Here is a 172,312-nt window from a genome sequence, read left to right as displayed (position 1 = left end):
GCCCATGCCGATGATGGAAGACGCGCCGGAGCCGGCCGCGTCTGCAATGCATGCGATGGCGGCCATGGACACCATGGACACCATGGACGCGCTGGACGCCATCGACGCCACGCCGCAGCTTGCGGCCGCCGGGGAGTAAGCGTTGAACACGATGGCCTCGGATCAGGCCGAAAGCCTGCGCCGCCTGCTGGCGCCGCGCGTCACGCGGCGTATCGCCGTGGTGGGCGCGGAGCAGGGTGTCGGCACCACCACGGTGGCGCTGGGCCTTGCCAATGCGCTGGCGATGCAGGGTGAGCGCGTGCTGCTGGCCGATGAAGACATGTACGGCGCGCGGGCAATGCGCCTGGCCGGTGCCGCACCGGCCGCCACGCTGGCCGATGTGCTGGACGGCCGTGCGCCGCTGGCCGCTGCGGCCGGCACGCGCGGTGCCAGCGGTATTGCCGTATTGCAGGCGGGCGCGATTGCCGCCCGCCCTGACGAACGGGCGCTGGCGGCGCGGCTGCCTGACGTGCGTTCGATGCTGGTCGATGCCCGCCGCGATGTCACCGGCGCGCTGTCGCCGCTGGCCGGCATGGCCCACAACTTCGTGATCGTCATGCGCCCCGAGGCCACGTCGATCACCGCCGCCTATGCATGCATCAAGCGGCTGCATCACGAATACGCATGCCGTCACTTCCAGCTGGTCGTCAACCTGGCGGCCGCGGAAGGAACGGTCACGGCGCTCGCGCGCAACCTGGCCCGCACCGCGAGCCAGTACCTGGGCGTGGAGGCCAGCCTGGCAGGGTACCTGCCGATGGACCCGCTGGTGGCGCGTGCGCTCCAGCTGGGACGGTGCGTGGTGGAGGCGTACCCCGCCGCCGCGGCCACCGGTGCGTTGCGGCACATCGCCAGCGGTATCGGCGCATGGCCGCTGCGTCACGACGCATCGTCCCTGGGAATGGCCCCGGCCATTGCCGCATAAACGCAAGAACAAGAAGTCTCGACAAGACCGGAAACTCAGCCTGCCAGCCGCCGATTCTCAGCCTCTCCGGCGCTGGCACAAACAGTAAGCATTTAACGAGAGTTCCACCATGTATACGATTCAGGGAAAGCTCGAGCAGGCGGACGTGGTCAAGTCACATGCGCCGCTGGTGCGGCGCATCGCGCTGCAGCTGGCGGCCAAGCTGCCCGCCAGCGTGCAGATCGACGACCTGATACAGGCCGGCATGATCGGCCTGCTCGACGCCGCCAAGCGCTACGAAGACAACCATGGCGCCCGGTTCGAGACCTACGCAAGCCAGCGCATTCGCGGTGCCATGCTCGACGAGGTGCGTGCCAACGACTGGCAATCGCGCAGCCTGCGCCAGTTCACGCGCAAGATCGAGCGCACGCAGCGCCAGCTGGAGCAGAAGCTTGGCCGTACGCCGATCGATTCCGAGGTGGCCAAGGAACTGGAGATGCCGCTCGAGGAATACCAGGAGCTGCTCAACGAGGTCTATGGCTGCCAGCTGCTGCACTACGAGGATTTCGAGCGCTCGGGCGAGGAGGATTTCCTCGATCGCCATCTGGGTGTCACCGACGATGCCAACCCGCTGACCGTGCTGATGGAGTCGGGCATGCGCGAGGCGCTGATCCGTGCCATCGACAAGCTGCCCGAGCGCGAGAAGCTGGTGCTGTCGCTGTGCTACGACCAGGAACTGAACCTGCGCGAAATCGGCGCGGTGCTGGAAGTGACCGAATCGCGCGTGTGCCAGATCCGCAGCCAGGCCATCGGACGCCTGCGCACCCAGTTGCGCGGGATGCTGTGATGCGACGCGCCCTGGTCCTGGCCGTGCTGTGCGCGATGGGTCCAGTGGCGGCCCACGCGCAGACCTACGCGCCGGTCTTCACGAAAGCCACCTATGAACTGACCGGCTCGCGCTTTGCGTGGACGGCATCGTCGGTGGGGCCGCAGATCGCGAACAAGGGCCAGCGTGCCCTGTCTTCGCCCGTGGTGCCGCTGGCAACGATGCCGCAGGCCATGGGCCGCATCACGTCCGTACGCTGGCGCTACAGCTTCACGCGCACGCCGCCCGTGGACCTGCAGGCGTACCTGTGCAATGCCGACCGCTGCGTATTGCTGTCGGGCGCCGAGGGCAAGACCGATGCCTTTGTCGGCGACGATGCCACCAAGGGCTTCGTCTTCGCGTATCGCGTACCGGGCCAGGGCGGACTCACGCCGATGCTCCAGGGCCGCAGCAACGAGGTGACCGTCAGCTACCGCTGAGATCCCGCGTCTTCACCGGCCATCCCTGGCCGACCGGATCCACACAGATCTTCCCGCCTGGCCGCTGGCGCCCGCGCCGCCGGTGGCACGCTTCATGCGCCTTTCCGCCCAGGTAACGTGCGGCAAGCGCGACATTTGTCCCCTGTGCAATCCGTGTGCATATTTCCCGCGGCATTGTGTCTGCAATGCCCGCTGGCGCCATGTAATTCCTACGTGCAAGTCCCGCCACGTTGCCATCCTCTGTCCGTCATCTGTCAGCCAGAAAGGATCCAACGACATGGAAGATTTCAGCGACATCAAGCTCTCGCGGCGGGAATTCGTGATGGCAGGCGCGGCTTCGGTGAGTGCCGCCGCCTTGCCCGCCGGGGCTGCCTCCGCCACCGCGCGTGCACCGGCGGTAGCGCCCGCCGCCCTGAAGCCGGTGGCTTCCGATGTATCGTTCATCGTCAACGGGCAACCGCGCTCGCTGACGCTGGACACGCGCACCACCCTGCTGGATGCGCTGCGCGAACACCTGCACCTGTCCGGCACCAAGAAGGGCTGTGACCACGGCCAGTGCGGCGCGTGCACGGTGATCGTCGATGGCCGGCGCCTCAATTCGTGCCTGACGCTGGCGGTCATGCACGAGGGCGCCCGGATCACCACGGTGGAAGGGCTCGGCACGCCGAACAACATGCATCCGATGCAGGTGGCCTTCGTCAAGCATGACGGCTACCAGTGCGGCTATTGCACGCCGGGCCAGATCTGCTCGGCCGTTGCCGTGCTGGACGAGGTGCGCGCCGGTATCCCGAGCCACGTCACGCCAGACCTGAACACGCGGCCGCACCTGTCGCCAGGAGAAATCCGCGAGCGGATGAGCGGCAATATCTGCCGTTGCGGCGCGTATTCGAACATCCTCGATGCCATTACCGAGGTTGCGGGGAGCCAGACATGAACCCCTTTACCTATGAGCGCGCGACCACGCCCGCCGACGCGGCGGCAGCCGCCATGAAGACGCCGGGTGCCCGCTTTATCGCCGGCGGCACCAACCTGCTCGACCTGATGAAGCTTGGCATCGAATCGCCGATGCACCTGATCGATGTGAACGGACTTGCGCTGGACAAGATCGAGCCATTGCAGCAAGGCGGCCTGCGCATCGGCGCGCTGGTGCGCAATACCGACCTGGCGGCCGACCCGCGCGTGCGCCGCGATTACGGCGTGCTGTCGCGTGCGTTGCTGGCGGGCGCGTCCGGCCAGCTGCGCAACCGCGCCACCACGGCCGGCAACCTGCTGCAGCGCACGCGCTGTCCCTATTTCTACGACACCGCCCAGCCGTGCAACAAGCGCCAGCCCGGCAGCGGCTGCGCGGCGCTTGGCGGCTTCAGCCGGCAGCTGGCCGTGATCGGCGGCAGCAACGCGTGCATTGCCACGCATCCCAGCGACATGGCCGTGGCGATGCGTGTGCTGGATGCCAGCGTGGAGACGGTGGGCGCCAATGGCTCGCACCGCGTGATCCCGATTGCCGATTTCCATCGCCTGCCCGGCAATACGCCGCATATCGAAACGGTGCTCGAACGCGGCGAGCTGATCACGGCGGTGACACTGCCGCCGCCGGTTGGCGGCACGCAACTCTATCGCAAGGTGCGCGACCGCGCGTCGTACGCGTTTGCACTGGTCTCGGTGGCGGCGATCCTGCAGCGCGACGGCACGGGGCGGGTAGCCCTGGGCGGCGTGGCCCACAAGCCATGGCGGGTGGATGCCGCCGACGCCGAACTGCCGCACGGCCCCACGGCCGTCACGCAGCGATTGCTGGACGGCGCCACACCGCAGCCAGACAACGCGTTCAAGGTGCAACTGGTGCGGCGCACGCTGGCCGCCGTGATCACGCAGGCAAACGGGGCCAAACCATGAAATTCGACACACCCGCCACCACCAATCCCATCGACGCGGGCCGTGTGGTCGGCCAGGCGGTGGACCGCATCGACGGCGCGCGCAAGACCACCGGCACGGCCACCTATGCCTACGAATGGCACGAGGTAGCCCCGAACCCCGCCTATGGCTACGTGGTGGGCGCAGGCATCGGCAAGGGTCGCATCGGCGCCATGCATCTGGACGAGGCTCGCCGCGCGCCTGGCGTGCTGGCGATCGTCACGGCGCAGAACGCCGGGAAGCTGGGCAAGGGCAAGCGCAATACCGCCAGGCTGCTGGGCGGCCCCGAGATCCAGCACTATCATCAGGCCATCGCGCTGGTGGTGGCCGACACGTTCGAGCAGGCCCGCGCCGCCGCGCAGCTGATTCGCGTGGACTATGTGCCGGAGAAGGGCCGCTTCGACCTGGAAGATGCGTGCTGCTGGGCCGGCAAGCCCAAGGAGGATGCGAATCCGGATACGGCAGTGGGCGACTTCGCGGGCGCGTTTGCGGCGGCTCCGGTGCAGCTGGACGCCCGCTACACCACGCCCGATCAGTCGCACTGCATGATGGAGCCGCATGCGTCGATGGCGGCCTGGTCGGGTGACAAGGTCACGGTCTGGACATCGAACCAGATGGTGGCATGGGCCCACGAGGATATGGCGACGACGCTGGGCATCCCGAAGGAAAGGGTGCGCATCGTTTCGCCCTTCATCGGCGGGGGTTTTGGCGGAAAGCTGTTCCTGCGCGCCGAATCGCTGCTGGCCGTGCTGGGCGCACGTGCCGTGCACCGGCCGGTCAAGGTGGCCCTGACGCGCCCGCTGATGCCTAACAACACCACGCACCGGCCCGCCACGATCCAGCGCATCCGCATCGGCGCCAATCGCGACGGCAAGATCACGGCCATCGGCCACGAGAGCTGGTCTGGCGATCTCGAAGGCGGCCAGCCCGAGACTGCCGTGATGCAGACGCGCCTGCTCTACGCCGGCGCCAATCGCATGACGTCGATGCGGCTTGCCACGCTGGACTTGCCCGAAGGCAACGCGATGCGTGCGCCGGGCGAGGCGCCAGGGCTGATGGCGCTGGAAATCGCCATTGACGAGATGGCGGCGAAGCTTGGCATGGACCCCGTGCAGTTCCGCATCCTCAACGACACGCAGGTCGACCCCGAGAAGCCCGAGCGGCCATTTTCGCAACGCCGCTTCGTGGAATGCCTGCGCCTGGGTGCCGAGCGCTTTGGCTGGAGCCGCCGCAATCCGCAACCGGGCTCGATGCGCGAAGGGCAGTGGCTGGTTGGCATGGGCATGGCGTCGGCGTTCCGGAACAACCTGGTGACCAAGTCGGGCGCGCGGGCCAGCATCGATTCCAGCGGGATGGTCGTGGTGGAAACCGACATGACCGACATCGGCACCGGCAGCTACACGATCATCGCGCAGACCGCTGCCGAGATGATGGGCGTGCCGCTAGACCGCGTGGTGGTGCGGCTTGGCGATTCGGCCTTCCCGGTATCGTCGGGGTCGGGCGGCCAGTGGGGTGGCAACAGTTCCACCTCGGGTGTCTATGCGGCTTGCGCGAAGCTGCGCCAGACGGTGGCCGAGCGTGCGGGCCTGAAGGCCGAAGATGCGGTATTCGAGGGTGGGCAGGTGCGCGCTGGCGGACGCAGCGTGCCGCTGGCGCAGTTCGCGGGGGTGTCCGTCGAGGATGCCATCGAGTTTGGCGATCTCGACAAGAAGTACCAGCAGTCCACATTCGGCGGGCATTTCGTGGAGGTGGCGGTCGATCTCGCCACGGCGGAAGTGCGCGTGCAGCGGATGCTGGCCGTGTGCGCTTCCGGGCGGATCCTGAATCCGAAGTCGGCGCGCAGCCAGGTAATCGGGGCCATGACGATGGGTGTTGGCGCGGCGCTGATGGAGGCGCTGCACGTCGACAAGCGCGTGGGCTTCTTTGCCAACCACGACCTGGCAAGCTACGAGGTGCCGGTACACGCCGACATCCCGCACCAGGAGGTTATCTTTCTTGACGAGACCGATCCGATCTCGTCGCCGATGAAGGCCAAGGGGGTGGGCGAACTGGGCATCTGTGGTGTGGCGGCAGCAGTGGTGAATGCCGTGTACCACGCCACCGGCGTGCGCGTGCGCGACTATCCGGTGACGCTGGACAAGCTGCTGGCGGGCATGCCGGTGGTGGCCTGACGGCCGAAGCCCGAAAGCTAGCGCCCCAGCTTTTCCAGCAAGCCCTTCAGCACCGTCTGTTCTTCATCCGACAACCCCGCCGCGATGCGCGCATCATGCGCGCACACGGCGGCGGTCACTTCCTTCAGCGTCTTGCGGCCGGCATCGGTCAGCGCCAGGCCGAACGCCCGCCGGTCGGTGGGCGATGGCAACCGCCTCACCAGATCCATGGACTCCAGCGCGTCCACCAGCAACACGGCGCCGGAGCGCGCGATACCCAGGATGCGCGCCAGATCGGTCAGCTTGAGGTCGGGATTGCGCGCGATGATCTGCAGTGCCGAAAAGCGCGGCGGCGTGATGTTCCACGCGGCCAGCGATGCGACGAAATCCTCGTAGACGCGAATCTGCGCCCGCCGTATCGCGTATCCGACCAGTGAATCGAGCACGCCATAGTCCACGTTCGGCAGGTGAGGCTCGAAGTGGTGGCCGTTGGGATCGGGCGCGAGCGTGTCGCGCGGCTTGCGGGAAGGTGCCATGCCTATCTGACCAGGAAGTATCGCAGCTCGACCCGATCCGGATAGCGCGCGCCTGCCGCGACGAACAGGTGCTGCATCAGCCAGCGATACTGCGGCGCGGCGGTCTCGAAGCGCGGTGCGGTACGGAAATAGATCTCGGAGGGGTCTACCTGTTCGCCACGGTTGAGCCGGGCGATCACGGCGGCGTTGCCGCTGCGCACGCCGGCGTTGACGATATAGATCCGGGCGCCGTCGTCGGTCTCGATCACGTATCGTGCTTCGATATCGGCGGTGGTGACGTCGCTGCCATCGTCATGACGGATCAGCTGGAAGTCGGCCCCGCCAGGCAGGATGCGCCCGTTCAGGCGCGGGCCACGCACCGTGCCAGACAGGATGGGGATCACGCGACGCTGTCCGAGTGATGTGACGCCAACCTCGGTGGGCGCTGCCACCTGCAGGATGAAGTCGGCGACGGGTTCCAGTGTCGGCAGCGCAATGCCGGCATTCGTGGAGATCATTTGACGAGCTTCCAGTTGCCGTTGTCGATGGTCAGCAGCACGCGGCCACGCTGGTCGAAGCCGAAATGGTCCTGCGCGGTGTAGTTCAGCACGCCGTGCGACACCACGATATCGCGCTCGCTTTCCAGCGCATCCTTGAGGGCCTTGCGAAACTCCGGCGTTCCCGGCCTGGCCTTCTTCAGCGCCACCGGCACGATGCGTTGCAGCACCAGACCGGCATCATACGGATGCGCGCCGAACTGCGTGCGGCTCTCGGGGCCATACTGTTTCTCGTAGCGCGTCACGTAGTCCATGCCGGGCTGCTTGACCGGGCTGGAGGCCGGCAACTGCTCGGCCACGATAACCGGTCCAGCCGGCAGGATGGCGCCATTGACCGCCTTGCCGCCGATCCGGATCAGGTCACGCGTGGCGGCGCCGTGGGTCTGGTAGATCGGCCCGGTATAGCCGCGCTCGCGCAACGTGGTGTGCGGCAGTGCCGCACCGGTACCGGCCCCGGCGATCAGTACGGCATCTGCGCGGGCTGCAATCAGCTTTAGCGCCTGGGCCGTGACGCTGGTGTCCGAACGGGCATAGCGCTCGGTGGCAATCACCCGGATGCCGTTGGCCCGCGCCGCCGAGGTGAACTCCTTGAGCCACGTCTCGCCATAGGCATCGGCAAAGCCGATAAACGCCACGGTCTTCACGCCGTTCGCCTTGGCGGCGCCGGCCACGGCATCGGCCATCAACCGCACCGGCTGCGCCAGCCGATACGTCCAGGCACCGCGGCCCGGCTTCAGTTCGATTGGCGAGAACGCCAGTTGTACGGTCTGGCTTTCGTCCGCGACTTCGGAAATCGCAATCGAGGGCGCCACGGCGGATGAGCCGAGAATGATGTCGACCTTGTCTTCCGTGACAAAGCGCCGGGCGATCTTGGTGCCCTGCGTCGGGTCCGAGCCATCGTCCATGACGATGTAGTGAATCTTCTCGCCGGCAATCGACCCGGGCAGGAACGGCATGGTGTTCTTCTGCGGAATGCCGAGCGACGCCGACGGCCCCGTGGACGCGATGCTGACGCCGACGGTCACGTCAGCCTGTGCAGCGCCACTGCCCAGGACCAGGGCAAGGGCGGCCAGTGCAAGGCTGCCGCGAGGGGTACGGAAGTGGGGCATGTTTTGGTCTCCTCCGATCTTGTGCTGCGGATGACTTATGGTTTTCGGGTCTGCAACTGCTGCTGGCCGAAGCCGGCCAGCGTCTTGTAGCGCTGGGAAATGGCCTCGAGTTCGCTGCGCGGGATCACATCGTCGATGCGGGAAAAGCCCTGAGGCGCGCGTGCTTCGGCCAGCTGCATGACCTGCTCGGGGCCGTTCATGCGGTTGCGCAGCACGATGCCCGCCGTGCGCGGCAGCCGTTCGGCCTCGTACTCGCGCAGCGCATAGTCGATGTCGCGCTCGGCAAGCAGGCAGTCGGTCAGGTAGCGGGCATCGACAATGGCTTGCGCGCTGCCATTCGAGCCGATCGGATACATCGGATGCGCGGCGTCGCCCAGCAGCGTGACGCGGCCGAACGTCCAGCGCGGTAATGGGTCCTTGTCGACCATCGGGAACTCGAAGATGGCCTCGGCGCCGTCGATCAGCGCCGGAATGTCGATCCAGTCCCAGCGCCAGCGCTCGAACGCGTCCAGAAAGACCGACTTGTCGACCTGCCGGTTCCAGTCGCTGCGCGGTGGGGTGTCGGGGTAGTCGTCGGGTACGCGCAGTTCGGCAATCCAGTTGATACGCGACCGGCCCTGCGCGCGCAGGGGCTCCGAAATCGGGTATGCCACGAACTTCTGGTCCTGATGGCCCGCCATGAACATCGAGCGGCCGTCGAGATAGGGCGCGGCGTCGGTGGTGGCGCGCCACAGCAAGCGGCGCGAGAACCGGGGCGCATCGCCTGTCGGGTAGAAATAGCGGCGTACCGCCGAGTGAATGCCGTCCGCGCCAACCAGCACATCGGCGGTGGCTTCGACCAAGGCATCGTCGCTGCGGCGCCGCAGCGTGAAACGCGCCGGGCCGCCATTGCCGCCGGTGCTGACGATCGACTCCAGCGCATGGCCGGCATGCACGCGGTCGGCTCCCAGTCGGGCCAGCGCGGTCTGGTACAGCAACATCTGGAATTCGCCGCGATGCACGGAGAACTGCGGCCAGTCATACCCGGCCGCGCGTCCGCGCGGCTCATGCCAGATCTGCTGGCCGAGCTTGTTGTAGTACGACAGTGACGAGGTCTCGATGGCGATGCGTGCCAGGTCGTCCTGCAAGCCCAGCAGGGACAGCTCGCGTACCGCATGCGGCAGCAGGTTGATGCCGACGCCCAGCGGCCGCAGCGCTTCGCTGGCCTCCCAGACTTCGACATCGAACCCTTGTTGATGACAGAGCAGGGCAAGCGTGAGCCCGCCGATACCGCCGCCGGCGATCGCGATCTTCATATGTCTCTCCCCGGCGCCGCCGCCGAATTGTTCTACTGTATAACTAATTGCCGGCAAGGGGATCTAGCGATTTCCCTGAGCGTCACGTGCCAAGCAGCGTGTCGGCGATCCGTTCGGCGGTGGGGATGGAGTCGGTCAGCCCCAGATGACCATGACCAACGGCGAGCCACAGGCCGCGGTGTCCATGGGCCTGACCGACCACGGGCACCGAATCCGGCATGCAGGGACGGTGGCCCATCCAGGTGGTGACCGCGCTGTGCTCCAGGCCCTTGAAGGTCTGTCGCGCGATCCCTTCCAGGATGGCGGCGCGGCGCGGATCGGGCGGGCGCTTCAGTCCCGCGATCTCGACGGTGCCACCGACGCGCAGCCCTTCTTCCATGGGCGTGACGAAGATCTTGTGGTCGGTCAGCACCACGGTGCGCGACACCACATCGCGCATGCCCGTGAACTGCACGTGGTAGCCGCGCTGGCTCTCCAGTTGCAGCCGTACGCCGAGCGGGTCGAGCAGATGTCGTGACCAGGCGCCGGCCGCCACGACCACGTGGTCGGCGGCATGTGTGCCGTTCGGCCCATGCAGCATCCAGCCGCCGGTGCCGGGGGTGATCCGCTGGATATCGTCAAGCACAAGCTGACCGCCGCGCGACACGAACGCATCGGCAACCGCGCGCGTATAGCGCCCGGGATTCAGGATGGTGCCGTGATCGGCCAGATAGATCGCGGCCTGATAGCGTGCGGCGACACCGGGCTCCAATGCGTCGATGCCGGAACGATCGAGTGTCTCGAACCGGAAGCCAAACCGCTGACGGAGTTGCCACGCCGCACCATCGGCCTGCAGCGCCGCCGCGTTGGGATAGAGATGCAGATGACCACGCCGCATGAACAGCTCGGGCACGCCGATCTCGCGCGCCAGGGCCTCGTGCTTGTCGACGGCCCCCGCATGCAGCGCCGCCAGCGCGGCGGCCGCGCGCTCGACGCGCTCCGGCGTGGCGGACAGTACGAAACGCGCGAGCCACGGCGCGGCGGCCGGCAGATAGCTCAGCGGCAGGCGCAGCGGACTCTCGGGATCGGCCAGCATCTTTGGTACCGACGCCAGCACGCCCGGCATCGCCAGCGGCGCAATGGAACTGACACTGATCGCCCCTGAATTGCCGTAGCTGCAGCCACTGGCCGGCCCCTCCCGATCAATCAGCGTCACCGTCGCGCCACGCTTGCGCAGCATCAACGCGATGCAACTGCCGACAATGCCGGCGCCAATCACCGCGATGCGCGGGGCAGATGAGGTGGAGGAGGGAGTGGGGGCGGAAATGGGGGCAGTCATGGCGCCACAAGGTACTGCCTAATGCGCCACAGGGCAAGCTGTTGCGCCGTCCCGGCGCATGCTGTCCGCCGTGATGCCGCATCGCGGTGCAATCCTCGCGCCATTTCCGTGAATGTGGGTGGCACGGAACCTGCTGCACAGGAAGCCGGAGAGTAGAAGCGTTCAGCGGCCCGCGCCGCCCGGAAATTGCTCGCCAATATGCCCACGCATCTGTTTCCGGAGCTCTCTCTATGCGCCGCCGTTCCTTTCTGCGCGCCACTGGCGCCACTGCCATTTCATCGCTGTTCGCCGCACCGGCCATCGTGCGCGCCACCGGCTCGTTGCAGAAGTTCAAGTTCAATCTCGGCTGGAAGGTGGAAGCTTCCGGCGCCGGGTTCCTGCTGGCGCTGCAGCGCGGCTACTACAAGGACGCGGGGCTCGATGTCGTGATCGACACCGGCAACGGGTCGGCGTCGGCCATCAGCCTGGTTGCGGGCGGCGCCTACGACTGTGCATCGGCCGACCTGGCGGCGATGATCGAGTTCAATGCTGCCAATCCGGCCTCCGCGCTGAAGGCGGTGGCGATCCAGTACGACCTGAATCCGAATGCGGTGATCGTGCGCAAGGGCGGCGGCATCGTCAAACCTGGCGATCTGGCGGGGAAGGCGATTCTTGGGCAGCCGTTCAACGCGTCGCGCAAGCTGTTCCCGGTGTTCGCCAAGGCACAGGGCTTTGATCCTTCGACGATCAAGTGGGAAAGCGTGACTCCGGACATTGGCGATACGCGCTTCGTGAAGGGAGACTTCGATGCCGCCGCCTACTTCTATTTCACTGGCTTGCTGAACCTGAAGGCGCGTGGCATGGGGCCGGAGAAGCTGACCGTCTTCCGCTTCTCCGACTACGGCATGAAGTCGTACGGTAACGGCCTGGTAGCCAATCGCAAGAGCATGGCGGAACAGCCGGAAGCCATGAAGGCATTCGTCAAGGCGTCCACGCGCGGCTGGATCGAGGCCATGGCAGACCCGAAAGCCGGTGCTGCCGCAGTCAAGGCTCGCGAGCCGCTGGCCGATCAGACGCTGGAGTTCGAACGGCTGAAGCTGATCGTCGATGGCGCGATGCGCACGCCCGATACGTTGCGCGACGGATGGGGCGCCGCCACGCAGGCGCGGCTGCAGGCGACGGTGGACGAAACCGTGGGCGCCTTCGGTATCAAGCCGGGTATGACCGTGGCCGATATCTGGACCGACCAGTTCCTGCCGTCGGCAGCAGACCGGAAGCTCAAGGCCTGAGGGAGCGCACATGTCGATTCCCGTTATCGATCTTGCCGATGCGCTGGTGCCCGGCGGCCCGCGCAGTACCGATGTGGCACAGATGTTCCGTGGGGCCGCCATGTCGTCGGGCTTCTTCTATGTCCGCAACCATGGCGTGGCGCCAGAGATGATCGCAGGCCAATTCGCGCTGGCCGAGGCACTGCTCGACCTTCCGGTTGCCACGCGGCAGGCGCTGGCGATGGCGAATTCGCCCACCATGCGCGGCTTCGAGAATCTGGGCGATCAACGGCTCGATGCCGCCGCCAGGCCCGACCTGAAGGAGAGCTTCTACTGCGGCATGGCCTATCCGGACGATCACCCCTACGTGCTGGCGGGCTACCAGACCTACGGTCACAACCAGTGGCCTGCCGAACTGCCGCATGCGCCGGCGCAGTGCCAGGCGTATATCGATGCCATGCTCGTGCTGTCGCGCCGGCTTATGCAGCTGATGGCGCTATCGCTCGATCTGCCTGAGCCCTACTTCGACCATACGAGCGAAAGCCCGATGGTGACACTGCGCATGATCCGCTACCCCGCCCATCCGGCCGATGCCGATGCGCGGACCTTCGGCGCCGGCGCCCATACGGATTGGGGGGCGGTGACGATTCTGGCGCAGGACGCGCATGGCGGACTGGAAGTCCAGATGCCGGACGGCGATTGGGTACCGGCCACGCCAATGCCGGGCTGCTTTGTCGTGAATCTGGGCGACATGGTGCCGCGCTGGACCAATGGCCGCTACCACTCGAACCCGCACCGCGTGCGCAACGTCCACTCGGGCGGCGCCCCGCGCTATTCGATCCCGTTCTTCTACGAGCCCGACTATCTTGCCCGTATCGAACCGGTGCCGGGCACGCTGCAGGATGGCGAGACACCGCGCTTCGCGCCCTGCACCGCGGGCGAGCACCTGACGGAGATGTACCGGAAAACCTACGTGCCCGAGGTGCCGGCATGAAGCTCTGGTTCAACCTGCTGTGTCGCGATATCGACGCGCAGTTCGCGTTCTACCAGCAACTGCTTGGCCTGCCCGAGGCCGCACAGAGCCGCTCGCCAATCTACCGTGCACTGGAAACGCCAACCTTCCAGTTCGGGTTCAATGCGGCGGCGGCGTATGAACTGCTGGGGTTGGGGCGCAGAAAGCCGGTGGACGACAGCCTTGCCCCGGCGATCGCGTACCCGACTTTCATGGTGGCGAGGCCTGAAGCCGTCGACAAGGCTTCCAGCCTCACCGAAGCGTCGGGCGGCAAGATCGTCAAGCCCCCCTTCGCCACGTATTACGGCCAATGGCAAACGGTTCTGGAAGATCCGGAGCGCAACGTATTCCGCGTGGCGTGCGAGGTGCTGCCCGAGGGCGTCGAGGCCACGGCGCTTGAATCAATGACAGACAAAAAAACCCACACCCGTCAGCACTGACGGCGTGTGGGCAGCTGGAGCTCCCCGTGTGTCGCGACGAGGTCAGAAGACGTGTTTGATGCCGAGCATGGCGCCAAGCTGGGTGCCGCCGGCCACGGGGCTGGCGCCCGTTGATGCGCTGTCCACCGACAGGGCGAGCTTGCCGCCGTTGTCGATGTAGCCGAACGTGGAGTACACCGAGGTGCGCTTCGAGAACGCGTAGCTGGCGCGTACGGCGCCAAGCCAGGCGCGGTCTGAGCTGTGGAGGTAGTCGAGGTAGTACGCCTCGCCCGACAGCGTGATCTGTGGCGTGATGTCGTAGGCAACGCCCGCGTAGTACATGTTGCTGCGCGGCGTGGTCAGTGCGCCGTTGCGGCGCGCCAGCCATCCGGCGCCGATCTTGGCGTGGCCCACCAGCATGTAGCCGCCGATGGTGGCGCGGTCGTCCTTGAGTTCGCTCGATGTCAGGCCGGCGAAGGCGCCCGGGCCGCCACGCAGCGAATCGTAGGCGCCCAGCACGCCCCACCAGTTGGTTTCGTAGCCGAGCATGGCCGACCATTCGCGGCAGGTGGTCATGTTGCCCGGGGTCTCGCCCGCGCAGTTGGTGCCAGACGGGCTGGGGCCGGCATTGACCGAATCGCGGCCGAAGCTGTAGGTTGCGCCCACCGTGAATCCGCCGAACTTGCCCTTGTAGCCGATGGCGTTGTCGGCACGGGCATTGGGCAGGTAGTTGTCGAGCGAGCTGGAGCCATAGGCGTTGGGGCCCAGGATGTCGCTGTCGAGCATGGCCCAGAACAGCATCGTGTACTGGCGGCCCAGGCTGATCTGGCCCCAGTTGCCGCTCAGGCCCACCCACGCTTGCCGTCCGAACAGGCGGCCGCCCTGGTTGGTGACACCGCTGTCAGGCGCAAAGCCCGATTCCAGCACGAAGTTGGCCTTCATGCCGCCGCCAAGGTCCTCGGTACCGCGCAGGCCCCAGCGCGACGGCACGGTGCCGCTCAGGTTGGCCATCTTCACCACGGAATTGCCGGCCGTGCCGACGTGGTTCAGGTACTCGATGCCCGTATCGATAACGCCATACAGCGTCACGGACTGGGCCTGCGCCAGGGCGGGCAGCCCAAGCGCGATCGAAAACGCCAGGTGGCGCAGTTTCATCGTTTTCTCCTCCGTTGATATTCTTGTTCGGTCTGTGCCGCGTACTTCCGGTTCTTACATCCCGCGCGCCTTCAGCCGTGCGTCCAGACGGGTGTAGATGCGGCGCGCGTTGCCTTCGTAGATCAGGTGCCGCTCTTCAGCGGACAAAGCCGCCTGGTCGATGTAGCGGCGCGTGTCGTCGTAGTAGTGGCCGGTTTCGGGATCGATGCCGCGCACCGCGCCGATCATTTCCGATGCGAACAGCACGTTTTCCACGGGGATCACGCGAGTCAGCAGGTCGATGCCGGGCTGGTGATAGACGCAGGTGTCGAAGAACACGTTGTTCAGCAGATGTTCCTGCAGCGGGGGCAGCTTCAGTTCCTGAGCCAGCCCGCGGAAGCGGCCCCAGTGATAAGGCACCGCGCCGCCGCCATGCGGGATCACGAACTTCAGCGTGGGAAATCGCTGGAACAGGTCGCTGGTCAGCACCTGCATGAAGGCCGTGGTGTCGGCATTCAGATAGTGCGCACCGGTGGTGTGGAAGCACGCATTGCAGCTGGTGCTGACGTGGATCATGGCCGGCACGTCCAGTTCCACCATCTTTTCGTAGATCGGGAACCAGTACGGATCGGACAGCGGCGGCGATGTCCAGTGGCCGCCAGACGGGTCGGGATTCAGGTTCACGCCGACAAAGCCGTACTCCAGCACGCAGCGTTCCAGCTCGGCCACGCAGGTCCGCGTATCCACGCCCGGCGACTGGGGCAGCATGGCAGCGCCCACGAAGTGGTCGGGAAACAGTTCGCTGACGCGATGGCACAGCGTGTTGCAGATGGCGGCCCAGGTGGCGCTGGTTTCGAAATTGCCGATGTGATGCGCCATGAACGACGCGCGCGGCGAGAAGATGGTCAGGTCGGCGCCGCGCTCGCGCATCAGGCGCAGCTGGTTGCCTTCGATGGCCTCGCGCAACTCGTCGTCGCCGATGTGCAGGTCGCTGACGGACGGCGCCTGATCCGGCGCGGCAAGGGCTGCAATCTGGCGCTGGCGCCAGGCTTCCAGGGCTTTCGGGGCGGTGGTGAAGTGCCCGTGGCAATCAATGATCATGAACAAGGCTCAAAGAGGCCAGGCGCTGGCCGGGACCAGCACCTCGCCGCGCATGATGGGACGCGCCGTGCGGATCAGCGCGCTGCGAAGGATCGTGCCGGGGTCGGCGGGATCGGTTTCGAGTTCGACGGCGAAGTCGCCGGTGGGGTGTTCGACGCTGATCGCATGGACCGGGCCGGCATCGATGACTGCCACGCCGGTGGCGACGCTGCCGGGCAGCACGCAGGCAGTGCCTACCGTGATGGCCGCCAGTACGCCGATGGCGTCATGGCAGACGCGCGGGATAAAGCAGCGCGTGGCGATGCTGCCGCCAGCGCGCGGCGCGGCGATCAGGCACATCTTCGGGTAGCTCTTCTGGGCCACGTTGCCCAGGCCCATCGATTCGCCGGCAACCAGGCGCAATGCTTCGATGCGTTGCTTCAGCGTGGTGTCTGCATTCAGTTCGGCCACGCTTTCCCGGGCGGTGCGGCCAAGGTCGGCTGCGCGCATCAGCACCATCGGCATGCCGTTGTCGATCAGCGTGGCCTCGATGGTGAGCGGCTTCCCGGTTTGCGGATCGATGATGGTCAGCTTGTCCACGGCATGGCCCGTGGGCAGCAGCGCGTGGCATACCGAGCCGGCCGTGTCGAGAAAATCGATCACGATGGGCGCCGCGGTGCCGGGCACGCCGTCGATGCGGGCATCGCCCCCAAAGCGGGGTACGCCCTGTGGCGTTTGCATCGTCACGTCGCACAGCATGCCGGTATTGCGCGTCAGCACGCGGGCACGCGTGATGCCGTCCTGTGGTGCCACCAGGCCGCGCTCGATGGCGTAAGGCAGTACGGCGGCCAGCATGTTGCCGCAGTTGGGCGTGGTGTCCACGGTGTCGGCATTGGGCTGCAGCTGTGCGAACGTGAAGTCGAGATCGGCCTGCCCGGGCATGCCGCGCGCCACGACGCCGGCCTTGCTGGTCAGTGGATGCGCGCCACCGAGTCCATCGATCTGGCGCGGATCGGGGCTGCCCATGGCCGCCAGCAGCACGCGGTCGCGCGTGGCGGTGTCGGCCGGAAGATCGCTGGCCAGGAAGAACGGCCCGCGCGACGTGCCACCCCGCATCAGGGTGCAGGGGATGGCGCGCAGGTCGGAATCAAGGCAGGACGTCATGGCAGGATGGCGCAGGCAGGCTCGGGCGTTTGTCAGGTGCCCGCAGTATCAGCGCCCGGTACAAGTCCTTGGTTGCGATGTCGCGGGACAATTGTTCTAATCTGCTTATCGCCCGTAGGCGCCGTGCCACACCGATACGACAATAGCGAGATGGAGACAGTCAGCCTGCATCACCTGCATGTATTTGCCGGCGTGGCCGCGGCCGGGGGCGTGCGCCGCTCGTCCGAATCGCTGCATCGCGCTTCGTCGGCCATTGCGCGCTCGGTGGCGGCGCTGGAGCAGACGTTGGGTGTGGCACTGTTCGAGCGCAAGGGCCGGGGCATGCTGCTGACGCGCGCCGGCGAGATCGTGCTGGAGCGTGCCCGCCAGATCGAGGCAGCCTTGCGCGAGGTGCGCGAGGAAGCCGTGCGGCTGCGCATCCGGCCCGGGGTGACTGTTGCCAGCCTGGAGGCGCTGCACAACGAGCGCCGCCTGGAGGTGGCCGTGATGCTGGCGGAGGTACACCATATGCCGAGCGTGGCCGCGTCGGTGGGCGTCTCGCAATCGGCGGTGAGCCAGGCCATTGCCAGGCTGGAAGATGCGCTGGGCCAGCCCATATTCACACGGACGGCGCGCGGCATGGTGCCAACCGATGCGGGCAGCCGATGGGTGGTGCGCTTCGAGCGGGCACTGGCCGAACTGCGCCATATCCGGGCCGATATTGCTGCACTGCAAGGCGTGCTGGAAGGTGCGGTGACCATCGGCGCCTTGCCGCTGGGCCGCACGCTGCTGATGCCGATGGCCATCGCCGATGTCCACCGACGGCATCCACGGCTGCGCTTCCGTTCGCTGGAAAGCCCCTACGAGGAACTGACCGCCGGCCTGCTCAGCGGGCGGATCGATTTCATCCTCGGCGCATTGCGGCCGCATCCGTCGCAGGGTCTGGCAACGGAAGTCCTGTTTGCCGACCGTATCGCGCTGATTGCGCGGGCGACGCATCCGCTGGCGAGTCGCAAGCGCGTCACGCTGGCCGATCTTGAGCCCTATCCGTGGGTGCTGTCGCGCGCCGCCTCGCCATCGCGGCAGGCGCTGGATGACGTATTCGCATCGCGCGGCCTGCCGCTGCCCCAGCCGCTGGTGGAAACGGGCGACCTGGCGCTGGTGCGCGGACTGCTTCTGCAGGGCGACCTGGTTACCGCGCTGTCGGCGCACCAGTTGCACCACGAGATCGAGGCAGGGTGGCTGGTCGAACTGGACCTGCCGCTGCCCGACACCACGCGCAGCATCGGCATCACCACGCGCGCCGGCGCGCGCCTGTCTCCGGGCGCGGACGCCCTGATCGCCGCGCTGCGGCACGCCAGCCAATCCATGGAAACTCCGGTCGATAAGTAAAAGGCAACGCGGGCCGCCCTACAAAGCAATACTGCAGGCGCTGCCCGAACGTAGACTGCCGTTGCCGTACACAAGGGGGTGCACGGCGAGCCGCCGATGCGGCGATTAGCTTATTGATAACAAGATTCCGCTGCGGCCTGCACGGCGGAACCATGCCAGGAGACGGCACATGACCACCCAACGGCTCGATATCCGGGCTCATATCAACGAACGAAAGATGTCCGGCTACCAGTGGCTGCTGCTGGCGCTGTGTTTCATGATCGTGGCGACCGACGGCATCGACGTCGCGATCATGGGGTTCCTGGCTCCGGGCATCACCAAGGAGTGGGGCATTTCGAAGGCAGCGTTCGGCGTGGTGATGAGTGCGGCGCCGATTGGCCTGGCTATCGGCGCACTGCTGGTGGGCCCGATGTCCGACCGCTTCGGCCGCAAGAAGCTGCTGATCGGATCGGTCTTCCTGTTCGGCGTGTTCAACCTGCTGTGCGCGTTCGCGGAGAACACCACGCAACTGTCGCTGCTGCGCTTCCTGACCGGCCTGGGGCTGGGTGCGGCGATGCCGAGTACCACCACGCTGCTGTCCGAGTACGTGCCCGAGCGTTCGCGCAGCATGCTGCTTGCCACGATGTTCACCGGCTTCAACCTGGGCTCGGCGCTGGTCGGCTTCGGTGCCGCCGCGATCCTGCCGGAGCATGGCTGGCGCGCGGTGCTGATCGTTGGGGGTGCGATTCCGCTGGTTTGCCTGCCGGTGTACATCCTGCTGGTTCCCGAGTCGGCGCGCTTCCTGGTGGCACGCAATGCATCGCCCGAACGCATCGCACGTACGCTGCGGCGTGTGGTGGGCAGCGAGATCGCCGAAGGCACGACCTTCACGATCAGTGAACCCGCCGTGCCGGGCAAGCAGCCGGTACGTACGCTGCTGTCGACGGGCTACCGTGGCATGACGCTGGCGCTGTGGGTGACCTATTTCATGGGCCTGCTGGTGATCTACCTGCTCAGCGGCTGGCTGCCCACGCTGATCAAGGACGCGGGCCTGCCGATCGAACGTGCCGCCAACTTGACCGCGCTGTTCCAGCTGGGCGGCACCGTCGGGGCGCTGGTGGTGGGATACTGCATGGACCGTTTTGCGCCGCATCGCGTGATTGGCGTGGCGTATGTGACGGGCGCGGTATTCATCCTGCTGCTGGCTTCGGGCAGCGTGATGTCGTCGATGTTCGCGGCCTATGTGCTGCTGGCGGGATTCTGCATGAGCGGCGCGCAGACCGGCCTCAACGCGTTCGCACCGCAGTGCTACCCCACGCTCGTGCGTGCCACCGGTGTCAGCTGGATGCTCGGCATCGGCCGCTTTGGCAGTATCACGGGCTCGATGGCCGGTGGTGTGCTGCTGTCGATGGGCTGGAGCTTCAGCGCGGTGATTGCCATCCTGGCCATCCCCGCCACCATCGCCGCGATTTCCATTGTTTCGACCAAGCGGGCACAGCCTCGCGCGGTCACAGCCTGACGTACTGACTTATGGCCACCATCATCGGCGCAATCGCCTCATCCCATACGCCCACCATCGGCTTTGCGCTGGATGCGGGCAAGCAGCAGGACCCCGCATGGGCCCCGATTTTCGCGGCGTATGCGCCGGTGAGCGAGTGGCTGCAGCAAAAGAAGCCCGACGTGCTGCTGGTGATCTACAACGATCACGTCACGTCTTTCTTCTTCGATCACTATTCGGCCTTTGCGCTGGGCATCGGCGAGAAGTACCATGCCGCCGACGAGGGCGGTGGCCCGCGCAACCTGCCGCCGGCATACGGGCACGTCGAACTGGCCCGGCACGTCGGCGCATCGCTGGTGGCCGACGAATTCGACATGTCGTTCTTCCAGGACAAGCCGCTCGATCACGGCTGCTTCTCGCCGATGTCGGTGATGCTGCCGCACGACGGCGCATGGCCGGTGAAGATCCTGCCGCTGCAGGTGGGCGTGCTGCAGTTCCCGGCACCGTCCGCGCGCCGCTGCTTCAAGCTTGGCCAGGCGATTCGCCGCGCCGTGGAGAGCTATCCCGAGGATCTCAAGGTGGCGATCGTCGCCACCGGCGGGCTTTCGCACCAGGTGCATGGCGAGCGTGCCGGCTTCAACAACACCGAATGGGACCACGAGTTTCTGGACCTGTTCGAGCGCGAGCCCCAGAAGCTGCTGGATATCACGCACGCCGAATTCGCAAGGCGTGGTGGTTTCGAGAGCGCCGAGGTGGTGATGTGGATGGTGATGCGTGGCGCGATGGGCGACGTGCGCTGCCTGCATCGCGACTATTACCTGCCGTCGATGACCGGCATTGCCGTGGCGGTGTACGAGAACGCGGCCACCGAGGATGCCGGCGTCGTGGCCGCGCGGTCGGCGCAGCAGCGCGAGCTTATCGGCCATCAGCTCAAGGGCATCGATGCACTCGAAGGAACGTACCCGTTCACGCTGGAACGCAGCGTGCGCGCGTATCGCATCAACAGCTACCTGCACCAGCTGATCGACCCGGCATTCCGCGAGCGCTTCCGCAGCGATCCGGTGTCCACCTACGACGCGGCCGGCCTGACTGACGAAGAGCGCGACCTGATCACGCGGCGCGACTGGCGCGGCATGATCCACTACGGCGTGATCTTCTTCCTGCTGGAAAAGCTGGGCGCGGTCAGCGGGGTGTCGAACCTGCACATCTATGCGGCCATGCGCGGGCAGTCGCTGGAAGACTTCCAGAAGACGCGCAATGCGCCTGGCGCGCTGTATTCGGTGGCCGGCAGCGCGGGAAGCAGCGCGCAGTGGGCGGGCGGCAAGCCGTAAGGCTCTCCGCGGCATCCGGAAGACTTGAAGTTCTGCGGACGGGCCCCATCTGGGGCCTGTTTGCTTTCCTCAAGTCACAACGTTTTTAACAGCCCCCGCATGTACACGAAAGGCACTTCCGTCGAAATCCAGTTTCCCCCGCAACGCCTGAACGACGCCGCCGGCGACCCGTATTGGGTGGACCTGTCGATCGACGAGGCGCAGGCACTGCTTGAACGCCTGCAGACGCATCTGGCCCAGGCCACCGAAGGCACGGCCGCGCCGCTGGTGTTCAGCCTCGAAGGGCCCGCCGTGCCGGCACCCGAGGCCGCGCCCGTGCCGGGCGGGCAGCCGGCGCCGGCCGCAGCCGAGGCCGAGTTCAAGCAATGGGTGTGCATTATCTGCGGCTGGGTCTACGACGAGGCGGCCGGGTTGCCCGAAGATGGCATCGCGCCCGGCACGCGCTGGGAAGACATTCCGGACGACTGGCGTTGCCCGGAATGCGATGTGGGCAAGGAAGATTTCGCGATGGTGGAGTTCTGAGCCGTTCCGGCTCCTTCCTCGGCTAGGCGTCCACGATCACTTCGAAACCACCGTAGATCATCCGCTGGCCATCGAATGGCATCGGGTCCATGCCTTCCTTGAGGCGTGGGTCCTGCATCGCCGCCGCCATGCCGGCGTCGCGCTTTTCCTTGGACGGCCACCAGATCCACGAGAACACCACGCTCTCGTCGTCCTTGCGCTGCACGGCCATCGTGAACGAGGTGACCTTGCCTTCGGGCACGTCGTCGCCCCAGCACTCCACCACCTTCAGCGCGCCGTGCTCCTTGAAGACCGCCGAGGCCTTTTGCGCCACCTGACGGTAGGTGGCACGGTTGGCGTTGGGCACCGCCAGCAAGAATCCGTCGATATATGCCATCTGGAAGACTCCTTTCGTCCGCTTTTGTGGCGTCCGATGGGTTGGGCAGGGCCTTCCAAAGATAGTGCATTGGCGGGGCCGCTGGATGACAGGGCCGGCAGCCCGCCGCGCGGCTGGGTTCAATCCTTCGCGCCATTCCCGAACAACACCGCCCCCACGCCCGGCAACTCCGCTTCCAGCAAGGTGCCGCTGGCCGATTCGGTCATCACCAGCCGGTTGGTGCCGGGCCGGAACGCCACGTTGGTCACCGTGCCGCCCATCGGGCTGCGCACGAAATGCGTACACCAGCCGTGCGCGTCGATGACGAATGCGCCGCCCAGGCTGGCGTGGGCCACTATCAGCCGGCCGTCGGCGTCCATCGCCAGGCCGTCGGGGCCGCTGGTGCCGAAGAAGGTCTGGAAGGCGCCCGCTTTCGATACCGATCCATCGGGCAGCAGCGGCATGCGCCAGACCGCGTTGCCGCGCGTGGCAGCCACGAACAGGAAGCGGCCCGATGGGTCGAGGACGATGCCGTTGGGGCTGGGCACGTTGGACAGCAGCAGGTCGAGCTGGCCGGATGGGCGCAGCCGGTAGACGCGGCCGGACGGATCGTGCAGGCCGGTCTGGCCCTGATCGGTGAAATACAGGTTGCCCTGCGCGTCGAATGTCAGGTCGTTGACGCCCTTGAAGCTTTCCGAATTGCGATGGCCGAGCACCACTTCGACATCGCCACGGCCCGGGGTCATCCGCAGGATGCCGCGGCGATAGTCGGCAATCCACAGGCTGCCGTCGCTGTGCAGCGCGATGCCGTTGGGCCAGCCTGCGGTATCGCCGACGAAATGCCACTGCAGGTCGGGCGTGATGCGGAACAGCCGGCCGTGCGGAATGTCGGTCAGGTACAGGTTGCCCTGCCGGTCGAAGGTCGGGCCTTCCAGGAAGCTGTCGGCGATCTGTCCGGGCTTGTTCGCGTCGGCCCAGGCGCTGCGCTGGGGCAGCCGCAGCGGGTCGGGCATGCGCGTCAGCACGCGCGCTTCAATGATCTGTGGGGCCGTGAAGTTGATGTTCCACATGGCGATGTCAGTCTGCCTTGATGTTGGCGGCCTTGATCACCGCGGCCCAGCGCTTGATCTCGTCGTCGACCAGTTTGGTCGCCTGCGCGGGCGTGGTGCCTTCGGGGTCCAGGCCTTGCGATTGCAACTGCTTCCTGACCTCGGGCGTGTTGACGGCCGCCACGATGTCCTTGTTCAGACGGTCGATCACCGGCTGCGGCGTGCCGGCCGGGGCCGAGAACGCCACCCAGTACTTCATCACCATCCTGGGCATCCCCACTTCCGGCGCGGCCGGCACGTCAGGCAACACGGGCGAGCGCACATCGTTGGCCAGCATCAGCGCGCGCAGCTTGCCGCTCTTGATGTACTGCAGCGCCGTCGGCAGCGACGTGATCAGCGCCTGGATCTGGCCGCCCATCACGTCCTGCAGCGCAGCACCGGCGCCACGATAGGGCACGTGTACCAGGTTGATGCCGGCCACGCTGTTGAACAGCGCCCCACCCAGGTGGGTATTGGTGCCGTTGCCGCCCGAACCATAGTAGTACTTGCCTGGGTTGGCCTTGGCCAGTGCAACGAACTCCTGCACCGTCTTCGCGGGCACGCCGGGATTGACCACCAGCACGTGCGGCACCGACGCCACCACCGAGATATGGCGGAATGCGGTCTTCGGATCGAACGGCAGCAGCTTGGGCTGCAATGTTGCCGCGATGGCGTAGGACATCTCCATGGTCAGCAGCGTGTAGCCGTCCGGATTGGCGCGCGCTGCCGTGCTCCATCCGATCACGCCGCCTCCGCCGGTGCGGTTGTCCACCACCGTGCTGGTGCCGTTGGCGCTCATGCCCGTGGTAACCAGGCGCGTGATCAGGTCAGCCGACCCGCCCACGGCGTACGGCACGATCACCGTGATCGGCTTGGAGGGGAAGGCGTCGGCGGCAATGGCGTGGATGGGGGCCACCATTGCACTGGCGGCGGCCAGCGCAATGGCACCCAGGAAGGCGCGGCGTGTCATGGAGTCTCCTGCAGCATCTGGAATTTTTTGCGTTCTATTAGTTAGAACGATGTTCCGTTAATGCTGCGCCGAAAGGTCGAGACTTGTCAAGCCGCGGGGGGATGCCGCTTTTCGCGGCGCAAAGCAGGAGAGCCCGGCGGCGATGCCACCGGGCCTGCATCAATCCGCCTTGATATTGGCGGCGTCGGCAATCTTCTTCAGTCGCGGGATTTCGGTGCTGACGCGTTTCGCGTAGTCCGCGGCGGTGCCGTATTCGGGCTCGAATCCGTTGGCGGTCATGCTTTTGCGCATCTCGGGGTCTTTCATGACCGTCGCCAGCGCGCCTTCGAGCTTCTGCCTGACCGGCGCCGGCAGCCCCTTGGGACCGACCACCGCAAACCACGTCGACAGATTGACGTCCGGATACCCGCTTTCGATCGCGGTCGGCACGTCAGGCAGCAGGGCCGAGCGCGTGGCCGAAGTCAGCGCCAGCGCCTTTACCTTGCCGGCCTTGACCATCGGCGCGGCGGCCACCACGGTATCGACGGTGAGCGGAATCTGGTTGCCGATCAGGTCGGTCATGGCTGGCGAACTGCCTTTGTACGGCACGTGCAGCATGCGCAGGCCGGTGGCGGCGTTGATCATCTCGCCGGCAAAGTGCGCGGTGGTGCCCGCGCCGAACGAACCATAGGTCAGGGTCGAGGCATTTTTCGAACTGGCCACCAGCTCCTTGAGCGAGTTCGCCTTTACCGCCGGGTTGGCCAGCAACACCAGCCCGGTCGAGCCAACCAGGCCGATGGCATCGAAGCTCTTGAGCGAGTCGTACGGCAGCTTCGAGTAGGTGACCGGATTGATCGTGAACGTGGTGGCCGCGCTCAGCAGCAGGGTGTAGCCATCGGGCGCCGACTTGGCGACGTAGTCGGCCCCGACGATGGTGCCGGCGCCTGCGCGGTTTTCCACCACGACCGAGGCATTGAGCGTTTCGGTCAGCTTTTTGGCGAGCAGCCGGCCCAGTACGTCGGTGGACCCGCCCGGCGTGAATGGCACCACCAGCTTGATCGGCTTGTCCGGATAGGTCTCGGCAATGGCCGGCGCGGCGGCAACACATGCGGTGGCGAGCAGGCAGGCCCGGCCCCAGCGGTTCATCGATCTTCCAACCATGCTTCTCCTTTCGGTGACGTAACAAGACAGGATGCAATGCGGCAAGCGGCTCGCAGGCGCCCCGGGGGCGCCGTGCACGCTACATGCCAGGCGGGCGCCGCCGGCCGGCCGGATTGGCGCGCTCCAGCATGCGCGCGAAAGCCAGCAGGCTGTGCTCGCCGCGATACTTGCCCACGATCTGCAGCCCGACCGGCAGGCCGCTGTCCGTGAATGCGCAAGGCAGCGACAGGGCCGGGTGGCCGGTGATCGTGATCCGGTAGCACGAGCGCATCCAGGCGATGTAGCTTTCCATGGGTACGCCGGCAATCTCGGCCGGATACTCGGTCTCCACTGGAAAAGGTAGCACCTGCGACACCGGTGCGATCAGGAAATCGTATTGCTCCAGCAGTGCCTGCATGCGCGCGAACAGTCGCGAACGGGCCCGTTCGGCTTCGGCCACGGCAGCGCCGTCCAGGGACAGGCCCAGGTCCACGTTCCAGCGTACTGTTTCCTTGATTCGTTCGCCATGTTCGGCACGCACCGGACCGTAGCTTGTGGCAAACGCCAGCGCGCGGAAGACTTCGAAGGCATGGTCGGCGCCGGTGAAGTCGGGCTCGGCTTCGTCGACCACGCAACCGAGCGATTCGCACATGCGCACGCCTTCGTCCAGCGCGTGGCGCACGGCGGGGGCAAACGGCAGCCCGCCCAGCGTGGGGCTCACGGCCACGCGCAGGCCCTTGCATGACATCTCGGGCAGATCGGCAAACCGGGCACCGCTCTCGCTGACCGAAAGCGGATCTGCGGCGGCTTCGCCCGCGATGACGCTCATCAGCAGCGCCACGTCCGACACGGTGCGACCCATGGGGCCGCCCACCGTCTGCGTATTGAATGCGAAGGCCGATGGCGTCATCGGCACGCGGCCCATCGACGGTCGCAAGCCGACGATATTGCAGAAGCTGGCCGGATTGCGCAGCGAACCGCCCATGTCGGAGCCGTCCGCCAGCGCCACCATGCCTGCAGCCAGCGCGGCCGCACTGCCGCCGCTGCTGCCGCCGGCCGATACGCCATGGCGATACGGATTGTGCGTCGCGCCAAACAGCGTGTTGAACGTGTGCGACCCGGCGCCGAATTCCGGCAGGTTGGTCTTGCCCAGCGTGATGGCCCCGGCGGCCTTCTGGCGCGCCACCACTGCGCTGTCGTGCGCCGGCACGAAATCGCGATAGGCCTCGGATCCCAGCGTCGTCCGTACCCCGGCCGTCAGGTACGAATCCTTGTGCGCCACGGGCAGGCCGAACAGCGGGCCCGGCTGATGTCCGGCGGCAAGCGCCACGTCGGCGGCGGTGGCCTCGATGCGCGCCACATCGAACGTCTGCGTGACGATCGCGTTTACCGCCGGGTTGACCCGTTCGATCTGGGCGATATGGGCTTCGATGACTTCGCTGACGGACACTTCGCGGGTACGGATGGCGCGGGCCATCGATACGGCGTCCATGAAACAGATTTCGCTCACTGCACGGGTCTCCTTTTCTTGTCGGCGATGGCAACGATACCGCCGCCACGCGTGGCGTGGCACAGCTGCGTGGCAGCAGGGTGTCCGGAACATGACAGCGATGGGCACGCCAGCGCGCAGATCGCGGCACACGATTGGCGCGTGCCGCGCCATCAATCGCTCGCGGCCGGTGCAAAGACGGCACATGTTGCCAGCCGCGCGCCGGAATCCGCACGATGCCGGCACCAGAAACGGGCGCTGGCGTTGCAAGGGACCTTTCTAAAATTGGCAACGAAGTTGCCGTCCGGAACGTATGATGTGGAAAGCAGCATCTCGGTAAAAACCCGCCCCGAAGACTTCACCAGAGCTTCTCCCCGAAGCATCGCCCCCGAAAGCCGCCATGAAACTGACGTCGATCCACGCCGTGCCGCTGGCCTATTTTCTTGAAGTGGCGCAGACCGGTTCGCTCTCTGCCGCCTCGAAGACATTGCACGTTGCGGTGTCGGCGATCAGCCGGCAGATCGCCCGGCTTGAGGAGGAACTTGGCGTGGTGCTGTTCGACCGCGAGCCGCGCGGCATGCGGCTGACCGAGGCCGGTCGCGTGGTGCAACAGTACGGACGGCGCGCATTCCTGGATGCGGAGACGCTGCAGGCCGACCTGCAGGGCCTGTTGAGCCTGACCCACAGCACCGTGCGCGTGGCGTGTACCGAAGGGTTTGCCAGGGAGTACGTGCCGACGCTGATCGCGTCATTCCAGCGGCGCTACCCGGGCGTGGCCTTCGCGCTGGAGGTGGTGACGGCGGCAGAGGCAACGCGGCTGGTGCGCGAGGGCGAGGTCGACATCGCCCTGACCTTCGCGATTGCGGACCAGGACGGCATCGCGGTGGAGTACTCCGAGGTGGCACCGGTGTTTGCTTGCGTCAGCCGGAACCATCCCATCGCGGGCATGGCGCGCGTGCCGCTGCGCGAACTGGTGACGCACCCGCTGGTGCTGCCCAGCCCCGTGCATACGTTGCGGCAGCTGTTCGACCTGGCCTGCAGCCTGGAAGGCCTGCGGCCCAATGTGCTGCTGACCAGCAATTCGCTGGGCGCGCTCGTGGCCTACCAGAACCACGTGGATGTGGTGTACCTGACCGGCTCGCTGGCGGTGCGCAATACGCTGCGCGCAGACCGCCGCGTGCTGGTCCCCATCGTCGGCCGGGCCATGCAGCAGCGTGCATTGCAGATCCAGACCATGGCCGGGCGCCACCTGCCGCCCGCAGTGCGGGCGTTTGCCGATGCCTTGCGGCTGGATGCCGGCAAGCGGCGGCGCGCCGTGCCCGCCGAACGGAGTGCGAGGACGGGCGCCTAGCCCGTCGCCAGTTCGCGGGCGCCGCCCGCGCGCCGCACGATGCCCAGCGACAGCATCGTCGCGTAGCGCTAGCGATCCTGCGGCGCCACGCCGCGAATGGCCGCCGCGAACGCCTCGTGCGTGGCGGGGTCCACCGGGCGGTGCCTGACCGTGGCGGACGGCGGGTACTGGCCCACGGTATTGCCGTTCTTCCAGTCGCGCGACGGGCGGATGGGCCGCGCCGCGAAGCCGCCGCCGCAGTTCGGGCAGACGTTGCCGAGCACCTTGTCCACGCAGTCCGCGCAGAACGTGCATTCGAAGCTGCAGATGCGAGCCTGCGTCGAGGCCGGCGGCAGGGCGGTGTTGCAGTGTTCGCACGTGGGGCGCAATTCCAGCATGGTTGTCTCCTGTCCTGTTCGGGTTCGTGCCATCATAGCCGCCTTCCAGTTCCGTTCTGTCACCCGATCAGGCCCTATGACCGCCCCTGACGACCGTCACGACCCCGCCAACAGCCCGCTCCAGGCCGCGTTCCTGCGCCATGAACAATCGCTGGCTCCGCCCGGACATGCGCCTGGCGAAGACGACCACGCCGTCTACCGGACGCTGCTCGAATCGACCAAGGCGATTCCGTGGAAGATCGACTGGGCGACGATGGAGTTTGCCTATATCGGCCCGCAGATCGAAACGCTGCTGGGGTGGCCGCCGTCGACCTGGAAGACCGTGAACGACTGGGCCGACCGCATGCATCCGGACGACCGCGAGCAGGTGGTCAACTTCTGCGTGGCGCAGTCGCAGGCCGGCACCGACCACGAAGCCGACTACCGTGCGCTGACGCGTGACGGCGGCTATGTGTGGCTGCGCGACGTGGTTCACGTGGTGCGCAACGAAAAGGGCGAGGTCGATTCGCTGATCGGCTTCATGTTCGATATCAGCGAGCGCAAGCGTACCGAGGAGATGCTGGCCCAGCTGCAGCAGGAGCTGGAGCGCCTGTCGTTCACCGACGGCCTGACCGGCGTGGGCAATCGCCGCAAGTTCGACGCCGTGCTGCAGGGCGAATGGGATGCCGCGGCGGTGGCGGGCACGCCGTTGTCGCTGATCATCATGGACATCGATTTCTTCAAGTCCTTCAACGACTACTACGGCCACGTGCAGGGCGACGCCTGCCTGAAGCAGATTGCATCGGTGCTGCGCGACGCGCTGGGCGAGCACCACTTCCTGGGCCGCTTTGGCGGCGAGGAATTCGCGATGGTGCTCGGCAATACCGACGCCGATGCCGCCGTGAAGGTGGCCGAGCGCTGCCGCGAGCTGATTGCGGCGGCGGCCATTCCGCACCTGCGCTCGCCGTACGACCAGCGCGTGACGGCCAGCTTCGGGGTGGGGACGATGGTGCCGAACGGCAGCACCGATGCCACAGCCTTCCTGAACCTGATCGACGCGCAGCTCTATCACGCCAAGGACAACGGCCGCAATCGCATCGCGGCCGTGGATCGCGCCGGCATGCGGGGCGACGCGTTCAAGGTGCATTCGCGATGACCGTGCAGTGGCCTGCGCCCACGGCGCGGCTGCTGCTGCGGGCCTGGTGCGAGGCTGACCGCGCGCCGTTCCGCGCCATGAACGCCGATCCGCGCGTGATGGCATGCTTTCCGTCCACGTTGACCGATGTGCAGAGCGATGCCCTGTTCGACCGCATCGTGGCGCATCATGCGCAACACGGCTTTGGCCTGTGGGCAGTGGCGCTGAAGGCGCCGGCCGGCGACTCTGCATTGATCGGCTTTACCGGACTGAGCATTCCGGCATGGCAGGCGCCCTTTGGCCCGTGCGTGGAGATTGGCTGGCGCCTGGCCCATGACCACTGGGGGCACGGCTATGCCACCGAGGCCGCCCGGTCGGCGCTGGCCTACGGATTCGATGTCCTCCAGCTTGGCGAGATCGTGTCGTTCACGGCTGCGGTCAATCACCGATCCGCGCGCGTCATGCAGCGGCTGGGCATGCACCACGACGCAGCGGACGACTTCGACCATCCGGCGCTGCCGCCGGGGCATCGGCTCGAACGGCATGTGCTCTACCGGCTGACGCGCCAGGCATGGGCCAGCCAGCCGTGACTTCCTCTGATTCGCAGCGCGATAAATGAAGCTTTTTTGACAGTTTTGCGCGGATGAAGCACACCGCGCCCGCGCCGCCCGTGCGCCGACGCGCGGCGGGTGGAAAGTCCTTTCGCTTCGCACACCATCTGCTAGCCTGAGTCCTTGAGCGGCGCGCCTGTCGTACGCTGAAAACAAGGAAGAACGATCATGGACTCGTCGCGTGTGCCCAGGGCTGTCCAGTGCGCGGTGCGCGCGTTCATGGCGACGATGCTGATCTGTGGTGCATGGGCCGGGCCGGCGATCGCCGGCGATGTAACCGGCGCCGGTTCCACGTTCGTGTATCCGCTGATGTCCAAATGGGCGGCCACGTATTACGCAAAGACGGGGCAGCAGGTCAACTACCAGCCCGTGGGATCGGGCAACGGCATCCGGCAGATCAAGGCGGCCAATGTCACGTTCGGCGCCACCGACATGCCACTCAAGCCTGAGGAACTGCAGCGTGCGGGCCTGGCGCAGTTTCCGATCGTGGTGGGTGGCGTGGTGCCGGTGCTGAACCTGCCCGGCGTGGCACCCGGGCAAATGCGCCTGACCGGGCCGCTGCTGGCGGCAATCTTCCAGGGCCGTATCGTCAAATGGAATGACCCGGCCATCGTGGCGATCAATCCCGGTGTTTCATTGCCCGACATGGGCATCACGGTCGTCCATCGCAACGACAGTTCTGGCACCACGTTCAACTGGACCGATTTCCTCTCCAAGGTCAGCCCCGAATGGCAGGACGCCGTCGGTGCCGGCACCACGGTGAAATGGCCGCTGGGTATGGGCGCCAGCGGCAATGACGGCGTCGCGGTCTATATCCGCAACGTGAAGGGGGCGCTGGGCTATGTGGAACTGACCTATGCGTTGCAGCGCAAGCTGCCATATGCCTCGGTGCAGAACCGTGACGGCCACTATGTGCAGCCGTCGCGCGAGTCGTTCAGTGCCGCGGCGGCGGCGGCGGAATGGAATCCCCAGCAGGACTTCTACCAGGTGCTGACGAATCCGCCGGGCCCGGCCGTCTGGCCCATTACCGGCACCGTGTTCGTGCTGATGCCACGGGGCTCGGGTACGCCGGCCGCCACGCGCGATGCGCTGGCGTTCTTCCAGTGGGCGCTGATGGAAGGGCAGGCCGACGTGTCGGCCGAGAACTACGTGGCGCTGCCCGAACCCGTGGTGAGGCAAATCCGCGCGTACTGGATGACGACCTTCAGGTAACGGGCCTGCGGGGCAAGGCCAGCCGCTACGCGCCGCCCGGCGGCCAGATCCATTCCGGCGCCTGCTCGATCAGGCGATCGGCGATTGCGCGCACTTCGGTCATGGCCTGCGTGGCGATGCCGGATGCCGTGGACGCCTTGCGGCTGACGATACCCACCGACCGTACCGGGCCATCCACGATCTCCGCCACCGACATGCCCTTGAGCGACAGCAACGGCATGATGCCCAGGTAGGGCAACACCGCGATGCCCAGCCCCTGCTTGACGAAGCCCGCGATGGTGCCGATCTGGTCGAGCTGCAGCTTGGGGCGGAACACCACGCCACGCTGCAGGAAGGCCGCGCTCATGTATTTCATGGCGGTGCTGGCGTCTGTCATGCTGATCAGCGGCAGGTCGTTCAGGTCTTCCATCCGCGTGCGCGCTCCCAGCCGTTGCCGCCAGGCCACCGGCGCCAGTAACACGAAGCGGTCGCGCAGGATCTCCTCGTAGTGCAGATCGGGGTTCGATGGCGAGGCCGACGCCAGCGCAAAGTCGACCTGGTAGTTGACCACGCGGCGCACGGCCGCCTGGTCGGCGCAGTCGTGAACGCTGATATGCGGCTGGGGGTAGCGCCGCTCCAGCGCCGCGCAAACACCGGGCAGCAGCACATTGGCCAGTGACGGCAGCGCCGCAACGGCCAGGCGGTGCGCCTCCTGTTCGGCCCGGTTCTGCATCTGCTGCAGGCCGGTGTCGAATTCGCCGACGATGCGGCGCGCCATCGGCACCAGCTGTTCGCCGGCAGGCGTCAGCCGCACGCTGCGGGTGGAGCGCTCGAACAGCGCGACACCGAGTTCATCCTCCAGATCCTTCACCGTCTTGCTCAGCGATGGCTGGGTGACAAAGAACTGTTCGGCCGTGCGGCTGAAGTTCAGCGACTGGGCCAGCGCAAGAAAGATGCGCAGCTGACGCGGCGTGACATTCATTCCCGGTACCTATCAATTTATCGATAAATGGAATTTCCGCAATAAATGTAGCGTGCCTAGAATGGGCCGGCAAATTTCACGACAACGTTCGATACGGAGACGCGGCATGCTGGATCTGAATGGCAAGGTGGCCCTGGTGATGGGCTGCGGCGCGGTGGCCAAGGGCTGGGGCAATGGCCGCGCCACGGCGGTACTGATGGCGCGCCAGGGTGCCAGCGTGTTCGGTACCGACCTGCACGTCGAGCACGCCAGCGAGACGCGCGACCTGATCGTGGCCGAAGGTTTCGAAGCCGAAGTCATGGCCTGCGACAGCACCCGGGCAGACCAGGTGGAACAGGCCGTGCAGGCCTGCATGGCCCGGTTTGGCCGGATCGACATCCTGGTCAACAACGTCGGCCTGTCGCAGCCCGGCGGGCCCGTCGACATGGACGAAGCGGTCTGGGACGCGCAGATGCAGGTCAACCTCAAGGGCGCGTTCCTGGGCTGCAAGCATGTCCTGCCGATCATGCAGCGCCAGGGCGGGGGCTCCGTGATCAACGTGGCATCGGTGGCCGGCCTGCGCTACGTGGGCAAGCCGCAGGTTGCCTATGCCGCCGCCAAGGCGGGACTCATGCATTTCACGCGCACTACGGCCGTGATTCACGCCCCCGACAATATCCGCCTCAACTGCGTGGTGCCGGGGCTGATGCATACGCCGCTGATCGAGGGGCTGGCCGCCAAGTATGCGAAGGGAGATACCGCAGGCTTTATCGCGCATCGCAACAACCAGGTGCCGATGAAGCGCATGGGCGACGGCTGGGATACCGCGCACGCGGCACTGTTCCTGGCGGCGGACGAAAGCCGCTACGTGACCGGCACGGAGATCGTGGTCGACGGCGGGCTGGTGGCCGCAACGCGCTGACAGGCTTCACCCCGTGGCGTATTTGCCTGGACGGGCCGCAGAGTCCGCCGGCATCGAGTCATCACCCAATCAAAACAGGAGACAACGATGGCACGCATTTCCCGACGTCTGTTTGGTGCCGCCGCGCTGGTGGCGACCGCCATGGCGGCGATGCTGGGCACGGCGCCCGCCAGGGCGCAGCAACCGTATCCGAACCAGCCCATCCGCCTGATCGTGCCGTTCGCGCCGGGGGGCGCCGTCGACCAGACCGCGCGCACGATCTCCAACGCGCTTGGCAAGCAACTCGGGCAGACCGTGGTGATCGAGAACAAGCCCGGTGCCAGCGGATCGCTGGGGGCGGGGGATCTGGCACGGGCCCGCCCCGACGGCTATACGCTGATGCTGGCCCTCGATTCCCAGGCGGTGAACCACTACACGGTAAAGAACCTGCGCTTCGATACGTTCACCTCGTTCGACTACCTGAGCCTGCTGGTGACCACGCCGCAGGTGCTGGTGGTGCGCAGCGACATGCAGGTGAAGAACGTCGACCAGCTGGTGGCCTACCTGAAGACGCATCCGGAGACGTCGTACGGATCGGCGGGCACCGCATCGGCGGGCCACGTGAACAGCGCCCAGCTGAACATCGCGAAGCAGCTGTCGACCACGCATATCCCGTACAAGGGGGCTGCGCCGTTGCTGACCGATCTGCTTGGCGGGCATATCCAGTACGCGTTCGCGGGCCTGTCGGTGATGCTGCCGCATATCCAGGCCGGCAAGATCCGCGCCCTGGCGGTCAGCTCGCCCAGGCGCTCGGCGATGCTGCCCGATGTGCCGACCATGAGCGAATCGATCCCGGGCTTCGAGTATCCGACGTGGATCGGCCTGGTGGCGCCCAAGGGGCTGCCGCCGGACGTGCGCGAGAAGATCCTGACGGCCACTCGCGAAGTCATGCATGATACGGAGGTGTCGAAGCGCTTCGCGGAGAACGCGTTCGATATCGTCAACAACAGCCCCGAAGCATTCTCGGCGCGCGTGAAGAAGGATTCGGACGTGATGGCCGATCTGGTCAAGCGCAGGATCATCGTCGCGGAATAGGCCGGCAAGGCAGGCACCACGGAACACAGGAACACAGGAATACAGGAAGGAGAACACGACACCATGGCAAACATTCCCTATGCCGATCTGTCCGATCCAGCGGTGCGTCCGCTGGTGGACCGCATCACGGCCGAGCGCGGCGGCGTGCTGCATCTGTACCAGATGCTGCTGCACGCCCCGCCCGTGGCCGAGGGCTGGCTGGCGTACCTGACGGCGATCCGTCAGAAATCCAGCTTGCCTGGCGCCTTGCGTGAACTGGTCATCATGCGTGTCGCCATTCTCAATGGCGCGCCGTACGAGGCCGACCAGCACGCGCCCATTGCGCTGAAGGAAGGCATGACGCAGGCGCAACTGGACGACCTGCCGGCCTGGCAGGACAGCAGCCTGTTCGATGACACGGAACGTGCGGTGCTGGCCTATACCGATGCCATGACGCGCAACATCCAGGTGGAAGCCTCGGTGTCCGAGGCCATCCGCCAGCGCTTCCCGCATCGGCAGGTGGTGGAGCTGACGGCCACCGTCGCCGCCTACAACATGGTGTCGCGCTTTCTGGAGGCGCTGCAGGTGCATTCGCACGACGCGCGCTAGCCGGGTTGCGATGGAGGGGGCCGGCGCTCAGGCGTTGGCCGTTGGCCGGGCCACGGCGAGCAGCAGGTCGAACCATGTGCCGTGCGCGTCGGCCTGCCAGCCGATGGTGGCGCCGATGGCCTGGGCGCGGCGGTGCAGGTTGGTCAGTCCGCGTCCGCCGCGCGTGGGCGAGACGGCGCCGGGGTCGAACGGCGCACCATTGTCATGGATGCGAACCGTCACGGTGTCGTCCACCGCGTGGGTCTGAACACGGATCACGGTGGCATTGCCGTGCTTCAGGATATTGGTGAACACTTCCTGCACGATACGCAGCACGTGCAACGCGCCTTGCGGGTCCAGCCACTGCAGCGGCGGCACGTCTTCCACTTCCCACACCAGCCCGATGCCCGCCGCCTCCAGACGCGGGCCCAGCCGGTAACGCAGCGTTGCCAGCAGCAGGAGCAGGTCTGCGGAATCCGGTTCCAGCGAGTCGATGGTGAGCTTGAGGTCGTCAATGCACTCGCGCAACAACTGCGCGACATCGATCTCCGCGCCGCGCTGCTCGACCACCCGCAGCGCGCTCATCAGCGATGAACCCAGCCCGTCGTGCATGTCTTCCAGCAGGCGCTGGCGCTCCTGCGCCAGTGTCTCGCGACGCTCGATCTCCCGAAGCTGCCGATGGCTTTCGTTGAGTTCGGCTTCGCGCTGCGCCAGACGCATCGCCAGGCTTGCATTGACCTGCGCTACCTGGTCCAGCGCGCCGATGTAGCGGCGGTACATCAGGTACATGAACAGCAGCAGCTGTACGCAGCCCAGATACGACAACAGGTAGATGCCTTCGATACTGATGCGGTAGTTCTGCAGCAGCACGTCGTGCACGGCGATGGGCGTGCTCATCGCGTTCCAGATCGAGAACAGCAGCGCCTCGCGCGAGCGGGCGCGCCACGACGCCTGCAGCGCGGCAATCGACGCCGTCAGGTTCAGGCAGACCAGCAACAGCTGCGCGAGCGGAAACAGGAACACCGCATGCGTGAACCAGGACAGCGGCAACGTGCTGGTCGCCAGGAAGACCACGATGCAGGTCAGCGCCGCTTCGAGCCGCCGGTAGCGCACGTCGAGGTAACGGAAGATGAAGACGTAGCACGCGAGGATCAGCCAGGCAATGCTGTTGAACGCCAGCCAGGTGAACCAGGCTTCGGGGATCGGCAGCGGATCCTGCCCCACCAGGTACTGCAGCGTATGCAGGAAGTAGCTGCCGGCGGCCAGGAAGCAGAGCAGGTAGCGCGATTCCGCGCGGCGCCGGCACCAGACCATCAGCGAGAAGATGCCGATTGCCAGCAATGCGCCGCTGGACAGATAGGGGAACTGCGTCTGCAGGAAGCTGCGCACGGCATAGCGCCATAGCAGCTGCCCGTTGGTGCCGATGCGCATGGTCGACAGCGCGCCGCCGACCTGCCCGGTCATATCCATGCGCACGACGATGTCGTGCGGGTGTGGCCCCAGCGGAATCCAGAGCGGATAGTTGTAGCTGTTCCAGACGGGACCGGCGCGCGAGTGCCAGCGCAGCTGGCCGTCGACATAGACGGCCAGGCGGCCCACGGTCTGCCATCGGGCCGCGTAGAGATACAGCGGATCGCCCGCGTTGGCGGTGCCGGTGGCATCGGGCACCTGTACGCGCACCCACACCGTGCTGACCGCGCCGTTGTCGAGCGAATCGGGCGTGATCTGGCGCGGCACCACGACGGGCAGGGGCGTTTGACGCCAGGGCTCGGCGTCTGCTGGCATGACCAGTTGCATCGGCGGCGATTCGAGCGACCCGTCAGGCGTGATGCGCAGCTGCGCGGTGGCGAGATGCAGGGGCAGGCTGGCCGCATGGGCGCATGCGCTGGCGAGGATCGCCGTCACGCACAGTGCCAACGCCAGCCATCGGTGCCAGATAAGCCTAGCGGTCATCGAGCAGGCCCTGCATGCGCGCCACGTTGATGGCTTCGACCTTCGAATGCACGTCCAGCTTGACGTAGATGCGGCGCACGTAGGTCAGCAGCGTGTGGCGCGACACCCCGAGGCGCTGGGCGATCTCGTCGTGAGAAAAGCCGCGCGTGATATCGGTCAGCACCTGGTATTCACGGGGCGACAGCGTCGTCGGCGGGATGGCGGCAGGCGGCAGGGGAGGAGGTTCGGCGGGGGCATCCGATGCTGGCGCGCGCATCCGTAGCAGCACCTGCCGGGCAATCAGCGGGCTCATCGGACTGCCGCCCTGATGCAGCGAACGAAGTTCGCGCACGATGTCCGCCGCACTGCTGTCCTTGAGGAGATAGCCCGTGGCGCCAGCGGCAATCGAACGCATGACGTGGGATTCGTCGCCGAACACGGTGGCCACCATGATTTCGCAGCGTGGCCAGGCGGTGCGGGCGGCGTGGATCGCATCGATGCCGGAGCCGTCGGGCAGGCCAAGGTCGATGACCAGGATGTCGGCCGGGCTGGAATCGCGCAGCAACGACAGCCCCGCGGACAACGTGGCCGCAGTGCCGGCCGAACGCATGTCCGGAGCGCTGGACAGCGCCTGCATGAATGCGGTGCTGAAGCGTGGATCGTCCTCGATCAGGGCGACACGGACAGGCGGGGCAGGCTGGACAGGCGGATTGGGGCGGGTGTTCGTCACGAGGCGTCGGGTTGCGAAGTCGTCAAGGCTGCGCACGACGACTCTGGCAGCGGCTCGTGCAACCGCGAACGTCCCTACTCAAGAGGGGAGGTGGCCTTATGTCACATGTTCGGGGGACATACACGCCGCGAGGATAAGGCTACGATTCGCCCGAATTGTTGCACGCGTTGCGCGGATGCGAAACCACGGCGCAAAACGTGCATGCACCAAAACAACAGACGGGGAAGAGGGGCAGCATGAAGATTGCGACGACGCAACGGGCATTGGGTGCACTGGCGGGTGCATGGATCGTCAGCCTGGCATTGGCCGGGTGCGGCGGGGGTGATGGGGGAAGCAGCGGGGCAGCAAGCAGTGCCGGCAACGGCTCGGCAGGCGCCGGCGGTAGCGCGGGCACCGGCGGCAGCGGCAGCACCGGTGGCTCGGGTGGCACGGGAGACAACGGTGGTGGCGGGTCGGTCACGCCCGCTGCAGTCACCTATATGGGCGTCATCAGTTTTGGGGACACCATTGCCGTCACGCTCGACGCGCCGGCAGCCGGCAAGCTCAAGATCCGGTTTGCGGATTCCGCGTTCGGTCTGAGCGGCACGCTGGTCGGCGACTATACGAAGAACGGTGGCATCTACACCGTCGCCAACCTTGCCGTGGACGACGCAGATCCGCCGCCTGCCTTCGTGTCGGCGCTGATCGGGTCGATCACGGCGGCGTTCACGGTATCGGGCACGACGTTGACCGGCGAAATCGCGGGGCTGCCGAAACAGCTTGGCGGTGGCAAGCTGTCGGGCCATATCAGCGCCAGCAGCGTGTCGACGGTCCAAACGCCCGCCAGCCTGGCCGGCATCTACAGCCTGATCAGCACGCAGTCCACGTACTACGCGTCAAGTGGCAACCTGCAGGTGCAGTTCGGATTTGCCAGCCAGATGCGCCTCGGTGCCGATGGGTCGGTGCGCATGTGCCAGGCCGGGTACAGCGACACCTGCAGCAACGCGGCGCTCGGCAGCCTGACGCTGGCCGACCAGACCCGCTATCCGGGCGCGTACGAACTGACGCTGGGCGGGAAGCTCCAGGGGCGCGTGTTCGCCCTGCCAGCCAACGGCGTGCAAACGCTCTACCTTGACCTGAACTATCCCAACAACATGGGTGATCCGATCACCGGCGTCGCGATCTTCCGTCCCGCGCAGACGCTGAGTGCCGCTCAGGTGGCCGGTCGCTGGACGTGCGCGCAGCCTGCCGTGTCGTTTCTGCGGTCGCCGACGCTGGGCATACCTGTTGTGATGGATGGAACGATGCAATCGGGTGCGTTCACGATTTCCGCCGATGGCGAGATCACCGACGTTGCCTCGGGATCTGCGGCCACGCTCTACACGAATTTCTCCAGGAACTCGACGGGCGGGGCCGCGCAGATGGTAGTCATCGACGGCATCATGTCGACCGAATGGACCGTGCCGGAGGGCGCGCTGGGCACGCGCGCGCAGGTATTCCTGCCGCTGGACGCCTCAACGATGGCCTATTTCGCGGAGGTGCAGGTGCCATATCTGGATGTGCCCTTTACCGGCTCCGCACTGGTCCAGGGGAAATGCAGCAAGGCGGGTTAGCCGTCCGCAAGCCGGAAGCAACAAAAACGCCCCGTGGCATCTCTGCCACGGGGCGTTTTTTTGTCCGATGCATCATGCAGTCCGCGCGGGGCGGCCCACATGATGCCAGGATCAGGCGCTCAGGCCTTCACGGTGTCCAGCGCGGCGTTCAGCGTCTTGCTCGGGCGCATGATGGCTTCGAGCTTGGCGTCGTCCGGCTTGTAGTAGCCGCCGATATCCACCGGCTTGCCCTGCACGTCGCCCAGTTCGCCGATGATGGTCTTTTCGTTTTCCGTCAGTGTCTTTGCCAGCGGCGCGAACGTCTTTGCCAGGTCGGCGTCTTCCGTCTGCGCGGCCAGTTCCTGGGCCCAGTACATGGCCAGGTAGAACTGGCTGCCGCGGTTGTCGAGCTGGCCGGTCTTCGGCGACGGGCTCTTGGCGTTGTCCAGCAGCTTGCCGGTTGCGGCGTCCAGCGTCTTGGCCAGCACCTTTGCGCGGTTGTTGCCCGACTTGATGCCCAGCTCTTCCAGCGACACGGCCAGCGCCAGGAATTCACCCAGCGAATCCCAGCGCAGGTGGTTTTCTTCCACCAGCTGCTGCACGTGCTTCGGAGCCGAACCGCCCGCGCCCGTTTCGTACATGCCGCCACCGGCCATCAGCGGCACGATCGACAGCATCTTGGCGCTGGTGCCCAGTTCCATGATCGGGAACAGGTCGGTCAGGTAGTCGCGCAGGATGTTGCCGGTCACCGAGATGGTGTCCAGGCCGCGGATCACGCGCTCCAGCGTGTAACGCATGGCGCGCACTTGCGACATGATCTGGATGTCCAGGCCCTTGGTGTCGTAATCCTTCAGGTAGGTTTCCACCTTCTTGATCAGCTCGGCCTCGTGCGGACGGTACGGGTCCAGCCAGAACACGGCCGGCATGCCCGAGTTGCGGGCGCGCGTGACGGCCAGCTTCACCCAGTCGCGGATCGGCGCGTCCTTGACCTGGCACATGCGCCAGATGTCGCCCTGCTCGACCTGCTGCGTCAGCGCCGTCAGCACTTCGCCGGTGGCGTTGTCGACGATGCGGGCTTCGCCGTCTTCGGGGATCTCGAAGGTCTTGTCGTGCGAACCGTATTCTTCAGCCTTCTGCGCCATCAGGCCGACGTTCGGCACCGTGCCCATCGTCACCGGGTCGAAGGCGCCGTTGGTCTTGCAGAAGTTGATGATTTCCTGATAGATGCGGGCGAACGTCGATTCCGGGATCAGGCACTTGGTGTCCTTGGTACGGCCGTCGGCACCCCACATCTTGCCGCCGATACGGATCATGGCTGGCATCGAAGCGTCGACGATCACGTCGTTCGGTGCGTGCAGGTTCGAGATGCCCTTGGCCGAATCCACCATCGCCAGTTCCGGACGATGTTCGTGGCAGGCGTGCATGTCGCGGATGACTTCTTCCTTCTTCGACTCCGGCAGCGCGTCGATCTTGGTGTACAGGTCAACCAGGCCGTTGTTGACGTTTACGCCCAGTTCGTCGAACAGCTTCTGGTGCTTGGCAAAGGCGTCCTTGTAGAAGACCTTGACGGCGTGGCCGAACACGATCGGGTGCGACACCTTCATCATGGTGGCCTTGACGTGCAGGCTCAGCATGACGCCGGTCTTGCGCGCGTCTTCCATCTGGTCTTCGTAGAAGGCCAGCAGGGCCTTCTTGCTCATGAACATGCTGTCGATGACCTCGCCATCCTGCAGCGAGACCTTCGGCTTCAGCACCACGGTCTTGCCGCTCTTGGTCACCAGTTCCATGCGGACTTCACGTGCCTTGTCCAGCGTGATCGACTTTTCGCCGTGGTAGAAGTCGCCGTGCTTCATGTGGGCCACGTGCGTGCGCGAGGCCATGCTCCAGTCACCCATGCTGTGCGGGTGCTTGCGGGCGTAGTTCTTGACGGCGGCCGGCGCGCGGCGATCGGAGTTGCCTTCGCGCAGCACCGGGTTCACGGCGCTGCCCAGGCACTTCGAGTAGCGCTTCTGGATGGCCTTTTCTTCGTCGGTCTTCGGATCTTCCGGGAAGTCGGGGATCTTGTAGCCCTTCGACTGCAGTTCCTTGATCGCGCTGACCAGCTGGAACACCGAGGCGCTGATGTTCGGCAGCTTGATGATGTTGGTGTCCGGGTCCTGCGTCAGGCGGCCCAGTTCGGCCAGGTTGTCCGGCACGCGCTGTTCTTCGGTCAGGAATTCCGGGAATTCGCCCAGGATACGGCCAGCCACCGAGATGTCGCTGGTTTCGACGTTCACGCCGGCCGGGCCGGTGAACGTGCGGATGATAGGCAGGAAGGCACTGGTGGCCAGCAGCGGAGCTTCGTCGGTTAGGGTGTAGATGATGGTGGGCTGCTGGTTGCTCATCGCTTATCTCGCATCAAATTCGGGTTGGGAAATGCCACGCCCGGGTCGCGGTGCGGGGCAAGATTCGAATTTTGCCTGATTTTGCATGGCGGAGGTACGCTCCTTCATGTGAAATTTGTGTGCTGTATGCAGCGGCATTCAACGCTGCTTTGCGCATCTGTCAGGCTTCAGCATGCAATGGCTTGCAAGTTCATCAATTTAGGTCGGAATCCGGAACCTGCAAAATTCTCGATTCTTATGTCTTATAGAAGAGTTCGAGTACGGTGCTCGGGTATTTGCTCCCGGCGTGTGATGATTTAGCAACTTATGTCGATGGCGATCAGGTGTGGAAGGTCGCGCCATCGCGGGCCACCTCGGGCGGCTCGCCGCCCCGCTCGAAATCCGCAATGATCTGGGCGCCGAACAGCAGCAGGGTGGCGGCAATCTCCAGGCTGAGCAGCACGACGATGGCTGTGGTCAACGATCCATAGACCTTGCCGACCTGGGAAAGTGTCGAAAAGTACCAAACCAGCACATGGCGAGAGATTTCCCACAGGACGGCGGCAAAGACCGCCCCGGCCAGCGCGTGCCGCACTGACAGCCGGCCTACCGGCATCACCAGGTAGATCGACGTCAGCAGCAGGATCTCGCCCAGGAAACCCAGCCCGTACAGCAGCCAGCCGGACAGGCGGCCCAGCGACCAGTCGTGGCCCAGCACCTCCAGATGCCGTTCGCCGATGGTCTGCAGGCCGCCCGCCACCACGGTCACGATCAGCAGCCCGATGCTGAGCACGAGGATGTAGCAATAGGGCAGGATCGCGGACACCAGGAAATGGCGCCGCCGGATGGCCACGCGATGGATGAAGATCACCGACATCGCGTTTTCCAGCACCGTGAACGCCAGCGAGCTGAAGAAAATCATCGTAATGGCCAGTACCCAGCCGATGACGCCGCGATTGTTGAGAAAGCGGGCAAGTTCGGTGACCAGCGCATGCGATTGTCCCGGCAGCAGCCATTCCAGATAGCGCTCCAACGTTTCGAGCAATTCGACGGGATCCAGCACCTGCGACAGGCCGATCAGCATCAGGATCAGCAGCGGCACGATCGAGAGCAGCGCGTAGTAGGCCACGGCGCCGGCCAGCAGCAGGCCCTGGTTGGCGCGAAAGTGGACCAGCGCATCGAGCAGGAACCGGCCGGGGTGGCGGAGCACCAGGCGGATACGGGCGTCGAGGAGTTGCATGGCGGCACACCGGGACGGGGTGCCCTCAATGTGGCCGAGGGCGGCGCATTAGGCAAGGGGATGTTGTCTGACACGGTGCCGTACGCCCCCCTATAATGGTCCGTCCCTTTCGACAAGACCAACAAGAACACCTCATCGGGAAGCCCCCATCATGCTCACCTGGCACGAACTCGCGTTCTTCTCCCTGGCCTGTCTGATCCTGGTGCTGACACCGGGCCCGAACATGATCTACTGCGTGTCGCGCGCGCTGTGCCAGGGGCGAGGCGCCGGACTGGTTTCGCTGGCGGGCGTGCTGCTTGGATTTGTCGTCCACCTGATGGCTGCGTCGCTGGGCCTGACCGCCTTGCTGATGGCCGTGCCATTCGCGTTCGATGCGATCCGGCTGATGGGCGCGGCCTACCTGCTCTGGCTGGCCTGGCAGGCGGTGCGTCCGGGCGGCAGCGCGCCGTTCCAGGCGCGCACGTTGCCGGCCGATCCGCCGCGCAAGCTGTTCAGCATGGGGTTCGTCACGAACCTGCTGAATCCCAAGGTTGCCATGTTCTACCTGTCGTTCTTCCCGCAATTCCTGCATCCCGAAAACGGCTCGGTGCTGATGCAGAGCCTGCAGCTTGGTGCCGTGCAGATCGGCGTCAGTGGCGCGGTGAACTGCCTGCTGGTGCTTGGCGCGTCGGGCATCACGGCATTCCTGTCGCGCAGCGAGCGATGGCTGCGCGCCCAGCGCTATGTCATGGGTACGGTGCTGGGTGCGCTGGCGTTGCGGATCGCGATGGCGGATCGCAGGTAAGCGAACCCGAACGGGCCCGGGCAAGGGCGCCGCGGCCGGTCAGTGGGCGCCGTACGGAAAGCGGGTTTGCGCCGCCATCTGCGACAGGTGATCGCGCAGGTGGGCCAGTTCCGCGGACAACTGCAAGGTCAGGAAAGCATGGGAGCTTTGCCCGATCGACGGGTCGTCCGGGTGCGGCGATGGCAGCGACGGGTGCAGATGCACCATCGTCTGGTCGCCCGCTTCCAGCGCGGACGCCATCTCCAGCAGCAGGTCACGGATGTTGTGCTCGTCGCTGGTGTCTTCCACGGCATCGGGGTCGATGGCGGCCAGCATCTCCAGGGCGCTGATGCAGACGCGGGCGCTGTGCTGGACTTCTTCCAGGTCGGACGTGGGCACCCGGGTTTCCTTGGACACCGACGGAATCAGGCTGCGCATCTGCACCAGCAGGCCCGACAGCTTCATCATGTCCTGCTGCCGTTCCTTCTCGTCGCGCTGGCCCCGCTCGATCTTGGCATGCACCGCCGCACACGCGCGTAGCAGGCTGGCCAGCTTGAACCGCCAGGAATATGACGCATACGCCGGGAATGCGAATGAGAACACCAGCGCGATGGCGGTGCCGATCAGGACATCGACGGTGCGCCACAGCGCGTCATAGACGTCCTGGTTGCCGTGCCCGGCCGTAATGACCACGGTCACGGCTGCCAGCAAGGCGATATATCCGCCCTTGCCTACGGCGTGGTAGGCGCAATAGCCGCAGATGACGGCCATCAGGCCCCAGGTCAGCGTGGGGATGCCGAAGTAGTTTTCCTGGATGATCAGGAACAGGCCGATCAGGGCGCCGATCACCGTGCCGGCGCCGCGCTCGGCGGCCCGCCGGCGGATATTGCCGTGGTGCTGCAGCCCGCCGATGACCACCAGCACGGTGATGGTGGCCCATTCGCCGTGCGGAATATTGATACCGGTAGTGAGCGCAATCGACACCAGCAGGGCCAGCGCCACGCGCGTGGCGTGGAAGATGCGGGCTTGCCGGAATCGTCGGTCGGGGTCTAACAGCGCGCTGGTTGTTTTTCGCAGGGCCTCGAACATGGCGGCGATCACCGTGCGGAGATCTGAACGCTTCGAGTGTATAGAGCGCGGCCCATGTTCCGCAATGTTTACATTCTGCGGAGGGGCCGGCCGGGTCAGGCCCGGCGTCGTGCTGTCGAGGTCCACGGCGGTGTCGGCCAGCCGTGGCAATCAGGAGGGGTCTTTGGTGCGGGTACGCGAGACCGCCGACATGATGCCGATGCCGAGCACGATCACGCAGGCGATGCCGATATAGACATGCGCCACGCCGGCCACGGAGAGCCCCCAGGCGATGCCGCCCACCAGTACCACGAGACCGATCACATAGAGCAGGAATGACATGGCTGTACCTCCGGACATTGTTTTGGTTACCGGACGTCACTCCGCTGCGCCGGCAGGCTGCAGCGGGTGGCTCAATGTCAATGTAGGGAGGATGCCCGTCGTTCGCGATCAGGCAATGGCCGAGCCTTGCGTAGGCAGGCTCTGACGCGCCGGCGGCCCGGCGTGCGCTTCAGCCTGCCGCCAGGCTTACGCCGCTGGCAGCCGCCTGGGCCTTGCCGTCGCGGCCGTACATCTCGTTCGGGGTCATGCCGCCCTGGCGCAGCACCTGGATGGCTTCCTGCGTGAATTCCAGATGGGCGTTGACGATGGCGCCATTCAGGTCGTTGGCGTCCTTGGCCTTGTGGGCGAAGAACACCACCTTGCGCCAGGCCTCGGCCACGGCCGGTTCCACTTCGCGGCCAACCAGCAGGCCGCCGTCGCCCGCGCGCAGGCCAAGGGCGATCATCTGCGCCTCGCGGGTGGCAGAGGCGCGCGTCAGCGCCTGAGCCAGTTCCATCTTCTTGTTGAGCAGTTCGCTCAGTGCCTGGAAATCCTGCCGCTTGATGGCATCGCGCTCTTCCGAGAGGGTGCGCCCGAAAGCGGCGATTGCGTTGGCTTCTACCGAAAGGGACTGGATCAGCGCTGCTTGGCTCATGTCAGGTTCAGGATTGGCTGCCGCCCTGGCTCAGCTCATGCAAAGAGGCGAGCAGGCCATCGGCGATCTTGCTGGGATCGATCTTGATCCGGCCTTCCGCAATGGCCTGACGGACTTCCGCAACCTTGGCAGCGTCGATGTCGCTGTCGCTGTCCTGCGTCAGGCGCGCACCGATGTCGCGCACCTGTGCGGCCAGCGGGCTGACGCGCACGCCGGTCAGGGCGGAGGGGTCCGTAGACGTGGCACCGTTGGCGCCCGCACGGGCGTTGCCTTCGGTAGCCGCAGTGTCGGCGGGCCGGGACGGAGTGGAGTTGTTGATCTTCACGGTGAAATCCTTGCTGGGTTCCTCTGAGTTATCGACCCGACGACCGGAAACTTTAGGCTGTTCGCCGGCAGATTTCCGGGTTTTCGGGTCGATCCCGGAGCAGATGCCCCGCATTCTCGCACGGTCGGTCTGCGCCGGTTGGTACGGCTGTCTGCTTCCTGCTGCTTCGGGGATCCCAGCCCGTGTGATGACTAACTTCCCGCTACTGCAAAAACTGCAAAAAAGTGATGTATCAACTTCTTTCCGGCTGTTCTTACTGCTGGAGCACCACCGTGTCGCCGCTGCGGACCACGCCGCTCACCACCTGGCCGTTGCGCAGGCGCACCTGCACGGCGCTGCCGGTGGCGGCATCGGTCAGTACCTTGCCTTCGCTGCTCAACTGGAACGAATCGCCCATGACGGTCACGTTGACGGTCTGGCCCGATTTCACGGCAATCGGCTTCTTGATCAGGTCGGTGCGCATCGGCGATCCGGCCGCGACGCGATTGGCAACGACCGAACCATCCACCTGCGACAGATCGGTCACCACCGCACGCGGCAGCGCGCCCAGGTCGCCCTGGCGCAACTCCAGATCGGCCGCCGTGATGGTCTCGCCCGGGCCCATGGACCGGGCGGCCACGTAGTAGTCAGTCAGCACTGACACACGGGCCTGCATGTAGCGCGTCCAGGGGCGTTCGCCACCGCAGCGCAGTCCCACGTTCACGCGGCCATAGGGCGCGGCGCCGGCGGGCAGGAACGGTTCGGGGTCCACGCATTCGGGCGCGCGGCCGCCCGACGGCGGCACCACCTGCACGCTGACCTTGCCCGGCAGCCCGATGGACTGGCGCAGCAGGAACTGTTCGACGGCGACCCGCGCGGGGTCGTCGTTGGCAAAAGGATTGCGGGCGGTCTGTGCCTGCGGGGCGCCCTGGGGCGCGACCGGCGTGACCTGGGCGGTGGCCGACACCGGGCCGGCCAGCGCAAGGCCGGCCAGTGCCATCAGCGCGGTGGCCTGTCGATGGAAAGTCATAGGGTCATCCCAGCAAGGATGGGGACGGCAGCGGATGCCGGGGAGGGGAACTGGCGGTGCGCCGCGTATACCCGTCCGGCGTGCGATGCCGTCGCACAACAGTTGAACATCTGTAATCGTTGCGCGCCGCGTGCCCTGCGTGAATGGAGCCGTGTCGCGCGTTGACCGGAGCGCCTTGTGCGGCGCGGCCCGGGGCCGCAAAACGGCGTCCGGCCATGCCAGTCAGTGGGAGCCATTGTAGGCAGCCTCGCGCGAGAAGCCGAACTGGAAATGCGCAGGTTTCTCGTCCCTATTCAGACGATTGGCGTGACAACCCGGCCCCTAAGATGGCAACCCTGAAGAAGCCCGGCCGGGCGTATGCGACAGGTATACCCAGGTCTACGGCAGCTCTCTCCCCGAAATGAAGCCATTGCAGGAAAGGCAGACATCATGGACAGACTCGATGCGGCGTTTCGCTTCCAGCAGGAAGCACTGAGCCTGCGGACCCAGCGGCAAGGCGTAATCGCCTCCAACATCGCCCACGCGGATACGCCGGGCTACAAGGCACGCGACTTCGATTTCGCCAGCACGCTGGCCCAGTCGGTGGAACGCGGCAACCAGCAGCGCGACGGCGTGTCGCTGTCGACCACGTCCGCACGCCATCTGCCCGCGCAGGCGCCCGCCATGAGCACGAGCGACCGCGACCTGCAGTACCGCATTCCGCTGCAGTCGAGCATCGACGGCAACACCGTGGAAATGGACACCGAGCGTGTGGCGTTTGCCGACAACACGGTGCACTACGAAGCGGGCCTGACCGTGATGAGCTCGAAGATCAAGACGATGCTGTCGGCCATCCAGCAGTAACGGGAGAGACACCATGGCTTCCATGAATATTTTCGACGTGGCCGGCTCGGCCATGGCCGCGCAGTCGCAGCGCATGAACGTGACGGCGTCGAACCTGGCCAACGCCGACAGCGCCGTGGCGCCGAACGGCCAGCCGTATCGCGCCAAGCAGGTCATCTTCGAGATGGCACCCACGCCCGGCCAGACCGACGTGGGCGGCGTGCAGGTGGCCGGCGTGCTGGAAGATTCCGCAGCGCCGCGCATGATCCACAACCCCACGCATCCGCTGGCCGACGCCAACGGCTACGTGACGATGCCCAACGTGAACCCGGTGGAAGAGATGGTCAACATGATCTCGGCGTCGCGTTCGTACCAGGCCAACGTGGAGGTGCTCAACACCGCCAAGAACATGATGCTCAAGACGCTGACCATCGGTCAGTAACGGCAGCAGGACCCGAACGAAATCTCTTCCGGAATCAACTGAACAACCATGGCAACTTCCACCGTAGGCAGCAGCACCTCCAACTCTGCCGTGAACCAGGCCCTGCAAAGCGGCAGCGCCAGCGCGGCCGACCTGCAGAACAACTTCCTGACGATGCTGGTCACGCAGATGAACAACCAGGATCCGCTCAATCCGATGGACAACGCCCAGCTGACGTCGCAACTGGCGCAGATCAGCACCGTGAGCGGCCTGCAGACCATGAACGGAACCCTGACGCAGCTGCTGACGCAGACCGCTGCCAGCCGCGCGATGGATTCCGCCAGCCTGATCGGCAAGACCGTGATGGTGCCGGGCTCGGCCGTGAGCGTGGCCGACGGCGTCGCCGGCAAGATCGGTGTCGACGTCCCGTCGACGGCCGACAGCGTGACCGTGCAGGTGCTGGACAAGAACGGCAACGTGGTCCGCAACATCGACATGAAGGGCCAGACCGCAGGCGTGCATGACATCGCCTGGGACGGCAAGAACGACCAGGGCAACGCCGTGGCAGACGGCGACTACACCTTCAAGGTGGCCGCTACCGCCGCCGGCAAGGATGTCACGCCGATCGCGCTGGTCTACGGCAAGGTGCAGGCCATCAGCGGCGACAGCTCGGGCGTGCTGGTCGACCTGGGCGACGGCAAGACCGCCAACGTCGACGACGTCCGCCGCATCTCCTGATAACGAATCACCCGGTCCGGGCATACGCGCGGGCATTTCACGAACGACAGCCTACTTAGGGGAAACATCATGGGTTTTGGTCAAGGGGTAAGCGGCCTCAACGCCGCGGCGTCCAACCTGGACGTGATCGGTAACAACATCGCCAACGCCAACACGGTTGGCTTCAAGCAATCGACCGCGCAGTTCGCGGACGTGTACGCAGGTTCGAAGATCGGCCTCGGCACGCGCGTGAACGCCGTGGTGCAATCGTTCACCAACGGCAATATTTCGACGTCGGGCCGTAACCTCGACGTGGCCATCAGCAACGGCAACGGCTTCTTCCGCCTGACCAACTCCGATGGCCAGGTGTTCTATTCGCGTAACGGCCAGATGAACCGCCTGGACGACGGCCGCCTGGTGAACGCCACCGGCCTGCAGGTCACCGGCTACCCGGCTGGCTCGACCGCCGGCGGTGTGGCACCGCAGCCGATCGTGATCAGCAACGCGCAGATGCCGCCGAAGGCCACCACGAACATCGCGGCCCAGTTCCAGCTGGATTCGCGCAGCACCGTGCCGACCAACCTGTTCGCCAGCAACCCGGCGGCCACTCCGCCGGTGTCGCCGGACTCGTCGATGTTCAGCTACAGCACGGCCATGACCGTGTTCGACTCGCTGGGCAACAAGCAGCAGCTGACCGCCTACTTCGGCAAGTCGGTCGTGGCAGGCCCGCCCGTGGCCGCGGCACCGACCAACGCGTTCGGTGGCAATGACTGGTCGATGAACGTCACCGATTCCGCCGGCAACATCCTGCAGACCGTCACGCTGTCGTTCGACGCCAACGGCGCGCTGCGCGCTCCGACCGCCGCCGCGATGCCGACCGTCACGCTGCCGGCCAACAATGGCGCCGCCGCCATGACCGCCCAGCTCAACCTGACCGGCACCACGCAGTTCGGCGCCGACAACGATCCGAAGAGCATCGTGCAGAACGGCTACACGTCGGGCGCACTGGTGGGCTTCTCGGTGCAGGAAGACGGCCAGATCCTGGGGTCGTATTCGAACGAGCAGACGATGTCGCTGGGCCAGATCGCCATGGCGTCGTTCGGCAACGTCGAAGGCCTGAAGCCGGAAGGCGACAACGTGTGGTCGGCCACCGGTGCATCGGGCCAGGAACTGCTGGGTACGGCAGGCGGCGCGATGGGTACGCTGAAGTCGAATGCCGTGGAAGAGTCGAACGTCGACCTGTCCGGCCAGCTGGTGAACCTGATCGTGGCGCAGCGCAACTACCAGGCCAACGCGCAGACCATCAAGGCGCAGGACACCGTCCTGCAGACCCTGGTGAACATCTGATCGACGCATAGGCTGAAGCACTCGTCATGGACCGCATGCTCTACACCGCCCTGTCGGGCGCCAAGCAGATACTCGACCAGCAGGCCGCGGTATCGAACAACCTGGCCAATGCATCGACGCCGGCTTTCAAGGCGCAGGTGAACCTGTACCGGGCCGTCCCGGTGCAGGGCCAGGAAACGCAGACGCGGGCGTTCACGCTTGCGTCCACGCCCGGCGCCGACATGAAGGCCGGCCCGCTGACCTACACCGGCCGCGATCTCGACGTGGCGCTGCAGGGCAACGGCTGGCTGGCGGTGCAGATGCCTGACGGTTCCGAGGCCTACACCCGCGCGGGATCGCTGCAGGTGTCGGCCGACGGCCAGCTCCAGACGTCTGCCGGCCGCCCCGTGCTGGGCGACGGCGGCCCGATCGCCGTGCCGCCCGGTTCGACCGTGTCGATCGGCACCGACGGCAGCATCGTGGCGCGTGGCCCGGGCGAGGCCGCCAACGGCCTGGCCCAGGTGGGCAAGCTGCGCGTGGTCACGCCGCCGCCCGAGGGGCTGGCACGCGGCGACGACGGCTACTTCCGCCTGCGTCCCGGCGTGGACCCGCTGCAGCAGGACCCCAACGTGCGCGTGATTGCGGGTGCCATCGAAGGCAGCAACGTCAACCCGGTCGAGGCCATGGTGGACATGATTGCCAATGCGCGCCGCTTCGAGATGCAGATGAAGATGATCACGGGCGCCGATACCAACGACCAGCGGGCCAATTCGCTGCTGACGAACAACTGATGAAGCGCGCGGCACCAATCGCACGCTCAATGAATTTTCGAACCAGGACAACTCCATGATTCGCTCTCTCTGGATCGCCAAGACCGGCCTTGATGCGCAGCAGACGCAGATGGACGTGATCTCGAACAACCTGGCCAACGTGTCGACCACGGGCTTCAAGCGCAGCCGCGCGGTGTTCGAGGAACTGATGTACCAGACGATCCGCCAGCCTGGCGCGCTGTCGTCGGACCAGACCGTGCTGCCGTCGGGCATGCAGCTGGGTACCGGCGTGCGCCCCGTGGCCACGGAACGCATCCACACGCAAGGCAACCCGACGCAAACGGGCAACTCGCGCGACGTGGCCATCATCGGCCAGGGCTTCTTCCAGGTGACGATGCCGGACGGCACCACCTCGTACACGCGTGACGGCTCGTTCCAGGTGGACCCGAACGGCCAGCTGGTGACGTCCAGCGGCTTCGTGCTGAACCCGGCCATCACGCTGCCGGCCAACTACACGTCGGTCAACATCGCCCGCGACGGCACGGTGACCGTGATGCAGCCGGGCTCGACCAACGCCGCCACGGTCGGCCAGATCCAGGTTGCCACGTTCCCGAACCCGGCCGGCCTGGAAAGCCTGGGTGAAAACCTGTACGTGCAGACCGATGCCTCGGGCGCGCCGAACACCTCGGTACCTGGCCTGAACGGCGCCGGCACGCTGCAGAACAACTACGTCGAAGCTTCGAACGTGAACGTGGTGGAAGAACTGGTCAGCATGATCCAGACCCAGCGCGCTTACGAAATCAACAGCAAGGCGGTGCAGACGTCCGACCAGATGCTGCAACGCCTGACCCAGATGGGTTAAGAACGGGAATGATCATGGCCGCCACGCAGTATCGCATCGGTGCAATCGTCGTCTATGTCATCGCCGGCCTGGCCGCGCTGGCTAGCGGCGGCTGCGCAATGATGCCCAAGGAGCCACTTGTGCAGATGCCCACCACCGCACGCGCAGAACCGCGCGCGATGGCCCCTGCCACGGGCTCGATCTACGCATCCTCGTACGCGGGAAATCCGCTGTTCGAGGATCGGCGGCCGCGTAACGTTGGCGACATTCTCACGATCGTGATCAGCGAGAACGTCAACGCGAGCAAGAACTCCGCCACCAACGCCAACCGCACCGGCAGCACCGCGCTGGCCTTCAACGCGGTGCCGCGTGCGCTGAGCGGCCTGTTCAGCACCAGCCAGAACGCCGACATCAACGGCGCCAACTCGCTGAAGGCGGGAGGCGGCGCCAGCGCCGCCAACACCTTCAACGGCACGATTACCGTCACGGTGATCGAGGTGCTGCCCAACAGCAACCTGGTGGTGTCCGGCGAAAAGCAGATGGCGATCAACCAGGGTGCGGAGTTCATTCGTTTCTCGGGCGTGGTCAATCCGCGCACGATCACCGGCGACAACGCAGTACCGTCCACCCAGGTGGCGGATGCGCGCATCGAATACACCGCGAAGGGGTACATCGACGAGGCGCAGAACATGGGCTGGCTGCAGCGCTTCTTCCTCAATGTCTTACCGTACTGATCCCGCCATGTTTCTGCCTCCGATGCCTTTCCAAAAGCCAGGCTCGTATTTTGGCACCCCGCCCGGCCGTCTTTCCCGCTCAGGTCGCGCGGTCTCTTTTGCCTGCCTGCTGCTGCTCCTGCTCGCGCTGGGTCTGGGCGCGGGCGCCGCGCACGCGGAACGTCTGAAGAACCTGGCGACGTTCCAGGGTGTGCGCGACAACCCGCTGGTCGGTTACGGCCTGGTCGTGGGCCTGGACAACACCGGCGACCAGACCATGCAGACGCCGTTCACCACGCAGAGCTTGAGCAACATGCTGTCGCAGCTGGGCATTACGCTGCCCGCCGGCAAGAACATGCAGCTCAAGAACGTGGCCGCCGTGATGGTCACCGCCACCCTGCCGGCGTATGCCCAGCCGGGCAGCCAGATGGACGTGGTGGTGTCGTCGATGGGCAATGCCAAGAGCCTGCGGGGCGGCACGCTGCTGATGACGCCGCTCAAGGGCGCCGACGGACAGGTGTACGCCATCGCCCAGGGCAACATGCTGGTGGGCGGCGCGGGTGCGTCCGCCAACGGCAGCAAGGTGCAGATCAACCAGCTGGCCGTGGGCCGTATCGCCAATGGCGCCATCGTCGAACGTGCCGTGGCGTCGTTCCAGCCCGAGAACGGCTTCATGAACCTGGAGCTGAAGGACACCGACTTCGGCACCGCCGAACGCGTGGTCGAGGCCATCAACCGCAACATGGGCCCGGGCACCGCCGCGGCAATGGACGGCCGTGTGGTGCAGGTTCGCACGCCGCAGACGCCCACCGCCCGTGTGGGTTTCATGGCGCGCATCGAGAGCATCGACGTGACGCCGGCCAAGGCCGCCGCCAAGGTCATCCTGAACGCCCGCACCGGTTCGATCGTGATGAACCAGGCCGTGACCGTGGAAGACTGCGCGATTGCCCACGGCAACCTGTCGGTGGTCATCAATACGCAGCCGGTGATCAGCCAGCCCGCGCCGTTCAGCCAGGGCCAGACCGTGGTGGCGCCGGTGTCGCAGATCGACCTCAAGCGTGACGGTGGTTCGCTGCAGATCGTCAAGGCAGGTGCCTCGCTGGCCGCAGTGGTCAAGGGCCTGAACGCGCTCGGCGCCACGCCGGCCGATCTGCAGACCATCCTGGAGGCCATGCGCTCGGCCGGCGCGCTGCGTGCCGAACTGGAGATCATCTGATGTCGGCGGGTAACACGCTGGGCGGCCAGGCCGATGTCTCGCAGCGCTTCGCCCTGGATACCCAGGGGTTCGAGGCGCTCAAGAACCAGGCCCGCGCCGGCAACAACTCGAACACGCTGCAGGCAGCCGCCAAGCAGTTCGAGGCGGTGTTCACGCAGATGGTGCTCAAGAGCATGCGCGATGCCACGCCGTCAGACGGCCTCTTCGACAACGAGCAGACCAAGCTCTACATGTCGATGATGGACCAGCAGATGTCGCAGCAGCTGTCGTCGCGCGGCATCGGCCTGGCCGACGTGATGATCCGCCAGTTGGCGCGCGCCACCGGCACGCAACTGCCGGCTGGCATGAACGCCGCCGGGGGCATCACCGGCGCGAGCGTGCGCGACTCGCAGATGGCGCAACTGCTGGACAGCCGCGGCGCCACCGACGCCGATGGCCCGCCGCCGGTCGGCACCACGCTGCCGGGTACGGCCTGGAACCCCACGGCCGGCCTGCGCCAGTACCAGGGCCAGGCCGACTGGCAAGGCAATGGCCAGACGCAGCTTGGACAGTTGCCGGACGATTCGCCGGAGCACATCAGCAGCTTCGTCAACCGCATGGCCGAACCGGCGATGGCGGCGTCGCGCGCCTCGGGCGTGCCGGCCAAGCTGATCGTGGGCCAGGCCGCGCTGGAGTCGGGCTGGGGCCGCCGCGAGATCCGCAATCCCGATGGCTCGACCACGTTCAATGTGTTCGGCATCAAGGCCGGCGCCAACTGGAAGGGGCCGACCACCGAGATACTGACCACCGAATACGTGGACGGCCAGCCGCAGAAGGTGCGCGCCAAATTCCGGGCCTACGGCTCGTATGAAGAAGCCTGCAACGACTACGCGAAGCTGATCAGCAACAACCCGCGCTATGCCGGTGTGGTGACCGCCTCCAACGCCGAGGAAGCGGCGCATGGCCTGCAGCGCGCGGGGTATGCGACCGATCCGGCCTACGGCGAAAAGCTGGTGCGGATCATGAAGAAAGTCTCGACCTGACGCTCCCGGGCGGTGATGCCAGCCGCAAATGCCGCCAGTTCGTTCCCCATTCAGCGTGACCGTCTAGCGGTCGCGCTGTTTGCGCTTCCGCGTTGGGCTGCAATGAGAGTGAATGCTTACGGCTGGCGCGTATTTCAGCGCATTGCGACGCTAAAGTCGCGCCGCATTTCCGCCGATAACCAACACATCCACCGCCGTCGGCCGTTTGCCGCTGGCTAGCCATTCGATCCGGAGTCAGACAAACATGTCTCTGTTTAATATCGGTCTGTCGGGCCTGAACGTCGCCCAGAACGGCCTTACCACGGTCGGCCACAACTTCAGCAACGCGGCCACGGCAGGCTATACGCGCCAGAACACGATCATTGCGTCGGCCGGCGGCCAGGCCACGGGTTCGGGCTTCTACGGCCAGGGTTCGAACACGATCACCGTGCAGCGCGTGTATGACGGCTTCCTGACCGGCCAGCTGCGTGGCGCCACCTCCGCCAGCTATGACCTGTCGACCTACTCGGACCAGATCCGCCAGATCGACAACCTGCTGGCCGACGAAAAGGGCGGCCTGGCACCGCTGATGCAGAAGTTCTTCGCGGCCGTGCAGGCCGTGTCGGACACGCCTTCGGACCCGGCCACGCGCCAGGGCATGATCTCGTCGGCGCAGGCGCTGGCGGGCCAGATCAAGTCGTCGAGCGATTACTTCAAGCAGCTGCAGAACGGCATCAACACCCAGCTGCAGTCGTCGGTCACGCAGGTGAACGACTACACGAAGCAGATCGCCAGCCTGAACAAGGAAATCTCGCGCATGACCGCCTCAGCCGGCGGCCAGCCTCCCAACGACCTGCTCGACCAGCGCGACCAGGCCGTGGCCAAGCTGACCGAACTGGTGGGCGCCAAGGTGGTGGTGCAGGACGGCGGCACGTATAACGTGTTCGTCGGCAATGGCCAGCCGCTGGTGATGGGCAGCGATTCCTACGACATCAAGGCGGTGCCGTCGTCGAGCGATCCGAGCCGCACCACCATTGCCTACACGTTGCCCAACGGCAACACCGTGGAAGCCGAGCCGGGCGCCGTCACGGGAGGTTCGATCGGTGGCCTGCTGCGCTTCCGCTCGGAATCACTGGACGCCGCGCAGAACGCCATCGGCCGCCTGTCGCTGGCCATCGGCCAGACGTTCAACGACCAGCACAAGCTGGGCATCGACCTGAACGGCGCGATCGGTACCGACGTCTTCTCGCTGGGCTCGCCAACGGTCTTCGCGAACAGCAAGAACACGTCGAATGCCGTGGCCACGGCTACGATCACCAACACCGGCAACCTGACGACCAGCGACTACACGCTGAAGTTTGACGGCACCAACTACACGCTGCTGCGCAAGTCCGACAACCAGGTTGTGGCAAGCAAGCCTGCCGCCACCGCCACGTATCCGATGGCAATCGCTGCCGACGGCTTTTCGGTCAGCATCAATAAGGCAATGGGGGGCGGTGACTCCTTCGAGGTGCAACCCACCCGCAATGCCGCAGCCGGCTTTGGCTCGCTGATCACCGATCCGGCCAAGATCGCCGCGGCGTCGCCGGCGCGCGTGGATGCCAGCACGCAGAACACCGGCACGGTGAAGGCGTCGCTGACGAACGTGGCGCAGCCCCTTTCGCTGCTCGCGGGCAGCCTGACGGCGAAGTACGATTCCGCGACGTCGAAGTATGTGTTTTCCGACGCAAGCGGTGTGCTTGCCACGCAGCCGGCGGCCACGGCCACGGCCACGGGTGTCGACTACACGATCAACGGCATGACGTTCAGCTTCAACGGCACGCCGCAGAATGGCGACACGTTCACGCTGTCGAACAACACGGGCGCGGTGGCCGACAACGGCAACATGCTCAAGCTGGCGAAGCTGCAGACCGCCAAGACCATCAACGGCACGTCGAGCTTCAATGACGCGTATGCCCAGCTGGTCAACGACGTCGGCAGCAAGGCCAAGTCGATCGATATCGCCTCGACCTCGCAGGACAGCATCACGGACCAGATCTACACGGCACAGCAGTCGGTGTCGGGCGTGAACATGGACGAGGAAACCGTGAACCTGCTGAAGTTCCAGCAGCTGTACCAGGCCAACGCCAAGGTCATCCAGGCGGCCAGCACGATCTTCGACACGCTGGTCAGCATCGCCTGATCGCGGACATCCCTGACAACACCGGAAAAGAAGGAATCACGCCATGCGCGTCGCAACCTCCACCCTGTATCACCAGGGCCTGTCCTCGATGAACAGCCAGCAGTCCAACCTGCTGCACGTACAGCAACAGCTGGCTACCGGCCGCCGCGTGCTGACGCCGTCGGACGACCCCGTCGCCGCCACGCGCGCGCTGGGCGTGTCGCAGTCGGTGGCCGTGAACGGTCAGTACACCGCATCGCGCAAGCAGGCCAACGCATCGCTGGGCCTGGAAGAAAACTCGCTGTCGACGGTGACCACCACGCTGCAGAACATCAAGACGCTGCTGGTGAACGCCGGTAACGGCACGCTGAGCGACAACGATCGCGCATCGCTGGCAACGGCCCTGCAGGGCCAGTACGACCAGCTGGTGGGCCTTGCCAACGCCGACGACGGCAACGGCAACTACCTGTTCGCTGGCCTGAAGACCGGCGCCGCACCGTTTGTGGCCGATGCCGCCGGCAACCTCACGTACCAGGGCGACACCGGCCACCAGCTGCTGCAGGTGGACGTGGCCCGCCAGATGGAATCCGGCAACAACGGCGCCGAGATCTTCCAGTCCGTCACGGCCAACGCTGGCTACGTCATCAAGGGCAGCAGCGCGAACAACGGTACGGGCACCTTCAGCTCGATCTCGGTGACCGATCCCAGCAATGCACTGTACGGCCATTCGCTGAGCGTGAAGTTCTCGATCAATGGTGCCGGTGTCACGCAATACCAGGTCACCGATGACACGACGGGCACGGCCGTCGGCGCGGCCACGAACTACGTGGACGGCGGCGCCATCAGCGTGGCTGGTGTGTCGTTCTCGATCAAGGGCGCACCCGCCAACGGCGACACGTTCAAGTTGCAGCCGGCCCAGCAGGCAGGCGCCGACATGTTCGCCAACCTGAAGGACGTGATCACCGCGCTGCGCACGCCGATCGACTCGGGCACTGCCCAGGACGTGGCAGCAGCCAACCTGCAGAACGTCATTGCCACGGGCCTGCGCCAGAACAACAACTCGCTGGACAACGTGCTGACGGTGCGTGCATCGGTGGGCTCCCGCATGAACGAACTCGATGCGCTGGATACCATCGGCTCGAACCGCGACCTGAGCAACTCCAAGACGCTCTCGGATCTGACGGAACTGGACTACGCGTCCGCCATCACCGAGTACTACCAGCGTCAGACGGCACTGCAGGGTGCGCAGCAATCGTTCATGCAGATCCAGCAAATGAACCTGTTCAGGTTCCTGTGATGCTGGTAGGGGGGCAATAAAGATTGGGAAATCTTGCCAAGAGCGATTGCCTCCGCGTACCACCAGGCGTCTCCAGACGATTCATGGGCGCCTGCGGTACATCGGGAATAGATCTTCAGGCCAGCTTAGGGTAGTCGGTATAGCCAAGGCTGGTGCCACCAAAGAAAGTCGTGGGGTCGGGGGTGTTGAGTGTGGCACCGGCCATGATGCGCTCTGGCAGGTCCGGATTTCCGATGAAGGGCCGGCCAAACGCAATGATGTCGGCGCGACCTTGCGCCAGCGCGTGAGCTGCCGAGCTACCATCGTAGCCGCCTGCCAGAATCAGAATGCCGTGATAGGCCTTGCGCATGCTCAGGATCATGGCATCCCATCGGGGATCGGTCGCGTCGTCCTTGACGTTGCCAACCATGGCCGGCTCCACGAGATGGAGGTAGGCTAGCTTCCAGGCATTCAGCCGTTCCGCGATATAGCCAAAAGTTTGTTCTGGCGTGTCGTCTCCCATACCCATGAAGCGGCCCATCGGCGTGAGGCGCACGCCTACCCGCTCGGCGCCGACTTCGGACGTGATGGCGTCAACTACCTCCAGCAGCAGGCGGGCTCGATTCTCGATGTTGCCACCATAGCTGTCCGTCCGGTGGTTGCTGTTCGAGTTAATGAACTGATCGAGCAAGTAGCCGTTCCCTGCATGAATCTCCACCCCATCCATGCCTGCGGCGATCGCGTTGCGTGCCGCCACGCGATAGTCGGCGACGATCGAGGCGATGCCATCCAGGCCGAGCGCCTGAGGCGTCGGAACGTCGGTCCAAACGCCGTTTCCGTTGGCATCCTCGATGAATGTCTTGCCGGGCACCGGCAGGGCGCTGGGGGCCACGGGAAGCGCACCATTGGGTTGGAACGAGGGATGGGACACCCGTCCGACATGCCAAAGCTGCAGGAACATCCGGCCGCCGGCGTCATGGACGGCGTCGGCAACGGCACGCCAGCCTTCGATTTGTGCTTTGCTGTAGATGCCGGGTGTCCAGGCATAACCCTGCCCTTGCTGGGAGATCTGCGTGGCCTCCGAAATAATGAGCGCCGCGGACGCACGCTGTCGGTAGTATTCGACATTCATGGCCGTAGGCACGTTGCCAGGTTGCCCGGCACGCGAGCGCGTCAGCGGTGCCATGACAATACGGTGGGGCAGCACGAGCTCGCCGACAGAGATGGGCGAAAAGAGTGTCGTTGACATTGCAGAGCTTCCTAGGTGAGGTCGATGAATGAAAGCGTAGGCGCGAGCGCCTGCCACTGGAATCCCATCGGCGCGCAAAGCAGCGTTGCGCTACGCAACATGTCTTAGGGATCTGAGGTGCTGCGGAGGGCGGTCGCGCGCGATTCACTGCGGCCGGGGCCTAGCTGCCCATGATCTGCCGGCCCAACGCGACGCCGTATCGCACCAGCTGCCGGTTTTCGGGTAACCGCGCGTTTTCCCAAAGCGCAAGCCCACGGTGCAGATCGGCAGGATTGACTTGCAGTGCCTGCGCCAGGGCGAGTGCGTCGGCAGCAGCCTTTCCGGCGCCTGCGCCTGTGTGAGGACGCGCCACGAAGGCCGCATCCCCGGTAAGCAACACGCGACCGAAGACCATGTTGGGCGACTCGAAATCCTGGATCAGTTGCACAAAGGGATCTGGCGTGGCAGTCACGAGATCAGCGAGTGCCGGTGCCAGGGACTCCCGGGCAGCCGTTGTGAGCGAGAGAATCTCCTCGTCACGCATGCTTCCCGGCGGCAAGGAGTGGCTATGCACGTGACCGTTACGGTCCCGTAGCAGCGCATCGAGCGCGTTGCCCTTGGCGATCTTCTGATACCACACCCAGTTTTGCCGCCGCTCGCCGGCGCGGACGCTGCCGTCTTCTCCCGGAATGCGATAACTCAGGAACTGATGATGGGGACCGTCCTGAAACGCAAACACATTCTGCAAGAGGGCTTCACTGCGCTGGCTGAGCGCCTGCTCTGGCAATACACCGCGCCAGGCGGCATAGCCTGCATAATGCGGCCGGTGATGGGGAAGAAGCTGCTCGCGCAACGTTGAGGCAGGCCCATCCGCGCCAATGAGAAGGTCGCCTTGGACGGATTCGCCCGATGCAAAGTGCGCTGTGACTTGCTCTTCGTCTTGCGTAAAGGAACCAAATGTCTCGCCGGAATGCACCGCGGCAGAGCCCAATGCCTGACGCAACCGCAGATACAGTCCGTTCCATGCGATCTGCGTCTGCGGCATATAGACCCGGCGGGCCGTGCCATCTCGTTCCACAAATATGCGGTCGCGCGACGGGACGCCAAAATCGTCTCCGGGCGATGCGTCAGCAAAGTGAAGGGCTTCCGTGACGCCCGGCTGCAAGACGAGACCTCCGCCCCGACTGTCAAGTTCCTGGGGTGAGCGCTCGAAGACCTGCACATCCCAACCGATCTTACGCAAACAGATGGCGTTGAATAGCCCGCCAAGGGACCCGCCAATGATGATGGCACGCGGACGCTGAGTTGAAGGCATGGTGAGATCCTGTTAAGACGCGAGTAGTTGGCGGCGCAGGCGGTCGCCGGCCAACGGCATGTCGCGGAGCCGGAGTTTTGTGGCGTCAAGGATGGCATTGCCGATCGCGCCTGCGGTGGGCCCCATGGGGGCCTCGGCGACGCCGAGGAATGGCGCGCCCGGACGATCGATCAGGTGAACATTGACTTGGGTCGGCACGGAGGAGAACCGCATGATTGGATACGTCCCCCAATCAAAACTGCGCAGCCCATTGGCGTCGAACTTCACTTGTTCGTAGAGGGTCCAGCTAGCCGACTGAAGGATGCCGCCTTCGACCTGATTGCGGACCCCGTCAGGATTGACAACCTGTCCGCAATCGACCGCAGCTTCCGCATGGACGAGGCGGACCTTGCCGGTGTCTTTCTCGACCGCGACCTCCAGCGCAATCGCCATGTAGGCCATGATGTTCTTGTACTTGCCGAATGCGAAACCATAGCCGTGACCAGGCTTTCGCTTGCGGTCGCGCCAGTTGAACTTCTGGGCGGCGAGACGGATGACATCGGTGGCCCGCGGGTCGTCCATGTGTCTGAGCCGGAACTCCACTGGGTCCTGGCCGGCGGCCAGGGCGAGGTCGTCCATGAACGTCTCAATCGTGAACACGTTCAAGTGCGCGCCCAGCGATCGCATCGCAGACGTCCGTAGCGGCATCGTCGGCGAGAAATTGTTCACGATGTGCTGCTTCGGCAGGCGATACAACGGGATGGCGTTCCGGTCGCCGCCGCCCTCCGGTTGCAACATCGGTACCGACGGGGCGGGCTTGAACGGCTTGGCGAGAAGCGTGGCGGGCAATAGTCGACCGGCATTGACGACGCGCTCGTTGTGGGAACTGCTCCACAGTGCATAGTCCCAGTTCACGATCGTGCCGTTGGCGGACAGCGAGGCCTGGACCTGCGTGACCATGGCAGGCGTGTAATGATCCCAGACGTGTTCCTGGTCACGCATCCATTGCACGCGCACGGGGCGGCCTGGAAGTGCGCGCGCGATCCATGCGGCATGGGCCGCCGCATCGTCTGCGCCGTTGTGCCCGTAGCACCCGGAGCCGACGACGTGAATGCAGCGCACTTTCTCCTTGTCCATCGACAGCATCTCCGCCAGGCCATCCCGCAGCGGATACACGCCCTGAGAGTGGGTCCAAACGGTAAGCATGCCGCCGTCGAGATGGGCCACGGATGCGGATGGCCCGATGGACCCATGCATCAGGTATGGCTTCGTGTACGTTGCCGACAGCGTCTTCACCGCTGGAGACATCACCGCATTGCTGTCCGCAATGACGATGCGCTCGGTGGCGATCTTCTTGAGTTGCGCGTGAACGTCCTCGGGGCGCGGCAAGCTCCGCCCTTTACCCCAGCGGCATCCGGCGGACAGTACACGCTGGGCCTGGACGGCTTGCCACTCATGCTGTGTGACCACGGCAAGCAGGTTGCCGTCGCGTAGCACGGCGACAACGCCCGGCATGGCGCGCACCTTCGTCTCGTCGACCGCCAACAACGGCGCATCGTAGACCGGCGGGAGTACCACACGGGCGTGAACCATGCCGGGAAACCGCAGGTCTTGCACGTAACTGGCCGCGCCCGTGACCTTTCCGGGGATATCGGTGCGTGGCATCGATGTGCCAATCACCGTGAAAGATGCGGGATCGCGCAACGGAGAAGTGGTCTTTGCGGCCACATGAAGGTTGACGGTCGGCAGGAGGTCGGCAAATGTCACGGAGCGGCCGTCACGCGCGGTAATCCGCGCGTCGGCCACGCTCAGCGTCGAGGCGTCGACCCGAAACTTGCGCGCCGCTGCGTCGCTGAGCAACCCACGAACCTGGGCGGCGGCATTGAGCAACGCACTCCCGCTGTCCGCCATGGTATGGCTGCCGGCGGTCAACCCTTCGTCAGGCGATTGCGCGGTATCTGCCGTGAGAAACGTGATCAGATGGGGTGCGATCTGCAGTTCTTCGGCGGCCACCTGATGCAAGGCGGTTCTCACACCGGTGCCGAGTTCGACCTTGCCCGTGTAGACCGTGACGTGATTATCGGGCGAGACCTTGATCCAGGCATCCAGAAAGGGATTGGTCTTGAGGCTACCGGCCAACTGCTCGAATTTCTTGCCGACCCGTACCGCAGCCCCTTCATCGGCCAGAACCAGTTCCGCCAGGGCATTGCTGGCTGGCAGTAGGGAAAAGCCCACGAACAGCGAGCCGGAGATCATGAAGGCCCGGCGCTTGGGACTCTCGGGGTGATCGTCGATCTGATCGTCTTGATGCGTCATGACTTGCGCTCCGGCTTTGCCTGGGACGTCGTGGGTGCGGGGCTCGCGGCGCGGATCGCCGCCAGGATTCGCATATGCGTGCCACACCGACAGAGATTCGGCTCCATGTGCTGCAGAATCTCCGCGTCGGTAGGGTGCGGATTGCTTTCGAGCAGCGATTGGGCCCGCATGATCATGCCGGCGATGCAATAGCCGCACTGTGCCGCCTGGTGGTCGATGAACGCCTGCTGGAGTCGGCCAGGTTTGTCGGTGGTTCCCAGGCTTTCGATGGTCCGCACGGCACGCTGGCCCAGCGCAGCAACCGGCGTGAGGCACGAGAAAGTCGGCTGGTTGTCCACGATGACCGTGCAGGCCCCGCACTGACCCATGCCGCAGCCGAACTTGGCGCCATTCAGGCCAAGGTGGTCGCGCAGGGCATACAGCAGTGGGGTGGCCGGATCGATATCGAGGGCGTGATCGGTACCATTAACTGTGAGGTGAATCATCTCGATTGGTCTCCCTTCCGTATGTCGGCTGCGGCCTGCACGACGTCCTTCCAGGGCGGCTGGTTGGTATAGGTCGCACGTAGATAGTTGGCGATGTCGGCCACCTGTCGGTCATTCAGCGTGTGTGCAAACGGCGGCATGTAGTGCAGGGCCTGTTCCCCTTGCCATGGCACCCCTTCCAACATCATTTGCACGGTATTGCGCGGCGTGGCCGCATGCACGGCGGTGCTAGTCGCGAGGCTTGGCCGTTCGCCAAGACTTTGCATGGGCGATTTGTCTCCATGACAAGCCGCGCATGCTGCCGAAAACAGGACCGCGCCGCGCTGGATGGAGGCCTTATCGGCGCCTGCAGGATCGGACTGGGCGAGATCGCGGGCTTGCGGTTTTTGCAGGGACAGGAGGTAGGTCGCGATGGCGTCCACATCTTCCTGTGGCGCGGTGCCAAGTTCTTGCGTAACCGGGAGCATCGGGCCGGCTGCGGCGCCGTGGTGGGACGAAATGCCGGTACGAAGGTAGGCCATCAACTGCGGCTTCGTCCACGGATTCGGCGGGGAGGCCAGGGCGTTAAGCGGTGGGGCTTCCCATCCATCCACCACACCGCCGTGGAATGCCTTGTTCCACTGCTCACCGCCAATGGGATTCAGCGGGGTGTGGCATGCGGCGCAGTGGCCAAGGCCGTTGACCAGTTCGCGGCCACGGTTCCACGTGGCATCGCGCGACACATCCGGAGCTTCGGGGCCTTCGCGAAGGAACAGCACGTTCCAGAACGCGACAAGTGGCCGGAAGTTGAGTGGGAAGATCAGAGCGTTGTCGGGCGCCTTGGCCGAGACCGGATCGCGTTCCATCAGGAAGGCATACGCGGCCGCGATGTCGTTATCCGACATCCGTGTGTAGTGCACATAGGGGAACGCGGGATAGAGCTGATGGCCATCCCGCGAGATGCCACGGCGCATGGCACGGGTAAAGGCTTCGAGCGACCAGGTGCCTATCCCGGTGTCGGGGTCCGGTGTGATGTTGGTCGTGTAGATCGTGCCGAACGGGGTAGCCAGCGCCAGGCCGCCAGCGTACGGTTTGCCGCCCTTTGCCGTGTGGCAGACCGCGCAATCACCCAGGGCCACGACGCGGGCGCCATGGCGCACCAGTTCGCGGTCCGATGAAGATGCTGAAGGCGGAGTCGTCGGCGCAATGGCCTGCTCCCACATTAAGTAGACAGCGAAGGCAGCGGCAACGACGCCGGCGAGCGCTGCCACGACTAGTAGCGGTATCCATCGATGTCGGGTCTTCATTTTTGCTGGGACTTCCGTGGAGTTTTGGGGCGACGCTAGGCATCCTAGGAGGTCGGTCAGACCCCAACAATCGGCGGGTGGTGTTGGTCGTTAAGACGAAGGTGTGGGTCTCAATCGGGCGCGATGCCGGACGCCGTGCCATTTCGAAAAATGTTGGCCTTGCTGAAAGGTGCAAGACGGCGCAACAGGTCGCCACTGTACGAGTCCTGTCGTCGCAAGACCATTACGCCACGGCGCAATACAGTTTTCGATGTGGCGCAACGCACGACGCGTGGGCTTGCCGAGTCTCCAGGTGGACGGACGCTCGGGTGATCAAGAAGGACAACGGCAGGCGGTCTGGCGGTCAAGCCCGTTGCGTGACGGGCCTCCGTGTCTGAGGGGGGCTATTGATGGCTGGCGCCAGCAAATCCGATTGCTGATGTCTGTGCTGTAGTTACGGCGCCCGTGAGCAGGTCTGGAAGTTCAGCAATGGCGAGGCAGTGGTTCAGGTACCGATTCGGGGAAGCTTCCGCAGCAACAACGTGGAAGTGCTGCGCGCCGTCGCCCTGGACCGACGCACCATTCAACCTGACTAGGATTTCTCTCCACGCAACTTCGCCATGGTTGCCGGCGCACCAAGCAGGAACATGTCGACTTTCTGCCGGATCATGGTCTCCATGTCTGTCGGCACCTTCAGTCCATAGACCCATTTGCGCACGCCGATATAGAAGATCGCGGCGTGCAGGCTCCAGATCATCTCGATCTCTGCGTCGGTTTCGGCGGCCGTGCGCGGAGCGGGGATATCGAAGGCCTGCCGGACCTCGGCCAGCACAGGAAGAAAGACCTTCGTGCGCAGCTTGCTCAGGTACTTGTTGTTGATGCCTTCGTGGGTCAGGCCGGCGAAGATGAAGAGCCGGATCCATTCCTCGCGCAGGATCACAGACGAATAGTCCAGATAGAAGGCGTGCAGCCGCTCAGTGAGTGGCAGGGAGCGGTCCGTGATCTGGCGGTCCCAGTCCGGGCGCCACTGGAAGACCTCGTTGTAGACGCGCTCGATCAGCGCGTCCTTGCTGGCGAAGTACCGATAGAGCAGCGGCTGCGTGACGCCAATTTGCTTGGCCAGCTCACGGGTACTGCCGCCGAAGCCATTGCGGGTGAAGTGCTCGATGGCCTTTTCGACGATCTGCTGCTCCCGCTCCTCGGGCAATAGGCGCCGGGTGGATTTGGCAGCGACCTCTTCGGTGGCGCGTGGCTCCATAGCTGTCTCTCTCGGTCTGTATTGTTCGGGTAATGGCCCCGATTCTACCAATCGCCTGATCAACAAGAAAAGGCGGCGCGCCTGTTGCTGGCGGCCGCCCTGAATACGCGTCTATGGCGGGTGTGTCAGTGGCCGGATCGGGTTGTGATGCCCAGTTCGCAGTCCACGCGCTGGTTCTGGTAGGCATTGCGTTCCCAGACGCCGCGGGCCGAACGGTCGGTTACGGAAAACGCGTAGATGCCTGCAAACGCCACCAGCATCGAGAACAGCGCCGGATACTCGTACGGGTAGATAGCCGACGCGTGGCCCAGGACCTGCACCCACACCGTCGGGCTCAGGATCGTCAGTACCACGGCGGTAATCAGCCCCATCATGCCGCCCATGACCGCGCCGCGCGTCGTCAGGCCGCGCCAGTAGATCGACAGCAGCAGCACTGGGAAGTTGGAGCTGGCGGCAATCGAGAACGTCAGGCTGACGATGAACGCAATGGTCTGCTTCTCGAACAGGATGCCCAGCAGGATCGACAGCACGCCCAGTACCAGTGTGGTGATGCGCGACACGCGCATTTCGTCCTTGTCCGACGCGCGTCCCTTGCAGATCACCGTGGCGTACAAATCGTGCGAGATGGCCGAAGAACCGGCCAGCGTCAGCCCTGCCACCACGGCGAGGATCGTCGAGAATGCCACCGCACAGATGAATCCCAGGAAGACACTGCCGCCAACGGCGTGGGCCAGGTGCACGGCCACCATGTTGATGCCGCCGATCACGGCGCCAGACGCGGTGTGGTACAGCGGGTCCTTGGCGACCAGCGCTATCGTGCCGAAGCCGATGATGATGATCATCGCGTAGCCCATGCCGACGATGCCGGTGGCATACAGCACGCTCTTGCGGGCAGCCTTGACGTTGCTGACCGTGAAGAAGCGCATCAGGATGTGCGGCAGGCCCGCCGTGCCGAAGATCAGCGCCAGACCCAGCGACACCGCCGAGACCGGATCGGAGACCAGGCCGCCCGGACGCATGATGGCGTCCTGCTTGCCGTGGGCGGCGATGGCATGGTCGAACAGGCTGTTCAGGCTGAAGCCGAAGCGGCTCATCACCATGCATGCCATGAACGCGCAGCCGGCCAGCAGCATCACGGCCTTGATGATCTGGATCCACGTGGTAGCCAGCATGCCGCCGAAGAACACGTAGATCACCATCAGCACGCCAACCAGCACGACGGCCGAGGTGTAGTTGAAACCGAACAACAGTTCCACGAGCTTGCCCGCGCCGACCATCTGCGATACCAGGTAAAGCAGCACGATCACGATGGAACTCGACGCCGAGAACGCGCGGATTGGCCGCTGCCGCAAGCGGTAGGACAGCACATCGGCCAGCGTGTAGCGCCCCAAGTTGCGCAAGGGCTCGGCGATCAGGAACAGGATGATGGGCCAGCTTGCCAGAAAGCCGATCGAATAGATCAGGCCGTCGTAGCCGCTGGTGAACACCAGCGCCGAGATGCCCAGCAGCGATGCGGCGGACATATAGTCGCCTGCGATGGCCCAGCCGTTCTGCATGGCTGTGATCTTGCCGCCGGCGGCGTAGTGGTCGGCCACGCTGTTGTTGCGCCGGGCCGCCCAGCGGGTGATAGCCAGCGTGGCCACCACGAAGACGACGAACATGCCGATGGCGATGCCGTTCAGGCCCTGGCCCACGGGCGGGGTTGCGGCGAAGGCGGGCGTCGCCGCCGCAAGCGCGGCAACAAAGGTCAGCGTGCGATTCATGACGGTTCTCCGTCGCGGATGTCCGCGATCATCCGGTCGTAGACCGTGTTGGTGCGATAGACATAGATGGCGACGAGCGCGAAGGTGAATGCGAACATGCCGAACCCGATGGGAATGCCGACGCTCATCGGCTGGTCCGCCGACAGTCGCTGAGCCAGCAGGTCCGGGCGGAAGGCCAGCGTGAGGATAAAGCCGAAATACACCAGCAGCATGGCGGCGGTGAGCGACCACGAAAAACGTCGACGCGTGCGGTGCAGATGCGTGAAATCCTCACGGGCGAGCATCGGATGCGGTGTCGGCGGCGCGTCGATGGCGTCTGGATCCTCATTTGCGCTGTAGCGCGCGACGCGCGGAGCGGTTTGGGGGGCGGCTTGAGGCATGGTTGTCTCCTTGTGTTGTTGTCCTTGCCGGTCAGAACCGGCGCGATACGGCGGTCTCTCGCATCACCGCTTCGGGCGTGCGATAGCGTTCGGCCATGGCGCGGTCTTCGTCGCTTTTGAGTTGAGCCTGCATATAGGCACCCAAGTGACGCGCGTGCTCGACAATGGCCTGTCCGACCTGCACGCGTTCGGCGCTGTAGGTTTCGAGTCCGGCTTCGATCGTCGATGCGTTCGACAGCGCCCGCGCCAGGGCCATCGCATCGCCGGCGGCCTTGGTGACGCCCATCCCGCAGTGCGGCCGGGCCACAAAGGCGGCGTCGCCCAGCAGTGCAACCCGGCCGAAAGCCATTTGCGGGACGGTCAGGTCGTAGATCGGCTGGAACAGTGGTTGGGCCGTCCGGGCCACGACTTCGGCGAACTGGGGCGCGAGCAGGCCAGCCGCGGCGCATTCCATGTCGGTGAGGACGTCGGGACGGATCAGTCCCGGCGGAATGCCGGTCGCCCAGTACTTGCCATTGGCGTCGGTAAGGAGGTCGACCAGTTCGCTGTCGCCGGTGGCGCGGTACCAGACGAAATTGAACCGCCGCTGGCCTGGCGTGGTGGCATTGCGCTCGCCAGCGACCGGGTAGCCGAGGATCTGTTCGTGTGGGGGCAGGCAGAAGGCGAACTTGTCGAAAATCGCGGCGTGGGTTTCCGGGGTCAGATCGGTTTCGTCGACCAGGCCGCGCCAGGCGATGTAGCCAGCGTATTCAAGTTGGGCGGACGGCAGCAGTTGTTCACGGACAGCGGAGCGGAAGCCATCGGCGGCGATGACCATGTCGGCGCGGTGCGTCGAACCATCTTTAAGCGTGACTTCCGCATGATCGGCATGCGAAGCCACCGCCGTGACATGCGTGTTGGTGCAATAAACACCTGAAAAGGCCTTGCCCAGTACCTCGTACATCTTGCCCCAGGCGGTCAAGGTCTGCGGCAATTCGCGGTCGGACACGGCGCTGCCGTCGCGGGCCAGCGTCACGCGGGTGTTGACCGATACGCCGATCGTGTCGTCGACTGTCACGCCGACAGCCGCCAGCGCTTCGAACAGTTCGGGGTGCGTGACAATGCCGGCGCCCCGTCCGGTCAGGGCTTCGGGCGTGCGCTCGAAGATCTCCACCTGCCAGCCGCTGCGCGTGAGAAGGTTGGCGGCAAAGAGCCCGCCGACGGAGCCGCCGATCACGATGGCCTTGCGCGGGGACGATTGGGTGGGGGTCATGCTGCGGCTCCTGCTTCAGCTTGCGGGTGTTGCTGCAGGGTCAGGCCTGCCACTTCTTCGGCGGGGTAGTTGAGTTCGATCGTGACGCCGGACGGGTCTTCGATGAACACCTGGTGCAGGCCCAGGCTAGGGACGGTGCGGTCGCGCCAGGCAATGCCCTCGGCGCGCAGCGCTTCCCACATGACAGCGACACCTGTTGCCAGGAAGGCGATGTGATCGACGGTGCCCGTGCCAGCTTCCGGCAGCGACTTGTCGCCCAGATAGGCCGTCAGGCCGTCGGGATTATTCGGGTCGATGCCGATGATGTGAACCGTGCCGAAATACCGTTCGTCGTCGCCCATGTAGAGCCAGGCGCCGGGGAAGTCGAACGGCGGCCGGTATCCGCGCCGAAACCCGAGGACGCGTTCGTAGAATGCGCACGACCGCTCGAGGTCCGTTGTCCGGATCGAATAGTGTGCGAGCTTGGTTATCGCCATGGCTGCCTCCAGTAAATTATCAAGCGATCAGTGATCGATTGATAAATGGTAGTGTCCGAAGGAAGGTTAGCCAAGCACCAGGAGGGTGGTATTTACCCTAGCTCGGCAGGCTTGGGGAGTCCGCTGCATTGAGTCGCGGCGTCAGGCCGAGGAATAGTGGACGCGCTCGAAATCCGCAGGACGCCGAGGACAACCGGAAGTCGCTGGCGACGAAGACAGAACGAGGCGATTGCCATGCGTAACGCCGCCACCAACGTGCAGGAACTTGTCATTCCCAACGCCGGGCACTGGCTGATGGAAGAACAGCCGAAAGCCACCGTCAGCGCGATCGTCACCTTTCTGGGGCAATAGGTCGGGCCAGGTCAGGCGTTTGCCAATGGGAGGCGCCCAGTCAGGATTACCTGGGCAGGAATTCCCCTGACGCGTGTCGTCTAGCCACGTTCCACCATCGCTCGAATGAACTCTCGCTAGGAAGGTGGCTGGGCTGGCTCCATTTGCCAGCCGTCTGGGCATCGCCTGACATTCGGGTAATAGCCGTCGGGGTGGTCGCAGTGATATCGCCAGCCGCTTGCCGGTGCCCCTTCAGACCCGGCAGCCTTGTTCTTTTTCCCGGGATACTGCGCCGGGGGAGCGGCGTAGCCGGAGTCGGCTGGGTAGTATGCCCAGCCGTCGTACGGGTATTCCCACGCGGCAGGCCACACAGGGCCTACCGCAAGAAACACAACGCGTCCACGGCCATGGCCATGGCGCAACCCGTCATGGCGAAAGACGCCGTTGCCATGAAAGCCGCGGCCCTGCGGGCTCCCGCCGGGCATGCTCCGGACGAAGCCACCGCCGAAGCCCCCGCTTGGGGCTCCGCCACGGCCTGCGGCCAGTGTGGGCGTGCTGGCTGCCAGGGCGGCTCCCGCCAGCAACGCCAGGGCGATCCTGCGAAACCTGCGCCCGTTCATGATGCGTCCCCTGCTTGGCTTTCTCGATCTCCGGCGCTTGCACTCCGCGTCGCCTTGCCTGCTGACGAACGTCGCACCGTTATTCCGTTAACCATTGAAGGGTAGGATTTATTCCCGCCATCTGCCGTACGGATGCCGGTTTCGAAACGTCTTCTTCCCGTCACTCCGCAGTTGGATCTGCTGCCGGTCCCTGCTGTCGGCCCGGACTAGCGACGCGCCGTTTGCTCCAGCCGTTCAATATAGGCGTCGCCCCATTTCTTCATCTCCGCCAGCACGGGCGCCAGCGTGGTGCCGAACTCGGTCAACGAGTATTCGACGCGCGGAGGCACCTCTGCGAAAACCTCGCGGGTCACGATGCCGTCCGATTCAAGCTCTCGAAGCTGCAGCGTCAGCGAGCGCTGCGTGACATTTCCGATCAGGCGCTGCAATTCGCCGAACCGCTTCGTGCCATTCATCAGATAGTGGACGATCAGGGGCTTCCATTTGCCGCCCGCGACGTCGACCGTTGCCGCGACCGAGCACTGATACGCGGTAGCCGAAGAGGTCATGCCTGCTCCCAATAGGATACTTTTTACCCCTATATATCAAAGTTGTGCCTTCTTGTGGAAAAGCGGTCAGCCGCCGATAGTCCGGGCTTTGTTGCGCTGGTCGTCGATTGGCGCCGACGGCGCTTGTTCAAGGAGCGGGATTGATGAAAGCGGCCTATTACGAACGGCAGGGCAAGGCATCCGACGTGCTGAAGCTCGGCGAGTTTCCGATACCACAACCGGGGCCCGGCGAAGTTCGGGTGCGGATCCATGCGTCCGGCCTGAACCCTAGCGATATCAAGGCGCGTACCGGCTTTTCCGGGCCGGCCGCATTTCCTCTGGTCATTCCGCATCAGGACGGTGCCGGCGTGATTGACGCGGTGGGTGCCGACGTGGCACCGGCACGCATCGGCGAGCGGGTATGGCTGTTCGAAACGCAGTATCGTCGCGCCTTTGGTACCGCAGCGGACCATGCCGTGGTTCCGGCCAGGCAAGCCGTTCCGCTGCCCGGCAACGTATCGTTCGAAGTCGGCGCCTGTCTGGGCGTGCCGGCGCTGACCGCGCATCGCTGCCTGTTCGCGGACGGCGACATCAAGGGGCAGGCCGTTCTGGTCCACGGGGGGGCGGGGGCGGTCGGGACTGCAGCCATCCTGCTGGCGAAATGGGCCGGTGCCTGGGTGGCGGCCACCGTTTCAACGCCCGCCCAGGCAGATGCTGCGCGACGCGCGGGGGCGGACGTTGTTATCGATCGATGGTCGCAGGATGTGCCGGCGATCGTGATGTCCGAAACCAGGCGGAAGGGCGTCGACAGGATCGTGGACGTCAGCCTGCAAGACAATCTCGACGTCGATATGGGCTGCCTGGCCAATGGCGGCATCATCAGCGCCTATGCCGTGGCGGCTGCCAGCGACCACTTGCCGCTGCCTTTGCTGAAGGCCATGATTGCCGGCTGCACATTCCGGTTCGTCTACATCTACACCGTGCCGGAGGCGGCAAAGTCCGCAGCCGTTTCGGCGATCGGCCAATGTCTTGCGGATGGCGCCTATGCGCCGACGATAGGCATGCAGGTGGCGCTGGATGCCATCGTCGAAGCGCACGAGGCTCAGGAGTCCGGCCGCGTGATTGGCAAGATCATCGTCAAGCCCATGCTCTAGCTGTTCTGGGCGACGCTGGGGCTGCCTCCGCGTTCATGCCGGTACGATGTCGGGGCGGTCACGCGGGAACTGCGCCAGAGTCTCGGCGCTGATGTTCAGCGTCTGCATGACCATCTCGGGTGGCGTGTGCGCGAGCCAGTCGGACAGCGAGACCTCTGCGAAGTGGTCGGCCTTGAAGACCTCGACCATGATCAGGTCCGTGTTGCCGACGTTCTGCACGTAGTGGCCCAGCCCCTTTTTCACGTAGCCGATATCGCCGGCATTGAAGTCGGCGGTCATTGCCTTGGGGCCCGTGTCGAACACCGTCATGCGGCCTTTGCCCTGGATGTAGTACTGCCATTCGTCGGCGTTCGGGTGCCAGTGCAGTTCACGCAGGCCGCCCGGGTGGACGGTGACCAGCGCCGCTGCAATGTTCTGCGAGATCTTGAAATTCCGCCCGTCGGCGATCTGCACACGGCCGCTGCGCGTCTTGCGTACCGGCGTGGAGTCCGACAGCGAGAACGTCACCGGCACGGCGGGTGGGCCTTTCTTCGAAGCCGAGGCGCGCTGCGCGGCCGCGAGCGGGCCGGGTTCCTTGCCCTGGAAGATCCAGAGGTTGTCGACGGGAATATCCCTGAACGACTCGACAGGCACGCCGAAGTTGGCGGCCAGCACGTCAGGTGGCGTGTGCGCGATCCAGTCGGTGACCAGCAGCGTGTTGAATTCCGATGCCATGCCGTTATCGAACGCGATCAGGAATTCCGCGCCGGTGGCACCGGCACCCTGCAGCGAATGAGGCAGGCCCGGCGGGAAGTACCAGAGGTCGCCAGCCTTGACGTCCTGCACCGAGGGGCGGCCTTCCTCGTCGAGCGTCGTGATGCGGCACTTGCCGTCGAGCATGATGGCCCATTCGGCCTGCTGGTGCCAGTGCATCTCGCGAATGCCTCCGGCCGACAGCCGCATGTTCACGCCGGAGATGTCTTTGGAGATGGCGAAGTCTTCCTGCGTGACCTCGCGCGCCCATCCGCCGTTCTGGATCCGCTTGTGGGCATTGTTGAACGACGACCAGAATTGCGGCATGCCGTTGACGTCGGTGGCGGGCGCATCCTGGAACGACGGAAACTGCTGCGCCAGGGCATCGTTGTGCGGGCCGGGATCGGTCAGCCCCTGCCGGTTGCGCGCGTTGATCGCGCCTTCGGGCGGACGGTCGGGATTGCCGAACGACGCCGCATGCGCCGATGCTGCGGCCGCTGCAAACGCGGTGGTTGCCGCGCCGATCATTACCTTTCGCCTGGTCAGGTCAGTCATGATGAATTCCCTTTTTTCTTGATTGGGCAGTCCGGCACGCAGCTCAGCAGACTGAAGCGCGTGGACCGTGAATCAAGGTTAGGCAGCGACCTTGGCCTCGCCTATCAGACCATCACCATGGTGGCGCTATACGTTGGTTTGCCGGCCCGGACCGCGACGACAATCAGGCGTTGCCGACGAAAGCGAGAACGATCGCCTGAAGGAGGGGTGACAAGCCGGGCCGCAACCGCAAGCCATTGCCAAATCACATGTTTCGGAGGGGTTTTCCCTGGCAGTGTCCCGAGGCATCAAACGACGGTCCCAAAATGTCAAATGGCCGGCCGATTTTTCGCCAATACTTGGACGGATAGCCGCGCGGGCTTCGCTGTCCCGGAATGGCTCCGCCAGCCCCGCCGGACCATCGTCGCAAAAAACGAAAAGTCGAGGAGAAAAAATGGACCGAATGAACTGCCTTGTTGCTGCCTTCGCCTTGTCGATCAGCCTTGCCAGCGGTTTTGCCAGCGCACAGGCTTCGCAACCCATGGCGCCGGTGGCGCCGCCTGCCACCACCGATGTCAACGAGGTTCCACAGCCGCCCCAGGGGATGACGCCGGGCGATCGCAAGAAGTGGTTCATGGAACGGTTCAAGGCCGCGGACACCGATCATGACGGCAAACTGACCCGCGAAGAGGCACGCGTCGGGATGCCGGAGGTCTACAGGCGTTTCGACAAGATCGATACCCGCAAGCACGGCTACGTAACCGAGCGCCAGGTTGGCGCCGCCTGGTCAAAGATGATTCAGGACGATATGCAGAAGAAGAACCCGATCATCAATTAAGGCGGGCAAGCGCCGGGCTGACGGCAGCCCGGTGCTTGCCGGGAACTCGTGTAGTGAGAGTTCCATTAATGGGCATGGGCGCCTCCAGCGGCCGGACGACCGATGCGGGACGCCTGGCGAGGGCGTATTGGAAGGCGCACGTCCTGCCGTCGCGAGGCCGCAACCCCTTGAAAGCAAAGCGGGAAATACATGCGAGTTGCGGATCGGGAAAGTGCCGGGTATGATCCATTCGCTCATGTAGTGTTCCCTGTATGAAATGTGGGGGGCAAAGGCACACGTTGTGATGCATCGCAGCGAAATGCCACGCCGGCACCCCGCATCGATCCGTGCCATACGCCGTGCCATACGACCTGCGGTGGCCCGCGATTACCGGCATGACCATACTTTCGTATGACTGCCCGCCTATGATGGTTTGCGTCGTCGTTGCAGATCGTCAGTCTGCCTGCCACACCATTTAGCCAATCTTCATTTCGTAAATGCCGGCGCAAATGCTGGTATAGGGGCACTCACCTGCCGGGCTGATGGTGCGTTGCACGCAAACCATGGTGTCATTCGGCCGCGCCGTTCGGAGAAGCGGCAATCGGAGAATGACCATGACCATGGACACGGCTGCGCCACCAAACGTTTCTTCCCAGTCTTCCGTGTATGCGGGCCGGACCAACCGGGCAGCAATTGCCCTGTGGAGCTGGCACTGGTCCCGCATCGGGCGAATGTGGTACGCAGTGGCACTGGCCGTGCTGCTCCTGCTGCTTGCGGCGGAGTGGCCGGGTGTCAGTGGGCCCGTGGCCGCCGCGATGCCTCGCACGGGCATCGCGCTGATTGCCTTGTTGTTCTTCGGCGCCGGCGCGGGGCTGATCGCGGCGGTCTGCGTGCAACGCATGCTCGGGCTGCGGGCCGCCGTGGTGGCGCTGGCTGCGCAACTGGAGCAGTTGTCCGGCACCGAACCCGGACGCAGCGAGCCATTGCCCGAGATGGGCGCTTCCCCGATCAACCAGCTGATCCGCGCGATCAACGACGCCCGGCGCCGGTGTGCCGAGCGAGAGTCGGAATGGCTGACGATGCAGGCATCGTGTGCTCACGACCTGCGCACGCCGCTGACGCGCATGGTGCTGCGCTGCGACCTGATCGAGGATGCGTCGCTGCGCGCCGCGATGGAGCGCGATCTGGACGAGATGCGCGAACTTGCCGAGGCCGGGCTGGCTTGCGCCCGCATGCAAAGCGGATTGGCGCAGAAGCTGCGGAAGGTGGACGCCGACGGCATGCTGGCGGCGCTGGTTCAGAACTATCGCGATGCGGGCTGCACGCTGGCGCTGGACGGGCTGGTGGGGCGGCCGGTGGTCACGTGTCCGCATGCGCTGCGCCGCATCCTGGTCAATCTGGTCGACAACGCGTTCCGCTATGGCAACAACGTCCGCGTGCGGGTGCGCGCCGAAGGCGGGCGCCTGCATCTTGCCGTGCTCGATTCGGGACCGGGCATTGCTCCCACTGAACTGGACGCCGTGTTCATGCCCTGGTATCGATCGCCTGAAACCGCTGCGCGCGGGCCGGGCAGCGGGCTGGGCCTGGCCATCGCCCGCCGGCTGGCCCAGGCCATTCGCGGCGACCTGGCGCTGCGGAACCGCCACGAGGGCGGGCTCGAAGCGCGCCTGTCGTTGCCCCTGTGACGGCAACGCGTTCGGGCTTGCCGTGCCCGAACGCGCCCGCACCCTCGCTTCTTCCAGATAAATGCCGGGCGCCTCGCCCGGCATTTGCCTTTGCCGAACGCCTTCCTGGTCCGCCTTCGCAGATGGGGCGGGCCCATCGGCGATTGCCGTGTCGAATTGATTGCCGGGCTGTATCATCACCGGTCGCCCCAGGCAGTACTTCAGAACGGCATTCAACGATGACAACAACCAATAAAATAAGTCAAACCTCGTTACCGGGTGCATGGGTTCCCGGCTGGTATGCGGAACTCGGCCCCGATGGCAAGCGCGCTTTCAAGGCGTCGTTTGCCGGCTGGGCGACCGATGCATTCGACTTCATGGTGTTCAGCTTCGTGCTGGCATCCCTGATCGATCTATGGGGGCTGGATCGCGCCAAGGCCGGGCTGCTGGGCACCGTCACCTTGATCTTCTCGTCGATTGGCGGCTGGATTGCCGGCATGCTGGCCGACCGCTACGGACGTGTCAGGGTACTGCAGTGGACCATTCTGTGGTTCTCGTTCTGCACGCTGGCGATCGGTTTTGCGCAGAACTTCGAGCAGATTTTCGTGTTGCGCGCGCTGCAGGGGCTGGGCTTCGGCGGCGAATGGGCGGTTGGCGCGGTGCTGATCGGCGAAATTATCGCACCGCAACACCGCGGGAAAGCGGTAGGGCTGGTGCAGAGCGGCTGGGCGGTAGGCTGGGGGGTTGCGGCCATTCTCTACAGCATCGCATTCACATTGCTGCCCGAGTCCATTGCGTGGCGCAGCCTGTTCTGGGTGGGCATCCTGCCCGCACTGCTGGTGCTCTACGTGCGCAGGCATGTGCCGGAACCGCAGGTCTTTGTCACGGATTCTGCCAGGCGGGAAAAAGGCGAGCGGGTCTCGGTATGGGCGATCTTCGCCCCGTCGCTGCTGCGCCGCACGGTGCTGGGCGCGCTGCTGTGTACCGGCATCCAGGGCGGCTTCTATGCGATGTCCACCTGGCTGCCCGCGTATCTGCGGATCGAGCGGCATCTGTCGGTATTCGATACAGGCGCCTACCTGTTCGTGATCATCGCGGGCTCGTTCTGCGGTTATGTCGTGGGGGCGTACCTGGCCGACTATTGGGGCCGGCGGCGCAACTTCATGATGTTCTCGGTGCTGTCGATGGTGTCGGTGTACCTGTACCTGACGCTTCCCTTGTCGAACCAGCAGATGCTGTGGCTTGGTTTTCCGCTGGGCTTCTCGTCGTGCGGCATCTTCAGCGGCGTTGGGGCCTACCTGACGGAACTGTATCCGTCGGAATCGCGCGCGAACGGCCAGAGCTTTACCTACAACTTCGGACGCGGCATTGGCGCGCTTTTTCCGGGACTGGTCGGGATACTGAGCCATTCCGCCAGCCTTGCCACCGCCATCACCATCTTCTCGGGCGCGGCCTACGGCGTGGTGCTGCTGACAGTGCTGCTGCTGCCGGAGACCAGGGGCGCCTCTCTCGAAGGGCAGCCCGCCAGCGATTAACCTGGCGCCGAAGCAGCAGGGTTTTGTATCACTACGTATCAGGCCGGACGGCTGAAGCACGGTGATACGGGGACCCCATGCGGTGACACACCCGCGATACGTCCTCGTCGCCTAATGGACTCCCGATCACCGAACTCGCGGAGCCACCATGAAGCCGATGTCCGTCGTAGCCCTGACTGCAGCCGCAACCGTCCTGCTGGCGGGGGCCGCCGTTGCCGCCGGGCAGTCCGGGGCCAGCCCCGAGTCTGCTGCCACGCCGAGCCGTGCCAATCCCGACGCGTCGCCCATCTACGGCGTGACGCTGCCAGAGGGCTACCGCAACTGGCAACTGGTTGCCCCCGCCCTTGAAGGCGAGCCGCTGAACGAACTGCGCACCGTGGTGGGCAACAAGATCGCCATCGATGCGTACAAGCGCGGCGAGTTGCCGTTCCCAGATGGGGCGGTGCTGGTCAAGCTGGCGTGGAAATACACGCAGTCGCCCGAGTTCAAGTCCGCACTGGTGCCTGGGCACGCCACCACCGTGCAGGTCATGGTCAAGGATTCGAAGAAGTACGCCGCATCGGGCGGCTGGGGCTACGGGCGCTTTATCGACGGCAAGCCCGCCGATCTGGCGCAGCACCAGACCTGTTTTGCCTGCCACGCCTCGCTCGTCAAGAATCGCGACTACGTGTTCACGCGACTCGCGCCGTAGTTGCGCGTTCCCCCCCCCCGGGCCGGCATCGCATCGAGGCACCGATTCATCGTGCCAATTCAAAAAATGCGGGCGATTTCGGCAAGGCGCCGCCCCAACACCGTTCAAGCTTCAGCGGCGCCGCCATGCGGCCTTTCCCTGTTGGTGTTCCCGGATTTCCCGTTTCCGGCCGGTCGCCCCTGTCCGGCCCTTGTTAGAGAGAGAGAGGAGGATGATGATGCTGAAGAAGACCGTACCGATGCTGGTCGTTGCCGCGCTGACGGCGCTGGGTGCTGTGCAACTGGCCCACGCACAAGCGAATTCCGGGCGCACGCTCCGGAAAGTCGACCCCTATACCGATGGTGCCAAGGTCGGCAAGCCCGACCCGTACCTGGACGGCGCAAAGGCCGACAAGTTCGATCCGTACGCAGGCGGCGCCAAGACGTCGACCCGTACGGACCTGGCCCCCCGGAAGCCGGACCCGTACACCGATGGCGCCAAGGTCGGCAAGCCCGACCCGTATCTGGATGGTGCCAGGACCGGCAAGCCCGACCCGTACACCGACGGCGCAAAGCAGTAAGGCCCCGGATGGGCGCCTGGCCGAATGATGGGGGCGGCCTATTTCACGCTGCCGCCGAGCACCTCGCGGCGGGCGCGCAGAACGTGAATCGACTGGCGCAGGATGTTGAGTGTTCCGGCGGCCTGCGCGTCACCGCTGCCGGCTGACAGGCGCGCGACGACTTCCGCGCGCCGCAACTCTGCCTCGCGTTCCGCGATATAGCGGTCAAGAATCACCAGATCCCGCAGTGCTTTTCCTTTTTGCATGGCCGTCATGGGGATGTAGGGATGGCACACATGTCCACTATGTCCACTATATCGGCCACATTCGCGCCGCACCGGTAAATCCGGGGGAAAGACGCCGCTCGTCCATGTCCGTATAGCATGCATTACGGACTGACATAAAGCATCACGACTGGACATATATTCGCGATGCTCTTGCACTTATCGCGCCAAGCAAGAGAGTCAGTTCGTATTCGAGCCGCTCCCTTGCGAGCGGCTTCTTTTTTGGCGTGTGACTTCACTGACCGGGGAAGCCGGACCCCGGCGGCGGGGAACTTTCTGCGTAGTATCATTGCGCTCTCTATCCAGTATCGGCGCGTCTACGTTCATGGCTCGGTCCAAGGTGAATTCCATTCCCAGTCAGCTTCACTTTCCTGTGGTGGGAATCGGCGCATCCGCCGGCGGGATCGAGGCACTGCGGCTATTTTTTGAAGCCCTGCCGGGCCGCATGGGTGCCGCATACGTCATTGTCCTGCACCTGTCGCCGGATCACGGCAGTTCGCTGCCGGGCATCCTGTCCGGCGTCACATCCATGCCGGTGGAGCAGGTCAACGAAGACACCGTCATGGAGCCCGACCATGTCTATCTGATCGCGCCATCGATGGTGCTGACGATGGTGGACGGTTACCTGCGGGTACAGCCGCCCGCGTCGACCAGTGACCGGCGCATGGCGATCGACCTGTTCCTGCGCTCCCTGGCGGAATGCCACCGCGACCGGGCGATCGGCATCGTGCTGTCGGGCGCCGGTGCCGATGGCGCTGTTGGGATCACGCGGATCAAGGAACTGGGCGGCATCGTGATGGCCCAGCAACCCGAGGATGCGGCGTTCTCGAGCATGCCGCGCGCCGCTATCGGCACGGGCCAGGTCGATTTCGTGTTGCCCGTGGCGGACATGCCCCAGCGCCTGCTGGAAATATGGTCCAACAAGCGCCGCATCCGCGCCAACGTGGACGCAGAATCGGATCGCGACGACGCCGTTGCCACGGACAACGAACGGATTCTGCGCGAGATCATGGTCATCCTGCGCACGCGCGCCGGCCACGACTTCCGCCAGTACAAGCGTGCCACGGTGCTGCGCCGCATCGAGCGCCGCATGCAGGTCAGCGGGTTGTCCGAGCTGCAGGAGTATCGCGACTTCCTGCACGACCACCCCGACGAGACACCGCACCTGCTGCAGGACATGCTGATCAGCGTGACCAACTTCTTCCGCGACAAGGACGCCTACGACCTGCTGCAGAACGATGTGGTGCCGCAGCTGGTGGAGCATCGCATCGAGAACGAGCCGATTCGCGTCTGGTCTGCCGGCTGTGCCACGGGCGAGGAAGCCTACTCGCTGGCCATGCTGCTGGCGGAGGCCTCGTCGCGCAACTCGGAGACCGTGCCGTTCCAGGTGTTTGCCACCGATATCGACGAGCGGGCAATCTCCTATGCGCGCGCCGGACTGTATCCGGAATCGATCCTTGCCGACGTGGATCCTGGCCGCGTGCGCCAGTTCCTGGTCAAGGACGCCGCGCACTACCGCATCAAGAAGGAACTGCGCGAACACGTGCTGTTTGCCCTGCACAACGTGCTGCGCGATCCCCCGTTCTCGCGTCTGGACATGATCTGCTGCCGCAACCTGCTGATCTACCTGGATCGCGAGGCACAGCTCGATGTCCTGCGCACGTTCCATTTTGCGCTGCGTCCCGGCGGCTACCTGTTCCTGGGCAGTTCCGAAGCCGCGGACAGCGTCAGCTCTCTGTTCTCGGTCGTGGACAAGAAGGCACGCATCTACCGGGCAAACGTGGCGGTGCGCGGTGATGCACCCGTTCCGATGTCGGCCGCCATGCAGAACATGCGTATGCCGATGGCCATCTTGCAGCCCCCTGGGCGGCGCAAGTTCTCCTTCGGCGACCTGCACCAGCGCCTGGTGGAGCAGCATGCTCCGCCGAGCGTACTGGTCAGCCGCGAGTCGGACATCGTCCATCTGTCGGATCGGGCGGGGCGCTTCCTGGAGTACGCGGGCGGCGAGCCGTCCCACAACGTGATTGCGGCGGTACGGCCCGAGCTTCGCCTGGAACTGCGCACGGCCATTTTCCAGGCCCTGCAGGCCAACCACAGCGTGGAGGCGCGGCGCGTGCAGCTGACGCGCGACGGGCGCAACTACTTTGTCAACATGATCGCGCGCCCGGTGCATGATGCCGAGGCCAATGCGGATTTCGTGCTGATCCTGTTCCACGAGGTGGAGGACAGCATGAGCGAGTCCTCCGATGCGCCACAGAAGCGCCAGCCTGATCCCATTGTCAGCCAGCTTGAACGCGAGCTGCATCGCACGAAGGAACAGTTGCAGGCCACGATCGAGCAGTCGGAGACGTCCACGGAAGAGCTGAAGGCGTCCAACGAGGAACTGCAGGCGATCAACGAGGAACTGCGCTCGGCCACCGAGGAACTCGAGACCAGCAAGGAAGAGCTGCAGTCGATCAACGAGGAACTCACCACGGTCAACGCCGAGCTGAAGTCGAAGGTCGAGGAAACAAGCAAGATCAACGACGATCTTCAGAACCTGATCATGGCCAACGACATTGGCACGATCTTCGTCGACCGGAATATCCGTATCAAACGCTACACGCCGCGCGCCACCGACGTGTTCAGCATCATCCCGTCCGACATTGGCCGATCGTTGCTGGATATCACGCACCGGCTCGACTACGACAAGCTGTCCGACGATGCCGCCGAGGCCTTCGACTCGCTGCGGCTGATCGAGCGCGAGGTGCAAAGCAACGATGGCCGCTGGTATCTGGCGCGCTTCCTGCCTTATCGCACGACCGAGGACCGCATCGATGGCGCCGTGCTGTCGTTTATCGACATCACGTCGCGCAAGGCGGCCGAAGCCCGGCTGCGCGAGGGCGAACGGCGCATGCGTATCGTGGCCGAAAGCACGCGCGACTACGCCATCATCACCTTTGACGACGACGGCCGCATTACCAGCTGGAATATGGGCGCCGAGCGTATTTTCGGCTACACCGAGACCGAGTTGCTGGGTGAGCCGGCCGATGTGCTCTACCTGCCCCAGGATCGGGACCGCGGCGTGCCAGCCGAGGAAAGGGCCCAGGCGCTCAAGTTCGGGCGGGTCGAGGAAGATCGCTGGCATCTGCGCAAGGATGGCACGCGTTTCCGGTCGACGGGGGTGCTGTGCCGACTGGAGCAGTCCGGCGTCCGCGGCTATGCCAAGATCTGCCGCGACATGAACGAGGCGCTGCCCGCTGGTGCCCTGCGCCTGGATGGCGGCTTCCGCTCCACACCGGTCCAGGATCATCGCGACGAGTTCCTGGCGGTGGCTTCGCATGAACTGAAGCATCCGCTTAACCTGATCAGCGCCAGCAGCGAACTGATCGGGCGTTCGGCCGAGGCGCGCCGCAATCCCATGATCGCCCGCGCCACGGAAACGATCCGGCGCACGGTGCTGGGCCAGGCACAGATCATCGATGACCTGCTGGACATGTCGCGGGTGCGTACCGGCAAGCTGTCCGTGTCGCGCGCCACGATCGATTTTGCCGAAGTCGTGCGGCACGTCTGCGATGCGGTGCGCGAAGAGGCGGCGCATCGGACCACGACGCTGGAAGCGGTATTGCCGGCGGAGCCCGTGTGGATCCATGCCGACGTGACGCGCATCGAGCAGGTGGTCTGGAACCTGCTCAGCAATGCGCTGAAGTTCACCGAGTCCGGCGACCGGATCAAGGTGGCGCTGGCAAGCGATGCCAATGCCGCAAGACTGACGGTCGAGGACACCGGGATGGGTATCGATGCGGAGTCGCTGCCGCATATCTTCGACATGTTCCGCCAGGGGGGCGCCATCCGGGCGCGATCCCGCGGACTTGGCATCGGCCTGAACCTGGTAAAGGAAATCGCGACCCTGCACGGGGGCAACGTGGAAGCCGCTTCGGGCGGCCCGGGTCATGGCAGCACCTTTACCGTGACGCTGCCGCTGGGCGCGCCGGTAACCGCCGAAGAGCAGGACGGTGCACTGCCGGCGTCGCTGTTGCGCGGCTTGCACGTGATGCTGGTGGACGATGACCAGCAGACCGTGGATACCTTCCGCATGCTGCTGGAGTCCGAAGGCGCGGTCGTCGACGTGGCGAGCGATGGCGAGGCGGCGCTGGCTTCCATGCAGATCCGCAAGCCCGACCTGCTGCTGTCGGATATTGGCATGCCTGGCATGGATGGATATCAACTGGTCCACCGGGTGCGCGGTCAGGAAGCGCTGAAGGAAGTGCCCGCGATTGCGCTGAGCGGCTACGGCCGCCATAGTGACGTGAACGCGGCGCTGCAGGCCGGATTCGACGCACACCTGCCCAAGCCGGTGATGCTGGACGACCTGTTGTCCACGCTCATGCGCCTTCGGCTTGCCTGACGGACGGTGCACCACCGGGGTGCGCTGCTGCGTCCAGCCGTTCGGCCGGCATGGCTTCAAGTACGAACCGGCGATGCCGGCGCAGTGCATCGACGGTCTCGCGCAGCGCGGCAAGCAACTCCAGACCGTTGTGCATCGGCAGGCCGTCCTGCTGCAAGTGACGCAGCACGGCGATCTGCCGGCGGATAATCGCCCGGCCCTCTGCGATGTGACGGTCTACCTGGACCAGCGCTGCGGCGGGGTTGGCGACACCATGCTGCCGGATACGCGACGTATCATGCATGGAGTGGCTCGAGATGCTCCGCTACAAGGGGAAGGGGCTGGACATAGCCAGGGCACTGGTTGCGGTCGATCCAGTCCTTGCCCCAGGCCAGCCCTTCGGCCATGGCCCGCTCGCAGGTCCGGTAAACGCCGATATCGCATGACTGCACCAGGACCGCGCCAGATTGCGCCACGCGCCCGGATGCCTGCCAGCTGTTTTCGCCAAGAAACAGCGCTGCGCCTTCGACGGTATGCCCATAGTACTGTTGCGTTGCCATGGCGGTCTCCTTGTCTCCAGCTGCCCAGGCATATCGATTGCCTGTCAATAAAATTGTAAGAAGGCCGCTCCCCTGACGGTACATTGCAGTGTTGTCCGGAATGTCCGGGTTCAGGACATCCCTGCTATGCTTGCACTCACTATCGGTCACGCCATCGGTAACGAGCCGCCCCATGCCCTCGACCCACCTCTATACCAACCAGGCTGCCACGCTTCGCGAGTTCGAAGGCGAATGCGTCAGCTTTGATGCCGCCGGATATGTCGTGGATTTCGGACAGGCATGGTGGGAGTGCAGCCCGGCGTCGGTTGCAGCGCTGGATCGCCCTCGCATGCAGCAACTGCTGCGGCGGCTGCGCGCGGGCGATGTGGTGGCAATGCTGCGGCTCTGCAGTCTTGGCAGTTCCGTGCGCGATGTGGTTGCCACGGTGGAGCGGTTCCGGGCACTGGGCGTGAAACTGCATTGCATCGAAACCGGCGACGCGCTGCTGACCGACGCCACATCCACGGCATTCCGGACACTGCAGGCCGTGGAGGGCATGGAGCGCGACACGCGCAGCGCCCGGATGAAGGCCAGCGCCGAACAGGCCGTGGAGCGTGGCAGCCGCCTGGGCAGGCGCCCCGCGCTGGCAACCAACACGCACGACGAAATCCGGGCAGCGCTGCGCCGGGGCACATCGGTCAGCGAACTGGCCCGCACCTTCAAGGTGTCACGCCAGACCATCATGCGGATCCGGGACGTGCACCCTGAATAACGCCGCTTCCACGCGCCATGCATTGATGTGCCGGGTCATGGGTTTTTCCCCGGCACCACGTCGAGCGCCCAGTAGCGCTCGGGCGCGGCAATGTCGGCAAGCTGTCCGGCGTTGAACAATGGCAACTGGCTTTCGTACGCCTCGACGGCAGCCATCTTCTGGCCTTGCCAGGGTACCAGCGGAAAATGCACGGGCGAGGCGATCAGGCCGGCCTGCCACCAGCCCATCAGGCGGCTCTGAACCATGCCGGGCAGCTGGCGGTAGATCGCGTCTTCATAGAACAGCCACTGTACGGGCGGCATGGGAGCGCCGCCTTCCGCCGTCTCGGCCGTTTGCATGCTCGAGACCGTGGCGCGCAACAGCAAGCAGGCCCGGCTTACCAGGATGTGATCGCTATGGAACAGCCCCATCGGCGCAACGACGGTGCCGCCGCGTTGCATCGAAGGCGACGCGGCCAGCCCGGCCATGATCTCCTCCGCGCCGTGCTGCCTGCCGTATTGCCCGTCGAGAAAGTCCAGCCATTCGGGCCGCGCGCCGAGCAGGTCCAGACCCCGTGCGTCCTCGCGGCGCCGTTGCGAGACGGCCTGTGTCACGCTGCCGAATCCGGCGGCACGATCCCAGTCCGGGACTTCGATCCGGGCGTCGGGTACACCCGCCAGCACGGTCACGACAACGGCGTCCCCGGCAGCGGCAAGCAGCGCGCCGCAACTGAAGACGGCATCGTCCAGATGCGGGGAAATGATGGTCAGCGGCTCGGGAATCTGAAGAAGGGGCATCCATCTTTAGCGGAAGTCAGCCGGGTGCCAGTCGGGTGCGGGTGCCGCGTCGTCAGCGGTGTGATCGTTGCAAAGGCTGCCCAGCATTGCCAGGTGATCGGCGAAGCCGTCTGGCGCACGGCCCTTGGCGCGGGCGCTGGTCACCACGCGCGGCAGCGTGCTCCACGCGATCTGCGCATTCAGCGCGATCAGGCGCTGCACCAGCGCCACATCCTCGCTGGTGGCATGGGGCGGGAATCCGCCAGCGCGTCGGTACGCCCGCGAGCAGACGCCCAGATTGGCGCCGTGTACATGGCGATGGTCTTCGGTACGCTGGTACCGCGCGGCAAAGCGTACCGGGACGTGCGGTGGATGCTCGCTCCAGTCGTCGATGGTCACCAGTCCGCAAACGGCATCGGCGCTCAGCGCCAGCTGCGCCACCAGCCAGTCCGGTGCCACGCGGCTGTCGGCATCGGTGAAGGCCAGCCAGCGTGCGTCCAGCGCCAGCAGCAGTTCCGCGCCGGCATGCCGGGCGATGCCCACGTTGCGCGCGGCGATGGGCAGGCAGGTGATTTGTGCCGGCGGATGGCGGCGGACAATGTCGAGCGACCGGTCGCTGCAGTCGTCGAGCACCACCACCAGCATGACGGGCTCGCCCCCAAGGCCGGGATGCAGCGCGGCGGCGCGCAGTGCGAGCAGACAGGCCTCCAGGCAGGTTTCTTCGTTGTGGACAGGCACGACAACGCCGATCATTGCATGGCCTCCCGGCTGCGCAGCGGTGCGGGGTTGCGTGACCAGGCATCGAGCAGGAAGTCGGGCTCCAGATGCCGCACATGCCGATGCAGCCCGTGCTGGCGCGCGATGGCGGCATGCAGGTGCCGGGTGGACTGGCGCCGCTCCGGGAACGGCCGCAGCCAGTGACAGGCGACGATGGTGCCCGCAGGCGCGAGGGCTTCGGCTGCGTATGCAACGGTCTGCAGCCATGCAGCGCGGTCGAAGTAGTAGCCAAGCTCGCTCAGCACGATCAGGTCGAAGCGGCCGGCGGGCCATGCGTCGGGCAGGCGCGCCACACGTGCCTCTACGTGCGCAAGGCGCGCCACGCGTGCGCGCGTGCGTTCGATGGCACGTGGCGCCAGATCGACGGCGAGCAGCGCGTCGCAGCGCGCCGCCAGGCGCTCGGTCAGCAAGCCGGTGGCGCATCCGGCTTCCAGCGCGTGAGCGTAGTGCGGCTCAGGCAGCGCGGCCATCAGCAGGTCACGCTTGCGGGCCTCATACCAGAGCGACGCGAAGCCCCATGGGTCGTCCTGTTCGAGGATGGCGTCGAAGTCGGTGGTGGGGGCGGCGGGGGTCATGGCCGGTAGCCGCCTTCGCCGAGTTCGCTTTGGCTCAACCGGTCTCCCAGCGTGGCGAGGTCGCGTTCCGCGTGGCTTTGCCGCAGAAGTACGGGCAGGTCCGCGAACAGCGCGGCCAGCCGCGCATCGCGACAGAGCGGACCGGCCCCAAGCACATTGCCGGCGCGCCGCATCACGCGTTGGACGGTGGCCTCGACCGTCGCGCGCAGCCGCATGGCTGGCACCCAGGCATCGGCCCGGGGATGCGCATCGATCCAGCCAGCCGATTCGCGCAGCAATGCCGCCGCCGCGTGCAAGTCGCTGTCGATGGCGCCCAGATGGGCGGCCGCATGGGGGTCGCCGTGGCGGCATACGGCACGCCGCACGGCCTGTTCGAAGGGCAGCACGGCGCCGTACCAGCAGGCGGCGATGCCCGCGCCGCCATGCCAGAAGCCCGGGCGGTCCAGATAGGCGCCTGCCGGGCCAATTTGCAGGGCAGGGCAGTTATCCAGGAGAACGTCACCACTGCCCGTGTCCCGCATGCCCACGGCGTGCCAGCCTTCGTCGGTGATACGCACACCGGGGCCGTGCACGTCGATGGCCGCGATCAGTGCGCCGCCATTGCCGTCATGGCAGGTGACCAGCGCGTGCGACACCGCGCGCGCGCCCGAGCACCATGCCTTGCGGCCATCGAGCCGCACCGGCCGGCCCGTGTCGATGCCGGTGCGCGCTGCCAGCGCGCGGGTGTCGGCGTCGATGGCTGCCCGGGCCTGCACGCGTGCATCGGGTGGCTCTGCGGCCCAGACCGCCCAGCGCGTATCGCGTTCGGGACGGGCCTGTGCAATTTCCATAAGAATGGCCAGCGCATCGGCATGCGCCTCGAACAGCTTGATGGCGACGGCGCCGTGCGCGGCGGCAATGTCGGAGAACAATCGCCAGCGGGCGAGCGTCTGTCCATGCGCGGGCAGCGGAATGCCATCTGGCGTGTCGCAGCAGGCGATCAGAGATCCGAGCGGGTCGTCGGGGGCCATGGTGGCGGGCGATGTGTGCACATGCACGGCGCCCCGCAAGTTTCCTGCCATGTTTTCCGCCAATTGGCGGGACGGTCGGCGAGCCCCCATGGCACGCGTCTCGCAACGCCGGCGCCGCGATCAGGCGAACATCGTCCGCCCCCGCGCGGCGGGGCGATATTTTTCCGATCGGTTGTAGGGGTTACAAGAAAAGCAGCGTCGGCGAAGACAGCCGTGAACTATCCCCTGCCACCCCGGATCGCGTTCAGCATGGCGCGCCGGAAGGCGCGGTTCGCTGCCAGCGTCCGACACATCAGTCCCAGCAACCGCTCGGAATGCGATGTGGGAAACCCCTTGCGCTTCAGTTGTCGCAGATGTCGCACCCGTGCGCGAATTTCACGGCGCAGGCGCTGTATCCGGTGGTCCACCGGGAAAATATCCCGTTCGATCAGGGCCTTTTGCCGTTGCGCCTCCAGATCGTCTTCGCTATAGCGCATGCGCTCCATCGCAGCCGTCCGGTTGATCGGTATGGGCCAGGACTCGCATCATTCGTTCCGGGTCCCGGTCAATGGCCGAATGTGATGCAAGCGCAATCTTTGAGGGGCCTATCCCGGCCAGCGCGCCTTGACCCGCTCAGCAATGACCGCGGCCAGTGCCTCGATACCTTCGGCCGACAGGCTGTCAGCCGGGACGGTCATGCGGTCGTCCCATCGATGGAAGTGCTTGCGTTGCGACCGCGCATAGGACGGGTCGTAATGCCGGGCGGCCAGTTCGGCGAACAGGCCGGGCAGGTCGCGCGCGCGCGCCATCGCCTGCCAGGCGTCGATGGTGGTGTTGCCGTGCAGTGCGTTGAGCCGCCCGAGCTGCTCGGCCAGCCATTCGGGCCGGTCGCCCAGATAGGCATAGTCACGCAGCAGGAAGGCCAGCCGCGCCGGCATGGGTACCTCGATTTCCAGGCAAAGGCTGTCGCGCATGCGGGCCACCAGCGGCACCGGCAGGTTGAGCTGGCCGATGCGCGCCCCTTCGCCTTCGACAAACAGCGGACGGGTCAGGTCGATATGCTCGATGGCATCGGCCAGGGCCGTCTCGAAGGCGGTCTGCGAGGGCTGCCGCACGTCCGGCAGCGCGCCCAGCAGCGATCCCTTGTGCCGGGCCAGGCCTTCGATATCGACCACCTGCTCGCCGTGCGCCGCCAGTGCCTGCAGCACGCGCGTCTTGCCGCTGCCGGTGGCGCCGCAGATCACCACCAGCGGCAGTTGGGGTGCCAGGGCATCGAGCGTGGCGATGACATGACGCCGCCATGACTTGTAGCCGCCGGCCAGTTGCTGGGCGTCCCAGCCCACCATGCGCATCCAGGTGGTCATCGAGCCGCTGCGCAGCCCGCCGCGCCAGCAGTAGACCAACGGCCGCCAGCCCTGCGGCCGGTCGGAGAACTGCCCGCCCAGGTGGCGGGCCAGGTTGGCGGCCACCATGGCGCCGCCCACCCGCCGGGCCTCGAAGGCGCCGGACTGCTTGTACAGCGTGCCGACGATGCGCCGTTCCTCGTTGTCGAGCACGGGGCAGTTGATCGCACCCGGAATATGGTCGATCTCGAACTCGGCCGGCGAGCGCGCGTCGATGATGGTGTCGAAGGCGTGGCGGTCCTCCACGCGCACGTAGGGTTTCATGAAAGCACGATCAGGCCGGCCGGGGAAAGATCTACTTTACTGGAGGCGGCGCGAAGCGCCAGGAATTTTGCGGCGGCGGCACGGCGCCCCGGACGCGTGCGATAGCCTGCGGTAGCGCCATGCGGCGGCCCGGGGCCTGCGTGCTATGCTGCGCCGGCCTGTTTCTGCAAGGATCTGGTAAGAATCAGGCGGCATCATCGTAATTCTTCGCGGACTCTCGCCATGTCGACAACCCAAACCACCTCCGCCCCGAAGGTACCTCCAGGGCTGGTCGATACGTTCGGCTGCTCCGCGGACAAGCTCGGCGCCGACCAGTCCCTGGCTGGCAGCGACATCCAGTTCCATCGCAAAAGCTCGCGCCTGCAGTCGGGCCAGATCGCCATGCCGGCGGCCGAGCGGGGGTTTGTCGCGGGCATCGCCCTGCAGGCCGGCCACCGCCGCCGCATCATCGCCGGGCGCCATGCCCGCACGCACGATTTCGCGGCTGGCGATATCTATGTCCGCAGCCTGTCCGAAGACTACAAGGCCGACTACCTGACCCGTTTCGATTTCATCCTGATGGAGCTGCCGCGCAGCCTTATCGAGCGCACCAGCAGCGAACTGGGCCGTGCCCGCCAACGCGCGCTGCGCGAGACCGCCGGCCAGCCCGACCCCGTGCTGGCGCACCTGGCCCAGGCGATGCTGCCCGCGCTGAGTCATCCCGAGCATGCCTGCCGGTTGTTTGTGGACCAGTTGAGCCTGACCATTGGCGTGCACCTGGTGGGCCAGTATGGCGAGGAGCCGGTGGCATCGCCCAAGGTCAACCGCCTGCTGTCGCCGCGCAGCGTGGCGCGGGCCAAGGAACTGCTGGCCGCCAGGATCGATGGCGACCTGTCGATCGCCGAGGTGGCCGACGCCTGCCAGCTGTCGCGCAGCCATTTCACGCGCGCCTTTCGCGATACCACCGGGCAGACCCCCTATCAGTGGCTGATGGCCCAGCGGCTGGAGCGCGCCCGCGCGTTGCTGCAGGATGCCGGCGTGCCACTGGCGCAGGTGGCCGTGGTCTGCGGCTTTTCCGACCAGAGCCATTTCACGCGCGTATTCGCCCGGCATATGGGTATGGCGCCCGGCGTCTGGCGCCGCCGCCATCTCGGCTAGGCTGCCTGCCCGCACGGCGGGATCGATGCCGGAACGGCGGCATTCCGGTCACCTATAACGCGGCAATTCAGCGCACAGGCGTTCCAGGCGCGGCACAAATCGACAAGTCAATTTCCCGGGCATGCCGTAGATTGTGTCCGACTGCCGCACGGCGCCCCCGGAAGCCACAAGCTTCCGGACTTCTGGCCGCTCGCGGTGTTTCATCGTTACCAACTGGAGACGCCGCCGTGACACCACAAAGCGATCCGCCCGCGGGGGCGGCATTCCAGCTGGACGCCATCCGCATGGTGCGCGATGTCGCGCAGGCCATCGAACGGCGTATTCAGGAAAATCTCAGTGGTACCGGCCTTGACGCCGGCGCATGCCGCACCGAGACGGCCATCATCCAGTGCCTGCAGGAGCAGATGGTGCATCTGTCGCGCGTGGCTACGCTGGGCACGCTGGCCGCGTCGATCGCGCATGAAATCCGCCAGCCGCTGACCGCCATCCGCATCGAGGCCGGCACCATCGAGCGCTGGATGAAGCGCGATGCGCCGATGGCCGGCGAAGTCAGCGAAGGCATCCGCCGCATCCAGGAACAATCCGAGCGCGCCGAGCGCGTGATCCGCAGCCTGCGCGCGCTGATGCGGCGCGAGCCCCTGCGGCCTCAGCCGTTCCGTCTGGACGATGCGTTGCACGAGGTGCTGCCGCTTGCCGATTGCCGGATCAGTGTCGCCTGCGTGGACCTCCGGCTAGATCTCGACGCGTCGTTGCCGCCGGTGCATGGCGACCGCGTGCAGATCCAGCAGGTCATGCTCAACCTCTTGCTCAATGCGGTGGAGGCCAGGCGCGACGGCCCGCCGGGCAGTGCCCGCGTGACGCTGCGTACGCGACACGGCGCCGGCGACATGGCGGTTATCGAGGTCATCGACAATGGCCGCGGCATCGAGCCTGAACAACTGGCCCGCATCTTCGAGCCGTTCTTCAGCACCAAGGACGACGGCATGGGGATTGGGCTTGCCATCTGCCGGTCGATCGTCGAACTGCATGGCGGCACCATTGCCGCGGCGTCGGGCGATGGACAGACCACGCTGACCGTGGCCCTGCCGGTGTACGCGCCCGCCGCATAGGCGCGGCCGGCGCGCAGGCGCAAGGGTCAGGCCGCGCCGGCCGCAGCCTCTGCTGCGTCAGCACCCTCAGCACCGTCAGCGGCCTGCGGGTTCCCGGGGCGCAGGGCGCGCAGGATATCGCGCCAGCTCACGATGCCGACTGGCCGGAAACACTCGTCCACGATGGGAATGCACGACACCTGGTGGGTCAGAAACAGGTCGATCGCGTCGGCGATGGCGGCTTCCGGGCGCAGTGTGATCGGCTGGCGGGACATGATCTGGTGCACGCGCCGGTTCAGGGTATTGAGATCCCTGGCCGATTCCACATTGCTGCCGATAAAGGGGCTCATGGCCCGCAGCAGGTCGCGATCCGACACCACGCCGTGCAACCTGCCGTCTTCGACCACCAGCAGATGGTGGAAGCTCGCGGCGTCGAAGATGTCCTTCACGGTTGCCAACGTGTCATCGAAGACCACGGTGGCCACCTGTTTCGACATGATGCTGTCAATACTCACTACTGGCTCCGTTCAGCTAGATCAGGCGCGCAGCCCCGCATGCAACGGGCAGCGGAGGCGCGGGTGACATGTGCCCGGTAGGTATAACGGCAGCACCGGCCGCAAACTGAAGCACGGCCGGCACGCGGGTCAATCGTCGAACGTGCCCGGATACTCGGGGGGCGGCGTCCGGGCGCAGCGGCGCGGCCGGTCTCGATTGAGGCATTGGACGAGGGCCTCGCCTATCGTTGCCGGATGGCGGCGCTGTCGAGCGCATCGAGGCGCGGACAGCCCAGCAGTGCCATCGACACTTCCAGTTCGGTCTGCAACATCGTCAGCATATGCGCCACGCCGGGCATGCCGCCCACCGCCAGCGCGTGCAGGATCGGCTGGCCGATCAGCACCGCCCTGGCACCCAGCGCGATGGCCTTGGCGATATCGGTGCCGCGCCGGATGCCGCCGTCAAGCAGGATCGGCACTGCACCGTTGACGGCCTGCGCCACGGCCGGCAGGGCGTCGATGGTGGCCGGCACGGTGTCCAGCGTACGCCCGCCATGGTTCGAGACGATGATGCCTGCCACGCCGGCATCGAGGGCGGGCCGGACGTCGGCAGGATTGAGCAGCCCCTTGACCAGTACCGGCAGCGGCGTCTGGCCGCACAGCCATGCCACATCCTGCCAGGTTGGCGCGTGGCGCAGCATGCTCCGGAACACGGGGCTGCCGTGGCTGGCGTCGTGGGTTTCGGGCGGTGGCAGGTCCGCCAGGTTGACGGCGCTGACGCCATCGGGCAGCCGGAAGCCGGCGCGTTGCTCCACATTGCGGATGCCATTGACCACGGCATCGATCGTCAGCACGATGGCCCGGTAGCCCGCCTGCTCGGCGCGGCGCACCAGGGTCAGGGTGTCTTCGCGGCGCGGCTGCAGGTAGAGCTGGAACCACAGCGTCGTGGTGGACGTACGGGCAATGTCTTCCAGCGACACGCTGGCCTGCGTGCTGACCGTCATCCATGTACGTGTCAGCGATGCCGCATGTACCGTAGCCAGCTCGCCATCGGGATGCACGAGCTTGTGATAGGCGGTGGGGGCGATCAGCAACGGATAGTCGAGTACCTGGCCGAACAGTTCCGAGCGCGCCGACGCCTGCGACATGTCGACCATGGCGCGCGGCATGAGGCGGATGCGCTCGAAGGCCGACTGGTTGTCGCGCTGGGTGATGCCGTCGGCCCCATATCCGGCGATATACCCGGCAACAGCCGGATGCACGCACTCGTGGAAGCGGCGCTCGTAGTCGCGCACGGAAACGGTATCGGCAGGAATCATCGTCAAAGCTCGGCCCAGCGCCGCAGCAGGTTGTGATAGTGGTTGACCAGCGACAGCACCGCGTCGTCGCCGTCGCCAAGGCGCGTGCGGATGCCGATGATCGTCATGTCGAGGTCGTGCAGCGTGGTGCGCATGCCGTCGTCCTTGACCATCGACTGCGCCCAGAAGAACGAGGCCCAGCGGCAGCCGCGCGTGACCGGCGTGACACGATGCAGCGACGAGGCAGGATACACCACCATATGCCCGGCCGGCAGCTTGACGCTGTGCGTGCCGAACAGGTCTTCGATGACCAGTTCGCCGCCATCGTATTCGTCGGGGTCCGACAGGAACAATGTGCTGGAGACATCGGCGCGCATGCGCAGGCCGCCCGTGCCGGGCATGGTGCGGATGGCGTTGTCGACATGCGTGCCGAACGTCATGCCGGCTTCGTAGCGGTTGAACATCGGCGGCAGCACCCGCAGTGGCAGCGCGGCCGAATGGTAGGCCGCGCAGCGGCCCAGCGCCTGCAGGATGAAGTCGGCCAGCTCCAGCGCGTCGGCGGTGTGTGTCGGCAGTTGCAGGTTGGCCTTGGACTGCGCGGCCAGGTCGCCCGCCGTGACGCGGCCATCCACCCAGGGCGACGCCTCCAGGCGCTGCCTGAGCATGCGGACTTCGTCGGGAGTCAGGACATCGGGGATCCGGATCAGCATGGTGGGGGTTCTCGGGAAGGACGGCCAGCCCCGCAAGGGGACCGGCCCGGTTGCGGCAGGATCAGAACGTCACGCCGACGTTGAACAGCACGGTGCGGCCAGAGGCCGGCACCGCCCGTGTTGCGTTGAACGCCGATGCATAGTTCAGGCTGTTGGTGAGGTTGTAGCCGTTGAGCGACGCCCGGAACCTGCCCTGCTGGTAGGCCAGCATGGCATCGAGCGAGAAGGTGTCGGGCACGCGGCCCGTGTTTTCGGAATTCGCCCAATAGCCGGACGCGTACCGCACGCCGCCGCCCAACGTCAGCTTGCCCGGCAATGGCACGAGCGCGTGCGGGATGTCATACGCTGTCCACAGCGTCAGGTTGTGGTGCGGTACGCCGGGCGCCACCTTGCCGACCAGCGCCGGCCTGGCGGCCGCTGTCACCTCGCCATCCAGGTACGCATAGGCCAGGTTGGCCGACCAGTTCGTGGTGATCCGGCCCGTCAGTCCCAGCTCGGCACCGCGTATGCGCCGGCCCTCGCCGCTGTCGGAGAAGCCGTTGGCAACCGCGCCTGTCACCGGGTCGACCGTGTAGGCGTTGGATTTCCGGATCTGGAACAGCGCCCCGGTCACGCCCAGGCGCTTGTCAAGGAAGTCCAGCTTGGTGCCGACTTCCACGGTATCCGACCGCTCCGGTTCATTGGCCGCTCCGGCCTTTGGCACCTCGGTCTGCACGCCGCCCACTGCCAGTGCGATATCGGTGCCCACGGGCCGGTACGAGCGCGAGAACGATGCGTAGAACATGGCGTCCTGCGTCGGCTCCCAGATCGCACTGATGGCCGGACTCAGCTTCTTCGAATCCGCGGTGCCGCCCACCGCCGAGGCGCTGGTTTCATATTCGCTGCGGAAGTAGTCCCAGCGCAGGCTGCCGAGCAGCGAGACCTGGTCTGTCAGCCAGACGCGGTCGTTCAGGAATACGCCGACATTGGTGGAGTTGGCGTCGCGCGTGGCCACGTAGTTGACGCTGGCATTCTTGCTGGCATCGAAGACCGGGTCGACGATGGTCTGGTTGTTCAGGCGGCCGGTCCAGCTGCCGATGTCGCGATGATCGCGCTGGTAGTTCATGTCCAGTCCGGCCATGGCGCGGTGGCGGAAGCTGCCGGTATGGAACTCCCCCCGGGCGCTCAGCACGTTCTGCAGACCCCAGCCCCGCTGCATGTATGTCATGCCGCCGCGTGCGCCGTACCGCAGCGGCGCGTTGCCGCCCGCCAGCAGCTTCTGCAGCGTGGCCTGGTTCACCCCGGCGGGGTTGGTGCCCGAGAAGTCGCGGTCGTAGTAGCTGAAGCGCGTGTCGTTGTTCAGCGTGATGCCGTTGCCGGTCTTCGCCTGGATAAGGGAAGTCACCACATGCGCGTCGCTGGTGTCGCGGTCGGTATTGCGCACATAGGAAGTGGACCGCGACAGGCCCGGCACGTCGTACTCGGTGATCGGACGGTACACGCCGTCGGTGCCCTGTGCCATCGGCACGCCGTAGTCGGGTGCGCCGCTGCGATGCAGGTACGCGTAGTTCAGGTGCCATTCGGTGGCGGTGCCGAGACCCGTACCGAAGTCGATGGCCAGGCCGCGCCGGTCATCGTCCACGTGGTCGCGGTCGGGCACCCTGCCGTCCTGGAACATGCCGTTGATGCGCAAGGCGGTGGTGTCGCCGAGCTGGTAGTTGCCGTCGAGCATGGTGCGGTAGGTCGGGCCGGCTCCGAAGCTCTGGTCGATGCTGGTGCGGGTGCCCTTGCCGGCCTTTTTCGAGGTCTGGTTGATCAGGCCGCCCAGGTTGCCCACGCCGAAGCTCTCGCCGGATGGCCCCTTGATGACTTCCACGCTGTCCGTGTTGAAGCTGTCGCGCCGGTAGGCGCCGAAGTCTCGCAGGCCGTCGATGTAGACGTCGCCCTTGGCCGACAGGCCGCGAATGCGGAACTGGTCGCCGTTCTGGCCGCCGTTGCCCTCGCCGGTGGAAATCGTGATGCCGGGCACGTTCTTCAGCGCCTGTTCCAGCGAGGTCACCTGCTGCTGCTCCAGCACGTCGCGCGGAATGACGAAGATGGTCTTGGGCGTCTCCTTGACGGTATCGGGCAGCCGCGCGATGCCGGTGGACGCTTCATTGGTGTTCTCGATGCCCTTGCCGGTCACGGTAACCGCCGGCAGCACCGTGGCGGTCTGGGCGTAGGCGATCTGTGGAAGCGCCGTGATCGTGAGGGCGGTACCGGTGCTGGCCGCGCCGGACACCAGCACGCGGATCGAAGACGAGAGGATTTTCTGCTGCACAACTGAGCTCCAGCTTGACGACAACAATCGGGACGGATGCAGGCATCCGTTGCACCGGTCAGGCGACCGGTGCGCGGGCGTGGTCGAAGGGGGGCGGAGTAGGTGTGACGCGGAGGCTTGCTGGTCGCTGGGGGCGATGGCTGGCTATGGGCGGGCGGATGCGTTCAGGGCGACATGACCCGGCCCGGCGCCTGTGTTTCTTCAACAACGGGCGCCAACGTAAGCGATGCGGCTACGGTGGGTCAATCAAAGTACGGGCGGGACGAGATATTTCGGAAAAATTCGAAAATCTCGCAAAGAATGAGTGACTCGGAACTCTCCGAGCCGTCGGAGGGCGCGCCGTCGACCGTCACGGTCTGGCACGCTGTATCCGGCGCAGCGGACGGGGTGTGAGGTGTCAGAAGCTGGCGGCCAGGCCCAGCGACACGCCGGACACGTTGTTGCCGAAGACGTAGCGCACCACCGCCCGCACGCGCGTGACAAAGACCTCGTGCGCCGTGGTGTCCAGCTCCAGGCCCAGCCCCAGCGTGGTCAGGTAGTTGAAGCCCAGCGCCCCGGCCTGTGCCCCGAGGTAGTGCGAGTGCGACAGTTCCATCACGTAGCGCACGGGCCGGTCCATCGCGAAGTAGCCGGTCGGGGCGCGCCAGCGCGCGTACAGGTTGGCGGTCTGGGCAATGGCCGATCCCTGTACCGCATCCGACGATCCGCCAAAGCTCTTCAGGTGGATATTGGTGTAGCGCAGTTCCACGTCGATGTCGTGCTCGGGCCGATAGTGTTCCCAGTCGATCATGACCGATCCACCCAGCCCATAGGCGTTAAGCGATCCGCCGTCGAGGAAATTGATGTTGCGGTCGGTCTTGTGGTTCACGAAGCCCTGCGCCAGCCGCAGATCGCTGGACACATTGCCCAGCGACGCATTGAAGATCGGGCGGAACACCAGTTCCTTGCTCTCCGTCAGCGGGAAGTCCCAGCCAATGCCGACGGTGCCGGCCACGGTATTCCAGCGCGTGGGCAGTTCGCGCGATTCCGTGCCGTTCGATGCCACGAAGGTGGGGTCGTATCGGCTGTAGGCGATCGACCCTTCCATATAGATCGGGGTGGACTTGCTGAGCGTGAAGCCGCCGCCCAGCTGCGACATGACGATGCCTGGGTTGGCGGTCTGCCCGTTCGAGATCGACAGTGAACTCGACGCCAGGTCGGGCACCACCGAAAAGCTCATCAGCGTCAGCACCGCATTGGCCTGTCGCTGCACGGCCGGGCCGAACACAACCTGGAAATCGCGTGGCTGCTGCTGCGCATGCGCCGGCTCCGCGCCGCCCCACAGCAGCGCGGCGGGCAGCAGCGCGGCCAGGCAGCGCCGACGGACGAAACCGGATCCTGGAAGCGTCATGCGGCCCATGGGGTCGGCCGGATAGGCCCGGCGGCGAACGGCAATGGTGCCAAGCGTACGCCAGCGCGGGGCGGCTTGCGAATTGGACCAAAGCCGTATGGACAAGGCGCCACCGGGGCCCGCCAAGCGGCGTATTGGCCCAAGGTTCCATTGCGGCGCGTCTGGCCGCCATCTATATGTTGTGCTGACAGCCGGAGAAGGGGACGTCGGCACCATTTTGCGGAGGGACGCCATGAGGGGTGGCAGCGGGCGACATATGCGGCGCATGCGATGCATCGGCCACTGGATGCTGGCCGGCCTGTTGGTCTCCACGGGCAGCGCCTGGGCGCAGCAGCCGGCCCCGGGGCAGCAGCCTGCGGCAGCGCCGCCGCCGGCGCAGGGCCAGCAGGAGACAGCGGGGCAGCAGACCTTCAAGCCAGAGGAAATCGAGGCGCTGGTGGCGCCTATCGCGCTGTATCCGGATTCGGTGCTGTCGCAGGTGCTGATGGCGTCAACCTATCCGCTGGAAATCGTGCAGGCCGCGCGCTGGCAGAAGGCCAATTCGAGCCTGAAGGGCGATGCGGCCGTGAAGGCCGTGCAGGATCAGCCGTGGGACGTCAGCGTGAAGTCGCTGGTGGCGTTTCCGCAGGTGCTGGAGCCAATGAACGACAAGCTCGACTGGACACAGAAGCTTGGCGACGCCTTCCTGGCTCAGGAAAAGGACGTGCTGGCCGCCGTGCAGCGGCTGCGCAACAAGGCCCAGCAGTCCGGCAACCTGAAGTCGAACGAGCAGCAGAACGTGACGGTCCAGCCGGCCACGCAGAGCAGCGGCACGCAGCAGACCATCATCATCGAGCCGGCCAACCCGCAGGTGATCTACGTGCCGGCCTACAACCCGGCCACCGTCTACGGCAGCTGGGGCTATCCGAGTTATCCGCCGTACTACTGGCCGCCGTATCCGGCCTACTACCCGGGCGCCGCGCTGGCAACCGGGTTTGCCTGGGGCGTGGGCCTGGCGGCTGCCGGCGCGATCTTCGGCAATTGCAACTGGGGCGGCGGTGACGTGAATGTCAACGTGAACCGTGCCACCAACATCGACCGCAGCTTCAACCGCAGCAGCGTGGAAGGCGGGGGCAAGTGGAAGCACGACTCCAGCCACCGCAAGGGTGTGGCCTATCGCGATAACGCCACGCGCGAGAAGTTTGGCAACAACGTGGGCGGCGCGGATCGGCGCAATGACTTCCGCGGCCGCGAGGGCGACCGGGGCGGCGATCGCGCGGGCGACCGTGCGGGAGATCGCTCGGGTAACCGGGCCGGCGACCGCAGCGCGGATCGCGCGGGAGACCGTGCCGGAGACCGCGCCGGAGACCGGTCGGCAGACCGGGGCGGCAATCGTGCCGGGGATCGCGGGCAGGGCGTGGGAGGTGACCGCGCCAGCACCGGCGACCGGATGTCCACGGATCGTGGGGGCGCCGGAGATCGCGGCGGTGCCGGCGCGAATCGCACCAGCTACGGTGGTGGCGGGCGGGACAGCGCGTTCCAGGGCGTGGGCGGCAGTGGCGCATCGTCGCAGCGCGACTTTGACCGCGGACGTGCCAGTTCTGGCGGCGGTGGCTACGGCGGCGGGCAGGGCGCGGCCCAGCGCAGCGCAGGCGGTGGCGGCGGTGGCTTCCAGGGTGGCGGCGGCCGGGGCGGTGGCGGCGGTGGCTTCCAGGGTGGTGGCGGCGGCCGGGGCGGTGGTGGTGGCGGATTTGGTGGCGGCGGCGGTGGCCGTGGTGGCGGCGGCGGACGCCGGTAGCCGGAGATGGCGATGACAACCACGAGGTGTCAGGCATGCGTGCAATGAAAGCAATCCTGCCGTCGCGCATCGCGCGTACCGCTCTGCCGCTGGTGCTGGGCGTGGCGCTGATGTCGGCCGCGCAGGCCCAGAAGGCGTTCGATACGCCCGAGGCCGCCATGAATGCGTTTGGCGACGCCGTAGCCACCAGCAACGACGCGGCCGTGACCGCGTTGCTGGGGGCCGAGGCGCGCCGCATGATCCCGCCGGTGGGCGCGGACCAGCGATACCGCTTCCTGTCCGCATGGAGCCAGTCGCACCGTATCGTAAGCGGCGACGACGGCACGGCGCGCGTGGCGGTCGGCGACAACGGCTGGACGCTGCCGATTCCGCTGGTCAAGACCAACGGACGCTGGCACTTCGACGCCAAACAGGGCGTCGGCGAGATCCGCTTGCGTCGCATCGGCAGGAACGAGCTGACGACCATCCAGACCATGCTGGCAATCTACGATGCCCAGCACGACTACGCGCTGGGTAACCACGAGGGCAATGGCCTGCTGGTCTACGCGCGCAAGCTGGTCAGTTCGCCGGGCAAGAAGGACGGGCTCTACTGGCCGACCCGTCCGGGCGAGCCGGAAAGCCCGCTCGGGCCGGCGTTCATCGATGCCATCGCGACCCATCGCAGTACTTCGGACGGCTATAACGGCTACCGCTACAAGCTGCTCAACGGGCAGGGCCCGACGGCAACCGGCGGCAAGTACACCTACCTGGTCAACGGCAAGCTGTTCGGCGGGTTTGCGGTGCTGGCATGGCCCGCACGCTATGGCGATACCGGCATCAAGAGCTTCATGGTCAGCCATGACGGCCAGGTCTACGAGCGCGACCTTGGCCGCGACACCGCCACCCGGGCGGCAGGAATCGATACGTTCGACCCCGGCACGGGTTGGAGCAAGGTGGCGCCGGAACTGCTGCAACCCATGACGGCTGCCAGCGCCGATTGACCTGGCTGGCCGCCATCGGCCGGCCTTCCCCTTCCATGCAAATGCCCTGGCCGGTATGCTTCCCGCGCCAGGGCATTTTGTTTTCCGGTCCCGCCAGTTGGAATTCGCACGCCCCGAAGCCCGAATCGTGCCAATTCTCATTTCCGTGCGGATAAATACTAAGCAGGCTGGCTAATACAGAAATCCTGCACCGCGTACCGCCCGGCAGTATCAGGTACCGTCCGCTTCGCCTGATTAATTAATCGCCGATTAATAACGTGCGCGTCCTGTTCTGATATTTTTTGCGCCCGTGTTTCATCTTTACATCTCTGCGGAAGTAAAGATTGCAATCAGCAGGTCATCGACCTACTTTGATATGGCACTTACGGGATATCCAGAAAAAGCAATAAGCATCGATTGTATTTGGCGTGGGGTAGGCACGCCCAGGGACGCTTCATGGATCTGGCGCTGTGGCGTGTAGCGGGCCGCAGCCCGTTGTAGGGCCAGCCGCCCTGGCTTGCTCCCCGTTCTGTCTGGGAGACCATGATGAATCGACGGCTGTTCATGAGCCTGCCTTCACTGGCATTGGCACCGGCATTGTTTGCTTGTACCACCAATATGTCAGGCAGTGACGCGGCGGCAAAACGCCGCGAGATCGATGCCGGCGTGGACGGCACCATGAGCAAGCTGTTTGCCTCCGCCAGTTCGGCACAGGCCCTCGCCGAGAAGGCCAAGGGCATACTCGTGTTTCCCAAGATCCTGGCTGCCGGGTTTATTGTCGGCGCCGAGTATGGCGAAGGATCGCTCCGGGTGGCCAATTCGCCGGTGGGCTATTACCGCACCACCACTGCGTCGTTCGGCTTTCTGGCCGGCGCACAGTCCAAGGCGCTCATCATGATGTTCATGACCGACGACGCGCTGAAGGCATTCGAGGCCAGCAAGGGCTGGACGGCTGGGGTGGACGGTTCGGTGGCGCTGGCGACCATCGGCGCGAACGGGCAGATCGACACCAACACGGCCCGCGCACCGATCATCGGATTCGTGCTGACGAACGCCGGGCTGATGGCCAACCTGTCGCTGGAAGGCACCAAGATCAGCAAGCTCGACATCTGAGCACGCCAGGCCATGAGATGGGTCACGATGTTGCTGATGGGCGCGTCCGTCGCGTTGGCGATGGGCGTGCTGCCACGTCCGCGCACCAAGCCGCGCCGTCGTGACGATACCTTGCGGGTGGTCGACACCAGCCCGTTCTCGGACATCGCCAGCCGCCCCGGCATGGTCGAACTGGCGGGGTCGCTGGCGCATGAGCTGAACCAGCCGCTGACCGCCATCACAAGCAACGCCCAGGCCGCGCGCGAATACCTGATGTCGGGCACGCCCGACCAGACTGAGATCCGTGAAATCCTCGACGACATCGTCAGCGACGCCTCGCGCGCCAGCGACATCGTCAAGGGCGTGCGCGCGTTGATCCGGGGCGAGGCCCCCCACCTGGTGCCGTTCCAGATCGGCGACGTGATCGTGCGTGCGCTGGAATTGGTGCGCGACGAGGCCAGGGCGCGCGAGGTCACCGTCGATGGCGAGGCCGACGGACAGCTGCCCCGCGCCGTGGGCGATCCGATGGAGATCCAGCTCGTGCTGCTGAACCTGCTGGTCAATGCGCTGGATGCCGTGGAGGCCGCGCACGCACGCGGGGCACGCAAGGTATCGGTTGCCGCGTCCGCACAGGACGGTGTGCTGAAGCTGACCGTGCGCGACAACGGCTGCGGCGTGGCCGAGGGCGACCTCGACAAGATTTTCCGCCCGTTCTTTTCCTCGAAGCCCAAAGGCATGGGCCTGGGCCTGTCGTTCAGCCGCGCACTCATGGAACGCAACGGCGGCCGGCTGCGCGCCATCCGCAACAGCGACAACGGCATGACGTTCGAATGCCTGTTGCGCACCGAAGACTCCGCCTCGGCCACGGCGCATCATCGCGCGCCGGCGGTCGTGGCGGCCCGGTTCAGGACTGCATTTTCCCGGAGATAAGACTCCATGCTCGCGACCAGGACCACCATCTACATCGTTGACGATGACGACAGCGTGCGACGGGCGCTGGGCCGCGTGCTGGGGGCGCACGGCTATCTCACCGCAGGGTTCGCATCCGCCAGCCAGTTCCTGGAGGAAGCCGACATCGACGACACGCCCGGCTGCGTGTTGCTGGACCTGCAGTTGCCGGACATCAGCGGCATCGACCTGCAGCAGGCGCTGTGCAGCCGGATTCCGGTCATCATCCTGACCGGGCATGCCGATGTCGCCAGCGCAGTGTTGACCATGCAGGCCGGCGCCATCGACTTCCTGCAAAAGCCGGTATCTGACGTGCAGCTGCTGGCTGCGGTGAACAAGGGCTGCGAATGTGCCACGCGCCAGTTTGCGCAGGCCAGCGAACTGCGCGATCTGAAGAAGAAGATCGACCGCCTGACGCCGCGCGAGCGCGAAGTGCTGGCGTGGATAGTCACGGGCTTCCGCAACAAACAGGTAGCCAACCGGCTTGGCACGGTCGAGAAGACCATCAAGGTGCATCGCGCCCACGTCATGCAGAAGCTGGAAGTGGATTCCCTGCCGGCGCTGGTCCGCATCGCCGACCGCATGGGCATGGTGGCCGATCCGGCCACCTGACACTGTCCGCCTGTCCGCCGGGGGCGGTACGATGCCGCCCCCGTTCCACGCCTCTCCGGCGCCGGGACCCCCCTTCCAGCCCCGATCCCCGGGGCCGACTGGCCCCAGCGCTGGACCATGGGCCAATATCGCCCGCCTCGCCAGTCTCGTAGCCTAATCATTACGTGCTTACAATCGGCTGCGCAACGTGCAAATGGGTGCTACCGGAAACTTCGTGGTGGTTGTGGACGACGACGCGTCAGTGGCGCGATCCACGTCGCGGCTGTTGCGTGCCGCGGGCATCACGGTCGACACGTTCACCAGCGGCACCGATTTCATTGCCCGCATCCAGGGCAAGGCGGCCTACCGGCCGTTCTGCGTGATCCTCGACGTCTGCATGCCGGGGATGGACGGGCTGGAGGTGCAGCAGCAACTGGCCGGCCTGGCGCTTCCCCTGATCTTCATTACCGCGCACGAGGTGCCCGAGGCACGCGACAAGGCATTGGCGGCGGGCGCCGTCGGCTATTTGCGCAAGCCATTCGACGCCGCCCAGCTGGTTGATCTGGTACGAAGCGTGATGCCTTAGTCCCATGCCTTTGGTCCTTGGTCCAATTGTCATTCAGGCCGTAGCAGGCACACTCTTACCAAGGCGTGCAGCAGGCGCCCTGCCGTACGCATGGCTCGCCAGCCAAACAGGAGGACCGGCAAATGTCGCTACTGATGCTTTCCAACCTCCACCCGGACACCACCGAGGAGCAGGTCAAGGAATTCCTTGGCCGTTATGGCTTTCCGCCTGCCGACGAGATCGAGCGGCAGGAAGGCGACGGCACCCGCCCCTCGATGACGCTGACGTTCCGGACGGTGGATACGGGCGCGCTGCAGCAGCTGGTGCCGCGCATCCATGGCGTGTTCTGGAACGGCCACAAGATCAATGCGCTGATCCTGCGCGAACACTTCAGGTAATCGCACAAGTCTCGCGTGGCCCGCGGCCGGCGCGAGCAGGAGATACGACGATGGCAAGCGGTCTGGTATCCAAGCGCGGTCGGTGGGCATTGGTGGTACTGGCCGCACTGGCGGTGTCCGGTTGCCACAAGCAGGAGGCCAAGGGGCCAGCCGCGCCCCCGGCAGCCGAAGTGGGCGTGGTCAAGGTCACCCTGCAGGACGTGCCGCTGACCTACGAATTCGTGGGCGAGACGCAAAGCTCCCAGCAGGTGGAAATCCGGGCCCGCGTGAGCGGCTTCCTGGAGCAGCGCCTCTATACCGAAGGCTCGATGGTCAAGGCCGGCCAGGTCATGTTCCGCATGGACCAGAAGCCGTTCCAGGCCGCGCTCGACGCCGCGCAGGCCGAACTGGCCCAGCAGCAGGCCCGGCTGACCACCGCACGCTCGAATCTGGCGCGGGTCAAGCCGCTGGCCGCCAAGAACGCCCTGAGCCAGAAGGACCTGGACGAAGCGACCGGCCAGGAGCAGTCCGCCGCTGCCGCCGTCGAAGCCGCCAAGGCCAACGTCACCAATGCCAAGCTGAATCTCGGCTACACGACGATCACGTCGCCCGTGGATGGCCTGTCCAGCTACGCCAAGAAGCAGGTGGGCTCGTACATCGACGCCACCAACAGCCTGCTCACGTACGTCGCCAAGCTCGATCCGATCTGGGTCAACTTCAGCCTGTCCGAGAACGAGGTGCTGCAGTACCAGTCGCAGACCGCGGCCGGCAGCATCCGGATGCCGGCGCGGGGCGCGATGGAAGTGGAGATCGTGCTGGCCGACGGCACCACGTATCCGCAGCGCGGGCATATCGCCTTTGCCGATGCATCGTTCAATTCCGAAACCGGCACCTACCTGATCCGCGCCGAAATGCCGAATACCAAGGGCATGCTGCGGCCGGGGCAGTTCGTGCGTGTGCGGCTGATTGGCGCAGTGCGCACCAAGGCCATCACCGTGCCGCAGGAAGCGGTGGTGCAGGGCCAGCGCGGCCAGTCGGTGTGGCTGGTGGGCAAGGAGAACAAGGCCGAGCCGCGCGTGATCGACGTGGGCGAATGGTCGCAGGGCAACTGGGTGGTGCGTTCGGGCCTGCGTGAGGGCGATACCGTGATCGTCGACGGTTCGATCCGCCTCGCGCCTGGTGCGCCGGTCAAGCCGGTGGCCGCGCCGCCGCGCCAGGCCAGCGACGGGCCGTCGCCGGTGCCACCGTCGGCACCCCCGGCGCATCCTGCGGCACCGGGCTCCACCGGGGCGCCGGAAGCCGGCAAGGGTGCGGCGTCATGAAAATTTCCCACTTCTTTATCGACCGCCCGATCTTCGCGTCGGTGCTGTCGATCATCATCGTGGTGGGCGGGATGGTGGCGCTGTTCAACCTGCCGATCGCACAGTTTCCGGACATCACGCCGCCCAGCATCACCGTGTCCACGACGTATCCGGGAGCCAGCTCGGAAGTGGTGGCGCAGAACGTGGCCGCCCCGATCGAGCAGCAGGTGAACGGCGCGGACAACATGCTCTACATGTCGTCCACCAGCTCGTCCACGGGCAATATCACGCTGACCACGTATTTCGAGATCGGCACCGATCCGGCACTGGCGCAGGTGGACGTGCAGAACCGCGTCAACCTGGCCTTGCCGACACTGCCCGACGCCGTGACCAAGCAGGGCGTGACCGTGGAAAAGCGCTCGCAGGCGTTCATGATGGTGATTGCCGTCTATTCGCCCGACAACAGCTATCCGCAGACCTTCGTCGACAACTACACGAGCATCTACATCCTGGATTCGCTCAAGCGCATCCCGGGCGCCAACCAGTCGGCCATCTTCGGCACGCCCGATTACGCCATGCGCATCTGGCTCAAGCCTGACCGCATGGCCCAGCTTGGCATCACTGCCGAAGACGTCAAGAGCGCGGTAGCCAACCAGAACGAGCAGTTCTCGGCGGGCCGCATCGGCAGTTCGCCCACGTCGGAGCCGGTCAAGCAGACGTTCCCGGTGACCACCAAGGGCCGCATGACCGACCCGGCCGAGTTCGAGAACATCATCCTGCGCGCGGCATCGGGCGACGCCGCGCTGGTGCGGCTCAAGGATATCGGCCGCGCCGAGCTGGGTGCGAAGGACTACTCGCTGCGCAGCCGCTACAAGGGCAAGACGGCCACGCTGCTGGCCGTGTACCAGCAGCCGGGCGCAAACGCGCTGGCGGTGGCGGGGCAGGTCCGCAAGGCGCTCGAAGAGGCCAAGAAATCGTTCCCGCCGGGCCTGGAATACGAAGTGGCGCTGGACACCACCGAGTTCGTGCACGAGTCGATCAACGAGGTGGTGCATACGCTGCGCGATGCGGTGATCCTGGTGATCCTGGTGGTGTACCTGTTCCTGCAGAGCTTCCGTGCCACGCTGGTGCCAATCCTGGCGGTGCCGGTGTCGATCATCGGCACATTCACCGCCATGGCCGCCTTCGGCTTCTCGGTGAACATGCTCACGCTGTTCGGCATGGTGTTAGCCATCGGCATTGTGGTGGACGATGCCATCGTTGTGATCGAGAACGTCGAGCGGAACATGATGGAGTTCCACATGCCGCCCAAGGAGGCCGCCAAGGCCGCCATGGACGAAGTGGGCGGCCCGGTGATCGCCATCGTGCTGGTGCTGCTGGCGGTGTTTATCCCGGTGGCATTCCTGTCCGGCATCACGGGCCAGCTTTACAAGCAGTTCGCCATTACGCTGGCGGTGTCGGTGCTGCTGTCCGGGGTGGTGGCGCTGACGTTGTCGCCCGCGCTGGCGGCCATCCTGCTCAAGCCCGGCAGCCACAAGAAGAACCGCTTCTTCCAATGGTTCAACCGCACTTTCGACCGGCTGGTGGAAGGCTATGGATCGACCGTGCAGGCCGTGATCCGGCGCACGGCGATCTCGGTGGGGATCGTCATTGCGCTGATCGTGGCCGCGGTGCTGATGTTCATCCGTATTCCGTCGTCGTTCCTGCCGGTGGAGGACCAGGGCTATCTGCTGGGCGCGGTGATCATGCCCGATGCGGCCAGCCTGGATCGGACCGGCGCGGTGTCGAAGCGGGCCGCGGAGTGGTTCGAGAAGCAGCCTGGCGTGAAGTCGGTGGCGGTGCCCGATGGCTTCAGCCTGATCGATTCGCAGAACAAGTCGAACGCCGGTACGTTATTCATCACGCTGAAGGGCTTTCACGAGCGCGGCAAGGGCGAGAGCGCGGCCGATCTGATCGCGAAGGCCAACAAGGAGTTCTCGACCTATCGTGACGGGCTGGTGATTCCGGTGAATCCGCCGTCAATTCCGGGCCTGGGCACCACGGGCGGCTTCGAGTTCTGGCTGCAGAGCACTGGCGACGGCAGCTACCAGCAACTGGAGGAACGCACGCGCGCGTTTATCGCCAAGGCGCGGCAGCGTCCGGAGCTGCGCGGCGTGAGCACCACGATCAACACGCGCTCACGGCAGCTGCTGGTTGACCTGGACCGCGAGCGGGCGGAGACGCAGGGCGTGCCAGTGGAACAGGTGTACTCCGCGCTGCAGACCATGTTCGGGTCGTTGTACGTGAGCCAGTTCCCCAAGAACAGCCGCCTGTTCCAGGTGATCCTGCAGGCCGAGCCGGAGTACCGGTCGAAGCCCGAAGACATCGACAAGGTGTATGTGCGCAATTCGCGCAACGAGATGGTGCCGATCAAGGCGGTGACCACCACGCGCTGGGTGGCCGGCGCAGACCTGGTGACGCGTTTCAACAACTTCCCGGCGGCCAAGATCACCGGCGATGCCGCACCGGGCTACAGCTCGGGCCAGGCGCTGCAGGCCATGGAGGAAGTGGCGGCCGAGGTGCTGGGCGAGGGCTACAGCTTTGCGTGGAGCGGCCAGGCCTACGAGGAAAAGAAGGCCGGTTCGACGGCGGCCCTGGTGTTTGCGTTCGCCCTGCTCATGGTGTTCCTGATCCTGGCGGCGCAGTACGAGAAATGGTCGCTGCCGATCGGGGTGCTGCTGGCCGTGCCGTTCGCGCTGTTCGGTGCGCTGGTCGGCATCCTGGTGCGGGGCATGGAGAACGACGTGTACTTCCAGATCGGGCTGACGGTGCTGATCGCGCTGGCCGCCAAGAACGCCATCCTGATCTTCGAGTTCGCGGTGGAGATGCGCGTCAAGGAGGGGCTGAGCCCGTATGACGCGGCGGTCAAGGCTTCCAAGATGCGGCTGCGTCCGATCATCATGACGTCGCTGGCATTCATCCTTGGCTGTATTCCGCTGGCCATTGCCAGCGGCGCGTCGGCGGCCAGCCGCCAGTCGCTGGGTACCGGCGTGATCGGCGGCATGCTCGGTGCCACGGTGATCGCCGTCTTCTTTATCCCGATGTTCTTCTGGGGCCTGGAACGCGAGAGCAAGAAGAAGATCGCGGAGCAGGGCGGGAAGGATGCCGGGTCCGGCGCCAATCCCTCCGCGCCCACCGGAGGCACGCTATGAGCCATCGTGGATGGCCTGCGCGCGCCCTGGTGCCGGGGCTGACGGCGCTGACGCTGGTGGCTGGCGGCTGTACCGTGGGTCCGGACTACGTGCGGCCCGACGTGCAGGTGCCGGAGACCTATCGTTTCGCGCCCGAGACGCAGCAGTCGGCCGATGTGGTGACCACGCAATACTGGTGGTCCCAGATCGGTGATCCGGTGCTCGACGACCTGATCGCCACGGCGCGGGCACACAACTACGATGTGCTGATTGCCACGGCGCGCGTGGAGGAATACTACGGGCGCGTGATGACCACGCGTGCGGGGCTGTTTCCGCAGGTCGGCGCGGAGGCGGGCGGCAGCCGGCAGCGCATCAGCACCAGCAGCGGCACCGTGCTGCCCATCGACAATCCGTTCAACTCGGTCAAGGCCGACGTCTACGCATCGTGGGAGATCGACCTGTTCGGCCGGATCCGGCGCATGACCGAAGCGGCGCGGGCCGACTGGGCCGCTTCAGAACAGGCGCGCCGCAGCACCGAAATCAGCGTGGTGGCGGCGGTGGCGAGTGGTTACATCACGCTGCGCGACCTGGACAACCGCCTGCGCATCGCGCAGGACACGCTGACCAGCCGCGAGGGCGCGCTGCAGGTGTTCCGGGAACGGTTCCAGGGCGGCGTGGTGTCCGAGGTGGAGTATGCGCAGTCGCGCTCCGAGTACGCATCGGCCCAGGCATCGGTCGAGCAGTTCCGGCAACTGGTGGCGCAGCAGGAAGACCTGCTGGCCGTGCTGGTCGGCGACAACCCGCGCGCCATGCCGCGTGGCAAGTCGATTGACGAGCTGATCCTGCCCGTGGTGCCGGTGGGGCTGCCGTCCTCGCTGCTGGAACAGCGCCCGGACCTGCTGCAGGCCGAGCAGTCTCTGGTGGCGGCCAATGCCCAGATCGGCGCTGCACGCGCGCAGTATTTCCCGACGATCTCGTTGACCGGCATGTTCGGCGCGGCCAGCACGGCACTGTCCGGGCTATGGGTGGGGTCGTCCAGAGCCTGGTCGTATGGCGGGCTGATCAGCGTGCCGATCTTCACCGCCGGTGCGATTGCCGGTGACGTGAAGCAGGCCGAGGCGCGCCAGAAGCAGGCGCTGTATGGCTACCAGCAGGCGGTGCAGACGGCGTTCCGCGAGGTTGCCGATGCGCTGGCCGGCGTGCAGTACACCCGTAGCCAGCTGGTGGCAAAGAATGACCAGGTGGACGCGCTGTCGCGCTATGCACTGCTGGCGCGTGACCGCTACGAAGGCGGCTACACCAGCTATCTGGAGGTGCTCGATTCGGAGCGCTCGCTGTTTTCCGCGCAGCTGGAGCAATCGACGCTGCGCGGCACGGAGTTTGGGCAGCTGGTCCAGCTCTACAAGGCGCTGGGCGGCGGCTGGCCCGTCGACAGCGCACCCCAGGCCAGCGTCAGTCAGCCGGCCAGCCCCGCCAAGGAGTGAACCATGTCCAGATCCAGCATTCCTGCCGCGTTGCTTGCCGCCGCCGTCCTGGTTGGCCTGAGCGCCGGCGCACTCGCACAATCGAAACCCATCGCCTATCCGGCCAAGGGACAGAGCCAGGCCAAGCAGCAGGAAGATGACGGCTATTGCTATTCGTGGGCCAAGTCGAACACCGGCATCGATCCGGCGCAGGTGGCCGCGGCGCCGCCTCCGGCGCCCAGCGGCCCGGCCGTGGGTGGTGGCGAACGGGTTGGCGGCGCGGCGCGCGGTGCGGCGGGCGGCGCGGTTGTTGGCGCCATCGCGGGCGATGCCGGCAAGGGAGCGGCAGCCGGCGCGGCCGTGGGTACGATGGCTGGCGGCCACCGGGCACGCCAGAACCAGCGCAATGCGCAGGCCAACGCGCAATCGCAGCAGTCGGGTGCCATGAACACCTATTACCGCGCGTATTCAGCCTGCATGCAGGGACGCGGCTACACGATCCAATAACCAGGGAGGTCATATGTTCAAGCGAGTTGCGATGACAGCAGCAGTGCTGCTGAGCCTGTCGGCGGTGTCCCATGCCCAGCCGGACGTGAAAACGGATGTGACGCGATCCGACGGGCAGACCACGGCCACCGGCACGGCCAAGGTCAACGCCACGATTACCGCCATCGACACGGCGTCGCGCAAGGTCACGCTCAAGACCCAGGCCGGCAAGGTCGTGGACATGACCGTGGGCGAAGAGGCGCGCAACTTCGACCAGCTGCACGTGGGCGACAAGGTGGCCGTCGAGTACACCGAAGCCCTGACCGTCAGCCTGAAGAAGGGCAGCGGCGCGGCGACCATGCAGGAACGCGAGATCGCCGAGCGCTCGCAGCCGGGTGCCAAGCCGGGTGGCCGGGTTGGACGCGAAGTGACCGTGGTGGCGCAGGTCGTCAAGGTCGACAAGGAAAAGAACATCGTTACCGTGAAGGGGCCGCGTGGGCGCACGGTGGACCTGCTGGTGGAAGACCCCGACCAGATGAAGGCCGTCAAGAAGGGTGACCGCGTGCAGGCTGTCTATACTGAGGCAGTTGCGGTTTCGGTCACCCCGGGTGCGGCAAAGTAGCCGGCTTTTCCAACCAGTCCGGCAAGGAGCCAAGGAGGCAGCCTTGAAACACACTGCGAAATGGCACGGCCTGTGCGCGGCCGCGCTGCTGGGCCTGGCCTGGCCAGCGCATGCGTATTTCGATCACTTCCTGAACGGCACCATCATCGGCACGCTGGACAAGGACCAGGTGGCAGCGCTGCGCACCGCCTTCGGCAAGACGCTGACGGACTCCGACGACGGCGCGAGCGTGCCGTTCCACCTGGACGCCAGCACCAGCAATCCCAAGAGCAAGGCCACCGACGGTACGTTCACGCCGCTCAAGACGCGTACCGAGAGCGGCCAGCGCTGCCGCAAGGTGCGTAGCGAACTGCGTCAGTCGGGCCGGCAGCCCGAGCGCTGGACAGGCTGGTACTGCCAGCAGTCGGACGGCGACTGGAAGAAGACGATGATCAAGGAGTAACCGGCGCGGGACAGCGGGGCGCAAGCCCCGTCGCCCGCTGCCGGGCTTTCAGAACTTCTCGGGGATGTAGCGGTACGGATAGTCGGGCGCCTTGTAGTTGCCCGCCTTCTGCCGCGCCGGCAGCGTGACTTTCTTGCCCTTGATGTGCTCATAGGGCACGGAAGCGAGCAGATGGCTGATGATGTTCAGGCGGGCGCGCCGCTTGTTGTCGGAGCGCACCACGTGCCACGGAGCAAAATCGGTATCGGATGCCTCGAACATCGCGTCTCGGGCGCGCGAGTAGTCGTACCAGCGGCTGTAAGACTTCAGGTCCATGTCCGTCAGCTTCCAGGTCTTGCGCCCGTCCTCGATGCGCGATTGCAGCCGGCGCGTCTGCTCTTCAGGCGTGACTTCGAGCCAGTACTTGAGCAGCAGAACGTTGGAGCCGACAATGGCGCGCTCCATCAGCGGCACGGCGCGCAGGAAGCCGTCCACCTGCTCGTCGCTGGCAAAGCCCATCACACGTTCCACGCCAGCGCGGTTGTACCAGCTGCGATCGAAGATCACCACCTCGCCCGCTGCGGGCAGATGCGGGATGTACCGTTGCATGTACATCTGGCTCTTCTCGCGCTCGGTGGGCGCGGGCAGCGCCACAACGCGGAACACGCGCGGGCTGACCCGTTCGGTGATGGCCTTGATGGTGCCCCCCTTGCCTGCGCCGTCCCGCCCCTCGAAGACGATGCAGATCTTGGTGCCGGTGGCTTTTATCCAGTTCTGCATGTGTACCAGCTCCACATGCAGCCCGGCCAGTATCTCGTCATAGTCCTTGCGGCCCAAAGCGGTGCCGGCCTCCGCCTCGCTTTCGGCGCGCCGTGCCTGTTTTGCCATGTCTGCTCCCAGAGTCTTGATTGGGGGGACACTTTCCCCAAGTATCAATCTGGACACTGCGCCGGGCTTTGGCAATGGACCTTGGGCCAATGCTTGGCCCAAGGACCAATTGCATTGCGCCGATGCTTGGCTGACTCTAGTGACAGAACCTGTTCGTGTTTGCCATCATGCATAAATGCGGTGTCGTGTTGATGGCGGGGGCGCTGTGGCTGGCCGTGGTGGGCATCTTCTTCAGCGATCCCAGCGGACAGATGCCGGACAAGCTGAACCTGTTCAGGCTGGCGATGCACGGCCTGGAGGTGCAGATGTTCCGGACCGGCAGCGACCCGCCACGCTACCTGGTGAATGTGCTCGCCCGCGACTGGTTGCTGGGTTGCGTGGTGCTTTTCGCCGTCGGCGCCATCGTGGTCCTGATTGCGCGCAGGCGCCAGGATGCCTGATGGCGCGCCCGCAATCCCGCCGCACAAGGGAGGCCATCCCATGCTGCAAGCCCCGTATTCCAGCGCGACCGCGTCGCGCACGCTGATCGACTCGCTGATCCGCTTCGGCCTGATCGCGCTGCTGTCGGTCTTCTGTTTCCAGATCTTCAAGCCGTTCATGAACCTGCTGTTGTGGTCGGTGATACTGGCCATCACCATGTATCCGCTGCAGGTGCGGCTGCGCGGCAAGGTTTTTGATGGCGAAGGGCGCACGGCCACGCTGATCATCGTGCTGGTGATTGCCGTGGTGATGGTGCCGACCTACCTGCTGGGCATTGCGCTGATCGAGTCGGTCGAGCATGCCATGGCGATTGCCAAGACCGGAGAGTTCACGATTCCGCCGCCACCGGAGTCTGTGGCCGGTTGGCCCGTGATCGGGCAGCGCGTGCATGACGCCTGGGCGATGGCGTCCACCGATGCCGGCGGCCTGATCCAGAAGCTGGGGCCGCAGATCAAGTCGGCCAGCATCGGCCTGCTTGGGGCTGTGGGCGGCGTGGGCGTGGGGCTGCTGGTCTTCGTCGGCGCGCTGATCATCGCCGGGATCATCATGGCGTATGGCGAACTGGGCACCCGCAGCGCGATCCAGATTGCGTCGCGCCTGACCGGGCCGGAACGCGGGCCGCGCATCACCGCGCTGTGCACGGCGACCGTGCGCGCCGTGGCCCAGGGCGTGGTGGGCATTGCCTTCATCCAGATGCTGCTGATCGGCGTCGCCTTCATCATCAAGGGCGTGCCGGGCGCGGGACTGCTGGCGCTGGCGGTGCTGCTGCTGGGCATCATGCAACTGCCAGCCACGCTGATCACGGTGCCGGTGATCGTGCTGGTCTTTGCGGCAGAGGGCGCTTCCGGCACCAACGTCATATTTGCCATCTACGTCTTTATCGCGGGGCTGTCGGACAACGTGCTCAAGCCGCTGCTGCTGGGGCGCGGCGTTGACGTGCCGATGCCGGTCATCCTGATCGGCGCGCTGGGTGGCATGGTCACCGGTGGGGTGATCGGGCTGTTCATCGGCCCGATCGTGCTGGCGGTGGGCTATCAGCTGTTCTGGCAATGGGTGGAAGACCCGCCACCGCGTATCGAGGTGGAAACCGAACCGCCGCGCAGCGTGCCCGACATTACCGGTGCCGACATCACCAGGGGATAAACCGTGGCCGCATCCGCCCGTGCCTGGCTGGCCGTGGCCGCCGTGCTAGGCGGATGTGCACGGGTGGGGCCGGATTTCCAGCCGCAGCCCGAGCCGTGGACCGCCACCTGGCGCAGCGATGCCATCGAGCAGGCCAGCGTCCAGCAGGCCGAGCCGGACCTGCGCCAATGGTGGCAGGTGTTCGGCGATCCGATACTCGAAACGCTGATGGCCGAAGCCGACGCCGGCAATGCCGACGTGCGGATAGCCGGGCTGCGCGTGATGGAGGCGCGCGCCCAGCTGGGCATCGCGCTGGCGGGCCGCTATCCGCAGATGCAGCAGGCCAGTGCGTCGGCCATGTATGTCCACAGCCGCCAGTCCGGGCCCACCGCGCAGACCGCGCGGATGTGGGAATACAGCGCGGGCGTGGATATTGGCTGGGAGCTTGATTTCTGGGGCCGCTTTGCCCGGGCCATCGAATCGGCCGATGCCGCGTACTTTGGCGCCCAGGCAAATCGCCAGGCAGTGCTGGTGCTGCTGCATGCGCAGCTGGCGACCACGTACTTTGCGGTACGCACTGCCGAAGCGCGGCTGCGCATCGCCCGCGAGAACGCGCGGCTGCAGAAGCGCAGCTTCGAGATCACGGAGCGGCTGTTCAAGGGCGGCGAAAGCGATGAACTCGATTTCCAGCAGGCGCGCACGCAGTACCTGGGCACGTTGAGCAGTATTCCCGAACTGGAGAACCAGATCGGGCAGGCGCGCAATGCCCTGGTGGTGCTGCTGGGACGCCCGCCGGGCCCGCTGCCCGAGCTGGCCAACGCCTCTGACCGCGAGGGGGTGCTGCCATTGATCGATCGGGCCGTGTTGCAGGACGTGCCTGCCAACCTGCTGCTGCGGCGCGCGGATATCCGCGCAGCCGAGTTCCGCATCGCGGCGCAGTCCGCATTGATCGGCGTCGCCAAGGCCGACCTGTACCCGGCCGTCACGCTGATGGGCAGCATTGGCTGGAGCGCGGCGTCGCTGCCGGGCACCCAGAACGGGCTGCTGCTGGTGGGTGGCCCCAGCGTGCGCTGGAACATCTTCGACTACGGCCGCATCGTCAACAACGTGCGGGTGCAGGATGCGCGGCTGCAGCAACTGATCGTCGACTACCAGGGCGCGGTGCGGCAGGCCGCACGCGAAGCCGACGACGCGGCCAGCGGCCTTGACAAGGCGCTGCAGCGCGAGCGCATCCTGGGAGAGGCGGCGCATTCGGCCGAGCGGTCGCTGTCGCTGGCGAACACGGTATTCCGCGAAGGCTATTCCGATTTCCAGCGCGTGCTTGACGCCCAGCGCGCGCTGTTTGCCCAGCAGGACGCCTATCTGGTCAATCGCGGCAATGCCGTGAACTACCTGATCGGGCTCTACAAGGCACTGGGCGGCGGCTGGGACACCACGGCGCCGCTGCTCGATGCAGGCACACGGACCCAGATGCAGCAACGCACCAACTGGGGCGGATTGATCGACGAAGTATCGCCGCTGCCGGCGGCCAGCCTTCCGGCACAGACGGGGAGCGCGCGGCCATGAACGATACGCGTACCGAGAACGCGCCGGTCGACCGGAAGCGGGCCGAGGACGCCGGCGGCAGCACTGCCGCCACCGCGCCACCCGCAACGCAGGCGGCGGCCGATCCGTCGCACAAGGCGCTGCGATGGGTGGTGGTGCTGATCGTGCTGAGCCTGGCGTGGTACCTGCTGGCCGACCGCTTCACGCCTTACACCCAGCAGGCGCGCGTACAGGCGTTCGTGATACCGGTGGCCTCCGAGGTGCCGGGGCGCGTGACGCGCGTCTACGTGCAGAACAACCAGAATGTGGCGGCCGGTACCGTGCTGTTCGATGTCGATCCGCAGCACTACAAGATTGCGCTGGACCGCGCACGCGCCGACCTGGAGACCACCCGGCGCGGCATCGGCGCCAATACCGCCGGCATCGACTCGGCCCGGGCATCGCTGCGCGCCGCACAGGCCAACGAACTGAAGGCCCAGCAGGACAGCGAGCGGCTGGAGCGCCTGTATCGCGAGGACCCGGGCACGGTCTCGGTGCGCCGCCTGGAGGTGGCACGCGCCACGCACACGCAGGCCATCAGCCAGGTGGCGGCGGCGCGCGCCGAGGTGGAGCGCGCACGCGAGCAACAGGGTGGCAGCGACGACGACAATGCCAAGCTGCGTAGCGCGGGCGCCGCCGTGGACAAGGCCGAGCTGGACCTTGCCAATGCGCAGGTGAAGGCGCGGACGGCAGGGCTGGTTACGGACCTGCGCACCGAAACGGGCCAATACGCGGCAGCGGGCGCCCCGTTGATGACGCTGATTGCCATCCACGATGTCTGGATCAGCGCCGACATGACCGAGAACAACCTCGGTCATCTGGCGCCCGGGTCGCCGGTGCGGATCGTGCTGGACGCGCTGCCCGGCACGGTGCTGACGGGCAAGGTGCGCAGCATCGGCTACGGCGTCAGCGCGGGCCAGAGTACGCCGCCCGGCACGTTGCCAACCATCCAGAACAGCCGCGACTGGCTACGCCCTGCGCAGCGCTTTCCGGTCATCGTGGACATCGATCCGGGGCAACTGACCACGCTACGCGGTGTGCGCGTGGGCGGGCAGGCCGAGGTGATGGCCTTCCCCACCGAGGGGAACCCGCTGAACCTGCTGGGCCGCGCATTCCTGCGCGTCATGAGCTGGGTATCGTATGTCTACTGACGCCGCGTCGGCCATGCGCGCGATGCTGGCGCGCCGTGCCTTGCGGCTGGCGCTGGGCACCGCCGCCTGCCTGGCCGTGAGCTTCGGCATGCAATGGGCGGTGCCCGTGATGGCGCCGGTACTGGCGGTCTTCCTGTTTGCGACGATGGATCGGCCGCTGCCGTTCAAGGCCAGCGTTGGCCTGGCGCTGGTGGTCATGCTGACGACCGGCAGCGGCATGCTGCTGGTGCCTTTCCTGCGCCATGCGCCGCTGACCGGTGTGCTGATGGCGGGCCTGTGCCTGTTCCTGGCGTTCCGCCACGGGCTGCGCGGCGGCAATAACCTGGTATCGACGTTCCTGGTGGCGGGCGTCACGCTGATTTCGGCGGCGGGTACCGCCAACAGCGCACTGGCCCTGACCGTGATCGGTGCGCTCGTGCGCGGGTTGCTGTGCGCGGTGCTGATGCTCGGCATCTGCTATCAGCTGATTCCCGAACCGGGCGGCATGCGCATGCCGCAGAAACCGGGCGCCGCACCCGCCGATGCCGATGGCATGGCCCTGCGCGCCACGCTTGTTGTGATGCCGCCGTTCCTGCTGGCGATGGCGGACCCGGCAGCCTACCTGCCCATCATCATGAAGGCGGTCAGCCTGGGACGGCAGAGCTGCAGCACCACGGCGCGCGGCGCCGCACTGGAACTGGTGGGCTCCACGCTGATGGGCGGGGTGCTCGCCATCCTGTGCTGGCTGGCGCTGGGGCTGTTCGTCCACATCTGGATGTTCTTCCTGTGGATGCTGCTGTTCGGGCTCTGGGTGGCGCGCCGGCTGTTCCGGCTGCGGCCGGGGCGCATGTCGCCGGGCTTCTGGCTGAACAGCCTTGTCACGATGATCATCCTGCTGGGGCAGTCCGTGGCGGACAGCGCGGCGGGCAAGGACGTCTACCAGGCGTTCATGGTGCGCATGGGGCTGTTTGTCGGCGTATCGCTGTACGCATGGCTGATGATTGCACTGCTGGACCGGCGCGCCGCGCCGGTGCCGGCGTGACCCGAGGGAGACCGTCAATGCAACTGCACCTGCTGGTTGCCGCGCCCGTGATGCTGTTGTGCCTGCTGCTGCAATGCGGCGCCGTGGCGCTGTGCCTGCGGCGCTATGCGCGGTTCCAGAACAAGTGGCAGGGTCGCGAGCCGCTGTGGATGGACGCGGTATTGCTGACGTCGGTGATGCTGCTGACGCTGTTCTGCAACTTCGCGCAGATGGTGGTGTGGGCGGGGCTGTTCATGGCGCTGGGCGAGTTCGACACACTTGGGGCGGCGCTGTATCACTCGGCGGTGAACTTCGCCACGCTGGGCTACGGCGATATCGTGATGTCGCCCCGCTGGCGCATGCTCGGGCCGATCGAATCGGCGCTGGGCATCCTGATGTTCGGCCTGTCCACGGCGCTGATGACGGCGGCGGTGCTTGACGTGGTCAAGAGCCAGATGGCCCGGCTGCGGGAGACCGGGACGTCATGAGGCACGCGCCGCCTCCCGGCCGTGTTCAGGTGCAGTTGGCGCGGTAGGTTTCCTCAAGCTGCTTGCGGGAGTCGTCACGCTCCAGCTTGGGCACGGCACGGCCCTGCGCGCTTTGCGTGGCGGTGCCGGGCGACGTGTAGGCGCGTTGCTTCGAGGTGCCGTTCAGCTCCTGCAACAGGGCCTCGCAACGTTCGCGTTTGGCGTCGGCCGGACTCGCGGTGGGCGCCGAAGGTGGCCGATAGGGGTTGCTGCCCTCGCGTACCGCATCGGAGATGGCCTCGGCGCCGGAACTGGGCACCTGCTGCGCGTGCGCGGGCAACAGGCCCAGGCTGACGACCAGCGCGCCGGTGGCGACGATCAGGCGCTGCAACGGCTTCAGGACATTCGGCATGCGGGCTCCGGTTTTCAGGTTGAGTGGGTGCGCGATGATGCTTAGTGACGCGCAGTGACCTTCTCTTAGCCTAGACGCCGCGGTGCCGTGTCGCAAGGGCCGCATGAGTGACGTTGCGGGGCTGTCAGCGCGTGCCCGCGTGCCGCCGCCGCCAGGCAATCGGGGCCTCGCCAAACTGCGCCGAAAACCAGCGCGTGAATGCTGCCGCCGAGCCGTAGCCCAGCAATTCCGAGACCCGCAGCAGCGAATAGTCGGGATTGGCCACGTAGCGCTGCGCCAGGTCGCGCCGCACGCCGTTGACGATGTCCGTGAAGGTCTCGCCCGAGGCATCGAGCTGGCGCTGCATCGTGCGCAGGCTGATGCCCAGCCCCTGTGCCACGGCTTCGCTGGTGGCGCGTCCCATCGGCAGCATCAGGTAGACGGCATTGCGCACCTCGCGTCCGATCGACATGTCGTTCGCGCGCGCCATCGTCTCGACCACCCGCTCGGCGTGGCGCGCCATGGCCGGGTTGCCGGTCGGATTCGGCGCGTCCAGGTCCGCGGCCAGGCAGACGATGCCGTTGAACTCGCTGCCGAATTCCAGCGGGCAGCCGAACAGGCGCCGATGCACCTGCATGTCAGGCGGCGCCGCATGCGTGAAATTGACGCTTTGCGGGTGCCATTGCGGCCCCAGCAGCGCGCGGCACAGCCGGAACACCACGCCCAGCGCCAGTTCCGTGGCCTGGCGCGAGGGCGCTTCGAGCACCACTTCCTGCCGGATTACCACCACCTTTTCCGAGGCCTCCAGCAGGATGGCTACCGATTCGTTGACCAGATGCCGGTAGCGGATGATGGTTTCCAGGGCGTCGCGCAAGGTGGCCTGCTGGCTGATCAGCAGGCTCATCAGGCCAAAGTCGGACAGTTGCCGCGACTCCGCCATGCGCAGGCCGAACGTGGGGCAGCCGGTGGCCTCGGCAGCGGCTTCGAGCAGCGTGGCGCAGGCCTGGACCGGAATGCGCTGTTCGGGGTCGGCCAGCAGCGCCTGGCTCAGCCGCGCCGTGCGCAGCAGCGGCAGCGGATTGGCGCCAAGGCCGCGCGCGACATCGAAGAAGTTGGTCATCACGGCGGCGCGTACCAGGGTTTTCAAGCGGGTCTCCCGATTGTCGTTCTGCGCGCGTCACATGCAGGGGGCCATGACGCGTCGTTGGCGCGATGATAGGCGGCGGTGGCATGAAATGCAAAGTGTCCGGATTGCGCTGCAAAGCAGCCGGGGCTGGCGACTCCTACATTGACGTCATGGCGGCGCAAGTCGTGCCGCCCCCAAACTCTGGAGACGATTCCATGGCCAAGGCAGTGCGTATGTATGAAACCGGCGGACCCGAGGTGCTTCGCTACGAAGACGCCGAGGTAGGCGACCCGGGTCCGGGTCAGGTCCGCATCCGCCACGTGGCGGTGGGCCTCAACTACGCCGACACGTACTTCCGCAATGGCACCTACCCGGTACCGCTGCCGGCTGGCATGGGCGTGGAGGCGTCGGGCGTGGTGCAGGCCGTGGGCGCTGGCGTGACCAACGTGTCCGTGGGCGACCGCGTGACATACACCGGCTTTGTCAACACGCTGGGTGCCTACAGCACCGAGCGCCTGGTGCCGGCTGCGCCGCTGATCCGCCTGCCGGAAAGCATCGGCTTCGAGACGGCCGCCGCCATGACCATGCGCGGCCTGACGTCGGCCTACCTGATGCGCCGCATCCACACGTTCCGCAAGGGCGACACGATCCTGCTGCACGCGGCGGCTGGCGGTGTCGGGCTGATTGTCTCGCAGTGGGCGCGCCTGCTGGGCCTGAACGTGATCGGCACGGTGTCGACCGAAGAGAAGGGCGAGATTGCACGCGCCCATGGCTGCCAGCACATCATCAACTACAGCCATGAAGACGTGGCGGCGCGCGTGCGCGAACTGACCGACGGCGTGGGCGCCAACGTGGTGTTCGACAGCGTGGGCAAGAACACCTTCATGGCATCGCTCGATTCGCTCAAGCGTCGCGGGTTGCTGGTGTGCGTGGGCACGGCGTCGGGTCCGATCCCGCCGTTCGATCCGGTGCTGCTGGCGATGAAGGGCTCGGTCTACGTGACGCGTCCGGCGCTGGCCGACTATATCGCCGATCCGGCCGAGAAGGCAGAGCTTGCCGGTGAGCTGTTCGACCACGTGGGGTCGGGCCGTATCCGCATCGAGATCAACCAGCGCTACGCGCTGGAAGACGCGGTGCAGGCCCATCGCGACCTGGAGTCGCGCAAGACCACCGGTTCGTCGATCTTCGTTATCTGAAGCACCCGAGGAGACAGACATGAAAGTACAACAACTGAGCTGTGCGCTGGGCGCCGAACTGGTGGGCGTGGATCTGGCGGAAGCCGTGCGCAACGACGACCTGTTTGGCGAGATCCGTGCGCAACTGCTGAAGCATCGCGTGCTGTTCCTGCGCAACCAGCAGTTCAGCCGCGCCGAGCACGTGGCGTTTGCGCGCCGCTTCGGCGAACTGGAAGATCACCCGGTGGCCGGCAGCGACCCCGAGCATCCGGGCCTGGTGCGCATCTACAAGCGCCCGGACCAGCCGAACGACCGCTACGAGAACTGCTGGCACTCGGACACCACCTGGCGCGAGGCGCCGCAGTTCGGCGCCGTGCTGCGCTGCGTGGAGTGCCCGCCAGTGGGCGGCGACACGATGTGGGCCAACATGGCGCTGGCCTATGAGCGGTTGCCGGACACGGTCAAGGAACAGATCGCCGACCTGCGCGCACGCCACAGCATCGAGGCCAGTTTCGGGGCCGCCATGCCGATCGAGAAGCGGCTGGCGCTCAAGGCCCAGTTTCCCGATGCGGAGCATCCGGTAGTGCGCACGCATCCCGACACCGGCGAGAAGGTGCTGTACGTGAACGGCTTCACCACGCACTTCACCAACTTCCACACCCCGGCGCGCGTGCGCTACGGCCAGGACGCCAACCCGGGCGCGGCCGACCTGCTGCGCTTCCTGGTGTCGCAGGCCTATATCCCCGAGTTCCAGGTGCGTTGGCGCTGGGAACCGAATAGCGTGGCGATCTGGGACAACACGGCGACCCAGCACTACGCGGTGATGGACTACGCGCCGTGCCACCGCAAGATGGAACGCGCCGGCATCATCGGCAGCGTGCCGTACTGATCCGCGTGCGGATCAAGCTGAACCCGCAGGACATGAAGGAAAGGACAGAGCAGGCATGAAGGACAACCTCGTCGTCACCACCCCCTCGGCATACGCCTACCCGCTGCTGGTCAAGCAGCTGCTGACCAATGCAATGACCCTGCATGGCGATCAGGAGATCAGCTATCGCGGTGAAATGCGCTACACGTATCGCGATTTCCACCGGCGGCTGGGCCAGCTTGCCAACGCGCTGGGGGCGCTGGGCGTGCGCCACGGCAGCACCGTGGCCGTGATGGACTGGGATAGCCACCGCTACCTGGAGTGTTACTTCGGCGTGCCGATGATGGGCGCCACGCTGTTCACGGTGAACGTGCGCCTGTCGCCGCAGCAGATCCTCTATACGCTCAACGACGCGGGCGCCGACGTGGTGCTGGTACATCCCGACTTCCTGCCGGTGCTGGAGCAGATCCGCGACAGCCTGGTGCGCCAGCCGCGCTTCGTGCTGATGGCCGACGGCCAGGATGTGCCTGCCGGTTCCGTGCCGTTCGACGGCGAATACGAGGCCCTGCTGGGCGCCGCATCGGCCGAGTTCGATTTTCCGGACTTCGACGAGCGGACCAAGGCCACCACGTTCTACACCACGGGCACCACGGGCGATCCCAAGGGTGTGTGCTATAGCCATCGCGATATCGTGCTGCACACGCTGACCACGGCCACCAGCCTGTGCTCGCCGCGCGAAGGCCAGCGCATGCACCGCGAAGACGTGTACATGCCGATCACGCCGATGTTCCACGTGATGGCCTGGGGCATGCCGTTCGTGGCGATCATGCTGGGGCTGCGCACCGTGCTGCCGGGCCGTTACGTGCCGGCTGCGTTGCTGCAGCTGCGCAAGTCCGAGAAGGTCACGTTCTCGCACTGCGTGCCGACCATCCTGCAGATGCTGTTGCAGGCGGCGGACGAAGGCGAGTGCAACCTGTGGGGCTGGAAGATGATCATCGGTGGCTCGGCATTGCCCCCGGTGCTGTGCGAGGCGGCGCTGGCGCGCGGCATCGACATCTTTGCCGGCTACGGCATGTCGGAAACGGGCCCCATCGTGGCGCTGGCCCAGTTGCCGCCGGGTCATGTCCCACTGACCCGCGAGGAGGAAGTGCGCATGCGCTGTGCCACGGGCCGTCCCGTGCCGCTGGCCGACTTCCGCATCGTCGGCCCCGATATGCGCGAAGTGCCGCACGACGGCAAGGCGCAGGGCGAGATCGTGCTGCGCGCGCCGTACCTGACCAAGGCGTATTTCCGCAAGCCGTCCGCTTCGGAGGACCTGTGGGCCGACGGCTACCTGCATACGCAGGACGTGGCGGTGATGGGCGAGGACGGTTTCGTGCAGATCGTGGACCGGCTCAAGGACGTGATCAAGACCGGCGGCGAATGGGTGTCGTCGATCGAGATCGAGAACCTGGTCACCCAGGTGCACGGCGTGCAGGAATGCGCGGTGGTGGGCGTGCCCGACGCACGCTGGGGCGAGCGTCCGATGGCCTACGTGGTGCGCAAGGCCGGCATCGATGTTGATGCCCAGCACATCCGTGCGGTGCTGCTCGGCCATGTCGAGGCTCAGCGTCTGAGCAAGTTCGCGGTGCCGGAGAGCGACCGCATCGCGTTCGTCGCGGCGATTCCGAAGACGAGCGTGGGCAAGATTGACAAGAAGCTGCTGCGAGAGAAGAAGGCAGCCTGAGGCGAAAGGGAAAATTGATGGCCGCCCCTCCCCGGCTCGGAGGGCGGCCTTTTTGCGTTGACGCGGGCAGTCGAGCGGGAGGTGGCGCGGGGCGGTGGCGCGCCTACAGCCAGGCCAGACCCCGGAATCCGTCAATGGCGTGCCGCACCAGCAGCACTGAAAGCACCAGCATGGTCACGCCAACCAGCCGGTCCAGCACCTGCCAGGCGCGCGGATTGGCAAACCACGGTGCGAGCCATCGTGCGCCGAATCCCAGCGCGCCGAACCAGGCCAGGCTGCCGACGCTGGCACCGGCCACGAACCAGCCGCGCATTGCCGCAGGCTGTTGCGCGCCGATACTGCCCACCAGCAGCACGGTGTCCAGGTAGACATGGGGATTGAGCAATGTGAAGGCCAGGGCCTGGGCCAGCACGGCGCCACGGGTTGCGCTGGCCCGCCCTTCGGCCGCCTGCAACGCATGCTGACCGTGGGCGCGGCGCCACGCCCGCCATCCGTAGCAGGCCAGGAATACCGCGCCAGCCAGCGCCAGCGCGGCGGCCAGCGCCGGGCGTTCGCCCAGCGCGCGGGCCATGCCCATGACCCCGGCCGCGATCAGCAGTGCATCGGCCAGCGCGCATAGCAACACCACACTGCCCACGTGTTCGCGGCGCAGGCCCTGGCGCAGCACAAACGCGTTCTGGGCGCCAATGGCGACGATCAGGCCCAGGCTCAGGGCCAGGCCCTGCAGCAGCACAGCGAAGCCGGGCGCGGCGGGTGTCAGCAAGTCGATCGAATTCATGGCCGCAAGCTTGCCATTGGCTGGGGGTGAAGCCAAACTAAACAATCTTCATCTACATTAGCCAGACTTAATCATGCTCGACTACGCCGCGCTTTCCGCCCTGGCCGCCGTTGTACGCGAAGGCAGTTTCGAGCGGGCCGCCCGTGCGCTGCATGTCACCCCATCGGCCATTTCGCAGCGTGTCCGGATGCTCGAAGAACGCGTGGGCTGTGCGCTGGTGGTGCGCGAGACTCCGTGCCGCGCCACCGAGACCGGCCGCCGGCTGTGCCAGCATGTCGATCACGTGCGCTTGCTCGAACAGGAGTTGCAGGGGGCCCTGCCCGCACTGGCGCCGCAGGGCGAGGCCCGCGTGCCGCTGCCGGTGGCAGTGAACGCCGACAGTCTGGCGACGTGGCTGGCGCAGCCGATCGCCGCCTTCGCGGCGCGGCATCCGGTGCTGATGGAAGTGGCGGTCGACGACCAGGACCACACGACCGAATGGCTGCGCAGCGGCGCCGTGCTGGCTGCGGTGACGGCCACGGCCCGCCCGGCCGCGGGATGCAACAGCCGCCCGCTGGGGGCCATGCGCTACGTGGCGGCGGCCAGCCCCGCATTCGTGGCGCGCCATTTTTCGGCTGGTGTGGGTGCCGGCAGCCTGGCCCAGGCGCCGAGCCTGGTGTTCAACGCCAAGGACGAACTGCAGGCACGCTGGGTAAGCCGGCTATGCCACCGGCAGGTGCAACTGCCCCGGCACACGCTGCCGTCGTCGTACGCCTTTGTCACGGCGGCACTGGCCGGCATGGGCTGGGGCATGCACCCGCAGGCGATGATCGATGGCTATCTGCAGGCCGGTACGCTGGTGGCGCTGGTGCCCGACACGCCGCTGGACGTGCCCCTGCACTGGCAGCACGCACGCGCGGCATCGGGTCTGCTGGAAGGCTTGACCAGCGAAGTGCTGGCCGCGGCGCGGACGGCACTGCTGCCGCCCTGAACGTGCCGTCGGGCCGCCGGGGCCTCAGCGCAGCGTCGTGGCGAAGTCGTCGAGCTGGGTGATGACGGTATCCCAGCCTTCGAAAAAGCCCATCTGCTCGTGCTGGTCGCGCGTGGCTTCGTCGGGATGCATGACACGCGCGATATAACGGCTGCCGGCGGCTTCGTCCTCCATCGTGATGATGGCGGTGAAGCCGAGCCAGGGCTTGTGCGGTCGCCAGCCACCGGTCAGCATCGACGTGAACACCAGCCGCGACTGCGGCACGACGTCGAGAAAGCAGCCGGGATTGTCGCTGGTGCCACCGTCAGGCCCCTGCATGAAGGTGTGGAAGTTGCCGCCCGGCCGCAGGTCGAAGGCGCGGACTTCGGTGGTCCACGGCCTGGGGCACCACCACTCCTTGAGCAGGGCCGGGTCTGACCAGGCGCGCCAGAGCGCCGAACGCGGCGCGCGCAGCACGCGGGAAATCACGAGATCGCGGGATTCAGCGGCGTTTTCCTGCATGGGCTTGCTCCTCTTGATGAAGTCGCTCGACGAAATCGACCATGCGGTCGGATCTGGCTTCCCATACGGCGCGCTGTTCGGCCAGCCACTGCTCGGCTTGCGAGAGCGTTTCCGGGACCAGTTCGCAGGTACGCGTGCGCCCGGCCTTGCTGGTGCGGATCAGGCCGCTGCGTTCCAGCACCGTCACGTGTTTCATGAACGACGGCAGTGCCATGTCGAACGGCGCCGCCAGTGACGACACCGTCTGCGCACCGCTGACCAGCGCGCAGACGATTGCGCAGCGGGTGGGATCGGCAAGCGCGTGGAACACGTCGCTCACCGAGACTTGATAGTTAGCCATGCAGCTAACTATAGGGCAAGAGAAAGGCCGTTGCAATAACGGCCTGCGGTTGGGGGATGATGCGCTACGGAATCAGGGCTTGATGTTGAACGTCTTGACGATGCCGGCGTTGCGGTCGTATTCCGCATGCAGCGACTGGTTCAGGTCCTGCAGCGACTGGGCCGGCATCGGCTCGTAGCCAAGCGCCTCCAGGCGCTCGCGCACCTTGGGGTTGGCGGCGGCCTTGTACACCGCGCTCTGGATCTTCTGGGCCATGTCGGCCGGCATCTGCGCCGATGCGATGACACCCACCCAGTTGCTGAAGTCGATATCGGGGTAGCCCTGCTCGGCAAACGTCGGCACCTGCGGCAGCAGCGGCGAGCGGGTCCGGGACGCCACGGCATAGGGCTGGAGCTTGCCGGCGCGGATCATCGGCAGCGAGGTCACCATGCCGTCATACATCAGCGGGATCTGGCCGCCCATCACCTGGGCCAGCGCGGGCCCGGAGCCTGCGAACGGCACGTGCTGCAGATCCATGCCCGCTTCCTGGTTCAGGATGGCGCCCGCATAGTGCGATGCCGTGCCGGCGCTGTACGACGCAAAGCTGAGCTTGCCCGGGTTGGCCCTGGCATACGCGATCAGGCTCTTGAGATCCTTGGCCGGCAGGTTCGGTGCGCCGACCAGTACCATGCGCGAACGTCCCACCGCCGCCAGCGGACGGACGTCCTTCATGGTGTCGTACGGCGTCTTCTGCACCTGGGGCACTTCGGTCAGCACGTTGGTGGCCGTCACCATGATGGTCTGGCCATCGGCCGGTGCGGCCAGCATCGTGTTGATGGCGATGGCACCGCCGCCGCCCGGCTTGTTGTCGACCACCACGGACTGGCCCAGGTCGGCGGCCAGCTGTTCGGCCAGCACGCGTGCCATGACATCCATGGTGCCGCCGGCTGGCGCGGGCACCAGCACGCGCACGGGCTTGCTGGTCCAGGCCATGGCGGCCGGCATCGCCAGCGTCATGATGGCCGCAAGGATGGCGCGGCGCATGCGAAGGGGGGCAGGTTGGTTCGGCATGTTGTCTCCATGATAGGTCTTGTGGGTATAGAAAGCCGGACCTGCCCGCATTGGGCTGTAGAGGAAAGTGTCGTCGCGTTGAAATTGGCAGACCCGGTGAAACGGATGGCGCGCGCCGCATACGCTGTGCGGCGCGTCACCGGAATGCTGGGGCGGTCAGGAACGGCCTGCCGCCGGTCGACCGCGCCGCGCAGGCAGCGCCTCGATGATGAAGGCGCGCTGCGCGTCGGTCATGCCCTCCCACAGGCCGATTTCGGTCGAGGTCCGGCCGCATCCCTGGCAGTACCTGCGCGCACTGTCCATGCGGCAGATGTTGATGCAGGGGTTGGCGGGCCGGGTATCCGTGGGCTGTGACATGACGGGGTCGCTGGGTGAGGTAATGAATCAGGCTGCGCGGCGCAGCGGCAGGTTCTTCTGGCCCGACTGGCGGTTCGGCAGCATGCCGTGGGCGGCCAGCGTTTCGTCCACGCTGTCGTACCACGTGCCGATGCGATAGATCTCGCGCGCTTCCTTGCCCGTGGCAATCTCGCGGCCCAGTTCGTGCGCCACGCGCACGCACTGCTCGATCTGCTGCACCGACGTCATGCGGTTGCCGTGCTGGTCGATGATGGTGTCCTCGATGCCGCAGCGCGGATGCAGGCCCATCGCCATCGCCATCATGTTGAACGGCAGCACGTTCTTGAGCAGCGATTCGGCGGTCAGCGTGCAGCCGTCCGGCGCGCGGTGGATGAAGTTGAAGAAGTTGAACGGGTTCGGGCCGTCGAAGCCGCCGCCGATACCGATCCAGGTCAGGTTCAGCGGACCCTTGTAGGCGCCCGCGCGCACCATGCGTTCGAGCGTTTCCAGCGCGTGGATGCCAGTCAGCTGGAAATGCGGCTGGATGCCGGCGTTCGACAGGCGGCGCAGGTGTTCTTCCACCCAGCCCGGGCCGGCCGGCACGGTCATCTCGCGGTACGCCTCGATGTACGCCGGGTTCGACAGCGACGTGCCGGCCAGGTACTCGGGGTACAGCAGTTCCATGATGTTCATCTGCGTGGTGTTAATCGCCACGGTGACCTGGTCGGGAGCCGGGGTCAGATCGGCCAGCATGTGGCGCGTATCGTCGGACAGCCACACGGCGGCCTGGCCTTCGTCTTCCGGTGCGAACGAGATCGAGCCGCCCACCTGGATGATCATGTCGGGCACTGCGGCGCGCACGCCGGCGATCAGTTCGTTGAACTTGGACAACCGCTTCGAGCCCTTGCCGTCCAGTTCGCGCACGTGCAGGTGCAGCACGGTGGCGCCGGCGTTGTAGCAGTCAACGGCCTTCTGGATCTGTTCTTCCATGGTGACCGGAATGTCTTCCGGGAAATCTTCGGGCATCCACTCGGGGCCGTACGGGGCCACGGTGATCACCACCTTGTCCATGTTTTCGGGGTGCAGGGAATCGTCGAGGAATTGCATCTTTGTCTCCTATGTAGAGTGCGTGCTGCGGTGATCGAAGTATCGGCGAATGGCGCGCTGCAATTTGACGATCGGGGACGCTCGATTTACATTTGGGGACAGTCAGGGAAAACGCGATGTCCTACTTTCTGCGCAGTGCGAGCCTTACCAACTACGTGGATGTGGCACGAGCCGTCGGGCTCGATCCACACCAGATGCTGCGTGCCGCACGTATCAGCCGCAATGCGTTGCTGGATCCCGACATCCGCATCCCTGCCGCGCTGGTGGGCAAGCTGCTGGAGGCTTCGGCCAGCGCCGCACAGGTCGACGATTTCGGCTTGCGCATGGCCGAACTGCGCCCATTCGCGAACCTGGGTCCGCTGGCCTTCGTGGTGCGCGAGGAACCCACGCTGCGCCGCGCGCTGGAGTCGATGGTCCGTTACATGGGCCTGCAGAACGAGGCGCTGGTCATGCGCGTGGAAGACGTTGACGATGTGGTGCTGATCCGTCTGCAACTGCTCAGCAATGCGCCGGGCAGCCTGCGCCAGGCTACCGAGCTGGCGGCTGGCGTGATGTTCCGCATGCTGACGCTGTTCCTGGGGCCGGCCTGGCGCCCGCGCAGCATCTGCTTTACGCACGCCGCGCCCCAGAGCCAGGCCGCCTGCATGCGCGTGTTTGGCATGCCGGCGCTTTATGGGCAGGACTTCGACGGCATTGTCTGCGTGGCGAAGGACCTGGAAGCGCCTTTGCCGTCCTACGACCCCGTCATGGCGCAGCAGGTCAAGCTCTACCTGGGCACGCTGCTGGCGCAGTCGAACACCAGCATGACCGACAAGGTGCGCAAGCTCGTGCACGCGCTGCTGCCCAGCGGCATGTGCTCGGTCGATCGGGTGGCCCAGCAGCTGGGGGTGGACCGGCGCACCGTGCATCGCTGGCTGGCGCAGGACGGCGTCACCTATTCGGACGTGCTCAACGAAGCACGGGCCAGCCTGGTGACTCGCTATATCGAGAACCGTGCACGGCCGCTGTCGGAGGTGGCCACGCTGCTGGGCTTCTCGTCGCTGAGCGCGTTTTCGCGCTGGTTCGGCGCGCAGTACGGCTGCAGCGTGTCGAAGTGGCGGGCGCGCCATGAACAGGCGGACGGCGCCCCGGCGGCCTAAAAAAAAGACCACCCCGGCGCCAACGCCGGGGTGGTCAAACGAAGCTCGACGCGGCCGGACGACGGGTTCACGTTTGACCGCCCGGACGCGCCGATCCCTACATGATCAGAACTTGTGGCGGATGCCGAGGCTGACCCCGACCATGCTGCTCTGGCCGTTGCCCAGGATGTAGCTGTTGCCCGTGGCGCCGGTCGATGCCAGCTGGTTCGTGCTGGCGCCATCGAGCGTCAGGCCGGCATGCTTGGCGTAGGCCGTGCTCAGGTACAGGTCCGTGCGCTTCGAGAACGCATAGTTCGCCACAAAGGCAACCTGCCACGGATTCGGCGCATTGGTGCGGTTGAAGTAGTCGCGCTTGAGATCGTCGTAGTCGTACTCCAGCGTCAGACCGATGGCCGGCGTGACCTGATAGTTCACACCGATCCAGTAGTAGTCGTCACGCTGGATCTGGGCGTTCGTGCCGTTGTTCTCGGCCTTGCCCCAGCGGTAGCCGCCCATGATCTTGGCTACCGCACCGATCGTGTAGCTGGCCGCAACCGACGCCTTCTTCAGCGTGGCGGTGTTGCCCTGGTAGACGCCGGCGACGTTGTTGATCGACGGATTCCACTGGTCATAGGCGATGGCCGCGCCGAACGGGCCGGCCGAGTACACCGCGGCCGCGCCGAAGGCGTTGTCGCGGCGGAAGGCTCCCGGCACCTCGCCGTTGCCGCCAAAGGCGATCGTGCCGGCCGGCAGGTTGGGCACGCCGGCGCCGAACGAGAAGTGCGCCATGGTCGTCAGCGGGCCGAACGTGCCGTTGTAGGCCAGCACGTTGTCCTCGCGGAAGTTGTTGCCTGCCATCAGGGCTGCCGGCTCGTACTGGGTGGCGTAGGCGGTCGGCATGAAGTTGGCCATCGCCGCGAACAGCGACGTGTACTGGCGGCCCAGCGTGATCTGGCCGAACGTCCGGTGCTGCAGGCCGACAAATGCCTGACGACCGAACAGGCGGTTGCTCTGCTGCATCGTGCCGTTGTCGACGCTGAAACCGCTTTCCAGCACGAACAGGCTCTTCAGGCCATTGCCCAGGTCTTCCGTACCGCGCAGACCCCAGCGCGAACCGGACAGGCCGCCCGAGTTCATGCGATATACGGTGTCGCCGGCGCCCGGATTCGGGGTAAAGCCTGCCGCGGAGTACGGTGCGACGTGGTTCGCGTATTCCACGCTGGCGTCGATCACGCCATACAGCGTGACGGTGGATTGCGCGAATGCGCTGCCGGTACAGGCGAACAATGCGGCCGCGGCCATGCCCTTGAGCTTCATGAAACAGTCTCCTTATTACGTCTTGTGTAGTGGGGGTTCCCGTCGGAATGGGGTGCTACGGTGCTGCGAAATATTGTTTTGGCGGCAAGGCCGCCGGTCAGCCGGTCAGTGCGCCAGCCGTGCCAGCAGCGACATGGCTGCGGGCCAGGGGCCGAATCCGGCGGCCGGATTCAGATGGCCTACCTGCCCGAGATCGACCAGCTCGCTGCCCCAGTCCTGCGCCATCACGGCGGCACGTTCGAACGAGGCCAGCGGATCGTTGCGGCTGGCCGCCAGCAACGTCGGGAATGGCAGTGCCTGGCGCGGCATCGGCAACCAGCCGTGCTGGTCGAGCGTGGCAACATCCGGATAGCCCTGCGGCATCGGCGTTTCCAGGTCGGCTGGCGTCGCCAGCAGCGCGCCGAGGATCTTGCCGGCCTGCACGCGGCGGTGCATGTGCCGGGCCCAGTGCACGGTGATCATCACACCGGCGCTGTGCGCGCCAAGCACGACGGGTCCGTCGATGGCGGCGATGGCCTCGTCGAGGGCAACCATGCGTGCGGCGCAGCTGAGCTTGTCGTGTTCCAGCGGCTGCACCGACGCCACTTTCTGGCCCTGGGCCTCCAGTTCGGCCTGCAGCAGGGTCTGCCAGTGGTCGGCTACGTGGTCACGCAGCCCGGGCACCAGCAGTACGGTGATATCGGGGGACAAAAACATCGTTGTATCGCTTGTGTATTCGAGGCGCGGGATCAGGCAGCCGAGCGGGTTTGTGCCAGGCGGTCCAGATCGGCGGTATAGGTGCGGCGGCCGATCAGGAAGCAGATCGCGGCAATCAGGCCCGCGACAGGCATCCACTGCAGGGCGCCCGCCAGGCCGATGTGGTCGGCCATCAGGCCGGTGAAGAACGGACCCGGCGCCAGGCCAAGCAGGTTGTTCACCAGCGTCAGGGTGGCGAACGCGCTGGCGTGGATGCGGGGGTCGGTCAGGTTGGCGACGGCCGCGCTGGCCGGGCCGGCGCTGCCGCCCGCCAGCATCATGCCGCCGGCGATCAGTGCCAGTTGCGCGGTGCCTGCCTGCAGGTGGAACGCGGTGCCAAGCAGCGCAAAGCAGAGCACGCTGTACGTGACGGCCATCAGCCATTTGCGCGCCGGAGCGTGGCGGGCCACGCGATCGGTCAGCGCGCCGCACACGATCATGCCGGCACCGCCCACCAGAACGAAGCCCGCGGCGCCAAGGCCGGCTTGCGCAGTGGCCAGGCCGTAGTAGCGGCCCAGGAAGCTGGGCATCCACGCCAGCAGCGAACCCATCACGAACAGCTGCAGGGCGCTGCCGACGTAGGCGCAGATGATCGATCGCGAGGCCACCAGCGCGCTGCACAGTGCACGCAGCGGCATCGGTCCCAGGCGCGGTTCCTCAACCGGCTGATCATTGAGCGCGTCGCGCTGGACCTTCAGGCGCTCTTCGGTGACCAGCAGGCGGTAGAAGCCAACCATCACCAGGCCAAACAGGGCCATGCTGACAAACGCCACACGCCAGCCGAAGTGCGCCGAGATCACGCCGCCCAGCGCCATGCCAAGCACCGAGCCGAACGCACCGCCGGCGATGAAAGCTGCACTGAGGCTGGCGCGCAGATGGCGCGGAAAGACCGACAGCACCAGCGCGATGCCGACGCTGCCGTAGGCGGCCTCGCCGATGCCCACGAAGAGTCGTGCGACGAACATCTCGCCAAACGAATTGGCGATGGCGCAGCCCAGCGTCGCCAGGCTCCAGAGCGCGGCCATGAGGGTCAGGCTGCGTACGCGGCCCCAGCGGTCAGCCAGGATCGAAAGCGGCAGGGTGAGCACGCCCACCATCAATGCCACCACACCGCCCAGCGCGCCAAGATTGGCGTCGCTGAGCGCCCATTCCGCCTTGAGCAGCGGAAACAACGCGTTGAGTACCTGCCGCGACATATAGTCGGACAGCAGCAGGCCAAAGCTCAGCGCAAAGACCAGCCACGGGTAGTAGCGTGAAGCCCGGGCGCTCGGGGCGCCGGCAAAAATTTGAGGACGTGAAATACGAAGTCCCGACATGAACCGTCTCCTGATATTCTCAACCGCGCCCCGCACAATGCCGGGGGTCGGCTGGCTTGCCGCGGAATGGCCGCGACCCAGCGAAGTATCGGGGAATGACAGCTCACGGTTTGACTTATCGGGACATCCGTTTTGCTTGACGGGACAGTGCGGGAAAACCCGCTTCGGGTTGCTGCGTACGCGCCGCCTGCCCGGCGCGTTCCCGGTTACTCGATCGTCACCTTGCCTTCCTTGACCAGCACGGCGAACTTCGATGTCTCGTCGTTGATGCGCTTCGCAAAGGCGTCAGGCGCGCTCGGCATCGGCTCTGCCCCGGCTGCGGCCATGCGTTGCTGGAAGTCCGGCGAATTCACGATCTTCACGATTTCGGCGTTGAGCCGCGTGACGATGGGCTTGGGCGTTGCCGCCGGCGCCAGCACGCCGAACCAGGTGCCGATATCGAAACCCTTGAGACCGGCTTCTTCCAGCGTGGGCACGTCGGGCAACACGCTGGACCGCTTGGCGGTGGTCACTGCCAGCGCCTTGAGCTTGCCGGCCTTGATATGCGGCAGCGCCGTCGTCAGGGTATCGAACGACATCGTGACCTGTCCGCCCAGCAGGTCGGTGGTCAGCGGGCCACTGCCCTTGTACGGCACATGCAGCAATTGCGTGCCGGTGGCGGCCTGGAACTGCGTGCCGATCAGGTGCTGCGCGGTGCCATTGCCGTTCGAGCCGTACGACAGTTCGGGCGAAGCCTTTTTCGCCAGCGACACCAGCTCGGCCACGTTCTTCGCCGGCGTCTTCGCGCTGTTGATGACCAGCACGTTTGGCACCATGGCAAGCGTCGACACCGGCGCCAGGTCCTTCTGGAAGCTGTACGGCAGCTTGCGATAGACCGAGGTGGCAATCGTGTGATGCACGGCACCCATCAGCAGCGTATAACCGTCCGGCCTGGCCTTCGCCACATAGTCGGCACCCACGGTGGCACCCGCACCGGGCCGGTTCTCGACGATCACCGGCTGGCCGAGATTCTTCGACAACTGGTCGCCCAGCGCGCGGGCCAGGATGTCGGTGGTGCCGCCGGACGGGAACGGCACCACCAGGCTGATCGGCTTGGCGGGCCATTCCTGCGCCATGGCAAGCGATGCGCCGCCAAGGCCGATGGCGCACAGCGACAGGCCCAGAACCCGGCGCATTGTCCGGGGGGTGAAATTACGCATGGTTGTCTCCTCTTCTTGTAGTGGCCGCGAAAATGCGGGTAAAGCGCGTCGTGCGGGTAATGCAGGGATCAGATCGATACGGAGAACGCCTGGCGGCCTGCGAAGGTGGCCGCGCAGCCGAGTTCGGCCTCGATGTAGAGCAACCGGTTGTACTTCGCCACGCGGTCCGAGCGCGACAGCGAGCCGGTCTTGATCTGCGTTGCGGCGGTGCAGACGCTGAGATCGGCAATGGTGGTGTCTTCGGTCTCGCCCGAGCGATGCGAGACCACCGACGCATAGCCGGCGCGGTGGGCCATGTCGATGGCGGCCAGCGTTTCGGTCAGCGTGCCGATCTGGTTCGGCTTGATCAGGATCGCGTTGGCGACGCCGCAGTCGATGCCTTCCTTGAGGATCGCCGTGTTCGTGACGAAGAGGTCGTCGCCCACCAGTTGCACCTGGTTGCCCAGGCGCCCGGTCAGCAGCTTCCAGCCTGCCCAGTCGCCTTCGGCCATGCCGTCCTCGATGGTGACGATCGGATACTGCGAGACCCAGCCGGCCAGCAGGTCGGCAAAGCCGGCCGCGTCGTAACGGCGGTTTTCCGACTGCAGCACGTAGCTGCCGTCGCGGTAGAACTCCGAACTTGCCACGTCCAGGCCCAGCGCAATATCGCGCCCGGCGTAGAAGCCGGCAGCGTCGATGGCCTGCATGATGACTTCGAGCGCTTGCTCGTTCGACTTCAGGTCCGGCGCAAAGCCGCCTTCGTCGCCTACGGCTGTGGAGTACCCGCGCTGCCTGAGCAGCGACTTGAGCGTGTGGAACACCTCGGCGCCCCAGCGCACGGCCTCCGAGAACGACGGCGCGCCCACGGGCAGGATCATGAATTCCTGCATGTCCACGCTGTTGTCGGCATGCGCGCCGCCATTGATGATGTTCATCATCGGCATGGGCAGGCGCAGGTCCTGGTTACCCGTGCCGATGGCCCGGTACAGCGGCACGCCCGCCGATGTGGCCGCCGCGCGCGCCGTGGCAAGCGACACGGCCAGCAGCGCGTTGGCGCCCAGGCGCGATTTGTCGGCGGTGCCATCGAGCCGGATCAGGCACTGGTCGATCTCGGCCTGGTCGGCGGCGGGCATGCCGGCCAGCGTGCGGGCGATATCGACATTGATATGGCCCACGGCGCGGCGCACGCCCTTGCCGGCGTAGCGATGGGGATCGCCATCGCGCAGCTCGATGGCCTCGCGCGAGCCGGTGGAGGCGCCCGATGGTGCAGCCGCGAACCCTTCGCTGCCATCGGCCAGCAGCACCTGCGCCGCCACGGTGGGATTGCCGCGCGAATCGAGCACCTCGTAGCCGCGCACTTCCTGTATCACTGACATGGGATTGGCCTCGTTGCCTGGTTGCCGTTACTGCACCTGCGCGATGCGCAGCAGATTGGTGGTGCCGGCGACCGTGAACGGCAGGCCGGCGGAGATCACGATGGACTGGCCGCGCTCGCCAAAGCGCTCCTTGAGCACGGTGCGGCTGGCCAGCTCGGTCATTTCCAGCACGTCGACCACCTCATGGCACAGCACGGCATGGACACCCCAGGCCAGCGCCAGCCGGCGCGCGGTTGCCACGCGCGGGGTCATGCCGAGGATCGGCACCTCGGGCCGCTCGCGCGCCATGCGCAGCGCGGAATAGCCCGAACTTGTGTAGGCCACCGTGGCCGGCACCTTGAGCAGCCCGGCCACATGGCGCACCGCGTAACCGATGGCGTCGGCCGCTTCGGCGCGCGGTGGCGTGTGCGATGCCTGGATGGCATCGTGATAGAGCGGGTCGGACTCGGTGCGCGTGATGATGCTGTCCATCATCTTCACGGCCTCCACCGGATAGCGCCCCGATGCCGATTCGGCGGAAAGCATCACGGCGTCGGCGCCGTCGTAGACGGCCGTGGCAACGTCAGAGGCCTCGGCGCGCGTCGGCACCGGCGCGGCGATCATCGATTCCAGCATCTGCGTGGCGACGATCACCGGCTTGCCGGCCTTGCGGCAGGCGCGCACGATCTGCTTCTGCAGCGACGGCACCTGTTCGGCGGGCATCTCCACGCCCAGGTCGCCGCGCGCCACCATCACGGCATCGGCCTCGGCAACGATGGCGTCCAGGCTCTGGATGGCAGCGGGTTTCTCGAGCTTGGCGACGATGCCGGCGCGGCCCTGCACGATAGCCTTGATCTCCTGGATGTCCTCGGCGCGCTGCACGAACGACAGCGCAATCCAGTCCACCCCGAGGGTCAGCCCAAAATCGAGATCGCGGCGATCCTTCTCGGTCATTGCCGATAGCGGCAGCACCACGCCGGGCACATTGACCCCCTTGCGGTCGGACAGCGCGCCGCCGTTGATGACCGTGGTCTCCGCAAACTCGGCGCCGCACCGATCCACGCGCAGCCGGACCTTGCCATCGTCGAGCAGCAGTTCCGCACCTTCGCGCAGGGCCGCGAAAATCTCGGGGTGCGGCAGGCTGACGCGCGCGGCCGATCCCGGCGTGTCGCGGTCCAGGTCGAGCCGGAACGATGCCTGTGCCGCCAGCTGGACGGGGCCGTCGGCAAACGTGCCGATGCGCAGCTTGGGGCCTTGCAGGTCCAGCAGCACGCCGATGGGGCGGCCGCGCTGCTGTTCGATGGCGCGGATCGTGTCCAGCCGCTGCTGGTGGTCGTCGTGACTGCCGTGGCTGAAGTTCAGGCGGAAGACATCGGCGCCGGCTTCGAACAGGGCGTCGATGATCTCGGGCGACGTGCTGGCGGGACCCAGCGTGGCCACGATCTTCGCGTTGCGAAGGCGTCTCATGAGTTGCTCCATCAGGGCGCGATCAGGATCGCGCGGAAATCGTTGACGTTGGTGAGGGTGGGGCCGGTGATGACGGCGTCGCCCAGTGCTGCGAAGAAACCGTGCCCGTCGTTATTGGCGAGCGCGTCCTGCGGCCGGATGCCGAGGGCCCATGCGCGCCGCAGCGTGTCGGGGCTGATGACGGCGCCGGCAATCTCTTCCTGGCCGTCGACGCCATCGGTGTCGCCGGCCAGCGCATGGATGCCGGCGTGGCCGCGCAGCGTCATGGCAAGGGCCAGCAGGAACTCGACATTGCGGCCGCCGCGCCCGTTGCCGCGTACGGTGACCGTGGTTTCGCCGCCGGACAGCAGCACGCAGGGCGTGGAAAACAGCCGGTGGTCGGCGGCCTCCAGGGCGATGCCGCCAAGCACCAGGCCCACGTCGCGCGCCTCGCCTTCGATGGCGTCGCCAAGCAGATGCACGGCAAGCCCGGCTTCGCGCGCCACCGCCGCGGCGGCTTCCAGCGCCATGCGCGGCGTGGCGATCAGCGTGGTGTCGATGCGCGGCAGGCGGGGGTCGCCGGGTTTGATGGCTTCGGCGGCCTCGGAATCCAGTACGCGCAGGACATGTGCCGGCACATCCAGGCCATAGCGGCGGATGATGTCCAGCGCATCGTGCCGCGTGGTGGGATCGGCCACCGTCGGCCCCGACGCAATATCGATCGGGTCGTCGCCCGGCACATCGGACAGCAGCAGGTTGCAGATGCGCGCCGGATGGCATGCCGCCGCCAGGCGGCCGCCCTTGATGGCCGACAGATGCCGGCGCACGCAGTTCATCTCGGTGATGGTGGCGCCGGACTTCAGCAGCGCGCGATTGATGGCCTGCTTGTCTTCGAGCGACACGCCGGCCAGCGGCAGCGGCAGCAGCGATGATCCGCCGCCCGAGATCAGGCTGACCACGAGGTCATCTTCGGTCAGCCCCGAGACCAGTTCCAGCATGCGGCGTGCAGCCTCGTGCCCGGCGGTGTCGGGCACCGGATGCGCCGCTTCGACAATCTCGATGCGCTGGCACGGCACCGCGTAGCCGTAGCGCGTGACCACCAGCCCTTCGAGCGGCCCGGGCCAGGCGGCCTCGAAGGCCTGGGCCATTGCGGCGGATGCCTTGCCGGCACCGATCACGATGGTGCGGCCCCTGGGCGATTGCGGCGGTTCCGGCAGATAGCGGGCCAGCGTGAGCGACGGTTGCGCGGCGGCGATGGCGGCATCGAACATGCGGCGCAGCAGCGCACGGGCCTGTGAGGTTTCCATGGCGATGTCGTCCTGTCAGTGCATCAGGCCGGCGTGGGCATCGGCGGCGCGGGTCAGGTGCGTGCCGATCGATGGGGCCGGCGCGGAAACCGGGGCCGGATCGGCCAGCACTTCGGGGTCGTCCTGCAGCTTGCCGTCGAGCGCGGCTTCCAGCCGCTGCTGGTCGATGGCGCCAACCCAGCGCGCAATTGCCAGCGTGCCCACGGCGTTGCCGATCGTGTTGGTGATGGCGCGGGCCTCGGACATGAAGCGGTCAACGCCCAGCAGCAGCACCATGCCGGCCACCGGAATCTTGCCCATCGACGCCAGCGTGGCGGCCAGCGTGATGAAGCCGGAGCCGGTCACGCCAGCCGACCCCTTCGAGGTCAGCAACAGCACGCCCAGTACCACGATCTGGTCGGTCAGCGTCAGCGGGGTGTTGGTGGCCTGGGCGATGAAGATGGCCGCCATCGTGTAGTAGATGCACTGGCCGTCGGGGTTGAACGTGAGGCCGGACGGCACCACCAGGCCTACCACCGGCTTCGACACGCCTGCGTTCTCGAGCTTGCGCATCAACTGCGGCACCACCGATTCCGACGAGCTGGTGCCAAGCACCGTGAACAGTTCGTCGCGGATATAGCGCAGGAATTTCCAGAGGCTGAAGCCCGCCATGCGCGCCACGCCGCCAAGCACGATGACCACGAACAACAGGCACGTGAGGTACATGGTGCCCATCAGCTTGCCCAGGGACACCACCGAGCCCAGGCCGTACTTGCCAACCGTGAAGGCCATGGCCCCGAAGGCCGCCAGCGGCGCCAGGCGCATGATCATGCCGACCACCGAGAAGATGCCGTGCGTGATCGAGTCGAGGAAGTCGACCACGGGCCGGGCACGCGGCCCGATATGCGACAGCGCGATGCCGAACAGCGTGGCGAAGACCAGGATCTGGAGGATGTCGTTGCGGGCCAGCGCATCGATGACGCTGGTGGGCACCATGTTCATCAGGAAGTCGATGAACGAATGGGGCTTTTCGGCAGCATGGGTGTAGGCGGCGATGGCCTTGGCGTCGAGGTGCGCGGGGTCGACGTTCATGCCCGCACCCGGTTGCACCACGTTCACGACGATCAGGCCAAGGGCCAGGGCGAACGTGGAAAGCACTTCGAAATAGAGCAGGGCGCGCACGCCGACGCGGCCCAGTTCCTTCATGTTCTCCATGCGCGCGATGCCCAGCACCACGGTGGCGAAGATGATCGGCGCGAAGACCATCTTGATGAGCTTGATGAACACGTCGCCGAATGGCTTGAGGCTGCTGCCGAAGTCCGGGTAGAACACGCCGAGCGCAATGCCGGCCGATACGCCGAGCAATACCTGCACATACAGCTTGCCCAATAGCCTTTGAATCATGGCTGTCTCCTGCTGATTCGAGGTGATTCGCCTGCGGTCGGGGCTCTGGTGGCCGTGTCTGGGACCGCAAGTTCTGGGGGCGTCGGGTTTCCCTCTCCCGCCTGCGGGAGAAGGTCAGGGGAGAGGGCAAGCCTCTCGAGACGCTACGGTGGCTGTCAAAGGGCCACACCCCCCGGCCCCTCTCCCGCAATCAGGAGAGGGGAGTCGGACAGTCAGGCGGCCTTGGCCTGCTTGTTGTCGGCCAGGAAGTCGCACACGGCCTTGGTGACGTCGACGGTCTTCGCCTTGCCGCCCAGGTCGCCCGTATGCAGGGCCGGGTTGGCCGTGACGGCCTCGATGGCGGCCATCACGCGCTGTGCGGCTTCGTTCTCGCCAAGGTGTTCCAGCAGCATGACGACCGACCAGAAGGTGCCCACCGGGTTGGCGAGGCCCTTGCCCATGATGTCGAAGGCGGAGCCGTGGATCGGCTCGAACATCGACGGATAGCGGCGTTCCGGGTCGATATTGCCGGTCGGGGCGATGCCCAGGCTGCCGGCCAGCGCGGCGGCCAGGTCGCTCAGGATGTCGGCGTGCAGGTTGGTGGCGACGATGGTGTCCAGCGTCTTCGGACGGTTCACCATGCGCGCGGTGGCGGCATCGACCAGTTCCTTGTCCCACGTGACATCGGGGAAGTCCTTCGCCACCTGCACGGCCACCTCGTCCCACATCACCATGGCATGGCGCTGGGCGTTGGACTTGGTAATGACGGTCAGCAGCTTGCGCGGCCGCGACTGTGCCAGCCTGAAGGCAAAGCGCAGGATGCGCTCCACGCCCACGCGGGTCATCATCGACACATCGGTGGCGGCCTCGATCGGATGGCCCTGGTGCACGCGGCCGCCCACGCCCGAGTATTCGCCCTCGGAGTTCTCGCGAACGATCACCCAGTTCAGGTCTTCGGGCGCGCAGCGCTTGAGCGGGCCATCGATGCCGGGCAGGATGCGCGTCGGGCGCACGTTGGCGTACTGGTCGAAGCCCTGGCAGATCTTCAGGCGCAGGCCCCAGAGCGTGATGTGGTCGGGAATCTGGTTGTCGCCGGCCGAGCCGAACAGGATCGCGTCCTTGTCGCGCAGCGCGTCGAGGCCGTCGGCGGGCATCATCACGCCGTGCTGGCGGTAGTAGTCGCCGCCCCAGTCGAAGTTCTGGAACTCGAAGCGGAAGCCGGCGCCGGTGGCCGCCAGGGCCTCCATGACTTCACGGCCCGCGGGTACCACTTCCTTGCCAATGCCGTCGCCCGGGATGGTTGCGATCTTGTAGGTCTTCATCTTTCGTCTCCTGTCTGGTCTGGGAATCTGCTTCACCGCTGCGTTGAGCGTTGGACGGATTCTGGACGGTGGACGAAGTTTTGGATCGGCACTAAAGTTAAACCATTCTTAACTTTCAGGTTAAAGGTGCGGGATGGCCTCCAATAGCGCGATCCAGCCGGCGGAGCTGGGTTTCTTTACGGCCCTGGCTACGGCGGGCAGTCTCAGCGCGGCGGCGCGGGATCTGGGCATCACCACGGCGGCGGTCAGCAAGCGGCTGGGACAGATGGAAACCCGCATCGGCATGCCGCTGGTCACGCGCACCACGCGGCGTATGAGCCTGACCCCCGAAGGCGAGGTCCTGCTGGAACATGCGCGCCGCATCCTGGGCGAACTGGATGATCTGGAACAGTTGCTGACCAGCGCCCGGGGCCGGCCCAGCGGGCTGCTGCGCGTCAATGCGACGCTGGGCTTCGGCCGCATGCATGTGGCGCCGGTGATTTCCGAGTACAGCCGCATGTACCCGGACGTGGATGTCCAGCTGCAGCTGTCGGCCGATCCGCCGCCGCTGACCGAGGATGCCTTCGATGTCTGCGTGCGTTTTGGCGAGCCGCCCGATGCGCGCATCGTGGCACGGCTGCTGGCACCGAACCGCCGCCTGCTGTGTGCGTCGCCACGCTATCTGCGCGAGCACGGCACGCCGCAGACGCCGGGCGATCTGCCGCGCCACAACTGCATCGGCATCCGGCAGGGCAGCGACGCCTACGGGGTATGGCGGCTGGCGCCGGTCAAGGGAGCCAAGGTGCGCACCGAATCGGTCCACGTACGGGGCAACCTGACGACCAACGACGGCGAGATCGCCGTGAACTGGGCGCTGGAGGGACACGGCATCGTGCTGCGCGCCGAATGGGATGTCGACCGATACCTGCGCAGCGGCCGGCTGGTACAGGTGCTGCCGCAGTTTGCGACGCCCGAGGCCAATATCTACGCCGTGTACCAGCAGCGACACCAGTTGTCGTCGCGAATCCGGCTGTTCGTGGATTTCCTGGCGAAGAAGTTCAGCGCCTTCGGCCGCGACGCCGGTTAACTGGGCGCGGCGGCCACGGCAGCCAGGGCGGACGCGCGGTGGATCTGCCTGTCGGCCTCGTGCGTCCACAGGGTGAAGGCGTCGAACACCCGGTCCACCAGGGCCACGCAGTGCCGGCGCTGCGCGTCTGACAGCGCGATGGCAGCCAGCGACCAATGATCGGCGTGCTGCATATGGCCTGATTCGAGCGCGAAGTGATAGGCCCCAAGGTAGCGCAGCTCGGCGCCCAGGCGGGCCTGTAGCGCGTCGGCCAGCGGCGTCGTGAGCGAGAACAGGACATTGCCGGTTTCCTCGATGGCTTCGATCACGGCCAGGCGCTCGGGGCCGTGGGCATCGGTCACGATGGCGCACAGGTCGTACATCAGGACGCGGCTGCGGCAGGTGTCGTCGCTCCAGATCTCGCGCAGCGCATCGGTAGTGGTGGTGACGCGATCCCAGCCCAGAGTCTCGAAATCCTCCAGATACCACGGCCAGTGATGGTCGTCCTCGAAGGTGTGCAGGTTGACCTGTTCCTGCCAGACGTCGCACGGCGGCTCGCTGCGCAGCACGTGGCGGTTGAGGTCGCCAAAGGCCATGACGAAGAACGCAAAGCCGCGCATGAAGCTGAGCCGGATCTGCGGCGGCAGGCCTTCGTCGCGCATATGCGCGAACAGCGGCAAGTCTGCGTACGCCAGCTTTCTGCGCATGATGTGGGCAAGCACGGCTTTCATCGGCACACCCCTTGACGCGGTCAACGCGTAACAGGCCGGAACGGCATCGCGCTGGATTCTATGAAACGGCCGCCCAAAGTTCAATTGAGGCCTGATGCACTGCAAAGCCTCTGTCTGCGCAGGTGCTGATGGCGCTGCGCCCCTCGCCCGCTTGCGCGGGGAGGGGCGCCGGTGGCTGTTGCGATCAGCGACGCGAGGCCATCGCCAGTGCGCCCAGCGCCACGAGCGCCAGCCCGCTGCCCGCCACCACCACGCCCTGCCAACCCGCATGCGTGTACAGCGCGCTGGCGATGGCCGAACCCGCCGCGCCGCCGGCGAAGATCGCAGTCATGTACAGCGCGTTCAGGCGGGCCCGGCTATGGGCGTCGAGCGCATAGACCGCGCGCTGGCCCAGCACCATGTTCATCTGCACCGCGAAGTCGAGCACGATGCCGGTCAGTGCCAGGCCGTACAGGCCGGCATGGCCGTGGATCAGGCCCGGCAGGAACGCCAGCGCGGCAACGATCATGGCGGCGAACGATGCCACGCGGGTGTGTCCGGCATCGGCCAGTCGCCCGGCGATGGGTGCGGCCACGGCACCCAGCGCGCCCACCAGCGCAAACAGGCCGATCTGCGATTGCGACAGCCCATAGCGCGCGGCCAGCTCCAGCGGCGCGGCGGTCCAGAACAGGCTGAACGCGGCAAACAGCAGGCCCTGCAGCAGCGCGCGCTGGCGCAGCACCGCAAAGCGCGTGAACAGATGCCACAGCGAGGCCAGCAGGCTGGCGTAGCTGGCGCGGTGCTGCGGCTCGCGGCGCGGCAACGTCATCGCGATGATGACCACGGTAGCCAGCGTCATGGCGGCGGCGATGAAGAACACCGCGCGCCAGCCGAACCACTGCGCCGCCATGCTCGACAACGGCCGCGACAGCAGGATGCCCGACAGCAGGCCGCCCATGATCGTGCCGACGGTACGGCCGCGCAGCGCCTCGGGCGCCAGGTGTGCCGCGAGCGGAATCAGGATCTGCACGCTGACCGAACTCAGGCCCAGCAGCAGCGACACCAGCAGGAACACGCCTGGCTGTGACGACAGCGCGGCGCCTACCAGGCTTGCTGCCGCGGCGACGCCGCTGACCATCAGGAGCCGGCGGTTTTCGAGCAGGTCGGCCAGCGGCACCAGGAAAAACAGGCCGATGGCATAGCCGATCTGGGTCAGCGACACGATCACGCTGGCGCTCTGCGCGGACAGGCCCACCGCCGGAGCGATCAGTTCGATGATCGGCTGGGCGTAGTACAGGTTGGCGACAAGCACGCCTGCGCAGAGCGAAAACAGCGCAACCAGCGTGCCGGACATGGGGGCGGCGCTGGAGGCGCCGGCGTTGGGGGAGGTTTGGGCTTGCATGGCTCTGGAATGGAGATCGGGTTGCGATGTCCAGAGCGTAGGCGCGCGAAGGCGTTGCGGGAATCACAAAGTGGCGCAACTCAGCGTTGCGCCACGTGCAAAGCGTGCCAAATTGAAATCCGTCGGCGAAATCAGTCGCGCCGGCCAGTCGGGCCCGGCAGCGAGGCCAGGAAATCCAGGAAGGCCGCAATGCGGCGCGAGCCGCGCTGGTTCGGCAGGTAAAGCGCGGTGACCACCGAATTCGACTGGTTCGGCGTGACGGACCAGTCGTCGAACAGCACTGTCAGCCGGGCGGCCGCGATATCGGCATCGACCAGCCAGTCCGGCAGCAGGGCCACGCCGCCGCCAGCCAGCGCCATGTCGCGCAACACCTCGATATTGTTGCTGCGGTAGGGGCCGCTGACCGGCACGCTGATCGGCTCGCTGCCCTCACGGCCGTCACCGGCGTCCGGGCGGAACCGCCAGGCCTGGTCGCGGGAGCCGAAGCTGAAGCGCAGGCAGCGATGGTTCACCAGGTCGGCCGGCTCGGCGGGTGTGCCGTGCCGGTCGAGATAGCCGGTGCTGGCGACGACCAGCCGGCGGAAGCGGCCAATCTCGCGCGCGATCACGTTGTCGTAGGCTGCCGCGCTGCCAAGCCGCACGGAGACGTCCACGCGGGCGCCGAGCAGGTCGACGATGCTGTCGGTCAGTTCGACATCGAGTTCGAGTTGCGGAAAACGGGCCAGCCAGTCGCCCAGATGGGGTGAAATGCAGCAGCGCCCGAACGCCACCGGCAGCGATACCCGCAGTTGCCCCACCGGCTGGTCGCCATGGTCGGCAATCGAGGCATCGGCCTCGGCCACGGCTTCGAGGATCTGGCGCGCCTGCTGGTAGTAGCTGGCGCCGGCCTCGGTCACCGTGACCTGCCGCGTGGACCGGTTGAGCAGCACCGTGCCCAGCGATGCCTCCAGGCCGTCCAGCGTGCGCGTGACCGACGAAGTGGCCAGGTTCATGCGTCGCGCGGCGGCCGAGAAGCCCCTCGCATCGACGGTCTCGACGTACATTTTCAGGGCGAGCAGCTTGTCCATTTGGGGGGCGGGAGGAAGGGGCGGGTGGCCGGTCAGCCCCGATGTTCCATGATCGCGTTCGGCAGATCCTGGTAGATGCCTTTGCTGGCGGAAGACTCGGCGGCGTCGGATGCCGCGGGATCGCCGCCGTGCAGCGCTGCGGCGGACGGGTCGGGATCCGCGGTTTTTTTGCGTCGGGTTGCCATTTCGGGGACGTTATCCCGCTGCAGGTGCAGCGAGTGAGGAGAAAAGTCACCCGTATCGTACACAAAAAATGGCGACGCACCGCGCCACTGGCGCCGGGCCGGGGCCCCTGGGGGCTACGCGTTCAGTGAGTAACGCGACAGCATCCCGGCGTAGGCCTTGGGTAACGGACACGCCCAGTCCCCCCGCTTGCGGGTAGCCAGGCGGACCAAGGCCAGCGCCGCGCACCGCCGGCGGCGCTTGCAGTTTTTACCTATGGCGCGCCAATGTGCTGTCAATTCCGCACAAAGCAAGCGACGGCCCCGTTGCTGTGCCACAATCGGCGCCATGCCTCATGGCGGAGCAAGCATGGTTCACCACCCCACATCCACGGCTGCGACACCGGCCGGGGATTGCGCCAAAGAAGCGATTCATATTCCCGGCGGCATCCAGCCGCACGGCTTCCTGGTCAGCGTCGACGACGCGGGACACGTCGTGCAGGCCAGCGCGAACACGGCGCTGCTGGCCGGCAAGGCGTTGGGCGAAGCCGATCAGTTGCTGGGCCTGCCATTGGCGGCGCTGGTCGGTGACGGTGCCGCGCTGGCGCTCGATGCGCTGGCGACACTGAAGGGCGACGGCATGCCGCTCTATGCCGGCTCGGTGCCGGACCCGCGCAGCCTGCGCGACGGCGCGGCGGCCGGGCTGTATTCGCCGCTGGCGATCGTCGTCCATATCTGGCAGGGCGCGCGCATCGTCGAATTCGAGCCCGCGCGCGGCACCGCAGATGTTTTCGCTTCGATCTATCCGCTGGTCAGGACCTTTATCAACAGCCTGCAGGACGTGGACAACGTTCAGGGGCTGGCGCGCCTGGCGGCCGAGGAAGTGCATCGCATCACCGGTTTCGGCCGCACCATGGTGTACGCGTTCGATGACGAGGGGCACGGCCACGTGCTGGCCGAGTCGATGGATGCCGGCTACGCCAGCTACCTTGGGCAGCGGTTCCCGGCGACAGACATTCCCCCGCAGGCGCGCGCGCTGTACGTGCGCAACCGTATCCGCCTGATCGCCGATGCCGACTACGCAGCAGCGCCGCTGGTGCCGGCATTGCATCCCGCCACGGGCCAGCCCACCGATCTGACCTATGCATCGCTGCGCAGCATTTCGCCGGTGCATGTGCAGTACATGAAGAACATGGGCACGTGGGCATCGATGTCGATGTCGATCGTCGTGCGCGGCCGGCTATGGGGCCTGATTTCCTGCCATCACGCCACGGCGCGCGTGCCGTCGTTCGAGGTGCGCACCGCGTGCGAGCACATTGCGCAGGTATTGTCGCTGCAGGTGGAGGCCAAGGAGGACCACGCCGAGGCCAGCCACCGGCTGGCGCTGCGTCGCCGCCAGACCGGCCTGCTGGCGTCGATGGCCAATACAGACGATTTCATCGAGGCCCTCGCGGGCGATGCCGACGACCTGCTGGCGCTGGTGGGGGCCACGGGGGCGGCGGCAGTGTTCGAAGGACGCATCGTCCGGATCGGCGACGCCCCGGCCGACGACGTCATCGAACGTCTGCTGGCGTGGCTCGACACACGTGGCGATGACGTCCATGCCACCGACAACCTGGCCGCGGAATGGACCGATGCCGCCGCGCAGGGCGTGGGGCCGGAGGCGGCCGGCATGCTGGTGGTGCCGCTGTCGCGCCTGTTTCGCAACTATGTGATCTGGTTCCGGGCCGAGGTGGTGCGCACCATCCGCTGGGCCGGTGACCCGCGCGCCAAGCTGGCGGGGCTGTCGGCGTCGCTGTCGCCGCGCGAGAGCTTCGAGGTCTGGACGCAGACGGTGCGCGGCCGGTGCGATCCATGGCGGGCGGCCGAGCTGGAGATTGCCACGGAGTTTCGCGGCGCGTTGCTGGGTATCGTGTTGCGGCGCGCCGAGGAACTGGCGCACCTGGCGCTGGAGCTGGGACGCGTCAACCGCGAACTCGAAGGCTTCTCGTATTCGGTGTCGCACGACCTGCGTGCGCCGCTGCGCCATATCGTCGGGTTTGCCGATCTGCTGCGCGAGATGGAGCAGAGCCGGCTGTCGGATCGTGGCCGCCATTTTGTCGAGCGCATCATTGCGCAGGCCCGTTTCGGCGGCAAGCTCGTGGACGACCTGCTGGCGTTCTCGCAGATGGGCCGTGCCGCGCTGCGTCCGCAACGGGTGGATCTGCGGGCGCTGGCCGAGCGCCTGCTGGCCGAGGAATCGAAAGATCTTGGCACGCGGCGCCTGGAATTCAAGGTGGGTGCGCTGGGCGAGGTCACGGCTGACCCGGTGCTGATGGATGTGGTGCTGCGAAACCTGGTTGCCAACGCCATAAAATTCACAGGCACGCGTGGCGCCGATGCGGAGGGGCCGGCCGGGATGGTCGAGGTGGGGACGATGGCCGGCGACAAGGAATTCGAAGGCCAGGATCTGTTCTTCGTGCGCGACAATGGCGTAGGCTTCGACATGCGCTATGCCGACAAGCTGTTCGGGGTGTTCCAGCGCCTGCACCGCGTGGAGGAGTTTCCCGGCACCGGCATCGGGCTGGCAAGCGTGCGGCGCATTGTCGAGCGTCATGGCGGCAAGGCGTGGGCGGAAGGCGAGATCGATCGCGGGGCCACGATCTGGTTTTCGCTGCCGCGCGAATTCGTGCCCGAGGGCACGGCCGGCGTCAATGAAACGGCCGCGGAGGCGGCAGCCCGGCTGGCGGCCGTGTCGTCGGGCCAGCCTTACCGGCCGGTGTTGAAAGATGCAAGAAACCTGGAGAACGAGCGTGCTGAGGCCGATCCTGCTGGTGGAAGACAATCCTGACGACATCGAGCTGACACTGATCGCGCTGCAGAAGTCCCGCCTTGCCAACCCGGTGGTGTCGGTGCGCGACGGGGCCGAGGCACTCGACTTCCTGCGCCGCGAAGGCGCCTATGCGAGCCGGCCGGAAGAGAATCCGGCCGTGATCCTGCTGGACAAGAAGCTGCCGAAGGTGGATGGGCACGAAGTGTTGCGCGAGGTGCGTGCCGATGAACGGCTGCGCCGCGTGCCGGTGGTGATGCTGACATCGTCGCGCGAGGAACGCGACCTGCTCAGGAGCTACGATCTGGGCGTGAATGCCTATGTGGTGAAGCCGGTCGAGTTCGACGATTTCATGGACGCCATCAACGACCTGGGCGTGTTCTGGGCGGTGCTGAACGAACCGCCCCCGTATTCGCGCTAGCTGCGAAGCGGGCTAGCGCGCGCCGCCGGCCAGCCGGGCCAGCGGCAGTTGCACGCGGAACATCGATCCCTTGCCTAGTCCGTCGCTGTGGGCGGTGACGCTGCCGTTGTGCATCAGCACCAGGTTCTTGACCATCCACAGGCCCAGCCCCAGCCCCGGCGCGCGATTGGCGTGTTCGCGGTGCGCCTGCTCGAACCGCTCGAAGATGCGCTCCAGCGCCTCGGGCGCGATGCCCACGCCGGAATCCCGCACAGACAGCACGACATCTGCGCCGTCCGAGGCAACGGCCAGTTCCACCGTGCCACGCTCCGCGAACTTCAGCGCATTGGTCAGCAGGTTCAGCACCACCTGCTTGAGCCGGTGTTCATCGGCCATCACCAGGCAGGGCAGTGCCGGCGCGACGATCAGTGTCACGTTGCGTGATTCGGCGTCGAGCCGCAGATCCTCTGCCACGGTAGTGGCCAGCGCGGCCATGTCCAGCACGCGCAGGTCCACCGACAGCTTGCCGGTCGCGATGGCGCCGCTGTCGAGCAGGTCGTCGACCATGCGGGCCAGCTGGCGGGTATTGCGTTCGATGACTTCGGCTGCGCGCCGCACATGGGCCGGATCGGTGCCGCGCTCCAGCAGCGTGGTCCACCAGAGAATGGCGTGCAGCGGCGACCGCAGTTCATGGCTGACTGCCGCCACGAAATGGTCCATGGCGCGGGCGCCCCGTTCGCTGATTTTGCGGGCGCGCTGTTCTTCCTGGGCCACTGCCTGGTAGTGCAGCTCCGATGCCTTGCGTGCCGTAATGTCGATCGTGAAGCCGATCAGCGACTGCGCCGAGCCGTCCTCAAGGTAGCGCGCGGCGCCGCGTGACATCAGCCAGCGCATGGCGCCGTCCTGCCAGACCACGCGGTACTCCACCTCGAAATGCGCGCGGCTTGCGATGGCCTCGGCCATGGCTGCGCGTACCATGTCGCGGTCGTCGACATGCATCAGCTCGCCAAAGACCCGCGCTTCGTCGATGGCGTCGTCCGGTTGCAGCCCCATGTTGGCCTTGCACTGGTCGGTACAGGCCATGAAGCCGGTGGCGACGTCGAGTTCCCACGCGCCAACCTTGGCAAACGAGAGCAGTTCTTCCAGCTGCTTGCGGTGCGTTTGCAGCGCCGCGTTGGCTTCTTCCACCAGCACCTGGCGCAGCCGCGCCTGCGAACGCAGCTTGGCGTGCTCGCGGCGGGTCTGTTCGGTCTTGACGATCTGGTCGGTCACATCCATGACCTGCAGCACGAATGCCGCGTCCGATGCGCCGTCCAGGCGCGTGGCCTTGGCCTGCCAGTAGCGCTCGGTGTTGCCGTTGCCGGCAGGGTGGCCGTCGTAGCGGATCAGCGGCGACAGCCGCGACTCGCCTTCCATCAGGTTGTCGAGCGTGGCGAGCAGCCACTCGCGGCGCGCCGCCATCTGGGCCTCGGACAGCGAGGGATTGATGTCGAAGACCGATTTGCCCAGGACGTCGCCACGCGAGCGGCCCGCCATGGCCAGGTATCGCGCGTTGGCGGCCACGACTTCGAGCGCCGTATTGAGCACCAGATAGGACTCGGGCAGGGCGTCGAACAGCGCGGCCGTATCAAGCAGACGTTCCTGCGGGCGCTGTTGTTCGGCGGCGTCTGGCATCGTGGTCTCGCGGGCTTAACGTGTGCCCGCGTCGGCGTACGCGGGAACACGGGCCAGCAGGTCCGCCTGGTCCAGCCTGGCATGCTGCGCCGAAGTGGCGGCGCGCAGCGAAGCCAGCACGTCACGCAATGGGGGCGATTGGGGGGAAGGACTGGATGGGGTCGAGTGTTCAGTCACGCGGGTGATGATCCGATGGTCCCGAAAATTACGGCATGCGCATTGCCGCGGCGAAGGCTTTGGGCGATGCCGAGGATGCGAGCCCACATGGTACAGGAAGTCCCCTGACACACGGTTTCTGCGGCGTTTTGCGCATTTCCATGCGCGACGCGCAATAAAAAAGGGCGCCACCCGCGCGGGGGCGCCCTTTGTATTTGCATCTGGGTCTATCGAAAGATGTCAGACATCCTATCAATGTCCGGACTTGCAGACAGGCAGGTGGTGGCTCAGGCAGCCGCCTTCACCGCCTGGCGGGCAATCAGCTTCCAGTGCCCGCCCTGCTTCTGCCACACCTGCAGCACCTTGAGCAGCACGGTACCCTGCTTGCCATTGTCGAGCGTTTCACCGGACAGCGTGTGGCGGATTACCGCGACATCGCCCGACACATGCACCGTCTGGTCGGTAATGCTGATGCTGACGAAGTCCGACTTCTTGTCGAGCAGGTCACCGATAAAGCTGGTCTTGGTGTCGATCCGCCCGCCCGAATGTCCATAGCTCAGTGATTCACCCACCAGGCCCGACAGCGTTGCCTGATCCGGATCGACCATGGCAACGCGCAGTTTTTCGGCGGCGGACGTGACGGCCTGGCTGTCGGCCGGCTGCGCCAGTACCGGCGCGGTGGCAATGCCCAGCAGAATGGCGGCGCCCAGCGCCGCGGTGAATTTACGCATGATGTCTCCCGTTTGTTCTGTATTGCGAGGGTGGTCGATGAGGCAACCGTCGCGAGTCATTGACGCGATCAGTTGTAGGTCATCGTATCACAACAAACTGAAACCGCAACGTGGGGTTGCGCCCGGGAGACTTGGTATCAGCCCTCCTTGCCATCCAGTCGGGGGCGGGCCAGGAACGGGGTGTACTTGATCAGGTAAAGCACCAGCGACAGCACCCACAGGGCGCCAGCCAGCGCGATGGCCTGCGGCTTGAAGTCCGGCAGCGCGAGCGGGCCGGCCACGCGCACCACGGCGGCCAGCACCATGAACAGATAGGCCAGGTGCTCCATGCGGCCGGTTTCCAGCCGGCGTCCCGTATGACCGAGCGCGGTACGGGTGACCATCGCAATAATGGCGCAGCCGATCACGCCCACAGTCAGCGCGTGGAGCGCCGTGGAACGGTCGAGCCAGCCGGCCGCTGCCGCGGCAATCAGCACGAAGCCGACCGGCAGGAAGGCATACGCCGCGTGCAGGATGCTGACGATGGGCTTGCGCAGCGTGCGATGCGAATCCCAGCCATACAGGCGCACGCCATGGGCGACCGCGGCACCCAGTGCCAGCACGCCGGTCAGCCACGCGGGTGCCTGCAGCGCGGCGGCAACCGTTGCCAGCAGCGTCAGTGCGATCACGCTGCGTTCCACCGTCTGCCAGCGGCGGATGCGCACGCCCGGAATGGCGTTGGCGGTGAACATCGGAATCACGCGGCCGCCGATTACCGTCACGAAAATGGCGACGAGCCCGGTGGCAGCTTCGGCCGCATGCAGCGCCCAGTCGATGCGGCCAGCCTGCAGGGCAGCATGAAAGCCGATATTGAGCGCCCCCATGATGCCGAGCGCAATCGCCAGGCCATAGTTTCGCTGGCTCCTGGCGCGGCGCAGGATGCTGTAGAAGCTCATGCTGCACAGGGGCAGGAAGGCGACATCGGCCGCAATGGCCGCCCACGCTGGCCCGGTCCACATCAGCACGCGGGCCAGCGCCCACACACCTGCCAGCGCGCCCAGCCATGCCCCCTGGGGGGTCTGCAGGCCAGTCCAGTTCTTGCCCGCCGTGAACAGGAAACCCACCACGACGGCGGCCGAAAAGCCGAAGACCATCTCGTGTGCGTGCCACGCCATGCTGCCCAGCCACGGTTGCGTGGCCGGTATCCACCAGCCCAGATACATCGCCACCCAGGCGGCCATGGCCGCGGCGCCAAAGGCTGCAGCCAGCAGGTAGAACGGGCGGAAACCGAGGGCCAGGATGGGCAGGCCGCGATAGGTCGGCGTGCGCGAAGGGGGGGATATCTGCAGCAGGACGGACATGGTGAAGAGCGCGAAAGCGTGGAAGGCGTGCGAAGACGTGAGGAAACGTGCGGTGTGACGGAATCGATTCTAGGAAAGATGCATGTGAAATGCAATTTATTGATGCAATGCGGTATGCAATCCGTTGCCTGAGTGAAAACACCGATGCGATTTACCCCTCAACCCCTCCTCGCGTAGGGGTCAATCGATGCCATGTCTGCCGTTAGCCAGACAAATCAGACATTAAACAGAGCGCGGCGCCACGACGCCCGCCAGGACCAAAAAGAACGGGTTCTCTCAGCGATGTCGGCCATGGCGCACGCCATGGCTTCAATCGTCTTAGGCCTGCCGTTGGGCCACTGAATCGGGAATAGAGGGAGAAGGACCGTGAAATTCAAAGACCTTTCGATCAAGACCAAGCTCCTTGCGGGGTTTGGCACGCTGGCGTTGGTGGTGCTGGTGGTATCCGGGCTGTCGCTACGCGCGCTGAGCCGGTCCACCGACGGCTTTGCCGCCTATATCAACGGGCTCAACGCCCGGGCCGAAGTGGCGTCACAGGTGCGTACCGCCGTGGACCGGCGGGCCATTGCCGCGCGCAACCTGGTGCTGGTGAGCACCCAGTCCGATCTCGACCTGGAAAAGGCCGAGGTACTCAAGGCGCACAGCGATGTGGCGGCGCGCCTGGGCAAGCTCAAGCAGATGATCATGGCCGAAGGCGTGAGCCAGGACGCGCGCGACCGGGTAGCCGAGATCGATCGCGTCGAATCGCGCTACGGGCCCGTGGCGACCGATATCGTCGGGCTGGCGCTCGACGGCAAGAAAGACGCCGCCATCGCCAAGATGAATGCCGAGTGCCGCCCGCTGCTGGCGGCGCTGGTCAAGGCGACACGCGACTATGCCGATTTCACGCGCGAGCGCCAGCAGGAGATGATCCGCAACCTCGAAGACGACTACGCGCGCCAACGCATGTTCCTGATCGTGGTGGCAATAGCCGCCGTGGCGTTCGGCATCTTCGGCGGGCTGCTGCTGACGCGCGCCATCATCGGCCCGATCCAGCGCGCGGTGGATGTGGCACGAACCGTGGCCCGGGGCGAGGTCGGCATGCAGATCGAAGTGGATTCGCAGGACGAGCCGGGCCGCCTGCTGGCCGCGCTGCGCGACATGAACGACCGCCTGGCCGAAACCGTCGTGCGCGTGCGCGAAAGCAGCGGCAGCATCGCGCTGGCAACCGGCGAGATCGCCAGCGGCAATATGGACCTGTCCAGCCGCACCGAGCAGCAGGCGGCGTCGCTGGAGGAAACGGCGGCCAGCATGGAGGAACTGACGGCAACGGTACGCCACAACACCGAGAACGCCCGCCAGGCCAGCGAACTGGCGCGCAATGCCGCCGATGTGGCGCAGCAGGGCAGCGGCACGGTAGGCCGCGTGGTCGATACGATGGAGGGCATCAGCGCCAGTTCGTCGAAGATCGCCGAGATTACCGGCATCATCGAGAGCATCGCGTTCCAGACCAACATCCTGGCGCTCAACGCGGCGGTGGAGGCCGCCCGCGCGGGCGAACAGGGCCGTGGTTTCGCGGTGGTGGCCAGCGAAGTGCGCAGCCTGGCGCAGCGCTCGTCGAACGCCGCCAAGGAGATCAAGGAACTGATCGACGCCTCGGTGGCGCAGGTGCAGGCGGGCTCGACGCTGGCCAGCGAGGCCGGGCAGACCATGGTCGAAGTCACCCAGGCCGTGGCGCGCGTGACCCATATCGTTGGCGAGATCGCCGCCGCGTCGGCCGAGCAGAACCGTGGCATCGAGCAGGTGAACCAGGCCATCGTGCAGATCGACCAGGTCACACAGCAGAACGCGTCGCTGGTGCACGAGGCCGCCGTGGCATCAAAGTCGCTCGAGGACCAGGGCAGGTTGCTGACCGATGCGGTGGCGTTCTTCAAGCTGCCGGGCAGTGGTGGCCAACGCGCATCTGGGGGCCAGGCAGGTCAGCGCCAGGCTTCGAAGGGCGGCATCGCGTTCACGTAAGCCGCATCGGTCACGGTGCTTGCCGTGACCACCGCTCCACCAGGTCGGCCGGAATGGCCTGGAATACCTCGTCGAAGCGCTTGCCGGTCAGTCTTTCGGCCTGCCGAAGCAGGAGCGCCACGGGACTGCTGGGTTCATTGATTTCAAACCATTGGCGAGCCGTGAGAATCTGGGCCAGGGCAGAGTCACGGTTCTCCGGCACTTCGGCGGTTGGCTGCGCGGCGACCTCGGGGGGACAAGGATCGTCGGCGGCTTTGCTTTCGCCTGTCTCGGGAAGCGGATTGTGAGCAACGGAGGGTGCGATGGACGGGGTTGCCGGCACAGTGGTGTCGGCAATCATGCCAAGCAGCTTGCGCAATGGATTCAGGTCGGCAAGATCGTCCGCAAGGCGGGCCTTCGCCCAGTCGTCGATAGCCTGCGCAAATCCGGCCGCTTCGTCTAGTGCGCCCAGCGTCGGACTATGTTGCTGCCGCAATTCCTGTAGCTGTCGGCGCACCGATTCCGGCGCCAGGGCATCGGCAGGGCGTGGCACGCCGAGCGATCGCTCGACATCCCGCATTTGCAGCCGGAGTGCGGCGTTGTCCGTGATCGCCAGATCCCGCACATCCAGCATCAGGCCCTCGGGATCGGTCAGTGCGGCCAGTGCGTTGGCCCGCATGGCGGGATCGGCCTCTCCATCGATCATCAACTGTGGATGAATCGCATCCGGCCATTTCAACAAGAGGCGCGCCAGGGCAGAGAGGCCGTCCCGCAGGCCTGCGGCTTGCGCCAATCGCGTCCGGCAGCGCAATAACAGCACCATGATGCGGATATCGCGTGTGCGCAGTAGCAAGCGCCGGCAGTCGCGTTCCAGATCCGCCCAGTTGACGGCTTCGGGCGCGCTGACGAAGTCACCGTACTGCGCGTCCGATTTCGGCGCTGCTTTTGCCAGCAGTACAACGAACTCCGGGTCGTATTCGAGGTCATCGCCGCAAGGGCGCCCGCGGGCGACCGGCTCCAGCAGCTCGGGAAATGGACAATCCGTCGTTGAGGTCTGTACGGGCCTGGACTTGGTTTTCATGGTCAGTGCATTACGTAATGCTCGGGCTCGAACACCATCCCGGTGATGGTGCCGCTGCGGGCCGGCTCGCCCAGCCAGGTAGACCAGCCCAGGCGTTCCTGGGAACCCAGGATGGCGGGAGGCGCAGCGTCTGGGATCACCTGAAGTTCGACTTCCCAAAAGAACTCATGACCAACAAAGCTGCGCACCCATTCAACAAGCGTCGGCAGATCACGCCCGTTGGGCGTGAAGTTCAGGTATTGCTGCAGCGCCAGCGGACCTATTACGAGCCGGAATTTCTGCTGCCGGTCAGGCACCATCTCGCCAAGCATGGCGCCTTGCCCCATAACACCCGAGGCGCCAGGGTTCCCCAGGCGGCAGTGTTCGGCGGGATCGATCGCGACCCAGTGCAGCACATACTCGTCCAGCCTGACGGGTACCCGGAAGAAATGCGAGAGCGTGGTCACAATGCCATCGGGGTTGCGCGCTTCGCGGACCTGATGCGCGCTGGCGGCAAGCCGTGCGTGCGCGGGCAGCGGACTGCGCGCGATTTCCTCGCCTTCGCAGCCGGACAACCAGCCGATGTAGCGCGAAAATACTTCGTCGTCGCGTCGGTCAAGACCGGCAGCGGACTGCGACCTGGCCCACGCGTCATAGAACTGCGTAGTGGCGCGATGATGGAACAGATCCAGGAAATCGGCCGTCGTGCTATCCCGGTGTGCCTCACTGCGCTCGCGCACAATCTCTGTCAGGTGGATCGGCAGCGCCCCATTCGGCCCCAGCATACCGAGACCGAATAACTGCACCTTGAGCCTGCCAGACTTCGACTGTACCTGCGCGATTTCGCGGGGTGCGAAGGTCAGCGCGGCTTGCTGACCGATACGGAAAGCCTCGTCACGTGGCAGAGAGGCTTGCCCCACCGGAGGCAAGTCACGACGCTGGGCAGACAGATGGCGCAGAAGCCCCGCGAAGCTCAGCTTCCAGGGTGCCTGTCCGGCGTAACCGCCCGGCGGCGCGTTGTCATCGAATCCTTTGAACATGGCTATACGGCGCTCCGGCCACCCATGCGCACGGGCCAACGATGCACGAGGCCGCGTTGCATCGAATGCAGTTCGGTCTCGGTGAAGACGTTGACGGACACATGACGGGCCAGGAAATGCTCCAGCACGACGCCAAACAGATACGGGCTGATGCCGGAGAAGCCGCTCTCGTCTACGGTGACCTGACACTGGATGCCGCGGCCGTAGATGAGGGGACCGTTTCCCGGCAGCCGCCGCGTGACGGGCTTCACCTTTGAGCCGATCAGGCTCTTGACCTGCCCGAGATGCGCGCTATCGTCGTTCGCCACGAAGAGGCGCAGCATGTCGCGCAAGCCCTGGCCCCCCGAACGATGGTCGAGATCGGTCAGCGCCAGGTAATTGAAGCCAAGGAGTCGGATCAGGCGCCAGGCCATCTCCCCGTCCGCATAAGGCGCGCGTGGGGCAGATGGTGCGCGGATCAAGCCGATCCCTTCTACTGGAATCGACGCGGCCGGCGTCAGGTCGGAAAGTCCATTGCGCGGCACCAGGTTTGGCAGATCACGATTGGTGGTCAGTGAGTCCACGGACAGATGGCGCAGGGTGTCCGGATAAGGAGCCTCGTGCTGGTCGACCAGCGAAACGAACACCTCGGTCCCGACATATGCCGTGCGCGTACCGTATTTGCGAGCATGCTCCGATATCAGGCGGCGCTCGCGCCGCAAGGAGAAGTAGCGACCATGGTTGCCTTCGTCACTGTTGAGTGTGGCAAAGAGCGGCCGAAATTCGATGCCGGCACTGTGCTGCGACTTCTGTCCGGCGAGCTGCCTGACGGCATAGATCTCGTAGTCGAGGGGATGCTGACGATCGGCGACAAGGTGGAACTCCGCACGGCCTGGCGTGATCTCGATGCGATCTGTGCGCTTCGGAAACAGGTTGACCACTGGCGTGCAGAAGAGTGCGAACTGGTTGCGGTCGACCTGGCTGGTCAGGTTGCCCGGCGGCTTGGAGAGCAGGACTACGAGCTCGGCTTCCTTGCCTCGGATGCGGCTGAGTCCCTGGGCCAGCTGGTTGAGTCCAAAAAAGTAGAAACGCTGCGGGCACGCAAAGTACTCGTGTAACAGGTTGTGCCCGTGAAAACTGTTTGCCTGCAATGGCAGGGCACCTTCGCCCGGGCCCATGCCCACGAAGCTGACGGCGTCCTGCGTGACGGCGCAGGGGGGCTCGGTCATCGCTCCGGGCTGTAGAACGATGGTTGCGACGCCCGCGCTGTGCAATAGCTCGAAGAGGTGAGAGGCAATCTGGTCATCCCCGCGCAGATATACCGGCAGATGATCCAGTCCGGGCAACTGATCGAACGTCGCAGCGCGCGTGCAGCGTAGTCGCAGGCGTAGCGCTCCCTGCACCGTCACGTGGGCTGGAACATAGCGCTCCAGTCCCCGGATATCGGGCGGAATGCCCGTCAGACGAGCCTCCGAAATCTCGATCGGCCACAGCGTCAATGGCTGTGTGGTCCGGAACTGACAGGCCGTTCGTTCACCTGGCGCCGGGGCTGCATTGACTTCCGTGCCCCGTTCCACCTCCACCCCGTGAGCAAAGTCACCCTCGCTCTGGCTGGGCCGGAATTGCGCCACGGCGATCGACGGCGTGGGTGCCACGTAGTTTGGGTGTGTGACCTCGAGTAGCCGTTGCGTGAAGCGCGGGAACTCGGCGTCCAGTTTGATCTGCGTGCGCGCCGACAGGAAGCAGAAGGCCTCGACAAGACGTTCGACATAGGGGTCGGCGACTTCGGTGCCGTGCATCCCCAGGCGCTTTGCGACCTTGGGATGTTGTTGCGCAAACTCCCCGGCCAGCTCGCGCATGTAGACGAGCTCGCGGTTGTAATAGTCGAGCAGTTGTGGATCCATGGCATCAGCTTGCGTGGATCGACTGGACGCTCATCCGGCTGGTTTCCAGGTCGAGCGAGCTTTGCGCCGTAAATGCCATGGGATACGGGTCCATATGGATGAGGCCTTTGATCTCAAACAACAGAGTGTTGTAACGCTGCGGCGCGTCTTCCTTCAGCAGGGGTTTGACGTCCAGTGAGCCTGGAATCAACCGGGGCTCAAAATCCAGGATTGCGCGCCGCACGATGGTGACGATGTCGTTCCACTTGTGTTCGGACAGATAACTGCCGGCAACCGGCGGTACTCCATAGTTGATGGTCGAACTGGCTGCTGCGGGATAGCGTTTGCGGTCGATTTCGTCTTCGCGGTTGGTGGTGTTGAGCAGAAAGGTGAGATCGCGTTGGATGATCTCGCGCATCTGGGCCCGAGTCACGGTGTACTCACCTGAAGCTTCCGTCTGTCGCTCCGGGGCGTCATCGCGCAGCCGGTCAAAGAGCGTTGGCAGCAATTGGCTATTCGGGCGACGCGGGGGACGGTGCTCAGTCATGGTCGGTGTCGATTGGGGGGGCGGCCTCTTCAATATCCCGTGCTTCGGCGAGCGCCAGCTGCACTCACTGCGCCAGCGGTTGATCCTGGCTGCCGCATCACGGTGGCGGCCCTCGAAGCGCCATTGCTGGCGAAAGGTCCCGCATCACTTCCCATGTCCGGACTCCTGCGCTTGCGCCAGACGATAGGCGCTGTCCATGGAGACGAGATGGTGGTCTCGGCGGGTGAGGGGAGCGGCGACGTCTTGTCGGCGCGTGGGGGCGAGACCGCCCGCGAACAGGCGCAAGACGTCCGGCGCATGTGGGACCGCAAACAGTTCATGACGATCCAGAGAGTCGAGACGATCGCCCACGTCTTTGAGGTTGGCTGGGCCTTCGAGCAATTCGAGCAGACTGTCCTCGCCGTGTCCCGCGCGTGTCATGGATTGAAGCGGATCTGCACTCGCCTGCGTGAAGGCGGGTGTCGCTGACACGGCGACCGCCATCGCATGAGGGCTTACGTAGTCTGGATCGCGCAAGGCCGCTTCCGCCTCGCGCCGGAGTTGCTCCAGCACGTCTGTTGGCGCCGCCGACGCGTTGCCGGCGGGATCGGTGAACGTTGTACGGCCAATGGGCGACAGCAACGCAAACGTGTTCTCAACATCCGGTTGCGAATGGCCGAGCATGTGCGAGATACCGCTGTCGCTCGCGCAGGTCGTTGCCGAAAAACTGTCGCCCATAAGCGGCCTTTCCGCGTCGCGCATGCTCATCTCACTCTTGTCCCGGTTGATCCAAGGGGAGCGATGATAATCGTAAATCGCGACAATTCAAAGCGTAACCCGTCCAATCAATTTATATTAAATTCAGATTTAAATATTAATAACAACTGTTTAGTAATTCAGCTATTGATCGGTATTGGTTTTATTGAGCTTCGGTCGTTGGCGATCGGTGGAAATCCTATGTTTTCGGACCTAAGTCAAAGCCACGTAATGTTTTTTTATTCTGGGCTTGACTGCCTGCCGCCTAACTGGTCCTTGGTAGGGAATAGGAAATCAGAATAAATAAGAAATTAGGAAATTATCGTTCGAGTGTGCCGGGAATATTGCAATTCCGATTGGGGTCGGGAATTGCATGCATGTTGATTTTCAAATAGCCTAAAAAAAGAGATTCTATTTTGGCAGTCTCGGGGGCATACGCAGTGGCCCATTCAGATAATTGACAAAGGCATCGGATGGATATCTCGCGTCAGGCGCTGTTCGGTCGACTCAATCCCACGCTGTTCAAGGCAATCGAAAGTGCGACGGCCTTCTGCAAGCTGCGTGGCAACCCCTATGTGGAACTCGTACATTGGCTGCACCAGCTGCTGCAGGCCCATGATGGTGATCTTCAACGGGTGCTGAGGCACGCTGGGGTCAACTTCCCGACGCTCGAGGCTGATGTCACACGCGCGCTGGCGGCGCTGCCTGCTGGATCGACCTCGATCAGCGACTTCGCCTTCCAGCTTGAGTCCGCGATCGAGCGGGCGTGGGTCTATGCAACGCTGGCGTTTGCAGATCATCACGTGCGCGGCGCTTACCTGCTGACGGCGCTGCTCAAGACGCCGGAACTGCGTCGCGCGGTGCTCGGCATCTCAAGCCAGTTCGCCAAGGTACGGGCGGACGACATGGTTGACAGCATCCCGGCAATCATCGCCCAGTCACCCGAGAGCCTGGAAGCCGCGTACGACGGTAGCGGCTTCGCCCCCGCTGTGCCGGGGGAGACGAGCGGTGCGATGGCGCCTGGCAGCTCTGGCAAGAGCGCCTTGACCCAGTATTGCCGCGACCTGACCGAGGAAGCCAGAGCCGGCCGGCTTGATCCGGTGATCGGTCGCGAGCACGAAATTCGCACCATGACGGATATTCTGCTGCGCCGTCGGCAGAACAACCCGCTACTGACCGGCGAGGCGGGGGTGGGCAAGACCGCCGCGATCGAAGGACTGGCGCAGGCCATCGTCGCCGGAGACATGCCGCCGAGTCTGAGGGACGTTCGCCTGTTAAGCCTCGACGTCGGGGCCTTGCTGGCCGGCGCCAGCATGAAAGGCGAGTTCGAGGCCCGCCTGAAGGGGGTGCTCGAAGAGGCATTGCGATCCCCCAGGCCCGTCATCCTGTTCGTCGACGAGGTGCATACGCTGGTTGGCGCGGGCGGCCAGGCCGGAACCGGCGATGCGGCCAACCTGCTCAAGCCCGCATTGGCGCGGGGCACGTTGCGCACCATTGGGGCGACCACATGGAGCGAGTACAAGCGCCATGTCGAGAAAGATCCGGCGCTGACCCGACGCTTTCAGGTACTGCAGGTGATGGAACCGGAAGAAGCCAGCGCGATCGCCATGGTGCGCGGTCTTGTGGAGGCATTCGAAGCGCACCATCAGGTGCTGATTCGCGACGAGGCGGTGCATGCTGCGGTGAAGCTTTCGCATCGCTACATCCCGTCGCGCCAGCTACCGGATAAGGCCATCAGCCTGCTGGATACCGCCTGCGCGCGCGTAGCGCTATCTGGGCATGCTCCTCCTGCCGTCGTCGAAAGCTTCCGTCGGGAGCTGGCGGCTGCACAGGCGGAAGCCAGCCTTCTGGCCAGGGAGGCCAGTTTCGGCAAAGCCGACGAACGCCGGATTGCGGCGGTCGATCATGCAATCCGGCAACTCGAAGTCCAACTTGGTCAGTCACAGGCGTGCTGGCAGCAGCAAAGAGACTTGGCCGCGGACATTCTTGAGCATCGGCGCGCGATTGCAGATTCGCAAACGGAGCACATCAATGGTTCGAAGCGCGCGGTACTGGGCGATCTCGAAGCCACGCTGCGGGCCGCGCAAGGCGATGCACCGCTGGTTCATACCGAAGTGGATGAAGCTGTGGTGGCGGCGATCGTGGCTGACTGGACTGGAATTCCTGTCAACCGCATGGTTGCCGACGAGGTCGCCACGGTGATGGCCCTGCCGCAGACGCTCGGCGGGCGGGTCATCGGACAGGATCACGCCCTGGATCAACTTGGTGAACGCATCCAGACCGCACGTGCGCAGGTGACCGATCCCAACAAGCCGGTTGGCGTCTTTCTTCTGGTGGGGCCCTCGGGTGTGGGAAAGACGGAAACGGCGCTGGCGCTGGCCGAGACGCTCTATGGCGGCGAGCAGAATCTCATCACCATCAACCTTTCCGAGTTCCAGGAATCCCATACCGTCTCGACCCTCAAGGGTGCGCCTCCCGGCTACGTTGGATATGGCGAGGGAGGCGTGCTGACCGAGGCAGTGCGTCGTCGTCCCTACAGCGTGGTGCTGCTCGACGAGGTAGAGAAGGCGCATCCGGATGTGCACGAAATCTTCTATCAGGTCTTCGACAAGGGGTACATGGAAGACGGAGAAGGTCGCTACATCGACTTCCGGAACACGATCCTGCTGCTCACCAGCAATTGCGGCGCGGGCCTGCTGACCAGATTTTGCGAAGACCCGGCGGTGGCGCCGGAGCCCGCTGCGCTGCGCGATGCCCTTATGCCGGCGTTGCGCAAGGTGTTTCCTGCCGCATTCCTTGGGCGTCTGGTGGTGGTCCCGTATTTCCCGCTCGCGTCGGAGAACCTCGGAAGGATCGTTCGTCTGCACCTGGACCGGGTCGTGGCGCGCATGCGCGACCAGCACGACATCGGGTTGACCTACAGCGACGGTGTCGTGTCACACATCGTCGAGCGCTGTCCTGTCGGGGAAACCGGCGCGCGGCAACTGATCAGCTTCATCGAACAGGTCATCCAGCCCCAACTGGCCAGACGCTGGCTGTCCGCGCTTTCGGAAAAACGCCAGATCGCCGCAATCGAGATCGCTTTGACTGACGACAAGACCCGCGCGCTCACCTATCTCACCGAATACATTGCCGGCCCCGATGCCATCGGGCCAGAGATTTCCGAGGCCAAAGCGGCCTGACGCCGCACGGCACGTCCATCCAGCCCGTTGAGGAGATTCATGTCTGTTGTGAACAGTTCGCAAAAATTCATCGCTCGTAATCGTGCGCCACGCGTGCAGATCGAGTACGACGTCGAGGTCTACGGTTCGGAAAAGCGTATCGAACTGCCATTTGTGATGGGGGTGCTGGCCGACCTGTCCGGCAAGCCCGCCGAGCCGCTGCCAGCGGTGGCCGATCGCAAGTTCCTCGAGATCGACATCGACAATTTCGATGAACGCATGAAGGCGATGAAGCCGCGCGCGGCGTTCGCCGTGCCTAACACTCTGACGGGCGAGGGCCAGTTGATGGTCGACATGACCTTCGAGAGCATCGAGGACTTCTCGCCGGCCGCGGTCGCCGGCAAGGTGGATGCGCTCAGGCAGATGCTGGAAGCCCGCACGCAGCTTGCAAACCTGCAAACCTACATGGATGGCAAGTCGGGCGCCGAATCGCTGATCAACCGGCTGCTGCAGGACCCCGCTTTGCTACAGGCGCTTGCCAAGGCGTCGAAGCCTCAGGTTGCCGAGAGCGACGAGGGGGCAGCCCAATCCTGACTGTGGCGGCTGAAGCGATTCAGCGCTTTCCTGATCCAATCCATCGATAGGGCAATCCATGGCTTCCGCACAACAACAGAAACAACAGACCGCCGCGACGGATGAGCATTCCGACTTTGCGTTGCTCATCAATCGTGAGTTTTCCCCGAAGACCGACCAGGCTCGCGAAGCTGTCGATCTGGCCGTCAAGACGCTGGCCGAGCAGGCCCTGGCGTCGACCTTTACGATGAGCGACGATGCGTACAAGAGTATCGAAGCCATCATCGGTGCCATCGACAGGAAGCTGTCCGAGCAGATCAACCTGATCCTGCACCACGCGGACTTCCAGAAGCTGGAATCCGCGTGGCGTGGCCTGCATCACCTGGTTTCGAACACCGAGACAGATGACAAGCTGCGAATCCGGGTGATGGATGTGTCCAAGGAAGAGTTGCGCCGTACGCTGCGACGCTACAAGGGTATTGGCTGGGACCAGAGCCCGTTTTTCAAGCGCGTCTACGAAGAGGAGTACGGCCAACTGGGCGGCGAGCCGTATGGCTGCCTGGTCGCGGACTATTACTTCGACCACACCCCGCCGGACGTCGAACTGCTTGGATCGCTAGCCAAGATCTCCGCAGCGGCACACGCGCCGTTCATCGCAGGCGCCTCGCCGTCCGTGCTCCAGATGGATTCCTGGCAGGAATTGGCCAATCCGCGCGACCTCTCCAAAATCTTCCAGAATCTGGAGTACGCGCCGTGGAACAGCCTGCGGAACTCCGAAGACGCGCGCTACGTGGGTCTGGCCATGCCGCGCTACCTGTCGCGCCTGCCATATGGCATCCAGACCAACCCGGTCGACGAGTTCGACTTCGAGGAAGATACCGACGGCGCCGATCACCGCAAGTACGTGTGGAGCAACGCCGCGTATGCCATGGCGGTCAACATCAACCGCTCGTTCAAGCTGTACGGGTGGTGTACGTTGATCCGCGGCGTGGAAAGCGGTGGGGTCGTGGAAAACCTGCCGTGCCACAGCTTCCCGACCGACGACGGTGGCGTGGATATGAAGTGTCCGACCGAGATTGCGATATCGGATCGTCGCGAAGCCGAACTGTCGAAGAATGGCTTTATCTCTCTCGTGCATCGCAAGAACACCGACTATGCCGCCTTCATTGGGGCTCAGTCGCTGCAAAAGCCGGCCGAATACTACGATGCGGACGCCACGGCCAACGCCAACCTTTCTGCGCGCCTTCCGTATCTCTTTGCCTGCTCACGTTTCGCGCATTACCTCAAGTGCATCGTGCGCGACAAGATCGGTGCGTTCAAGGAGCGCGAAGACATGCAGCGCTGGCTGAACGAATGGATCATGAACTACGTCGATGCGGATCCGGCAAATTCCTCGCAGGAGACCAAGGCGCGTCGCCCGCTGGCCGCCGCTGAAGTCGTGGTCGAGGAACTCGAGGGCAATCCCGGCTACTACAACGCCAAGTTCTTCCTGCGTCCGCACTTCCAGCTGGAAGGCCTGACCGTGTCGCTGCGCCTGGTCGCACGGCTGCCGTCGGTCAAGGACGCAGCCTGAGCATTTTCACCCCGCTATCAAACCGGTAGTTCCCCGGCAAGCGCCGCCGCCTCGCGGTTTCCCGGGGCGGGCATTTCTGCGGCGTATTTCTGCACTTACCTGAACGAAAAGGAGCATTGCAATGGCGCAGGACATCTTCCTGAAGATCAACGGCATCGACGGCGAGTCCCAGGATTCGTCGCACAAGAATGAAATCGAAGTACTGGCCTGGGATTGGAGCATCGAACAACAGTCGACCATGCACGCGGGAAGCGGTGGTGGCGCCGGCAAGGCAACGGTTTCGGACTTGTCGTTCGAGCATTTCATCGATCGTGCATCGCCCAACCTGATGAAGTATTGCCTGACTGGCAAGCACATCAACGAGGCGGTGCTGGTGGTGCGAAAGGCTGGCGGAAACCCGCTCGAATACCTCAAGCTCACCATGAGCGACGTGGTCGTGACCAAGGTTGCACCGAAGGGATCGATCGAGGACGAAGTGCGCATGCGCGAGACGGTTGCGCTGTCGTTCTCCAAGGTCAAGCAGGAGTACGTCGTGCAGAACGCACAGGGCGGCAGCGGCGGTGCAGTGACCGCTGGCTACGACATCAAGGGCAACAAGGAAGCCTGATTGTCATGAGTGTCCCCGTTGGTGGCATCAGCGTGACCGGCGGGGGCCGACATGTCCAGCGCGGACAGAAATTTCTGGTTCCGGTCCACGCATTACGTCTGCCCAATGACTGGGAGTTGATCTCATGAGTGCGCTAAACAATCTGGCAAGTCCGGCCGGCGGCCGGCCTCGAACCGTCAGCGTTTCCAGTGCGGCAATTCCCGACCTGTTGGGACAGCCGCAGTTGGAGTTTGTACGGCTATCAGGTCATGAAGCACTGAGCGAACTATTTACCTACAAGGTGGAGTTGCGTGCCGTCTCGCCGGCTGCGGAACAGTTCCTGGCCGAAGCAGACCCCGATGAAATGATCGGACGCGAAATGACCATCACTATTGAACTCGATGGCATGGGCACAGGTTTGCCAGGAGGGATTGGCGCCGGACACCGGGAGATCACCGGAGTCATAGCGGAAGTCGAGTATGTGGGTGGCGTTGCCGATAACCGGCTGTATCGCTTCACCTTGCGTCCGTGGCTTTGGCTCGCGACGCGGACCTCGGACTTCAAGTCTTTCCAGAAGAAGACGGTCATCGAGATTCTGGATGAGGTCCTCGCAGATTATCCTTTCTCGGTGGAGAAACGGCTGGACACATCGGTTTATCCGAAGCTGGTCTGGGAAGTGCAGCACGGCGAGACTGACGCTCACTTCATCCAGCGTCTGACAGAAGAGTATGGCATTACCTATTTCTTCGAGCATGACGGCGGCCATCATCGGCTGATTCTGGCCTCTGAATCGGGAGCCTATCGCAAGTTCACCAGCGAGGCATATCACACGCTGCCCCTCTACCCGCGCGGATTCAAGATCGACCAGGAGCATCTGATCCGCTTCGATCCGGTCAACCGCTTGCGTACGGGAAAGGTGACGCTGAATGATTATGATCATCGAAAGCCTCGCGCAGATCTGACCACCAGTAACAGCCAGCCCCGCGATACTGGATTTGCGGATCTTGATCGCTATGAATACCCGGGCGACTTTACCGATCCGTCTGTTGGGGCCACGCGGGCGAGAGTCCGCATGGAAGAGCGCCGCGCGTCTGGCCGGCGCGTGCGAGGCGTCGGGGCCTTGCGCGGCGTTGCGGCGGGCTGCACCTACATGGTCAGCAATCACGACAACCCCGCGATGAATCGCGAGTATCTCGTGACCGGCGCAACGCTGGATCTGGAAGATGTGGGCGTTGAATCCGGTAGCAGGCAGCAGTTTGCGTGCCAGGTTGCCTTCGAGGGCCATCCGACTGACGAGGTTTTCCGTCCACCACTTACGGTCGGCAAGCCGCGCGTGGCCGGCCTGCAGCGGGCGATAGTGACCGGGCCAAAGAACCAGGAAATCTGGTGCAACGACCACGGCAACGTGATCATTCAATTCGAATGGGATCGCTACGGGAAGTACGATGAAAATTCCTCCCCGTGGATTCGCGTCGTCAATGGCTGGTCTGGCGATCAGTTCGGCGCCATGCACATCCCACGCATTGGCCAGGAAGTCATTGTCGCCTTCCTGAACGGCGATCCGGACTGCCCGCTGATCGTAGGGCGCGCGCCGAACCAGCGCAATATGCCGCCGTGGGCGCTGCCTCACCAACAGGCACTATCAGGCTTTCGCAGTCGTGAATTCGCCGACGGCAAAGGAAAAGGCGGAGGTCGCGCGAACAAGGTGATCGCGGACGATACGCCTGGCCAACCGCAAGCGCAGATCGGTTCCGACTATCGGGCGTCGGAGCTGGCGCTGGGTCATATTGTCGATATCCCGGCCAACGCGGGTCGCACGGACAAGCGAGGAGAGGGCTTTGAGTTGCGCACGGACGCGTGGGGGGCATTGCGCGCCAGCCTGGGCATGCTCATCAGTACCTATGAGCGTCCGTCCGGCGATGACTACGCACTGAGCATGGGCGCCGTGGTGGACGGGCTGAGGGAGGGCGCCCGCGAGGCCGATCAACTTATCGATGCAGCCAGGACAGTCGAGGCCCACGATGGGGAGCCCACTGACGTGTCGCAGGTTCTCGCGCAGCAGGCCGATGCGATGAAGGGGGAAGGGCGCCTTAAAGAGATGACCTCACCTCATCTGGTTCTCACCAGCCCCACAGGAATTATCCAGACTACACCGGGTTCCGCCCATATTCGCAGTGGGGGGCACGCGGCCTTGACTGCCGGCCAACACATCTCCATGACAACCGGGGGCGGCCTTTTCGCCAATGTGCGCAAGGCATGGCGGGTGTTTGTTTATGAGGCCGGAATCAGGCTGATGGCCGCGTCTGGTGACATCGATATTCGCGCGCTCAAGGATTCGATCAACCTGCTGGCGAAGCTGAAGATCACCCTGAAGGGGAAGCGAATCGAGATCAGCGCCGAGGAGGAACTGCGCCTCGCGGGTGGCGGCAGCGCCATTGTGCTCAACGGTGACATCAACGAGTACACCCCGGGCGGCCACACGATCCATGCGGCGAGAAAAGCGAAGTCGGTGCCCCGCAGCATGCCGGTGGAGTTCGAGACAAAGTCGGTCTGTGTTGAGTGTCTGCTCAAGGCGGCCAAGAGTAATGCGGCGCTACTGATGCGTTGAGGCCGCGACAGACACCATGACATCAACGATGCCCCTTTATGTACTCGCCGACGGTGCGCAGTTCCCTGCTGCCGTCGCTCAACTGGTTCGGCAGGCTCCGGAGTACCGCAACGTCTATGCCGGAATGCCGGAGGAATCGGCGGGAGATGCTTCGCTGTTCCTGGCACGCGTGGGGGACCCCCACTCGGCGTGGATGACAAAGCTGGACGATCTGGACCAGAAGATGCCGTGTATCTCCCTGATCCTGAGTGATGCCGGCATCGATGCGCTAGCCGTCCATCTCCAGCAGTTTCTTGTCGCCGACCTTGGCGACAAGCTGTCGTCGCTGGTGCGCTACTTCGATCCTCGCAACCTCGCCGTGTTTCTGAACATATTTGGCCCAGAGGTTGCCGGGAAGCTGACCGCACCGCTCTACCAATGGAAGTACCGCGGACACTCGCGGAGATGGAATGGAATCAATGGCGGCGCGCAATACGCGGCTGTGCTTAGTGCCCCGGCGGATATCAAGCTGGACCAGAAGCAACTGGACTACTTGATTGCGCACTGCGAGCCAGACCAGATGTTGTTCAGCCTGATCGAACGCGGCATCGTCGACGGCAGCGGCCCGTACGTGACGCGTTTCGAGAATTTCCTGCCGCGGTATCAGCGGGTTGCCACCTGGGGACTCACCGAACCGATGTGTCGCCTGAGGTATTGCGAACTGAGCTACCGATACGGTTTGGATTTTGACCAGCATCCGGAGGTTCGTGCTGCCCTGGAAGCGAGAGTGCGGTCGGGTCGCCTGCTCGGTGACCATATCGATGCGCTACCTGGATACGTATGGGAAGGGCTCGAAACGGGTCGAGGGGATGAATTGAACAACAAGGAAGATCGAAGTGGGAGGCCTGGCGCGTGATGAACATTGGACGAATTGTGAGCGCAATAGCTAACCTCAAGCGCCCAATGAAGACTAGTGCTGAGGCGAAGGCTGTATTGAAATCGGTCACGTTCGGTGCGGTGTTGGGAACGGCATGTAGCATTTGGTTCTGGCTGAACACGACGATCCCAAGGAGCCGCATCGATCCAAGTCTTGAGATTGGCGAATACCTTGCCATGCTGTTGGCGCTCATTCCAATGAGCGCTGGAATGGGTGCATTGTTGCTGTTGTCGGTGCAGCGACTTCTACTACGCTTGTTCCGTCCTAAGTCGATCTACTCAAGGACAGCCCTGTTATTCACGAAAGACTTCCTGCGCGGAGCCGCAGTTGTCATAGTGATCGTTCTGGCCATCGTGTTTTGCGCCATTCTCGTCGCGCTTGGCATTGGGGTGTATGGAATCTTCACTCTAAAAGATGTGCTCTTTATTTTTATAAATGCCTCGCTATCGGCGCCATCTGCTCCTGCATTTTGGGTCTCTGGTCTGTGTATCGCGTTGTGGAAGTTGCTACATCGGGAGGGAATTGAGTCCAATTCAATGGGCCAAACCGATGGGGACACGGCGCATCGTCTGGGAAATGCGTTGGTGATGGAAAGCCTGAAGGCAGGAGCACTGAGTGCTGTTGCGCTACTCGTTGTCTCGGCAATTGGCGCACAAGATCCCACGATATACGGTGTCGGCTACGTGGTATTGATCAATGGGGCCGTATTCCTCGTGCCGGCGTTCTTCTTCGGCGCACTTGGACCGCTGTTTGGTAGCTACTTCGATTCAGTGTTAGTACGGAAGATGATTCGCTATTTCTTCCTAATCTACGGTGCCATGACGCCCAAGCTGCTTGAACTCTTAAGGTGAGCAATGTCGATTCATATGTAGCGCAGGGCGAGGCGAATGAGATGGCAAATTTCGAAGTGGTCGACACCCTTCAAGTCCCGTTCGTCGCCGACGAGCCAAGGAAGTGGACAGGGCAATGTCCGGTTCGCAGCCAGCTTGCGGACGACAGCGGACTGCATCCGACAGGATGGCATCAATGAAATGTTTTGGAACTTTGGCAGTGTCGCTTGCGTTGTTCCAGTTGGCTGGCTGTTCGGATGGCGGGTCGATGAGCGCATCACCCGCACCGGTGACAAATGACGCGCAGTATGAGCTGCCGCCCGTCGTGAATCCGGGCGGCGTGAGCGGGCTGAACTACACCCCGAGCTACATCGCCCGCTTCGGCATCACCGGAGAGAACGGCATGCGCGGCGGAGGCCCCAATATCTGGCGAGTCGAGGAGGGTCAGGATGGTCCCGCTGGCGGAGGAGCCGAGACCTGCTGCATCGGCATCCCGGAGGTCTGGAAGCCCGACATGAAGGTAACGATCCGGTGGGAAGCGGCAAAGGTGATGGACGGCAAGACGCCGGGCGTTCACTACATGGCGGAAGCGCGCATTCCGCAGTACGCGAGGGAAACGGCTGGAATGTGGGCAATCTTCCTGCCGGGGGATCGGGTGAAGGTGATGGTGCGAGATGGGAACGCCAATGGGCGTAACAGCTTGGACGCCCGTCCTACTGACGACGACCCATACGTGGCGCAAGGGGTGGTGGACGAGGAAGCGGAGCGCAAAGCGGCGGAGAGGCGGCGCAAAAATGCGGAGGGAACGGCGACGGCGCGTCGCCGCATCGCGAAGCAACGCGAGGCGGAGGCGATGGAAGAAACCGGAGATCGAGCGACGGAACTGCGCCGCGAAGCGGTGGAGGAGCGACGGCAGGCAGATGTGGTCGAAGCGAATGCGGCCGAAGCGGAGGCGCTCCTCGCTCAACTATTGGAGCGCGAAGCGGCAGCGCGCCGTTGCAAGCACGATGCCTCTCAAGCCTCGGCGGATTGTCCGGAAGGAAAAGCAAGATGAGCGTACTGCGCTGGCCGGCAAGGATGCCGGAGACGAATGCTGGCCGCTTGCCGGAAGGACCTGAAGCCTATGGACTCGGCCGCGGCAAGGTGGACAGCAGGAGAGCACCCGTGAAGTGCTTGGCAGCATTGGTGATATCGCTTGCGTTGTTCCACTTGGCTGGCTGTTCGGATGGCGGGTCGATGAGCACATCACCCGCACCGGTGACAAATGACGCGCAGTATGAGCTGCCGCCCGTCGTGAATCCGGGCGGCGTGAGCGGGCTGAACTACACCCCGAGCTACATCGCCCGCTTCGGCATCACCGGAGAGAACGGCATGCGCGGCGGAGGCCCCAATATCTGGCGAGTCGAGGAGGATCAGGATGGCCCCGCTGGCGGAGGAGCCGAGACCTGCTGCATTGGTATCCCGGAGGTCTGGAAGCCCGACATGAAGGTAACGATCCGGTGGGAAGCGGCAAAGGTGATGGACGGCAAGACGCCGGGCGTTCACTACGTGGCGGAGGCCCGCATTCCGCAGTACGCGAGGGAAACGGGCGGAATGTGGGCAATCTTCCTGCCGGGGGATCGGGTGAAGGTGATGGTGCGAGATGGGAACGCCAATGGGCGTAACAGCATAAGCGCCCGGCCTACTGACGACGACCCATACGTGGCGCAAGGGGTGGTGGACGAGGAAGCGGAGCGCAAAGCGGCGGAGAGACGCCGCAAGAATGCGCAGGGAACGGT

At 65.5% G+C, this 172,312-nt stretch carries 160 protein-coding genes and 1 pseudogene; 81 read left to right on the top strand and 80 right to left on the bottom strand.

Features of this window, described 5'->3' with window-relative positions; all coding sequences use genetic code 11:
* Positions 1–151 precede the first annotated feature (151 nt).
* From A9J21_RS29715 to paoC, 6 genes are all read left to right on the top strand, one after another.
* Positions 152–961: a P-loop NTPase gene (locus A9J21_RS29715; protein WP_066742550.1), complete on the top strand. Its 810-nt coding sequence runs from the start codon at positions 152–154 to the stop codon at positions 959–961.
* Between the two features lie 109 nt (positions 962–1,070).
* The gene (locus tag A9J21_RS29710) at positions 1,071–1,787 is read left to right on the top strand and encodes an RNA polymerase sigma factor FliA (protein WP_066742547.1); all 717 of its coding nucleotides are present in this window, start codon (positions 1,071–1,073) and stop codon (positions 1,785–1,787) included.
* On the top strand, positions 1,787–2,245 hold the full coding sequence (locus tag A9J21_RS29705; RefSeq protein ID WP_066742538.1) for a flagellar protein FlhE: 459 nt from the start codon (positions 1,787–1,789) through the stop codon (positions 2,243–2,245). Before A9J21_RS29710 ends, A9J21_RS29705 begins: the two co-directional genes overlap by 1 nt.
* Positions 2,246–2,522: 277 nt before the next feature.
* Positions 2,523–3,179 carry an aldehyde dehydrogenase iron-sulfur subunit PaoA gene (gene paoA / locus A9J21_RS29700; protein WP_066742535.1) on the top strand — a complete coding sequence of 219 codons (657 nt, stop codon included), beginning with the start codon at positions 2,523–2,525 and terminating at the stop codon, positions 3,177–3,179.
* Complete coding sequence (locus A9J21_RS29695) at positions 3,176–4,135, top strand: xanthine dehydrogenase family protein subunit M (protein WP_066742532.1); 960 nt, start codon at positions 3,176–3,178, stop codon at positions 4,133–4,135. Before paoA ends, A9J21_RS29695 begins: the two co-directional genes overlap by 4 nt.
* Complete coding sequence (gene paoC / locus A9J21_RS29690; protein ID WP_066742524.1) at positions 4,132–6,324, top strand: aldehyde oxidoreductase molybdenum-binding subunit PaoC; 2,193 nt, start codon at positions 4,132–4,134, stop codon at positions 6,322–6,324. Before A9J21_RS29695 ends, paoC begins: the two co-directional genes overlap by 4 nt.
* Positions 6,325–6,341: 17 nt before the next feature.
* Here the strand turns inward: paoC and A9J21_RS29685 are convergent, their stop codons facing one another.
* The 5 genes from A9J21_RS29685 to A9J21_RS29665 all read right to left on the bottom strand — a co-directional run bounded on the left by A9J21_RS29685 (position 6,342) and on the right by A9J21_RS29665 (position 11,097).
* Positions 6,342–6,839, bottom strand: a complete 498-nt coding sequence (locus tag A9J21_RS29685; RefSeq protein ID WP_066742522.1) for a MarR family winged helix-turn-helix transcriptional regulator — start codon at positions 6,837–6,839, stop codon at positions 6,342–6,344.
* 2 nt (positions 6,840–6,841) lie between these two features.
* Entirely contained in the window at positions 6,842–7,336 is a 495-nt protein-coding gene (locus A9J21_RS29680; RefSeq protein WP_066742519.1) for a DUF3237 domain-containing protein, read from the bottom strand.
* Positions 7,333–8,484 (bottom strand): ABC transporter substrate-binding protein, encoded by a 1,152-nt coding sequence (locus tag A9J21_RS29675; protein WP_066742517.1) that lies wholly within the window; start codon positions 8,482–8,484, stop codon positions 7,333–7,335. Before A9J21_RS29675 ends, A9J21_RS29680 begins: the two co-directional genes overlap by 4 nt.
* Before the next feature lie 35 nt (positions 8,485–8,519).
* The gene (locus A9J21_RS29670; protein ID WP_066742514.1) at positions 8,520–9,779 is read right to left on the bottom strand and encodes a flavin-dependent oxidoreductase; all 1,260 of its coding nucleotides are present in this window, start codon (positions 9,777–9,779) and stop codon (positions 8,520–8,522) included.
* Between the two features lie 82 nt (positions 9,780–9,861).
* Positions 9,862–11,097 carry an FAD-binding oxidoreductase gene (locus A9J21_RS29665; protein ID WP_066742511.1) on the bottom strand — a complete coding sequence of 412 codons (1,236 nt, stop codon included), beginning with the start codon at positions 11,095–11,097 and terminating at the stop codon, positions 9,862–9,864.
* A 230-nt stretch (positions 11,098–11,327) separates the two neighbouring features.
* Here A9J21_RS29665 and A9J21_RS29660 point away from each other — a divergent pair, with 230 nt between their 5' ends.
* Genes A9J21_RS29660 through A9J21_RS29650 form a run of 3 tightly spaced genes read left to right on the top strand, consistent with a single transcriptional unit; the run spans position 11,328 to position 13,796 of the window.
* Complete coding sequence (locus tag A9J21_RS29660; RefSeq protein ID WP_066742508.1) at positions 11,328–12,365, top strand: ABC transporter substrate-binding protein; 1,038 nt, start codon at positions 11,328–11,330, stop codon at positions 12,363–12,365.
* A 10-nt stretch (positions 12,366–12,375) separates the two neighbouring features.
* Positions 12,376–13,338, top strand: coding sequence for an isopenicillin N synthase family oxygenase (locus A9J21_RS29655; protein ID WP_066742507.1), 963 nt, complete (start codon positions 12,376–12,378; stop codon positions 13,336–13,338).
* On the top strand, positions 13,335–13,796 hold the full coding sequence (locus A9J21_RS29650) for a VOC family protein (RefSeq protein WP_066742505.1): 462 nt from the start codon (positions 13,335–13,337) through the stop codon (positions 13,794–13,796). Before A9J21_RS29655 ends, A9J21_RS29650 begins: the two co-directional genes overlap by 4 nt.
* A gap of 42 nt (positions 13,797–13,838) precedes the next feature.
* Here the strand turns inward: A9J21_RS29650 and A9J21_RS29645 are convergent, their stop codons facing one another.
* From A9J21_RS29645 to A9J21_RS29635, 3 genes are read right to left on the bottom strand one after another with little or no spacing between them, the layout of a single operon-like run.
* Complete coding sequence (locus A9J21_RS29645; RefSeq protein WP_066742503.1) at positions 13,839–14,930, bottom strand: porin; 1,092 nt, start codon at positions 14,928–14,930, stop codon at positions 13,839–13,841.
* A 54-nt stretch (positions 14,931–14,984) separates the two neighbouring features.
* The gene (locus tag A9J21_RS29640; protein ID WP_066742596.1) at positions 14,985–16,010 is read right to left on the bottom strand and encodes an amidohydrolase family protein; all 1,026 of its coding nucleotides are present in this window, start codon (positions 16,008–16,010) and stop codon (positions 14,985–14,987) included.
* A 9-nt stretch (positions 16,011–16,019) separates the two neighbouring features.
* A complete protein-coding gene (locus A9J21_RS29635; protein ID WP_066742501.1) occupies positions 16,020–17,153 on the bottom strand; it encodes a 4-oxalomesaconate tautomerase in 1,134 nt (377 codons plus the stop codon).
* Between the two features lie 150 nt (positions 17,154–17,303).
* Here A9J21_RS29635 and A9J21_RS29630 point away from each other — a divergent pair, with 150 nt between their 5' ends.
* The 4 genes from A9J21_RS29630 (at position 17,304) to A9J21_RS32595 (ending at position 21,854) form a co-directional block, all read left to right on the top strand.
* Positions 17,304–18,524, top strand: a complete 1,221-nt coding sequence (locus tag A9J21_RS29630) for a LysR family transcriptional regulator (RefSeq protein WP_066742499.1) — start codon at positions 17,304–17,306, stop codon at positions 18,522–18,524.
* A gap of 169 nt (positions 18,525–18,693) precedes the next feature.
* Complete coding sequence (locus tag A9J21_RS29625) at positions 18,694–20,022, top strand: aromatic acid/H+ symport family MFS transporter (protein ID WP_066742497.1); 1,329 nt, start codon at positions 18,694–18,696, stop codon at positions 20,020–20,022.
* Positions 20,023–20,033: 11 nt separating this feature from the next.
* Positions 20,034–21,332: a gallate dioxygenase gene (locus tag A9J21_RS29620; RefSeq protein WP_066742495.1), complete on the top strand. Its 1,299-nt coding sequence runs from the start codon at positions 20,034–20,036 to the stop codon at positions 21,330–21,332.
* 99 nt (positions 21,333–21,431) lie between these two features.
* Complete coding sequence (locus tag A9J21_RS32595; RefSeq protein WP_082926693.1) at positions 21,432–21,854, top strand: rubredoxin; 423 nt, start codon at positions 21,432–21,434, stop codon at positions 21,852–21,854.
* A gap of 22 nt (positions 21,855–21,876) precedes the next feature.
* On the opposite strand, the gene A9J21_RS29610 is transcribed toward A9J21_RS32595, so the two are convergent.
* The 5 genes from A9J21_RS29610 to A9J21_RS29590 form a co-directional block, all read right to left on the bottom strand.
* Positions 21,877–22,230, bottom strand: a complete 354-nt coding sequence (locus A9J21_RS29610) for a DUF1428 domain-containing protein (protein ID WP_066742493.1) — start codon at positions 22,228–22,230, stop codon at positions 21,877–21,879.
* A gap of 119 nt (positions 22,231–22,349) precedes the next feature.
* Complete coding sequence (locus A9J21_RS29605) at positions 22,350–23,279, bottom strand: SMP-30/gluconolactonase/LRE family protein (protein WP_066742491.1); 930 nt, start codon at positions 23,277–23,279, stop codon at positions 22,350–22,352.
* Positions 23,280–23,286: 7 nt separating this feature from the next.
* Positions 23,287–24,267, bottom strand: a complete 981-nt coding sequence (locus A9J21_RS29600; RefSeq protein WP_066742489.1) for a tripartite tricarboxylate transporter substrate binding protein — start codon at positions 24,265–24,267, stop codon at positions 23,287–23,289.
* Between the two features lie 159 nt (positions 24,268–24,426).
* The gene (locus A9J21_RS29595) at positions 24,427–25,407 is read right to left on the bottom strand and encodes a tripartite tricarboxylate transporter substrate binding protein (protein WP_231907086.1); all 981 of its coding nucleotides are present in this window, start codon (positions 25,405–25,407) and stop codon (positions 24,427–24,429) included.
* A gap of 79 nt (positions 25,408–25,486) precedes the next feature.
* Positions 25,487–26,896: an amidase gene (locus A9J21_RS29590; RefSeq protein WP_231907085.1), complete on the bottom strand. Its 1,410-nt coding sequence runs from the start codon at positions 26,894–26,896 to the stop codon at positions 25,487–25,489.
* 379 nt (positions 26,897–27,275) lie between these two features.
* On the opposite strand from A9J21_RS29590, the gene A9J21_RS29585 reads away from it, so the two are divergent.
* Positions 27,276–28,226 carry a LysR family transcriptional regulator gene (locus A9J21_RS29585; protein WP_066742481.1) on the top strand — a complete coding sequence of 317 codons (951 nt, stop codon included), beginning with the start codon at positions 27,276–27,278 and terminating at the stop codon, positions 28,224–28,226.
* 68 nt (positions 28,227–28,294) lie between these two features.
* Here the strand turns inward: A9J21_RS29585 and A9J21_RS29580 are convergent, their stop codons facing one another.
* Positions 28,295–28,603, bottom strand: a complete 309-nt coding sequence (locus tag A9J21_RS29580) for a DUF1272 domain-containing protein (protein WP_066742478.1) — start codon at positions 28,601–28,603, stop codon at positions 28,295–28,297.
* Between the two features lie 76 nt (positions 28,604–28,679).
* Here A9J21_RS29580 and A9J21_RS29575 point away from each other — a divergent pair, with 76 nt between their 5' ends.
* The 3 genes from A9J21_RS29575 (at position 28,680) to pstS (ending at position 31,540) form a co-directional block, all read left to right on the top strand.
* Complete coding sequence (locus A9J21_RS29575; RefSeq protein ID WP_066742475.1) at positions 28,680–29,738, top strand: sensor domain-containing diguanylate cyclase; 1,059 nt, start codon at positions 28,680–28,682, stop codon at positions 29,736–29,738.
* On the top strand, positions 29,735–30,307 hold the full coding sequence (locus A9J21_RS29570; RefSeq protein WP_066742472.1) for a GNAT family N-acetyltransferase: 573 nt from the start codon (positions 29,735–29,737) through the stop codon (positions 30,305–30,307). The genes A9J21_RS29575 and A9J21_RS29570 overlap by 4 nt, the downstream gene beginning before the upstream one ends.
* A 189-nt stretch (positions 30,308–30,496) precedes the next feature.
* Complete coding sequence (gene pstS, locus A9J21_RS29565) at positions 30,497–31,540, top strand: phosphate ABC transporter substrate-binding protein PstS (RefSeq protein WP_066742469.1); 1,044 nt, start codon at positions 30,497–30,499, stop codon at positions 31,538–31,540.
* Between the two features lie 25 nt (positions 31,541–31,565).
* Here pstS and A9J21_RS29560 read toward each other — a convergent pair whose 3' ends face one another.
* On the bottom strand, positions 31,566–32,501 hold the full coding sequence (locus A9J21_RS29560; protein WP_066742466.1) for a LysR family transcriptional regulator: 936 nt from the start codon (positions 32,499–32,501) through the stop codon (positions 31,566–31,568).
* 106 nt (positions 32,502–32,607) lie between these two features.
* Here A9J21_RS29560 and A9J21_RS29555 point away from each other — a divergent pair, with 106 nt between their 5' ends.
* From A9J21_RS29555 to A9J21_RS29545, 3 genes are all read left to right on the top strand, one after another.
* Entirely contained in the window at positions 32,608–33,402 is a 795-nt protein-coding gene (locus A9J21_RS29555) for an SDR family NAD(P)-dependent oxidoreductase (protein WP_066742463.1), read from the top strand.
* 87 nt (positions 33,403–33,489) lie between these two features.
* Positions 33,490–34,476: a tripartite tricarboxylate transporter substrate binding protein gene (locus tag A9J21_RS29550; RefSeq protein WP_066742460.1), complete on the top strand. Its 987-nt coding sequence runs from the start codon at positions 33,490–33,492 to the stop codon at positions 34,474–34,476.
* A 63-nt stretch (positions 34,477–34,539) separates the two neighbouring features.
* Positions 34,540–35,064 carry a carboxymuconolactone decarboxylase family protein gene (locus tag A9J21_RS29545; protein ID WP_066742457.1) on the top strand — a complete coding sequence of 175 codons (525 nt, stop codon included), beginning with the start codon at positions 34,540–34,542 and terminating at the stop codon, positions 35,062–35,064.
* A 27-nt stretch (positions 35,065–35,091) separates the two neighbouring features.
* On the opposite strand, the gene A9J21_RS29540 is transcribed toward A9J21_RS29545, so the two are convergent.
* Entirely contained in the window at positions 35,092–36,996 is a 1,905-nt protein-coding gene (locus tag A9J21_RS29540) for an ATP-binding protein (protein WP_066742451.1), read from the bottom strand.
* Positions 36,986–37,705: a response regulator transcription factor gene (locus A9J21_RS29535; RefSeq protein ID WP_066742449.1), complete on the bottom strand. Its 720-nt coding sequence runs from the start codon at positions 37,703–37,705 to the stop codon at positions 36,986–36,988. Before A9J21_RS29535 ends, A9J21_RS29540 begins: the two co-directional genes overlap by 11 nt.
* A gap of 236 nt (positions 37,706–37,941) precedes the next feature.
* Here A9J21_RS29535 and A9J21_RS29530 point away from each other — a divergent pair, with 236 nt between their 5' ends.
* The gene (locus tag A9J21_RS29530) at positions 37,942–39,297 is read left to right on the top strand and encodes a hypothetical protein (protein ID WP_066742446.1); all 1,356 of its coding nucleotides are present in this window, start codon (positions 37,942–37,944) and stop codon (positions 39,295–39,297) included.
* A 119-nt stretch (positions 39,298–39,416) separates the two neighbouring features.
* Here A9J21_RS29530 and A9J21_RS29525 read toward each other — a convergent pair whose 3' ends face one another.
* Complete coding sequence (locus tag A9J21_RS29525; RefSeq protein WP_066742438.1) at positions 39,417–41,660, bottom strand: NADP-dependent isocitrate dehydrogenase; 2,244 nt, start codon at positions 41,658–41,660, stop codon at positions 39,417–39,419.
* Between the two features lie 319 nt (positions 41,661–41,979).
* Positions 41,980–42,879: a YihY/virulence factor BrkB family protein gene (locus tag A9J21_RS29520; RefSeq protein ID WP_066742435.1), complete on the bottom strand. Its 900-nt coding sequence runs from the start codon at positions 42,877–42,879 to the stop codon at positions 41,980–41,982.
* Between the two features lie 151 nt (positions 42,880–43,030).
* Here A9J21_RS29520 and A9J21_RS29515 point away from each other — a divergent pair, with 151 nt between their 5' ends.
* On the top strand, positions 43,031–43,663 hold the full coding sequence (locus tag A9J21_RS29515) for a LysE family translocator (protein WP_066742433.1): 633 nt from the start codon (positions 43,031–43,033) through the stop codon (positions 43,661–43,663).
* A 39-nt stretch (positions 43,664–43,702) separates the two neighbouring features.
* On the opposite strand, the gene A9J21_RS29510 is transcribed toward A9J21_RS29515, so the two are convergent.
* The 5 genes from A9J21_RS29510 to flgA form a co-directional block, all read right to left on the bottom strand.
* Complete coding sequence (locus A9J21_RS29510; protein ID WP_066742431.1) at positions 43,703–44,731, bottom strand: FUSC family protein; 1,029 nt, start codon at positions 44,729–44,731, stop codon at positions 43,703–43,705.
* Between the two features lie 150 nt (positions 44,732–44,881).
* Positions 44,882–45,052: a hypothetical protein gene (locus tag A9J21_RS32135; RefSeq protein ID WP_197497592.1), complete on the bottom strand. Its 171-nt coding sequence runs from the start codon at positions 45,050–45,052 to the stop codon at positions 44,882–44,884.
* Positions 45,053–45,221: 169 nt separating this feature from the next.
* A complete protein-coding gene (locus tag A9J21_RS29505; protein ID WP_066742428.1) occupies positions 45,222–45,686 on the bottom strand; it encodes a flagellar protein FlgN in 465 nt (154 codons plus the stop codon).
* A 7-nt stretch (positions 45,687–45,693) separates the two neighbouring features.
* Positions 45,694–46,011, bottom strand: coding sequence for a flagellar biosynthesis anti-sigma factor FlgM (gene flgM, locus A9J21_RS29500; RefSeq protein ID WP_066742425.1), 318 nt, complete (start codon positions 46,009–46,011; stop codon positions 45,694–45,696).
* Between the two features lie 253 nt (positions 46,012–46,264).
* A complete protein-coding gene (gene flgA / locus A9J21_RS29495; protein WP_066742423.1) occupies positions 46,265–47,020 on the bottom strand; it encodes a flagellar basal body P-ring formation chaperone FlgA in 756 nt (251 codons plus the stop codon).
* A 426-nt stretch (positions 47,021–47,446) separates the two neighbouring features.
* On the opposite strand from flgA, the gene flgB reads away from it, so the two are divergent.
* The 11 genes from flgB to flgL all read left to right on the top strand — a co-directional run bounded on the left by flgB (position 47,447) and on the right by flgL (position 58,305).
* Positions 47,447–47,863, top strand: a complete 417-nt coding sequence (flgB, locus tag A9J21_RS29490; protein ID WP_066742590.1) for a flagellar basal body rod protein FlgB — start codon at positions 47,447–47,449, stop codon at positions 47,861–47,863.
* A gap of 13 nt (positions 47,864–47,876) precedes the next feature.
* Positions 47,877–48,284 (top strand): flagellar basal body rod protein FlgC, encoded by a 408-nt coding sequence (flgC, locus tag A9J21_RS29485; protein WP_066742421.1) that lies wholly within the window; start codon positions 47,877–47,879, stop codon positions 48,282–48,284.
* Between the two features lie 48 nt (positions 48,285–48,332).
* Positions 48,333–49,001 (top strand): flagellar hook assembly protein FlgD, encoded by a 669-nt coding sequence (locus A9J21_RS29480; RefSeq protein WP_066742418.1) that lies wholly within the window; start codon positions 48,333–48,335, stop codon positions 48,999–49,001.
* A gap of 69 nt (positions 49,002–49,070) precedes the next feature.
* A complete protein-coding gene (flgE, locus tag A9J21_RS29475) occupies positions 49,071–50,327 on the top strand; it encodes a flagellar hook protein FlgE (RefSeq protein ID WP_066742415.1) in 1,257 nt (418 codons plus the stop codon).
* Positions 50,328–50,353: 26 nt separating this feature from the next.
* Positions 50,354–51,097 (top strand): flagellar basal-body rod protein FlgF, encoded by a 744-nt coding sequence (gene flgF, locus A9J21_RS29470; protein WP_066742412.1) that lies wholly within the window; start codon positions 50,354–50,356, stop codon positions 51,095–51,097.
* 55 nt (positions 51,098–51,152) lie between these two features.
* Positions 51,153–51,938: a flagellar basal-body rod protein FlgG gene (flgG, locus tag A9J21_RS29465; RefSeq protein ID WP_066742408.1), complete on the top strand. Its 786-nt coding sequence runs from the start codon at positions 51,153–51,155 to the stop codon at positions 51,936–51,938.
* Positions 51,939–51,946: 8 nt separating this feature from the next.
* Positions 51,947–52,651 (top strand): flagellar basal body L-ring protein FlgH, encoded by a 705-nt coding sequence (flgH, locus tag A9J21_RS29460; RefSeq protein WP_066742405.1) that lies wholly within the window; start codon positions 51,947–51,949, stop codon positions 52,649–52,651.
* Positions 52,652–52,658: 7 nt separating this feature from the next.
* On the top strand, positions 52,659–53,846 hold the full coding sequence (locus A9J21_RS29455; RefSeq protein WP_066742402.1) for a flagellar basal body P-ring protein FlgI: 1,188 nt from the start codon (positions 52,659–52,661) through the stop codon (positions 53,844–53,846).
* On the top strand, positions 53,846–54,868 hold the full coding sequence (gene flgJ / locus A9J21_RS29450) for a flagellar assembly peptidoglycan hydrolase FlgJ (RefSeq protein WP_066742399.1): 1,023 nt from the start codon (positions 53,846–53,848) through the stop codon (positions 54,866–54,868). Before A9J21_RS29455 ends, flgJ begins: the two co-directional genes overlap by 1 nt.
* Positions 54,869–55,112: 244 nt before the next feature.
* A complete protein-coding gene (gene flgK / locus A9J21_RS29445) occupies positions 55,113–57,029 on the top strand; it encodes a flagellar hook-associated protein FlgK (protein WP_066742396.1) in 1,917 nt (638 codons plus the stop codon).
* A gap of 43 nt (positions 57,030–57,072) precedes the next feature.
* Positions 57,073–58,305: a flagellar hook-associated protein FlgL gene (gene flgL / locus A9J21_RS29440; protein ID WP_066742393.1), complete on the top strand. Its 1,233-nt coding sequence runs from the start codon at positions 57,073–57,075 to the stop codon at positions 58,303–58,305.
* Positions 58,306–58,420: 115 nt separating this feature from the next.
* Here the strand turns inward: flgL and A9J21_RS29435 are convergent, their stop codons facing one another.
* The 10 genes from A9J21_RS29435 to A9J21_RS29390 all read right to left on the bottom strand — a co-directional run bounded on the left by A9J21_RS29435 (position 58,421) and on the right by A9J21_RS29390 (position 70,001).
* The gene (locus tag A9J21_RS29435; RefSeq protein WP_066742390.1) at positions 58,421–59,533 is read right to left on the bottom strand and encodes an alkene reductase; all 1,113 of its coding nucleotides are present in this window, start codon (positions 59,531–59,533) and stop codon (positions 58,421–58,423) included.
* 160 nt (positions 59,534–59,693) lie between these two features.
* A complete protein-coding gene (locus A9J21_RS29430; RefSeq protein ID WP_066742388.1) occupies positions 59,694–60,827 on the bottom strand; it encodes an FAD binding domain-containing protein in 1,134 nt (377 codons plus the stop codon).
* Positions 60,828–60,839: 12 nt separating this feature from the next.
* Positions 60,840–63,122: a molybdopterin cofactor-binding domain-containing protein gene (locus tag A9J21_RS29425; protein ID WP_066742386.1), complete on the bottom strand. Its 2,283-nt coding sequence runs from the start codon at positions 63,120–63,122 to the stop codon at positions 60,840–60,842.
* On the bottom strand, positions 63,119–63,607 hold the full coding sequence (locus A9J21_RS29420; protein ID WP_066742384.1) for a (2Fe-2S)-binding protein: 489 nt from the start codon (positions 63,605–63,607) through the stop codon (positions 63,119–63,121). The genes A9J21_RS29425 and A9J21_RS29420 overlap by 4 nt, the downstream gene beginning before the upstream one ends.
* Entirely contained in the window at positions 63,604–64,893 is a 1,290-nt protein-coding gene (locus A9J21_RS29415; RefSeq protein ID WP_066742381.1) for a cytochrome c, read from the bottom strand. The genes A9J21_RS29420 and A9J21_RS29415 overlap by 4 nt, the downstream gene beginning before the upstream one ends.
* Positions 64,894–65,464: 571 nt before the next feature.
* Positions 65,465–66,130, bottom strand: a complete 666-nt coding sequence (locus A9J21_RS29410) for a TetR/AcrR family transcriptional regulator (protein ID WP_082926690.1) — start codon at positions 66,128–66,130, stop codon at positions 65,465–65,467.
* 125 nt (positions 66,131–66,255) lie between these two features.
* Positions 66,256–67,893 carry a cation acetate symporter gene (locus tag A9J21_RS29405; RefSeq protein WP_066742379.1) on the bottom strand — a complete coding sequence of 546 codons (1,638 nt, stop codon included), beginning with the start codon at positions 67,891–67,893 and terminating at the stop codon, positions 66,256–66,258.
* Complete coding sequence (locus A9J21_RS29400; protein ID WP_066742377.1) at positions 67,890–68,273, bottom strand: DUF485 domain-containing protein; 384 nt, start codon at positions 68,271–68,273, stop codon at positions 67,890–67,892. The genes A9J21_RS29405 and A9J21_RS29400 overlap by 4 nt, the downstream gene beginning before the upstream one ends.
* Before the next feature lie 31 nt (positions 68,274–68,304).
* Positions 68,305–69,525 carry an FAD binding domain-containing protein gene (locus A9J21_RS29395; protein WP_066742374.1) on the bottom strand — a complete coding sequence of 407 codons (1,221 nt, stop codon included), beginning with the start codon at positions 69,523–69,525 and terminating at the stop codon, positions 68,305–68,307.
* On the bottom strand, positions 69,522–70,001 hold the full coding sequence (locus tag A9J21_RS29390; RefSeq protein ID WP_066742372.1) for a VOC family protein: 480 nt from the start codon (positions 69,999–70,001) through the stop codon (positions 69,522–69,524). The genes A9J21_RS29395 and A9J21_RS29390 overlap by 4 nt, the downstream gene beginning before the upstream one ends.
* A gap of 173 nt (positions 70,002–70,174) precedes the next feature.
* Here A9J21_RS29390 and A9J21_RS31280 point away from each other — a divergent pair.
* A pseudogene (locus tag A9J21_RS31280) lies at positions 70,175–70,352 on the top strand (alpha/beta fold hydrolase); the annotation flags it as partial.
* 805 nt (positions 70,353–71,157) lie between these two features.
* Here A9J21_RS31280 and A9J21_RS29385 read toward each other — a convergent pair.
* A complete protein-coding gene (locus tag A9J21_RS29385) occupies positions 71,158–71,499 on the bottom strand; it encodes a helix-turn-helix domain-containing protein (RefSeq protein ID WP_066742370.1) in 342 nt (113 codons plus the stop codon).
* A 143-nt stretch (positions 71,500–71,642) separates the two neighbouring features.
* On the opposite strand from A9J21_RS29385, the gene A9J21_RS29380 reads away from it, so the two are divergent.
* Positions 71,643–72,632 carry an NADPH:quinone reductase gene (locus A9J21_RS29380; protein WP_066742367.1) on the top strand — a complete coding sequence of 330 codons (990 nt, stop codon included), beginning with the start codon at positions 71,643–71,645 and terminating at the stop codon, positions 72,630–72,632.
* A gap of 33 nt (positions 72,633–72,665) precedes the next feature.
* Here A9J21_RS29380 and A9J21_RS29375 read toward each other — a convergent pair whose 3' ends face one another.
* Entirely contained in the window at positions 72,666–73,919 is a 1,254-nt protein-coding gene (locus A9J21_RS29375; RefSeq protein WP_066742365.1) for a cupin domain-containing protein, read from the bottom strand.
* A 433-nt stretch (positions 73,920–74,352) separates the two neighbouring features.
* On the opposite strand from A9J21_RS29375, the gene A9J21_RS29370 reads away from it, so the two are divergent.
* The 5 genes from A9J21_RS29370 to A9J21_RS29350 all read left to right on the top strand — a co-directional run bounded on the left by A9J21_RS29370 (position 74,353) and on the right by A9J21_RS29350 (position 79,164).
* The gene (locus A9J21_RS29370) at positions 74,353–74,736 is read left to right on the top strand and encodes an EF-hand domain-containing protein (protein ID WP_066742363.1); all 384 of its coding nucleotides are present in this window, start codon (positions 74,353–74,355) and stop codon (positions 74,734–74,736) included.
* A 710-nt stretch (positions 74,737–75,446) separates the two neighbouring features.
* Positions 75,447–76,400: a HAMP domain-containing sensor histidine kinase gene (locus A9J21_RS29365; RefSeq protein ID WP_156546340.1), complete on the top strand. Its 954-nt coding sequence runs from the start codon at positions 75,447–75,449 to the stop codon at positions 76,398–76,400.
* 218 nt (positions 76,401–76,618) lie between these two features.
* Positions 76,619–77,914 (top strand): MFS transporter, encoded by a 1,296-nt coding sequence (locus A9J21_RS29360; protein ID WP_066742360.1) that lies wholly within the window; start codon positions 76,619–76,621, stop codon positions 77,912–77,914.
* A 148-nt stretch (positions 77,915–78,062) separates the two neighbouring features.
* The gene (locus A9J21_RS29355) at positions 78,063–78,605 is read left to right on the top strand and encodes a cytochrome P460 family protein (RefSeq protein ID WP_066742357.1); all 543 of its coding nucleotides are present in this window, start codon (positions 78,063–78,065) and stop codon (positions 78,603–78,605) included.
* Between the two features lie 217 nt (positions 78,606–78,822).
* Entirely contained in the window at positions 78,823–79,164 is a 342-nt protein-coding gene (locus A9J21_RS29350; RefSeq protein WP_066742582.1) for a hypothetical protein, read from the top strand.
* Between the two features lie 38 nt (positions 79,165–79,202).
* Here the strand turns inward: A9J21_RS29350 and A9J21_RS29345 are convergent, their stop codons facing one another.
* Positions 79,203–79,418 (bottom strand): hypothetical protein, encoded by a 216-nt coding sequence (locus A9J21_RS29345; protein WP_066742355.1) that lies wholly within the window; start codon positions 79,416–79,418, stop codon positions 79,203–79,205.
* Between the two features lie 334 nt (positions 79,419–79,752).
* On the opposite strand from A9J21_RS29345, the gene A9J21_RS29340 reads away from it, so the two are divergent.
* Complete coding sequence (locus A9J21_RS29340; RefSeq protein WP_066742352.1) at positions 79,753–83,814, top strand: CheR family methyltransferase; 4,062 nt, start codon at positions 79,753–79,755, stop codon at positions 83,812–83,814.
* On the opposite strand, the gene A9J21_RS29335 is transcribed toward A9J21_RS29340, so the two are convergent.
* Both A9J21_RS29335 and A9J21_RS29330 read right to left on the bottom strand, forming a co-directional pair.
* Positions 83,792–84,097 (bottom strand): hypothetical protein, encoded by a 306-nt coding sequence (locus A9J21_RS29335; RefSeq protein ID WP_066742349.1) that lies wholly within the window; start codon positions 84,095–84,097, stop codon positions 83,792–83,794. The two genes, A9J21_RS29340 and A9J21_RS29335, sit on opposite strands and share 23 nt — an antisense overlap.
* Complete coding sequence (locus tag A9J21_RS29330; RefSeq protein WP_066742580.1) at positions 84,090–84,353, bottom strand: hypothetical protein; 264 nt, start codon at positions 84,351–84,353, stop codon at positions 84,090–84,092. The genes A9J21_RS29335 and A9J21_RS29330 overlap by 8 nt, the downstream gene beginning before the upstream one ends.
* Positions 84,354–84,525: 172 nt before the next feature.
* Here A9J21_RS29330 and A9J21_RS29325 point away from each other — a divergent pair, with 172 nt between their 5' ends.
* Positions 84,526–85,104, top strand: a complete 579-nt coding sequence (locus A9J21_RS29325) for a recombinase family protein (protein ID WP_066742347.1) — start codon at positions 84,526–84,528, stop codon at positions 85,102–85,104.
* Between the two features lie 35 nt (positions 85,105–85,139).
* Here the strand turns inward: A9J21_RS29325 and A9J21_RS29320 are convergent, their stop codons facing one another.
* From A9J21_RS29320 to mnmH, 6 genes are all read right to left on the bottom strand, one after another.
* Positions 85,140–85,880 carry a PIG-L family deacetylase gene (locus tag A9J21_RS29320; protein ID WP_066742345.1) on the bottom strand — a complete coding sequence of 247 codons (741 nt, stop codon included), beginning with the start codon at positions 85,878–85,880 and terminating at the stop codon, positions 85,140–85,142.
* Between the two features lie 6 nt (positions 85,881–85,886).
* On the bottom strand, positions 85,887–86,612 hold the full coding sequence (locus tag A9J21_RS29315) for a glycosyltransferase family 2 protein (protein WP_082926686.1): 726 nt from the start codon (positions 86,610–86,612) through the stop codon (positions 85,887–85,889).
* Positions 86,609–87,211 (bottom strand): class I SAM-dependent methyltransferase, encoded by a 603-nt coding sequence (locus tag A9J21_RS29310; protein ID WP_066742342.1) that lies wholly within the window; start codon positions 87,209–87,211, stop codon positions 86,609–86,611. The genes A9J21_RS29315 and A9J21_RS29310 overlap by 4 nt, the downstream gene beginning before the upstream one ends.
* Positions 87,208–88,272, bottom strand: a complete 1,065-nt coding sequence (locus A9J21_RS29305; RefSeq protein ID WP_231907084.1) for an acyl-CoA dehydrogenase family protein — start codon at positions 88,270–88,272, stop codon at positions 87,208–87,210. Before A9J21_RS29305 ends, A9J21_RS29310 begins: the two co-directional genes overlap by 4 nt.
* Before the next feature lie 167 nt (positions 88,273–88,439).
* Positions 88,440–88,706 carry a hypothetical protein gene (locus tag A9J21_RS29300; protein WP_066742339.1) on the bottom strand — a complete coding sequence of 89 codons (267 nt, stop codon included), beginning with the start codon at positions 88,704–88,706 and terminating at the stop codon, positions 88,440–88,442.
* A 99-nt stretch (positions 88,707–88,805) separates the two neighbouring features.
* Positions 88,806–89,867: a tRNA 2-selenouridine(34) synthase MnmH gene (mnmH, locus tag A9J21_RS29295; RefSeq protein WP_066742336.1), complete on the bottom strand. Its 1,062-nt coding sequence runs from the start codon at positions 89,865–89,867 to the stop codon at positions 88,806–88,808.
* 222 nt (positions 89,868–90,089) lie between these two features.
* On the opposite strand from mnmH, the gene A9J21_RS29290 reads away from it, so the two are divergent.
* Complete coding sequence (locus A9J21_RS29290; protein ID WP_066742333.1) at positions 90,090–91,004, top strand: AraC family transcriptional regulator; 915 nt, start codon at positions 90,090–90,092, stop codon at positions 91,002–91,004.
* Positions 91,005–91,231: 227 nt separating this feature from the next.
* Entirely contained in the window at positions 91,232–92,113 is an 882-nt protein-coding gene (locus tag A9J21_RS29285; RefSeq protein ID WP_156546338.1) for a sensor histidine kinase, read from the top strand.
* Positions 92,114–92,139: 26 nt separating this feature from the next.
* Here the strand turns inward: A9J21_RS29285 and A9J21_RS29280 are convergent, their stop codons facing one another.
* The 5 genes from A9J21_RS29280 to A9J21_RS29260 form a co-directional block, all read right to left on the bottom strand.
* Positions 92,140–92,607 (bottom strand): CBS domain-containing protein, encoded by a 468-nt coding sequence (locus A9J21_RS29280; protein ID WP_066742327.1) that lies wholly within the window; start codon positions 92,605–92,607, stop codon positions 92,140–92,142.
* A gap of 221 nt (positions 92,608–92,828) precedes the next feature.
* On the bottom strand, positions 92,829–93,905 hold the full coding sequence (locus A9J21_RS29275; protein WP_066742324.1) for an alpha-hydroxy acid oxidase: 1,077 nt from the start codon (positions 93,903–93,905) through the stop codon (positions 92,829–92,831).
* A gap of 2 nt (positions 93,906–93,907) precedes the next feature.
* Positions 93,908–94,594, bottom strand: a complete 687-nt coding sequence (locus A9J21_RS29270) for a Fe2+-dependent dioxygenase (protein WP_066742321.1) — start codon at positions 94,592–94,594, stop codon at positions 93,908–93,910.
* A 61-nt stretch (positions 94,595–94,655) separates the two neighbouring features.
* The gene (locus A9J21_RS29265) at positions 94,656–96,893 is read right to left on the bottom strand and encodes a TonB-dependent siderophore receptor (protein WP_066742318.1); all 2,238 of its coding nucleotides are present in this window, start codon (positions 96,891–96,893) and stop codon (positions 94,656–94,658) included.
* Positions 96,894–97,290: 397 nt separating this feature from the next.
* Complete coding sequence (locus tag A9J21_RS29260; protein ID WP_404851427.1) at positions 97,291–98,292, bottom strand: hypothetical protein; 1,002 nt, start codon at positions 98,290–98,292, stop codon at positions 97,291–97,293.
* A 247-nt stretch (positions 98,293–98,539) separates the two neighbouring features.
* On the opposite strand from A9J21_RS29260, the gene A9J21_RS29255 reads away from it, so the two are divergent.
* The 13 genes from A9J21_RS29255 (at position 98,540) to A9J21_RS29195 (ending at position 112,076) form a co-directional block, all read left to right on the top strand.
* Positions 98,540–100,060, top strand: a complete 1,521-nt coding sequence (locus A9J21_RS29255; RefSeq protein WP_066742316.1) for a DUF3300 domain-containing protein — start codon at positions 98,540–98,542, stop codon at positions 100,058–100,060.
* A 35-nt stretch (positions 100,061–100,095) separates the two neighbouring features.
* Complete coding sequence (locus A9J21_RS29250) at positions 100,096–101,040, top strand: DUF2950 domain-containing protein (RefSeq protein WP_066742314.1); 945 nt, start codon at positions 100,096–100,098, stop codon at positions 101,038–101,040.
* A gap of 525 nt (positions 101,041–101,565) precedes the next feature.
* Positions 101,566–102,132 carry a YSC84-related protein gene (locus tag A9J21_RS29245; RefSeq protein ID WP_066742572.1) on the top strand — a complete coding sequence of 189 codons (567 nt, stop codon included), beginning with the start codon at positions 101,566–101,568 and terminating at the stop codon, positions 102,130–102,132.
* A gap of 12 nt (positions 102,133–102,144) precedes the next feature.
* Positions 102,145–103,041, top strand: a complete 897-nt coding sequence (locus A9J21_RS29240; RefSeq protein WP_082926685.1) for a sensor histidine kinase — start codon at positions 102,145–102,147, stop codon at positions 103,039–103,041.
* A 6-nt stretch (positions 103,042–103,047) separates the two neighbouring features.
* Entirely contained in the window at positions 103,048–103,671 is a 624-nt protein-coding gene (locus A9J21_RS29235) for a response regulator transcription factor (RefSeq protein WP_066742310.1), read from the top strand.
* 193 nt (positions 103,672–103,864) lie between these two features.
* Positions 103,865–104,236 carry a response regulator transcription factor gene (locus tag A9J21_RS29230; protein ID WP_066742307.1) on the top strand — a complete coding sequence of 124 codons (372 nt, stop codon included), beginning with the start codon at positions 103,865–103,867 and terminating at the stop codon, positions 104,234–104,236.
* 122 nt (positions 104,237–104,358) lie between these two features.
* Complete coding sequence (locus A9J21_RS29225; protein WP_066742304.1) at positions 104,359–104,613, top strand: RNA-binding protein; 255 nt, start codon at positions 104,359–104,361, stop codon at positions 104,611–104,613.
* Between the two features lie 50 nt (positions 104,614–104,663).
* Positions 104,664–105,914: an efflux RND transporter periplasmic adaptor subunit gene (locus tag A9J21_RS29220; protein ID WP_066742300.1), complete on the top strand. Its 1,251-nt coding sequence runs from the start codon at positions 104,664–104,666 to the stop codon at positions 105,912–105,914.
* Entirely contained in the window at positions 105,911–109,084 is a 3,174-nt protein-coding gene (locus tag A9J21_RS29215; RefSeq protein ID WP_066742287.1) for an efflux RND transporter permease subunit, read from the top strand. The genes A9J21_RS29220 and A9J21_RS29215 overlap by 4 nt, the downstream gene beginning before the upstream one ends.
* A complete protein-coding gene (locus tag A9J21_RS29210; RefSeq protein ID WP_066742280.1) occupies positions 109,081–110,547 on the top strand; it encodes an efflux transporter outer membrane subunit in 1,467 nt (488 codons plus the stop codon). The genes A9J21_RS29215 and A9J21_RS29210 overlap by 4 nt, the downstream gene beginning before the upstream one ends.
* A 3-nt stretch (positions 110,548–110,550) precedes the next feature.
* A complete protein-coding gene (locus A9J21_RS29205; protein WP_066742277.1) occupies positions 110,551–111,033 on the top strand; it encodes a glycine zipper family protein in 483 nt (160 codons plus the stop codon).
* A 13-nt stretch (positions 111,034–111,046) separates the two neighbouring features.
* Positions 111,047–111,634 (top strand): hypothetical protein, encoded by a 588-nt coding sequence (locus A9J21_RS29200; protein WP_066742274.1) that lies wholly within the window; start codon positions 111,047–111,049, stop codon positions 111,632–111,634.
* Between the two features lie 43 nt (positions 111,635–111,677).
* On the top strand, positions 111,678–112,076 hold the full coding sequence (locus A9J21_RS29195) for a hypothetical protein (protein ID WP_066742271.1): 399 nt from the start codon (positions 111,678–111,680) through the stop codon (positions 112,074–112,076).
* A 48-nt stretch (positions 112,077–112,124) separates the two neighbouring features.
* Here the strand turns inward: A9J21_RS29195 and ppk2 are convergent, their stop codons facing one another.
* Positions 112,125–112,943 (bottom strand): polyphosphate kinase 2, encoded by an 819-nt coding sequence (gene ppk2, locus A9J21_RS29190; RefSeq protein ID WP_066742268.1) that lies wholly within the window; start codon positions 112,941–112,943, stop codon positions 112,125–112,127.
* 167 nt (positions 112,944–113,110) lie between these two features.
* On the opposite strand from ppk2, the gene A9J21_RS29185 reads away from it, so the two are divergent.
* Genes A9J21_RS29185 through A9J21_RS29160 form a run of 6 tightly spaced genes read left to right on the top strand, consistent with a single transcriptional unit; the run spans position 113,111 to position 118,768 of the window.
* Positions 113,111–113,383, top strand: a complete 273-nt coding sequence (locus A9J21_RS29185; protein ID WP_156546335.1) for a hypothetical protein — start codon at positions 113,111–113,113, stop codon at positions 113,381–113,383.
* A 40-nt stretch (positions 113,384–113,423) separates the two neighbouring features.
* Positions 113,424–114,566: an AI-2E family transporter gene (locus A9J21_RS29180; RefSeq protein WP_066742263.1), complete on the top strand. Its 1,143-nt coding sequence runs from the start codon at positions 113,424–113,426 to the stop codon at positions 114,564–114,566.
* Positions 114,567–114,569: 3 nt separating this feature from the next.
* Positions 114,570–116,111: an efflux transporter outer membrane subunit gene (locus tag A9J21_RS29175; protein WP_156546332.1), complete on the top strand. Its 1,542-nt coding sequence runs from the start codon at positions 114,570–114,572 to the stop codon at positions 116,109–116,111.
* Complete coding sequence (locus tag A9J21_RS29170) at positions 116,108–117,280, top strand: HlyD family secretion protein (RefSeq protein WP_082926684.1); 1,173 nt, start codon at positions 116,108–116,110, stop codon at positions 117,278–117,280. Before A9J21_RS29175 ends, A9J21_RS29170 begins: the two co-directional genes overlap by 4 nt.
* Positions 117,270–118,301 (top strand): DUF2955 domain-containing protein, encoded by a 1,032-nt coding sequence (locus tag A9J21_RS29165; RefSeq protein ID WP_066742260.1) that lies wholly within the window; start codon positions 117,270–117,272, stop codon positions 118,299–118,301. The genes A9J21_RS29170 and A9J21_RS29165 overlap by 11 nt, the downstream gene beginning before the upstream one ends.
* Before the next feature lie 17 nt (positions 118,302–118,318).
* Complete coding sequence (locus tag A9J21_RS29160) at positions 118,319–118,768, top strand: ion channel (protein ID WP_066742258.1); 450 nt, start codon at positions 118,319–118,321, stop codon at positions 118,766–118,768.
* A gap of 25 nt (positions 118,769–118,793) precedes the next feature.
* Here the strand turns inward: A9J21_RS29160 and A9J21_RS29155 are convergent, their stop codons facing one another.
* Both A9J21_RS29155 and A9J21_RS29150 read right to left on the bottom strand, forming a co-directional pair.
* Positions 118,794–119,159: a hypothetical protein gene (locus tag A9J21_RS29155; protein ID WP_066742255.1), complete on the bottom strand. Its 366-nt coding sequence runs from the start codon at positions 119,157–119,159 to the stop codon at positions 118,794–118,796.
* Positions 119,160–119,283: 124 nt separating this feature from the next.
* Entirely contained in the window at positions 119,284–120,285 is a 1,002-nt protein-coding gene (locus tag A9J21_RS29150; RefSeq protein ID WP_066742253.1) for an AraC family transcriptional regulator, read from the bottom strand.
* A 194-nt stretch (positions 120,286–120,479) separates the two neighbouring features.
* Here A9J21_RS29150 and A9J21_RS29145 point away from each other — a divergent pair, with 194 nt between their 5' ends.
* From A9J21_RS29145 to A9J21_RS29135, 3 genes are read left to right on the top strand one after another with little or no spacing between them, the layout of a single operon-like run.
* A complete protein-coding gene (locus A9J21_RS29145; RefSeq protein ID WP_066742251.1) occupies positions 120,480–121,460 on the top strand; it encodes a quinone oxidoreductase in 981 nt (326 codons plus the stop codon).
* A gap of 19 nt (positions 121,461–121,479) precedes the next feature.
* Positions 121,480–122,328 carry a TauD/TfdA family dioxygenase gene (locus A9J21_RS29140; RefSeq protein ID WP_066742249.1) on the top strand — a complete coding sequence of 283 codons (849 nt, stop codon included), beginning with the start codon at positions 121,480–121,482 and terminating at the stop codon, positions 122,326–122,328.
* Between the two features lie 55 nt (positions 122,329–122,383).
* Positions 122,384–124,033: a fatty acid--CoA ligase gene (locus A9J21_RS29135; RefSeq protein ID WP_066742240.1), complete on the top strand. Its 1,650-nt coding sequence runs from the start codon at positions 122,384–122,386 to the stop codon at positions 124,031–124,033.
* 103 nt (positions 124,034–124,136) lie between these two features.
* On the opposite strand, the gene A9J21_RS29130 is transcribed toward A9J21_RS29135, so the two are convergent.
* A complete protein-coding gene (locus tag A9J21_RS29130; RefSeq protein ID WP_066742237.1) occupies positions 124,137–124,811 on the bottom strand; it encodes a LysE/ArgO family amino acid transporter in 675 nt (224 codons plus the stop codon).
* 73 nt (positions 124,812–124,884) lie between these two features.
* On the opposite strand from A9J21_RS29130, the gene A9J21_RS29125 reads away from it, so the two are divergent.
* Positions 124,885–125,781 (top strand): LysR family transcriptional regulator ArgP, encoded by an 897-nt coding sequence (locus A9J21_RS29125; RefSeq protein WP_066742234.1) that lies wholly within the window; start codon positions 124,885–124,887, stop codon positions 125,779–125,781.
* A gap of 24 nt (positions 125,782–125,805) precedes the next feature.
* Here the strand turns inward: A9J21_RS29125 and A9J21_RS29120 are convergent, their stop codons facing one another.
* The 5 genes from A9J21_RS29120 to A9J21_RS29100 form a co-directional block, all read right to left on the bottom strand.
* A complete protein-coding gene (locus A9J21_RS29120; protein WP_066742231.1) occupies positions 125,806–126,282 on the bottom strand; it encodes an SRPBCC family protein in 477 nt (158 codons plus the stop codon).
* Positions 126,263–126,622, bottom strand: coding sequence for a helix-turn-helix transcriptional regulator (locus tag A9J21_RS29115; protein ID WP_066742228.1), 360 nt, complete (start codon positions 126,620–126,622; stop codon positions 126,263–126,265). The genes A9J21_RS29120 and A9J21_RS29115 overlap by 20 nt, the downstream gene beginning before the upstream one ends.
* Positions 126,623–126,694: 72 nt before the next feature.
* Positions 126,695–127,672, bottom strand: coding sequence for a tripartite tricarboxylate transporter substrate binding protein (locus tag A9J21_RS29110; protein ID WP_066742563.1), 978 nt, complete (start codon positions 127,670–127,672; stop codon positions 126,695–126,697).
* Between the two features lie 156 nt (positions 127,673–127,828).
* On the bottom strand, positions 127,829–128,029 hold the full coding sequence (locus tag A9J21_RS29105; RefSeq protein ID WP_066742225.1) for a DUF1289 domain-containing protein: 201 nt from the start codon (positions 128,027–128,029) through the stop codon (positions 127,829–127,831).
* 27 nt (positions 128,030–128,056) lie between these two features.
* Complete coding sequence (locus tag A9J21_RS29100) at positions 128,057–129,115, bottom strand: 3-keto-5-aminohexanoate cleavage protein (protein WP_066742223.1); 1,059 nt, start codon at positions 129,113–129,115, stop codon at positions 128,057–128,059.
* Positions 129,116–129,231: 116 nt separating this feature from the next.
* Between A9J21_RS29100 and A9J21_RS29095 the strand changes: the two genes are divergently transcribed.
* Positions 129,232–130,254, top strand: coding sequence for an AraC family transcriptional regulator (locus tag A9J21_RS29095; RefSeq protein ID WP_066742221.1), 1,023 nt, complete (start codon positions 129,232–129,234; stop codon positions 130,252–130,254).
* Positions 130,255–130,359: 105 nt separating this feature from the next.
* Here the strand turns inward: A9J21_RS29095 and A9J21_RS29090 are convergent, their stop codons facing one another.
* From A9J21_RS29090 to A9J21_RS29050, 9 genes are all read right to left on the bottom strand, one after another.
* Positions 130,360–131,550 (bottom strand): porin, encoded by a 1,191-nt coding sequence (locus tag A9J21_RS29090; RefSeq protein ID WP_066742217.1) that lies wholly within the window; start codon positions 131,548–131,550, stop codon positions 130,360–130,362.
* A gap of 105 nt (positions 131,551–131,655) precedes the next feature.
* Positions 131,656–132,246, bottom strand: a complete 591-nt coding sequence (locus A9J21_RS29085; protein ID WP_066742214.1) for an alpha/beta hydrolase — start codon at positions 132,244–132,246, stop codon at positions 131,656–131,658.
* Positions 132,247–132,278: 32 nt separating this feature from the next.
* Complete coding sequence (locus tag A9J21_RS29080; protein WP_066742211.1) at positions 132,279–133,601, bottom strand: MFS transporter; 1,323 nt, start codon at positions 133,599–133,601, stop codon at positions 132,279–132,281.
* Between the two features lie 206 nt (positions 133,602–133,807).
* Positions 133,808–134,800: a tripartite tricarboxylate transporter substrate binding protein gene (locus A9J21_RS29075; protein WP_066742208.1), complete on the bottom strand. Its 993-nt coding sequence runs from the start codon at positions 134,798–134,800 to the stop codon at positions 133,808–133,810.
* Positions 134,801–134,868: 68 nt separating this feature from the next.
* Positions 134,869–136,155, bottom strand: a complete 1,287-nt coding sequence (gene eno, locus A9J21_RS29070) for a phosphopyruvate hydratase (protein ID WP_066742206.1) — start codon at positions 136,153–136,155, stop codon at positions 134,869–134,871.
* A 27-nt stretch (positions 136,156–136,182) separates the two neighbouring features.
* Positions 136,183–137,601: a pyruvate kinase gene (pyk, locus tag A9J21_RS29065; protein WP_066742555.1), complete on the bottom strand. Its 1,419-nt coding sequence runs from the start codon at positions 137,599–137,601 to the stop codon at positions 136,183–136,185.
* A gap of 11 nt (positions 137,602–137,612) precedes the next feature.
* Positions 137,613–138,887, bottom strand: coding sequence for a glycerate kinase (locus A9J21_RS29060; RefSeq protein WP_066742203.1), 1,275 nt, complete (start codon positions 138,885–138,887; stop codon positions 137,613–137,615).
* Between the two features lie 15 nt (positions 138,888–138,902).
* Positions 138,903–140,270, bottom strand: a complete 1,368-nt coding sequence (locus A9J21_RS29055; protein ID WP_066742200.1) for a dicarboxylate/amino acid:cation symporter — start codon at positions 140,268–140,270, stop codon at positions 138,903–138,905.
* A gap of 212 nt (positions 140,271–140,482) precedes the next feature.
* The gene (locus tag A9J21_RS29050) at positions 140,483–141,571 is read right to left on the bottom strand and encodes a tartrate dehydrogenase (protein WP_066742195.1); all 1,089 of its coding nucleotides are present in this window, start codon (positions 141,569–141,571) and stop codon (positions 140,483–140,485) included.
* Between the two features lie 133 nt (positions 141,572–141,704).
* On the opposite strand from A9J21_RS29050, the gene A9J21_RS29045 reads away from it, so the two are divergent.
* Positions 141,705–142,637: a LysR family transcriptional regulator gene (locus A9J21_RS29045; RefSeq protein ID WP_066742192.1), complete on the top strand. Its 933-nt coding sequence runs from the start codon at positions 141,705–141,707 to the stop codon at positions 142,635–142,637.
* Here the strand turns inward: A9J21_RS29045 and A9J21_RS29040 are convergent.
* The 4 genes from A9J21_RS29040 to A9J21_RS31830 all read right to left on the bottom strand — a co-directional run bounded on the left by A9J21_RS29040 (position 142,634) and on the right by A9J21_RS31830 (position 145,980).
* Positions 142,634–143,347, bottom strand: a complete 714-nt coding sequence (locus tag A9J21_RS29040; protein WP_066742189.1) for a hypothetical protein — start codon at positions 143,345–143,347, stop codon at positions 142,634–142,636. The genes A9J21_RS29045 and A9J21_RS29040 overlap by 4 nt on opposite strands.
* A 184-nt stretch (positions 143,348–143,531) precedes the next feature.
* Positions 143,532–144,728, bottom strand: a complete 1,197-nt coding sequence (locus A9J21_RS29035) for an MFS transporter (protein ID WP_066742186.1) — start codon at positions 144,726–144,728, stop codon at positions 143,532–143,534.
* A 131-nt stretch (positions 144,729–144,859) separates the two neighbouring features.
* Complete coding sequence (locus A9J21_RS29030) at positions 144,860–145,795, bottom strand: LysR family transcriptional regulator (RefSeq protein WP_066742183.1); 936 nt, start codon at positions 145,793–145,795, stop codon at positions 144,860–144,862.
* Positions 145,796–145,827: 32 nt separating this feature from the next.
* A complete protein-coding gene (locus tag A9J21_RS31830; RefSeq protein ID WP_156546329.1) occupies positions 145,828–145,980 on the bottom strand; it encodes a hypothetical protein in 153 nt (50 codons plus the stop codon).
* A gap of 346 nt (positions 145,981–146,326) precedes the next feature.
* On the opposite strand from A9J21_RS31830, the gene A9J21_RS29025 reads away from it, so the two are divergent.
* Both A9J21_RS29025 and A9J21_RS29020 read left to right on the top strand, forming a co-directional pair.
* Positions 146,327–148,786, top strand: a complete 2,460-nt coding sequence (locus A9J21_RS29025; RefSeq protein WP_066742180.1) for an ATP-binding protein — start codon at positions 146,327–146,329, stop codon at positions 148,784–148,786.
* The gene (locus tag A9J21_RS29020; RefSeq protein WP_066742178.1) at positions 148,749–149,186 is read left to right on the top strand and encodes a response regulator; all 438 of its coding nucleotides are present in this window, start codon (positions 148,749–148,751) and stop codon (positions 149,184–149,186) included. The genes A9J21_RS29025 and A9J21_RS29020 overlap by 38 nt, the downstream gene beginning before the upstream one ends.
* 12 nt (positions 149,187–149,198) lie before the next feature.
* Here A9J21_RS29020 and A9J21_RS29015 read toward each other — a convergent pair whose 3' ends face one another.
* From A9J21_RS29015 to A9J21_RS29005, 3 genes are all read right to left on the bottom strand, one after another.
* Entirely contained in the window at positions 149,199–150,839 is a 1,641-nt protein-coding gene (locus A9J21_RS29015; RefSeq protein WP_066742176.1) for a PAS domain-containing sensor histidine kinase, read from the bottom strand.
* A gap of 443 nt (positions 150,840–151,282) precedes the next feature.
* Positions 151,283–151,726, bottom strand: coding sequence for a nuclear transport factor 2 family protein (locus tag A9J21_RS29010; protein WP_066742173.1), 444 nt, complete (start codon positions 151,724–151,726; stop codon positions 151,283–151,285).
* Positions 151,727–151,863: 137 nt separating this feature from the next.
* Positions 151,864–153,066 carry an NnrS family protein gene (locus tag A9J21_RS29005; protein ID WP_066742169.1) on the bottom strand — a complete coding sequence of 401 codons (1,203 nt, stop codon included), beginning with the start codon at positions 153,064–153,066 and terminating at the stop codon, positions 151,864–151,866.
* Between the two features lie 366 nt (positions 153,067–153,432).
* Here A9J21_RS29005 and A9J21_RS29000 point away from each other — a divergent pair, with 366 nt between their 5' ends.
* The gene (locus A9J21_RS29000) at positions 153,433–155,064 is read left to right on the top strand and encodes a methyl-accepting chemotaxis protein (RefSeq protein WP_066742166.1); all 1,632 of its coding nucleotides are present in this window, start codon (positions 153,433–153,435) and stop codon (positions 155,062–155,064) included.
* Between the two features lie 10 nt (positions 155,065–155,074).
* Here the strand turns inward: A9J21_RS29000 and A9J21_RS28995 are convergent, their stop codons facing one another.
* The 5 genes from A9J21_RS28995 to A9J21_RS31825 all read right to left on the bottom strand — a co-directional run bounded on the left by A9J21_RS28995 (position 155,075) and on the right by A9J21_RS31825 (position 160,299).
* On the bottom strand, positions 155,075–156,124 hold the full coding sequence (locus A9J21_RS28995; RefSeq protein ID WP_066742164.1) for an ImpA family type VI secretion system protein: 1,050 nt from the start codon (positions 156,122–156,124) through the stop codon (positions 155,075–155,077).
* A gap of 2 nt (positions 156,125–156,126) precedes the next feature.
* Entirely contained in the window at positions 156,127–157,143 is a 1,017-nt protein-coding gene (gene tssG / locus A9J21_RS28990) for a type VI secretion system baseplate subunit TssG (protein ID WP_066742553.1), read from the bottom strand.
* Positions 157,144–157,145: 2 nt separating this feature from the next.
* On the bottom strand, positions 157,146–159,026 hold the full coding sequence (gene tssF, locus A9J21_RS28985; protein ID WP_066742162.1) for a type VI secretion system baseplate subunit TssF: 1,881 nt from the start codon (positions 159,024–159,026) through the stop codon (positions 157,146–157,148).
* Positions 159,027–159,030: 4 nt separating this feature from the next.
* Positions 159,031–159,552, bottom strand: a complete 522-nt coding sequence (tssE, locus tag A9J21_RS28980; RefSeq protein ID WP_066742160.1) for a type VI secretion system baseplate subunit TssE — start codon at positions 159,550–159,552, stop codon at positions 159,031–159,033.
* 144 nt (positions 159,553–159,696) lie between these two features.
* Positions 159,697–160,299 (bottom strand): TagK domain-containing protein, encoded by a 603-nt coding sequence (locus tag A9J21_RS31825; protein WP_156546326.1) that lies wholly within the window; start codon positions 160,297–160,299, stop codon positions 159,697–159,699.
* Between the two features lie 461 nt (positions 160,300–160,760).
* Between A9J21_RS31825 and tssH the strand changes: the two genes are divergently transcribed.
* The 9 genes from tssH to A9J21_RS28930 all read left to right on the top strand — a co-directional run.
* Positions 160,761–163,469, top strand: a complete 2,709-nt coding sequence (tssH, locus tag A9J21_RS28970; RefSeq protein ID WP_066742154.1) for a type VI secretion system ATPase TssH — start codon at positions 160,761–160,763, stop codon at positions 163,467–163,469.
* A gap of 39 nt (positions 163,470–163,508) precedes the next feature.
* The gene (gene tssB / locus A9J21_RS28965; protein ID WP_066742151.1) at positions 163,509–164,042 is read left to right on the top strand and encodes a type VI secretion system contractile sheath small subunit; all 534 of its coding nucleotides are present in this window, start codon (positions 163,509–163,511) and stop codon (positions 164,040–164,042) included.
* 58 nt (positions 164,043–164,100) lie between these two features.
* Positions 164,101–165,594: a type VI secretion system contractile sheath large subunit gene (gene tssC, locus A9J21_RS28960; protein ID WP_066742148.1), complete on the top strand. Its 1,494-nt coding sequence runs from the start codon at positions 164,101–164,103 to the stop codon at positions 165,592–165,594.
* A 121-nt stretch (positions 165,595–165,715) separates the two neighbouring features.
* Positions 165,716–166,201, top strand: a complete 486-nt coding sequence (locus tag A9J21_RS28955) for an Hcp family type VI secretion system effector (protein WP_066742146.1) — start codon at positions 165,716–165,718, stop codon at positions 166,199–166,201.
* A 124-nt stretch (positions 166,202–166,325) separates the two neighbouring features.
* A complete protein-coding gene (locus tag A9J21_RS28950) occupies positions 166,326–168,788 on the top strand; it encodes a type VI secretion system Vgr family protein (protein ID WP_066742144.1) in 2,463 nt (820 codons plus the stop codon).
* A 16-nt stretch (positions 168,789–168,804) separates the two neighbouring features.
* Positions 168,805–169,683, top strand: a complete 879-nt coding sequence (locus A9J21_RS28945) for a DUF4123 domain-containing protein (protein WP_066742141.1) — start codon at positions 168,805–168,807, stop codon at positions 169,681–169,683.
* The gene (locus A9J21_RS28940; protein WP_156546322.1) at positions 169,680–170,555 is read left to right on the top strand and encodes a hypothetical protein; all 876 of its coding nucleotides are present in this window, start codon (positions 169,680–169,682) and stop codon (positions 170,553–170,555) included. The genes A9J21_RS28945 and A9J21_RS28940 overlap by 4 nt, the downstream gene beginning before the upstream one ends.
* Before the next feature lie 247 nt (positions 170,556–170,802).
* On the top strand, positions 170,803–171,588 hold the full coding sequence (locus A9J21_RS28935) for a DUF3304 domain-containing protein (protein ID WP_197497591.1): 786 nt from the start codon (positions 170,803–170,805) through the stop codon (positions 171,586–171,588).
* Positions 171,585–172,312 (top strand): DUF3304 domain-containing protein (locus A9J21_RS28930; protein WP_156546318.1); only part of this gene is annotated, 728 nt, incomplete at its 3' end. The genes A9J21_RS28935 and A9J21_RS28930, both read left to right, overlap by 4 nt.

The organism is Cupriavidus sp. D384 (assembly GCF_001652915.1).
In the GTDB taxonomy this organism is placed as follows: Bacteria; Pseudomonadota; Gammaproteobacteria; order Burkholderiales; family Burkholderiaceae; genus Cupriavidus.
The sequence above is the reverse complement of the archived record's forward strand: the minus strand, read 5'-3'. Positions and strand labels throughout refer to the sequence as shown.

What these genes read in the sequence shown, in the direction of transcription:
- tssB (WP_066742151.1), top strand. Translation starts at nt 163,509, where the DNA reads ATGTCTGTTGTGAACAGTTCGCAAAAATTCATCGCTCGTAATCGTGCG.
- mnmH (WP_066742336.1), bottom strand. Translation starts at nt 89,867, where the DNA reads ATGAAACCCTACGTGCGCGTGGAGGACCGCCACGCCTTCGACACCATC.
- A9J21_RS29005 (WP_066742169.1), bottom strand. Translation starts at nt 153,066, where the DNA reads ATGTCCGTCCTGCTGCAGATATCCCCCCCTTCGCGCACGCCGACCTAT.
- A9J21_RS29540 (WP_066742451.1), bottom strand. Translation starts at nt 36,996, where the DNA reads ATGACCGCTAGGCTTATCTGGCACCGATGGCTGGCGTTGGCACTGTGC.
- A9J21_RS29370 (WP_066742363.1), top strand. Translation starts at nt 74,353, where the DNA reads ATGGACCGAATGAACTGCCTTGTTGCTGCCTTCGCCTTGTCGATCAGC.
- A9J21_RS29375 (WP_066742365.1), bottom strand. Translation starts at nt 73,919, where the DNA reads ATGACTGACCTGACCAGGCGAAAGGTAATGATCGGCGCGGCAACCACC.
- A9J21_RS29185 (WP_156546335.1), top strand. Translation starts at nt 113,111, where the DNA reads ATGCATAAATGCGGTGTCGTGTTGATGGCGGGGGCGCTGTGGCTGGCC.
- A9J21_RS29595 (WP_231907086.1), bottom strand. Translation starts at nt 25,407, where the DNA reads ATGGTTGGAAGATCGATGAACCGCTGGGGCCGGGCCTGCCTGCTCGCC.
- A9J21_RS29400 (WP_066742377.1), bottom strand. Translation starts at nt 68,273, where the DNA reads ATGCCTCAAGCCGCCCCCCAAACCGCTCCGCGCGTCGCGCGCTACAGC.
- A9J21_RS29165 (WP_066742260.1), top strand. Translation starts at nt 117,270, where the DNA reads ATGTCTACTGACGCCGCGTCGGCCATGCGCGCGATGCTGGCGCGCCGT.
- A9J21_RS29580 (WP_066742478.1), bottom strand. Translation starts at nt 28,603, where the DNA reads ATGCTGGAATTGCGCCCCACGTGCGAACACTGCAACACCGCCCTGCCG.
- A9J21_RS29145 (WP_066742251.1), top strand. Translation starts at nt 120,480, where the DNA reads ATGGCCAAGGCAGTGCGTATGTATGAAACCGGCGGACCCGAGGTGCTT.
- flgA (WP_066742423.1), bottom strand. Translation starts at nt 47,020, where the DNA reads ATGACTTTCCATCGACAGGCCACCGCGCTGATGGCACTGGCCGGCCTT.
- A9J21_RS29620 (WP_066742495.1), top strand. Translation starts at nt 20,034, where the DNA reads ATGGCCACCATCATCGGCGCAATCGCCTCATCCCATACGCCCACCATC.
- A9J21_RS28945 (WP_066742141.1), top strand. Translation starts at nt 168,805, where the DNA reads ATGACATCAACGATGCCCCTTTATGTACTCGCCGACGGTGCGCAGTTC.
- A9J21_RS29010 (WP_066742173.1), bottom strand. Translation starts at nt 151,726, where the DNA reads ATGCGTAAATTCACCGCGGCGCTGGGCGCCGCCATTCTGCTGGGCATT.
- A9J21_RS29180 (WP_066742263.1), top strand. Translation starts at nt 113,424, where the DNA reads ATGCTGCAAGCCCCGTATTCCAGCGCGACCGCGTCGCGCACGCTGATC.
- tssG (WP_066742553.1), bottom strand. Translation starts at nt 157,143, where the DNA reads ATGTTCAAAGGATTCGATGACAACGCGCCGCCGGGCGGTTACGCCGGA.
- flgL (WP_066742393.1), top strand. Translation starts at nt 57,073, where the DNA reads ATGCGCGTCGCAACCTCCACCCTGTATCACCAGGGCCTGTCCTCGATG.
- A9J21_RS29170 (WP_082926684.1), top strand. Translation starts at nt 116,108, where the DNA reads ATGAACGATACGCGTACCGAGAACGCGCCGGTCGACCGGAAGCGGGCC.
- A9J21_RS32595 (WP_082926693.1), top strand. Translation starts at nt 21,432, where the DNA reads ATGTACACGAAAGGCACTTCCGTCGAAATCCAGTTTCCCCCGCAACGC.
- A9J21_RS29270 (WP_066742321.1), bottom strand. Translation starts at nt 94,594, where the DNA reads ATGCTGATCCGGATCCCCGATGTCCTGACTCCCGACGAAGTCCGCATG.
- A9J21_RS29610 (WP_066742493.1), bottom strand. Translation starts at nt 22,230, where the DNA reads ATGGCATATATCGACGGATTCTTGCTGGCGGTGCCCAACGCCAACCGT.
- pstS (WP_066742469.1), top strand. Translation starts at nt 30,497, where the DNA reads ATGGACTCGTCGCGTGTGCCCAGGGCTGTCCAGTGCGCGGTGCGCGCG.
- A9J21_RS29060 (WP_066742203.1), bottom strand. Translation starts at nt 138,887, where the DNA reads ATGGAAACCTCACAGGCCCGTGCGCTGCTGCGCCGCATGTTCGATGCC.
- A9J21_RS29455 (WP_066742402.1), top strand. Translation starts at nt 52,659, where the DNA reads ATGTTTCTGCCTCCGATGCCTTTCCAAAAGCCAGGCTCGTATTTTGGC.
- A9J21_RS28935 (WP_197497591.1), top strand. Translation starts at nt 170,803, where the DNA reads ATGAGCGCATCACCCGCACCGGTGACAAATGACGCGCAGTATGAGCTG.
- A9J21_RS29385 (WP_066742370.1), bottom strand. Translation starts at nt 71,499, where the DNA reads ATGACCTCTTCGGCTACCGCGTATCAGTGCTCGGTCGCGGCAACGGTC.
- A9J21_RS29320 (WP_066742345.1), bottom strand. Translation starts at nt 85,880, where the DNA reads ATGCCCCTTCTTCAGATTCCCGAGCCGCTGACCATCATTTCCCCGCAT.
- A9J21_RS29710 (WP_066742547.1), top strand. Translation starts at nt 1,071, where the DNA reads ATGTATACGATTCAGGGAAAGCTCGAGCAGGCGGACGTGGTCAAGTCA.
- paoC (WP_066742524.1), top strand. Translation starts at nt 4,132, where the DNA reads ATGAAATTCGACACACCCGCCACCACCAATCCCATCGACGCGGGCCGT.
- A9J21_RS29510 (WP_066742431.1), bottom strand. Translation starts at nt 44,731, where the DNA reads ATGTTCGAGGCCCTGCGAAAAACAACCAGCGCGCTGTTAGACCCCGAC.
- A9J21_RS31825 (WP_156546326.1), bottom strand. Translation starts at nt 160,299, where the DNA reads ATGAGCATGCGCGACGCGGAAAGGCCGCTTATGGGCGACAGTTTTTCG.
- A9J21_RS29210 (WP_066742280.1), top strand. Translation starts at nt 109,081, where the DNA reads ATGAGCCATCGTGGATGGCCTGCGCGCGCCCTGGTGCCGGGGCTGACG.
- A9J21_RS29505 (WP_066742428.1), bottom strand. Translation starts at nt 45,686, where the DNA reads ATGAGCCAAGCAGCGCTGATCCAGTCCCTTTCGGTAGAAGCCAACGCA.
- A9J21_RS29560 (WP_066742466.1), bottom strand. Translation starts at nt 32,501, where the DNA reads ATGAATGTCACGCCGCGTCAGCTGCGCATCTTTCTTGCGCTGGCCCAG.
- A9J21_RS29655 (WP_066742507.1), top strand. Translation starts at nt 12,376, where the DNA reads ATGTCGATTCCCGTTATCGATCTTGCCGATGCGCTGGTGCCCGGCGGC.
- A9J21_RS29140 (WP_066742249.1), top strand. Translation starts at nt 121,480, where the DNA reads ATGAAAGTACAACAACTGAGCTGTGCGCTGGGCGCCGAACTGGTGGGC.
- A9J21_RS29085 (WP_066742214.1), bottom strand. Translation starts at nt 132,246, where the DNA reads ATGTTTTTGTCCCCCGATATCACCGTACTGCTGGTGCCCGGGCTGCGT.
- A9J21_RS29160 (WP_066742258.1), top strand. Translation starts at nt 118,319, where the DNA reads ATGCAACTGCACCTGCTGGTTGCCGCGCCCGTGATGCTGTTGTGCCTG.
- A9J21_RS29405 (WP_066742379.1), bottom strand. Translation starts at nt 67,893, where the DNA reads ATGAATCGCACGCTGACCTTTGTTGCCGCGCTTGCGGCGGCGACGCCC.
- A9J21_RS29055 (WP_066742200.1), bottom strand. Translation starts at nt 140,270, where the DNA reads ATGATTCAAAGGCTATTGGGCAAGCTGTATGTGCAGGTATTGCTCGGC.
- A9J21_RS29135 (WP_066742240.1), top strand. Translation starts at nt 122,384, where the DNA reads ATGAAGGACAACCTCGTCGTCACCACCCCCTCGGCATACGCCTACCCG.
- A9J21_RS29240 (WP_082926685.1), top strand. Translation starts at nt 102,145, where the DNA reads ATGAGATGGGTCACGATGTTGCTGATGGGCGCGTCCGTCGCGTTGGCG.
- A9J21_RS29305 (WP_231907084.1), bottom strand. Translation starts at nt 88,272, where the DNA reads ATGGCAGGAAACTTGCGGGGCGCCGTGCATGTGCACACATCGCCCGCC.
- A9J21_RS29260 (WP_404851427.1), bottom strand. Translation starts at nt 98,292, where the DNA reads ATGGGCCGCATGACGCTTCCAGGATCCGGTTTCGTCCGTCGGCGCTGC.
- A9J21_RS29420 (WP_066742384.1), bottom strand. Translation starts at nt 63,607, where the DNA reads ATGATTCACCTCACAGTTAATGGTACCGATCACGCCCTCGATATCGAT.
- eno (WP_066742206.1), bottom strand. Translation starts at nt 136,155, where the DNA reads ATGTCAGTGATACAGGAAGTGCGCGGCTACGAGGTGCTCGATTCGCGC.
- A9J21_RS29030 (WP_066742183.1), bottom strand. Translation starts at nt 145,795, where the DNA reads ATGGACAAGCTGCTCGCCCTGAAAATGTACGTCGAGACCGTCGATGCG.
- A9J21_RS29625 (WP_066742497.1), top strand. Translation starts at nt 18,694, where the DNA reads ATGACCACCCAACGGCTCGATATCCGGGCTCATATCAACGAACGAAAG.
- tssE (WP_066742160.1), bottom strand. Translation starts at nt 159,552, where the DNA reads ATGACTGAGCACCGTCCCCCGCGTCGCCCGAATAGCCAATTGCTGCCA.
- A9J21_RS29670 (WP_066742514.1), bottom strand. Translation starts at nt 9,779, where the DNA reads ATGAAGATCGCGATCGCCGGCGGCGGTATCGGCGGGCTCACGCTTGCC.
- A9J21_RS29215 (WP_066742287.1), top strand. Translation starts at nt 105,911, where the DNA reads ATGAAAATTTCCCACTTCTTTATCGACCGCCCGATCTTCGCGTCGGTG.
- A9J21_RS29315 (WP_082926686.1), bottom strand. Translation starts at nt 86,612, where the DNA reads ATGATCGGCGTTGTCGTGCCTGTCCACAACGAAGAAACCTGCCTGGAG.
- A9J21_RS29430 (WP_066742388.1), bottom strand. Translation starts at nt 60,827, where the DNA reads ATGCCTTCAACTCAGCGTCCGCGTGCCATCATCATTGGCGGGTCCCTT.
- A9J21_RS29310 (WP_066742342.1), bottom strand. Translation starts at nt 87,211, where the DNA reads ATGACCCCCGCCGCCCCCACCACCGACTTCGACGCCATCCTCGAACAG.
- A9J21_RS29520 (WP_066742435.1), bottom strand. Translation starts at nt 42,879, where the DNA reads ATGCAACTCCTCGACGCCCGTATCCGCCTGGTGCTCCGCCACCCCGGC.
- A9J21_RS28995 (WP_066742164.1), bottom strand. Translation starts at nt 156,124, where the DNA reads ATGAAAACCAAGTCCAGGCCCGTACAGACCTCAACGACGGATTGTCCA.
- flgF (WP_066742412.1), top strand. Translation starts at nt 50,354, where the DNA reads ATGGACCGCATGCTCTACACCGCCCTGTCGGGCGCCAAGCAGATACTC.
- A9J21_RS29415 (WP_066742381.1), bottom strand. Translation starts at nt 64,893, where the DNA reads ATGAAGACCCGACATCGATGGATACCGCTACTAGTCGTGGCAGCGCTC.
- A9J21_RS29300 (WP_066742339.1), bottom strand. Translation starts at nt 88,706, where the DNA reads ATGGAGCGCATGCGCTATAGCGAAGACGATCTGGAGGCGCAACGGCAA.
- A9J21_RS29545 (WP_066742457.1), top strand. Translation starts at nt 34,540, where the DNA reads ATGGCAAACATTCCCTATGCCGATCTGTCCGATCCAGCGGTGCGTCCG.
- A9J21_RS29680 (WP_066742519.1), bottom strand. Translation starts at nt 7,336, where the DNA reads ATGATCTCCACGAATGCCGGCATTGCGCTGCCGACACTGGAACCCGTC.
- A9J21_RS29120 (WP_066742231.1), bottom strand. Translation starts at nt 126,282, where the DNA reads ATGCAGGAAAACGCCGCTGAATCCCGCGATCTCGTGATTTCCCGCGTG.
- A9J21_RS29425 (WP_066742386.1), bottom strand. Translation starts at nt 63,122, where the DNA reads ATGACGCATCAAGACGATCAGATCGACGATCACCCCGAGAGTCCCAAG.
- A9J21_RS29335 (WP_066742349.1), bottom strand. Translation starts at nt 84,097, where the DNA reads ATGCATGATACGTCGCGTATCCGGCAGCATGGTGTCGCCAACCCCGCC.
- A9J21_RS29040 (WP_066742189.1), bottom strand. Translation starts at nt 143,347, where the DNA reads ATGAAAGCCGTGCTTGCCCACATCATGCGCAGAAAGCTGGCGTACGCA.
- flgC (WP_066742421.1), top strand. Translation starts at nt 47,877, where the DNA reads ATGGCTTCCATGAATATTTTCGACGTGGCCGGCTCGGCCATGGCCGCG.
- A9J21_RS29250 (WP_066742314.1), top strand. Translation starts at nt 100,096, where the DNA reads ATGCGTGCAATGAAAGCAATCCTGCCGTCGCGCATCGCGCGTACCGCT.
- A9J21_RS29645 (WP_066742503.1), bottom strand. Translation starts at nt 14,930, where the DNA reads ATGAAACTGCGCCACCTGGCGTTTTCGATCGCGCTTGGGCTGCCCGCC.
- A9J21_RS29665 (WP_066742511.1), bottom strand. Translation starts at nt 11,097, where the DNA reads ATGACTGCCCCCATTTCCGCCCCCACTCCCTCCTCCACCTCATCTGCC.
- A9J21_RS29230 (WP_066742307.1), top strand. Translation starts at nt 103,865, where the DNA reads ATGGGTGCTACCGGAAACTTCGTGGTGGTTGTGGACGACGACGCGTCA.
- A9J21_RS29390 (WP_066742372.1), bottom strand. Translation starts at nt 70,001, where the DNA reads ATGGCGATAACCAAGCTCGCACACTATTCGATCCGGACAACGGACCTC.
- A9J21_RS29225 (WP_066742304.1), top strand. Translation starts at nt 104,359, where the DNA reads ATGTCGCTACTGATGCTTTCCAACCTCCACCCGGACACCACCGAGGAG.
- A9J21_RS29115 (WP_066742228.1), bottom strand. Translation starts at nt 126,622, where the DNA reads ATGGCTAACTATCAAGTCTCGGTGAGCGACGTGTTCCACGCGCTTGCC.
- tssF (WP_066742162.1), bottom strand. Translation starts at nt 159,026, where the DNA reads ATGGATCCACAACTGCTCGACTATTACAACCGCGAGCTCGTCTACATG.
- A9J21_RS29045 (WP_066742192.1), top strand. Translation starts at nt 141,705, where the DNA reads ATGGCCTCCAATAGCGCGATCCAGCCGGCGGAGCTGGGTTTCTTTACG.
- A9J21_RS29360 (WP_066742360.1), top strand. Translation starts at nt 76,619, where the DNA reads ATGACAACAACCAATAAAATAAGTCAAACCTCGTTACCGGGTGCATGG.
- A9J21_RS29075 (WP_066742208.1), bottom strand. Translation starts at nt 134,800, where the DNA reads ATGCGTAATTTCACCCCCCGGACAATGCGCCGGGTTCTGGGCCTGTCG.
- A9J21_RS29570 (WP_066742472.1), top strand. Translation starts at nt 29,735, where the DNA reads ATGACCGTGCAGTGGCCTGCGCCCACGGCGCGGCTGCTGCTGCGGGCC.
- flgJ (WP_066742399.1), top strand. Translation starts at nt 53,846, where the DNA reads ATGTCGGCGGGTAACACGCTGGGCGGCCAGGCCGATGTCTCGCAGCGC.
- A9J21_RS29100 (WP_066742223.1), bottom strand. Translation starts at nt 129,115, where the DNA reads ATGCAATTCCTCGACGATTCCCTGCACCCCGAAAACATGGACAAGGTG.
- A9J21_RS29640 (WP_066742596.1), bottom strand. Translation starts at nt 16,010, where the DNA reads ATGATCATTGATTGCCACGGGCACTTCACCACCGCCCCGAAAGCCCTG.
- A9J21_RS29080 (WP_066742211.1), bottom strand. Translation starts at nt 133,601, where the DNA reads ATGTCGGGACTTCGTATTTCACGTCCTCAAATTTTTGCCGGCGCCCCG.
- A9J21_RS29345 (WP_066742355.1), bottom strand. Translation starts at nt 79,418, where the DNA reads ATGACGGCCATGCAAAAAGGAAAAGCACTGCGGGATCTGGTGATTCTT.
- A9J21_RS29155 (WP_066742255.1), bottom strand. Translation starts at nt 119,159, where the DNA reads ATGCCGAATGTCCTGAAGCCGTTGCAGCGCCTGATCGTCGCCACCGGC.
- A9J21_RS29340 (WP_066742352.1), top strand. Translation starts at nt 79,753, where the DNA reads ATGGCTCGGTCCAAGGTGAATTCCATTCCCAGTCAGCTTCACTTTCCT.
- A9J21_RS29550 (WP_066742460.1), top strand. Translation starts at nt 33,490, where the DNA reads ATGGCACGCATTTCCCGACGTCTGTTTGGTGCCGCCGCGCTGGTGGCG.
- A9J21_RS29380 (WP_066742367.1), top strand. Translation starts at nt 71,643, where the DNA reads ATGAAAGCGGCCTATTACGAACGGCAGGGCAAGGCATCCGACGTGCTG.
- ppk2 (WP_066742268.1), bottom strand. Translation starts at nt 112,943, where the DNA reads ATGGCAAAACAGGCACGGCGCGCCGAAAGCGAGGCGGAGGCCGGCACC.
- A9J21_RS29555 (WP_066742463.1), top strand. Translation starts at nt 32,608, where the DNA reads ATGCTGGATCTGAATGGCAAGGTGGCCCTGGTGATGGGCTGCGGCGCG.
- A9J21_RS29355 (WP_066742357.1), top strand. Translation starts at nt 78,063, where the DNA reads ATGAAGCCGATGTCCGTCGTAGCCCTGACTGCAGCCGCAACCGTCCTG.
- flgH (WP_066742405.1), top strand. Translation starts at nt 51,947, where the DNA reads ATGATCATGGCCGCCACGCAGTATCGCATCGGTGCAATCGTCGTCTAT.
- A9J21_RS29220 (WP_066742300.1), top strand. Translation starts at nt 104,664, where the DNA reads ATGGCAAGCGGTCTGGTATCCAAGCGCGGTCGGTGGGCATTGGTGGTA.
- A9J21_RS29435 (WP_066742390.1), bottom strand. Translation starts at nt 59,533, where the DNA reads ATGTCAACGACACTCTTTTCGCCCATCTCTGTCGGCGAGCTCGTGCTG.
- A9J21_RS29275 (WP_066742324.1), bottom strand. Translation starts at nt 93,905, where the DNA reads ATGATTCCTGCCGATACCGTTTCCGTGCGCGACTACGAGCGCCGCTTC.
- A9J21_RS29330 (WP_066742580.1), bottom strand. Translation starts at nt 84,353, where the DNA reads ATGGCAACGCAACAGTACTATGGGCATACCGTCGAAGGCGCAGCGCTG.
- paoA (WP_066742535.1), top strand. Translation starts at nt 2,523, where the DNA reads ATGGAAGATTTCAGCGACATCAAGCTCTCGCGGCGGGAATTCGTGATG.
- A9J21_RS29350 (WP_066742582.1), top strand. Translation starts at nt 78,823, where the DNA reads ATGCTGAAGAAGACCGTACCGATGCTGGTCGTTGCCGCGCTGACGGCG.
- A9J21_RS29695 (WP_066742532.1), top strand. Translation starts at nt 3,176, where the DNA reads ATGAACCCCTTTACCTATGAGCGCGCGACCACGCCCGCCGACGCGGCG.
- A9J21_RS29585 (WP_066742481.1), top strand. Translation starts at nt 27,276, where the DNA reads ATGAAACTGACGTCGATCCACGCCGTGCCGCTGGCCTATTTTCTTGAA.
- A9J21_RS29715 (WP_066742550.1), top strand. Translation starts at nt 152, where the DNA reads ATGGCCTCGGATCAGGCCGAAAGCCTGCGCCGCCTGCTGGCGCCGCGC.
- A9J21_RS29575 (WP_066742475.1), top strand. Translation starts at nt 28,680, where the DNA reads ATGACCGCCCCTGACGACCGTCACGACCCCGCCAACAGCCCGCTCCAG.
- A9J21_RS29600 (WP_066742489.1), bottom strand. Translation starts at nt 24,267, where the DNA reads ATGACACGCCGCGCCTTCCTGGGTGCCATTGCGCTGGCCGCCGCCAGT.
- tssH (WP_066742154.1), top strand. Translation starts at nt 160,761, where the DNA reads ATGGATATCTCGCGTCAGGCGCTGTTCGGTCGACTCAATCCCACGCTG.
- A9J21_RS29130 (WP_066742237.1), bottom strand. Translation starts at nt 124,811, where the DNA reads ATGAATTCGATCGACTTGCTGACACCCGCCGCGCCCGGCTTCGCTGTG.
- A9J21_RS29090 (WP_066742217.1), bottom strand. Translation starts at nt 131,550, where the DNA reads ATGAAGCTCAAGGGCATGGCCGCGGCCGCATTGTTCGCCTGTACCGGC.
- A9J21_RS29325 (WP_066742347.1), top strand. Translation starts at nt 84,526, where the DNA reads ATGCCCTCGACCCACCTCTATACCAACCAGGCTGCCACGCTTCGCGAG.
- A9J21_RS29630 (WP_066742499.1), top strand. Translation starts at nt 17,304, where the DNA reads ATGGAGACAGTCAGCCTGCATCACCTGCATGTATTTGCCGGCGTGGCC.
- A9J21_RS31830 (WP_156546329.1), bottom strand. Translation starts at nt 145,980, where the DNA reads ATGGCAACCCGACGCAAAAAAACCGCGGATCCCGACCCGTCCGCCGCA.
- A9J21_RS28955 (WP_066742146.1), top strand. Translation starts at nt 165,716, where the DNA reads ATGGCGCAGGACATCTTCCTGAAGATCAACGGCATCGACGGCGAGTCC.
- A9J21_RS29205 (WP_066742277.1), top strand. Translation starts at nt 110,551, where the DNA reads ATGTCCAGATCCAGCATTCCTGCCGCGTTGCTTGCCGCCGCCGTCCTG.
- A9J21_RS29685 (WP_066742522.1), bottom strand. Translation starts at nt 6,839, where the DNA reads ATGGCACCTTCCCGCAAGCCGCGCGACACGCTCGCGCCCGATCCCAAC.
- A9J21_RS29525 (WP_066742438.1), bottom strand. Translation starts at nt 41,660, where the DNA reads ATGAGCAACCAGCAGCCCACCATCATCTACACCCTAACCGACGAAGCT.
- A9J21_RS29395 (WP_066742374.1), bottom strand. Translation starts at nt 69,525, where the DNA reads ATGACCCCCACCCAATCGTCCCCGCGCAAGGCCATCGTGATCGGCGGC.
- flgE (WP_066742415.1), top strand. Translation starts at nt 49,071, where the DNA reads ATGGGTTTTGGTCAAGGGGTAAGCGGCCTCAACGCCGCGGCGTCCAAC.
- A9J21_RS29200 (WP_066742274.1), top strand. Translation starts at nt 111,047, where the DNA reads ATGTTCAAGCGAGTTGCGATGACAGCAGCAGTGCTGCTGAGCCTGTCG.
- A9J21_RS29675 (WP_066742517.1), bottom strand. Translation starts at nt 8,484, where the DNA reads ATGCCCCACTTCCGTACCCCTCGCGGCAGCCTTGCACTGGCCGCCCTT.
- flgK (WP_066742396.1), top strand. Translation starts at nt 55,113, where the DNA reads ATGTCTCTGTTTAATATCGGTCTGTCGGGCCTGAACGTCGCCCAGAAC.
- A9J21_RS29105 (WP_066742225.1), bottom strand. Translation starts at nt 128,029, where the DNA reads ATGTCACAGCCCACGGATACCCGGCCCGCCAACCCCTGCATCAACATC.
- A9J21_RS29025 (WP_066742180.1), top strand. Translation starts at nt 146,327, where the DNA reads ATGGTTCACCACCCCACATCCACGGCTGCGACACCGGCCGGGGATTGC.
- A9J21_RS29015 (WP_066742176.1), bottom strand. Translation starts at nt 150,839, where the DNA reads ATGCCAGACGCCGCCGAACAACAGCGCCCGCAGGAACGTCTGCTTGAT.
- A9J21_RS29235 (WP_066742310.1), top strand. Translation starts at nt 103,048, where the DNA reads ATGCTCGCGACCAGGACCACCATCTACATCGTTGACGATGACGACAGC.
- A9J21_RS29110 (WP_066742563.1), bottom strand. Translation starts at nt 127,672, where the DNA reads ATGCCGAACCAACCTGCCCCCCTTCGCATGCGCCGCGCCATCCTTGCG.
- A9J21_RS29035 (WP_066742186.1), bottom strand. Translation starts at nt 144,728, where the DNA reads ATGCAAGCCCAAACCTCCCCCAACGCCGGCGCCTCCAGCGCCGCCCCC.
- A9J21_RS29095 (WP_066742221.1), top strand. Translation starts at nt 129,232, where the DNA reads ATGTCCTACTTTCTGCGCAGTGCGAGCCTTACCAACTACGTGGATGTG.
- A9J21_RS29635 (WP_066742501.1), bottom strand. Translation starts at nt 17,153, where the DNA reads ATGACGTCCTGCCTTGATTCCGACCTGCGCGCCATCCCCTGCACCCTG.
- A9J21_RS29255 (WP_066742316.1), top strand. Translation starts at nt 98,540, where the DNA reads ATGCGGCGCATGCGATGCATCGGCCACTGGATGCTGGCCGGCCTGTTG.
- A9J21_RS29245 (WP_066742572.1), top strand. Translation starts at nt 101,566, where the DNA reads ATGAATCGACGGCTGTTCATGAGCCTGCCTTCACTGGCATTGGCACCG.
- A9J21_RS29660 (WP_066742508.1), top strand. Translation starts at nt 11,328, where the DNA reads ATGCGCCGCCGTTCCTTTCTGCGCGCCACTGGCGCCACTGCCATTTCA.
- A9J21_RS29705 (WP_066742538.1), top strand. Translation starts at nt 1,787, where the DNA reads ATGCGACGCGCCCTGGTCCTGGCCGTGCTGTGCGCGATGGGTCCAGTG.
- A9J21_RS29365 (WP_156546340.1), top strand. Translation starts at nt 75,447, where the DNA reads ATGTGGTACGCAGTGGCACTGGCCGTGCTGCTCCTGCTGCTTGCGGCG.
- A9J21_RS29650 (WP_066742505.1), top strand. Translation starts at nt 13,335, where the DNA reads ATGAAGCTCTGGTTCAACCTGCTGTGTCGCGATATCGACGCGCAGTTC.
- A9J21_RS29480 (WP_066742418.1), top strand. Translation starts at nt 48,333, where the DNA reads ATGGCAACTTCCACCGTAGGCAGCAGCACCTCCAACTCTGCCGTGAAC.
- A9J21_RS29290 (WP_066742333.1), top strand. Translation starts at nt 90,090, where the DNA reads ATGTCGACAACCCAAACCACCTCCGCCCCGAAGGTACCTCCAGGGCTG.
- A9J21_RS29515 (WP_066742433.1), top strand. Translation starts at nt 43,031, where the DNA reads ATGCTCACCTGGCACGAACTCGCGTTCTTCTCCCTGGCCTGTCTGATC.
- A9J21_RS29605 (WP_066742491.1), bottom strand. Translation starts at nt 23,279, where the DNA reads ATGTGGAACATCAACTTCACGGCCCCACAGATCATTGAAGCGCGCGTG.
- flgG (WP_066742408.1), top strand. Translation starts at nt 51,153, where the DNA reads ATGATTCGCTCTCTCTGGATCGCCAAGACCGGCCTTGATGCGCAGCAG.
- A9J21_RS29125 (WP_066742234.1), top strand. Translation starts at nt 124,885, where the DNA reads ATGCTCGACTACGCCGCGCTTTCCGCCCTGGCCGCCGTTGTACGCGAA.
- A9J21_RS29050 (WP_066742195.1), bottom strand. Translation starts at nt 141,571, where the DNA reads ATGAAGACCTACAAGATCGCAACCATCCCGGGCGACGGCATTGGCAAG.
- A9J21_RS29410 (WP_082926690.1), bottom strand. Translation starts at nt 66,130, where the DNA reads ATGGAGCCACGCGCCACCGAAGAGGTCGCTGCCAAATCCACCCGGCGC.
- pyk (WP_066742555.1), bottom strand. Translation starts at nt 137,601, where the DNA reads ATGAGACGCCTTCGCAACGCGAAGATCGTGGCCACGCTGGGTCCCGCC.
- A9J21_RS32135 (WP_197497592.1), bottom strand. Translation starts at nt 45,052, where the DNA reads ATGTCATTCCTGCTCTATGTGATCGGTCTCGTGGTACTGGTGGGCGGC.
- A9J21_RS28950 (WP_066742144.1), top strand. Translation starts at nt 166,326, where the DNA reads ATGAGTGCGCTAAACAATCTGGCAAGTCCGGCCGGCGGCCGGCCTCGA.
- tssC (WP_066742148.1), top strand. Translation starts at nt 164,101, where the DNA reads ATGGCTTCCGCACAACAACAGAAACAACAGACCGCCGCGACGGATGAG.
- A9J21_RS29530 (WP_066742446.1), top strand. Translation starts at nt 37,942, where the DNA reads ATGAAGATTGCGACGACGCAACGGGCATTGGGTGCACTGGCGGGTGCA.